This is a genomic window from Aquilutibacter rugosus, assembly GCF_036541335.1.
GTDB classification, from domain to species: Bacteria; Pseudomonadota; Gammaproteobacteria; order Xanthomonadales; family Xanthomonadaceae; genus Aquilutibacter; species Aquilutibacter rugosus.
This window is the reverse complement of the sequence record NZ_JAZHBO010000001.1, coordinates 210,001-438,952: the sequence shown is the minus strand read 5'-3', so window position 1 is coordinate 438,952 and position 228,952 is coordinate 210,001. Positions and strand designations below refer to the sequence as shown.

The window sequence follows — 228,952 nt, the reverse complement described above, 5'->3', positions numbered from 1 at the left end:
GGATCGTTCACATCGAACGTCGCCGCCCCAGTGGAAGTTGCATTAAACGCGTCAATCATGGATTCCATATTGGATGCGACACGGTTCCGGGACGCGTTGTAGGCCCATGCGTCCCGATTAGTCTTTACGCCGCTGCTGTATGTCTCAAATAGAACACTCGTTGACGCCCCTGATTTTTCGCCCATTGGGGCGAACTTCGCAAATCCACCATCGCGTTGCTTCATCCAGTCGCCATGCTCATCCGGAGTGATCGCCTGCCATGCATCGACCGGGATACCGGCAATGCTGGCATAGCCGCTAATCTTCTCCAGCTTGTCGTCCCGGCTCAGGTAATCGCCGATATCGTGCAGGAAGATGCGGCCATGCGTGTTCGCCGACGGATTCTTTACCAGCAGTGAAATGGAAATCGGCGCACGACTGCCGCTTCCGAAAATCTTGCCACCCTCTTTGCGCGACGTTTCGCCACTGGTGCGCTGGTTGCCGCGCAGATGGAACACATAAATGTCCGAGAATTCATCGGCTAGACATTGGCGCAGGCCATGATTAGCTTGCCGCGATCTGCACCCTGTAGCCCGGCGGTCACTGCCGTGAGCGCAGATGCCTGATGCGGGCGAAGGGTCTTTTTCGGCTTGAGGCTGACCTTGGCGTTCGGCTGATATTTCGCCCAATCGACCTGGCTTTCCTCCAGGTCATGCAGCGTGATCTTGCTGACGGGTAGTTGCTGGTCGACAAGTGCGTTTTCGGCATGATCCGACCAGTGGTCCGTGCTGCTGACAATGACACGGTGGGCGAAAGGCTTGCGGCCGGAAGCGGTGAAGAAACTATCGATGTCCTTCTTTTGCAGCTTGTAGCCGGGGTCGTAAAACTTGCACTGTATGGCGTGGATCTCGCCGGACCCGGCGACTTCCGCCACCAGATCAATGCCGTCGTCCTTGGCGGTGAAGCCATTTGCCGGCGCCCATTCTGCCCAGGTCGAAACCTTGCGGTAGAGGTCCTTGTAGATCGCCTCGTTCTGCAGATAGGCAAGGATCAGTTCTTCGAAGTACGTGCCCTTTTCGCGCTCGGTCACTGCTGCGGATCGAAAGGTGTCGAGGAGCTTGGAGAGTGGGGTCACTTAGTCGAACCTGCTGCAATTGAATGGATGATCATTTCTTTAAGGCGCCGCGGGTGGAAATCAGATACGCAAGATTCCCTCACGCTTGTAGCCCCGTGACTGATTCTAGGTCGTGGTGGCGCATAGGGCGAGGAGGGACATAGGGCTAATCGGCATCAGGCGCCAAATCAGCCCGGCAATTTGGTTGGCTCCCGTTGTGGAAGACCGCTTTTGCAGCGATCAGTTTGGCTACGACCAGCTTGAGCAAAGCAGCCATATGTCAGCTCTTAATTTTGACGTTGGTCGAGTCAGGGCCTGCGGCCGCACTCGGGTCGATGCTCTGGTCTCGGCCATAATCGGACATTCGCCAACACAGCGGGGCTAGATTTCACCCGCTAGGACTCCCATGCTTTGAAGCCCTTGCCTTCAATTGCCGTGATAACTGGAGCTTTTGCCGTGGCTGGGATCCCGAGAATTAGCAGGTCTTTGGCTCGCGTGACTGCAACGTAGCCGATTCGGCCATCTTCGGTGTCTGTACCCTGCACGAGCGCATTCGCGTCTTCGTTCCGAGCGAGATACATCACGACACGGATGCTTTCACCCTTCGCCTTGTGAACGGTGTCGACACGTACGCTGCTCATGGCTGTACTCGCAAGGTCGGCCTCCCAAAGAGGCGCATCCAACAAATCGCGTGTCGTTAGGTTGTTACTCCAAGACGACAGGCGCTTTTGCGACGTGGCGCCCTCGATGCTGGACAGCAGGTTCTCGACGCGTGGCTTCAGCTTTGGGTGCCATTGAGTCTTTGCCTTCAAGGTTGCAGAAGGCAGCCCTCTGTCGCTATCTCGCAGGAATCGCCATATGAGACGACGAATCGCTTTGGCGTCAGCACCTTCCGCGTTAGTTACGATCTCACTCCGCAATCCTGCCGGCGGTGCGTCCAGCAGCCTAATCACACCACTCACCGTGTGCTCAAAGGCTGCGCCAACATTGCCACTGCGATCCCGCATCACCGCGGCCTGCGCAAAATACTCTGTCGAACCAGTTCCAGCGTCGCATGTTGCACCAGTGAGCTTTGCAACATAAGGCCGCCCCCGACACAATATGGCTGCTTCGTGGTGATCGTATCCGCTTGTGGCCAAAACCGCTTCGAAAAGACCCAAACTCGCTCCGACGTTCTTGTGGTCGTACTTAAGGTAATAAGCGCCATAACGTCTCTCACCTGGCGTCCGGACCGCTGTGGCAGTAGTTCCTGCCACCAGATTGGCAACGTCGACGATGCCGCCGATTGAACGTCTGTTCTGCGTCAACGAGTACAACTTGGCTCCACTCGTCCCCTTGAAGTTGCGTAAGAAGCTGCCGTCTGCACCGGCGAACTCATATATGGCCTGATTAGGATCACCTATAAGCGAGATTGTTGAGCCAGCCGACGCCAGCGCATCAAGAAGAATGCCATGCAGGCTACCTACGTCCTGAGCCTCATCGACAATGATGTGCGGGAACCTTCTAGCAAGTGCGTCCAATAGCTTGGGCTCCTCGATGAGGGTCATAAGTGCCCAGTAGCGTCCTAGCTCGTGAGTGTAGGCACCGACAGCTGCCAATTTCTTGATCGCAGCGCTTGCCGCCTTCTCATCTACTTTAACTACGGTTGAATCCTGCCTAATTGAGTACTCGAATGTAGAGTCATCTGTAATGCTCACGGAAAGATACCTGATCTCTCGGGGATACTTCCCGTCGAAAATCCTGAACCCCGCCAAGAATGCCTCACTTCCGTTCACCAGAAATGGCTGCCGGCGGGCCCCCATTGCCCGCGCGCCATGAGACCGCAAGATGTAAGCCGTTAAAAAAGAGTCCACCGTTTCAATAAGCACTCGCCTCGACAAACCAGGAACATCGCGTGTTAGCTCGTCATACACCCTTTGAAACGTCTCCACTGCGACGTTCGAGTAGGACAGCAAGGCGACATAGCTCCGCGCAGTTCCCAAGTCTCTCCGCACTTTAAGGAGCCGTCGAACTGCAGTCACAGTCTTGCCGCTGCCCGGACAAGCTATAACGCACTGTGACCCGAGTTCGCCCTCAATAACTTCTTCCTGCTCCGGAGTGGGAAAGAACGCCATGTTAGGCCTCACACGCGAACTTGATGGCCGCGGCAATGTAGTCCGGCACCTCCAACGGCAGCCCATCTACCAGAACCACCTGGGCGAGCGATTGGCCGAACGCACCCTTCTGCACGCTTGTCTTCCCTTCGCCACGCTCGAACATACCTTTGAAGAGAATCTTCGCTTGATCCGCTGGCACCGTACTTGCGAGCTCTTTCTCAAGCACCGCCCCGATAATTGGATGGATCTCCTTTAGTGCGGCCAACATGGTTGCGTGGTTTTTTGGCAACTGCGCGAGTGCGAACTCAAACGTCTTCGCACCGAAGAAGGCCTTGACGTAGTCGTTGGACGCCGCACTTATAACTTTTGCGGCGTCGGATAAAGTCGGCGAAATACCTAGCGCCGGGTAGCCCGACTCGTCCGAGTCGGACAAAATGGCAACTCTGATTCTGAGCGCACTCTCGCCAAACAGTGGCATAAACGCATCGAAATTTAGCCCGTCGGCGCTTATGACACTCACGGCATACTTCTTCAGGTCGTAACCGAGTTTATTTGCCATAATCTGGACGAGAAATAGCTCAGCCGCACCCTCCACCAAGATGATGCGCCGCGCGAAGAACAGCTCCGCCCTCGTTACATTCAGGTATCTCTGAAGCTTCTCCTTCTTTCGTTTTTCAAACTTCACTTCACGCGGAAAGAATGTCTCGACTGCGTCGCTACTCTGATAAACGCAACCAATAGAATCGAGATCGGCAAGCGCGGCAAAATTAGGAGAGTGGCTGGTGAGAAACACCTGCACTGCTTTCTCACCTTCGCCAGGCGTTTCGACTTCCTTCAGATAACTTAGAAGGACTGCCTGAAGCTGTGGATGCAAGTGCGCTTCTGGCTCTTCAACAAGTAGCGCTCGATACGCTGCCTCCTTACTTAAGGCGAGCTCACTTAGAACCACCGCCATGTAAATGAGATTGTTGAACCCCAATCCGTTCTGCTCCACCTCGAAATTTGCAACCAACAAGCTGAGCCGTGCGGCGACTTTCTTGAAATCGTTCGGGCTTAGATTCAGATCGAGCGACTGACTAAGTAGCGCCCCAAGCATGTCTGTATGCCGCTTTGTGATTGCCGCTTGAGTTTCTTTAATTGACTCCGTCTTCTTGAGCGCAGAATCGAGATCTTTCATGGCGTCGACCACTTCCTGCTGCGCCGCCGGGTCGGATAGGCTTTGAATCAGCCTTGCCAGCTGGCTTGCCCGTCCTGGACGAAGCCCCTGAGCGGGATCACGAAGCGGCTGCAGGTAGACAGCGCGTAAGTCGTCAAGCATCTCAACCGAAATAGAAGCCTCTTCATGTTCGCCGGCCCACCGCCTTACATGAAGTCGATTGCCCAAACTTGAACTTGAGTAGCGCACAGCGAGGTGCGCTTCGTATCCGACGATCTTGCCACCCTCTTGGACAGGCTTGAGGGCCTGAATGAAATCAGCTTCTTCGTCAGGACTCAGATCTCGAAATATGTATTTGAACGTGGCTTGTGAAGCCGGGATGCCGCTAGGGCCGAGGTGCAGGTCGAGATCGGTGACGCGGAGGGCACCCTCATCGCCTGTTGATAGAAGAACGCGTAGGGCGTCAATTACGGCCGTCTTACCTGCATTATTCGGACCAACTAGCAAATTGAGTCCCGGACGAAACCGCAGTTCGATGTTGTCTAAGCGGCGAAACCCCTCGACGGAAAGGCTGTGCAAGTACATAGATTCTCCTTGATCGCGATGATGCGGGTTGATCAACGTGCAGATAAGCCCTAGACAGGGATCTCAGCGAGAGACCGGCCATTGCCCTTCCCGAGGTAGATGTTACAGGGCGACTGGCCGCGACGCGGCCAAGGGCGCGTGCTCGTAATTGGGGTCGGCACTGGCGTGCGCGGCCCCAGTTCTCGGTAAACGGAGCGAGTGACCGCAATGAGTCGCCTTGCGACCTACGGCTAGAAGCGGTCAATGTGATCAGCCGTTCTAACCGTTAGCCGGCTTTGAATATGACCCGGTTGGTCGCTACGGGTATCAGATATGCAGAAGCCCCTCCGATGCTGCAGCCTTAAGATCCATGAAGCCTTACGCGCACCTTTGGCTCAATAACTTGAAGCACTTCGTGTGCGTCTAGGATCGCTTGGTGGATGTTCGCGAACTTCGGCGCACTAACAGTCACGATCAAGGCATATGGAATGCTTTCGGCGTGACTGGTCGGCGCGCCTGCATCGCGGGCATTGTAGTGAATATCGAAGATCGGCCTTAGCAAGCTAGTACCACGGAAGGTGTGCTCACCATGCAGCACTGTCTCCCATTTCCCCAGATCGGCGCGAAGTTCAGCTTCATCGCGCCATTCGGAACTCGGAAAAAGACTAAAGGTCTGGGCATGCTGTGCCCCTTCCTTCTTCTTTTCCTCGTGAGGTCGGAAGGTCACGGTGAGCCCGGCCTTTGTGTACGCGCTCGCGTCCTGGGGATCTGTTGGGCTTGCGAAGCAGAAGGTCGCCCTGACGTTTACCGAACCAGTAAGAATCTGATCAGGCAGGGGCAATGGCGCGCGGAGGAACTTCCCAGGCGCAAGCTTGCCTTGGTAGATAATTCGGGCCGAGTGGTTATCGCATGCGATCAACGCCTGCAGGTCGGTGGGAACCCGGCCCCACCCAACGTGGTCTTTGTCGTGGTGCTCGCCGAATTCGCAGGTATGCAGCAGGATTGCGCGAGCGGTAAGCGGATAGATGTCACTTCCGAGCGCGGCGCGAATACCTACCGCGCTGCGCAACGCCAAGGGCGCAGCAAAACTCGTTCCGAGATTCGCCGTAAGTGCCGGCACAGTGCCAGGCGCCGCGTGGTGAAAATACTCGTTGCCGCTGCCACCGAATGCTACCAAGTCGGGCTTGCGCCGCCCCGGAACCCGGCCAGGCCCCATCGCACTGTAGGACGCGCGATTCCATTGTTGCGATGCCGAGTCCGCGGCGCCCACTGCGAGCGTATTAACTCCATCGGCGGGCACCTGGATGCGGTTCAAACCGGTGAGCTCGTCACGTTCGCCGTTATTGCCAGCGGCTACGGCCAGCAGCGTCTCCCCATCTGATAGCAGGTTGTCAATCACCGCTGTCCATGCGTGGATGTCGGTGTCCTCGAAAGGCAAATCGGGACCGAGACTGAGATTGATAAATTGGTACTGTCTCGACAGGAGTACTGTCTCGACATGTCCCAGCGTCCTGTAGAGTTCGTACGGATCTTCTTGGTTGGACTCCGCGTCCAACACGCGGTGGTGATCGACGAGCGCGTATGGCTGTTCCGCCGTAGAGCCCGGTGCGATCGGTCCAAACAGCAACGCGGAGGTGACCCCAAGTCCATGTTCGATGTAGCCCGGCACACTTTGCGCGGTAACGTCGGACTCGAAGTATTTCCTAACAAACGGCTGCAGCACGTGATTCGCGGGCAAGCCGCCGTCCAGAACGGCCACCTTCGGTTCCAGCGAGAGGGGTTCGGCCGGTGGTAGCGAGAACGGAACGGCGATTGTCGCCCCGCGTTGGGTTGGTCGCACGCCCCGCAGCTTAGGCATTTCCCGCACCACGCGTGCTAATGAATAGCGAGCGAGTGCCGCCAAATTGGACGCCGAGCCTTCGACGGCCACGAACACTAGGGCGCCGGCCTCGAACAGATACTGTTCATTGACGGCGAATTCGCATGCATGCGCGTGCACCAAGAAATCGCCGAGCGCGTGGCGGCTGGACTGTCCCGGCAGAAGGTGCAATCCCACTTCGAATACCTCACTTTCGCCTATGGGAGGCTTGAGTCGATCGGCCTCGGTCATCGGTGAGATCTCCTCGATCTCTGCGAAATCGAGTGCTTCCTGCGTCCCTTCCATCAGTTGCTCGGTGAAGGCAGGCAAGGCGCGCAGGTGGGCGCGGCGCCCCGCGATGAGCAACTGCGTGGTGTCGACGGATTCGGGCATGCGGGTGCTCGAGCGCTTTCTAGGGGTGATGCGCACGGTCTTGCTGCCAACAGCCACCAACCCGGTTTGGCCCAACAGAGCGCGCGGAAAATACGACTTGGCGATGTAAGCCGGGTGAAGGGTGAGCTTGATCACAGCGACATCGTTCGGCGCCTCACGGGCTGTCAGCGCGGAAAAGTATTCATTTGACTTGTGAAGTTCTGGAATAAGCCAGCCCTTCACTTCATTCAAGGAGTATGGATGCGCCTTTCCGGGACTGTCACGGGTCGGCGCCTTGATCGGATAGGTCAGCAACTCTGCCTTGCCTATGAGGTAATTGCTCATTTACGGCGCCTCCTGCCAACGCGGTTCGCGGGACCTGCATGTTTGCGTATAGTGTCGCGGGACACGCCCGTGATCTCGTTTATTTCCGAATGTGAAAACACGCCCGATTGCGCCCACGCGATGGCGAGATGAAGTCGCTCGCTCTTCTTGAGCGGCGGGATCCGCTCGTCCAGCATTGCCTGAAGGGCTTCGCGAGGCGTTATCGCACTTAACGCCAATCGACGACGCAGTTGGCCGATCGCACGTTCGACATCCGAGAGCGTTTGCCCGGAAAAGATCCAAGCCATTGGATCGACAAGCCTATCAAAGGCATCGGCATCCGCTCCCATGAATCGGCGAATCGCCGAGGCGATGCTTTGCTGTGTGGGATTCTGGAAGTGGACGACGGCGTCGAAACGCCGCCACAGTGCCGGATCGACCATCTCTTGGTGATTGGTGGCGGCGATTAGCATGCTCTTGGCTGGCCAATCCTCGATTTCCTGCAGCATCACCGTCACCACGCGCTTGATCTCACCGACGTCGGAATCGTCCCCGCGTCGCTTGGCGATCGCATCGAATTCGTCGAGCAGAAGGATGGCTTCTTGTTCGCGCGCATAGTCGAACACACTGCGCAAATTGTGCCCGGTCCGACCCAAGAGGCTGCTCATCACTGCTGTCAAATCCAGCACCCACAGCGGCTTGGCGAGCTGTACAGCAAGCCACCGCGCGGAGAGCGTTTTCCCTACGCCAGGCGGACCGACGAACGCGAGCGATTTGGTGGCCCGCAACCCGCGACGCTCTAGCAATTCGACATTGCGACGCTCAGCCACGACCGCCTCAAGCTGGGAGAGCACGTCCGCGGGTAGCAGCGGAGGCTCAATCCCACCCCGATCGTCGAACATCCGGACCAATGAGAGCCGGCTGTCACGATCAACTGGTGGGATCGCTTGGGAGCGCAGCGTGCTGCCGGTATCGGCCCGCAGCACCGCCGCGCCGCGACCCGACGCTGCAGCCGTCCTCTTCAACGCATCCTCCAACTTTGCCGCCAGCACGGGATCCGAAGAGCGGTACCGGCGTACAAGTTTTGCCAGATAGAGGCGGATGTCCTCCTGAGCACCGGTCGCAGCAAGTCGCGCCAATTCGGCTAGATCTCTTGCTTCGCTCGTTGGTTCGCCAGTATCTGACTTCATAATCAATAGAATCAATGGCTTATAGATGACTAAATATTAGTATTTGTGCTGGAAGTAGTCAATAGAGATTGACCTCGGCCAGAAGTGATTTATCAATGTGGCCGCTTCTCCCTGCCCTGGAGACAGCATGAAAACGCCGAAGAACCGCGGAACGGAATGGAAGCCGGCAGAAGTCATCAAGCTCAAAGTGCTGGCCGTCGGGAACCACTCGACGCGAGTCATCGGTCTGAAGCTCCAGCGCATGCCTACCGCGATCCAGGGTAAGGAGTCCAGCGGAGGGATCTCGCTCAGCCGACTAATCAATCGCCTTAAAACCGCGGGAAGTAAGTCCCGACGGCCGAAGGACGGACCTCCATCATCTACAGAGTTTCCAGAACGCGAGCTAGCCAATGCGAACACTGCGATGCCCTGATTGGAGCGTGCTATATAACGTGCATGGTGATGCATTCTTCCGCAATCCGATGAAGAAATGAGCCTGCGTGTGATGGAATGGATCGAGCAGCCCTTCGAGATCCTGATGGCTGTGGGATGACGAGCAGTTGGATCTCTCAGTTGCTGGCCCGACTGGCCGACAAGGGGGCCTGGGCGTCTTAGATGAAAGTCGGGGCAGGTACGAGTTTCTTTATTCGCGCTCAACGTCGGTTCTGGGTCACAAGCGCCCCTTCGCGCCCAAAAAATTTTCAAACCTATAACACCTTGTTGAAGTCGGTGGATAGCTACTTCGCGTTCAGGCGCTCCGCACTGATGCGCTTACCAAAGGTGTAATGAATTGAGCAGAGATAAGTTCGAAGCCGTCTATTGCGTTTTGGTCGTCACCGCGGCTGTCCTGACAGGTATCGTCAAATGCGCCATCTGCGGTCGTTCAAAGGCCTCCTGATCCAACCCACTCCCTGCATTTTGTCCACGGCCCGGCATCGCGCCCGGGCCATGGGCGTTTATGCGGCCAACAATGAGGAAACGAAATGCATCTGGTCGAAACAATGGCCTACACGGGTGACCGTCCGTGGCATGGCTTGGGCAACAAACTGCGCCCGCAACAGTCTATTGATGAATGGAAAAGGCACGCGGGAATGGACTGGAGGATTGAAGAATCCGAAGTTCGATTCATTTCCGGCAATGGCAACATTGGCGCAATTCATGCCTTTCCGGAAAACAAGGTTTTGTATCGCTCGGATACCAAGGCTCCGTTGGCCGTGGTGTCGAATCGCTACAAGGTCGTGCAGCCTGGCGAAGTGCTGGAGTTCTACCGAGATCTGACCGAAGTGGGCGGCTTTGAGTTGGAGACCGCCGGTGTGCTCCGCGAAGGCCGCAAGCTTTGGGCGCTTGCCCGTACTGGCCAGTCGGTCACACTCAAGGATAGGGACAAGGTAGATGGCTATTTACTACTGGCAACTGCTTGCGACGGGTCGCTCGCCACGACAGCGCAATTTACCTCTGTGCGCGTCGTATGCAACAACACCTTGCAGATCGCCTTGGGTGATTCCAGCGGTTCTATCAAGGTGTCGCACCGTTCGAAGTTCAATCCGGAGGTGGTAAAGCGTCAACTCGGCATCGCTGTGTCGTCCTGGGAGCCTTTTGTTTCACGTATGAAAGCCTTGTGTGAATGTCCGGTTGATCCGGATTCGGTCGAAGGTTTGCTGCGACGCGTTCTGACTTATCAAGCTCAAGATATCGCCGCCCCTGTTGCCAACGAACAAGCCATCGCCAACGTGCGTTCAATGTACGAGGGTGGCGGCAAAGGCGCGTTGCTCGCATCAAGCCGTGGGACGGCGTGGGGTTTGCTCAACAGTGTGACGGAGTTTGTCGATTTTCACCGGCGCGCGCGGTCTGGCGATCACCGCCGAGAGGCGGCGTGGTTTGGCCAAGGTGCGCAAATAAAGCAGCGCGCTTGGGACGAAGTGATAAAACTGGTGGCGTGACGAAGGCAGTTGATCTCCCTTTCAATAGCCAGCTTTCATGGCTAATAAAGCGTTGAAGCAGCGCCCAGCCGACTGGGCGCTGTTGCAGCGAGCGGTCCGTCACACTTTATGGTGGCCGAGTCAACGGGGCGAGGCGATGAAACCGCGCTTCTGCCCGTTCGTCAGCCGATGTCAGACGCGGCGCTCCTACCAGCAAGTTCTTCCAATCTTTTTGCCGCCTCTTCACGCTCAGCATCCGTGAGACGAGCCAATGCACAGATTGCGCGAGCCGTGCTGTCATCCAGCGCCAGTAAAGCGGCCACGGGAATGTTTAAAGTGTCCGCCAGCAAGTCGAGATCGTCTAATGCAGGGAATCGCTCCTGCCGCTCGTAGCGGTTGATCCTGACGGAGCCCACGCGATTCCCCAACCCCATTTCATCCCCCGGTCCACGTTCACTCAGACCGCGCTCCGCTCGAAAAGCAGCGAGTCGAAGAGAAAAGAGCACACGGGCGGGCATGACGGCAGGCACCGTCAAAGCATCCGTGACCCCTACAAGATGCGATGGTAATGCCCCCTAAAAACCAGTGACGCCAGAAGTGGAATTTTCTAATACCCTTACGTTAGGAGATTCCCATGAAAAAATCGCGATTCACCGACAGCCAGATCCTTGGCTTTCTCAAGCAAAACGAGTCCGGCGTGCCGGTTCCCGAGCTCTGCCGCCAACACGGCTTCAGCTCGGCCATGTTCTACAAGTGGCGTAGTAAGTTCGGAGGTATGGACGCGTCCATGATGGGGCGTCTGAAGGAGCTCGAAGATGAAAATCGCCGGCTCAAGAAGATGTATGCCGAGGCCCAGATGAGCGCCGATGTGCTGAAGGAAGCGCTCGCAAAAAAATGGTAAGGCCATCTCAACGCCGTGAGATGGCCAAATGGGCAGTCACCCAGCGCCGCATGTCCGTATCAAGTGCCTGCTCGGCATTTGGAATCAGCGAGACCTGCTACCGCTACATCGCAAAGCAAAGCGACGAGAACGTCTTGATTGCGGATTGGCTGGAGCGACTAACCACCGCGTATCGAACATGGGGCTTCAAGCTTTGTTACCTGCATCTGCGCAATGTGAAGGGGTTTCCATGGAACCACAAGCGGGTGTACCGCATCTACCGAGAGCTCGAACTCAACCTGAGAATCAAGCCCAAGTAAAGATTGGATGCCGCGAGAGGAGCACACGCAACCTCTACTTGCTTCTGCGACATTATCGCCTCGTCGTATTTTCTTGCGGCATCAATTCAGAATCGAAGGCTCGCTTCAAGTTTCTCCTCTGGCTCTTCAACTCCAATGGTGCTTACAAACCAGTTAGGTAGAGACAGGCGGTCAGCCCAAAGTTCGTCGAAAACATGCCGGATTTGTTCCGGCGGGTAGCCAAATCTAAAAAGTGCGAAGATGATCGAATTAAAAGTCCCCAATAGAGTTCTATAGGTGCACGTGTAGTCCATGGCGTCGAACCACGGAGCCATATAGAGATCCCTGACGGAGTCTGGTTCACCCGCTCCATTTTCAAACAACAGTTCTAGGCGATCAATCAGCTTTGAGAAATGACGCCCGTGGATACTTTGCGAACGAGGTGGAACGGGCTTGCAACGATCGCATACGGCACAGGTGATCGGACGGTCAATTTCAGTTACTTTGACCCGGTGCTTGAACTCCGAAAGACCGAACTCGATTAACTGGAGACGCTTTTTTCTGACCTGCTCGGCTTTCGCTGTCTTGGATGTAGAGCGCTCGTTCTTAGGTATTCCGTCTGATCGATCGTTCATACAGTCGGAGTTTTTTTGAGTTGGTCTAAATAGTCCGCCCAAGCCTGCATCATTCGCGTTCGCTCTGGCAAAAACTTTGCCAAGTTGTATACACCTTCCGTCCCGCCGATCTCGTGGGAAAGCTGAGCTTCCACCGCCTCTCTCGACCAACCCTGTTCTCGCAGGAGGGTTGACGCCATGTGTCGAAAGCCATGACCAACTATCAACCCCTTGTAGCCAAGGCGGGCCAGCGCAGCATTGATTGCGCCGTCGCTCATGTTGCGCGAGGGTTCACGCCCGCTGGGGAAAACGAAACTACCTCGGCCGGTGAACGTTTTCAACTCTCGCAGAATGTCGACCGCCTGTGAACTGAGTGGGATGACGTGGGGAGGCGTTTCTTTGGCTTCCTTCGCCGCCTTTCGAAGCTTCCGGTTCATCGGTGGGACCGTGTATCGTGGTTGATCGCCCTCCAGCTCTATCTGGGACCACTCGGCCATTCTGATTTCTCCAGGACGGCAGAACCACATGGGCGCCAGCTTAAGTGCTGCAGCCACTGCGAGACTCCCTTCGTAACTGTCAATCGCCCTGAGAAGCAGCGCGATCATGTCCGGTTCAATAATTGTTGGATGCCTCTGTTTGCGTCGCGAGGGGAGGGCTGCGCTTAAGTCAGACGCTGGATCCCTTTCGGCTCGTTCAGTCGCGATCGCAAACTTGAAGATTCGGCTTAGCTGGAATCGAAGCCGGTGGGCTTGCTCAAGAAAACCGGCTCTTGCCGGTCGCTCGATTACAACCCTCACGTCGGCAACGCCTATCTCAGCGATCGGCCGATTACCAAGGTATGGAAAGGCGTATTTCTTTAGCCGACCCTGTTCTTTGGTGAACTGTTTTTCAGTCCATTCGTGTTTCTTGACGTGCAGCCACTCTATCGCCACCTTCTCGAAGCTATTGGCTGCTTGGTCTTGGCTACAAAGCTTGTCCGCGCGTTTAGCGGCGCTGGGGTCGGTGCCTGCTTCAAGTTGCCCCTTGGCTTGGTCACGCCGTTGGCGCGCTTCCTTGAGTCCCGTGGCCGGGTAGGTGCCTAGAGCGAGTCGCCTCTCTTTACCAGCAATGCGGAATTTCCAACGCCAAAGCTTCGATCCGGAGGGTGTCACTTCGAGATAGAGGCCGCCGGAGTCATACAGGCGGACCACTTTCTCGGAAGACTTGGCTTGTCGAATGGAAGCGTCGCTTAAAGGCATAGTGGATCTCCTGGGGGCATGGAATTTCTTCATGCCGACTATGCCCCCAACTATGCCCCCTGAATCTCTGGATAGCAATGTAGGAATGCGGAGAGTATTGGAGAGCGGGCATAAAAAAACCCGCATATTTCGCGGGTTTTTGAAGCGCCTTGGACAATCTCGCAGTGCGATATGGTGGCTATAGGTGGACTCGAACCACCGACCCCAGCATTATGAGAGGTGGGTTCACAGCGCAACCATGCGCCTTTCAGGCCTGTCTGGGACATTTCTGGGACACAAAAACGTGCATCTGTCACGAAATAATGCAATAGCCCACGCTAAATAGAGTGTTGCAAACTAAAGTCTATTTAGCAAAAAAACTTACAAAAAAGAATGCCGAGGAGCGTTATTCAAGGGCGCCGTGACAAGGGCAGGCATTCCCACTGAGCAGGTGATGGTCGTCGCGGATATTCACCAGTTGATCAGTGCCGCATTGGACTGGGCGCGGACCGGCGATGTCCTGGTTCTACCCATTCATGCCATGGACGAGCGCGACGCAGTGATTGAACTGCTCGAGCGTGTGGTCAATTAACGAAAAAACCCACCAACATCCGTCGGTGGGTTCTTATTTCGAATGTTCTGCAATTCAAGATCGGCTCGAAACATTCGTGAGGCAGAAAGTGCGATGGGAGACCGGGCCAGTCCCAGGCAGTAATATCCTGCCTGGCCCTGTCAGTTTATGCATGCACTTGATTCGATTTGAATCGTGCTTTGATGCACATCAAAGCGATCCCTAAGCATCCGAGTCGCTTCTTGCCTTAGAGCTTCCGCATCAATTTCGGTTTCATCATAGACAAGATGCGTCGTCAGAACCGTTTGCGTTGACCCCAGTGCCCAGATATGCAGGTTGTGCAACTCGCGGACGCCTTTGATCTCCCTCAGTGCACCATCGACGGTCGCCAGTTCCAGTCCTTCCGGAACACCCTGCATCAGCATATGTACGGCTTGGGACATTAGTCGCCATGTTCGTGGAAGTACCCAAAGGCCAATCAGCACGGCAACAATCGGATCGATGATGGTCCATCCCGTGAAATAAATGATGACCGCACCTGCTATCACACCCAGGGAACCGAGCATGTCAGCCCACACCTCAAGATATGCGCCTTTGACATTCAGGCTCTCGCCCGAGCCTGCCGCGAGCAACCGCATTGAGATCAGGTTAATGACAAGGCCCAGCGTTGCGATGACAAGCATTCCAACTGACGCAACTTCGGTTGATTTCTGAAACCTGCCAAACGCTTCCCATAGGATGTAGCCAGCCACCAGAAAGAGCATTCCCCCGTTTATCAGCGCCCCGATTGCTTCCATGCGGGCATAGCCGTATGTCTTCTTTGCATCTGCCGGCCTACGGCTAAGACGAACCGCGAACAGCGAAATGCCGAGCGCTAGCACGTCAGTCCCCATGTGCGCCGCATCGGAAAGCAGTGCAAGGCTGTTTGTAATCAGTCCACCGACGACTTCGGCAATCAGGAAAGTACCTGTCAGTAAGAGCGCGATCCAAAGCGGCTTTTCGTGCTTGATTTCGCCGGCGCCATGATCATGTCCGCCACTCATTTATTCATCCCCCTTGGCGAGGCGCCGCAAGTTGCCGCGGAATCCGGACTCGACGATAGGCTTCTCCACGCAGAACGAAGGACGCGCCACGCCGAGCGAAGGAACATGACCAGCAATGCGATGGCAACAACCAGGTCTGGCCATCCCGATTCAAATAGCCAGACGCCTGCCGTAGCGGCGAGGACGGCTACGCCTTCAAACATGTCGTTTCGTGAACATTCCCAGGCAGACGAAATATTGATGTCGGTGTCGCGAATCGGCGTCAATAGCCACAGACAGACGCCGTTCAATGCAAGGTTCAACGCCGCCACCACGCCCATGGTTTCAAAGACCGGAACAGCCGGGTTATTCAGTCGCCAGATGATCTGCAGTCCAACGGCGATGGCTGCGCCAAATATCAGCAGCCCTTTAAACAGTGCAACACGTGCCTTAGCCCGTACGCTGGCACCGATGACAAGGATGCTCAGCAGATAGGTAGCAGCGTCACCGAGGTTATCCAGCGTCCCTGAAAGTAGCGACGACGACCCGCTGAAGTAAGCGGCGCTGAACATCATGATGCACGTCACGATATTAATCGACATGACGATCATCAATACCCGGCGCTGTCTCGCCTCCATCGACTTGAGTTCTACGGGCTTGCCGCAATCGCAATCTGACATATGAAACCTCCTTCTGGAACTATTGTGCCAGGACAACCCGCGATCTTGGGTTGGACCCGGGTTCTTATCTATTATCGACATTAATCATTCAATCTGTCGGCAATGCGACCTTCTCGCGAGCACGCAGGGTACGACTCGCGAATGCCGGAAGAACCAGCAAGGTCAATAGCGTTGCCGTGAGCAGACCGCCAATTACGACGGTTGCCAAGGGTTTCTGGACCTCCGCCCCGGCTCCGGCTGCCATTGCCATTGGCATGAAGCCGACGATGGCCACGAGTGCGGTTGTCAGCACAGCGCGCAATCGACTCTTCGCGCCGATCCGCGCCGCTTCCAGCGAAACCGTTCCGGCGTCGAATTGCTCCCGGATGGCTTGCATCAGAACGAGACCGTTCAACGTGGCAACGCCTGAAACTGCAATGAAACCAACGGCTGCCGAGACCGAGAACGGCATGCCGCGAACGGAAAGTGCAAGCACGCCGCCAACCAAGGCCAGTGGCACGCAAGCGAAGACCAGTGCCGCCTCGCGAATGCTCCCTAGTGCCATGTACAGCAGTCCACCAATGAGGATAAAGACGATCGGAATGACGAAAGCGAGTCGACGTTCGGCGCGTTGCAGATTCTCAAATTGGCCTCCCCATTCAATGCGGATACCAGGAGGCAATTTTACGGCCGATACCTGTTCCTGAGCTTGCGTCACGAAGCCCCCGAGGTCACGCCCGCGGACATTGGCCTGTACGACAATGCGGCGGCTGCCATTGTTGCGACTAATCTGGTTAGGACCTTCCGCGACGACGATTTTTGCGACAGACGACAGAGGTACCGAAACCCCGCTTGGTCCGATTACCGGCAGTGCGGCCAATTGCACCGGATCCGCACGCATGCTCTCCTCGAGACGTACAGCGACTTCAAAGCGCCGATCCGCTTCAAAAATGGTGCCTGCAGACTCACCCCCGACTGCCGTGGAAAACGCCTGCGCGACATCCTGAGCCGTAAGTCCGAATTGAGATGCGGCGGAATGATCAACTTGCACAGTCATGGCGGGCAAGCCAGCCACCTGTTCCACCTGTACGTCAACCGCACCGTCAACAGTGCGTAATTTGCCCGCCACTTCGTCCGCTACCTTACGAAGAACATCGAAATCCTCGCCATAGATCATCACCGCCATATCGGAGCGTACTCCGGAAATAAGCTCGTTGAATCGCAATTCGATCGGCTGACTGAATTCGAAATTATTGCCGATATGCGTTTTCGCAACGCTTTCAAATTTTTCTACCAGCTCTTCCTTGGAAAGACCCGGGTCTGGCCATTGCGATCTCGGCTTTAACACGATAACGCTGTCGGAAATATTGGCAGGCATTGGATCGATTGCGGCTTCCGCGGTACCGGTACGCGAAAACATCGTCTGAACCTGCGGCTGTTTTTTTATCGCAGATTCCAGTTCCCGTTGCATTTCTGCTGATTGCGCCAGGGACGTTGACGGGACTCGCAATGACTGCATGGCGATGTCGCCTTCATCCAGTGTCGGCATGAACTCACGACCGAGCGACAAAAAGGCGACGACTCCAACCAACGACAGGACCGCAGCGCCAGCAAGCATTCGCCGCGGCTTCGCAATTGCCGCATCAATCAGCGGTTCGAACTGCCGACGAAGTACCCGGAGGACTTTCGTCTCATGTTCGTCCGCATGTCCCTCCTCGGAGTGCATCGAATCGGCAGGGGCAATGGCGGTTTCAGGTGCGCGGATGAACAACGCCGCCATTGCGGGAACAAACGTAAACGAAAAAATGAAAGCGCCCACCAGCGCAAACATGAACGTCGCAGCCATCGGCTGAAATGTCTTTCCTTCAACACCTTGCAACGTCAGAATTGGCGCGAACACGAGGAGAATAATTGCCTGTCCAAATGCTGCTGGGCGCGCCATCTTTCCGGTCGCTTCAACGACAGCGCTCAATCGTTCCCTGAGTGTCAGCCGCCGCCCCAGCTCATGCTGGCGTTGCGTAAGCAACAGCAGCGTCGCTTCGACCACAATCACTGCGCCATCCACCAAGATCCCGAAATCCAAGGCACCGAGACTCATCAGGTTCCCACTGATGCCGAAGCGCTGCATTCCGATCACGGCAAACAGGAAAGAGAGAGGGATCACCAAGGCAGTAATGGTCGCGGCGCGAATGTTGCCGAGCAACAGAAACAGCACGACGATGACCAACAGGGCACCAACCGCGAGATTCTCCGCAACCGTGCCAATCGTGGCATTGACCAGCTTACTGCGGTCGAGAACGACTTTAACTTCGATTCCCGGGGGCAATGACTTTGAAACCTCGGTGAGTCGGGCAGATGCGTCCTGCGCAACTGTCCGGCTGTTACCGCCCGCAATCATCAGCGCCGAGCCAAGCACGATCTCATGACCATCGCGCGTGGCCACACCTAGTCTTGGAGACTGTCCTTCGGACACCTGCGCGACATCACTGACGCGGATTATGAGTCCGTTGCGGTTGACCACCGGTGCTTGCGCCAAGTCCTGCACACCACGCGCAAGGGCGTCAGTCCGCACGACCAAGCCTTCACCGGAGCGTTCAATGAAACCAGCGCCTGCCTGAACATTCGAACGGCGCAATGCGTCCGCCAGCTCCGTAAAACTGATGCCATACGCAGTTAACCGTGCGGGGTCAGGATGCACGGAGTACTCTTTTTCGTAACCCCCGATTGAGTCGACGTCCGCCAGACCTTTCGTTGATCGCATCTGCGGTGCAATGAGCCAATCCTGCAAAGTGCGAAGATACGTTGCACGCTCCTGTGGGCTGGAGAGTACCTTGCCTTCCGGAGTCAGGAAAGTTCCGTCGGCTTGCCAGCCAGGAGCACCAGCTGCAGATGAAGCCTTGGGATCTCGAGGGGCGAAATCGACGGTCCATGTCAATACTTCGCCTAGCCCCGTCGTGACCGGTGACATTGCAGGGACGACTCCTTCGGGCAACGACGACTGCGCCTCTCGCAAGCGTTCTGCGATCTGCTGCCTCGCGAAATAGATGTCCGTATCATCGGTAAACACGACGGTTACCTGCGAAAAGCCATTTCGGGAAAGCGAACGAGTGCTGACCAATCCGGGCAGTCCGGCAAATGCGGTCTCAAGCGGGTAGGTGACTTGACGTTCCATCTGCCCCGGTGCCAGCGCAGGAGCGAACGTATTGATCTGAACCTGGCGATTGGTGATGTCCGGCACCGCGTCCATCGGCAGACGCGCAAGTTGAAAAATGCCATAAAAGGCTAGCCCAACGCTGAGAAGAATGACGGCCCAGCGATAGCGAACCACTTGTCCTATTAAATTCAATGACATGGCGCTTCCTTAGTGTCCTTCCTCAGCCTCGCCTTTGGCGATTTCGGCCTTGAGCAAAAATGCGTTGCGCGAAACGACTTGCTCGTCGCCGCGTAATCCACTTAGGATCTCAACCCATCCGCCGGCGTCACGCCCCACGGTGACCGGCACGACACGAAACTGATTTGCTTTTTCGGCTACGAAAACGACGTTACGCCCATCCAGACTTTGCACTGCGTCGGATGGAACGGAGAGTGCGCCGGCGTCCGAGTCGATCGACAGGATCGCGGAGACGATGGTTCCGGACGGAGGTAACGTTCCGGATTCGACTCTTGCACGAATCGTCGTCATACCGGTCGCCTCGTCTGTGTCCGGAGCCACTCCGGTGACAATTGCCGAAAAAGTGCTCCCCGAAGCTGTGACAGCCAGGCGCATCCCGGCCTTGACGCCGGACGCAACTGCAGGTGCCACCGCAAATACCAGTTCGTTCCGTTCCGGATCTGCGACATTGGCGACCACATCGCCGGGCTGCACAAACCCTCCGGGTGTGATCGAAACCTGCGTGACAACTCCGGAAAACGGGCTAGTGATTGCGAGGCGACCGTTCGCGTCCGGGCGACCTGACGCAACGACGCGCGCACGTGCCGCACGCGCGTTCGCCGCCGCGGCCAGGGCGCGAGCTCTGGAGGTCTCCATTTCCTGGCGTGCCACAATTCCTTGATTCAGCAGGTTGCTGTCGCGACGGTATACCATCTGTGCAGCATCGGCTTCCGCCGCCGCCGCATCAGCCGCCGCTCGAAGCGAAGCACCCTCACCACTCACAATGGTGGCGACAGCGGAGCCCGCCCTTATCGTGGTACCCGGTGCGACAAGGACGCGTTCAACGCGACCCGAGGTTGAAGCTCCGACTGCAGCGCGTGCACCGACCATGGACTCGACACGGCCCGAAAGGCGAATTGCAGCACCCCCGCCACGTGTGACATTGGACAGCTCAAGTTTCGACGATGCGACCTGTTCGGCAGTCAACTTCAGTTCGCTTGACTCCTCGCCATGTCGATCCTCATATTCCCCCTCGGCATCCGCCGTTTCCGTGGTTTCGGTCTGAGGCGTCGTCTGGGAAGTGGATCGTGGGTCAAGCCATCGCGCAACGCCGAAACCAGCGAGCAATGCCAGGAGAATCGCGATGGAAAATGCAATGTAAGTATTCTTGCTCGTCATCGTTGGACTCCGAATGGCAGGCGGCCCTCAATTTGGGCCAATTGGATTTCAGCGTTTGCTCGGGCCAGCTTTGCGTCAACTTCACTGCGCAACGCAGAGACGAGCGCGGCGCGTGAGGCACGAAGCTCGAGCTGCGATATGCGGCCGGCGTCAACACCGATGCGGGAAAGCCGATAAGCCTCCCTTGCTGTGCTGACACTGACGCGTGCGGCGTTGACACGGGACTGGGAGGCAAACATGGCAGCATCTGCGGCAACTTTCTCGGCGCGAACTTCAAGCTCAACGGCCGCTAGACGAGCCTCCGCGGCGCGTAACTCCGCCGCCGCTGCGCGAATATTTCCCGTGTTTCGATCAAAAATGGGAATCGTGATTCCAACCCCTGCCACAAGAGCGGCATCCCGTTCATTCGCAAAATGACGCAAACCCAGAGTGACGCTGAAATCGGGCATCGCGCGCCGCTTTTCGAAAGTGACCTGCTTATCGGCGACCAGTGTCTCGGCACGGGCAATCCGAATCTGCGGCGACTCAGTGGTGCCGTCCGACAGATGGGACGGTGAAAGATTCAACAAACTTGAACCCAGTGCCTCAATTGGTTGGTCGCGCATGACTATTGCGGCGAGGCGAGCCAATGCAATCGCCCTGTTGGCACTTGCCTCATCCAACTGAGAACGGACGCTGGCAAGTTCTGACTGCGCTTGAATCTCGCGAAATTTCGCCTCGCGCCCTTCCCGGACAAGTGCAGCTACAGCACGGGTTTCCGCTTCTGCGAGGGACATTCCCTCCGTTGCCAGCGCATGACGCGCAATGGCGGCCTCTGCATCGACATAAGCCTGGGCAAGTCTGGCAGCCGCTCTCCACCGGCTGTCTTCGCCCCGATTTGCCGTTGCGTCGACTTGCGCTCCGGCGACCGCGATGCGAGCACGGCGTTTGGATGGGTTCTCGATTGGCTGGGTGGCGGAGAGTGTCGTTTCACTTCCGCCAAATCCCTTGCGCTCACCCGTGCCCAGGAAATTGTCGACTTCGAGCGTCAACACGGGGTTGGAAATGGTCTTGGATTGGTCCAGTCGTCCTAAACTTGCTTCGTACAGCGCGGCGGTTTCTCGCTGAGATGGAAATGTCTCCAGCTGTTGCAGCAAAGACTCATAAGTTGGCGCGACCACGTTCATTGGTTGGGCGGATAGAGGGCCAGTGATGCATAGAAGCATCAACGACCACGCAGCTGCGCTCGGCAGCTGACGTTGAAAGACGTTCATTGGAACTCCAAAGGTAAACCAGAAATTTGAACCGCAGAGATGCGGCTGTTCAATTTGGTTTAGGCGCGCGGTGGACGCATCAATCCTTCGGAAAGCGTGGAGGCGGCCGACGGCAAAACCTCAGGAAGCGACTGCCTCAGATTCACTTCAGGGTATGCGAGTTCGTCGACGGATCCGTCGGCGATTGACGTATGGCTATGTCCATGCGAGCAATGCGAGTAGACATGGCCCCCAAACTCCGGGCTGGGCCCAGGTGAGGAATCGCGATCCAAGTTGCCTTGCGACCCTGAGATGCCAACAGCATTGACGTCGGCACATTCCGACGCAGAATGCGTTAATTCCGCACGAATGTCGTCAAATCCGCATTGGAATGCTTCTGCCACCGGCACGACCAGCATCACCGCCATAAGCAATGCTGCTGTGAACAGTCGTAGCGGATTCCGAAGCAACTTCATGTACGGTTGATTGTACCTCTAAACCACCGTGAGGAGTTGATTAGGAATGGATATAGGACACTTGGGAGGATCGATCGGGCTGCGGACAAGGAGCTTTTGGCCGTCAAAGGTATTGGCCCCGTAGTTCTGTATAGAACAGATGCCTCCGAATTGGTCCTTACCTCCCCGAAAAACGGTCGAGAGTTTCTGAAAAATTCTGGGACATTCCTGGGACAAAAATTACACTTTCCCGAACAGGCGATCCGACTTCTGGGACAAAATTTTCCGGCCGGGGACATCCGAAACCTAATGTAGACGCCAATACATTGAATGTTGAATGCACGATTCAGGACGATAGCCCACCAAGCACAGCATTTTGCAAACTGGGGTCTATCAATCGGTTGCAAGGCCCCGAAAAGAAAAAACCCCTGACGAATCAGGGGCTTATGCGAAACATGGTGGCTATGGGTGGACTCGAACCACCGACCCCAGCATTATGAGTGCTGTGCTCTAACCGGCTGAGCTACATAGCCAAGAACTAACTTGCGGTTAGCCGATAATTATGGCACGTCGAGCGGCCTTCGTCAAGGATATTTTCCCTGACTTGAGCCGCCGGGCAAAAGGTGGCAACCTGAGGACAGTTGAAGTATTAGGAGTCCGAGTCGTGATCGATCCGGACGGCTACCGGCCAAATGTTGGCATCATTCTGATGAATGACCTGGGCCGCTTGTTCTGGGCCCGGCGTATTCATCGGGATGGCTGGCAATTCCCGCAAGGCGGGATGAACACTGATGAGACCCCGGAGGAGGCGATGTTTCGCGAACTCCGTGAGGAAACCGGGCTGCTGCCGGAGCATGTAGAAGTGCTTGGGCAGACGCCAGGTTGGCTGCGCTATAAGCTTCCGTACCGAGCCGTGCGGCAACGTGAGCGCCGGCCGTGCATTGGCCAGAAACAGGTCTGGTTTCTGCTGCGCATGACTTGCGAAGAGGCCCACGTAAGGCTGGATCTGACCGAGACGCCGGAGTTTGACGACTGGCGCTGGGTCGATTTCTGGTACCCGCTGGACCATGTGGTCACTTTTAAGCGCGAGGTGTATACCCACGCCCTCCGCTTTCTGGCTCCGGTCGCGCGCGAGGTGACCGGCGGCGTCAATATCGCGGAATCCGACCCAATTGGCGGGGCCGTCGAGATTAAACGACATTTTCGCTGACGGACGCTACCTGCGGCCCGATAAACGGCAGCGCGGGCCGCAATTGACAATCATTCGCATTTGAGATTCAATAGCATTTGGCCAATTGGGGCCCATGCTAGGAATCTCATCCCCATGTATGTGTGTGTTTGTAACGGAGTGACAGACAACGATATCCGGCGCGAAGTGGATGCTGGCTGCACCAGCGTTAGCGAGCTGACCATGCGTACGGGTGCCGGCGCCAGTTGCGGGAGCTGCATCCAGTTGGCCGACACGCTGATCGGCAACATGCTGGCCGCAAAGCACGAGCTGCCGGTGATTCGCAATCGTCACGTTGGATCGCTACCATACAATCACCAACGCACAATCGGATAGCGAACCATGAAAGGCGACAAGCAAGTCATCGACTTCCTCAACAAGGCCCTGTACAACGAACTGATTGCGATCAATCAGTACTTTCTGCACGCAAAGATGCTGAAAAACTGGGGTCTGAAAGAACTCGCCGATCACGAGTATCACGAATCCATCGATGAGATGAAGCACGCCGACAAATTGTCGGACCGCATTCTGTTTCTCGAAGGCCTGCCCAACTTTCAGAACCTGGGCAAGCTGCGAATCGGCGAAACGCCCCGCGAGATCTTTGAGTGCGACTTGGCGCTGGAGCTCGAGGCGATTCCGCTACTGCGCGAAGGCATTCGCTACTGCGAAGAGGTCAGGGACCTGGTGAGCCGCGAGCTGCTGGTTGAGATTCTCGACAGTGAAGAAGAACACGTCGACTGGCTGGAAACCCAGCTCGATCTCATGAACCGTGTGGGCGACCAGCTGTATCTGTCCACCAAGATCGCCGGCGACGACCACTAATCCCGCTTAGGCCGCGGCACGCGGAGGGCGGCGACCGAACAGGCGCCGCCAGATCCACCAGATCATCAGCGCACCCAGAAGGGTGATTACTGCCACTACGCCAAAGGTCAGCCACGGATAAGCAAACACCATGGCGATGCCGCCCGTGACGGCCAAATCTTCGCCAATCGAAGCCGTCCAGTTGGTGACCGGCTCGGGCGAGGTGTTGATCAGCGCGCGCGAACCCGACTTGAGCAAATGACTGGTCAGGGCCACACCCGCACCTGTGGCTAGGGCGCCGGCGCCGAATTCGCCATCTTGCGACATGGTGGCGGCGGCAAGAAATGCGCCGGCCGGCACGCGCAGCAGGGTTTGCAAAAGATCGGAGACGGAGTCTACGCCCGGAATCTTGTCGGTGAAGAATTCGACAGCGGCGAGAATGCCGGACACGCCGATTACCCACGGCGATTGCGCGATTTCCAGCTGATTGGGCAGATCGAGCCAGCCGAAATAACCGGCAATACCGACACCGAACACAGTCAGATAGGCGCGAATACCCGCTAACCATGCCAGCACAATGCCGATGGCGAAGACGATGGTGGAATCCAATTGCATGTACAACCCTCCGGCCAACAGGCGGCCTTTGGCTATTTTAAGCAGGTGTGGCGTCATCGTGGTGTGTACGAAGGCATCGGCGCAACACTGTAGTGCGACCGTTAACGGTTGAGTTTTGCCGCTTTGGCCGCACAATAGGCGTATGGAACTGATTACCCCCGAACTGCTGGTCCCGAGTTATCAGACGGCAGGCACCAGTGTCACCTTTACTGCAGCGGCTGCACGCAAAGTCCGTGAACTGATTGCCGAAGAGGGCAACCCAGATCTCAAACTGCGCGTCTATATCCAAGGCGGCGGCTGCTCGGGCTTTCAGTACGGCTTTGAGTTCGATGAAACGCAAGCCGAAGACGATGTCGCCGTCGTCACGGATGAGGTCACACTGGTGATCGATCCGCTATCCATGCAGTATCTGGTCGGCGCTGAGGTGGATTACACCGAATCGCTGCACGGTGCGCAATTTGTGATTCGCAATCCGAACGCCAAGACCACCTGCGGCTGCGGCAGTTCCTTCTCGACCTGATCCGATTTTTTAATTCACTTAGAATAGACGCTTCATCGAATTGAATTCGGATTAGTCGGAGAAGTGTCATGACCATCAAGAGCCGTGCTGCGGTCGCGTTTGCCGCCGGGCAACCTTTGCAAATTGTCGAGCTCGATGTCGAGCCGCCCCGCAAGGGCGAGGTGTTGGTCAAAATCACGCACACCGGCGTTTGCCACACCGATGCCTTTACTTTGAGTGGCGACGATCCCGAAGGCGTCTTTCCGGCCGTGTTAGGTCACGAGGGTGCCGGCATTGTGGTGCAAGTGGGCGAGGGTGTCACGTCCGTGCAACCCGGTGATCACGTGATTCCGTTGTATACCGCCGAGTGTCGCGAATGCGAATTCTGTAAATCCGGCAAGACCAATCTCTGCGTCGCCGTGCGTGCTACTCAGGGCAAGGGTGTGATGCCCGACGGCACGACGCGTTTCTCGTACCAGGGTCAGCCGATCTATCACTACATGGGCTGCTCGACATTCAGCGAGTACACCATTGTTGCCGAGGTGTCGCTGGCAAAGATCAATCCCGAGGCCAACCCCGAACAGGTTTGCCTGCTGGGCTGCGGTGTCACCACCGGCATCGGTGCCGTGCATAACACCGCCAAAGTGCAGGAAGGCGATAGCGTCGCCGTATTCGGTCTGGGCGGTATTGGCCTAGCCGTCATTCAAGGTGCACGCCAGGCCAAGGCAGGGCGCATCATTGCCGTTGATACCAATCCCGATAAGTTCGCCATGGCGCGCGAGTTCGGTGCGACCGACTGCATCAATCCCAAAGACTTCGATAAGCCGGTGCAGCAAGTCATTGTCGAAATGACCGGTTGGGGCGTGGACCACAGCTTTGAATGCATCGGCAACGTCAATGTCATGCGCGCGGCACTCGAGTGTGCGCATCGCGGCTGGGGCCAAAGCGTCATCATCGGTGTCGCGGGTGCGGGGCAGGAGATCAGCACGCGTCCGTTCCAGCTGGTGACCGGCCGTAAATGGATGGGCACTGCGTTTGGCGGTGTCAAAGGCCGCACGCAACTGCCCGGCATGGTCGAACAGGCAATGCAAGGTGACATTCAGTTGGCGCCTTTCGTTACGCACACCATGCCGCTGGACGACATCAACACTGCCTTCGATCTGATGCACGAAGGCAAGTCCATTCGCAGTGTCGTGCATTTCTGATGGAGCGCGTTGAAGTCCACGCATCGTTCGGTGGGCGTCAGGAAGTTTGGCGCCACGAATCGGCATCGCTCGGAACGATCCAGCAAGTGGGCGTCTATCTGCCGCCGCAAGCCGTGCAGGGCGAGAAGTGCCCGGCGCTTTTGTGGCTGTCAGGTTTGACCTGTAACGAGCAGAACTTCATTACCAAGGCGGGCGCGCAAGCGATTGCAGCTGAGTTGGGATGGATTCTGATCGTGCCCGATACCTCGCCTCGCGGTGAGCAGGTTGCTGATGCCGAGGGCTACGACCTCGGCCAGGGTGCCGGCTTTTACGTCAATGCCACGCAAGAGCCGTGGGCTGCGCACTACCGCATGGACGATTACGTCAATATCGAGTTGCGCGAACTGGCCGCCGCAAATTTCCCGGTCAACGGCCATTGGGCCATTAGCGGTCACTCGATGGGTGGTCACGGTGCGCTGACATCTGCGTTGCGAAACCCGGGTCTGTATACGAGCGCCTCGGCGTTTTCACCGATCGTTGCGCCTTCGCAGGTTCCTTGGGGGCAAAAGGCCTTTACTGCTTATCTAGGCGATGAGCCTGCAGTCTGGGCGGAATACGACAGCGTTGAACTGATCACCTCGGGTAGCAATCCCGAGCTGCCGTTGCTGTGCGACTTCGGTGATGCCGATGACTTCCTGGAGGTGCAACTGCAGCCGCAACGCCTGCAGGAAGCGCTGGACCGCAGCGGACGCCGCAATGCGCGGATCCGTTTGCAACCCGGGTACGACCATAGCTACTACTTTGTCTCGACCTTCTTTGCGGATCACCTGAAATGGCATCACGCGCAAATCGGAGCCGGCAGTTAAGCTCACTGCGAGTGCGTAGCGCGAAGGCGTCGCTGCCAAAGAATTAGCGCGAGTCCATTCACCACCGCCAGCACCAGGAACAGTTGCGGCGTTGCGAAGCCGAGTTTGGTCAGCGCAAGTGCGCTCAACGAAGCGAGCACGATATAGCCACTGTTCTGGATGTTGACGCCGGCGAACACGCGCGACCGTTGCGAAGGATCGGAAAGCGTCTGCACCATCGCGAACAGCGGCACCACAAAGATGCCGGTGAACGCGCCGATCAGTACGACATCGGTAATCAGTGCCCAGTGCGATGCATCCCGCACGAACTCCATGATTCCGATATCATGACTGCCCAACGGTGTCCACGTGCGGCGCACCAGGTCGAGCAGGAACAGGCTCATGCCGAGCGCACCCCATAGCACCAGCCGCGAGTCGATTCGATGCGACGACAAGCGCTCACACAGCAACGAGCCGATCCCGGTACCTACGGAGAACAGAGCCAGGATCAGCAGATAGAGGCGCTCGTCGCCGCCGAGAGAGACTTCGGCAAAGGTCGGCAATTGCGAGGTGATGACGGTGCCGAAGAACCAGAACCAACTGATTCCAAGCACGGCGTAACGCTGCGCCGCAGTCGTGCGGGTCAGTGCTAGCGCCTTGCGTGATTCGGGCAGGGGGTTCCAGTTGAACTGCAGGTGTGGATCACCCGGTGCAACCGGCGGGATAAAGCGACTGACTGCATTGCCAAGTACCGCCAATGCAATGACGCTGAGCCCGGCGACCAGTTCGCCATGTGCACCGGCCAAACGGAAGATCGCGCCGCCGGCCAACATGCCAAGCAGAATGGCGACGGTGGTGCCCATCTCAACCAGACCGTTGCCGCCGACCAGTTCGTCCTTGCGTAGCACCCCGGGCAACACGGAATATTTGACCGGTCCGAACAAAGTGGACTGCACACCGGTGGCAAACAGGCACAGCATCAGCAAGGGCAAGGAGTGCAGGTAGAACCCGATGGCGGCTGCTGACATGATCGCAATCTCCATCGTGGTGGTGATGCGGATCAGTCGGGATTTCTCGAGTTTGTCGGCGAGCTGTCCGGCGTAGCCGCTGAACAGAAAGTACGGCAAAATGAAGATCGCCGGTGCAAGGGTAGCGTAAGTGCCGCGCTCGGCAGTGCTCAGGCCCATCACAAACAGCAGGGCGATGATGGCCTGGCGGTAAACGTTGTCGTTAAACGCGCCAAAGAATTGGGTGACAAAGAACGGCAGGAACCGTCGTTGACCCAGTAGCGAAAATTGATTCTGCGCCATCTGCGCAGTATCGCTTATTGCCGCGCCACGGCGCGCCAGCCGATGTCGCTACGATGGAATTCGCTCGGCCAGGACACGTTGGCAACGGCTGCGTAGGCGGTGGCTTGCGCATCGGCGATGGTGTCGCCCAGTCCGACTGCGCACAGAACGCGCCCACCGGCGGTCACGACCTGATCGTTCGCCATGGCGGTGCCGGCGTGGAACACCTTGGCGTCCGCAGACTGCGATGTGTCGAGGCCGGTAATGACTTCGCCAGTGATCGGCGATTCCGGGTACGGCCGCGAGGCCATCACCACGCCAAGTGCACAGCGCGGATCCCAGTCGGCCTGCGCCAGGGAGAGTTGGCCATCGATCGCCGCCTGGATCAGCGCCACGAAGTCGGATTGCAGGCGCATCATGATCGGCTGGGTTTCGGGATCACCGAAGCGCACATTGAATTCGATCACGCGCGGTGCGCCGTCGGCATCAATCATCAGGCCGGCATACAGGAAGCCGGTAAACGGCACGCCGTCATCGCGCATGCCTTGCAGCGTCGGGTTGATGATTTCGCGCATGACGCGCTCGTGGACTTCGGGCGTGACGACCGGAGCGGGGGAGTAGGCTCCCATGCCGCCGGTGTTGGGGCCGGTGTCGCCATCGCCTACGCGCTTATGGTCCTGCGACGTGGCCATCGGCAGTGCGAAGTTGCCGTCGGACATGACGATGAAGCTGGCCTCTTCGCCTTTGAGGAACTGTTCGACGACGACGCGCGATCCCGCCGCGCCGAATGCATTGCCCGAGAGCATGTCGCGCAGGGTCTCGCGTGCTTCATCCATGGTTTGCGGAATCACCACCCCCTTGCCGGCGGCCAGGCCGTCGGCCTTGATGACAATCGGCACGCCTTGGCTCTCGACGTAGGCGACTGCCGCATCGAGATCGGTGTGGACGGCGTAATGGGCTGTAGGGATCTGATGACGCGCCAGAAACTCCTTGGCGAAGGCTTTGGAGCCCTCCAGTTGCGCTGCCGCGGCGGTGGGGCCAAACACGCGCAGGCCCTCGGCCCGGAAACGGTCAACCAGACCGGCAACCAATGGTGCCTCGGGGCCAACGACCGTCAGCTCAACGCCGTGCTCACGCACCGCAGCGAGCAAGCCTTCGATATCGGTGGCGGCGATTGGCAAATTGGTAAGACCGGGTTCGCGCGCGGTGCCGGCATTGCCGGGCGCCACAAAGACCTGCGAGGCCTGCGGTGATTGCGCGATGCGCCATGCCAGTGCGTGCTCACGCCCGCCGGAGCCGATGACCAGAATCTTCATACGCGAACCTGTGTCTCTAAATGATGGAAAGGGAGATGCCGACAGCGATCAGTGCCTGAAATGACGCACACCGGTAAAGACCATGGCCAGACCATGTTCGTTCGCCGCGTCGATGACTTCCTGATCACGCATCGAACCGCCCGGTTGGATCACGGCCTTGATACCGGCTGCAGCCGCCGCATCGATACCGTCGCGGAACGGGAAGAACGCATCGGATGCCATCACCGAACCCGGTACGACGAGACCGGCGTCTTCGGCCTTGATACCGGCAATGCGCGCCGAATACACGCGCGACATCTGACCTGCACCCACGCCGACCGTTTGCAGATCCTTGGCATAGACAATGGCATTGGACTTGACGAACTTGGCCACTTGCCAGGCAAACATCAGATCGCGCAGCTGCTCGGCAGTAGGCGCCAACTGCGTAACGACCTTAAGTTCGTCAACGGTGACGGTACGAATGTCCTGCGTCTGCATCAGCAAACCCGAGCCAACACGTTTGACATCAATGTTGTTCAAGCCATCGCCGTGCGGAATTTGCAGCACGCGCACGTTGGCTTTCTTGCGGCAATACGCCAGCGCTTCATCGCTGTACGAAGGCGCGATCAGCACCTCGACAAACTGGCGATCGAGGATGGTCTTGGCGGTGTCGAGATTCACTTCGACATTGAATGCAATGATGCCGCCGAATGCGGAGGTCGGGTCGGTCTGATACGCGCGCTCATACGCCTGCAGCGCCGTGTCGTTCTGCGCCACGCCACAGGGGTTGGCATGTTTGACGATCACACAAGCCGGCGAGCTCTTGAACTGACGCACACATTCCCACGCGGCATCGGAGTCGGCCAGGTTGTTGTACGACAGTTCTTTGCCCTGCAGCTGCGTAAACGTCGCCAAGGTACCCGGCACCGGCCACAGGTCGCGGTAGAACGCGGCGTGCTGATGCGGATTCTCGCCGTAACGCAGATCCATCACTTTGACGAAGTTGCTGTTGTTCTGCGCCGGGAACAGCTGCGGCTTGCCGTCGGCATCGAGCGAGGACAGGTAGTTACTGATGCAGGCGTCATAAAACGCGACGTTGTTGAATGCCGTCACCGCGTGCTTGAAGCGGGTCGCAGCGGACACCGCGCCTTGGTTCGCGCGCATTTCGTCGAGCAGCGCATCGTACTGCGACGGATCCACCGCCACCGTCACGCGCGCAAAGTTCTTGGCCGCGGAACGCAGCATGGCCGGCCCGCCAATGTCGATGTTCTCGATGATGTCGTCGAAGCTGCTGTTCGGATCGGCGGAGACGCGCGCAAACGGGTACAGGTTCAGCACCAACAAGTCGATCGCGCCGATGCCGTGCTCGGCCATCACCGCGTCGTCGAGACCGGCGCGGCCCAGCAGGCCACCGTGCACCATCGGGTGCAGCGTCTTGACGCGGCCGTCCATCATTTCGGGAAATTGCGTCACCTCGGACACGTCGCGCACCGGGATGCCGGCCTCGCGGATCGCCTTGGCGGTGCCGCCGGTTGAGAGCAACTCCACTCCCAGCTCGTGCAGTGCAGCCGCCAGCGGCAGCAGTCCCGTCTTGTCGGATACGGAAAGAAGGGCGCGGCGGATCTGGATCGCGTCGGACACGGGGGCTCTCGGTTGGGGACGTAGCCCACTATTTTAACCGTGCAGGCCGTAGTCCCGCAGCTTTTTGCGCAGCGTGGCGCGGTGGATGCCGAGCAGCGCGGCTGCCTTGCTCTGGTTGCCGCCGCAGAAGTTCAGCACCTCGGTGAATAGCGGAATCTCGAACTCGCGCAGGGCGATGGCATAAAGGTTGGGATCGTCCACTACCTCGGGATCAATGTCAGCCAGCAATTGGCGGACTTTGCGCGCCACATGCGGCCGCAGCGAACCGCCGTCGGTGTCCGGGCGTTGGCCCAGCATATCGTCCGTGGCCATGAACGGATCTTTGAGGTAATTCATCACAGTGCCCCCACAACTGAAGCGCTCATTGTACTCCGCGCTATTTTGCAGGCCGATGAAACGGCGCTCAGCCGCGGCGACGGCCGGTGACGCGCATCCAGTCGTCCTGCTGATCGGCGCGCAGATCATCGAAGCGGTCCGCATAGGCGGCAATGACTTCGCCTTCCTGGCCGTGCAGAATGCCGGACATGGCCAACACACCGCCCGGAGCCACCCGCGCGCCGATCACCGGCGAGAGTTCAATCAGGGCGCTGGCCAGGATATTGGCCACCACGATGGGGTAGGTGGCGGCGGGTTCATCCTGCGGCAAATACACGTCGATGGCGACACCGTTGCGCTGCGCATTGTCGGCGGTGGCGGTGATGGCTTGCGGATCGTTGTCCACACCGACGGCGCGCGAGGCGCCCAGCTTGAGCGCGGCCAACGCCAGAATGCCCGAGCCACAGCCGAAATCCAGTACTTCGCGGCCCTGCAGGACGCCATCGTCGGCCAGCGAATCCAGCCACTCCAGGCACAACGCGGTAGTAGGATGCGTGCCGGAGCCGAACGCCAAGCCCGGATCCAGACGGATGACCGCAGCCTCTTCGCCTTGCTCAGCGGCCGCCGCAGGCAGCTCGGCATTCCACGGAACGATCCAGGTGCGCTGGCCGAACTGCAACGGTTCGTACTGGTCCATCCATGCGCGTTCCCAGTCCTGATCCTCGACCACGTCGAACGTCGCACCACTGAAATCCATCGAAGGCTCGGCATTGGCCAACGCCGCACGAATCAGCTCGGCATCGCTATCGCCCGGAAATAAAGCCTGCAATTGCATTTCATTCCACAGTGGCGTTTCGCCGACACCGGGTTCAAAAATGGCCTGCTCATCGGCGGCGTCGAGATGCGCATCGCTCATGGTCACGGCCAGCGCGCCCACGGCTTCCAGCGCGGATTCGAGCGGCATGAAATCATCGAGCTTGCAGCTCATGCTCAGTTGTAGGAAGGCCAATTCGATCTCCTGGCTTTAGTGCTGGCTGTTAGGCGTTAGATGTTAGCGAACCGCGAGATGCGATTCTTTGTGTTCCCGCAGTCGCTTCTCAAGATAGTGAATGTTCTGGCCGCCTTGCTGGAAGCCGGCATCGGCCAGAATGCGCTGCTGCAGCGGCACGTTGGTCTTGATGCCATCGACTACCATCTCCGACAGTGCCACACGCATACGCGCAATTGCTGTCTCGCGATCCGGACCGTGCACGATCAGCTTGCCGATCATCGAGTCATAGTTCGGTGGGACGCGATAGCCTTCGTACACGTGCGAGTCGACGCGCACACCCGGGCCGCCCGGCGTGTGGAAGTGCGTGACCAGGCCCGGCGATGGCAGGAACGATTCGGGATCTTCGGCGTTGATGCGACATTCGATCGCGTGGCCGTTGAGCACGATGTCTTCTTGCCTGAGCGACAAGGGATGTCCCGCCGCGATGCGCAGCTGCTCACGCACCAGATCGATGCCGGTCACCATTTCCGTCACCGGATGTTCGACCTGGATCCGCGTATTCATCTCAATGAAGTAAAAACGCCCGTTTTCATAGAGGAATTCGAACGTACCGGCGCCGCGATAGCCGATGTTGATGCACGCATCCACACAGACCTTGCCGATTTCGGCACGTTGCTCGGGAGTGATGCCGGGGGCGGGGGCCTCTTCGACCACTTTCTGATGGCGGCGTTGCATGGAACAGTCGCGCTCACCCAAGTGGATGGCATGACCTTGCCCATCCGCAAGCACTTGGATCTCCACGTGACGCGGATTTTCAAGGAATTTTTCCATGTAGACCATGTCATTGCCGAAGGCCGCCTTGGCCTCGGTCTGCGTGGTCTGGATGGAATTGATCAGTGCCGCTGCCGTGTGCACCACGCGCATGCCACGACCGCCACCACCACCGGCGGCTTTGACGATGACGGGATAACCGATCTCCTCGGCGATGCGATGATTCTCGGCTTCGTCATCGCCCAAGGGGCCACCGCTACCGGGCACGCACGGTACACCGGCGGCTTGCATGGCACGAATCGCTTCGACCTTGTCGCCCATTAGGCGAATCGTCTCCGCCTTCGGACCGATAAATATGAAACCGGATTCCTCAACGCGCTCGGCAAAGTCTGCATTTTCAGAGAGAAAACCGTAGCCCGGATGGATCGCCTGCGCGTCGGTGACTTCCGCCGCGGCAATGATCGCCGGCATGTTGAGGTAGCTGTCGATCGAGGCGGCAGGTCCGATGCAGACGGACTCATCGGCCATGGCGACGTGTTTGAGGTTGCGGTCGGCGGTAGAGTGCACGGCCACGGTGCGAATGCCCATGGCATGGCAGGCGCGCAGAATCCGCAGGGCGATTTCGCCGCGGTTGGCGATCACGACTTTGTCGAGCATGTCGCGGGCCTCAGGCAATCACGAACAGCGGCTGGTCGAACTCGACCGGGCTGCCACTTTGCACCAGCACTTCAACGACCGTGCCGGCCACTTCGGACTCGATCGGGTTGAACATCTTCATGGCCTCGACGATGGCCAGCGTGTCGCCGACCTTGACCGTGTCACCCACTTGCACAAACGAAGGCTTGTCCGGCGCGGGCGAGCTGTAGAACGTGCCGACCATCGGCGAGCGCACCAGTTGGCCATTGGCGTGGGACGCGCCGGGTTCGGCGGCGGCAGCGCCGCCTTGACCGGCGGCCGTCGCCGCTGCAGCCGGGGCCGCAGCCGCCGGAGCCGCTTGCATAGCCGGGGCTTGCATCATCGGCGGGTGCGCATAAGCCATCGGCGTGCCGGCCACAGTGCGTGCCAGGCGCACGGACTCTTCGCCCTCTTTGATCTCAATCTCGGCGAGGTTGGATTCTTCGAGCAGGTCGATCAGCTTCTTGATTTTGCGCAGGTCCATAGCGGGTCTCAGTCAGTCGTTATTTTGTGATTAGGATTGGGGTGCGTTCTCGGCACCGGCATTGGCGCCAGCGCCAGCGTCGGCATCAGCGTCGGCCAGGTACCGCAGAGCGGCGTCGGTGGCGTACCGATACGAGTGAAGCCCAAACCCGGCCACCACCGCCATCGCCAGGTCACTGAAATAGGACGTGTGGCGGAATGGTTCGCGGGCATGCGGGTTGGACAGGTGAATCTCGATAAACGGAATGGCGACAGCCGCCAGTGCATCGCGCAGGGCCACACTGGTATGGGTAAACGCCGCGGGATTAATCAGCACGAAGGCCGTCCCATCGCTCGCAGCCCCTTGCACACGGTCGATCAGTTCGGCCTCGGAATTGGACTGAAACGCGCTCAGCGTATGGCCACGTTGGCGCACCTGCATCTCGACCTCGGCCTCGATCTGGGCCAGGGTGGTGGTGCCGTACACCGCCGGCTCGCGGGTGCCGAGCAGGTTCAGGTTGGGTCCGTTGAGTAGCAGGACAGCGGCCATGGAAATTCCGTACTTCAGTTGCCTGAAGTTTGGCGGTTTAGTCGCTATTTGTCTAGTAAATTGCCGTTAAATCGCCGAACTTCGCCGATTTTAATCAATCGTTTGAATTACCGCGAAGGCCCCGCCAATACCCAATTCCCCGCCCGCTGGCGGTCTCTCGGCCCGTCTCGCTAGCCAGCTTTCAGGGCGCGGCCACGACCCATTTGTCGATCTCGCCCTCGGCAAAGGGTCCGATCTTTTGTTTGAGCAGCGTGCCGTCGGCGCCGATCAGAACCGAATACGGCAGCACCCCGGCCGGATTGCCCAACGTCACCGACGCATCCTTGGGTCCAATTTCGTCCCACAACTGCGGGTAGTTCATCTTGAACCGATCCACGAAGCTTTGCGCCGCCGCCGGCTCATCGAGCGCAATACCGACCACGGTCACCTCCTTGCCCTTGTCGGAGTTCGCATAACGGACCAGCTCAGGAATCTCCCGAATACACGGCCCACACCAGCTCGCCCAGAAGTTGATCAGCATCGGCTTGCCGTCTGCAATCTCTTTAAGCTCGCGGCGCTGCTGGTTGTCGCCCCCAATCGTCCGCAAACTCATTGCCGGGATCTTGTCGCCAACCTTGGCCACGGTCACGCCGGGTGGCGGCTCGGGCGCTGCAGTTTCCAGGCCCTTTTGAAGCACTTTCTGCCCGGTATCGGATTGCCACACCGGATGGCGGTCGCCCACCACCGTCAAGGCCACCAAACCCAGCGCCGTACCGGCCGCCGCTACCCACAATAATTTTGCCGTTGATCGCATGTCTCGATTGTCGCACGCCGCACCGTCAATCAACATCTTCGGCCGTTCGCTCGGTGTCGCTCTCCCTTTTTTCGGGTTTTTGCGTCGAAATTGCCGACGGTCATCACACGCTTTCTTTTGCGTGAAAAATGCCGGCGGTCATCACATATCCACTTTTTTCGCGTGAAAACTGATCGTGTTCGAATGCGCACTCCTTGTGCCCCCATCGATTCTGTGCTTGCACCCGGTGCAGCTGCGATCTAGCCGCAACGTTGGGCGCAAAAGCCATTTGCACTAAAACTGCACTTTCTGTGCCCGCAATGGACAAATTTTGTCTTTGGGGCGTATTCGGTGCGCGTTAGAACATAGGCAGTTTTCACGCGAAAAAACTGATGTTGACGAAGGCGCCAGCTTAAAAAGGGCGATGTGTTTAATGGGAGGAGGCGCGGATCGAGGCGCGGGGGCGGGTGCCGGCGCCGACGGAGGCGCCGACGGAGGCGCGGATCGAGGCACGGACGGAGTCGTGGGCGGCGAGCATGCGCGGGGTGGGCGGCGGGCCGATCAGGCTGCCGAGAACGATTGCCACGCAGGCGGCGATGACGCCGGGGACCATCTCGTAGAGTTCGGAGCCCGAGTAGGACTTCCACAGGATTACGGTGAGAGCGCCGACCAACATGCCGGCCAGGGCGCCGATCCAGTTCATGCGTCGCCAGTAGAGAGAGAACAGAATCACGGGTCCGAATGCGGCGCCGAAACCGGCCCAGGCGTAGCTGACCAGGCCGAGGACCTTGCTGTCCGGGTCGCGGGCCATGAAGATCGCGATCAGGGCGACCACCAGGACGGCGGCGCGTCCGAACCAGACCAGCTCGTTCTGTCCGGCGGATGGACGAATGAAGCCGCGGTAGAAGTCTTCGGTCAGGGCGCTGGAGCAGACTAGCAGCTGGCACGAAAGGGTGCTCATGATCGCGGCTAGGATGGCCGACAGCAAGATGCCCGCGATCCATGGGTTGAACAGCAGGCGGCTCAGCTCGATAAAGATGCGCTCGGGGTTGTCGGTGACCGGGCCGGCCAACGACGGGTTGGCCAGAAAGTACGGGACGCCAAACAGGCCGACCAGCACGGCGCCGACGAGGCACACGATCATCCACGTCATGCCGATGCGTCGTGCGGGCGCGATGGTGGCGACACTGTCGGCCGCCATGAACCGCGCCAGGATGTGCGGCTGCCCGAAATATCCCAGCCCCCACGCCAGCGCGGAGATCACGGCCACGGCGCCACCGCTCTGCACCCACTCCAATGTCGAAGGCGATTGCGCCCGCGTCACTGCCATCGCTTCGGTGGGGCCGCCGACTGCCAACAGCACAAACACCGGCGTCAGGATGAGCGCAAAAATCATCAGCGTCGCCTGCACGGTGTCGGTCCAGCTCACGGCCAAAAACCCGCCAATAAACGTATAGACGATGGTCGCCGCTGCCCCCAGCCACATCGCCTGCGCATACGGAATGCCAAACGTGCTCTCGAACAGTCGTGCGCCCGCCACAATCCCGCTGGCCGCATAGATCGCAAAGAACACCAGAATCACCATCGCCGAGATGACGCGCAGCATCTTGCCGCCTTGCTCAAACCGCGACGTAAAGAAATCGGGAAGGGTGAGCGCGTCGTCGGTGCGTTCGGTGTACAGGCGCAGGGGCGCGGCCACAAACTTCCAGTTGCACCAGGCGCCAATCACGAGCCCCACCGCAATCCATGCCTCGCTGAGTCCGGTCAGGTAGATCGCTCCCGGCAATCCCATCAGCAGCCAGCCGCTCATATCGCTCGCGCCTGCCGACATCGCGGTCACAAACCCGCCCAGGCTCCGTCCGCCCAGAATGTAATCGTCGAAGTTATTCGTCTTGCGCCACGCATAAAACCCGATGCCAATCATCAGCGCCAAATACAAACCAAACGTAATCAGCAGGGGGCTACCGGCGGTCGTCGTCATTCTTTTCTCTCGGCGTTCTGGTCTCAAATCGCGATGCGTCCTCACTCGCGGCGCGCATCACTCCCGATTCCGAGTGTAGCCGCCTGCGGTTCCGAGCGTCTCGCCGCCGTCACTCGCTGCCGTTCTCCGCCGGCTCGCGTTCGTCACATGTCCGCCGGCTCGCGTCGGTGACATGTCCGCTGAAATTACGTGGAAATTGCCCGTGCCCAAACGTGCACTTTTTACGCCCCAAGATCAGAAATTGATCACTCGGGGCACAGGCTGTGCATATCGGGTGCGAGCGGAAAATGCTGCAAAACCCGCGCGCACTGTTCGTGCATTTTCTGTGCCCGCGGTGGAGATATTTTGTCTACGGGGCGTTCTAGGTGCGCATCGAAACACGGGCAGTTTTCACGTGTTCCGGACCGAGATGTGTGCAGCGCCGCGGACGGCGCGCCGGGTTTGCGTCGGGTTGCGCGGAAAGTGAGCGGGAGCGGGGTTTACGGGCGCGGGAGGGCGTCGCGGACGGTGGCGCGGGTCAGGATCGTTGGCAGGACGCGCGGGGTGGCGGCCGACCTGGTGGTTGGCGGATAGACCACGTAGAGAGGGACGCCGACGGCGCGGAATTCGCCGAGGTAGGCGGTGAGGTCGTCGGAGACGTTGGTGTAGTCTCCGACCATGTAGACGGCGTTGGCGTCGCGGAGCATGGTGGCGAATGCCGCGGTGTGCAGGACGGCCCGTTCGTTGACCTTGCAGCTGATGCACCAGTCCGCGGTGATGTTGACGAAGACCGTTTTGCCCTGGGCGCGCAGGTCGGCGATGCGGCCGCGATCGAAGGGGATGGGGGCTTCGGGGGTGCCTTCGGAGGGGGAAACCGCGGACGACGGGGACGACGGGGACGACGGGGACGACAGAGACGACGGGGACGACGGGGACGAAAGCGCGGGGAGGCGGTGCACGTGGACGAGGGTCAGGAGCGCCAGGGCCAGGGCGGCCAGGGCCAGGAGGCGGTGGGTGGGGCGGCTGAGTTGGGCGGCGCGGGTCCAGGCCCAGCAGGCGATGGCGATCAGGAGAGCGGCGACTAATAGCCATGCCATCCCGAGGGGGCCGCGCTGTTGGCCGACAACCCAGGCGAGCCAGATTGCCGAGAGGTACATCGGGAAGGCCATCCAGTGCTTGAAAGTGTCCATCCAGGCGCCGGGGCGGGGGAGGAAGCGGGCGAGTGCCGGGATGAAGCCGATGAGCAGGAATGGCAGGGCCATCCCGAGGCCGATGGCGACGAAGACCAGCACCGCGAGGGCGGCGGGGGCGAACAGGGCCCAGGCGAGTGCGGCGCCCATAAACGGGGCGATGCAGGGCGTTGCAACGACGACGGCGAGGAGGCCGGTGAAGAAGTCGCCCTTCCAGTTGGGGGCCTGGGTGAGCGATTGGCCCATGCCGAGCCATCGTCCGCCGGCGTGCCAGACGCCGTTCAAGCTCAGGCCGAGGGCGAACATCAGCAGGGCGAGAAAGCCGACCACGAGCGGTTGCTGCATCTGGAAGGCCCAGCCGACCGCGTCACCGAGCCCGCGGAGGGCCAGCATCAGGCCGCCCAGCGCGGCAAAGCTGGCCAGCACGCCGGCGGCGTAGGCCAGAGCGTGACGTCGGGCTGAGGCCGGGTGCGCGGCCTGGTTGGCCAGGCCGATCGCCTTGAGCGAGAGCACCGGCAGGACGCAGGGCATCAGGTTAAGGACCAGACCGCCGAGCAGCGCCAGCAGCAGCGCGAGCGCGGCCGAAATTGGTGGGGCGCCGGCAGGGGGGGCGGTTGGCAACGCCGCGCCGGTGTCGGCGATGGCTGGATCGACCGGGGTGGCGGTATCCGTTGCAGTGGCGTCCGGCGGCGCGATCACAGTCTCCGCGGCGGTGGTGCTGGCGGCGCCCGTGCCCGAGGATGCAGGGTCGACCGCAGCAGCGGCGGCAGCGGCAGCGGCGCCTGTGGCGGCACCAACAACGGCGCCGGTGACCGGAGCAGCGGCGAGCGCGGACGGCGTCACCGAGACCTCGAAGCGGCGCGACATCGGCGGGTAGCAGACGCCCTGGTCCTTGCAGCCCTGGAAATCGACCGTCACCGGCAGCGAGACCGACCCGCCACGAGCGGTGCCGGCAGCCGAAGAAGCCGCGGACGCCGTCAGCGGGACCCGCAAGTCCACTGCCGAGAAATAGACCGGCACCTTGCCGAACTCGGGGTCGTCGTGGAGGCGCGCGGCGGGCCAGACCGGAGCGCCCAGGCGCACAGCCGAGCCGGCGGCGGTGCGCACCCGGATCTGGTTGCGGTAGAGGTAATAGCCGGGTGCGGGGGCGAGCGTGACGCGGAGGGACGAGCCTTCGACGCGGGCACTGACCTGGAAAGCCTGAGCGGCCGGCAAGGCCTGGTCGGCTGCGGAAACGGACCCGCCCCGGGCGCCGAGCAGACCGCCACCGCTAACACCGCTGCCGGAGACGCCGTTGGTCAGACCGGTATCGCCGCCGCGGGACAGGGCGCCGAACGGAGAGCCGGCGCTGGCGGACGCATCGGAGGCGGATGAAGAAGGCGCCGGCAGCGAGACCCGCAGCGTCTTGGTGGTGGGCGGATAGCACAGACCGGCATCGGCGCAGCCCTGGTAGCGCACCGTCAGCACCGTGGATGCACCGCGCGGGACGCCGGTTACCGGGACAGTCAGCGACTCGCGGTAGGTCTCGACATCGCCGAAGAACTCATCGCGATGCTTGGCACCGGCCGGGATGTGCAGAACCGGCGAACCGAAATTGCCATCGGCTTGGACCTTGAGCTGATGCCGATATAAATAGAAGCCCTTGGCGATCGTCCACCGCAGTTCGATCCGATCGGGCGCAGTCGCACGCGCGGACACGCCAAAGACCTGATCGACCGGCGGCAGATCTGCCGGCGGAATAGCCCGTGCGAAGGGCGTTACGGCACACAAGATCAGCAGCAAGCCCAAACGGGCCACGGCTGCGCGCAAGGAAGTATCAGACATTGCTCAATTCTACCGAATGCGGACGGCATCGTCGATTGGGCGCCTACCGAATGCGGACGGCATCCCCGATTGGGCGTCTTTTTTATCGCCGAGGCCTTGAAATGCCATGGCCGCCCCCCAACTTCAGAAACAGGTCCGCTGGCACTCATTTACCAAAGAGTGCTAACGGAACGGAAATTTTCCTGAAATATCAACTATTTAGAGAGTTTGAAATGGCTAACATCCAACCTTTGTTCGACCGCGTTGTCATTAAGCGCAAAGAGGAAGAAAAGCTGTCCGCCGGCGGCATTGTGATCCCTGATTCGGCCACCGAAAAGCCAATCCGTGGTGAAGTCGTCGCTGTGGGCGCCGGTAAGACCCTGGACAACGGCACCGTCCGCGCCCCGCAAGTCAAGGTTGGCGACGAAGTGCTGTTCGGCAAGTACGCCGGCACCGAAATCAAGCTCGATGGCCAGGATCTGCTGGTCGTTAAAGAAGACGACATCTTCGCAGTCATCGCCTAAGCGAGCCGCGAAGTAAAACAAAAAACAAAAAACAAAAATACAAAAATCGGATGCCCTCGGCGAAGTGAAGCCGGACCTTTTTTGATTTTTGATTTTTGATTTAGACATTCATTCAATTTAAGTAATAGGAAGTCAAAGAAATGGCTGCAAAAGATATCCGCTTCGGTGAAGACGCGCGCGCCAAGATGCTGCGCGGCGTGAACGTGCTGGCTAACGCCGTCAAGGCAACCCTGGGTCCTAAGGGCCGCAACGTGGTTCTGGACAAGAGCTTCGGCGCCCCGACCATCACCAAGGACGGCGTGTCCGTCGCCAAGGAAATCGAACTGGCTGACAAGTTCGAGAACATGGGCGCGCAAATGGTCAAGGAAGTCGCTTCCAAGACCTCCGACAACGCCGGTGACGGCACCACCACTGCCACCGTGCTGGCCCAAGCCTTCATCCGTGAAGGTCTGCGCGCTGTTGCCGCCGGCATGAACCCGATGGATCTGAAGCGCGGTATCGACCAGGCCGTGACTGCAGCCGTCGCTGAACTCAAGAACCTGAGCAAGCCTTCGAGCACCTCCAAGGAAATCGCTCAAGTCGGTACCATCTCGGCCAACAGCGACTCCAACATCGGTGACCTGATTGCCCAAGCGATGGACAAGGTCGGTAAGGAAGGCGTGATCACCGTTGAAGACGGTTCGGGCCTGGAAAATGAGCTGGACGTCGTCGAAGGCATGCAGTTCGACCGCGGTTACCTGTCGCCGTACTTCGTCAACAACCAACAGTCGATGGCTGCTGAACTGGACGACCCGTTCATCCTGCTGCACGACAAGAAGATCTCCAACGTCCGTGACCTGCTGCCCGTCCTCGAAGGCGTGGCCAAGGCCGGCAAGCCGCTGCTGATCATCGCTGAAGACGTCGAAGGCGAAGCGCTGGCTACGCTGGTGGTCAACACGATTCGCGGCATCGTCAAGGTCTGCGCCGTCAAGGCTCCGGGCTTTGGTGACCGTCGCAAGGCAATGCTCGAAGACATGGCCGTCCTGACCGGCGGTACCGTGATCTCCGAAGAAGTCGGTCTGCAACTGGACAAGGCCACGATCAACGATCTGGGCCGCGCCAAGAAGATCCAAGTCTCCAAGGAAAACACCACCATCATCGACGGTGCCGGCAACGGCGGCGACATCGAAGCGCGCATCAAGCAAATCAAGGCACAAATCGAAGAAACCTCGTCGGACTACGATCGTGAAAAGCTGCAGGAACGCGTGGCCAAGCTGGCCGGCGGTGTTGCAGTGATCAAGGTCGGTGCCGCGACCGAAGTCGAAATGAAGGAAAAGAAGGCTCGCGTCGAAGACGCACTGCACGCAACCCGTGCGGCCGTCGAGGAAGGCATTGTCCCGGGCGGCGGCGTTGCACTGCTGCGCGCCAAGGCTGCCATCGCCGGTCTGAAGGGTGCCAACGAAGATCAGAACCACGGTATCCAGATCGCTCTGCGCGCCATGGAAGCTCCGCTGCGTGAAATCGTCACCAACGCCGGCGAAGAGCCTTCGGTCATCCTGAATCGGGTGGTCGACGGTTCGGGTTCGTTCGGTTACAACGCTGCAACCGGCGAATTCGGCGACATGCTGGAATTCGGCATCCTGGATCCGACCAAGGTCACGCGTACGGCGCTGCAAAACGCTTCGTCGATCGCCGGCCTGATGATCACCACCGAAGCCATGATCACCGAAGCACCGAAGGCTGATGAGCCTGCGATGCCGGGTGCCGGCGGTATGGGTGGTATGGGCGGCATGGACTTCTAAGAGTCCTTGCTTCCGGACAGGTGGGCGGGTGAGGCCATTGGCTCCGCCTCCTGTCCTCACCCCACGCGAGCTAGCGCCGCGCGGGGCTGCGGATGTCGGCTGCGCCAATGGCCTCACCCGCCGCCCGGCCGGAACCTTCGGTTCCGCGCCCCTCGTCTGAGAGCGTCCGGTTGTGTTCGTTCCGGGGTGACTGAAAAAATCCAAAGCTGCAAATCAAAAACCCCGCCGGGGAAATTCGGCGGGGTTTTTTTATCCGTGCAAATGGGCTCATCTTCCGATAAGCGCGTTAGCTTTAGTCCTCAATCTGAAAGATCATTGTGCGGATAGATATGTATCGTTTATTATACAATAGTAGATAAATGTATATACTAAGATACATAGTTTAAGGATCTATTGATATGGCTAGACAACCCGCCCACTGGGCGCCAAGCACAAACGCAATGACTCAAGAGTTGGGTCGTCTATTGCGTGAGCGTCGAAACGCTTTGAATATCACCATGACAACGGCCGCGGAGTCTGCCGGGATGTCGCGCCTCACATGGCATCGTCTAGAGAAAGGCGAGCCGGGCGTGGCACTGGCGCACTTGGCCGCGGCGGCGGAGGTCTTGGGATTGAAGCTGACTATGCGTGTGGAAGACGCGGGCGCCCCCAGCGATGCTGAAGGCCATCTGCCACTTCAAATTGAACTGGCGAAGTACCCGGGTCTTCGAACACTTGCATGGCAAGTAGGCGAGCACGTCGATGCACTGACACCTCGTGAGGCGTTTGGTATCTATAGGCGCAACATCCGTCATTTGGATGTTGGGGCGTTGACGGATGAAGAGCTGCAATTGCTGACGGCTTTGCAGCAGGTCTTCGACGAGGTGCTTCCCGGTGTTTGAGCGGTCCCATCATCAGTTCATTGAAGTTGTGCTGACTTCATTGGATAGCTCCCTACTGAGAGAGCATGCCTGTTGGTTTGGAGGCGGGACGGCTATTGCACTTCGGAAAGAGGAATATCGGGAATCTGTCGATATTGATTTTCTTGTAGCAGATCTTGAACAATATCGCGCCCTTAGACATCGCTTGAACGGACGCAATGACATGTCGCCGATTCTTCGGGAGGCTGCGCCTGCGCTGCGACTTACGCGCGAATGGCGGGCCGATCAATATGGCATCCGTAGTGCAGTAGATATTGGCCCTAGACCCATTAAATTTGAAATCGTAAACGAGGCGCGAATTGATTTTTCGGTGCCGGGTCGGGCAGATAAAGTCTGCGGTGTATCCACGCTGAGTCTTCAGGACTTGGCGGCCTGCAAGTTGCTGGCCAATGCGGATCGAGGTCGAGACGATAGCGTGTTCTCACGTGATGTCATCGACATGGCGTTTCTGGATCTGCCGCCAAATCGTCTGGTCGGTCCGGTTATGAAGGCTTCACAGGCCTACGGAATGAGCGTCGTTTCTGAGATGCAAGTTGCATGCGAGCGACTCATTGCGAGAGAGGGCTAGCTCGCACGATGTATCAGAGCCCTTTCGATCGAGGAGCCGTACGCCATGGTGTACAAACGTCTAAAACGGTTAGAGCGACGTCTGCAAATCGTCTCAAGCCAACTCAGCTAGTCTGAACAAATACTGTCGTGTGCTCCGGGAGGGGTTGAATCCAGTGGGCTCATGATCGGCCAGCAAAAAGGGGTCCCCAAGTCGCACGCGCTGGCCACCCTAAGCAAGATCGGGCTTGCTCCGCTTGTCGAGGTTGCGTACGACAGCCCGACTGTGAGCACCGATGAAGCCAAGGCCGAGCAACGCGCCCAATTCGTAGCTGCCTCCACCGCTTATTGCCGGGACCACAAGGAAGACCTCTTCGCGTCGATGGAGAAAGCCGAGGCAGAGCAGGAAGCCGAGGCCCCCCAAAAGTCCGGCGACTAGTCTCCCCTCCGCACTCGAGCTCAATGCCGTCGCAATAGCGGGAGTTGAAGGATACTAGCGAGCTAAGAACATCCGCAATTTGATCCATCAGGTGCACTGAGCCGCATCTGATCGTGCCTTATTGCCTTAGGCATTTCGCCCCGGTTCAATCCGTCCACCAGCGATATCGGCGAGATGCTGAGTTTTGCCAACGCCGGTGAAACAGAACTCGCGCACGCCGCTGCTAAACGCTTCGCTATCCAGCCAACACTCCATACTTCCGGGGTGAAATTCAAGGCTCCGCCCCCGAAAGAGTGGCGGTATTCTTGATGCTGCTGTGTCATCTGTCGAGATTTTCACCTGCTAATGTTTGAATTTCAATGCTGAAATTGGAGTTCTCAATGAGGTGGTATCTTCACCCGGGCACGCTCGACAATAACCCTAAGTTTGATATTACCGAGGCGGAATACGAGAAAATTCGCAGCGCAAGTGCGTTACTGACTTGTGCGCTTAGGACGGAGGAGCGCTTTGAGATCTGTAAGCGCTATTTCTATGACCTAGAGCTGGAAATCCTAGCGATTACGCTTGAAAACAAGCTCGATCGAGATTTTAGCTACGAGCGATTTTTTGAGAATCGATTAAAACTGGAGAAGGCGACATTTGGATTTGTAACGGCGGCCAAGCACGTAATTGAAAAGCTCGCATCCGACTTCAGCTCCAACCATGCTGAAGCCAAGGAAATTAAGCAGCAGATTAAGGGGTTCTTGTCGGCAGAATATGACACGTCCTTTGAGTATCGATTCGTTGAGGCACTTAGGAATCACATCCTTCACCATGGTGGTAGCGTACATGGCTATTCAACGTCTGCATCGAAACCAGATCCATTTAACTCACCAGTCGTGAATCTTCGGCTTTCGTTTACGGCAAACAAGAGCAAGATATCTGAGAATAGTGGATTCAAGAAGACCGTGCTTAATGAAATGCCAGAATCGGTTGAGCTCAAGAGTGCACTGAGAGTGTACATGGCGGCGATTAGCAGGGTATTTGCGAGATCAAGAGACTTGAGAAAGTTAGATATCACTGCAGCTCGCGACACGGTTACGGATGCAATTTCCCGTTATTCAACGTTCTGTGGCACGCCACAGAGGTACGTAACGCTGTATTCTGAGAATGGCGGTGATCTAACAAAAACACAGCTTCTCACGGACTGGGATGATCAAAGGATCAGGCTATGGGAGCGAAATCCCGAAATGAGTAATTTATCCAATGTGTTCTTGCTAGACACCTAATGTTCGCCAGGTTTGAAATGGCAGGACGGCGAAGGTTAATTTGGGTTGTGGAACCGTGTTTGAGAGAGTTTTTAAGAATATAGATGACATTTTGCACAAGGATGCAGGGTGTACCAGTGAGCTTGATTACACGGAGCAATCTTCGTGGCTGCTGTTCCTGAAGTACCTCGATGAGCTTGAGTCGACAAAGGCCGGGATTGCCGGGCTTGAAAGACGACAGCACGCATGGTTGCTTGAGGAATGGGCAAAATGGGATACGTGGGCGGCTCCAAAGAATGCCAGTGGCCACTTGGACCACAACAAGGCTTTGACAGGGCCCGATCTGATCGATTTTGTAAATAGCAGATTGTTTCCGTACCTAAAAGGCTTCAAAGAGCGAGCCAATAGCCCGCAGACTCTCGAGTACAAGATCGGTGAAATTTTTGGGGAAATTCACAATAAGATTCAATCGGGATACAACCTGCGGGAAGTAGTTGAACGCGTTGATGAGCTACGTTTTGGGACGAGTGCTGAGAAGCATGAGCTGAGCCATCTGTACGAAGTAAAAATCCGCAACATGGGCAATGCTGGGCGCAATGGTGGTGAGTATTACACGCCGCGACCTTTGATTCGCGCGATGATTCGGGTTGTGGATCCCCAGATTGGAGAGTCAATTTATGACGGGGCTTGTGGTAGCGCCGGGTTTCTTTGCGAAGCGTTCGACTACCTAAAGCAAGGCAGGCTTAGTACATCAGACGTCAGAGTGCTGCAGGATCGGACGTTTTATGGGCAAGAAAAGAAGTCCCTAGCCTACGTTATCGGCATCATGAACATGATCCTGCACGGGATCGAGGCGCCCAACATCGTCCACGCCAATACCCTGGGCCAGAACCTCAACGACATCCAGCCGAAGGACCAGAAGGACATCGTGCTGGCCAACCCGCCGTTCGGTGGCAAGGAGCGCAAGGAGGTCCAGCAGAATTTCCCGATCAAGACCGGGGAAACCGCGTTCCTGTTCCTGCAGCACTTCATCCGCATGCTCAAGCCCGGCGGGCGCGCGGCCATCGTCATCAAGAACACCTTCCTGTCCAATACCGACAACGCCAGCACCAGCCTGCGCCGCAAGCTGCTGGCCGAATGCAATCTGCACACGGTGCTGGATTGCCCCAGCGGCACGTTCCAGGGTGCGGGGGTGAAGACGGTGGTGCTGTTCTTCGAGAAGGGCGCGCCGACGCGTCGCACGTGGTTCTATCAGTTGGATCCCGGACGCAACATGGGCAAGACCAATCCGCTTGCCTATGCGGACTTGGTGGAGTTCGTTGAACTGCAGAAGACGTTTGCCGATTCGGCGAAAAGCTGGACGGTGGACGCAGCGACCGTCGATCAGGTCACGTTCGACCTGTCGGTGAAGAATCCGAACGCCGCGGAGGTGGCGGCGCAGCGCAGCCCGCGCGAGATCCTCGATGAAATTGCGGTGCTGGATGCGGAGAGTGCGCAGGTGCTTGCGAAGATCAGGACGTTGGTATGAGTTGGGAGACCAAGCCGATTGGGGATGTCTTTCGTGTGGTCAATGGCGGCACGCCCAAGACCGGCGTTGCTTCCTATTGGGATGGCCCGCATCAATGGATCACGCCAGCGGAAATGGGTGGGCTGGACAGACCGTATCTGTCGGAAAGCCGACGTTCGCTCACCGATGAAGGCCTGCGCGTTGGCGCAGAACTGGTACCTGCGAACTCGATCATCCTGTCCTCGCGTGCGCCGATCGGTCATCTGGTCATCAATAAAGTGCCGATGGCGTTCAATCAGGGTTGCAAGGGATTGGTGCCCAAGAGAGGAATCCACACCAAGTTCGCGTATTACTTCCTGCTGGCGAATGTGCCGCTGCTTGAAAGCCTCGGTACGGGAGCAACGTTCAAAGAACTGTCCGGTGGGAAGCTGAAGGAAATTGAGTTTCGGCACCCATCACTGCCGGAGCAACACCGCATTGTCGCCATCCTCGACGAAGCGTTTGCGGGCATCGCCACCGCCAAGGCCAATGCCGAGAAGAATCTGCAGAACGCGGTTGACCTTTTCGACAAGAAGTTGTCGCAGGTTTTTTCCGGACATCATGAAGGGTGGAAAGCCAAGCGGCTTGATGAGGTCTGCACAATTACGTCCATGCTGGTTGATCCGCGCCAGCCCCAATACGTCGATACGATCCATGTCGGTGCGGGCAACATCGAATCGAAGACGGGCAGGTTGATTGATCTGAGGACCTCAGGCGAGGAAGGCTTGATCTCAGGCAAGTTCCCGTTCGATACAACGATGGTGCTTTACAGCAAGATTCGCCCGTACCTTGAAAAGGTAGCGCGCCCAGAGTTCAGCGGAATTTGCAGCGCAGATATGTATCCACTTGCGCCAATCGATGGCCAGGCTACGCGTGACTTCCTTTACTGGCTGCTATTGAGTAAGCCATTCACTGATTACGCCATCAAGGGTTCCGCACGCGCGGGAATGCCAAAAGTAAACCGCGACCATCTGTTCCGTTACGCATTAGAGCTTCCGAGCGTTGTGGGGCAGGAGCGAATCTCCTCTGAACTCGACACATTGCGATACGAAGTCGCACGCCTCGAATCCCTCTACACCCGCAAACTCGCCGCCCTGGACGAACTCAAGCAATCTCTGCTGCAGCGCGCTTTCTCTGGACAGCTGTGATCAGTGCATTCGAAACGACAAGCATGACTAATCGCGATATCGACTTGATAGATGAGCTACGACGACTCCCGGCCGAGACTGCCTGGATGGAGTTCAAACGAGATAATGCAGAACCAAATGGCATCGGCAAGCGGTGTTCTGCATTGTCCAATGCAGCGCGATTCGAATCTCAAGATTGTGCATATATGTTATGGGGTATTGATGATGCAACGCACGAGGTGGTTGGCACATCATTCGAGCCCGATGCTGAAAAGATCAGTGGTCAGCCACTGTCGTTGTGGCTCGCCAATTGCCTGCAGCCTAGCCTTGCTTTCGAGTTTCGGAGTGTGGCGCACCCCAATGGGCGGGTAGTTCTTCTGGAAGTTCCAGCTGCCACGGGGTCGCCAGTCTCATTCAACAACATCGCGTATATCCGTATAGGCAGTGCAACCCCCAAGTTGGCAGATTACCCGGAGCGACATCAAAAACTTATCGAGCGCATGCGCCCCTATCGTTGGGAGCAGGATACTGCGATGCGCTACGTCACTGGTGACGACGTGCTTAGGCGGCTGGACTACAGTCAATACTTCCGTTTGACCGATCAGCCTTTGCCGGACAATCGCGCCGGTATTTTCGACAAGCTGGCCGCCGAGCGCGCAATTGTCTCCGACGTTGGGGGACGCTGGAGCATCACGAATCTTGGCGCGATCCTGCTCGCCAACAACTTGGATGAATTCCCGATACACATCGCTCGCAAGGCCGTACGTTTTGTGGCGTATGCAGGAAGTACGCGCGCACAGCCAGTAACGCACCGACTCGATATGAAGAAGGGGTATGCCGTTGGATTCGAGACCTTGATCGAATCCATTAACGGACTCTTGCCACGAAACGAACACATCGGTTCGGCGTTGCGCGAGTCGCATCCGCTTTTCCCTGAGCTGGCGATTCGCGAGCTGGTAGCCAATGCACTGATACATCAGGACATGACAATAGCGGGTGCTGGTCCACAAATCGAGTTGTTCGATCAGCGGCTCGAGATCGGCAATCCGGGGCAGCCGTTGATCAAGCCAGAGCGAATGGTTGATCTTCCGCCGCGGTCGCGCAACGAGGCGTTGGCTTCGTTGATGCGTCGCATGAACATCTGCGAGGAGCAAGGTAGCGGATTGGACAAGGTCATCCAGCTAGTGGAGGTATTCCAGTTGCCTGCGCCCTGGTTGCGAGCTGAGGAGTCCTCGATGCAGGTTATCTTGTATGGGCCTCGTAAATTTGCAGAAATGAGCCCGGATGAGCGCGTCCGTGCTTGCTACTTCCATGCCGTCCTGAAGGCGCTACGTGGCGATAGGATGAAAAACGCGTCGTTGTGTGCCCGTTTCGGTATCGATCCCAAGAACGCGGCAATGGCCACAGCTGTTATTAACAAAACACTGGACGCCGGCCTGATCCGCCACGCTGATCCTGAACACCTACGAGCCGGCTACGTGCCAATCTGGGCATAAAAGTTCTTGATTGGGTTTTGACTATGGCGCCTAGAAATCGTTCAGGTTATAGAAAAAAGTAGTAAAATCAATAAGTTGCTGAATTCTTTGGGGTGGGTAATTTCTTGATTCGTTCTTGATGCTAGGAGGAACCTATCCGGCTGCTTCAGAGAAATGTGAACACGCTAAGATAAGGAGCTGTAAGGGGAATAATGAACGAATCAGAGACTCGCGCCGAACTGATCGATCCTGCATTGAAGCGGGCCGGTTGGGGCGTCGTTGACGGTAGTGTGATTCGCCGGGAGTTTCAGATTAGTCCTGGGCGCATCCATGGCGCTGGCCGGCGGGCGAGGGCAGAAATTGCAGATTACGTTCTCGTGTATCGCAACATCAAGCTGGCGGTCATCGAGGCAAAGGCGCGCGACCTGCCGGTAAACGACGGTGTCATGCAGGCGAAGTCCTATGCAGGCATGTTGGATATTCGATTTACGTACTCTGCTAATGGCAATGCAATCTACGGCATCGATATGGAGACGGGGCAGGAGGGTGATGTTTCCGATTTTCCATCGCCGGACGAGTTGTGGGGCCGCACGTTTGCTAAGGCCAATCGTTGGCGCGATCGCTTTGCGGCAATTCCGTTCGAGGATAAGGGTGGTACATGGCAGGGAAGATACTACCAAGATGTAGCAGTCAAGCGTGTGCTCGATGCCATAGCATCGGGAAGATCACGCCTCCTTCTGACGCTCGCGACGGGTACTGGCAAGACGTTTATTGCGTTTCAGCTGGCCTGGAAACTGTTTCACGCGAAGTGGAATTTAACCGACTGGCAGAGTGATGGCGAGCCGACGCGTCGGCCACGGATTCTATTTTTGGCCGATCGAAACATTCTCGCAGACCAAGCCTATAACTCATTCTCCGCGTTTGATGATGATGCCTTGGTGCGAATCGCACCGGATCAAATCCGTCAGAACGGTCGTGTCCCGACGAACGGGAGCGTGTTCTTCACGATCTTCCAGACGTTCATGAGCGGTCCTGGTGAAACGCCGTATTTCGGTGACTATCCGCCGGACTTCTTCGATTTCATCATCGTAGATGAGTGTCATCGAGGTGGTGCGAAAGATGAAAGCTCGTGGCACGAGATCCTAACGTACTTTGAGCCAGCCGTTCAACTCGGCCTTACTGCGACGCCGTTGCGCCGGCAGAATGCCAATACATTCACATACTTCGGCGAACCAGTTTATTCGTATTCCTTACGCGAAGGAATTAATGATGGCTTTCTGACGCCGTTTCGCGTTAAGCAAATTGCAACTACCTTGGACGACTATGTCTATACTCCCGACGATGCACTGGTCGAGGGCGAAATCATCGCAGGTAAGTTATATACAGAGGCAGATTTCAATCGATCCATCGAGATTCGTGAGCGTGAAGAATATCGAGTTCGTACATGGATGGAGTTAGTTGGTCCGTACGAAAAAACGTTGGTCTTTTGTGCCACGCAAGAACACGCCGGACTAGTTCGTGATCTGATCAACCAGAATAAAAAGGTCTCCGACCCGCTCTACTGTGTTCGTGTGACTGCCGATGATGGGGCGCGTGGCGAAGAGTATCTACATGACTTTCAGGACAACGAAAAAACGATACCGGCGATTTTGACGACGTCCCAGAAACTATCGACCGGTGTCGATGCGAGAAATGTACGCAATATCGTCCTGATGCGTCCTGTGAACTCGATGATTGAGTTCAAGCAAATTGTCGGTCGTGGTACGCGCCTTTACGAAGGTAAGGATTACTTCACCATATATGACTTTGTGCGTGCTCATGAGCATTTTAGCGATCCGGAATGGGACGGTGACCCGCTGTCGTCCGAACCTATAGAGCCGCGCGGTGCAAGAGATACAGTGGATCAGGCAGACGGTGATTCACAACCACGCCCTGATCCCGCGCTACGTCCAACCCGCGCCAGCGTGCGTTTGGCCGATGGCAAGGAACGCAAGATCCAGAGCATGATGGTCACGACTTTTTGGAGCGCCGATGGCCGCCCGATGTCCGCTGGACAGTTCCTCGAGTCGATGTTCGGTGTTCTACCTGACTTCTTCAAAGACGAAGACGAGCTACGCCGCATCTGGGCCGACCCCGAAACTCGTGGGTCGCTTCTAAGTGGGTTATCCGACAAGGGCTTCTCCCGCGATGCATTGACCGCGATGCAACAAGCCATTGAAGCCGAAGACTCCGATGTCTTTGATGTTCTCGCTTACGTTGCATATGCCCGCGCACCGATCACGCGCGCAAAGCGCGCCGAGTTCGCCAAGTCTTCAATCAGCCAGGAATATGTCAGCGACCGCCGCGCTGCATTCCTCGACTTCGTATTGGACCACTATGTGTCCGAAGGTGTTGATGAATTGTCGCTGGACAAGTTGGCGCCCTTGTTGCAACTCAAATACTACGCGATCAACGACGCATTCGCCGAGCTCGGCACGCCGGATCAGATCCGGGATGCATTTGTAGGGTTTCAACAATACCTATATCCGTCGTCTACCACCGAATAGCGTAACATTTCAGCAGTGTAGGCATGCTGAAGAATTCTCTAAGTGGGGCGATCGATATAGAACTGTCATCGCAGGGGTACACCGCATGAAATCAAACCAGGTGGATCAACTCAAGAGTGGAGCAGAAATAGTCGTTTCGGATCGCTATTCTGCATATGCACTACATGCGTCCGTTCTTAGGAGTTGGCTAGTCGCATATGGAATAGGCGCACTCGTATTGTTTCTAAGTCAGAGCGTCATTTGGCAGGCATTAGCAAGGGCAGGGAGCCTTAAGCTCGTTGCTGCGCTATTCTTATTAGGTGTGTTTCTGCAGGTGGCGCTCTCGGCAGTGAATAAGTCTGTCATGTGGGCAGCGTATTATGGGGACATAACGCCATCGTTTCGATCGACTCGCATCTATCGGTGTGCCGATAGCTTGTCGAATAAATACTGGATTGACTTTTTGGTTGACTGCGTGTCAATCGTGCTATTCATCGTTGCTACCTACCGATGCTTCTCAGTACTTTCCAATATGGTTCCGGTCGCGTCATAGCTCTCTCTTAAAGCACCTGCTACCTTGCGGGAATTAAGTTCGTTTAGTAGCCATTATCATAGAGAGTCATCGTTGGTTGCGGTACAAGTTTAAATAGTTCGCCTAGGGCCAGCCTCATGACCGCGCAAGTTCACGAACGCCTGATACTCAATGGCGAATTGACGTCCCTGATGACGTGTCCGCCGCTTCCGCTGCAGCATCCGCGTCTTTACCGCCGCGACCCCGCAGACGTTAGCTGGATCTCGGGTACCACTGCCTGTTGGCGCGGCTACATTGGTACCTGGGAGATCCGTGACGGTCAGCTGTATTTGGTCAGTATTGAGGGCACGCTCGGTATCCGCGACGGCGAGGCGATTCACGCCGATTGGTACAGCGGCACGCTAGTCGTTCCACGTGGCGAAATGCTTAACTACGTTCACATGGGTTTCGAGAGCACGTACGAGCAGGAGCTCCGCCTCGATATCGAATCCGGGCGTGTCAAAAACACGACCCTCATCGACAACCGCTGAGTCGAGGCGAATTTACCGTTCTGCGAGCTGAGTTATCCCATCGCTCGCGATCGCTAAGCGCTGGTGTTGAACCAGCCACTTACGCCCAACCCAAGGCGTGCACGATCTTGTAAAGCAGGTAGGCGACGGTTGCGGCGGCGGGGATCGTGAGGATCCAGGCCCAGATGATGCGCTCGATCACCGTGATCTTGAGCGCACGCGGGTTTTTGCCAAAGCCCACGCCCATGATGGCGGTGGAGATGCTGTGCGTGGTCGAGACCGGCATGCCGAAATGGGCAGCGGTGACCAGGATGGTGGCGGATGCGGTCTCGGCAGCAAAGCCGTCGATGGGTTGCAGCTTGACCATCTTGTGGCCCAGCGTCTTGATGATGCGCCAGCCGCCAGTGGCCGTGCCTGCAGCCATCACCAGGGCACAGGTGCCGATGATCCATGAGTCAATGTGTTCGCCGCTGGTGCTGCTGGGGTGCAGGAACGCGAGCCATGCGGGCAGGTCGTTCAAGGTGCCGGCCGACTGGGCGCCGAACAGGGCCAGCGCAATGATGCCCATGGTCTTTTGCGTGTCGTTGCTGCCGTGTGCAAGGCCCATGTAGGCGGCCGATGCCAATTGCGCCTTGCCAAAAAAGCCATTGACCCAGCGCGGGCGGGCCAGACGGCCGAGGGGGCCGCCGAGTTTGGCGAGGCCGGCAATGAGTGCGTACAGCACCGCCAGGATCAGTACGCCGAGCAGAAAGCCGGCTATGGGCGAGGAGACCATCGGCATCACAACCTTCCACAGGATGCCTTTGTTGTGGGTCCAGCCTTCGGCACTTTTTTGGGCCCAGATCAGCGAATGCCAATTGAAGTTAGAGGCCGACAGTGCGGCGCCGCACAGGCCGCCGATCAGTGCATGCGAGGACGAGGACGGCAGGCCCAACCACCAGGTGATCAGGTTCCAGGTGATGCCGCCCATCAGTGCGCACAGGATGATTTGCGAGGTGACTTGCACCACTTCGGTGTCAATCAGGCCCGACAAGATGGTCTTGGCCACTGCGGTGCCGAAGAACGCGCCGACCAGGTTCATCGAGGCGGCCAGCATCACGGCCTTGCCCGGGCTCAGGACCTTGGTGGCGACGACCGTTGCAATCGAGTTGGCGGTATCGTGAAACCCGTTGATGAACTCGAACACCAGTGCGGCGAAGATCACCAGCAGCAAGATGGTCAACATGGATGTGACCTCAGGAGTTCTTCAGGACAATCTGATACGCGACAACACCGGCCTCGCGGCAGCGGTCGATGGCTTTCTCGAGAATCTCAAAGAACTCTTTGAGCAGGAACATGTCGGCGGCGTCGAGCTTGCCGGTATAGAGTTCGCGATGCATCTCCAGCAGCAGGCGGTCGGCCTCGGCCTCGAGCACGCGCAGGCGCTCGTTCAACTTGCTCATCTCCTCGATGCGCATCGAACGCAGCTCTTTCACCATTTCCACCACGACACCGGCGGCCTGTTCGAGCATGACACCGCGCGGCGCAAAGTCGATATCGGCCAGGTGATGGCGGGCCAGGTCGTAGCGATCGGCAAAGCGTTCCACTTGTTGCGGGATCTTGTACAGCGCCGAGCCGAGGGATTCAATGTCTTCACGCTCGATCGGAGTAATGAAGCTGTCGACCAGAGCGTGATTGATTTTGTCGGACGCGGTGCGCTCGCGTTGGCGTGCCAGCTAGAAGGCATCCAGCGAGGGCACGGCAGTCGGCTCTTTCAGCAGGGCAACTAGGGCCTTGGTGCTTTCGTGCGCTGCATCGGCCGCTTCATCTAACAAGTCAAAGAACTGTTTGCCGGAACCGAAAATCGTCTGCAACGAAAACACGGGCGCGCCCGCTGTGCTGGAATGTGACGATTATATGACAGCTGTCTCCGGGTTCAGGTGGTCCCTTGCTCGTACTCGGCCTGCGGCGACAGGGTCGCCAGTTGCTCCTTGAGCGCCACCATGTTCTTTTCGATCATCTGCTCCCACTTGGCGGGGTTCTTGCGGGTCTTGGTGCGGGAGCGCTGGATCAGCTCGATGGCGCCGCTGTCGAGCAGGTCGGCACGATCGCTGGCAAATTGCGCCACGATGGTGGAGCGCAGGCTACGGTTCGCAGGCCATGCGGAATTTGTGTCGGCATCCAATGTCACTTAAGCCTCCCGCAGCCCTTATTTAAGGGTGTATTTTACACACGCACGCGGGTGCAAACTTGGCGTGTGACTTAGGGGCACTTGATGCGGGGTTCGCCAGTGGATGCGCCGTCCACCGTCATGCTCAATTTGTTGCCGGCGACCAGTTGGAATTCGGGTTTGCCTTCCCATTGTTCGCCTTCGCCTTCGAACTTGCCAAAGGTTTGGATATGGGTTGGCGAGATCACCTTGACGCTAGTGATGTCGGCATGCGACTCGAGAAACTGCAGTTCATTGGCAGTGATGGCCAGGCGCGACTCCATGCCCGGCGCGCAGTCCTTGGGCGTTGATGCCCAGGTGCCCTGAAATGCCGCAGGGATCGATTTCGAGTCCGTGGACGTGGCGTTGTCTTGTTTGTCAGCCGATTTGTCCGCCGCCGTCTCATCCACCGGCGCAGCCGCAGGTGTGGTCTGCGCGGATTCATTCGCCTTTGCAGGCGCCGAGGATTCCGACGAGCAGCCGATCAGGCCCAGTGTCAAAACCAGCGGCGCAATGAAATTAATCTTCATCCGGTTCCTTGCATTGGATAACGGGGTTCTTCTTTTGCGCCTTGAGGCAATCCTCGTACTCATCGTTCGGGATCACAGCGCGCACGGCCGCGGCGGTGCCCTTGACGGCCAGCTTGCCGGTGCCATAGGCGACCTTGACCGGCAAGGTAACGACCGAAGTGAGACAGCCAGTCAAGTTCACCGCGATGGCGATGGCGAAGCTAATTTGCAGAAATATGCGCATGGTCTGATTCTATGTCATGGGCATTGGGGTTTAACGATCACTGCTCATAACGGTCGCCATTGTGTGATCAGTGACCCCACGGCGCCGGCGGCAGTTCAGCCAGCGGTTGGGTCAGGTCAAACGCCACGCGAAATAGGCGACCATTTGGACGGGCCAGTTCGTAGACGAACGTGTTGTCATGGATCTCCATGGCCCAGGTGTTGTTGACCGATCCGGTCAGACCGTTCTGCTTAAAACTGGCGATGGACTCGGAATCGACCGGGAATTCCTGCCGCTGCGCTGTGCCTTCAGTGCTCGTGTCACCGCCGTACATCGTCACGACATCGGCACTTCCGTCCTGATGCCGATGATCGTGCTTGAGCCGCAGTCCGCTGGAGGTACGCGTGACAACCCAGGTGCGGGAGTGGTCATCGCCCACGTGGAACGGAATGTCCAGGCGTTGTGTGGGGTTGGCGCAACCGCGCACATGCATGATGAGCGCCTTGCCCTCAAACGGATCCGGCGTGGTTGCTTTGGGCGTGTCCGCCACAATGCGACCGGCGTACGCCTTGCCGCAATGTTGTGCAATCGCGGTCATGAACTGATCTTGCGTGGAGCGGCCCTGCATGTGCGCGCAACCCGTCAATGCCATCGTCACGATGGCACTGACTACGAGGGGTCTTTGCAATGGGGTCATTACGGGATGACACCGCACGCCATGCGACCACCACCACCGCCCAGCGGCGCGGGATGATCCGAATGATTGTCACCACCGACGTGCACCATTAGCGCCTTACCACGCACATCGGCGAGTTTCAGACGCGGCGCCACGACCGCTTCGGCGACATTGCCGACGCTATCGGCAGTAATTGGCGGCAAATCACCCATATGACCGGGGCCCTGCGGCGGTCCGTGCATACCGGTATTTTGCGGGTCGAAGTGTCCGCCGGCCGCACCGGCTGCAATAGTCTTGCCTTGTGCATCGGGTCCGGGTGCGCAACTGCCGTTGGCATGGACGTGGAAGCCATGGCTGCCTTCCGGAATATGGACCAGGGCCGGCAGCAGGACCAGGCCTGCAATGCTGTCGTTGAGTGTGACCATGCCGGCTGAATGCGAGGTGCCATCGGCCGCGACCATATTCATTGGGACGACCACACGCTCAGACGAGATCATGTCGGTTGTGGCGCAACCGCTGACTGCGGTGAGCGCAATGGCGGCGGCAAAAAGTGCTCTCATGTCCGGAACTCCTGTTGAGATAGGGGTTCCTTTACCTTAAACGCGAGTCGGTAAATTCGCGTGAAACCGGCGCGGTGCGCCGGTCCGGTTACGCGTTAGAACATGCCGTGGCTGCGAGCCCAGAGCAGGGCGGCACCTGCAAAGGTAAGCAGAGCTGCCCAGCCTCCGAAAATATAGCGGAAGAACCGATTGCGCGGAATAAAACCCAGGCCGCGAATAAAACCCGCCGACATGGACCAGAACACCAAGGTGGCGATGCCGTGATCGGCCTCGCCCTTGGCGTCTGCAAAGACCGTCGGTACGAACGAGCCCAGCACCATGCAGGTCAAGCCGAGCAGCAGGCAGGGCCAATGAAGCCCTGCCGGCTGATAAGGAGCTCGATCCGCCGGAGCGGGTGCGTCTTGCTTAAGCTCCGACATTGGACTTACTCAACATCGGGGTTGTCGCGGAACTGACGGCTTTCCATCCAGATGGCGTTGAGAATGCCCAGCAACACGGCGAAACCCAAACCTAAAACCCATGCGAAATACCACATATTTAAATCCTCAATAACAATGGCTGATCCGTAATTGCGGATCGGATCCTTAGTACAGGTACTTGTCCTTGGCCTCGATTTGCGCCTCGGTGATCTTGCCGCGCATCATGCGATACGCCCACGAGGTGTAGACCAGCACGATTGGCACGAACAGAACCACGCCGGCCAGCATGATGCCCAGTGTCAGATGCGAGCTGCTGGCATCCCATACCGTCAGGCTCGATGCGGGGTGATTGTACGAAGGCATCATGAAGGGGAACATGGCAGCGGACGGGGTCACGATGGTGCCCACGATCGACAGCGATGAAGCCACAAACGAGGACAGCGTCTTGCCCTTTCCGACCAGCCAGGCAGCCGCCAATGCACCGCCAACGGCGAGCACCGGGAAGATCCACAGCCACGGCATGTTGCGGTAGTTAAGCCACCAGGCATCAGCCGAGCGGGCTACCGTTTTCAGCAGCGGGTTGGCCACGCCGTTCGGATCGGAACCGGCGGTAATGACAAATCCTTGGACACCACCGAACTTTAGCCAGAAGCCGGCGGCCACGAACAGCACTACAAAGACCAGTGCGGCGAGGCGGGCATAGCGGGTGGCGCGGGCTTGCACATCGCCCACGGAGCGATGCGACAGGTAGGTGCCGCCTTGCATCGTGATCATGGCACTGGCCACCAGTCCGCATAGCAGTCCGAACGGATTGAGCAGGTGGAAGAAGCTGTCCTGGAAGTGCAGGATCATGTCGCGGTCGAACTCGAACGCCACGCCTTGCAGCAGGTTGCCGAAGGCCACGCCGAAGATCACCGGCGGCACGAAACCACCCACAAACAGAGCCCAGTCCCAGAAGCTGCGCCAGCGCGGATCCTTGACCTTGCTGCGGTATTCAAACCCGACGGGTCGGAAGAACAGCGCAAACAGCACCAGCAGCATGGCCCAGTAGAAACCGGAGAATGCAGCTGCGTAGATCAGTGGCCACGCGGCAAACAGCGCACCACCACCGGTGATAAACCAGACTTGGTTGCCGTCCCAGTGCGGGGCGACGGAGTTGATGGCAATGCGGCGTTCGTTGTCGTTCTTGCCGACAAACGGCAGCAGGGTGCCAACGCCCATGTCATGACCGTCCATGATGGCGAAACCGATCAGCAGCACGCCGACCAGCACCCACCAGAGAAACTTGAGAGTTGCGTAATCCATTGCGTGCTCCTTAGTAAGCGGCCTTGCCGGCAGCATCGTCTTGCGCGTAGCGGCCGGTGCCCAGGGCGCCGGGGCCTTGCTTGATGTACTTGAGCATCAGGTACATTTCAACGATCAGCAGGAAGGTGTAAAAGATCACGAAGCCCGCCAGTGAACCCCAGACATTGCTGACCGCAATGTTCGAAGCCGAGAGGTGGGTCGGCAGGATGCCGTAGATGGTCCACGGTTGGCGACCGTATTCGGCCAGGAACCAGCCGACGTGGATGGCAATCCACGGGAATGGCAGGCTGTACAGGGCCCAGCGCAGCAGCCACGGACGATTTTCAAACGTGCCGCGCAGCGTGTGGTAGAACGCAGTCACAAACAGCGCCAGCATCAGAATGCCCAGGCCGACCATGATGCGGAACGACCAGAACAGCGGCGTCACCTTGGGGATCGAGTCGTCTACGGCCTTTTCGATCATTTCCGGCGTGGCGTTGGCCACATCGTTGGTGTGACGCTTGAGCAGCAGACCAAAGCCCAGATCGTCAATCTTGGACTCGAGCGTGGCGCGGGCCGCGGCATCGTTGGGGTTGCCGTTACGCAGTGTTTCCAGAGCGACGACCGCAGGGATCCCGTTCTTGATGCGTTCGCGGTTCTTGGCTTCGATCTCGTGCAGGCCCGGAATGGTTTCATCGAGCGAGCGCGTACCGATCAGGCCAAGAACGTAGGGCACTTCGATTTCCCAGTTGTTCTTCTTTTCTTTTTCGTTGATGTCGGCAATTAGCGTCAGGCCGGCCGGAGCGGGTTTGGTTTCCCACATGCCTTCCATTGCGGCGAGCTTGGTTTGCTGTGCCTCGCCGGTGGTGTAGCCGGACTCATCGCCCAGGACCAGCACACACAGAATCGAGGCCAGACCGAATGCAGCCGCGACCTGGAACGAACGGCGTGCGAACTCGACGTTCTTCTTGCGCAGCAAGTACAGTGCCGAGATAGACAGCACGAACATGGCACCAGTCACGTAGCCGGCCGAGACCATGTGTACAAACTTGGCCTGCGCAATCGGGTTGAAAATGATCTCGGCAAAGCTGGTCATTTCCATGCGCATGGTTTGCCAGTTGAACTCGGAGCCGACGGGGTTCTGCATCCAGCCGTTGGCGATCAGAATCCATAGCGCCGACAGATTGGTGCCTAAGGCCAGCAGGGTGGTGGCCATGAGATGCTGCACTTTGCTCAGCCGATCCCAGCCAAAGAAGAACAGACCGACAAAGGTCGATTCAAGGAAGAAGGCCATCAGACCCTCGAGCGCCAGTGGCGCGCCGAAGATATCGCCGACGTAGTGCGAGTAATAGGCCCAGTTGGTTCCGAACTGGAACTCCATGGTGATACCGGTGGTAACGCCAAGTGCAAAGTTAATGCCGAACAGCTTGCCCCAGAAACGCGTCATGTCTTTCCAGATGACGCGACCGGTCATGACGTACACCGATTCCATGATGACCATTAGCCAGCACAGGCCCAGCGTCAGCGGAACGAAAATAAAGTGATACATGATGGTGACAGCGAACTGCACCCTCGATAGCATCACCAGCTCTTCAGAGATCATGGTTGCTTGTCCTCAAGGTTGGTATTGGATGTAGGTTGGAGAATTTGCTGAGCTGCGCTTTGCGGATCAACGTGAACCTTATGGCCACGGAAAAAAGCGAACCAGATAAAAAACAGCAGGATGATCTTGATGATGCCAATCCAAACCAAATGGCGTAGCAGCCGGTTCTCAATTGGCAGGTTCGGAACGTTGAATCTCATATCCATCGGACTCCGGCGCAGGCATGATTTGGCGTCTGCGTCTCTAATGAAATGATAACACCGGCATCATCGGTTCTTCGCATTTGGTCCAAACGTTTTACAATTTACGAATGGAAACCAATCGCATTTTGCTCTATTACCTTTTCACTCCCATTGCCGATCCCGAGGCCGTCCGCCTGTGGCAAAAGGCCTTGTGTGAATCGCTGGGGCTACGCGGCCGCATTCTGATTTCGGCGCAGGGTATCAACGGCACCGTCGGCGGCTCCATGCAGGCGGCAAAAAAGTATGTCCGTGCAATGCGCGAGTATGCGCCGTTCAAGCCAATGGAGTTCAAATGGTCGCAAGGTGGCGCCGAGGACTTTCCGCGACTCTCCATCAAAGTGCGCAACGAGATCGTCTCGTTCGGCGCGCCCGATGAACTCGAGGTGGATGAGTCCGGCGTGATTGGCGGCGGCGTGCATCTGGCACCGCGCGAGTTGCACGAACTGATTGAATCCAAGAAAGAGGCCGGCGAGGATGTGGTGTTCTTCGATGGCCGCAATGCCATGGAGGCCGCGATCGGCCGCATGAAAGGCGCTATCGTGCCCGATGTCGAGACCACGCATGATTTCCGTCGCGAACTCGATTCTGGCAAGTACGATCACCTCAAGGACAAACCCATCGTCACGTATTGCACGGGTGGGATTCGCTGCGAAGTGCTGTCGGGCATGATGCGCCGTCGCGGCTTCAACGAGGTGTATCAGTTGGATGGCGGCATTGTTCGCTACGGCGAGACCTTTGGCGACAAAGGTCTGTGGGAGGGCTCGCTGTACGTCTTTGATAAGCGTATGCATCTGGAATTTTCCGATGAGGCGGTGACGATCGGCGAATGTTCCGAGTGCGGCGAGCCCACCAATGATTACGTGGATTGCGGCAACGTGTCGTGTCGGTCGCTGCGCCTGGTCTGTCCCTCGTGCGTGGAGGAGAACAGGCATCAAAGCTGCCCAAAGTGCGCCTGAGCGCTTAGCATGGGCTCATGAGTTCTGCTGCCGACCCTGTCACTGATTTCGAAACGAACGTACAACGCGTACGGGCTGCGAGCGATCTGTTCGACTCGGTAATGGATCGCGATCCGGAGTTCATCGAACGTCTGCGCGCGGACGACGGCAGTGACTGGCCGGTGCCACCTTTACCGGCGGACGACAGCAAGGCATGGCCCCGCTTGCTGCGGCAACATCGCAAGCAGCAATCGGCACGGATCATCTGGCGCGATGTCTTGGGCATGGATACCTTGCCCGAAACGATGCAGCGCATCTCCAACTTGGCCGATGTCTGCATGCAAGCCGGATTGGCTGCGATACAGGCTGATTTTGAGCTGCGTCACGGTGTGGTGCGCGATGCGCAAGGCCATCGCATCGAGCCGGTCATCTTTGGCTTGGGCAAACTCGGTGGCGGTGAACTGAATTTCTCGTCCGATGTGGACTTGGTCATTGGCTTCGAGGAGCATGGCGAGTCCGATGGCCCGCGCCCCTTGGCTGCCGAGACCTACTTCACGCGTTTGTGTCAGCAGTGGATCAAGTTGCTCGATGAGGTCACGGTCGATGGCTTCTGTCATCGCGTGGATATGCGTTTGCGGCCGTACGGCAATAGCGGTCGTCTGGTGTGGTCGTTTGCAGCAATGGAACTGTATTTTCAGAGCGAAGGCCGCGACTGGGAGCGCTATGCGTGGCAAAAGGCGCGCGTGGTAGCCGGTGATGTCGCCGCGGGCGCGCGCTTTTTAAATACCCTGCGGCCGTTTGTCTATCGCCGGTATCTGGATTTCACCGCGCTCGATGGCGTTCGCGAAATGAAGGCCAGCATCCAGGCCGAGGTCGCCCGCAACGATCGGCAGAGTGATATCAAACGCGGCCCCGGTGGAATTCGTGAGATCGAGTTTCTGGTGCAGGCCTTGCAGCTGATTCGTGGCGGACGCGACGCGAGTCTGCGCACGCCTTCGCTGCTAAAGGCTTTAGACGCCCTAGTCGCAGCAGGTGAGCTGACGGCAGAGAACGCCGATCAGCTGCGCGAGTTGTATCGGTTCCTGCGCGTGCTCGAGAACCGCATCCAGATGCTGCGCGACGAGCAGACGCACGATGTGCCCGCTGCCGCCTCGGACCGTGAGCGCGTGGCAATCGGATTGGGCTACGCCAATTGGGCTGCCTTGCAGGCGGACCTGGATGTCGTGCGCACGGCGGTCCAGCAGGAATTCAATGCATTACTGGCGCCGCGCAAGGCGCAAGCCGTTGCCGGTAGCTTGCAGGATTACTGGCGCGCCTTGCCCGATCATGGCGATGGCGCGGTGCTGCAATCTTTGGGCTATGCCGATGCGCTCGCTGCCGACACGGCATTACGGGATCTGCTGCGTGGCCCCGGCGTACGCCAACTTTCACCGACGGCGCGTGCGCGCTTTGATCGTGTCATGCAAGTCATGGTCGAGGATGCCGGTCGCGCCGACGCGCCCTTAGTGACGCTCAAGCGTCTGATCAGTCTGCTGCAGGCGATTTTGCGCCGCAGTGCCTATATCGCCTTGCTCGACGAGCAGCCCGCTGCGCTGAAACGCCTGGTCCAGGTGGTGGGTGAGTCCGCACTGATGGCCGAGCGTGTGAGTCTGCATCCGTTGTTGCTCGATGAGCTGCTCGACACGCGTGCTGCCGGCTCGGGCATGCAATTGCAGGCGGTGGAATTGGCGATTGATGAGATTGTCTTTGATGGCGATCCCGATCTGCCGTTGCGACAGCTCAATGAGATTCGGCAGACCGCCAGTTTCCGCGCTGCATTGGCGTTTCGCGATGGCCGCATTGATGCGCATACCGCCGCCCGCCAACTCGCCGATCTGGCGCAGCTGTGTCTGGTGGCCGTGTTTCGTTGGGTGCGCACTGAAATGCAGGATGCACACGGTGCCTTGCCCGGCGCCGAGTTTGCGGCCATCGGTTACGGCAGTTTGGGTGCGCGCGAGTTGAACTTCGGTTCCGATCTCGATCTGGTGTTTCTGTACGATGCGCCCGCCGACGCGGTCTCTACCGGCCCGCGACCCTTGGATGCCGCGCGCTACTTCGCACGGTTGGCACAGAAGCTGGTGGCCTATCTGGCAGTGCAGACGGCGGCCGGTCATCTCTTCGAAGTGGATATGCGGCTGCGACCCGATGGTGCCAAAGGCTTGCTGGTCTCGAGTTTCAGTGCGTATGCGCAATATCAGCGCGAACGCGCATGGACCTGGGAGCATCAGGCGCTGGTGCGGTCGCGACCGATTGCCGGTGATGCGCAGTTGTGTGAGCGTTTTACGCAGCTAAGGGCCGAGATTCTAAGTCGTCCGCGCGACGTGCAGGGTTTGCACGACGAGATCGCACAGATGCGGGCGCGCATGCGCAAGGAGCTGGATCGCAGCAGTGCGAGCTTGCTCGATCTCAAGCAGGGACGTGGCGCGCTGGTGGATCTCGAGTTCCATCTGCAGCAGCAGGTGTTGGAACACGCAGCGAAGTCGCCGCAATGGCTGGAGGACACCGGCAACCTGGAATTGCTGCAGCGTCTCGATGGCGATACGGACGCGTTGCGCTCGGCCTATCTGGCCTTGCTCGATCAGGGCTTGCGGTGCGGTCTGGATCGGCGGCCGCGCCTGGTGCCACGGACGCCGGCGATTGAAGCGAGCGCCGCGGTGATTAGCGCGCGAACGCCGGCGTTTGCCGCAGATCCTTCAGTAGCGTCTGCAGGCCGTTAAACGGCGCCACCGGCGTCATGGCAATGGCCGGTGATTCGGCGGACCACCACTGCGCCCGACCGCGGGCCACGAGCTCCTCGGCGAACCGCGAAGGCGCATCATCGCCCGGCGTGCCGAGCAAATAGAGCGGTGCGGTGGTCGCTGCGGCCTCGCTGAGCATGGAGACCGAGTCGGCGCTGCAGACAATCGCATCGGCCCAGGCTAAATAGCCTGCATAGGGATTGGTGAAGTGCGCCACAGCGTGCTGGGCATCGGACTCGCCGGTCCACAGTAGGTGATCGCGCAGGACGGGCAGGGTCCGCAGTTGGGCGGCGACGGCTGCAGGCGTGCGACGCGAGGTCGAGACCATTAGCGAGCCGAACGGGGCCAGCGCTTGCACGGCCTGCAACGCCTGCTCGGCATCGAACGGGCGCTTGTGCGTGTCGCCACCGAGCAGAACGGCGATGCGCGGCGCGCTGAGGCTGCCCAGCGTCGTGGAGAACGTCGAGCGGGCCGCGTCCAGTGCCGCCGGGCTCATGCTGTGCAGGGCGCCGTGGATGCGCACGACGTTGGGGCCCTCGCGGCGATCGTGGTGCGGCAGGATCACGGCGTCCCAGGCCGACAGGTTCACGCGCGGATCCAGGATCTGGATCACGTGCGAACCGCGTCGCCGCAGCAGGCGGGTGGCCAGCGCCGCTTGGCGGCCGCAGCCGATCACCAGTTGCGGGGCCGGCTCCCGGCCCTCGAGCACGTGACGCACCGGGCCGGCAAAGGCCTTCGTGCTAAACGGCAACACACGGGGCGCGGCCCAGCGCCAAGGCACGGTAGGATGGATCAGGCGATCGGTATAAGCGCGCGCCAGGGTGGTCGCCAGGGCTTGGGCCTGGCGGTGGTTCCCGGCCCGGCCATCGCTGAGAACCCACGTTGCGCGGGCGTCGGTGCTGGGGGCTAGGGGATCTGATTGTTGCATTTTTGGGATGACTGTGTTCCAGCGGTCGTGTTTGCTAGCTATTTTGAGAATCATACAATGGCCGCATCCAATCTCATTTCACTAAGGAAAATCCGTCATGGCTGACGCGCTTCAAGCTTCTGCAATCGAACAGCTGTTCACCCACGCCCGCACCCACAATGTGCTCGGTGGCGAAATCAGCGATGAAACCCTGCACAAACTCTATGATCTGACCAAGTTCGGTCCGACCGCGGTCAACGCCACGCCGGCCCGCTTTGTCTTCATCCGTTCGGCCGAGGCGAAAAAGCGCCTGGAACCGTTCATGGATGCTGGCAACCTCGAAAAGACCATGGCCGCTCCGGTGACCGTCATCGTCGCCCACGACGAAGCCTTCTACGAAAAACTGCCGTACCTGTTCCCGCACGTCGATGCGCGTCCGTGGTTCGAAGGCAACCAGTCCCTGATCGAAACCAGCGCATTCCGTAACGGTTCGCTGCAAGGCGCCTACCTGATCATGGCCGCCCGCGCTCTGGGTCTGGATACCGGCCCGATGTCCGGTTTCGATAACGCCGGTGTTGATGGCGAATTCTTCGCCGGCACTGCCATCAAGTCGAATTTCCTGATCAACTTGGGCGAAGGCGACCCGGCCGCTCTGTTCCCGCGCTCGCCGCGCCTGCCGTTCGACGAAGCTGCACAAATTCTGTAAGTCCTTCCCTTTTTTGGAGACTGTTCCATGCGTACGATTAAAACGATGCTCGCCGGCCTGCTGTTGGCCGCCGCTGTTCCCGCCGTGGCCGCTCCGGTCACTTACAACCTGGACCCGACCCACACGCAAGTGCTGGTGACCTGGAACCATATGGGTTTCTCGCGTCCTTCCGCCAATTTCGGTATTGATAAAGGCGTGCTGGTGTATGACGCCAAGGCCCCGCAACGCTCGAGCGTCGAAGTGACGCTGCCGCTGAGCCTGATGGATACCTTCGTGCCGGATCTCGACAAGCACCTGAGCGGCAAGGATTTCTTTGATGCAGAGTCCTACCCCAATGCGACGTTCAAGAGCACCAAGGTCACTTCGCTCGGTAAGAACAAGCTGAAAGTGACGGGCAACCTGACCATCAAGAACATCACCAAGCCGGTGGTTCTCGATGTGACGCTCAACGGTACGGGCGTGCATCCGATGGTGAAGAAGTCGGCCATCGGTTTCAATGCCGTGACCACGATCAAGCGCAGTGATTTCGGCGTCGGCGCATTTGCTCCGGCCGTGTCGGATAAGGTCGATCTGCGGATCACCGCCGAAGGCACCACTCCGTGATTATTGAACGCCGTGCGGCAGAGCGTGGCCAGGCCGATCATGGCTGGCTGCGTTCGGCGCATACGTTTTCCTTTGCCGGCTACTACGATCCGCAGTGGATGGGTTTCGGCCCGCTGCGCGTGATCAACGAGGACCGAGTCGCCGGCGGTGGCGGATTTGCACCGCACAGTCACGCCAACATGGAAATCGTGTCGGTCGTTCTCAGTGGTGAACTGGCGCATCGTGATAGCCAAGGCAATGCGGGTGTAATTCGCGCCGGTGATGTGCAGTGGATGAGTGCCGGGCATGGCGTCGAACATTCGGAAATGAATGGCGGCGCTACCGATCCGGTGCATTTTCTGCAGATCTGGGTGCAGCCTAATCAGGTCAACGCCACGCCGCAGTACGGGCAGGAGCATTTCGCGTTCGCCTCGCGACTCCATCAGTGGGTCACGCTGGCCGCGCCCGAGGGTCGTGATGGCGGTCTGCCCTGGCGTCAGGATGCGGTGCTGTTTGGCCGCGGCTTGCGCAAGTCCGATGCGACGACGCGTCAGTTGGATCCGACACGCCGTTACTGGTTGCAGATTCTGGGCGGTGAACTCGAGGTCGAACTCGGTGGCACTGTGCGTCAGTTGAACGCCGGCGATGCCATCGGCCTGGTCGATGAAGACGGTGAGTTGGCCCTGCGTCAGCTCGCTGAGGACGAAGTCCAGCTGCTGTGGTTTGATTTGCCACGGTAATTGGCGTCTTAAGCGGGTAAAATGGCCGGAAGTCCACAGTGATTTCCGGCCTTTTTTATGACCACCAGCAGCTCGACCACTTCGCATCAAGCCAATACCGAACGCCACTACGAGGTGCGCCGGGCGGATTTGCCGTTGAGCTGTCCCACTGCGGAAATGGCGCTGTGGAATTCGCATCCGCGCGTGTATCTGCCGATTGAGGCCGAGGGCAGTGCCGATTGCCCGTACTGCGGCGCTCATTACGTCCTGGTCGACTAGGTCGTCGGGCCTGCCGCCATGGTCGCTCCCAAGCGCCTGACGGTCATGCAACTGCTGCCGGCGCTGCAAGCCGGTGGGGTTGAGCAAACCACTCTAGAGGTCACGCAAGCGCTGGTCCAAGCGGGCCATCGGGCTTTGGTCGTGTCCGCGGGTGGGCGCATGGTGCCGCGGATTGAGGCGGCGGGCGGCGAGCACTTCGAGCTGGATATTGGCCGCAAATCGTTGCGGACTTTATTGCAGGTGAGGGCACTGCGGGCGCTAATCCGTTCGCAGCAACCGGACATCGTGCATGCGCGTTCGCGGTTGCCGGCGTGGGTGGCGCGGTTTGCGTTGCAGGGTCTGCCCGCGACGTCGCGACCGCATTGGCTCACCACGGTGCACGGGCTGAATTCGCCGTCGGCGTATTCGCGCGTGCTGACCACGGGTGAACGCGTCATCTGCGTGTCAACGACCGTGCGTGATTACGTGCGCGCCCATTATCCCCAAGTGCCCGCCGACCGCCTGTACCTGATCGAACCCGGCATGGACCCGCTGCAGTTCCCGCGCACGGATCACGACGCACGGGCCAGGCAACGGGCGCAATGGGCCCAACAGCTGCCGGCGCTAGGAGCGGCCGGCCACGGTGGCCCCTTGCTGTTGCTGCCCGGCCGCGGCACGCGCCTCAAGGGCCACGCCGACGGCATTCGCCTGCTCGCCGCACTCCGTGCCGAGCACCCGCACGCCGTGCTGTGGCTCCTAGGCGCGGACGACCCCGACCGCCACGACTACCTCACCGAACTGCGCGCCCTCGCGGCCGCCCTCGGCGTGCACGATCGCGTGGTCATCAGCCCACCCGATCGCGCCATCGCCTCGGCCATGGCCGCTGCCGATCTGGTGCTCCAACTCTCCCGCAAACCCGAAGCCTTTGGCCGCACCGTGATCGAGGCGCTGCAGACCGGCACCCCGGTGCTCGGCTGGGATCACGGCGGCGTCGGCGCCTTGCTCCGCGAGCTGTACCCGCAGGGCGCGGCACCGGCCTTCGACGAAACGGCGTTGGCGGCGCAAGCATTGCAGCTGCTGAAAAATCCGCCTGCAACTCCCGAGTCCGTACCGTACACTTTGGAACGTATGCAACAGCGTTCGCTGTCGCTCTATCAGGATTTGATGCACAACACCCCATGACTTCGACACCGATCACGGACTCGACTGCAAACCTAGGCACCGGCTGGCGCTGGGCGCCCGCGTTTGTGCTGGCCTTTGTGGCGCTGTTTCCTGCACCGGGCTACGCCGAGGGCGTGCTGGTCCTGGGCTCACTGGCGGCGCTGATTCATCTGTTGCTGACCCGTTTCCGCGGCGGTGCCCGCTTGCTCAGCGGCCCCGCGTGGGCCCTGACCACGGTTCTGTTCCTGGCCTACTGGCTGCCCGCGCTGTTCTCCTCCTTCGATTCCGTCACGGGCGCGAAGGCCGTGCAGAAATCGCTGCTGTCGCTACGCTACCTGCCGTTCCTGTGGCTGGTGGCATCGGCCGTGGCCACCGCGCGCAATCGCCGAGTCACCGTCAACGGCCTGGCCCTCATCGTCGGCATCTGGGCGCTCGATGCGCTGATCCAGGCCGTCAGCGGCACCAGTCCGATTTTTGCCGGCATTGACGGGCTCAAAGTCCTGATCGATGGCCATCCCATGTGCACCGCCGATGAAATCGCCGCGCTCGATCGTCTCAGTGGCTTTATGGGCCCGTGTAACCTTAAGCTCGGCCCCGTGCTGGCCACCTTCGCACCGTTCCTGTTGTGGGTCGCTGCGCAGCGTATGGGCGTCAAAGGCTGGCTGGTTGCTGCCGTCGCCGTCGGCCTGGTGGTATTGCTGTCGGGCTCGCGCGGTGCGTGGGTGACCTATGCGCTGGTGCTGGCGCTGTCGGGCTGGAAAGTCGTCGGCTACCGCGGCCTGTTGGCGATGGCCCTGGTCGGCGTTGTGTCGCTCGCAGCGGGTTACGTCGCCGTGCCGCAAGTCCAGCAACGGGTGGATCGCACGCTATCCGCCGCCAGCATGAACGACGATGGCGTCGACAATGCATTGTCGGGTCGCGGCCGCATCTGGAGCGCCGCCGGTTGCATGATTCAACAGCATCCGATCAATGGCGTAGGAACGCGGGGCTTCCGCCATGCCTTCGCTGCCTGTGATCCCGAGCCGGGTTCCACGGTGGAGTGGGGCGATGGTCCGGCCCTGCATGCGCATCAGCTAGTGCTCGAAGTGTTGGCCGAGACCGGCGTGATTGGCCTGCTGTTCTGGATCGTGGGTGCCGTCACCGCATGGCGCGCCTGGAAGTACGCACCGGCTTCTGCACGTCAACGGGCGCAACCCGCCACCTGGGCGCTGATGGCCACCGTGTTTCCGCTCAACACCAGTCTGGCGTTTTACTCGGCGTTTTGGGGCTCGGTGACCTTGCTGCTGAGCGCGCTGTTTGTCGGCCTGCTACTGGCCCACGACGATCACGAATCGGCGTAAAGATTGCGACCGTCGGGTTGACGTTTAAAGCGTCGGTGAATCCACAGATATTGCGCAGGGGCCCGGCGGGCCATCGTTTCAATGGCCTGCATCACGATGGCGGTATCGGCCGCGGCATCCTTGCTTGGAATCGGCTGTTCGGGCGACCACAGTTTCATGCGGTATTCGCCCTGTTCGGTGCGATAGTGCCCAAAGAAGATCACCTCAGCGCCCGACAGTCGCGCCAGCTGATGCGTTGACGCCAGCGAGTTGGCCGGCACACCAAAAAAATCCACAAACACGCTGTCCCCGCGCGAGGGATCCTGATCGGGCGCGTACCACAGCACACCGCCCTGTTTGAGATGTTTCACGGCAGGACGCATCTCGGTCTTGGTGAACATGGCCGTGGCGTAATGCAGACGGCCTTTTTTGACGGCATATTCCATCGCGGCGTTGCCGTAAGGCCGATACATGCCGGCGACTGCAGTCACATCGCACAGGAGACGACCGCAGACCTCGAGCGTGGTGAAGTGGCCGCTGACCAGGATCACGCCCTTGCCGCGCGCCAGCGCTAAACGCAGCACATCCGCGCCTTCGATCTGCAGGTTCTTGCGTAACGGCGCAATCGAGCCCCACCACGCGCGCGAGAACTCAAACAGCGAAATGCCCAGCGCACGAAAGTGATCGGCCACCAGCGCCTCACGTTGCTCTGCACTGAGCGAAGGCATGGTCAGCTCGATGTTGCGACGGGCGACCTTGGCCCGCGAGCCCATTAAGACGCGCAGGAGATTGCCGATGCCGCGACCTAAGCTGCGCTGGAATGACCACGGCAATCGGGCCAGCAGCGAAAGGATGCCGATACCCAGCCAGACCGGCCAGTATTTGGGCTGCCATGGGAGCGAGCCCGGGTCGGTAGGAGTGGGTGTTAGATTGGACATTGTCTGATTTTATCGCCGCAAGGTTATGATTTGCGGATGCGAGCGGATTGGATCGGACGGATTTTGCGCGCGATCTATACGGTCGTGCTGTATGTGCTATTGCCGATCACGGTCTATCACCTAGTTTGGCGGGGTTTTCGGCACAACGCGTATTTCCATCGCTGGGCCGAGCGTTACGGCATCTATCCGCATGCCACCCGCACTACCGGCGTCCTCTGGATCCATGCGGTTTCCCTGGGCGAGGTGAATGCCGCCGCCCCCCTGATCGATGCGTTGCGCAAATGCCGCCCCGATCTGCGCTTACTGGTCACTACCATCACACCGACGGGTTCCGCGCGCGTTCGTGATCTGTGGGGCCATCAGGTGGAGCACGTCTATCTGCCCTATGACTTGCCCGGTGCGACGCGGCGCTTCTTTGCGCATTTTCGACCCGTACTCGGCCTGATCATGGAAACCGAGATCTGGCCGAACCTGCTGTTCACCGCGCAGGAAGAGGGCGTGCCGCTGCATATCCTCAACGCGCGCTTGAGTGCGCGCTCGCTGCGCGGCTATCGCATGCTGGCGCCGCTGATCTCGCGAGCCCTGCGCACGGTGCGTCTGGTGGCCGCACAGAGTGACGAGGATGCCGAACGTTTTGTCCGCCTTGGCGCCCTACCCACACAGGTTCGCGCACTGGGCAATCTCAAATTCGATGTGCAAGCCACCGACGGCGGTCTGTTCCGCGATGCGTTTCGCGCGCGTGCGGGTCGTCGTCCAATTTGGATCGTAGCCAGCACTCACGAAGAAGAAGAGTGCCCGGTGCTCTCCATGTTCCGTGCGGTGCGCGAGCAGGTGCCCAATCTGCTGATGGTGTGGGCGCCACGGCATCCCGAGCGGTTCCGCCCTGTGTCGATCAGTGCCGGCAATTTGGGCTTGCGCTGGTCTGCGCGCTCGATCGCGACGTGGCCGGGCCCCGAAGATGATCTGTTCCTGCTCGACACCTTGGGCGAGCTGGCGAAATTCTTTGCCGTCGCCGATGTGGCGTTTATCGGTGGCAGTCTGCAACCGATCGGCGGGCACAATCTGCTCGAACCCGCGGCGGCCGGCGTGCCCATTGTCACGGGTCCGCATCTGCACAACTTTGCCGACATCGCCAAGCGACTGCGCGAGGCGGGGGCGCTGATCATTGCCGCCACTGCGGACGAAGTGGCCGCTGCGACTGTGGAGCTGTTGCGCGATCCCGAACAGGCGGCGCGCATGCGCCAAGGTGGTCTGGAGCTGATTGCGCGCGGTCGCGGGGCGTTGCAGCGCTATTTGGAGCTAGTCGCAGCGGATTTGCCGCCGGCGCTTAAGAGGCAGTCGGGTTCGTCGGCGAAGCGGCCGCCCGCAGCGTAATCACCAGTACATCGCGCCACGCCGGTTGCGAGGCATCGTCCGGCTCCACCGGCGTCACGCCATGGGCAAGGCGGCGATCATCAATCAGCACGGTGTCGAGCGGGCGCGTCAGCGTAAAGTGCGCCAGCTCATGGCCATCGTCCAGGGCGTGCACGCTGGTTGTGCCGCTACGGATGTTGTTCCGTTCCATCAGCGACACCAGCACATAGTCCACGCCATCGCGGTGCGTGCCTTCGGGCGTCGGTTGACCGCTTTGCAAGGCAGTCGCCTCAATGCGGAACTGATGCACTTCGATAAGCCATTGCGACACCTCGGGCTTCAACCACGTAAAGTGCGTGGCCGCAAACCGGATCAGGGCCTGCAGACAGGCGTTGGACTTGATGTCCGCCTCGATGGGCTCGAACCAGCGCTCGATGCCCCCTTGCAGGGCGTTGTACACGCGGCTCTGATAATGCGGCTGATGCGGGCCGAACCGCAGTACGCCGTCGGCCATAGTCAGTTCCCCGACCGCGTGCCGACGACGACGGTTCAGTCCCACTTGCGCCAGATACGGATCCGGGGCCAGCCGATTCCAGGATGCGCAGAACGCATCCCATTGGGAATCGAACTCGCCCTCGAGGCGACCGAGTTGGTCGCGCATGGCTTGTGCGCCGAGGATGGCATAGCCATCGAGCTGCAGCGCCTGATCCAGCAAATTCATGATTTACGCGATAGTCTTGGCCGCCAGCACGACGAGAGAGAACGCCGAGGCCATGCCGATAAACCAAGCCAGGCTGCGGAAGAGATGCATACCCGAGATGTACAGCAGACCGTGGGCGACACGGGCAACGGCATAGATCACAGCCATCAGGCCGATGGTCGCACCGGGCACTTCGGCAAATTGCGCCATCAGCACCGAGGCGTAGAACAGCGGGTTGGTTTCGAAGCTGTTGAGCTGGGCACCGTTGGCCCAACGCGACCGCGGATTGTCCTGCTTGGCTAACCACTCGCGCGGATCGCGGTTGTTGAAGCGGCCTTGTGTGCCGCTGGCCTTGGCTACCACCGTCCAAATGTACGGCAGCACAGCCACCAGCAGGATGCACCAGTAAGCGGTTGCAATGGTCATTTCAGATTTCCTTTGAGTTAAGGGCTGGCGCGCAAGGCGTCCTGCTGTTTGCGGAAGGCATTGCCCGGATACCAGCGCGGCCACGACGTACTGTTGGCCACTTCACGACCAACGGCATACAGGGCCTGCAGATCCTGTTGAACGCCTTCGAGGTTCCAGTTCGGATCCACGTCATCGGTCGGCTTGTGGTAGCGGTTGCGACGGTAATCTTCCTGGATGGCGCGGCCGCGTTCGAGACCGCCTTCGATCAGGTCATCGCCGCCCTTGATGTACAGCGCCGGCACGCCGGCCTTGGCAAAGTTGAAGTGATCGGAGCGGAAGTAGAAGCCGTCCTGCGGTGTGTTTTCCGGTGCCAGCTCGCGGCCTTGGGCAGCAGCGTAGGGCTTGAGGATGTCTTCGAGTTCGGACGCGCCGTTGCCAATCAGTACCAGGTTGCGGGCTTTGCCGGTGGGAATGAGTGCGTCGATGTTGATCACCGCCGCGATCTTGTTCAGCGGCACGCTCGGGTGTGCGACATAGTAGGCCGAGCCGAGCAGACCCGATTCTTCGAGCGTGGGCGCAAAGAAGTACACCGAACGCTTAGGAGCCTGTCCTGCGCGGGCAAAGCCCTGAGCGATGGTCATGATGCCGGCCACTCCGGTGCCGTTATCCACGGCGCCGTTCCAGATCTGATCGTCCTTGGGTGCGGCGGCATTGTGGTCGTGCGCGTCGTCGCCTTGGTGAGTACCGAGGTGATCCCAGTGCGCCTGATAAATCACGGCCTCATCGGGGCGTTCGCTGCCGGGCAGTTTGGCAATGAAGTTTTTGGACGAGGCATGCGTCACAGCGGTCTTGAGCGTGGTGGTCGCGGTCGCATTCAAGGCGACCGGTTTGAAGCCCTTGGTGCTGGCGGCCTTGTACTGCGCGGTCAGATCCAGGCCGGCGGCGGCGAACAGGGCGCGTGCCGATTCCTGCGTCAGCCAGCCGCGAATCGGCAGGCGCGGTGCGGGGTCATCGGCGGCGGGCAGATCGAACTGCTTGCCCGTCCAGCCGTTACGGACCACTTCCCAGCCGTAGGCCGCGCCTTCGTTGTCGTGCACGATCAGCGCTGCGGCAGCGCCTTGGCGGGCGGCCTCTTCGAACTTGTAAGTCCAGCGTCCGTAGTAGGTCATGCGACGGCCTTCGAACAGTTCGGTATCGCCGATCTGAAAGCCAGGATCATTGACCAGCATCACGACAGTTTTGCCGCGCACGTCCAGGCCTTCGTAATCGTTCCAGCCCAGCTCGGGGGCATTGACGCCGTAACCGACAAAGACCATGTCGCTATTGCGCAAATCCACCAAGGGTTTGCCGGTGGTGGTGCCCAGCACCATGTCCTGCGGGAATTTGAGTGTGGTGCTGCCCTTGCGGGTCTTGAGCTGCAAGGTGGTGTTGGCGTCGGTCAGGCTGGTGACCATAGGCACAGTCTGCGTGTACGAGTCGCCATTGCCCGGTTGCAGGCCCAGCTCTTTGGCCTGCGCGATCAGGTAATCGAGCGTGAGCGTTTCGCCGGCACTGCCGGGCGCGCGGCCGCCAAAGGCATCGGAGGCGAGAACTTGCAGGCGCTTGGAGAAGTCCTGTGCCGTAAACGGAGTCGGTGGCAGGATGGCATCGCTGGCGGGCTGATTCGAGGCCACTTGTTGGGCAATGCCGGAAGCGGCGGGAGTTTGGCAGCCGGACGCGCCGGCGGCGACCAGAGCAAGCGCAACGAGTGTGCGACGAGTGAGCATTGGTTCTGTTTCCTGTTTTGTTACTGCTTGGATGTGACAGCAAAAGGCCACCCATGGGGTGGCCTTTCATTTAACCACGATCGCTCGGGTTGTCGTGCAGGAATCCGCGAAGCCTTTGCGCCTCGGCGTGTCCGTTACGGCGTCGGAGCGCGGTCGGTGCTGTAGGCCACGGCGGTGGCGCCGGTGATCTTGCCGACTTTGGCCGTGCTGTGCACGTAGAGTTTGACCTCGCGTTCAAAGCGCAAGTTGCCCTTGACCTGAGCACGCGGCCCAATGATGACGGTCGGCACGCGGCGCTTGTTGTTGAACGAGAATGAGATGCCCTTAGGTGCCTGATAGATGATGTCGCCATTGACGACGCTGTTGACACCCACGGTCATGTTGCCGTTGACGCTTTCGACATTGCCGCTGACTCGCGTACCAATCAGGCCGATGGCGCCGTTGACGGTGCTGACATCGCCGCCGACGCTGCTGCCCGACTGGAGCAGGATTTCGCCGTTGACCGAGGACACATCTTTGCTGATGCGCGCACCGGTACCGAGATGGATCGCGCCATTGACGGTGCTGACATCGCTGGCGGTCAGACGGGCGCCGGCGCTGACGCCGCCATTGACGGCGCTGACATCGCCCACGCGGGCTCCGTCTGCAATCTGGATGGCGCCGTTGACGACGGTGACATCGCCTTTGACGATGGCATTAGCGGCCACGCTGACCGCACCGTTGACTGTGCTGATGTCGTCAATGGTCTGGCCGGCTGCCACTTCGACCGCGCCGTTCACCTTGCTGATGGACTGCGCAGTGGCAGAAAGGGGCAAGCTGACCGTTAAAGCGGCAGCAAGCAGAAGGGCGGTGCGGTTCATGTAGGAATCTCCAGTAAAACGGCGGTGTTGGTTACAATCCCATAGGAACCGGCCGTTGGCTACTGACCAAAGTCACACTGACTTCCGGCCATTCATATAGATTTCGGATTGAACCGCATAGTGAGCAAGAAACCGGTCGTACTGCTGATCCTTGATGGCTGGGGTCACCGCGAGGAAACCGCCGACAACGCCGTCGCGCTGGCAAATGTCCCCAACTGGCGTCAGTTGCTGGCCACACGGCCGCACACCCTGATCCATACCGAGGGCAAATGGGTCGGTCTGCCCGACGGACAAATGGGCAATTCCGAAGTCGGACACATGAATCTGGGCGCCGGTCGCATCGTTTATCAGGATCTGACCCGCGTCGATGCCGCCATCGAAGACGGCACCTTTAATGCCAATGCGGCCTTGCTGCAGGCCATGAGTGCGGTCAAAACCTCGGGCGGTTGTCTGCACCTAATGGGTCTGCTGTCACCGGGCGGGGTGCATTCGCACGAGCGTCACTTGTTTGCGCTGTTGCGTCTGGCGCGGGCGCAGGGCGTGTCGCAAGTGGCAGTGCATGCATTCCTGGACGGTCGCGATACGCCGCCGCGTTCGGCCTTGGCGAGCCTTAAGCGCCTTGACGAAGTGCTGGCCGAGGTCGGTAACGCACGGCTGGCTTCGGTCAGTGGGCGCTACTTCGCCATGGATCGTGACCAACGTTGGGATCGCGTCGAGCGCGCATACCGTGCCATGGTCGAGGCCGAAGCCGAGTTCACTGCCGCGACCGGTGTCGAGGCGCTGGCCGCCGCGTACCAGCGCGATGAGAACGACGAGTTCGTTGCCCCTACCGTCATTGCAGGTGCCGAGCCCATGCGCGATGGCGATGCGGTGATCTTTTTCAATTTCCGTGCGGACCGTGCGCGTCAGTTGGCCGCCTCGTTTACGGTCCCTACCTTCGATGGCTTTGCCGTGCGTCGCCCGCAACTGGTGAACTTCACCGGTCTGGCCGAGTACAGCGCCGATCTGCCGGCTGCTGTGGCCTTTGGTGCCGATAACCTACCCAACACGCTGGGCCAAGTCCTGGCCGATCGCGGTATGACGCAGTTGCGTATCGCCGAGACCGAGAAATACGCACACGTGACGTTCTTTTTCAGCGGTGGTCGTGAGACGCCGTATGCGGGCGAAGAGCGCGTGCTGATTCCCAGCCCCAAGGTGGCTACCTACGATCTGCAGCCCGAGATGTCCTGTCCCGAGGTGACCTCCAAGCTGACCGCTGCCATTCGCAGTGGCGAGTTTGATGTCTGCATCTGCAATATCGCCAATCCCGATATGGTCGGCCACACCGGCATGTTGAACGCCGCGATCCAGGCCGCCGAGGCCGTGGACGTCGCGATTGGCGCTGTCGTTGCAGCCGTCGAGTCGGTGGGCGGTTCGTTGCTGATCACTGCCGATCACGGCAACCTGGAACTCATGCGCGATCAGGTCACGGGCCAGCCGCATACGGCGCATACCGTTGGGCCTGTGCCCTTGGTCTATGTCGGTCCGCGCGCGGCCACGTTGCGCTCCGAGGGCGCACTGCGCGATGTCGCTCCCACCGTGCTCGATCTGCTCGGCGTTCCCAAGCCCGCTGAAATGAGCGGCGCGAGCTTGCTGGCATGAAACGCATCGCGGCCGTTGGTCTGATTGTTGCCCTGCTGGTCGGCGGCGGCGATGCCTTCGCACAAGCGGCTAAAAAAACGCCGGCCGATGCCAAGGCATTGGAGAAACAGCTGGCAGCCAAACGCAAGGAACTCAAGGCAGTAGCGGCCGATCGTCGCAAGCTCGATTCCAAGCGCGGCAGTGCAGCCAAGGATCTGCGTACAGTCGAAGAGCGGGTCGGCGCTTCGGCACGTGCATTGGCCACGACACAACAGCGCATCACGGTCGAGCAGAGTAATCTGCAACGCCTGAACTCACAGAAACAAGTGCTTTCCGGTGATCTGGGCGCGCAAGTTACGGAACGCGAGCGCTTGTTGAGGGCAGCGTATCGGCAGAACCGGCAGGGGCCGCTCAAGGCCTTGCTGTCGCAAGATAGCGTGGCCGAATCGCAACGCACGTTGACCTATCACCGCTATCTGCAAAAAGATCGGCAGCAGCGCATCCGGGGTCTGAATCAGCAGTTGGTCGGCCTTGATACCGTGCAGCGGGAGATCAACGGGCGCCAGCGCGAACTGACGCGCAGTCAGTTGGCGCAGCGTTCGCAGGTGCAGCAGCTCGAGAAAGATCGGGCCGATCGCGCCAAGCTCCTGCAAGGACTGAATGCCAAGTACGCATCCACTGCCTCGCGCGAGAAGGCGCTGGGCAAGGATGTGGCCGGGCTCAACAAGCTGCTGGGCCAGTTGCGGGCCGCGGCAGCGCGAGCCGAAAAGGAACGACGTGCCATCGCCAAGAAGCGGGCGGCTGACGCCGCGCGCGAACAGCAGCGACTGCGGGCCGAGCAACAGCGCGTAGCGCGTGCCAATAGTACGGCGGACAAGGGTGCCGGCACCACCAAGGTTGCCGCCAATACCAATACCAAGGCAAGCACGCCAACACGCACCGAAAGCACCGAGCCGGTGCGCGCGCCGCAACGCATTGATACGCCCAAGCCCACAATTGCCAGTACCGGTCCTGCGGTGGGCGGCGTCGGTTGGCCTGCCACGGGCGCCTTATTGGCCGGCTTTGGTGGCACCATGCCCGACGGTCGCCGCAGCCAGGGTCTGCTGATTGGCGCCTCACGCGGAGCACCCGTGCGCGCCGTCGCCGCCGGCGAAGTCGTGTACGCGCAGTGGATGACGGGTTACGGTCAGTTGCTGATCATTGATCATGGCGGTGGCCGTATGAGCTTGTATGCGTACAACGAGGCGCTGCTCAAGAACGTCGGCGATCGCGTGGGTCGCGGCGATACCATCGCCACGGTTGGGGCCTCGGGCGGGCAGGGCCGGCCGGCGCTGTATTTTGAATTGCGCAGTAACGGCTCGCCGATCAATCCGCGTTCGATGCTGCAGTGATGGCCTAAACTGGGTGGCATGACATTGCCTATGCCCTGCCGACTTGCCACCCTCGCCGTTGCTCTGAGCATGGCGCTGACCGTTACCACTGCGCAGGCGCAAACTGCCGCCACGCCTTCGAAAGCGAAAGAGGCAAAAGTTGCAGCGGACGAATCGCCGGTTCCGCTCGAGGAAATCCGTCGTTTTGTACAGGTCTATCAGGCGGTCAAGCAAGCTTATGTGGAGCCCGTAGATGATCACGAGCTGATGCAGTCGGCCGTGCGCGGTCTGGTGCGCAGTCTCGATCCGCATAGCGTCTATTTCGAAGGCGATGACGCCGACAACTTCGATGAGCGTTCGCGCGGCAACTATCAGGGCATCGGTGTCGAGGTCCAGACGCAGGATGATGGCACGCTGCGCATCATCGCTCCGATCGACGGTTCGCCCGCCCAGGCCGCCGGCATCAAAGCCGGTGACTTGGTGGTGGCCATTGACGGTCAGATGCTGACCGATCACAAAGACGATGCCGAACTCGATATGCGCGGTCCCGAAGGCACCGAGGTCGAGCTGACCATCATCCGCAAAGGTCAGGAAAAGCCCTTAAAAATAAAGGTCAAGCGCCAAACCATTAAGGTGGCGAGCGTGCGTTCGCGCCTGCTTGAACCGGGCTACGGGTACATCCGTATTGCCTCGTTCCAGGCCGATACCGCCAATGATTTCGAGTCGGCGGTGCAGTCGCTGCAGAAAAGTGGCGCATTGCGCGGTGTCCTGATTGATCTGCGCAGCAATCCGGGCGGCCTGCTCAACGGCGCCGTGCAGATTGCCGATGACTTGCTGCCTTCGGGTCGCATTGTCAGTACGCGCGGCCGACTGCAACGCAACGACATTACCTTTGACGCGACGCCCGGTGATTTGCTCAACGGTGCCAAAGTCGTCGTGCTGGTGGATGTCGGTTCCGCCAGCGCCAGCGAAGTGCTGGCCGGTGCGCTACGCGATCACAAGCGAGCCACCATTGTCGGCAGTCGCACGTTCGGTAAGGGTAGTGTGCAGACGCTGTTACCGCTCGATAACGGCGACAGTGTCAAACTCACGACGGCGCGTTATTTCACGCCCTCCGGTCAGTCAATTCAGGCCATTGGGATTGCACCGCAAGTGACGTTCTCGGCCAAGCCGGGCGCATCAGTGTCGGGTGAACCCGGCTACAGCGAGGTCAGTCTGCCCGGTCATATCGGTGCGGCCGGTCGTGCTTCCGAAGATGCAGGCAATATTCGCCCGGGTGATCTGCTCGAAGGCGAAAGCTATATCGAACAGGCACTCAAGGTTCTGAAGTCAAAGTAAGGTTCCGTCGCGCGCGTGCGCACACCTTTGCATCCGCGCATTCACGGCTGTTGTGATCAGTAGCCTTGCTGCTTGCGCAGTGCCTTCGTGATCGTATGGCGTGATGCCATCGCAAACAGGATGCCGAAAACAAAGCCGACAATGTGACCGATCCATGTGACCGATCCGTTGAGTGCGCCGACCACGACAAAGATCACCTGCATTGCAAACCACAGACTGACGAGTGCCAGCGCGGGCACCTTGATCACCTGCACAAAGAATCCCAGCGGCAGAAAAATACCGAGCTGTGCGCGCGGAAGCAGGCTGATATACGCGCCCATGACTGCGGAAATTGCACCACTGGCGCCGATGACGTAGTGCGCGTCGCCGGGATATGCAGCAACAGTTGCAAGATTTGAAATGGCGCCGGCGATTACAAACAGCAGCAGAAATCGCAAGCTGCCGAGTACGCGTTCTGCTGCAGGACCGAAGATCAGCAGGAACACTAAGTTACCGATCGCGTGCGACCAGTTGATGTGCAAAAAGGTCGCTGTATACAAGCGCAAAAGACGACCGCCCTGCAGCGCTTGCTGCCAATCGTGCAGTGTTTGCAAGTGTCCGCTGAGCATTCCCCATTGCAGTTGCCATTGTCTTTGCGCATGGGGACCTAACCACCATTGCACTGCGTGCAAACCGATGATGATCAGCAGTAATAACGGCGTTGCCCACGTCCAGTGACGTGTTGGTTTTTGCGGCAGTGCAATAAATAAACCCATCAGTTTCGGTTGCAAGCCTGCGATTTAAACGTTAAAAAGACGTAGCGGTGAGATTCGGTGGCGTAGGTTTTGAAGTTCGCCTTACCCATTGTGCCGACACAAGCCGCCGTTTTCCATTCGTTCCCCCCAATTTTGAGAGCGTCATCGTTATGAAGAACAAGAACACTCTGCGACTGAGCGCGCTGGCTATCGGCGTGCTGAGCGTGGTCTCGGTTGCTCAGGCATCGGGCTTCCAGATCCGCGAAAACAGCACCAAGGCTCTGGGCCGTGCTTTCACCGGTACCACCGTTGCTAAAGATGACGCCACTGTCGCCATCACCAATCCGGCTGCAATGGTCAATTTGGATCGCACCACCGTTGCCAACAATGTCAGCGTGATTGACCTGAGCGGCGAATTCACCGGTACCGCCCTTGCCGCGCCGACCCTGGCTTCGCAACCGGCTCCGGTCAACAGCCTGGCCAAGTCGGTCAGCGGCGGTAACGGCGGTGATCCGGGTGACCCGACCGCAGTGCCTTCGTTTGCCGCCGTCATGCCGCTGCACGGCAACCTGGAAAATCTCTGGGTTGGTTTTGGTGTGAACGCACCGTATGGCCTCAAGACCGAATGGGACAAGGATTGGGTTGGTCGTTACAACGCCGTCACTTCCGACGTGAAAGTCATTGATGCCACGCTGTCGGCCGCCTGGAAGACCTCCGATCAGTTCTCCGTCGGCGTCGGCCTGGTGCTGCAGCACGCTGATGTGACACTGACCAACGCTCTGGATCTGGGCACTGCCGTTTGCGGTGGTATCGTCCAGCAAATCGGTGCGCTGCCGGTAGCACTGCGTCCGGCCGCCATTGCCTCGCAACTGGCCCCGATGTGTCTGACCCCGACCGCGCCCTACGGCCCGGGCAAGAACGATGGCTTCTTCTCGGTCAGCGGCAAAGACAGTGCCATCGGCTGGACGGCCGGTTTCCAATGGCGTCCGACTGACAAGCTGGCCATTGGCTACAACTACAAGTCCGAAATCGCCCACGAGCTAAAGGGTGACATCGAGTTCACCGTGCCGGCCAATGTTCTGGCTTTGCCGGGTATGTCGACTCGCTTTGCTTCGGGCAAGGGTGGCGCCGAGCTGACTACCCCGAGCACGCACACCTTCTCCGCATCGTACGATGTGACCCCGTCGGCCCGCGTGATGGGTGAATACCAGCGTACCGACTGGACCACGCTGGAGAACGTGACCATCAAGCGTGACGACGGTACGGTGATCGGTACCGAAGACTACGGTTGGTCCGCTTCGAACATGTACTCGCTGGGCGGTGAACTGGATCTGAGCCCGGCTCTGACCCTGCGCGCCGGTATCGGCCGTGACGAAACGCCGACCCACGATGCCAACCGCACCCCGCGTCTGCCCGACAACGATCGCACCTTGCTGTCGATCGGCGGTACCTACCGCATGTCGGACAAGCTGAGCTTCGATGCGGCCTTCATGCGCGTCAACGTCAAGGATTCGCCGATCCGCAGTGTTTCCTCCACCGGTACGCTCATCACGGGCGAAGCCACCGGCGGCGCCAACGTCATTGCAGTCGGCGGTCAGTACAAGTTCTAATCGCTACATTGCAACAACAAAAAACGGCGGCCAATTGGCCGCCGTTTTTATTTGCCCGTGTTGCGGGCTTTGCGTACGCCGATCAGTCGGCCAGCGTCAGCAACGAAGCATTGCCACCGGCTGCCGTGGTGTTGACCGTGATGGTCTTTTCGGTGGTGAAGCGCGGCAGGTAGTGCGGGCCGCCGGCCTTGGGACCGGTACCCGACAGGTTCTGGCCACCGAACGGCTGCACGCCGACCACGGCGCCAATCTGATTGCGGTTGACGTAGCAGTTGCCGACGCGCACGCGCGATGTAATGCGGTTAACCGTTTCATCAATGCGCGAATGCACGCCCAGTGTCAGGCCGTAACCCGTGCGGTTAATGTCGTCAATGACGGCATCGAGTTCATCGGACTTCCAGCGCAGAACGTGCAGGATTGGGCCGAAGTTCTCACGCGTCAGTTGCGACAGCGACTGCAGTTCGTAGGCGCGCGGCACAAAGAAAGAGCCCTGATCCACTGCATCGGTGACCGGTGCCGTGGCGACCAGGGTGGCTTCGCGATCCATGCGCGCCGCATGTTCCTGCAATTGGCCAAGTGCATCGGCATCAATGACCGGGCCGACATCGGTGGAGAGTAGGGCCGGGTCACCGACTACGAGTTCCTTCATGGCGCCGGCGAGCATGCCGACGACCTTGTCGGCAATGTCATCTTGCACGTACAGCACACGAGCCGCGGAGCAGCGTTGACCGGCCGAGGTAAACGCCGAGCCGATGGCATCCTTGACGACCTGTTCCGGTAGCGAGGACGAGTCGGCGATCAGCGCATTCTGGCCGCCGGTTTCGGCAATCAGTACGCCGATGGCCGCATCGCGCGCAGCCAATGCGCGGTTAATCGCACGTGCCGTTTCAGTCGAGCCGGTGAATACGACGCCGGCGACGCGCGGGTCCTTGGTCAATGCGGCGCCGACCGTGGCGCCATCGCCCGGCAGGTACTGCAGTGCGGCGGCAGGCACACCGGCCTCGTGCAGCAGGCGAATCGCGGCGTAACCGATGAGGTTGGTCTGTTCGGCAGGCTTGGCGATCACGGTATTACCGGCGACCAGTGCTGCAACAATTTGTCCCGTAAAAATAGCCAGCGGAAAATTCCACGGCGAGATCGCCACGAACACGCCGCGACCGGACAGTTGCAGGGTGTTGGATTCGCCGGTGGGGCCGGGCAGTTGTTCGGTTACAAACAGCTCGCGCGCCTGTGCGGCGTAATAGCGCAGGAAATCCACGGCTTCGCGCACTTCGGCGATGCCGTCGGCAATGGTCTTGCCGGCTTCCAGAGTGCACAGATGAATGTACTCGGCCATGCGCGATTCCATCAGATCGGCGGCATGCTCGAGGATCGCAGCGCGACCGGCGGCCGGCGTGGCATTCCATGATTCAAATGCATCGGTAGCGTTGCGCAGTGCCAGTTCAACGGTGGCGCTATCGGCAGCTTGCCATTGGCCGACCACTTGCGAGCGCTTGGCCGGATTGGTCGCGTTGGTGGTTTCGCCCGTGAGTTGTGCACCCGGTACCAGCGGTGCGGCAGACCATTGCTTGCTCGCGGCGGCAGCCAGGCCTTCGGCCAGTTCACGCAGTTGATTGTCGTTGGCGAGATTGACGCCCATGGAGTTGCTCCTGTTAATGCCGAAGCTGCGGTACAGATCGACCGGCAGCGGAATTTTGGTGTGTGCAATGGATTCGCGCGCTTGCACGTGACGGATCGGGTCTTCGATCAGGGCTTCGACCGGGACGCTGTCATCGGTGATGCGATTGACAAAGCTCGAGTTCGCGCCGTTTTCGAGCAGGCGTCGCACCAGATAGGGCAGCAGATCCTCGTGCGAGCCGACCGGCGCATATACGCGACACGGCACATTGAGACGGTCGGCCGGAATCACCTGCGAATACAGGTCATCGCCCATGCCGTGCAGTTTCTGGAACTCAAACTGATTCAGACGGCCCAGCAGTTTGGCGCGCTCATACACAGCGGCCACGGTTTGTGCGTTGTGGGTGGCGAACATGGGGTAGATGGCGTCGCCGGCTTGCAGCATGCGATGGGCGTTGGCCAGATAGGACACGTCGGTGTTGGCCTTGCGTGTAAACACCGGATAGCCGTCCAGACCCTCGACCTGCGCCTTCTTGATCTCCGAGTCCCAGTAGGCACCCTTAACCAGGCGCACCGGGATGCGGCGACCGACCTGAACTGCCAGTTCCGCAATGAAGGCAATCGCATCGCCCGCACGCTTCTGGTAGGCCTGGATGGCCAGGCCGTAGCCCTCCCATCCTTGCAGGGACGAATCGCGGTACGCGGCGGCAATCGCATCGAGCGAGAGTTCGAGACGTTCGCTTTCCTCGGCGTCAATGGTCAGACCGATGCCGTAGGATTTGGCCAGTTGCGCCAGCTCAATAATGTTGGGCACCAGCTCGGTCATCACGCGTGCGCGTTTGGCCTGTTCGTAGCGCGGGTGCAGCGCCGAGAGCTTGACCGAGATCGAGGGCGCAGCAAACACATCGGTGCCCACGAAACTGCCGTTAGGGCCGGTCTTGCCAATCGCATGGATGGCATCGCGATAAGCCCGCAGATAACGCGCCGCATCTTTCGAAGTCAGCGCCGACTCACCGAGCATGTCAAAGCTGTAGCGATAATTGGCGGCGTCGTCTTTACGGCTACGGGCCAGGCCTTCGTCAATGCTGCGGCCCATAACGAACTGATGGCCCATGATTTTCATGGCCTGATAGGTCGCCAGACGAATTACCGGCTCGCCCATCTTGCCGACCAGGCGCTTGAACGCACCGTGCGCGTCGCGCTTGGTGTCGCCTGCCAGATTGACCAGCTTGCCGGTCAGCATCAGGCCCCAGGTCGAAGCGTTGACCAGCAGCGAATCGCTCTCGCCCATGTGACGGCGCCAGTCGGCATCGCCCAGTTTGTCGCGAATCAGCTTGTCGGCCGTCTCGGCATCGGGGATGCGGAGCAGGGCCTCGGCGACGCACATCAGCAGGATGCCTTCCTCGGAGCCGAGGTCGTACTGGCGCATAAAGGCCTCGATGGCACCCTGGTCCTTGGCCATGCGCCGGACGCGGGAAACCAGGTCGTGGGCGGTGGCCTGAGCGGCCGCAGCCGAGTCGGCGGGCAATTCGGCCAGGGGCAGCAGCTCACGGATGAGGGTGGCCTCATCACGGCTCCAGTGATCGGTTAGGGCCTGGCGAGCGCCGGCCGCACGCGCGGGCAATTCCGGCGCGAGTAGGGGTTGGACGTGCATCGAAACCTTACTGAGAAACGGGTAAAAACGCGGTGCGAATAGTTTACTACCGTCCTTGGCTTGATTAGGTATCCGTTAAGGCGGTAAAATCTGGCGGTTAATGTCTCCGCTTGCGGGGTACATTGCTGTCTTTACTTATTTTCTCCCAACTTCAGTTTTCTCGGGACTTCATCTGATGATTCCACGACGTATCAAGCATTTGACGGGCGCTCTGCTGGCCCTGTCCGCACCGGCGGTGGCATTTGCACAAGCCGCCGACCCTAAGCGTTGGCAGCTCAATATGGGGCGCGGCGTTACGCCTTCGTCCGTCAACGCCTACGAGGCGCACATGCTGGCCCTGTGGATCTGCGTGGTCATTGGTGTCGCGGTGTTCGGCGCCATGTTCTACGCCATGTTCAAGTTCCGCAAGTCCAAGGGCGCGGTACCGGATACCTCGCTGACGCACAGCACCAAGCTCGAAACCATCTGGACTGTCGTGCCGATCCTGCTGCTGCTGGTCATGGCCTTCCCGGCCACCGACAAGCTGATCAAGATGTACGACTACCGCAAGTCGGAAATGACGGTCAAGATCACCGGCTACCAATGGTTGTGGAAGTACGACTATCTGGACAACGGTATCTCCTTCACCAGCCGTCTGACGGCCGCTGACGACGCGCTGCGCCAGTCCGGTAAGGATCCGCGCACCGTTGCCGGCACTGAGCATTACCTGCTCAACGTGGATAACGAACTGGTGCTGCCGGCCAAGACCAAGATCCGCTTTGTGCTGACCGCCGATGACGTCATCCACGCTTGGTGGGTGCCGGCACTGGGCTGGAAGCAGGATGCGGTCCCGGGCATCATCAACGAGGCCTGGACCTATGTTGACGAACCGGGCGTGTACCGCGGTCAATGCGCTGAACTGTGCGGCAAGGACCACGGCTTCATGCCGATCGTCGTGCGCGTGCTGAGCAAAGAGGACTACGCCAAGTGGGTAGCCTCCAAGACTGCCAAGCCGGCTGAGCCTGCCGCTGCTCCTGCAGCCGGCGCTGCCACTGCCACCGTCGCTCCGGCGGCTAAGTAAGATTTAGAGTAGAGAGAACGACCCATGGCTGTTACACACCACGGCGATCACCTGACCGATCACCACGACGATCACCATCACCAGCAGAGCTTCTTTGAACGCTGGTTCTACTCCACTAACCATAAAGACATCGGTACGCTGTACCTGATCTTTAGCTTCATCATGTTCATCATCGGCGCCGGCATGTCCGTCATGCTGCGTTGGGAACTGATGACGCCGGGCCTGCAGCATCTGTCGCCGTCGTTCTTTAACCAGATGATGGCCATGCACGCGCTGGTCATGATCTTCGGTGGCGTGATGCCGGCCTTCGTCGGTCTCGCCAACTGGATGATCCCGCTGCAAATCGGTGCTCCCGATATGGCGCTGCCGCGGATGAACAACTGGTCCTTCTGGATCATGCCGTTCGCCTTCTCGCTGCTGCTGTTGACCCTGTTCCTGCCGGGCGGTGGCCCTGCAGCCGGCTGGACCATGTACGCACCGCTGTCGCTCGAAGGCGGTCACAACGTGTCGTTCTCGATCTTCGCTATCCACATGATGGGTATCTCGTCGATCATGGGCGCCATCAACGTGATTGCTACCGTGCTCAACATGCGCGCTCCGGGCGTTGATCTGCTGAAAATGCCGATCTTCTGCTGGGCTTGGCTGATCACCGCATTCCTGCTGATCGCTGTGATGCCGGTGTTGGCCGGTGCAGTCACCATGCTGCTGACCGACAAGTACTTCGGCACCTCGTTCTTCAATGCCGCCGGTGGCGGTGACCCGGTCATGTACCAGCACATCTTCTGGTTCTTCGGTCACCCCGAGGTGTACATCATGATCCTGCCGGCCTTCGGCGTGGTCTCTGAGATCATCCCGACCTTCTCGCGCAAGCCGCTGTTCGGCTACCAGGCCATGGTGTACGCAATTGCTGCCATCGCCTTCCTGTCGTTCATCGTGTGGGCTCACCACATGTTTACGGTCGGCATGCCGCTGGGTGGTGAAATCTATTTCATGTTCGCCACGATGCTGATTTCGATCCCGACCGGCGTCAAGGTGTTCAACTGGGTCACCACCATGTGGCGCGGTTCGCTGACGTTCGAAGCCCCCATGCTGTGGTCGATCGCGTTCGTGATCCTGTTCACCATCGGTGGTTTCTCGGGTCTGATGCTGGCCATCGTTCCGGCTGACTTCCAGTACCACGACACCTACTTCGTGGTTGCTCACTTCCACTACGTGCTGGTGACCGGTGCACTGTTCGGCATCATCGCCGCTGTGTACTTCTGGTGGCCCAAGTGGACCGGCCGCATGTACTCCGAAAAGGGCGCCAAGTTCCATTTCTGGTGGTCCATCGTGTTCGTGAACCTGCTGTTCTTCCCGCAACACTTCCTGGGTCTGGCCGGTATGCCGCGTCGTATCCCTGACTACTCGGTCGTGTTCGCGGACTGGAATCTGGTCTCGTCCATTGGTGCCTTCGGCATGTTCGCCACGCCGTTCATCATGTTCGCGGTGCTGCTGCACTCCAAGAAGTATGGTGCTCCCGCCCCGGCCAAGCCGTGGGAAGGCGCTCATGGTCTCGAATGGACCGTGCCGTCACCGGCTCCGCACCACACCTTCGAAGTGCCGCCGGTGATCAAGCCGGGTGACCTCGCTCACGGCGATATCACGCACTAAGCGTTACTACAAAGAGAATTGGTAATGAACCGTCCCAACAACCAGCCCGAAGATCTTGACCACCGCCGCAAGGCTGCGCGCAAGACTGCTATCACCGTCGCGGTGCTAGCCGTGCTGGTGTACATCGGCTTCATGCTGCTGGTGCTCAACCGCCATGGCTGATCAAGGCGACCAAGGCAAGGTCACGTCACCACCGCAGCGCACTGCCGGTCTCGGCAAGATGCTCGGTGTGCTGGCCATTGCCTTCGCGTTTACGTTTAGCCTGGTGCCCCTGTATCGCATCGCCTGTGAGAAATTGCTTGGCGTGCGCATGGAGCGTGAGGCCAACATCGTCAAAGCGACCGAAATCGAGTCGAAGGCAGGCGGTGCGGCCGGTACCGGTCAGGCAGCCGAGCGTCGTGTGGTGACGGTCGAGTTCGACGGCACCGTGAATTCGCATCTGCCGTGGGCGTTCCGTCCCAATGTCGCCCGCATGGAAGTCGAAGTCGGCAAGCCCTACGAAACCACATACTTTGCGCAAAACCAATGGCGCACTGCAGTGGTCGGTAGTGCAACGCCGTCGGTGGCGCCGGCTCGCGCTTCGTCTTATTTCAACAAGACGGAGTGCTTCTGTTTTACGGCGCAAACGCTGCAGGCCGGTGAGAAAAAGGACATGCCAGTCCGTTTCATCATTGACCCGGCATTGCCGAAAGACATTAAGACCATTACTTTGTCGTACACGTTCTTTAAAAATGATCTGCTGACTGACGAGCTCAAGGCCAAAAGCCCGCACGCCGCCGGTCCTCAGGTCAAATCCGCACCCTAACCGGTGTGTAAAAGCTCCTTTTAACCGTATCAACAATTAACCGGACTTGCTCGCCATGGCCCAAGCACATTCGCCCGACGCAAACCCCAATCGCTATTTCGTTCCGTCCAAGAGCCGCTGGCCCTTCCTAGGTTCGATTGCGCTGTTCATTACCATGGTCGGCTTCGGCTCCATGCTCGATGAAGTGACCTGGGGCAAGTCAGTCTTCCTGGTTGGCCTGGCTCTGATGGCCGGCGTTCTGTTCGGCTGGTTCGGCGACGTCATCCGTGAGTCGGTCTCGGGCAAGTACAACAAGCAGGTGGACGTGTCCTTCCGCATGGGCATGATGTGGTTCATCTTCTCGGAAATCATGTTCTTTGCCGCCTTCTTCGGCGCCTTGTTCTACACCCGTCAGTTCGCGCTGCCGTGGCTCGGTGGCGAAGGCAAGGGCGTTCTGACCAACGACCTGCTGTGGCAGGGCTTCTCCGGCGGCTGGCCGAGCGGTGGTCCGGGCGGCGTCGGCGGCGAATACCAAACCATCGCGGCCTGGGGCCTGCCGTTGCTCAATACGCTGATCCTGCTGACCTCGGGTGTCACCGTCACGATTGCTCACCACGCCATCAAGGCCGACAACCGTAAGCAACTGATCATCTTCCTGGGTCTGACCGTGCTGCTGGGCTGCATCTTCCTGTACTTCCAGGCCGAAGAATACATCCACGCCTACAAGGAACTGAACCTGACGCTGGGTTCGGGCATCTACGGCTCCACGTTCTTCATGCTGACCGGTTTCCACGGCATGCACGTGTTCCTGGGTACGCTGATGCTGTTCATCATCTGGCTGCGCGTTCTGAAGGGTCACTTCACCCCCAAGAACCACTTCGCCTTCGAAGCGGTCGCATGGTACTGGCACTTTGTGGACGTGGTCTGGTTGGGCCTGTTCCTGTTCGTGTACGTACTGTAAGCGCTGCGCGCGATATAAAAAACAGAAATCAAAAATCAAAAATCAAAAAAGCCGCGGCATTGAGTCCGCGGCCTTTTTTTTGCGCCCCTGCCCTTGCTCTTGCTTTTGCTTCTAACTTTTTGATTTTTGATTTTTGATTTTTGATTTTTGATTTGAAAAACGGCGCCAACGGCACCGTTTTTTGGATTTTTGATTTTTGATTTAAAAAAAACGGCGCCAACGGCACCGTTTTTTAATTTAGCGCATGGCCCGCAGCGCCCGCGCTACGGCGCGCGCCCAACCCCATGGAACGAAATCCAACCCATCTGATTGGCGACAACCACCAGAATAATCAGGCCGAATGACAGCGCGATCCGGCGAGTGAGTGCCTTGGCCGTGCGATTGGTTTCACCCTTGTCTACCATCAGGTAGTACAGGCCGGCGCCCAATTGCCAAAGAATGAGCAGAAAAATTGCGACAATAACTAAAGTCTTCATGGATTCTCCGACGGCCGCGTCGGTGCGTCCGTATATTCCAATTATCGCAGATTCGATTATGTCCGATTCCGGTTCGCACTATGAGTAGCAAGAGATCCCTGATTTTCTGGTGGATTGCCGCCCTGTTATTGGCTGCTGCGTTCGCACGTCTCGGGTTCTGGCAATGGAGTCGCGCCGAGGAAAAGCGGATCCAGCTCGCAGAAGTTGCAGCGGTGATGGCGGATCCGCGGCCGGCCGAACTGACCGGACCGCCAAGCGGCGCCTACTCCTGGGCGCAGGGACGCGGGCAGTTTCAGCCTTCGCCTGTGATTCTGCTCGACAATCAGCAGCGCGAAGGCCGAGTCGGCGTGCAGGTCTACGGCGTGTTCGTGCCCGAAGCAGCGCCCGCCCAGCGTTTGTTGGTGGATCTGGGTTGGCTGCCAATGGACGGTCAGCGCGACTGGCCGACAGTACAGCTGCCGCAAGGCACGGTGCAGGTGAGTGGCCTGCGCAGCGCGCCGCCGGCGATTGGAATTCGTTTGGGGGCCGGGGCAGGGGCCCTGCAGAAGCGCGACGCGCGCTGGCTGGTGACCTATCTGGATCTGGCCGAGATGGATACCCAGCTCGGCGCCCAAGGCCGTCTGGCGCGACAGGTGCTGCGTCTGGATCCCAAACTGCCGATGGGCTACAAGCGCGATCTGGTGCTGCACGCCAACAGCCTGCCGCCGGAACGCCATGTCGGCTATGCCGTGCAATGGTGGGGTTTGGCACTAACCGTTGTATTGACGGCCCTGATCCTGACCTGGCGCGCCCGCAAACGGCAGGTGGCGGGTTAAAATATCAGGTTCCCCTGATCGGCTCCGTCATCTCCCGGAATGAATGCACCTCTGACTCCTGACGCTCCCGTTGCCAAGCGCAATCGGGGCATGCTGATCCTGCTGTTTGCGATCTTCTTTGGCTCTCTGGCATTGGCCGGCGTTTTACGTTTTTCCGGCTGGAAGCCTGCGGGCCTGAAATCCAAGGGCCATCTGCTGACGCCCGCAGTTGACGCCCGTGCACTGGCCCCGGTCAGTACCGATGGCAAGCAATATGTGTGGAACCCGGTCGAGCGCCGTTGGCGTTTGCTGGTGTTGGCACCTGCGGATACCTGTAACGAACGCTGTGAGCAGGTTGCTGCTGATGTAGACAAGGTCTGGCAGATCATGGGCAAAGACGCGATACGCGTTGATGTCCTGTGGTCCGGCGCCGTGCCGAGCAAGACTCCGGTGCACCAGATTCATGCCATCGCCGCCGACGATCGTCTGCGTTCCGTCTTGCCGGCGAGCAATCGTGTCGCGACCACCGCCGGCTTGCCCATCTACATCATTGATCCCAACGGTTTCGTGATGATGGAATACAAACCCGGCGTCGATATCGGTGATGTCCGCACCGATCTGTCCAAAGTTCTGAAGTTGCAATAATCCATGAATACGCCGCAAATCCTGAAGAAAACCCTGGCCCACCGCAATGTCACGCGATTGGCCTGGCTCGCTACGCTGCTGGCGTTTGCTGTCATCGTGTTCGGTTCGTTCGTGCGTCTGTCCGACGCCGGTCTGAGCTGCCCCGATTGGCCGACCTGCTACGGCAAGGCCGCGTGGCCGACTGCAAAGACGGCCGGCGAACTGGCTGATCATGCGGCCAATGCCATCCGCACCGTGGACCCGACCAAGGCCTGGCGTGAGCAGTTGCATCGTCATCTGGCGTCCGTGCTCGGCCTGCTGGTGTTTGCGATTGCGCTGTTGACTGCATGGCGCCGTCCGCTGGGTTGGCAACGCATCGCGGGGGCCGCGGTCATCACCGCAGCGGCGATTCCGCTGCAGATGCATGGCTACTACACCGCATCCACTGCCCTGGTTGTGCTGGCGGAACTGCTGCTGCTGTACTCCGCATGGCGCTGGGACAATTCGGATTTGGCGCGCGCTTCGGCCCTTGCCTTTGCCGTGATCATTTTCCAGGCCATTCTCGGCATGTGGACGGTGACCTGGTTGCTCAAGCCGATCGTGGTCATGGGCCACTTGCTCGGCGGCCTGACTACGCTCGGTTTGCTGGCTTGGATTGCCTGGCGAGCCACCGATCGCCCGTTGCATGTTGCTCATCTGATGCGCGTTCGCACTTACATTCTGATTGGCCTCGTGCTGCTCGGGATTCAAATCGCTCTGGGCGGTTGGACCTCGTCGAACTATGCGGCGCTGGCTTGCGGCACTGATTTCCCCAAGTGCGCGGGTCAATGGATGCCGAACACCAACTTCAGTGATGCCTTTGTGTTGTGGCGTGGCGTCGGTGTCGATTACGAAGGCGGTGTCCTCGATCAGGCTTCGCGTGCTGCCATTCAAATCAGTCACCGCGTCATGGCCGTGATTGCCGGTCTGTATCTGCTGTTTCTGGGTATGCGTATGTGGCGCACACCGGGCCTGCGCGGCCGTGGTGCCTTCCTGATGCTGATGGTGCTGGTGCAGATCAGTCTCGGTATCGGCAACGTCCAAATGGGTCTGCCCCTGTGGATGGCTGTGCTGCATAACGCCGGCGCTGCAATCTTGCTGTTCATGCTGGTGACCTTGCTGGCGCGTGTGCGCGAGCCGAAGCTCTAATCGGACTGCCTGCTCGCATGAATCTCAAAGCCTACTGGTCGCTGACCAAACCACGCGTGGTGGCACTGATCGTGTTCACCGCATTGGTCGGTTCGTTGCTGGCCATTGATGGCTTGCCGACTGCCGCCGAAGCGCGTCAGGGGCTGCTCGGATTTATCGGCATTTGGCTAGCGGCTTCCTCCGCTGCGGCGATCAATCAGATTCTCGATCAACGCCTCGATGCCAAAATGGCGCGTACCTCGTGGCGACCACTGGTGGTGGGCGGCGTGACTACCCGGCAAGCGCTGATCTTTGCGCTGTTGCTGGCAGCGGCATCCATGCTGCTGCTGGTCCTGTGCGTCAACGTCATGACGGCTGTGCTGACATTCCTGTCGCTGATCGGTTACGCCGTGGTCTACACGGTCTATCTCAAACGCGCCACGCCGCAGAACATCGTGATCGGTGGTTTGGCCGGTGCGGCGCCCCCGCTGCTGGGCTGGTCCGCCATTACTGGCATGGCCAACGAGTGGGACTGGGAGCATGCACTGCTACTGGTGCTGATTATCTTTGTCTGGACGCCGCCGCATTTCTGGGCGCTGGCGATCTTCCGCCGTGCGGATTACGCCAAGGCCATGGTGCCGATGCTGCCGGTGACGCATGGTGTGACCTACACGCGTTGGCAGATTCTGTTCTATACCGTGCTGCTGTTCGTGGTATCGCTGCTGCCATGGGTTGCGGGCATGAGCGGCACCCTGTATCTGATCGGCGCGGCGCTGCTCGGTGCGGGTTTCCTGTATTACGCCTGGCGTCTGCTCAACCCGCCCGATGAGCTGTATTCGATGCGGGTGTTCGGCTACTCCATCACCTATCTGATCCTGCTGTTCGCATTCCTGCTGATCGATCACTGGATCACCTTGCCGGGACTGCCCTAGTCATCGTCTCGCGTTTGCCAAAGTGGGTGCTGATCGCGGCATTTGTCATGGCCTTCAGCGCAGGCATCATCAACATCGTCGGTCTGATCGGATTCGGTCGGGAGACGGTCAGCCATCTCACCGGCAACACCTCGTTACTGGCTGAAGAAATCGCCAAGGGCTCCGTATCCGGCGCGCTGCATTATCTGGTGGTGATCCTGTCGTTTTTCGTCGGCGCCGTGGTGAGCGGCATGATCATTCGCGACAGTGAACTGCTACTTGGGCGCCGCTACAGTGTCGTGTTGGTGCTGATCGCCACCTTGCTGGTTAGTGCCGTGCCGCTGCTCAATGCGCAAGCGCAGGCGGGTATGTATGCCGCCGCGGCTGCCTGCGGCCTGCAGAACGCGATGGTCACCACTTACAGCGGCGCCACCATCCGTACCGCGCACTTGACCGGCATGTTCACGGATCTCGGCATTTTTATCGGCCACCGTCTACGCGGACTTCCGGTTGATGTGCGACGTATCCGCATCAGCCTGACCGTGATCACCGGCTTTCTCTGCGGCGGTATCGCCGGCACACTGCTGTATTCGGCCGTGCAGAACCGTGCGATGTATGTGCCGGCCGGTATCAGTCTGGCGGCAGCCGCAGCGTACTGGCGGATTCGCGTCCGGGCGCCTAAGTCCGGCGCGTAAGTGCGGGTATTAGGTTTCAGGCAAAATCAGTTGCCAGTAGCCCACATCAATCCACTGATCGAACTTGTGGCCTACCTGTTCAAACTGTGCCACCTTCTTAAAGCCCAAGCGCTCGTGCAGGCCAACACTCGCCTCGTTGGGTAGCGCGATACCGCCAATCAGCGCGTGCATGCCGGCGGCGCGCAAGCGCTCAATCAGCGCCTCCATTAAAAGCGTGCCGATGCCTTGGCCGCACTGGTTGCGATCCAGGTAAACCGAGGTCTCCACGGAGTGGCGATACGCGCAGCGGCCTTTCCATTTCGAAGCGTAGGCGTAACCCGCAACTTGGCTGGTCGTGTCATCGATTGCGACCAGATAGGGCAGCTTGGATTCCTGCGCTTCACTGACGCGCGCGGCCATTTCTTCGGCACGCACGGGTTCGGTCTCAAAGGTGATGACAGTATCCGCGACGTACGGATTGTAGATGGCGGCCAAAGCGGCGCCATCGTGTGGTGTGGCATCGCGCAGGCTGATCATCGCGGATTGAACAAGTAGTAATCGAAGAAGGTCATCATCGCTTCGGTGTTGAAATCCACGTTGGCCTTTTTGCGGTTGCCGTGTCCCTCGTCCTTGTACAGCGCATACGAAACAGGAATGCCATTGGCGCGGACGGCTTTGACGATCTGTTCGGCTTCGGTGTAGGGAACGCGCGGATCGTTGGAGCCCTGCGATACAAACAGCGGTGTCTGAATACGATCGGCGTGATTGAGCGGCGAGATACGTTCAAACACCTTGGCCATTTCCGGGTCGCGTTCATCGCCGTATTCGGCGCGACGCTGATCGCGGCGGTAGCTCTCAGTGTTCTCCAGGAAGGTCTTGAAGTTGGAGATGCCGACGGCGTCGTAAGCGGCGCGGATGCGGTCGCCGTAATGCACGAGCGAAGCCAGCACCATGTAGCCGCCGTAACTGCCGCCCATGACGCCAACACGCTTGGAGTCGAGCTCGGGCTGCTTAGCAATCCAGTCGAGCAGGGCGCCAATGTCCTTGACGGAATCCTCGCGCAACGGACCGTTGTCCAGGCCCAAGTAGTTGCGGCCGTAACCGCTGGAGCCACGCACGTTCGGCAGAATCATCGCGACGCAGCGCTCGGCCGCCAGGAATTGCGCAATCGACGAAAAGCCGGGGCGCGATTGCGATTCGGGGCCGCCGTGAATATTGATCAGCACCGGCACCTTCGCGTTTGCGCCGGCGCAGGTCGGACGGTAATACCACGCCGGAATCAAGCGCGGCTTGCCATTGACGGTATCGAACGTCGGGTATTCGATCAGCGTCGGCGTAATAAACCTCGACGTATCCAGACCGCCGACTTCGCTGTGAGTCCAGCGCGTCAGTATGCCACTGCGGATATCGGCCACATACACGTCGGAGGGCGTGGCCGCCCCGCCAATTGCAATCGCCAACTTGCGGCCATCGGGTGAGAAGGCCGTGTCGCCGATCAGCCCGGTTGGCAGTTGCGGTGCCTTGATGGCACGACCGGTGATCGTGTCCAGCAGGTGCAGGCGGTCCACGCCCCCTTCGTTGGTTTGATAGGCCAGCAGCTTGCCGTCATCGGACAGCCTCAGACCCTGCGCATCCCACGGAATGGACTGGCTGAGGGCAGTGATTTTGCCGGTGATCTCGTTGTGATGGCGCAGCGTGCGGAACTCGCTCGGTTTGCCGTTGAGGGGCTCGTCGGTGATGTAGTACGCGCCGCGGTTGCTACGGTCGAAAACGAAGCCACCCATGCTGGCCTTGCCTTCCATCGGTAACATTTGCAGCTTGCCTGTCTTCAGGTCCACGATCGCAGGTTCAGTGTGCTCGATCGAGTGATAGCGCGAGACGGCCAACATCTTGCCGTCAAATGAAATGTCCTGCGCGGACCAGCTGCCACCCTCGCCAACCAGCAAGCGCGGCGGGGCTTGTTCCCGGGTCAGATCCAGTAGGTAGATATCCGTGTCTTTACCGTTGCGGCGATTGCTCGAGAACGCCAGGTGGCGGCCATCTTTGCTCAGCGTAGGCGAACCGTTGCGTGATTTGCCGTCGGTCAGCATGCGGATGCCGCGCGTCTGCAGGTTCATCTCATGTAGCTGCGCGTTCTCATTGCCGCCGATGTCCTTGCTGAAGATCACATAGCGCTTGCCGTCGCGTACAAACGGAACCGCCGCGCCGATGGGCTCATCGTAAAAAGTGAGTTGTTCGCGGGCGCCGTTGGGTGCGCAGACGCGATGCAACTGTGCCGTCTCGGCAAAGCGCGTGCTGATCAGCAGACAACCCTTGTCCAGCCATCCGGCCAGACCGGCGCCGCGTGTGCTCTGATAGCGTCGCAGTTGCTCGCGCAGCTCGGTCGAAGCGGGATCCACATCTTCGAGGACTTTGTTGCCCTGTTCGATCCGTAACGGTGGCCGCGGCGTTTGCGGAGGCGTGGTGGGATCTAAGGCTAGAGCGAGTGCAAGAGTCAGAGCCAGCATGCGCAGTATCCATTTCGTAACGGGGATTGGATTACTGTAATACAAGTCTTCCGAACGGACTTTACTGTGAACGACCTGATCGCCTTGTCGGCCCCGTGGTGGGTGTTTGTGCTGCGCGCTGCGCTGGTCTTTGTGGGGGTCATGGTGCTGATCCGCATGTCCGGCAAGCGTGCCGTAGGTCAGTTCACGCCGTTTGATCTGGTCATGCTGATCCTGATTGGTAATGCCGTACAGAATGGCATGAATGGCGGCGACAATTCGCTGACTGCAGCGCTGATTCTGAGCGTAACTCTGGTGTCATTGAACTGGCTGACAGCCTTCATTACCTCACGCAGCAAGACCGCAGAGCGTGTGATCGAGGGCAAGACGGTCGTTCTGGCGCGCGACGGTCGCTTATTGCCCGATGTATTGCGCAAGGAACTGGTCAGCAAGGCCGATTTTCGCGAGGCCATGCGCGAGAACAATATTGAAGAAGTGGACCGTATTCGCGTGGCTCTACTTGAGACCAACGGCAAGATCAGCTTTGAGACGCTGGATTCCTAGCGTCTTGCGTTCGCTTGCGAGCTCAGCGCGCGGCCCGCTGCTGCAGCAGCTCCAGCAGCTCGCGTACATCGTCGGTGGACATCGCATCGCGACGTTGCAGTTCCTGCAGTTCGCCTAAACGCTGTTCGAGCACGCGCTGCTCCAGTTGCTCCACCGCATCGTTAAATTCCTGCGCCAGCATCTCGGTCTCGGCGGGTACGGAGACGGCTGCCAGCTTGCGCAGAGCGGACTCGTGCTCGGTGCCTTCGTACGTATCCAGCAGCGATGCGGTATTGATTTCCGGGCGTGCTTCGATACGTTCGAGCAGATCGACCAGCAGGGCGATACCCGGCAGGCGAAGTTGCGCAAACGAATAGGGCGGTTGCAGTTCGAGACCGAGCGCGGGTTGCTGCAGTAACAGGGAGATCACGCTGCGAACCAAAGACCTTTTGGCGACAGGAACCGTTGCGCGGCTACGTCGTGCGATGGCGACACCGGCACCTTGCCCCGACGGGTTGTCATTGCTGTCGTCAAAGCGTGCTAACTGACGCACGCGCTGTTTCATCAGATCGGCGAAGGTACCGTCGGGCAGCTGCGCCAGCAATGGCTTAGCCAGCGCGGCAAAACGGCTACGGCCTTCGAGCGTGGTCAGGTTCAGGCCTTCGGACAGATGATCAACAAAGAAATCCGACAGGGGGGTGGCCTGTTCGCGGAGCATGTCGAAACCGGCTTTGCCTTCTTTGCGGACGAGGCTATCGGGATCCTCGCCATCGGGTAGAAACATGAAGAATGCCTGCAGGCCTTCCTTCATGCGTGGCAGCACGGATTCGGCGGCTTTCCATGCGGCTTTGCGGCCGGCATTGTCGCCGTCAAACGAAAACACCACCGTATCCGTATTGCGAAACAGCAAGTCGGCGTGGTCGGGTGTAGTGGCGGTGCCCAGTGTAGCGACGGCGGTGTTGATACCGAACTGGTATAGCGCAACGACGTCCATATAGCCTTCGACGACTAGCAAGTAGGGAATCTTGCTGTGGGCCTGGCGTACTTGCCACAGGCCATACAGTTCGCGGCCTTTATGAAACAGCTCGGTCTCGGGCGAGTTCAGATACTTGGGAGCGTCGTCTTTATCAATGACGCGTCCGCCGAACGCAATGGTGCGTCCGCGCCGATCGGCAATCGGAAACATGATGCGCTTACGGAACTTGTCGTAGACATGGCCGCGATCATTGTTCGACAGCATGCCCGTGCGTTGCAGTAACTGCTGCTTTTGCGGCGTGGTGCCGATGGCACTGCGGACACCGTCAAAGCCTTCGGGCGCAAAACCGATCTGGAAGTGAGCAATGGTGGCCTCATCGAGACCGCGTTGCTGCAGATAGGCCTGCGCCTGTGCATTGGATTCGAGTTGATGCCGATAGAACGTCGCGCAGGCTTGCATGACGCCATGCAGATCGTCGGTATCGGGATTGCGCTTGAACTGACTGTCATCGCGCGGAATCTCCATGCCGGCGCGTTGGGCGAGTTCTTCGATGGCATCGAGAAACTCGAGCCGATCGTATTGCATCAGAAAGCTGATCGCCGAACCGTGCGCACCGCAACCGAAGCAGTGATAGAACTGCTTGGTAGGCGAGACCGTAAAGGAAGCCGAGCGCTCATCGTGAAAAGGACAACGGGCCGCATAATCGCGGCCCTGTTTTTTCAGCGGAATCCGGTTGCCGACAATTTCGACAATGTCGGTCCGGCTCAGCAGGTCATCGATGAAAGCGTCGGAAAGGCGTCCCATCGTTACAGTGTAGGTCAGGCGCTCAGCGACTTCTTGATCAGCTGCGACACCAGACCCATGTCGGCCTTACCGGCCAACTGCGGCTTCAGTGCGCCCATGACCTTGCCCATGTCGGCAGGTGCAGTGGCACCGGTCGCGGCGATGGCAGCATCCACTGCGACCTGGATCTCGGCTTCGGACATTTTGGCGGGCAGATAGGCCTCGATCACGGCCATTTCGGCCTTTTCGATGTCGGCCAGGTCGGTACGACCGGCTGCTTCGAACTGGCTGATCGAATCTTTACGCTGTTTGACCATTTTCTCGAGCACGGCCAGGACCTGGGCGTCATCGAGTTCGATGCGCTCATCCACCTCGCGGCGCTTGATGTCGGCATTGATCAGGCGGATTACGGCCAGACGTGCTTTTTCACCCGCCTTCATGGCGGTCTTCATATCGTCGGTGAGTTGGGTCTTAAGGCTCATGGGAGTCTCCGGTCAGTACAGGACAGAAACACAAAAAGCCGGCTGCGAAACCCGCGACCGGCTCTTTGCGGATCCGAAGGCGGCAACGCAAAGCGTCGCGCCACTCAGGATCGAAAGGCGATTAGTACATGCGTTGACGCTTGGTCACATCGCGCGAGGTGCGACGCGACTGACGCTTAACGGCTGCAGCCGCCTTGCGCTTGCGTTCTTGCGTGGGCTTTTCGTAGAATTCGCGCTTGCGGGTTTCGGCGAGGACGCCGGCCTTTTCGCAAGTGCGCTTGAAACGGCGGAGTGCGAACTCAAACGGCTCGTTTTCGCGGACTTTTACGCTTGGCATAACTGATTGATCTCGGAAATAGGGTTAGGCACTAGTGCCAGTGAGCCGACTATTATACGGGGTTTAAATCCCGGTGTGCAAGCCCTACACTTAACTCATGCGAGTGCTAGGCATTGAAACCAGTTGTGATGAGACCGGAGTGGCTGTTTTCGACACCGAAAACGGGCTGCTGGCCCATCATTTGTTCAGCCAGATCGACTTGCACGCCCTGTATGGCGGGGTGGTCCCCGAGCTGGCCTCGCGCGACCATGTGCGCAAACTGGTCCCCCTGATCCGCGACACCCTGGCCGAATCCGGCCTGGAGCTGACCGATCTCGATGGAGTGGCCTACACGGCAGGCCCCGGGCTGGTCGGCGCCCTGCTGGTGGGCGCGGGTGTGGCCCGCAGCGTGGCCTGGAGCCTGGGCGTGCCGGCTGTGGGCGTCCACCATATGGAAGGCCACCTGCTGGCTCCCTTGCTCGAGCCCGAGGCGCAAGAACGGCTCAAACCGCCCTTCGTGGCGCTACTGGTCTCCGGTGGCCATACGCAGCTAATCCACGTGCGCGGCATCGGCGACTACGAACTGCTCGGCGACACCTTGGATGATGCGGCCGGCGAGGCCTTCGACAAGACCGCCAAACTGATGGGTTTACCGTATCCGGGTGGCCCCTTGCTGGCGCAATTAGCGCTCGAAGGCACGGCGGGCCGTTTTAAGTTCACCAGACCGATGACTGATCGTCCCGGCCTGCAATTCAGTTTCAGCGGCCTCAAGACGCAGGTGCTGATGGCATGGCAGCAATCCGATCAGACTGCGCAGACGCAACGCGATATCGCCCGCGGTTTTGAAGAAGCCGTGGTGGATACGCTGGCCATGAAATGCGAGCGCGCTTTGGATGCGGCCGACTGCGATACTTTGGTCGTTGCCGGCGGCGTCGGTGCGAACCGCAACTTGCGCGCACGTCTGCAGCAGCTGATGAGCGAGCGCGACGGTCAAGTGCATTTTCCGCGTCCGGCGTTCTGCACGGATAACGGTGCGATGATTGCCTATGCAGGCGCCCTGCGATTGCTGGCAGGGCAACGACAGGGGCCGGAGATTACCGTGCAACCGCGCTGGGACATGGCGAGCTTGCCGCCGCTTTCGAAACTGACTTCCGAGAACGCAGGATCCCTGACATGACCGGCATCGCCTCCACCGAACCGAGCGCCAAGGGTTGTGTGATCGTGACCGGTGGCGGTCGCCGCATCGGTCGTGCCGTGGTTGAACATTTAGCGGCCAACGGTTGGGATGTCATCGTGCATTTCCATCGCTCTGCCGCCGAGGCCGAGCAAGTGGCGCAAGCTGCACGCGGGTTGGGTGTGCGCGCGCAGGCTCTAGGTTGTGATTTATCCGATCTGCAGGCCACCGCCGCTTTTTTTGCGCAGTGCGTGCAGGCCATGGGTTCGATCCAGGCGGTCGTGAACAGCGCGGCGCTGTTCGAATTCGATCGCGGCGATCAGCCCGACTGGGCACTCTGGCAGCAACACCAGGACATCAATCTGCGCGCACCCGTGCAGCTGGCCTCGCTTCTGCATGCGCAGACGCCGGCCGCACGTCGTCGCTGCGTGGTCAATGTGATCGATCAGAAGGTGTACAACCTCAACCCCGATTATTTCTCGTACACCATTAGCAAAATTGCGCTCGAAGGCGTGACCCGCATGCTCGCACTGGAAATGGGTCCGCATACGCGCGTGTGCGCGGTGGCGCCCGGCATTACCTTGCACAGCGGTGATCAGACCGATGCCAATTTCGATCAGGCCCATCGCGTGACGCCATTGGGCCGCTCAAGCACCCCGTTGGACATTGCTCAGGCCGTGGCCTACCTGTTACAAGCCGAAGCCGTTACCGGCACCACGCTGGTTGTCGATGGCGGCCAGCATCTGTTCCCGCTCAAGCGGGACATTATGTTTGAGATAGAACCCAAACCATGAGCAACTCTACTGCTTGGCAACTCACCGGCGCGGCCATCGTGCTGGATCAGTACATCGTGATGGCCAATATCGGCATCTATCCGCGCGAGCTCGAAGCTCCGCAACGTCTGGCTCTTGATGTGCGTCTGGAGTTGGGCAACCACTGGTCGGCGCAGAACGATGACATCAGTACCGTGGTGGATTACGACTTTATTCGGCAGGAAATAGACGGACTGGTCGCATCGCGGCATTTCAATCTGCAGGAAACCCTAGTCGAAGCGATTGTCGGCGTCTGCATGGACCAGCCCGCGGTCACCGCCTGCACGGTTCGCAGCAGCAAACTGGATATCTATGAAAACTGTCGTGCCGTTGGCATCGAAGTCAGTGCCTGTCGCTCGGAGTCCAAGGCATGAGTGAGTCCTTGCCACAGCCTTCGCCCGAGGCACTCGAACACAGCGAACGTCTGCGCAGCGCCATTACAGACGAGGCGCGTGCCCAGCAAGGCATTCCGTTCTCGCGTTTTATGGAACTGGCGATGTATGCGCCCGGCCTTGGCTATTACTCTGCAGGTGCCAGCAAGTTCGGTGACGAAGGCGATTTCGTCACTGCGCCCGAACTGGGACCCGTGTTTGCCGCGTGCGTCGCCGAAGCCGTTGCGCCGGTGCTGCAGCAACTCGGCACCGATGCCAAGTTCCTCGAAGTCGGTGGCGGTACGGGTGCCTTCGCCAAGGTCGCATTGATGCGACTGCTGGAACTCGATGCGCTGCCTGACCGCTATTTCATCCTGGAGCCGTCGGCGCAACTGAAAGCGCGCCAGCGTGCGCTGCTGTTCGAGGCCCTGCCTTCGTATCTGTTCGATCTGGTCGAATGGCTCGACGGTCCGGTTCCCTACGATTGGCGCGGCGTCCTGTTTGCCAACGAGGTGATTGATGCCTTGCCGGTATCGCGCTTTGAGATCGGTGACGAACGCGAAGTGCTCGAAGGCTACGTCGTCGCCGACTCCGACGCTGCTGCCACGATGCAGCACGAATTCCGCGGTGCCGATGAATTTCTGGCACGTGCCGTCAATCACGTGCAGTCCACCTTGCACGAACCGATGCCGCAAGGTTTCCGCTCGGAGCTGCTGCCGCAACTGCCGTACTGGATTCAGGCCATTAGCGGCGGCATGAAGCAAGGTGCGATGCTGTTCGTGGATTACGGCTATTCGCGTGCCGAGTATTACCAGCATGATCGCGATCAGGGCACGGTGCGCGCCTTCTATCGCCATCGCACGCACAATGACTTGCTGAAATGGCCCGGACTGCAGGATCTGACGGCATCAGTTGATTTCACTGCATTGGCAGAAGCCGGCGTCGAAGCAGGTTTTGATATGGCGGGGTACTGCTCGCAAGCGAGCTTCCTGCTGGGCAACGGACTGCAAGGTGCCTTGGAGCGCATCGAACGCATTGATGACCCGGCGCTGCAGATGCGTCGCCGCAACGAGGTCAAGCGCCTGACGCTGCCTTCGGAAATGGGCGAGCGTTTTCAGGTCATGGGCTTTGAAAAGGATGTCAGTTTCGGCGCTGCATTCCTAGTCGGCGATTTGAGCTACCGTCTGTGAGTTTCCGTTCCGATCTGCGCTATCCGCGCTTGTGGTTCGCGGGCTGGATTCTGATCCTCGTCGCGATTGTCGTGGGCTCGATGATGCCCGCCGCCGATGTTCCGGTGCCGATGGCCTTCGGCATGGACAAAGTCGTGCATCTGCTCGGCTATGCCGTTGTGGCGCTGTATGCCGCCAATCTGTTTCGTGGCCGCACGATCCTCATCGTGGCGCTGATCCTGATTGGCGTCGGTGGCATCGTCGAAATCGCCCAAGGACTGCTGACCGCGACACGTAGCGCCGAACTGGCCGACTTTGCGGTGGATTCGGTTGGCGTGGTGGCGGGTGCGCTGATTGCTCAGCGTACGGCGCTGGGTTCGCTGCTCTCGCGCATCGAAGCCATGCGGTCGCGAATCGCCTGAATCCGCGCCTGTTCAATGGCCGTGCCAATTGCAGGGCCGCGCAGTTGCGGATCCACATCGGCCGCACGGATCGCTGCCGCGGCGGCAAACACTTCGCGCAGCCAATGGCCTTGCGGATAATCGCAGTCTTCCAGGCCTAGGCGTCCGCGCGCATCGGCCTCGCACGATTGTGCAAACAGCGAAACGCGTTCGGGCTTGCGGAATGCATCCATGCGCTGCAGCAGTTTGAGAATGGTGCTTGCCTTCATCTCGCCCAGGCGATGCATGTTGAGATGGTCCGCGCACACAATCGCCGCCATCTGCGCAAATTCCGCCGGCACCTTTAGACGCGCACACAGAACCTGCAAAGGTTCCAGACCCGCCTGCTCATGGCCGCGATGGCCCGGCAGGATGTGAGACGGTGTGAGCGCTTTGCCCAGATCATGGGTGAGACCGCAGAATCCGACCAGCTCATCGCCGGGAGCGATGCGCGCGCTTTGCGTCAGCACCATCTCGGTGTGGATGCCGGTATCCACTTCGGGATGATAGTCCGCACGTTGCGGCACGCCATATAAGGCATCGACCTCAGGCAGTAGTACCTGCAGCGCGTTGCAGGCGCGCAAGGCCCGTAAAAAATCAGCCGGCGAGCGCGAGCCCAATGCACGACGCAACTCGTTGAAGACGCGCTCGGGCACCAGATGTTCCAGTTCGCCGTCGGCCACCATGTCGCGCATCAACGCCAAGGTCTCCGGCGCGACGCTAAAACCCAGCGGTGCAAAACGTGCCATAAACCGCGCCGCCCTTAGGACGCGCAAGGGATCCTCGGCAAAGGCCGGGCTCACATGACGCAACACGCGCTGTTCGATATCGCGCGCGCCGCCGAACGGATCGGTCAGCTCGTCGGTTTCCACATCCTGCGCGATCGCATTGATGGTGAAGTCACGACGTTCGAGATCCTCGGGCAGGGTGATCTCAGGTGCGGCATAGGCAATAAAGCCGGTATAGCCGCGGCCTTGCTTGCGCTCGGTCCGTGCCAGGGCATATTCCTCGCCGCTGCGCGGATGCAAGAACACCGGGAAATCCGCACCCACTGCGCGAAAGCCGTGGGCCAGCATGGCCTCGGGCGTCGTGCCGGTTACAACGTAATCGCGATCGTGTACCGGCAAGCCGAGCAACGCATCGCGCACCGCACCGCCGACCAGATAGGCCTTGGCATCGGGTGGCAGCACGCGATCAGAACTCATTACTTTGCGGGGATGGAGGAGGTCGGGCAGGTAAACGCTTTACGGGTTGCGTTGAGATCGCCGTTCATGCGAGCAGTCACCGGAATCGCCGTGCCGTTAAAACGCCAATCGTACAGCGTCGCAAAGGACAGGATGCGCGCGACATATTCGCGGGTCTCCTTGAACGAGATGGTTTCGATCCACAAATCGGGATCCCAGCCGGGGCGTTGTGCCTTCCAGCGATTGAGATTACCGGGACCGGCGTTGTAGCCCGCGATGGCGTAATACGGTCGCTCGCCGTAGCGGTCCTTGAGCTGGCGCAGGTACGCGGTGCCGATGCGAATGTTGGCATCCGGATCAAGCAACGTCGCCTCGCCATTCCACGGTTCGCCAATGCTGCGTGCCACCGTCGCACCGGTTGCCGGGATGACCTGCATCAGGCCGATGGCATTGGCGCCCGAGCGGGCCTGCGGATTGAACACGCTCTCGGCGCGAATTTCCGCGGCTACCCACTCGGGATCAATGTTGCGGGCGCGGGCTGCATTGACGATGGTCGCTTCGTGATGCAGCGGGAAGCGCAGCCAGTACTGCGATTGTTCTTTCGGAGTGCGGTTGAGATCAAATACGGCGCGATCGAACCAGCCGTTGGTCTGTGCCATCTCGATCGCATGGATGCGGTCGGTATCCGCCAGGTTGCGCGTCGCGTCGGACCATTCGACCTGCGCCCAGCTCTGGCGACGAATGCCGTACAGCATCATGGCCCGCTGCAGTCCCGGCAGGCTGCCGATGCGCGTGCGGGCCGTCGCATCCGCCACGGTGGTGGTCGGGCACAGGTTGTAGGGCTGATTGAGCTTGTCGGCGGCCAGGTAGCCGTGGAACTCGGCCTTGGTGGCCGCACGGGCGTAGGCGGCACGGGCGCCGGCGCTGTCGCCGAGCAGCTCCTTCATGCGGCCTTCGAAATAGGTCCAGCGCGAATCGGAGCGCTGCGCGGCACCCATCTGCTCGATGGCGTGCAGCACTCCGCGCCAGTCGCGGCGTTGCATCGCCTCGCGCTGGCGTGCTTCGTGCAGGCGCTCATCGTAGGCCTGCGCGGGCACGGCCGCAAAGCGACGGGCTGCATCGGGCTGGTTCTCGGCAGCGGCCCACAGCGCCGCCTGATACAGCACGCGGCCACGCTGCAGATCGTCCATACCCAAGGCCGAAGCGACGGCCGGCAACTGCGAGTCCGCCACTGTCGGGTTGTTCTTGGCTAGGCGCGCCAAGCCGACCGAGGCCACCGTGGCACTCAGCGGCGTACGTGGCCAGCCGTTGGTCTTGGCGGCCGCCGGAGCGCTCAGGAAGTCGGCATATTGCAGTGCCAGCGACGCATCGCCGGCGGGCAGTCCGCGGGCGGTGTCGCGGATCACGCCGGCATTGCCCTCGAGCGCGGCCAGACGGATGCGCTCCCAGCGCATCGAATCGGTCAGGACGCCGGTGGTCGCCAGCGTCTGTAAGGGGGCCGTGCAGACTTGCGGTGGCGTGGTGCCCTTGAGCCAGCTCGACAGGGCCTGTTGCGACCAGGCTGCAGGCACCGAGCCCGAGCCCGGCAACGTTGCGGTCAAGCGATAGCAGCGCAGAGTCTCGGTGGTAATGCGTTCGTCCCACGCTGCGTTGAAGGCCGCCCAGTCAGCCCGTTTACCGGTCTCGGCCAACCAGCCCTCGCGGAACCGATCAGCGACGGGTTGGCCTTTATAGCGCTGCAGGAAGGCCGTAGCTTGTGCCGAAGTCACCGCCGACCACGAACGGGTCAGCGCGGCATATTCCATCCAGCCGGCTAGGGCATGGTGGCTCAGCTCTGCAGGGACGGCGCTGAGCGAGCCGCTTTCCAGACCATTCAAGGCTGCGGCGACCTGGGCCAGCTGCGCATCGCGCACGGCACCGACATTGGGTTGCGGCAGTTGCGGAGCCTGTGGCCCGAAGACGGTATTTGAAGCGTTTGATTGAGCACAGGCCGAGGCGCTGGCCAGACTTAGGCCAATGGCCAGATAGAGTGGGGCGGTTCGCATGTTCATGCCAACACTATAGCGGCCGACGACTGAATCGGCCGTCACCCGCGCTGCGAAGTTAAGGCTTACGCAGGGCCTTGCCCGGCACTTCGAGATCCAGCGCAATCGCCAGATGATCCGAATACGCGGCCGGCATCGCGCGCAGGTTATTGGCTCGCAGCGTGTCACTGATCAGGATGTGATCAATACCGCGTTGCGGCTTCCAGCTGGGGAAGGTGAGAACCGACTCACTCGGCGGTGCCAGATTGGTGCGATTGAACAGCTGGCTCATTTCCGGCCGATCAATGACGCAATTAAAGTCTCCCATCAGCACAGCGTGCTCGGCATCGCCCAGATGCTCGGCAATAAACGCCAGTTGCGAGGCCCGCGATTGCGCCCCAAGCGACAGATGGCACACGGCCACGGTCAGCGCTTCGGCACCGGTGCCGAACTTGGCGATTAGCAAGCCACGACCGGCAATTCGGCCGGGCAGAGGATGGATACGGATTTCCTGCGGGGCATGGCGGCTGAGCAGGCCGTTGGCACTGGAGGCCACACCGCCCACACTGCGGTTGGGCTGATGCGACCAATGCTCAAAGCCGCCGCGCTCGGCCAGGTAGTGCGTCTGATTGCGAAAGCCGGACCGCAGCGAGCCCGGATCGGACTCGTTGAGTCCGACGATGTCGTAATCCTGCAGCAGGCCCGCGATTTCATCGAGACGGGTTTGCTTGGAACCTAAGGGCAACACATGCGACCAGCTGCGCGCGACATAGTCGTGATAGCCGCGCGTGCTGGAGCCCGCCTGGATATTGGCGCTAAGGACCTTAAGGTGCTGGCTGTCCGTCATTGGAATCCGGGCTGCTGCGGGACGCCAAGGATCACTTGGCGGCGCGTTCCATGGCGATCAGGTGATCGGCAATGCGCAGGTTGTCCTCGAAGGTCTTGCCTTCGACGCGGTACTTGCCGTTGACGACAATCGTCGGCGTGCCATTGACGCCCGAAGCAATGAAGAACTGCTTGGCCTTGTTGATCTTGCCCGAGGTTGCAAAGCTGTTCATGGCAGCCAGGAAGTCAGCCGACTTGACACCGTATTGCTCGTAGAACGCGGCCACCTTCTGCTCGTTCGGGCCTTGGCCCTCAGACGGCAGCGTGCCGGTGACGTGGATGCCCTCGATCACGTCGTCATGCGAGCGCTTTTCCACACCCAGAGCCTGAGCGGCAAAGTAAGCCTTGGCATAGGGTTCCCACTCCGGGCCGAACACAGCCGGCACGTAGGTAAAGTTGACGTCGGCAGGCAGCTTGGCCTTCCAGCTATTGACCAGCGGTTGGAAGCGCGCACAGGCCGGGCAAATGTAACCGAAGGCTTCGGCGACTTCGATCTTGCCGTCGACCGGTTCGAACGGCGCTCCGTTGCTGATGACCTGATAGTCGGTGCCTGCAATCGGGGCCGGGCCGACCGGTGCGACGATCGGGTTGTTGTTCGGAACTTCGGCCTCTTCGGCGACAGGTGCCGCAGGTGCCGTAGTAGTGGCTGCAGTGTCAGCGGTGGTCGTGGGCGCGACGGGCGCCTCGGTCTTGTCGTTATTGCAGGCGGACAGCAGGCCGACCAGGCCGGCAAGAACTACAGCGCGAATGTTCATTCAAACTCCGAAAATCTGATTAATAAAGAAGGCAATCGCCCGATTCTAGCAATTATTACTTAAGCGTCCCGTTACGAACGGCGCGGATGAGTGCTGCCGTGTTGCGCAGCATCTCACCGGTGGTGCGGCCCAGCGGCATGTAACGGCCGTTGACGTAGAGCATCGGCGTGCCGTCCGTCTCTTGGCGAGTCAGCCATTGTTCGTCGGCCTCCAGCGCGCGCTCGACCTGCGGGCTGTTCCAGGCGGCCAGAAACTTAGCCGGCGCCACACCGTAACGGGCGTAAAAGGCGGCGAGTTCCTCGGGCTGTGCATTGTCATTGGGCAGAATCCGATCCTGGTGGACCGCCTTAAAGACGGCCGTGTGAGTGCGCTTATCAACACCCAGCGAACGGGCGACCTCGTACGCACGCGCATACGGCTGCCACTCGGTCCGGAACGGCGCCGGTATGTAACGAACCACCACGTCCGAAGGTAGATTGGCAGCGAAGGCCGTCATGGCCGGCTCAAACGCAGCGCAGTGCGAACACAGGTACGAGAAGGCCTCGGTCACCTCGATCTTGCCCTTGACGGCCTGGAACGGTGCGCCGCCCTCAATCACGATGTAGTTTTTGCCGACTTCCAGGCCATCGGCGGGAGTGCCGAGCCGCGACTGTGATTGGGTTTGCGCAGCCGCCGGTAGCGCCACGCTCAAGGTCAGTAGGGTCAGGGCGAGTGCCGTGATCACGCGTTGGATTGGGAACTGCTTCAAAACCAAAACTCCTGGGATTGCTGTCTAGCGATCAGTTAAAGGTCGCGCAATAAAAAGCGCCGATCGCCACATTGTGCAATCGGCGCGATGAACGGTGCAAGAAGCCCGATCAGGGGCTTACTTGGTAGCCGCCTCTGCTGCCGGAGCGGCGGCCGCAGTCGCTGCGGGCGCAGCAGCCGGGGCTTGCTTATCGAGCGCGGCTTGCTGAGCCTTGGCGGCTTCGATCTGTGCGGGCGTCAGCGCGACATCGGTATCGAGCGAGCGATCATGCAGACCCGACACATAAGCGGCGAGGCCGGCGATTTCTTCGTCGGTCAGGCTCTTGGTGATGTCGTTCATCATGGCGTACAGGTGCTTGTTCGGATCTTGCGTGACACCGGCGCGGTAGTACGCCAGACGTTGCTTGACGTAGTTGGCGTTCTGACCGCCGATATGCGGGAACGAAGGACCGGCATTGCCGCGACCGTCGGAACCGTGGCAGCCGAAGCAGCCGGCGATTTCGCGCTTGGCATCACCACGCCAGTACAGGTCCTGACCGACTTCGTACAGACGCTTGCCGGCGTTCGGGCCGGTCGAGATCAGCGTGGCATCGGCCACCAGGGCGCCGGCTTTTTGCTTGGCGAAGTGCGCGCCGATATCACGAGCATCTTGAGCAGTGAGAGCGTTGGCATATTGCAGCATTTCCGCTGCACGGCCATCGGTACGGAGACCCTTTTTAAAGAGTTCAATCTGATGCGCGACATAACGCTCCGGCATACCGGCCAGGCGCGGGTATTGCGGATCGGTCGGGTTGCCATCGAGACCGTGACAGGCGGCGCAAGCAGCGGCCTTGGTGGCACCGGCAGCCGGATCGCCCCAGGTGGCCGTTTCGGCGGCAGCGGTGGTCGTGGCGGCTGCTGCCGGCTTGGCGGCGGCGGTGCCCTCCGGGTTGTTCTGCGCAAAGCTAACAGCCGCGGCAATGGCTAGAGCGCCGATACCACTCAGGCCGAGAATACGAATGGGACTCATCAGTTTGAATTCCAATAACTAAAAACGGAAAAGGAAGGCCGCGCCGATGCTGAGCGGACCCTAACTGATGAATTATCGGCGGAACGCGGCGACCGGTCAACGAGTGATGATCAAAATTCAGCCGCAAAGCCGAATTCGGGCGGCGGCAGTAGGCGGAATTTCGCCAAATCGCGGGGATATGCGATGCTATGGACCATGTCCAATCCCCTCGAACGCGCCCAGTATCTGCTGGCGGCCCACAATCAGCGCCAGCTCCCTGCGGATGTCGGCTACGAGGTGGCCTTCGCCGGTCGCTCCAATGCGGGCAAATCCACCGCCCTGAATGCCATCTGCCGCCAGAATGCGTTGGCACGGGTCTCCAAGACGCCCGGCCGCACGCAGCAGCTGGTGTTTTTCGGCTTGCCGCCGCACACCGACCGTTTTCTGGTCGACTTGCCCGGCTACGGCTACGCCAAGGTCCCTAAAGATCTGCAGGCCCATTGGCAGGCCTTCATCCAGGACTATTTCAATACGCGGGAGGCGCTTAAGGGGCTGGTCGTGGTCATGGACATTCGGCACCCGCTCAAGGAATACGATCTGCAGATGCTCGGATACGCCGTCGAGAACGGGTTGCCGGCGCATGCGCTGCTGACCAAGGCCGACAAGCTGGGGCGCAATGCCGCCAACCAGACGCTGTTTGCCGTGCGCAAGGAGCTCAACGCGCTGTACGCCGACAGTGTGTCGGTGCAGGTGTTTTCCGGTGAATCCAAAGTCGGTGTCGATGAGGCCGTCGGCGTGATTCGCAGCTGGCTCGAGATTTAATCCGGCGACGCGCGGTACTTTAGCGCCGCTAACTGACGCTTCTCCGAACTACAGACAAAAAAAGACCCCGACCAGATGGCCGGGGTCTTTTGGTATTGCCTGGCTACGATTAGAACTTGTAGCTGAAGCCGGCGAGCGTGGTGCGGCCGTATTCGAAGTACTTCTCGGGACGGTTAGCCGAGTCGGTATCGTTGTAGGCGGCAAACGGTTCGTCACCGATGTTGCTGACTTGCAGGTACAAGGACAGGCCCTTCAGCGAACCGCTGTTGAAGCTGTAGTTGATCTGCGCATCCTGGACGACTTCGGGTGCGATGCTGATGGTTTGGTAATCCGCACCGAAGCCGCGGGTTTCGCCGCGGAAAGCCGAACGGGTACGACGGCTCCAACGGATGGAGAAACCGCCACGTTCATAGTAGGCCGTCAGATTCGAGACGTACTTGGACAGGCCTGACAGCGGTTCGCTGGTGCCCGGGCCGTTCGGTTGAATCGAGCTGCTGGTATCCGAGTAGGTACCGACCAGGCCGAAACCGTTCAGCGGCGACCACAGCAGATCCAGCGGCAGCGAAGCGGTCAGTTCGACACCGCGGATGGTGCCGCCTTCGCCATTGACCGGCTGATTGATCTTGCCGATGGTACCGGTCGGGGTCGGCGTGCCTTGCGGCAGAGTCGGCAGCGGCAGTCCGGCAAAGTCAAATGCGACGTCGCGGTTATAGATGTAGCTCAGCAGATCCTTGTAGAACCATGCGGCGCCAATGTAACCGCGGTTGCCGTTCTTGGTGCTGAAGTACTTTTCAACCGACAGATCGTAGGCGTTGGCCATCCACGGCTTGAGGGCGGTGTTGCCGCCACCGGCTTGCCAGTACGGACCGCTGATGGTCTGACCGGTGTTTGTATCGGTGAAGGTCGGGCAGGCGGTGACGCAAGCGTTGACATCCATACCGGCCTTCAGTTGGTCCATACGCGGACGGGCCATTTGACGGGCAGCGCCGAAGCGAGCATAGGTTTCCGGCATGAATTCCAGCGACAGATTCAACGCCGGCAGGGTTTCGCTGTATTTCACTTCTTCGCGGATCGGCGAACCGGCGGGGTTGCCGTCGTAGGTGCTGTACGCATCGGAACCTTGCGTGATGCGGACGTGCTGGACGCCGACGTTGCCGCGCAGCGGCATGCTGCCCAGATCGGTGTCAATGTCGGCCTTGACGTAGAAGGTGGTCAGCTTCTCGTCAACCGACCAGTTCTTGGCGGCGATGTCCTTGTCGTACTTGCGGACAAGGTTGTAGACGCCCGAATCCAGAATTTCATTGGCATCGTAAACGCCGAGTTGGCCGATACCGCCGAAGTTGAAGTCCTGGATCGTGCCCGGGAACGGAGCCGTCACGCCAAACATGCCGCCCGTGCAGTCAGTGATGCAGAGCTTGCTTTCGAGCGAGGTCTTTTCCTTGGTGCGGTCGGTCAGGTTGACACCGAAATCGATGCCCGTGAACGGACCCCAGTTCAGGGTGCGAATGGCATTGATGCGGATCGACTTGAGGTCATCGTTCACGCCGAAGTCTTTCAGGTAACCGTCCTGGCCCCAGCCGCCGGCATCCGTCAGCACCAGGTCCGTCGGGTTATTGAACTGCGCACCCAGCACATAGTTGTAGAACTTGCCGCTCGGATCCAGCTCCATGTTCATGGTGGTGGCGCCGCCATTGCTGCCCACGCCCACGTAGGTTTCCAGCACGCGGAACTTGCGCTTGACCTTGGACATGGACAGGTCGGTGTTCAAGGTCCATTCCGGCGTCAGCTTGAACTTGTTGTTGAAGCCGATCGAGTTCAGCTCATCTTCGATGGGGTTGCTGTCCATACGGATGACCGGGTGGACATTGGTCCAGCTGGCCTTGGTGATGGTGCCAGCGCTGTTGACGGTATAACCCGGTTGCAGAACGCCCGTACCCCAGATCGTGCCGAATTCCATACCGGTCTTGATTTCGGTCTTGTCGAACTTGGAGTAGAACCAGTCCAGCGTGCTTTCCCACACGTCGTTGGGCTTGAACTGCAGCGTGGCAGCAACGCCGTCGCGCTTGTGGTTGTTGTCGAACTTGTACAGCTTGCCGCCGCCCAGCACGGTGGTGTTGTTCGGACCGCCGGTGAAGCCCCAGACTTCGTTCTGGTAACCCGGTTGCGGGCTGTCCATGTGCGACAGGGCCACCATCACACCGAAGGTGTTGTTGGCGAACTGATCAATGTAGGTGGCGCTGATGCGGTTGCCGGATTCTTTCTGGCTGCGGATCTTGTTCTGATCGTAACGGGCGTTGAGGCTGACGACGCGTTCCTTGAACGACAGCGGACGCACGGTTTGCAGATCAACGGTACCCGACAGACCTTGGCCGACGAGGCTGGCATTCGGGGTCTTGTAGACCACGACCGAGCTCAGCAGTTCGGAGGGATATTGGTCAAACTCGACGCCGCGGTTGTCACCGGTACTGGCCTGTTCACGGCCATTGAGGGTGGTAGCGCCGAAGTCGCCGTTAAAGCCGCGGATGTTGACTTGGGCAGCACGGCCGCGCTCACGCTGAGCCGTCAGGCCCGGCAGACGGGCAATGGAGTCCGCAATGGAGGCGTCGGGCAGCTTGCCGATATCTTCGGCCGAGATCGCTTCGACGATGGACGTGTTGGTTTGCTTGGCGTCAATCGAGGCTTCGATGGCGCGGCGGATGCCGGTGACCTTGACCTTACCCACGTTGGTGGTATCGGCGGTCTTGGCCGTTTCCTTGTCCTTGGCGGTGTCGGTGCTGCTGTCCTGTGCGAACGCGGGGACAGCGACCATCATGGCGGCCGATGCCAGCGCCACGCTCAGGAGGTTACGCTTGAACTTCATGTGGAACTCCAAAAAAGATGAGCAGTGCAAAACGGGTTTCACTTCAGCAGAATTGCCGGTCGCCGCTAAACTGAACGCCGCCCTTCTGACTTGGCGAGAATGTTAGAACCTTGTAAAGGTGCACATATGAACCTGCAAACGTATTCATGTTTTATGCAATAGGGATGACCACAAAAACCGATATGGATCACGGACTTAAGCGAATTTTTCTACTGCGCAGTGTACTTTTAGGTGCAGTTGCGTTGTCATTCGGATGTGGGATTGCGGGCAGAGTTTCCGCCGCGGAGTCAGCGGTTCGAACCGACTGGCGCTCGCAGATCATTTATTTCGTCATGACCGATCGGTTTGCCGATGGCAATCCGCGCAACAACAACCAGCATGCCGACGAATACGATCCCGCCGATGGACGTAAATGGAGCGGCGGCGACTTGGCCGGTGTGCAGCAGCGGCTGGACTACATCCAGGGCCTTGGCGCTACCGCGGTGTGGATCACGCCGCCGGTGCGCAATCTGTGGTGGAACGTGGCGGGACATTTTGGCGGCTATCACGGCTATTGGGCCAACCACTTTCAGCAGGTCGATCCGCATTACGGCACGCTGGCCGACTACAAGCGCCTCGCCGATGCACTCCATGCGCGCGACATGCGACTGGTGCAGGACATCGTGGTCAATCACACCGGCAACTACACGCAGCGCAATGCGCAGGGCCAATGGGTGCGCACGCCGGACAGCGCGGGTCTAAACCGACCGCTGCAGGCGGCGTTTGCGGACAACCTGTCGCCCTCCAGCTATCACCTGGAGCCGAGCATCACCGACTTCACCGATACCACCAAGCTGTGGAACGGACAGTTGGCCGACCTTGATGATCTCAACACGGAGAGTCCGCACATTCGCAAGGCACTTCGGCAGGCTTACGGCTACTGGATGCGCGAGGTCGGCGTGGATGCCTTCCGCGTGGACACCGCGTTCTATGTGCCGCCGTCGTACTTTGATGATTTCATGCATGCCGCCGATCCCGAGGCGCCCGGGATTGCACGCGTTGCCAAGGCTCTGAACAAGCCGGACTTTCTGCTCTTTGGCGAAGGGTTTGCGATCGACAAACCGTACCGGAACACGCAGGATCATCGCATCGCGCAGTACTTAGGTCCGAAGGCGCTGCCGAGCATGATCAACTTCACGTACTACGGCACCTCGCTCGATGTGTTTGCCCGTGGTGCGCCGACAGCAGCCCTGCTGCATCGTCTGCAGTCGCAGCCGGCCATCTATGGCGATACCGCCCTGATGCCGACCTTCGTGGACAATCACGATGTCGATCGGTTTCTGGCGCAGTCCAACACGGCGAGCCTGCGGCAAGCGCTGCTGGGGATGTTTACAGTGCCCGGCATTCCGGTGATTTACTACGGCACCGAGCAGAGCATGTCGGGTCAGCGCGATTCGATGTTTGCCGGAGGCTTCGGATCGGCGGGACGAGATCACTTCGACACGGATGCGCCTTTGTACCGTTACATCGCGCAGTTGGCGTCGACTCGCAAATCGCATCGTGCATTGACGCACGGACAAATAATGCCGTGGGTTAGTGATCAGAGTGGACCGGGCCTGCTGGGCTGGCGCATGCAGCTGGCAGGGGAGCCCTCTGTGCTCGTCCTGATGAATACAGCGGATACGCCGCGTCTGTTAACGGACGATGGCGCGCAAGGAATGCAATGGCTGCCCTTGGGTGAGACGCCTAAAGTGATGCCTGTGCGCGGAACCGTCATTCCCGGTAAGGCGGCGTGGGTGTTTGTGGCCAACGGCACGGCGTCGGTTTCTGCAGAGTCTCCGTTGAATCCGGCAATCACGACGGCACCGCCGACCGCGCCTGTAAGCGGAGTTTGGCGCTTGCAGGGCACCGGCCCCGCAACGCATTTGATTGCCGATGGGCGCGTGCAGGATGCCATTCCCGTTACACGTACGGCAGAGGGTTGGACCGCAACGCTCGATACGCGCAGTTGGACCGAGAGCGACATTGCGCATCAGGTCGTTGCACGCGATGAACGCAGCGGTGCGCTGTCCGCACCCTTGGGTCTGCGTGCAAGCAATCCGTGGCAGCCGGTGTTGAACGTGACCGATCCGCGCGATGACGATCACGGTCCGTTGAATCGCTATACCTATCCCGCCGGTGCCGATTGGCAGAGTGTGCGAAGTGCCGACTTGCTCGGCGCTCAAGTACAGATCGCAGGCACGCGTTTGCGACTGACTCTGACGATGCGCATGCTGTCGTCCACATGGAATCCGGCCAACGGCTTCGATCACGTCAGCTTGCAGGTCTACCTGCAGGTGCCGGGCGTGGCCGGTAAATCCATCGGCACGACGTACGAGCAGCGCGGTCAGTTGCCCGGTGACTTTACGTGGAACCGCTTGCTGCGCATCCACGGCTGGAGCAATGCGTTATTCGCGGCGAATGATCGCGGTGAGGCCGTTGCGCTGTCCGAAACAGCAACCGTAAAGGTCGATCGCAGCGCCAACACCATCACGCTCGAGTGGCCTGCATCCGCGTTGGGATCGCCTTCGAGCCTGAGAGGTACGCAACTGTGGATCAACACCTGGGATTACGATGGCGGCCTGCGTCCTTTAACTGCGCAAGCCACGCCCGGCAGCTTTGGTGGCGGTCAAGGAGCTGACGATCCCATGTGGATGGATGCCATCGGCCCTTTGACCTTGCCCTAGCATTTAGTCGCGAACCAGTACGACCGGCATGTAGGCCGGCACCGTGACCGCACCATTGCGAATGCGCACCTGACGAAGGCGCGGGTCGGCCGCCGTCCTGGCTGCAAGCACCGGGTGCAGCTTCCAGCCCGTGCCCGTTAGCGCAATCGTCTGCGCTTGCGTGGCGGCGTTGATGATGACCATCGCATTGGCAAAGCGCGCACCTTGCAGGCCCCGGCCATCGTATTGCGCCACGATGATGCGCGGATCACGTTGAATCCAATCGGTAGGGAAGCTCAGGCGCCGGCGAATGTCTTCGGTCGATTGCATGCGAAACAGCGTGGAACTGTGGCGGATCGCCAACCAGTCGCGGAAGAAGCGCTGCGTCTGCGCGATCTGCGCTGCCGTCACGCGGTTGTTCGGATTGTTGAGCGCCGCGCGCATTTGCGGCCAACTGGCCTGATTGTCCCACTCGGGCGGCAGGCCGGTGCCAAAGTAGTTGGTGCGACCGGACCAGTCGATGCGATTGAACCAGTCGCCCGAATTGTAACTGTTGCGATCCAGACTCTTGGAACGCAGGACATCGATGCCGGCGTGGTAATACGCGATACCCTGGCTCACTGCATTGATGGCGATGGCCAGCCACTGCGCCTGCACGCGCTGCTGTGCGGTAGCCTCTGCAGGCATGCGAATGGCGTTGAGATCAAACAGCGTCTGATTGTCGTGGTTTTCTACGTAGTTCACGACTTCCTGCGGCTGGCTTACGTAAGCTGCCGGCGCGCCCTTGTAGCTGAAGTCCTGCGCCGGTTTGACCGCGCCCTTGCGATCGGCCAAGTCAAAACCTCGCAAACTGCCGGCCATGCCGATGCGAACCCAGTCCGCGTAATCCCATGCAATGGCATCCTTGGCCGTTAAACGCCGATGGATAAAGCCGGGATTGCTGACCAGGTCGGCGCCGCTATCGCCGGCGCTGCCACCACGCACCGCGTCACGTGCACGGTCACTGAAGGTGCCGATGCCGCTGCCGTTGAGACTCAGTTGAGAGGCCTGCACGAACCGCTGGCCATTAGCGATCTCACCAAAGTTCCAGCCTTCGCCAAGGAATTGCACCGGCACTCCGCGATTGGCAACTTGTGCTGCGGTTAAGGCCTGTTCCATAACATCACGCGGTTGGTGTGCCATCAGATCAAAACGGAAACTGTCGATACGATAGACGCGCGTCCAGTACGCCACGGAATCAATCAGCAGCTTGCCCATCATGCGATGTTCGGTTGCCGTGTTCTCGCAGCAGGTCGAACGTTCGATCTGGCCCTTGGTATTCAGGCGGTGATAGTAGCCGGGCACCAGACGGTCGAGCACGGAACGCGGATCCAGACCGGCGGCGTTGGTGTGGTTATAGACCACGTCCATACCGACGCGCAGCCCCAGTCCATGCAGGGCCATTACCGCTTGGCGCAGTTCGCGGATCCGCACGGCACCATCGTTTGGGTTGGTGGAGTAGCTGCCCTCGACCGCGTTGAAATGGAAGGGCTCGTAGCCCCAGTTGTAGCAGTCGCGATCACGGATATCGCGGATTGCCGCTTGCTGCGCCTCGCTGTCCGCAGCGCTTGCAGGGATGCGGGGTTGTACGCAATCGCGTTCGGGCAAGGTCGCAAAGTCAAAAATCGGCAACAGGTGCACATCGGTCAGGCCGGCTTTGGCGAGCGCGCGCAGGTGACGCATGCCGGCGCTATCTGCCCTCGTGAAGGCAGTGAGCTTGCCGCGATCGCGTTGCGGTACGGTCGCATCGTCACGCGAGAAATCACGGACGTGCAATTCGTAAATGGTCATGTCGGTGTTTTGCGCGACCGTGCGCGGTGCCGGATGCGTGTCCCAGTTCTTTGGTTTCAGGCGGGCATCGCTGGGATCACCGATCCAGCTGTGCTGCGAATCGGTATCCAGGCTGATCGAGTAGGGGTCCGTGACCACCGACCGCACCAGACCATGTCCGGGAGTGAATACATCCACCAGATAGCGGTAATGTTGGCCCCACAAATCGCCCTTGACCTGCGCACTCCACGCGCCGGTCTGCGCATCGCGCGTCATCGGATGCAGACTTGCTGCGGTTCCGTTGTAGACGCACACGCCCAATTGCTGCGCAGTGGGTGCCCACACCTGAAACTGTGAGGCCTGAGCGGTCCAGCGGACGCCGAGCGTGTCGAGGGTGACGGCATCGGCATACAGGGCATCGAGCGCACCCGGGTGTTGCAGGCGCGTGCGATCGGTCGCGCGACCCTGAGCATCCACTGCCTCGACTAGGACATCGCCGCGTAACCAGTCGCGCACGGGTCCGCTTGCCTTGAACTCCGGGCCATTGCCGGTGAACTGAAACGCCGCAGGCGAGACGGGATCGCGCGGGCTCAGTTCGATGGCCTTGCCGTCGACGATCAGACGGACGGTGCTACCCGAAGCCAGTCCCGGCCAACGGACGGTGTCGCCATTCAGCCAATACGCGCGGGCGTCGAGTTTGGCGTTCGGATCCGGGCGCAGTACACGCGCATTGTCGGTGACGCTGCAGTCGGCAACGTTGAACGGCGAGATCGTCTCGGCGTGAGCTGGCGCTGCCTGACCTAGCAGCAGGAACGTGGCAACAAATGCGGAAGCGGCTACTGGGTGGCGCATGGCGAGTCGAAACCGTAGACTAGGGGATTCGGCCCAGAGTACCTGCGCTGTGAGTTGAATACGAATGTAGCGATGTTGCAGCGCGCAAGCCACACTAAGATGACTCACAGCCGGATTTTAGGACGATCGCTTGCGCTTATTGCTGACAGTTGCCGTATTCATCGCAACGCTAATGCCCTCGGGTGTGCGTGCGGCAGAACGCATTGACAGTGCGGATCCACGCCTCGATGCCATGTATCAGATGGCACTGCGCGAGCGCGACGCCAATCGGGTTACCGCGATTCGGGACTGGGCGTACAACGGCAACAAGCCGATCCCCTGCGAATGTTTTGAGACGGGCGAGAAGTGGAATTTCGTGTGGACCCGCGATCTGTCCTTTGCCGCCGACTTGGCATTGGCTGCCACCGATCCGCAGCGAGTCCGCAATAGCCTGGCCTTCAAATTGTCGGAGATCCGCAGCGGTCCGCATCGCGGCGGTCTGATCGTTGCGCAGGACACCGGCTCCGGTGGCAGTTGGCCCATCAGCACCGATCGGGTGGTCTGGTTCCTGGCCGCGCGCCATGTGCTGGGGCAGGATCCGGGATTCGATGCGCGTTATCGCACGGCGCTGGAGCAGACGCTGCAGCTGGATCGTGAGACGGCCTTCGATGAGCGCATGGGCTTGTACCGCGGCGAAACGTCCTTTCTCGATTGGCGTGAGCAAACCTATCCGCAATGGACGCGCGATGATGTGACCTTCCTTGGCGAGTCCTTTGCGCTGTCTACCAATGTGCTGCACTACCAGGCGCTGCGGCAGTTGGCGGCACTAAAGACCGGTGCCGAACGGCAGGACTGGCAACGGCGTGCGGCGCGCCTCAAGCAACGCATCGTGCAGGTGTTCTGGGAACCGGGCAGCAGGGTGCTGCACAGCGTGGTCGGTCCGGCCTATAACCCGATGCGCCTGGCCTCGATGGATCTGCTCGGCATCTCTTTGGCGATTGATGCCGGCATCCTGACCGAAAAGCAGGCCCTGTGGGCCCTGAATCGGTATCCCGTGGCCGCGCTGGGTTCGCCGGTGGTGTGGCCGCAGCAACCGAACGTGCCGATTTATCACAACCGCGCGATGTGGCCGTTCGTGAGTGCGTATGCCCTGCGTGCCGCACGACAAACGCAGGATGTCGAGCGCATCCGCTTTGAGATCAACAGCATTCTCGATGGTGCCGCTCAGAACGGTTCCAACATGGAGAACTATGAGCTGGTCACGCGTGCCAAGCATGTGGACGATGGCGCACTCAGTGGTCCGGTGGTGAATTCACCGCGGCAGCTGTGGTCCGTGGGCGCCATGCTCATGACCCTGCGCGAAGGCATTTTCGGCCTCCGTCTCGATGGTCGCATCGAGCCCAAACTGCCAATTGATTTGGCGCAACGCGTATTCGGCCAACGCCGCTCGATCACGTTGACGGGCGGCGAGCGGGTGCTGGAGCTGCGCCGCCCCAAAAATACCGCTTCCGGCAATTTGTGGGTGAAGGCATCGCAACGTCGCCAAGGCAACCGCACCATCGTGCAGCTGCGCAGTATTGCCGCGCCGTCCATGCGTCTGCATCGCAATGGGGCCGCCATGGCACCCGCGACTCCGCAGGGCGCTGCGCAGCAATGGCTCGACAATGCGCAATACCGCGTCTATCTCAATGGCCGTCGTGTCACAGCTCCGATGCGATCGAGCACGCAACTGCAATGCTGGAGCGCGACGCGAGTGGAGCGCGGTATTGAGTCCCTGCCGTCGCAGCCGCAATGCGGACCCACGCACGTCTTTACGCAAGGGGCCAAGTTGCCGGCCGGTTCGTATCGCTTAGTGCAGCGTTACGAGAACAGTAACGGCCCGATCAACACCGGTATCACCGCCAATGTCCGCACCTTACTGTGGCAATGTGCGGCGCAACCCACGCAAGCTGTTTCCATGACCTTGCCGCATAGCGTACGCGAGCAGGATTCGACGGCTGCCATCGTCACCGTCAAAGAAGCCGCTACCTGCCATATTGAATGGGCGGCGGGCACAAATATGAGTGATCTGGAACTCAATCGCGCCTACACCGGCGGCAAAGGCGGCGAGTACCCGCTCAATGACGCCACACTGGGCCCGCTGTTGATTTCGCCCGTTCCCTCCGCCACCATCGTCCACACACCGTAATCTTCAGAGCTCAACGCATGAACGCAAGCGCCACCGCAGCAAACGACAAGCCGCGTCTGTCCTTCTGGCAGATATGGAACATGAGTTTCGGATTCCTCGGCATTCAATTCGGGTTTGCGCTGCAAAACTCCAACGTGAGCCGCATCTTTGAGACCCTTGGTGCCAAGACCGATGACATTCCGGCGCTGTGGATGGCCGCGCCGCTGACCGGCTTGCTGGTGCAACCGATCATCGGCTATCTGTCAGATCGGACGTGGGGTCGCTTCGGACGTCGTCGTCCTTACTTTACGATTGGCGCCATTCTGGCGTCTCTGGCCTTGGTGTTCTTCCCGCACGTACCGGCACTATGGATTGCTGCCGGCATGCTGTGGGTGCTGGATGCCTCGATCAACATCGCCATGGAACCGTTTCGCGCGTTTGTCGGTGACCAGTTGCCGACCAACCAGCGCTCCAGCGGCTTTGCCATGCAGAGCTTCTTTATCGGTGCGGGCTCGGTCATCGCCAGCGCGTTGCCGTATGTGTTTGAACGCTTTGGTGTGGCCAATACCGCAGCGCAAGGCGTGATCCCCGATACCGTCAAATACTCGTTCTACTGCGGCGGTGTGGTGTTGCTGGGTGCGGTGTTGTGGACGGTATTGCGCAGCAAGGAATACCCGCCCGAAGTGCTGGCCGCTCACGATGCGCATCGCCAAGTCGTGCACTCGAGCCTGGATCAGTCCAAAGCACGTCGCCACGGTAGCATCGCGCTGATCGTTGGTATCCTGGCGATGGCCATCGTGGCCGGCCTCGGACTCGAACGCGAACTGCTGATTCTGGGCGGCGGCATTGCCGGCTACGGCTTGCTCTCTCTGCTCGCCACCTCGGTTCGCTCCGGCTCCATGCTCAACGTCATCATTGCCGATATCCAAGGCATGCCGGCCGTGATGAAGCGTCTGGCCTGGGTCCAGTTTTTCTCGTGGTTTGCCTTGTTTGCCATGTGGATCTACACCACGCAAACCGTAACCGCCGTGCATTACGGCAGCAGCGATACGACCAGCGTAGCCTATAACGAAGGCGCCAACTGGGTCGGCGTGCTGTTCGCTGCATACAATCTGTTCGCGGCGCTGTGGGCGATCGGCATTCCGAAGCTGGTCAATGCACTGGGTGTGCGCCGAGCTCACATGCTCAATCTGTTACTGGGCGGACTGGGCCTGATCTCGATCCCGCTGATCGGCGATCCCAAACTGCTGCTGATCTCGATGGTGGGCGTGGGTGTGGCCTGGGCTTCGATTGTGTCCTTGCCGTACACCTTGCTGTCGGACAGCGTGCCGGCGGGCAAGATGGGCACCTACATGGGCATCTTCAATTTCTTTATCGTGATCCCGCAGTTGGTGGCCGCCAGCATTCTTGGTTTTGTGCTCAAGCACTACCTGGGTAATTTTGCAGCCAATGCGCTGTATATCGGTGGTGCGTGCATGATCATTGCCGGTCTGTTGGCCTTGCGGGTTCGCGCCGCACAATCGGAGAGCTACGCATGAAGCCTGTTCGTACCGTGCTGAGTCTGGCGCTACTGGCCGCTGCGGGGCCGCTCACCGCTGCCGAGTGGATTGGCACCCGTGAGCCCATCGCAGGCAATGCGGTTTATTTCGTCATGACGGATCGCTTCGTCAACGGCGACAAGTCCAATGATCAACGCGATCAGGGCGGCAAGGAACTGCATACCTTTGACCGTCCGATTGCCGGTGCGCCGAAAGGGCAGAGCGCCAACATCGGCTACATGGGCGGCGACTTTAAGGGCTTGCTGGATCAGGCGGATTACATTCGCGGCATGGGCTTTGGTGCCGTGTGGCTCACTCCCATTGTCGACAATCCGAACGAGGCCTTTACCGGCAGCAGCCCGGTGCAATGGAAAGGATTCATGCAAGATGGCGGCAAGACCGGCTTCCATGGGTACTGGGGCGTCAACTTCTACAGGCTCGATGAGCATTGGCCGAGCAAAGGCCTGGATTTTAAGGGGCTGACGCAAGGCCTGAAAAACAAGGGCCTGTTGACCGTGCTCGATATTGTCGGCAATCACGGATCGCCTTCGTTCTCTGCACCGAGTGATCGGGATCAGTTCGGCAAGCTGTACGACAAAGACGGTCGTCTTGTGGCCAATACGCAGAATCTGGAGCCCGCCAAGCTCGATCCCAAGGGCAATCCGCTGCACGCGTTTTATCACAACACACCCGATCTGGTGCAGCTGAGCAATTTGGATGAGACCAACCCGGCCGTCGTTGATTATCTGGTCGGTGCCTATCTGCAATGGATTGATCAGGGTGCGGCGGCCTTCCGCGTGGATACGATTCGGCACATGCCATCGTCGTTCTGGAAGACCTTTGCAGATCGCATTCGTGCCGAGCATCCGGGCTTCTTTATGTTCGGCGAGGCGTTTGATTACGATGCAGCCAACATTGCTCCCTACACATGGGATGCCAACGGCAACTACAGCCTGCTCGATTTCCCGCTGAAAAAAGCCATGGATGAGACCTTTGCCGGCAAGGGCGCGGGCTTTGAACATCTGCTGCCGGCCTTGTATCTGCAGGATGGCCCGTACGCCAACCCGTATGACCTGATGACGTTCTACGACAATCACGACATGCCGCGCATGAACGCGACAGATACCGGATTCATCAATGCCAACAACTGGCTGTTCACGGCGCGCGGTACGCCGGTGATCTATTACGGCTCGGAGATGGGATTTGAACGCGGTAAAGCCGAGCACGAGGGCAACCGCAATTACTATGGCACGGCCAATATCGCCAAAGCCAGGCAATCGCCGATCTACAGCAATCTGCGCCGCATCGCACTGGTCCGCAAGGCCACTCCGGCCCTGCAACGCGGTCTGCAGCTCAACGTCACGTTCAAGGGCGATACCGCCGGTTTCTATCGTGTCCTAGAGGCCAAGGGTTATCCGCGTCAGGTGGCCCTGGTAGCGCTCAATAAGGGCAAGCAGTCCGGCAACGTGCGCATACCGGGTTCCCGTGTCGAAGGCGGGCGCTATCGCTCACTGATCTCGGGCAAGACGATTACCTTGCGCGCGGGCCGAACGGCGAGCCTACCGGTCGCTGCGAACGGGGTGGATGTGTGGCTCAAGGACGGTCGCGTCAACAATCCGGTGCTGCGTGCCGAGCTACTGCGCTCCACGCGCAACAAGGGTCACCAGGGCACTACACCCGCGACCACGGCCAACAATCAGTAAGGCGGATGGCAGTTACCCGCGTCGCAGGCGCGGGTCCATCTGCGCCCGCAGGGCATCCACCACGACGTTGATCAGCACGATCAGAGCGCCAACCGTCAGCACCACGCCCAACACCAGCGTGTAATCGCGGTTCAATGCGCCCTGCACGAAATACCGTCCCATTCCGGGGATGCCGAATACCTGTTCGACTACGGCCGAACCGGTCACCACGTTGATCAGCGCGGGCGACAGCCAGGCCACCACCGGCAACAGGGCCGGCCGCAATGCGTGCTGCGTGAGCAAGCGCCACTCCGAGTAGCCGCGCGAACGTGCGGCCTGCAGATACTCGGCCGACATCGTCTCGGCCATCGAGGCGCGCATGATGCGTGCGCAGTACGCAATGTTGGGCAAGGCCAACGCAATCACGGGCAGCACGATATGACGCCATTCGCCCCAACCGCCGGCCGGCAACCACTTGAGGATCACGGCAAACAGCAGCACCAGCAGTGGTGCCACCACGAACTTGGGAATGGAGATGCCCAGGCCGGCCACAAACATCAGCAGACGGTCGGTCCATCCACCGGCGCGACGGCCGGCAAAGATGCCCAGCGGAATGCCAATGCCCAGCGCCAGTAGCAGGGCCAGGCCACCGTTCAACATGGAAACCGGCAGCGCCTGCGCCACCAGCTGATTGACGCTGTAGTCGGGATACTGGAACGAGGGGCCTAGATCACCGTGTGCCACATCGCGTAGCCAGGCCAGGTACTGCTCCGGCAAGGACAAGTCGAGACGGTATTGCCTCTCGAGCATGGCCTGCACTTCGGGTGGTGCCGCCTTCTCCGTGTCGAAGGGACCACCGGGCGCCGCACGCAGCAGGAAGAAACACAAGGTCGCCAACAACCACAGGGTGATCAGCGCTTCGAGAAGAGTGCTGAGCAAACGCTTCATGGCTGCAGGTCCAACCAGCGACTGGCATGGTGATCTAAGGCATTGGCCTCGAAGCCGCGCACCGCCGATGCCACCAGATGCTTGGATGTGTAGTAGTACAGCGGGATCACGGCATCCTGATTCAGCAGACGGGTCTCGGCTGCGCGCAACCACAGCAACCGTGCCTTTTCATTGCGGGCGCGATCACTGCGGGCCAGGCGCTCGGTGAATGCCGGATCGTTCAGGCCCGACCAGTTCAGCGCATTGTCGAACTGACCGTAGCCCACCAGAAAATTACGCGGGTCCGGGACATCTGCAATCCAGCCGCCGCGAAACACCTGCGTTATCACCCGCTGTTTGCGGTTATTGACGAAGACTTTCCATTCTTCGTTGCGAAGATGCGCCCGCACGCCCAGGGTGTCGCGCCACATGGCCGCTACCGCCAAGGCCAATCGCCGATGCGGTGTCGAAGTGTTGTAACGCAGTTCGATTTCCAACGGTCGTTCGGCGGAATAACCGGCTTCGCGATACAGCTTGCGCGCCCGGGCCGCACGTTGTGCCTGTGTCGTTCCTACCGACCACCACGCAACAGCCGGTGTGTATCCGCTAATGCCCGGTGGCACGATACCGAAGGCCGGCTGCTCGCCGAGGCCGGCCACGTAACGGGTGAGCAGATCGCGATCGACGGCCATCGACAAGGCCTGCCGCAGGCGCGGATTGCCCTTGAACGGTGCCTGCGTCAGATTCAGGCCCAGATAAAACGAACCGATGTACGGCGAGATACGCAGCTGCGAACCGAAGCGCTTTCGCAAAGCCGGCAAGGGCTGCGGTGGCACCACTTCGGTCAGATGCAAATCACCGGCGGCAAAGCGTTGCAGCTCGGCCGCCGCATCTTCGGTCACGTGAAAGCGCACCCGTTCCATGCGTACCTTCGCGGCGTCATGGAACTGCGCGTTACGCACCAGCGTCAGGTTGGCCTGCGGCGTCCATGCCTCGAGCGCATAGGCGCCGTTGCTCACCAGGTTGCCCGGTTGCGTAAACCGCGCACCATGCGCCTGCACGGCCGGCAAATACACGGGCATCGCAATGGGAAGGATGAGCAGGGCCGGCAAGTTGGCGCTGCGGTCCAGCTGAAATTGCACAGTGCGCGCATCGGGGGAGGTAATGCCCAACGCGGTGACCGGCAAACGACCCGCGGTGACTAGGGCTGCGTTGTGAACTGCATCGAACAGTTCGGCAAACGGCGCAGCGGTCTCGGGCGTAAACGCACGGCGGAAACCGGCGACGATCTGCGGCGCATCGAGCGGCTTGCCGTTGGACCAGCGCAAGTTCGGCCGCAGATGAAAAGTCCAGCGCAGGCCATCGGCGGAGACGGTCCACGACTGCGCGGTGCCCGGAATCAACTGACCGCTGGCCGACTCGGTGACCAAACCCTCATAGAGATCACGCAGGATGTTGCCGCAAGCGACTTCCTGGCATTTGTGCGCATCGAGAGTGGCAGGCTCGGGCCCGTTGCCGCGCTGTAAAGTGGCGGCGTGCAGACCCGAACTCCATAGGCTCAAGGCCAGGCCGACGCCGGACAGGAGCAGCGGCAGGCGGCGGGATACAATGGCGAGTGCGGGAACGGTTGGTCTCAACGGAACGGTCGGTCTTGCAGTTATTTTTATTGTAGGCGCAATGTCGCCAATTGATAGCGAGTATCCCGTGTCCGGTCCGAATTCCGAATCTGCGCAACCCATCGAAACGCGTCAGCAGCTGATTGATTATCTGGCCAGTGGCGTGCGCGAACCTGCGCAGTGGGCCATCGGCACTGAGCACGAAAAGTTCGGATTCCACCTGGATACACTGCGCCCGCCGGCGTACCGCGAGGCCGACGGCACCGGCATCGAGGCCATTCTGCAAGGACTTACGCAGTTCGGCTGGGAGCCGGTCACCGAAAACGGTCATCTGATTGCACTCAGCCGCGATGGCGCGTCGGTCTCCCTTGAACCCGCGGGTCAGCTCGAACTGTCGGGCGCCCCGCTTAAGGACCTGCATGACACGCATTGCGAAGTGGCGCAGCATCTGCAGGAAGTGCGTACCGTGGCCGAGCCCATGGGTATCGGTTTCCTCGGTATGGGTTTCCAGCCCAAGTGGAAGCGCGAAGACATGCCGTGGATGCCTAAGGGGCGCTACAAGATCATGCGCGAGTACATGCCAAAGGTCGGCTCGCTCGGCCTGGACATGATGACCCGCACCTGCACAGTGCAAGTCAATCTCGACGTCGGCTCCGAGGCCGATATGATCCGCAAGTTCCGCGTGAGCCTGGCCCTGCAATCCGTCGCCACCGCCATGTTTGCCGACTCGCCCTTTACCGAGGGCCAGCCCAACGGCTTCCGCAGCTACCGCTCGCACATCTGGACCGATACCGATCCGGACCGCACCGGCCTGCTGGATTTTGTCTTCGACGAAGGCTTCGGCTACGAGCGTTACGTCGATTATCTGCTCGACGTGCCGATGTACTTTGTCTACCGCGACGGACGGTACATTGATGCCAGCGGTCAGTCCTTTCGTGATTTTCTCGATGGCCGTCTGCCCGCCTACATGGGCCAGCGCCCAAGCATCAAGGATTGGGCCGATCACAGCACCACGGCCTTCCCCGAGGTACGCCTAAAGAGGTATCTGGAAATGCGTGGCGCCGACAGTGGCCCGTGGAATCGCATTACCGCCTTGCCGGCCCTGTTCGTCGGCTTGCTCTACGACACCACCGCGCTCGACGCCGCCTGGGATCTGGTCAAAGACTGGTCGATTGAGGAGCTGCACGCCTTGCGCGATGGCGTGCCCAAGCATGGCTTGAGCTTGCCGTTCCGCAACGGCACGGTGCTCGACATCGCCCGTCAGGTGCTGGCAATTGCCAACAACGGCTTACGAGCCCGCGCACGCACGGACGCGAACGGGCTCGATGAATCCATTTATCTGGAACCGCTGATCGAATTTGCCGAAGCCGGCATCACGCCTGCCGATCGCAAACTGCAGCGATTCCACGGCGAGTGGGGCGGCAATATCGACCGCGTGTTCGAAGAGTACCGCTACCGCTGATTAGGCGGCGGTCACATCCCGCAGTTCCCAATGCGAACCCGCCAGCAGACGCAGGCGGTGCTTGAGAACGGTGCCCGGAATCGACGAGGTCACAACCAGATCAATATGCAGCGAATCCTGTTCGCCGCTGACAGTCACCGACGGGTCAACCGCACCGAGTGAGGCATCGACATTGTCGGGATCGGCTTGCTTGGCGCGCCAGCGTTCAAACAAGGCCGGCGAGCTCAACGCATTTTGCAGTTCGGCAGCGAGGCCATCGGCACCGGTGGAACGGAACGAGAGTTCCGCATCGTCACCGCGCGCGAGCGCCCCGTCCGGAATGGAAATGAAATAGCGTGTGGGCATGTGGCCTCCTGCAAATCGTGATGGCCATCGGTGGCCTTTGCGACATGCTAACGCCACAAGAGTTAACGGTTTGTGGCGTCAGCATGGCAAGAGCGTGAAGTGCGATTAGTCGTAGGCGCGCGGCAACTGGCCGGCGGCGGGGTCGGGCAGCGGTGCGGTGTAACGGTCGCGCAGTTCCGACTGACGTGAGCGTAGGGGCAGGTCCTTGCCGCTCATAATCACGCGTTCGGCGACCGAGGCCACATCGAGCGGATCACCGGTCCAGACGACCAGATCGGCATCGCGACCGACAGCCACATTGCCAACCCGAGACGCGACCCCCATGGCATCTGCAGGCACGGTAGTGAGGCCGGCGAAGGCGTCTTCCCAGCGCATTCCATTGGCGACGGCATTGCCGGCCAACTGACGCAGTTTGTAGGCCATGTGCGATTGCATGTCGTCAAAGTAGAAGCTCACCGGCACGCCGGCCTTGGCCAGCAGCGCCGCATTGTCCAGGCGCGTACCCAGCGAATCAAAGTTCGACGGTAGGGCGTTGAGCGCATTGACGAACACCGGCACCTTGGCGGCGGCGAGTTGCGGTGCGACCTTCCAGGCTTCGTCACCGCCGACAATGGCGACCTTGACCTTGTTGGCTGCAGACCAGCGCAACAGCTGGCGAATGTCCGAGGCGCGCTGCACCGAAGCAAACACGCGGCCCTGTCCGTTCAAATACTTGCGAAGGGTATCGCGGCCCGCCGGCGTCAGCAGCGCGAACTGCGAGGTGGGAGCGATGCGGCCGCGCACTTCGTCGAGCAGCTGGTCCAGCACCATCCATTGCGCCGCGCGCGAGTTGCCGGACTCGCCGGCACCGGCACTGCCGAGCTCGACGAACAGAGCCCGCGGGCCGATCGCGCCTTCGTCGCCGTGCAGGCGCACGACGCCGCCTTGGCCCAGCACGATCGAGGACACGCCACCGCCGCCGGCAGAGAGCAGCGACCAGCCCATGCCTTCGGCACGGTTGACCGGGATCAGCACCGAGTCGGGGTTGTAGGCCAGCGTGACATCGAACTCGGGGCGGATGATCGGGTTGACGTTGCGTTGCCCCATGGACAGGCTGGCGTCTACCGTGCTGCGTTCGCCGGAGACTTCCTCGACGCCGATGTCCGTGATGCCGGCGAACAGCGCAGGCGTGACGAACTTGCCCTGCGCATCGATCACGTTGGCACCGCTGAAGCCATTACCGATGGCCGCGATCTTGCCGTTGCGGACCAGGATGTCGGCAGTGCGTGCGGTGGCGGTACCACCCAGGACCAGCTTGGCATTGCGGATCAGCAAGTCCTGCGCCGCAGCGGGGACACCCAACACGCCGGCCAGCAGCAGGGCCGTGAGCAACAGACGGCGGCTCATCGTGCACCTCCTTGCAGATTCGGGTCCGTGGGCGCGGTGCCCAGCTGGAAGTCGGATAGCGGACGCCGGCGTGGATCGGCCCGGTCGAACATGCGGGCACCATCCACATAGACCTGATCGGCCTTGGCATACGAGGAGAACGGGTTGCCGTTCCACAGCACCACGTCGGCCATCTTGCCGGGCTCGAGCGAACCGGTTTGCTGGCCTATGCCCATCGAGGTGGCCGGGTTCATGGTCAGCCAGCGGATAGCGCGTTCGGGCGGGATCTCCAGGCCGATGCGGCGCGCGTGGGCCATGACCTTGGCGGCTTCCTGATTCAGACGTTGGATGCCTTCGGCGGAGTCCGAGTGCACGATGGCGCACGAACCGGCCGGGCGATCGACCAGCGCGATGTTTTCCTGGATGCCGTCGAACGATTCCATTTTGAAGCCCCACCAGTCGGCCCACAAGGCGCCGCAGATCTTTTCCTGCGCCAGACGGTCGGCGAGCTTGTACGCCTCGACCCCATGGTGGAAGGCACTGATCTTGAACCCGAATTCCTTGGCCAGATCCATCATGATCGCCATTTCATCGGCACGGTAGCAGTGGATATGGACGCGGATGTCGCCGTTCATCGCGGCTGCCAGCGTGTCGTTCTTGAGATTGCGCACACCCGGCGAATCACCGGTTTGCTTGCGGAGGTACTCCTTGGCTTCGGCAAAGGCAGCGCGGTAGCCGGCCACATTGCCCATCCGTGTCGAAGGCCCGCCCTTTTGCCCGTAGACCCGCTTGGGGTTTTCACCGCAGGCCATCTTCAGGCCCCAGGGGGCCCCCGGGAACTTCATGGCCTGATAGGTAGTGGCGGCGACGTTCTTGAGCGTAACGCCGCGACCGCCAATCAGATTGGCCGAACCCGGCAGGATCTGCAGCGCGGTGATACCGCCCGCCAGTGCAGCGCCAAACCCCGGGTCCTGCGGCCACACGCTGTGTTCCGCCCAGACCTGCGCCGTGGCCGGCGAGGTCGCCTCGTTGCCGTCGCTATGCGCTTCCATGCCCGGCGAGGCGTACACACCCAAATGCGAGTGCACGTCGATTAGGCCGGGCGTGACCCAGCGACCGGAGGCGTCCACGGTCTGCGCATCAGCCGGCACCTCGAGCTGCGGACCGACGGCTACGATCTTGCCGTCGCGCATCAGCACGTCCGCACCGTCCAGACGCGTGCCGGTACCGGTCAGTACCGTGGCATTGCGCAGCAGCACCGGCGCCGAAGCAACGCGCTGATAAGTGGACGCATATGGATCGGCAGCCACGTCAAAGGGCGTTTTCGGCGCGGAGTCGGCGTCTTTCGCCGGCGTCGTGGCGCAGCCGGCCAGAGCCGCCGTAGTGGCTAAGGCCAGTAGCAGACGCGATGGGAAACGGGCAGTCATCGGGACTCGGATTCCTAAAAGGGGATCCGTCTACGCTAGCAGAACCTGAATGCTAGTTGACTATGCCAAAGGTCCTGCATGCGGCCCTGCAAACCGCCCGTGACTCAGTAGCGCGGGATGTCCGAGTCCACCTGTTGCGACCAGGCTTCGATGCCACCTTCGATATTGGCCACTTGCGTAAAGCCCTGATCGCGGAACTGCTCGGCGGCCTGCAGCGAACGGCGTCCGGTATGGCACAGGAAGGCCAGACGGGTGTCCTTGGGCAGAGCCAGCAGTGGCTCGAGGCCGTCATCCAGGGTCAGGAACGGCTGGTTCAGGCGGGCCAGCTGACGTTCGTCGGCGGGGCGCACATCAATCACGGTGATTTCGCCGGCTTCGAGTTGAGCGGCGGCATCAGTGACCGACAGCGACTGCACCGCCTGCGGTGCGTTCGGATTCTCGATGACCAGACCGCGGCCCCGTTCGTCATCTACCCAGTCAATCACCAGGCCCTTGGCGCGTTGGGCAGCGGCCAGGCTGAACTGGGCGCGGATGCCTTCGGAGGTGCTGGCGATGGCGGCCGGGTCTGCGGGTGCCAACTGCAGGCGCGACTGGAAGTTGCTGTCCACATCAATCTGCAGCGCATAGCTGGCGCCAGCGCTTTGCAGCGATTCGCCGATGATCTTGGCCGCTGCAGGCGTGATGGTGATGGCCGGCGGGGTGCGATCCGGCACCGGCAAGCCGAGCACGCCGTGCAGTTCACCCGAGTTCGTCATCTGTTCGATGATGTCGCTGCCGCCGACCAGCTCGCCGTGAATGTAGAGCTGCGGAATCGTCGGCCAGTCGCCAAAGGCTTTGATGCCCTCGCGGATTTCGGGGTCGGACAGCACATCCACATGGCCAAACGGGGTGCCGACCTCGCGCAGGGCCGCTACGGCCTTGGCAGAAAAGCCGCACTGCGGGGCGTTCGGTTCGCCCTTCATGAACAGAAGAACGGGGTGTTCCTGCAGCAGCGATTCAATGCGGGCGCGGGTATTGGGATCTAGCGACATGGTTTGTCTCTTTGTGCAGTCAGCGGTATACAGTGCAAGTTCGGGGCAAACAGGCGGCGTTTCAAGGCGCAGCGGGATTGGCACCCACGATTTTCAGTGCGGCGGGCAGGGCGCGGTCGGCCCAGGCGGTATAGACGGGGGCGCCGGGGTGCAGGGCATCGGCAGACAGGTTGGCCGGATCGGCGCACATTGCGCGGCTCAGATCCGAGCAGTCCACAAAGTGCGCGCCGTGCTCCGCGGCCAGGCCGGCAGCGGTGGCGTTGTACTGATCGAGCTCGGCGGCAATCTGCGCCGGGTCGCGTGGCGGCTCTAGCGCCGCGGCAAAGGGCGTGACGCCCCAGTCCGGAATGCTCAGGACCAGCACGCGTTCGGCATGGCCATCGGCCAGGGCAATCGCCCGTTCCAGCAGGCGTGCGAAACGGCCCGGATACGCGGCGGGATCGTACTGGCGATACTGATCGTTGACGCCAATCAGCAAGCTGACCATGTCATAGCCAGGTTCCAGCGGCGGACGCGCCGAGTCCATGGCCTGTTCCAGTTCCTCGCAGGTCCAGCCGGTGGTCGCCACCGTGCGGGGGAAGGCCACGCTGACGTCCAACGCCCGCAGGCGCATCACCAGCTGCGAGGTCCAGCGTTCGCCGCCCTCGACGCCTTCGCCGATGGTGTAGCTGTCGCCCAGTGCCAGATAGCTGCGGGCGTCTTCGCGGCTCATGCCACGGCGCTCGTATGGCGATTGCCGCCGTTGCGCTCGGCGTACTCGTGCAGCAAGGCGTCAATCCGCTCAAAGACCACGCGCAACTGCTCGGGTGGCGGCAGCAAGGTCACGCGGAAGTGGTTGCGGTAAGGCACGTTAAAGCTACTGCCGGGTGCGAGCAGCACGGAGTGGCGCTCCAGCAGCTCCAGCGCAAAGCGGTGATCGTCAAAGCCGATACCTGCAGCACCGACAACGGACGGGAAGGCGTACATGGCCGCCATCGGCGTCACCAGCGACATATGCGGCGATTGGCGGACGGCATCGCGAACGATGGCACGGGCCTCGAACAGGCGACCGCCGGGGCGGCACAGGGCCGTGATGGTGTCCTCGCCTTGCAGCGCCGCCTGGACGGCAAATTGGCCCGGCACGTTGGCGCACAGGCGCAGCGCACTCAGCAGGTTGAGGGCGCGCACGTATTGCGACAGACGCACCGAATCGCCCGACAGTGCCGCCCAGCCGACGCGCCAGCCACAGGCGCGGTGGACCTTGGACAGGCCGCCGAACGACAGACACGGCACCTCGTCGCCACACAGAGTCGCGACCGGGATGAACTCGGCACCGTCATAGGTGATGTGGTCGTAGATCTCGTCGGCCAGGATCATCAGTCCGTGCCGGCGCGCGATGCCGACAATCGCCTGCAGGGTTTCGCGCGAGTACACCGCACCCGTAGGATTGTTCGGATTGATCAGCACGATGGCGCGTGTACGGCTGGAGACCAGTGATTCCATTTGTTCCGGATCAGGCTGGAACCCGTTCTCGGGGCGGCACGAGTAATAGACCGGTCGGCCATCGTTTAAGATGGTGGCGGCGGACCACAACGGATAGTCGGGCGAGGGCAGCAGCACCTCGTCGCCGGGATTGAGCAGGGCGCGCAGGCTGATGTCGATGAGCTCGCTGACACCGTTGCCGATATAGACGCGCTCGGCTGTGATGTCCTGTTGCCCGCGCTGTTCGCGGTAGTACGCAGCCACGGCCTCGCGCGCGGCAGGAAGGCCCTGCTGATGCGTGTACGGGTCGGTGCCGTCCATGTGATCGGCAATGGCATGCTGCAAATGTTCGGGCGCGCGAAAGCCGAACGCACCGGGGTTACCGATGTTGAGTTTGATCAGCGATTGCCCTTGCGATTCGAGCTCATGGGCGCGGGCAGCGAGCTCGCCGCGAATTTCATAACGGACCTCACCCAGGCGGGTGCGGATGCCGATTGGTAGGAAGGCCATTGCAGTGACATCGGAAACAATCCGAAAACGATAGCGTAAAGGGCAGTTTTTCGCCACTTTAGCGACTAGAATGAGGACAATGGCCGACCCGCTTGTCACCGTTTGAGCACCGATTACGCCGCCCTGCGAACCATGGGCTGGCCTGCCGCCCGTCCGGATCAGTTGCCGGCGGACTGGACTGCCGTGCTGCAGGACCATCCCGACACCGCCATTGGCCGCGTTGTCGAACAGCACCGCAGCGGTTATGTCGTGGCCACCGGGCCCGATGAAACCGCCGCCGTCGACTCACTCCCCGATTGGCAGAAACCCCGCTGTCCGCCCGAGCAGCGCGCCTGTGTCGGCGACTGGGTCCTGCTCAAAGTGCTGGACCTGCATCGCCCGCAAATCGTGGCGATGCTGCCTCGTCGCAACGTCATTAAGCGCGCCGCAGCCGGCGAGCACTTCAAGCAACAGCTGATCGCCGCCAACATTGACGTGGTGTTTGTGGTGGTCGGCCTGGATCTGGATTTCAACGCCCGCCGACTCGAGCGCTACCTGATGCTGGTCGGTGCGGCCGATCGGATCGTCGTGCTGTTCACCAAGGCCGACAAACAGCAAGTCGCTGCCGATGTGTTTGCCACCGTGCAGCAGCAGCTGGAGTCCCAGGGCATCAGCTGGCACGCACTCAATGCCAAAGATTCCACAGCGGTGTCCGTCATGTCGCAATACCTGCACGAAGGCATCACCGCCGTGCTGGTCGGATCCAGCGGTGTCGGCAAATCGACCTTGACCAATGCCCTGATCGGCGAGCAGCGCATGCGCACCAACGAGGTGCGTAGCCACGATTCGCGCGGCAAACACACCACGACCTATCGCCATCTGATTCCGCTCGGTAACGGCGCGTGCCTGATTGATACGCCCGGCATGCGCGAACTCAAACCCACCGGTGACGAAGAACTCGGCACCACCTTTGATGATGTCGAGTCGCTGGCGGCGCAATGCAAGTTCCGCGACTGCCGCCATGTTGCCGAGCCGGGTTGCGCGATACGGGCAGCGCTGGAGCGCGGTGAGCTGGATCCGGCGCGCATGGAAAATTACCGCAAATTGCAGGGCGAAATTCGCCGCGCCCAGGATCAGCAGGCGGTACGGCTTGAACAGCAGGCGCAGGCCAAGGTGTTGACCAAGCCGGTGAACAAGCGGCAGAAGTCAAAATATGAACGCTGAGCGCAACCGCAACATGGGCCTGCCGCACACGGGGGCCGATACGCGTCTCGATATTGCCCACCACCTGGCGCTCGATGATCGCATGACCAAGGTGGCCCGCAGTCTTCGCATCCTTGAGCTCGCCAGCTGGCCCGTCGAAGTGCAGGACGCGACCTTTGCCGAGTTCAACGCCGGTCGTTTCACCAACCCGCAGGTCGAATATCCGCGCCACGATTTCAGCGCCATTCGTCGCGAGCTGGAACAGATTGACAAGGAATCGGACGAAGACCATCCCATCGGCCGTTATTTGTCGGAATCCTCACGCTCCTGGATGGTGGCCGCGCAGTTCCTCGAGGCCTTGGGCACCCCGCAGGCCACGCCCCTCTCGCTGCAACTCTATGGTGGTCCCTTAGAGGCCTTGCCCGGGCACGGCCCGACCACCCGCGAGGCCGCCCAGCACTTCATCAGCATTGCCGATGAGCTCGACCACGAGCTGATGTCTCCGCAGGAAACCGTCGAAATCTCGGCGATTGCGCTGCAGCTGCAGCTGCAGCGTGAGCTCGATGACTATTTCGACGGCCGCGTGATCACCGTCGAGACCGATCCTTCGATGTTGGCCAAGGCCGCCGCCGGCGCCACTCGCATCCGCCTGCGCAGCACCGCCAAGTTCACCGACTACGACAAGCACCAACTGCTCCAGCACGAGGCGTTTGTCCATTCACTGACGGCCCTGAACGGTCGTCTGCAGACCAACCTGCCATCTCTCGGTCTGAGCTCGCCGCGCGTCACCGCCACGCAGGAGGGGCTGGCTACTTTTGCCGAGCAGATCACCGGCAGTATTGATATTGGCCGCATGAAGCGCCTCAGCCTGCGCATCGAAGCCGTCAGCCGCGCTCTCGATGGGGCTGATTTCGTCGAAGTATTCCGTTATTTCCGCGCCATGGGTCAGACCGACGACGAAAGTTTCGCCAGTGCCCAGCGCGTATTCCGCGGCGTCCCGACGAGCGGTGGTCATGCCTTCACCAAAGACACCGTGTACCTGCGCGGACTGGTCGATGTGCACACGTTCTTCCGGGTCGCGTTGCGGCAACAGGAATTGCATCTGTGTCGCTGGCTGTTTGCCGGCAAAATGACGCTCGATGATGTGCGGCGTTTCGAGCCGCTGTTCCGCGATGGCGTGCTGCAACCGGCGCGCTGGATGCCGGAGTGGATTCGGCGGGCCAACGGTTTGGCCGGCATGCTGGCGTTTTCGCTGTTCGCCAATCGCATTCGTCTCGATGCGATTTCCAATGCCAACGCGTCCGAACAAACGGCAGCGTCGGGTCCTTCCGGAGCGGATCAGTTATCATGAAAGGCCAGCCCGCACCCGGATTTGTGTCGAGAAATGACCGACGAGCACGTCAAAGACGATGACCTGAAGCAGGCCGCACTGGCCTATCACAGCGCCCATCCCAAGGGCAAAATCAAGGTCACGGCCACCAAGCCCATGGTCACGCAACGCGACCTGTCGTTGGCCTACTCGCCGGGCGTCGCCTACGCGTGCGAGGAAATTGCCCGCGATCCCAAACTCGCTTCCGAATATACGGCGCGCGGCAATCTCGTCGCGGTGATCTCCAATGGCACGGCAGTGCTCGGTCTGGGCGACATCGGTGCGCTGGCCGGCAAGCCGGTGATGGAGGGCAAGGGTGTCCTGTTCCAGAAGTTCGCCGGTATTGATGTGTTCGACATCGAAGTGGACGAACGCGATCCCGACAAACTGGTCGAGATTATTGCTTCGCTGGAGCCGACCTTTGGCGGCATCAACCTCGAAGATATCAAGGCGCCGGAATGTTTCATCGTCGAGCGCAAGCTGCGCGAGCGCATGAATATCCCCGTGTTCCACGATGACCAGCACGGCACCTCGATTATCGTCGGCGCGGCAGTGCTCAATGCCCTGCACGTGGTCGGCAAGGACATCACTCAGATCAAGGTGGCCACGACAGGCGCCGGTGCGGCCGGTATTGCCTGTCTGGATATGCTGGTGGCGCTGGGCGTCAAGCGCGAAAACATCACCGCGTTTGACCGCGATGGCGTGATCTACACCGGTCGTCCGAACCTCGATCCCGACAAGGCCCGCTACGCCCGGGATACTGCAGCGCGCAGCCTGGCCGAAATCGTCAAAGATGCCGATGTGTTTCTGGGCCTTTCGGCCGGCGGCATCCTCAAGCCCGAGATGGTTGTCACCATGGCCGACCAGCCCATCATTCTGGCGCTGGCGAACCCCTATCCGGAGGTCCTGCCCGAGGATGCCAGGGCCGTGCGCCCCGACGCCATCATCGCCACGGGTCGCAGCGATTACCCGAACCAGGTCAATAACGCCCTGTGTTTCCCGTATATCTTCCGTGGCGCACTCGATGTCGGCGCGACCGTGATCAACGAGGAAATGAAGCTCGCCTGCGTGCACGCCATTGCGGACCTGGCGCGTCGTGAAGCTGTTGATGGCGGCGGCGCCTACGCCGGCGAAGTTCCCAAATTCGGCGCTGAGTATCTGATTCCGCGCCCGTTCGATCCGCGCCTGCTGATGTCGCTGGCGCCTGCAGTGGCCCGTGCGGCCATGGAGTCCGGTGTCGCTTCCCGTCCGATGGAGTCGCTGGCAGCGTACGAGGAGCACCTGTCGCAACTGGTCCATCGCACCGGCTTCCTGATGAAGCCCGTGTTCGAGCGCGCCAAGTCGAACCTGCAGCGCGTCGTCTTTGCCGAGGGCGAAGAAACCGTAGTGCTGCAAGCCGTGCAATCGGTGGTAGATGACGGTCTGGCGCGCCCGATCCTGGTCGGTCGCCCGGACGTGATCGAAGCGCGGATCCGCAAGCTCGGCCTGCGTCTCGAAGCCGGCAAAGACTTCGAACTGACCAACATTGATAACGATCCGCGGTACGACGAGTACTGGCAGCACTATCTGCGTCTGACGGGCCGCAAGGGCGTGACTCCGCCGTCCGCCAAAAAGCTCTTGCGTTCGACGCCGACCCTGGTCGCCAGTCTGATGGTCGAGCGGGGCGAGGCCGACGCGCTGATCACCGGTATCGTCGGGCGCTTCCATAAAAAGATCGGCTACCTGCGCACCGTGTTCGATTACGATCCGGGCGTCAAAGCCACGTCTGCCATGAGCGCCGTGCTGAACGATAAGGGCGTGTGGTTCTTCCTGGATACGCACTCGCAGCTGGATCCGAGCGCCGAGCTGATTGCCGATTCCACCCTGCAGGCCACCTACCGCATGAAGCTGTTCGGTGTCGAGCCGCGCGTGGCGCTGCTGTCGCACAGCAACTTCGGTTCGCATAACGATGCCTCGGCGCAGAAAATGGCCGAAGTGCGCCGCATTCTCAAGGCGCGCATGCCCGAGCTCAACGTCGATGGCGAAATGATGGCCGACTCGGCCTGGGATGACGAACTGCGTCACCGCATCTTCCCGGACACCACGCTCAAAGGCCGTGCCAACCTGTTTGTCATGCCGAATCTGGACTCGGCCAACATCGTGTACAACATGATGCGAGTCATGACCGATGGCGTGGCCATTGGTCCGATTCTGATGGGCCTTGACCAGTCGGCGCACATCCTGACACCCGCGGCTACCGTGCGTCGCATCATCAACATGACGGCCATCGCGGCGGTCGAAGCGCAGCTCCGTAAACAGCGCCGAGAGGCCGGAAAAGCGGGTTGATTCAACCTTCGCAAACGTAGTCAGGACGGCACCGTAGGGTGCCGTCCTGCTGTTCAGGCGCTAGAATGATTGGTTCTAAAGATCAAGACCAGAGAAGCGGACGGCGCCATGATGCAGGACCACGATTTAGATCCCACCGAAACCCAGGAATGGGTCGAATCCGTACAGGCGGTGATCGACCGCGATGGTGCCAACCGCGCTCATGCACTGCTTGAAAATGTCGTCGAGGTGACGCGTCGTGCCGGCGCCCATCTGCCGTTCTCGCCGACTACCGAATACATCAACACCATCCCGTCGCACCTAGAGGCCCGCAATCCGGGCGATGCCGCGATGGAACACCGCATCCGCGCCATCATTCGCTGGAATGCCATGGCGATGGTGGTCCGCGCCAACCGCAAGCCCGGTGAACTCGGCGGCCACATCGCCTCGTTCTCGTCGGCCGCCACGTTGTACGACGTCGGCTTCAATCACTTCTTCCGCGGTGCCGAGGGCGACCATCCGGGCGACTTCATCGGCGTGCAGGGCCATAGCTCGCCGGGCATCTACTCGCGCGCCTTCCTCGAAGGGCGTCTGACCGAGGAACAGATCGACAACTTCCGCATGGAAGTCGACGGCAAAGGTGTGCCATCGTATCCGCACCCGTGGCTGATGCCGGATTTCTGGCAGTTCCCGACCGTGTCCATGGGTCTGGGCCCGATTGGTGCCATCTACCAGGCACGCTTCTGGAAATATCTCGAAGGCCGTGGCCTGATGCCCAAGTCCGACCGCAAGGTCTGGTGTTTCCTGGGCGATGGCGAGACCGACGAACCCGAATCCCTGGGCGCGATTTCGGTCGCCGGCCGTGAGGGCCTGGACAACCTGATCTTTGTGATCAACTGCAACCTGCAACGTCTCGACGGTCCCGTGCGCGGCAACGGCAAGATCATCCAGCAGCTCGAGGGGCAGTTCCGCGGCGCCGACTGGAATGTCATCAAGACGGTTTGGGGTTCGTACTGGGATCCGCTGTTGGCGCGCGACAAGACCGGCAAACTGCGTCAGCTGATGATGGAAACGGTCGATGGCGAATACCAGAACTGTAAGGCCTTCGGCGGTGCGTACACGCGCGAGCATTTCTTCGGCAAGTATCCGGAAACGGCGGCCCTGGTCGCCAACATGTCCGACGAGGACATCTGGCGTCTGAACCGCGGCGGCCACGACCCGCAAAAGGTCTACGCCGCCTATCACGAGGCAGTGAACACGCAAGGTCGGCCTTCGGTCATCCTGGCCAAGACGGTCAAGGGCTACGGCATGGGCGCAGCAGGGGAGGCGCTCAACCCGACACACAACACCAAGAAGATGGGCGCCGATGACATTCGCGCCTTTCGCGACCGCTTCAACATTCCGGTCAAGGATGAGCTGATCACCGACAAGGAACTGCCGTTCTTCCATCCGGGCAAGGACTCGCCCGAAGTGCAGTACCTGCTCGATCGCCGCAAGAACCTGAGCGGTTTCCTGCCGGCGCGTCGTCGAAAGTCCGATGAGTCCCTGCAGGCTCCGGCCCTCGAGGCCTTTGAGCGGTTGACCCAAGGCACCGGTGATCGTGAAATTTCCACGACCATGGCCTTCGTGCAGGCACTCAACGTGATTCTGCGCGACAAGCAGGTCGGCCCGCGCTCGGTGCCAATCGTCGCTGACGAGGCACGTACGTTCGGTATGGAAGGCCTGTTCCGCCAGATCGGTATCTATGCGCCGCAAGGTCAAAAGTACAAGCCGGTCGACCGCGATCAGCTGATGTACTACCGCGAAGACAACGGCGGCCAAGTGCTCGAAGAGGGCATCACCGAAGCCGGTGCCTTTGCATCGTGGCTGGCGGGTGCGACTTCGTACTCGACCAACAACCTGCAGATGTTGCCGTTCTACATCTACTACTCCATGTTCGGCTTCCAACGCATTGGCGACAGCGCCTGGCAAGCGGCCGACATGCGTGCACGCGGATTCCTGCTGGGCGGTACCGCCGGTCGCACCACGCTCAACGGCGAGGGCCTGCAGCACGAAGACGGCCACAGCCTGGTCCAGGCCGGTCTGATTCCGAACTGCCGCTCGTACGATCCGACCTTTGCCTACGAAGTGGTGACTATCCTGCAGCACGGCATGCAACGCATGCTGACCGAGCAGGTCGATGAGTTCTACTACATCACCCTGATGAACGAGAACTACCCGCACCCGGCCATGCCCGAGGGCGCGCGCGAGGGCATCGTCCGCGGTCTGTACAAGTTCCGTGCTGCGGAGAACGTCGCCGCCGATTCGCTGCGCGTCAAGCTGCTCGGTTCGGGTACGATCTTCCGCGAAGTGATCGCCGCTGCCGAACTGCTCGACAAGGAATTCGGCATCAAGGCCGATCTGTTTGCGGCGCCGAGCTTCAACGAGCTCGCTCGCGACGGTCACGATTGCTCGCGCTGGAACCGTCTGCATCCGCTCGAAACCCAACGCGTGCCGTATGTGACGCAGCAACTGTCGGATTCCGACGGCCCGACGATTGTCGCAACCGACTACATCCGTACGTACTCCGACCAGATTCGCGAGTTCGTCCCCGGTCGTTATGTCGTGCTGGGCACCGATGGTTTCGGGCGTAGCGACACGCGCTGGAACTTGCGTCGCCATTTCGAAGTCGACCGCAACTACATTGCGCATGCGGCCGTGGCGGCTCTGGCGGCCGACGGCAAGCTGCAGGCCAAAGATGTGGCCCGCGCCATCGAGGTGTTCGGCATTCGCGCCGACAAGCCCAACCCCTTGCTCGCCTAAGCGAGCAGGGTGGTCGTATGTTCGGGTGGCTTAGGCCGCCCGGCTACGGGCCTTAAAACTCCAGGTAAATTCCAAGCGGGCGACAATGTCGCCCGCTTGGTTTTTGCCGACCGTCTGCATCGTGATGGTGCGCGGTTCGGGCTGTTGCAGCGTCTGCGTAATCACGGCCGCGACTAAGGCTCCCTGATCGCATTCAAATGCGGTCAGATCCGTCGCCTTCTTATCGAAGTCGGCGCGGCAGTTGACCATCAACATGGCGACCTGTTCGCGGTGATCGTACAGATGCGCCATTGCCAGGATGCCCGTGCTCAATTCGGCTGCCGCCGTGAGGGCTCCGAAGTAGGTCGAGCGAAACGGATTGGTGGTGCGACGGGAATACGGGACCGTGACTCGGCATCGGTCAGCATCAATCGATTCGAGGCGAATGCGGGCAAACGCCGCCATCGGCACCTTGCGGCGGAGGTAGGCGCCGAATGCCCAGCGCGAGCGCATCAGCCGCAAAAAGGCGGCCGAAGGAGCAGCGGTCGCGGTCATTCCTGCGGCTTAAGGAACGGTTCGACGGTACCCTTAACTTTGATAGTCATGGGCTGGCCGCGGCGATCGAGCGACCGACCGACGGCGGTGCGGATCCAGCCCTCGGACACGCAGTATTCCTCGACATTGTTGCGTTCCTGGCCGTTGAACCGAATGCCGATGCCCCGATGGAGGACGGCCTCGTCGTAGTAGGGGCTGGTTGGATCGTTGGACAGGCGGTCGGGCAAAGTGTCAGTCATGGACATGCAGCATTATTTAAGGGGTGTGGTCTGTATTCTGCCGCATATTGACTCGACTTGAAACTGAACGCGGTCACGGCGCCATCACGAGCCCTGACGCAAACTTTGCTATGTTGAAATGAGCTTAGGACCAAGGATGACGGAGTCACAAATGTCTGCCAAGAATTCATTGACGGCATGGGGCGTGAGTGCGCTGCTGCTGGCCGTTCCTGCCATCGGCATCACCCAGAATGCCGCGCCGACTGCACAGGCCACGACAGCGGCATCGGCTACTGTCGATAGCAAGACCATGGACAAGGTCAACAGCAATGCGACCAAGACCGGCTTCCAGGGCATGTTACGTGCCCAAGTGCTGCTGGACCGTGCGTATTTCTCGCCCGGCGAAATCGACGGTGCAGATGGCTCCAACATGCAGCGTGCCGTGCGTGGATTTCAGCAGGCCAACGGCCTCGAGGTCACCGGCAAGCTCAACGATCAGGTCTGGGAGCTGCTCAATCGCGACACCGCGCCGGCCTTGACCACCTACAAGCTGTCGGATCTCGACATCGAAGGTCCTTACTACGACATTCCCGGCGATATGATGGCCAAGTCCAAGCTGGACCGTCTGGGCTACCGCAACATCATGGAGATGCTGGGCGAACGGTTCCACGCCAGCCCGAATCTGATCAAGCGCCTGAACCCCTCGGCCAGCTTCAGCACTGTGGGCGAGGAAATCATCGTACCGCTGCCCGTGCAGACCGCATTGTCAGGCGTGGCCAAGCTTGTCGTGGACAAGAGCGATAAGATTCTGTGGCTCGAGGACAGTGCAGGCAAAATGATTGCCCAATTCCCGGTGACCATGGGCACCGATCAGTACGATCCATTGCCCTTGGGTGACTGGGGCATTACCGGTGTGCATCGCAACCCCACCTACCACTACAACAGCAAGTTGTTCTGGGAACACAAGAACAAGAAAAAGCAAACCGCCATCCTGCAGCCGGGCCCGAACTCGCCGGTTGGCATCATGTGGATTGATCTGACCAAAGAACACTACGGCATCCATGGCACGCCCGAGCCCTCCATCATTGCCAAGGGCGCCTCGCACGGTTGCGTGCGGCTGACCAACTGGTCGGTGCTGGCCGTCGGTGCAGCGGTCGGTGAATCCACACCGGTTCACTTCCAGGAATAAGACGGGGATACGGCGCGCATGGCCCGCTCCCGCGACACGCTGATCGTCACGCATCTGCTGGCGATCCTGGTGGGGGTCGTGGTCGGCATGGTCTTGCCGCCGCTCTCGCTCGGCTCACGGCCCACGCCGGTGCCGAAAGCACGCATCGCAGCCGCGCCCGCCGTCACTTCGAACCCGAATGCGGGTGCCGATCGTTCGGTCACGCCTGCGGGTGGCAGTAGCGCCTCCGTGGCGGATGCCTCCGGTTTGCAGTTGCAGATTCCGGTGCAGGGCGTGCGCGCCGATCAGCTGCTCGATACCTACACGCAGGCTCGCTCGGATTCACGCGTGCACAATGCCATCGACATCATGGCCGCCGAGGGGACGTCCGTGCTGGCCGCTGCCGATGGCCGTCTAGTCAAACTCTATACCAGTGCCGCCGGCGGATTGACTGCCTACCAGTTCTTGCCCGGTGATCGCTTCAGCCTGTATTACGCGCATTTGAGCGCCTACGCACCCGGCCTGGCCGAGGGGCAGTTCCTGCGACGCGGGCAAGTACTCGGGTATGTCGGTCATACCGGCAACGCCAGTCCCGATGCACCGCATCTGCACTTTGCAGTGAATGCCCTGGCGGCCGATGACGGCTGGAGCAACGGCACGCCGCTGAATCCGTATCCGCTACTGCAGCGGGCATTGACGCCGGCCCCGATACAATAAGATCCGACCCATTACCCTGCGAGCAGTATGAGCATTCGCATGGTCGGCTTTGATGCCGACGACACCCTTTGGCGCAGCCAGGATTACTTTGACGAAGCGCAAGCCGCGTACGAAGCGATCATGGGCGAGTATCTGGACCTGCAACGGCAGGAAGTCCAGGCCCATTTGCTGCAGATTGAACGGCAAAACGTGGGTCTGTACGGCTACGGTGCCAAGGGCATGACCCTGTCCATGTTGCAGGCGGCGGTTGAGATCACGCAGGATCGCATCAGTGCCCGTGATATTCATCGCATTCTGGAACTGGGACGAGGCTTGCTCACGCATCCGGTCGAACTGCTCGATGGTATCGAGGACGCGGTGCGTGCGCTGGGCACCCGCCATGATCTGGTGCTGATTACCAAAGGCGATCTGTTTCACCAGGAGGCCAAAGTCCGTCAGGCGACATTGACGCCGCAGTTTCAGCGGATCGAAATTGTGTCGGAAAAGGACACATCCACGTACTCCCGCCTGTTGCGTGAATTCGAAGTTGAACCTTCCGAGTTCCTGATGATCGGGAACTCACTCAAGAGCGACATTCTGCCGGTCGTGGAGTTGGGTGGCTGGGGCGTGCACGTGCCTTATCACTCCACCTGGGCGCTGGAACATGCCGAAGCACCGCGTGGCGAAGCGGCGAGCCGCCTGCGAGTCGTCAGCGATGCATCGGGTTTAGTTGCGGCTGTTGATGCCCTGGTTGAACTTGCGCAAGCCGCGACTTCCTAAATACTCGTTTCAGTAGCTGAATGCACCATGCGCTATGTAGCGCATGGATCGGGACAATTGGAATTCGATTCAGGATCACAATGCGAGTCTGGTCCCAACGCCACATTACTTCCACAACGGCCCGGGAGAGCAACATGAAGAATTTCAAGATGTACCTGGCAGCCGCTGCCGTTTCCGCCGGTCTGACGATGGCCATTGCGCCGCAGCCTGCTCAAGCCCAAAGCATCGTGGACATTGCGCGCGTGATCGTGAACGTCAATGACATCGTGTACCGCGGTGGTGTCCCGTATTACCGTTACGGCCAATACCGTCCGGAAGACCGCATTATCGTAGTCCGTGAAAACGGTCGCCGCACGTACTACCGCAATGCGCCGCGCGGCGTTGCACATGGCTACTACGGCACCCAGCCGGGCCATAACAAGTCCCGCGACGACGATCGCCGCTACGAGGTCCGTAAGACGAAAGTCGTAAAGACCAAGTACACCAAGCAAGACAAGCACAACGGCAAGCATCACTAAGTTTGCCGATCCCTCCGAAGGGGAGACGGGGCCGCGAAGGATTCGCGGCCCTTTTTATTTGCAGTTATTCGCAAAGTTGTTGCCGCGCACTCAGCTTCCGGAACGGAAAGCAAACGATGTTTGCAAGGGGTGTGAAATTCGCCGTCCGTTCATTGACGAGGCTGCAAAGTGGACTCAACGCCACATCCCGTGGCGGTTTCGCGGAGTACTGACCATGAAATCCTTTAAAGCCCTTGTTGGCGCCGCTGTAGTCGCAGCCGGTTTGACTTTCGGCATGACGCCAGCCCCGGCCCAGGCACAGAGCTTGGTGGATATTGCTCGCGTGATCGTCAGCGTCAACGACATTGCCTACCGCGGTGGCGTTCCGTACTACCGTTACGGCCAATACCGTCCGGAGGACCGCATCATTGTCGTCCGTGAGCGCGGCCGCAACGTCTATTACCGCAACGCCTATCGCAATGCCTCGGTGCGTCATGTGCCGCAGGGTAATGCTTACGGCTACTGGGCCAAGCGGGGTCGTTACCAGGACAACCGGTATGACTACCGCAACAACGATCGTCGCTGGGATCGCGATGACGACCGTCGCAGCCACGACCGTTACGATGACCGCGATGACGACAACCGCCGTAGGCGCGGTCGTCGCGGTGACTGATCGTCGCCCTTAATGGCCAATACAGCGGCGTCCCACTTCGGTGGGGCGCCGTTTTCTTATGCCCATGCGCGCAGTTCAGCACCAGTCACATGGAATGCGGCATGCTGTCATCATGAGCACAAAAAAATTTTCCGTTTTCGCCGCGGTCCTGTTGTGGGGTGCGACACATGCGACGGCGCAGGCGGCGCCTTCGATTAGCCTCACCCCCGAGGGACAGCGCAATGCCATCCGGGAATTCGCGGGTCTGTATCGGCAGCTGCCCAATGATCAGCGCGCGTTTGTGTTGCCACTGATTGCGGGTGCGGTGAATGGCCAGCTGCCTCTTCGTCAGAACGATTACGGTCTGGAATTACGGCGTCTGCAAGCCTTGCCAAATGACACCATGGCGATGCGTTTGCGGTGGCTCAAGGCCGCAGAAACGGGTCCGGAATTGTCGCGGCAGGAGCTGGGCGGCAATCTCGAGATGCTCGCGCGCGCGGTGGGTTGCAAGGACGAGTCGGTCCGGGAGCTAATCGGCGCGGGCATTCGAATTCAGTTGGACATCGAGGATGGGGCAGGCGTACAGTTGGCTTCGGCCGCGCTGGACAGCGCAAGCTGCAAGACCCCTGACGACATCGAGTCGCATTTGCGCGCACTGGGTGTCGAGTAAGGAGCGGGCTGCACGGCCTTCGTCAGTTAATTACGGGAGTTACACCATGGAATTTCGTCGTCTCGGCCGCTCCGGCCTGAACGTTAGCGCTATCAGCTACGGCAACTGGCTGACCCATGGCTCGCAGATCGAGCAGGAGATGGCGGAGCGCTGCGTCGCGGCTGCTCTGGATGCCGGCATCACCACGTTCGATACCGCCGACGTGTACGCCAACGGGGCCGCTGAAATTGCCCTGGGCAAGGCACTCAAGGGTCAACCGCGTCATCAGATCGAAGTGTTCACCAAGGTGTTCTTCCCCGTCGGCCCCGGTCAGAATGATCGCGGTCTGGGCCGCAAGCACATCATGGAATCGATCGATCTGTCGCTGCGCCGACTGCAGATGGATTATGTCGATCTGTATCAGGCCCACCGCTACGACGACAGCGTGCCGCTCGAAGAGACCATGCAAGCCTTCGCGGACATCGTGCGTGCCGGTAAGGCGCATTACATCGGGGTGTCCGAGTGGACGCCCGCACAACTGCGCGCAGGCCATGCCATGGCCCGTGATCTCGGCATCTCTCTGATCGGCTCACAACCGCAGTACTCGATGCTGTGGCGTGTTATCGAGCCCGAAGTGGTCCCGACCTGCGAAGAACTGGGCATCAGCCAGATTGTCTGGTCGCCGATTGCTCAGGGCGTACTCACCGGTAAGTATTTGCCGGGTGGTGAACTGCCGTCGGGTTCGCGCGCTACGACTGAAAATGGCAGCGGCTTCATCGCCAAGTTCATGCGTGACGACGTGCTCGAACGCGTGCAGCAACTCAAGCCGCTCGCAGCCGAAGTCGATCTGAGCCTGGCTCAGTTGGCGGTGGCCTGGGTGCTGCAGAACAGGAATGTGGCCAGTGCCATCATCGGCGCTTCGCGTCCGGAGCAGGTCATCGAAAACGTCAAGGCCGCCGGCGTCGTCCTGCCCGAAGACCTGATGCGCCGCATCGACGCAATTATTGCGCCGGTGGCAGAGGGCTCACCGGCGCTGGTTGCCAAGTAACTGCGTTGCCGCTTACAGGGCGGTGGCTAGCCAGTCATCGTCCGAGGCTTCGTTGACGCCTTCGAACAGGGCGGTGCTCAGGTAACGCTCGCCGGTATCGGGCAACATGGCCAGAATGGCGCTGCCTTGCGGCGCCGTCTGCGCCACCTGCAGTGCGGCCGCCATCGTGGCACCTGCAGAAATTCCGACAAACAGACCTTCCTCGGCGGCGAGACGCTTGGCCGTGGCGATGGCCGTTGCATCTTCGATCGGCACAATCGCGTTGGCGATGTCACGGTTGAGCACCTCGGGCACAAAGTCCGGGGTCCAGCCCTGAATCTTGTGCGGTGACCATTCCTTGCCCGACAGCATGGCCGCTACGGCGGGTTCGGCCGCAATGATCTGTGTCTCGGGACGGGCAACGCGCAGCACTTCGCCCACACCGGTCAGCGTACCGCCGGTGCCCCAGCCGGACACAAAGTAGTCCAGGCGCTGGCCGGCGAAGTCACGCAGGATTTCAGCGGCGGTGGTGCTGCGGTGATAAGCCGGGTTGGCCGGATTGCGGAACTGATCGGCCAGGAACCAGCCGTGTTCCTCGGCCAGTTCACGTGCCTTGCGCACCATGCCGGTGCCGCGCTCGGCTGCCGGCGTCAGAATGACCTTGGCACCGTAAGCGCGCATCAGCTTGCGACGTTCGACCGAAAACGTTTCGGTCATGACGGCGACAAACGGATAGCCGCGCGCGGCAGCAACCATCGCCAGTGCCACACCGGTGTTGCCCGAAGTCGCTTCGACAATGGTCTGACCGGGTTGCAGCACGCCGCGTTGTTCGGCGTCGAGAATGATGGCGAGTGCGAGACGGTCTTTGACCGAGCCGCCGGGGTTGAACGATTCGACCTTGGCGAACAGCAAGATGCCCTCGGGCGCTAGGCGGTGCAGGCGCACGATCGGAGTGCGGCCAATGGTGTCGAGAATGGAGTCGTAGATGGCCATGTCTGTTCAGTCTTACAATTGGCCTTCTAGTATAGGAACTGTGTCAGTCACGGATCACCGTGCTCATTGTTTCATTCAGACAACGGAGTGTTGCAGCAGAAAATGTCCAAGCACTTTTTAACCGCTGCGGCTCTAGGTCTCATTGCCTTTCTGCCGTTGGATACTGCCGCTGCCCTGCAGCAGTCTGCGGCCCTGACGCAGGTTCATGAGGTCGAAATTCCTTCTCTGGACCATCAGCGTGTCCATGTCGAAGTGCACCTGCCGCCCGGATACTCCCCGCAACAACGGTATCCGGTGCTGTATTTGAACGATGGCCAGGATGCGGCCGCGATCCATCTGGCCACGCATCTGCAGCGCCATTTTGCGCAAAACGGTGCGGTGCCGCGCATCGTGGTGGCGGTCTCGATGTTGCCCGACCGCATGGGTACTTACGGACTTGCCGATGTGCCGCACCAGCGCAGCGAGATCGCACCCACCCGTTACGGTGACGTCGGCCGTAGTGCCTTCGATTACACACAATGGTTTACGCAGACCTTGGTGGCGTTCATTGATGCCCACTACGCCACGCAGGCCATGCCGCAAGGTCGGGCTGTGCTCGGCTGGTCGTTGGGGGCGGTGGCCGCGTTTAGCAGCGGCTGGCAGCGGCCGGATCAGTTCGGCCGGATTGGTATGTTTTCGCCCTCGCTGTGGTTGAGTGCGGCGCGCGATGATCTGGATCAGCAACTGCGGACACGTCTGGTCCAGCAACGCGTCGCCAACGATCCGTTACCCATGCCGACGCCGGCAATCTATCTCGCCGTCGGCTCCAACGAAGATTCTGACGATCGTGATGGCGATGGTATTAACGATCCCTATGACGACGTGCTGGATCTGGCCGGCGGCTGGCAGCACATGCCGGGGCTCGCTCAGCGCGGAGTGCCATACCGGGTGAATTTGCTGGTCGGCGGTCAGCATCAACAGGCGGCCTGGAGTCAGATGTTGCCCCGCTTTCTGCGCTGGCTGGATGCGCAGGACCACGGAACCCATTGAATTTCGCTAAAATGGAACCATACCTATGGCGTTGGTTCGGATGCCGATGCCCCGATTGAGCGGCAAGTTCGCCGCCGTGGCACGGCCTTCGCCACACTCCATTTAAATGAGATGTACACCATGAAACTGTATTCTCGGGTCGCCCTGATGTTGGCGGTCGTTTTGCCGTTGAGCGCCCAAGCGGCCGACTGGCAATTGCTGAGCAAGTCGGTGCCCGACCGCGCCGAATATTTTTTGGATCTGGATTCGGTCAAAGTGCGCCAAGGCCACCAAAGTGGCATGGTGCTGACCAACTATGCGCGCAAACGTTTCGAAGTGGCCAGCGCCGCTGACCTCTATGCGGTCGACTGCAAGGCCGGCATGATCGCGCATTTGAACGGCAGCACGTACAGCGAGCCGTATGCCCAGGGCAAACTGCTCGAGCAATATCTGGGTCGCACACCCACTCCGGCACCGGTTCAGGCCGGCACACTGGGCGATCGCATCCTGACTGAACTGTGCAAGGCCAAGCCGGTACCGTAAGCACCAACGGCATTCGTGCGCCGCTGTCCGTGGCGCCGATGTTGGACTGGACCGACAACGCCTGCCGGCATTTTCATCGGCTGGTGGCGCCGGGCGCTGTGCTCTACACCGAAATGGTGCATGCCAATGCCATTCTGCATGGGCCGCGCGAGCGCCTGCTCGCCAAAGATGCCACGCAACATCCGGTCGCGCTGCAACTGGGCGGTTCCGATCCCGACACCCTAGCGGCAGCTGCGCGGATCGGTGCCGAGTCCGGTTTCGACGAGATCAATCTCAACTGCGGGTGCCCCAGTGATCGCGTGCAGAGCGGTCAGTTCGGCGCTTGCCTTATGTTGCAACCGCAGCGAGTGGCCGATTGCGTTGCCGCCATGCGCGACGCCGTCGCTGTGCCCGTCACCGTCAAATGCCGTCTCGGCGTGGATACGCAAGATGAGTATGCCGTTTTTGCCCGGTTTATTGACACGGTGGCCGCTGCCGGCTGCGATCATTTTGTGGTGCATGCGCGCAATGCGTGGTTGCAGGGACTGAGCCCTAAGGAGAACCGCGAGGTGCCGCCGCTACGCTATGACTGGGCGTATCGGCTCAAGCAAGAGCGGCCCGATCTTTTTATCAGTCTCAACGGTGGCATTCGCGAAGCCGCCGACATCGCCACCCATTTGCAACAGGTGGATGCGGTGATGCTGGGCCGTCTGGCCTACCACGAGCCCTATGCCTTGCATCAGATTGATGCAAACCTGTTTGGTCGCCCTGTCCAGAGCCGGCACCAGCTGCTGGCCGCCTATCGGCCCTATGTCGGCGCGCAAGTGGAGCAGGGGGTGCGCCTGAGTGTTCTGATCAAGCCAATCCTTGGTCTCTTTGCGGCCCGTCGCGGTGGTCGCGCATTTCGTCAGATCCTGAGTGAAAACGCCCATCGCCCGGGCGCGGGCCTTGATGTTCTCGATGCCGCTGCCGCTGTGACCGACACCACGGATTAATCTGCGGTTCAGCTATCTGAACTTCCGCTCGAGTGTAAACATTTCGTTCAGATTGGATTCAATGGGGGTGCCCAAGAATGGTCCAGTATTGAAATGCAATGAGTCACCGACCACCGAAATGCGTGTCTTCCGCAACACCGCTCGCCAACTGCCTCGCCTCGGCCTGATCCTTCTGATCGGGTTGACGGGCGTGCTGTCGGCGCCGATCGTTGCGCAGGCACAATCGCACAGCTACGAGCAGCTGGCACTCTCTTCGGCTACTCGCGCCGGATTGGGCCGTGCCGGCGGCGGTAAAGTGCTGAGCGTAGAGCGCATTCAAAGCGGTCAAAATGGGCTGAGCCGTGTCAAAATTCTGGACACGGGTGGACGCATTCAGGTTTACGTAATCGAGGACTCGCCACGCTTGAGCCGCAATACGCCGTTCGAGCGTGAGGAATCAGGTCGCGTATCGCAGGGACGTTTTTTCCGCGGGGACCCGCCGCCGCCCGGTCGTGAACTTGGTCGTGGCAAGCCCCGCTCAGGTGATGTCAGGGGCCATGATTAAAATGAATGGTACCGAACCTCTTGCTGCATCGCCGCGTTTTCGCTGCACCCCCCGGGCCGGAGTGCCCGTAATCTTAAGGATGACTGAGGAGTAGACATGCGTATTTTGCTGGTAGAAGACGAAACCCCGTTGCGTGAAACCCTGACCGCGCGTCTCAAGCGCGAGGGATTTGCCGTTGACGCCGCTCAAGACGGCGAAGAGGGCCTGTACATGGCCCGTGAAGTGCCGTTCGATCTGGGCATTGTGGATTTGGGCCTGCCCGGTATGTCCGGCATGGACCTGATTCAGGCCATGCGGACAGAAAACATCAAATTTCCGGTACTGATTCTGACGGCTCGCTCGTCGTGGCAGGACAAGGTCGAGGGCCTCAAGCACGGCGCCGACGATTATCTGGTCAAGCCGTTCTACGTCGAGGAACTGCTGGCTCGTATCAATGCCCTGGTGCGGCGCGCCGCAGGTTGGAGCAAGTCCTCGCTCGAATGCGGTCCGGTCACTTTGGATCTCGCAGCCCAGACGGTTGCCGTCAACGGCAGCAATGTGGACCTGACCAGCTACGAATACAAAGTGCTTGAATACCTGATGATGCATGCCGGTGAACTGGTCTCCAAGGCCGACCTCACCGAACACATCTATCAGCAGGACTTTGACCGCGATTCCAACGTGCTCGAAGTGTTTATCGGCCGTCTGCGCAAAAAGCTCGACCCCGAGGGTGCGCTCAAGCCGATCGAAACGGTTCGCGGTCGCGGCTACCGCTTCGCCATTCCGCGCAACGCCGAATCCTGATGCAATAGCTGACAGTGCAAGCCCTCGCATACAGACCGTTTGCGGGGGCTTGTGTTGTTAGCGGATGCCTAGACTGCCATGGACTTGCCCGGCCCGCTACCACAACTGCCTCAGCGCATTAAGCCCCGCTCGATCTGGGCGCGGCAACTGGTGGCTGCCAGTCTGAGTCTGTTCGCGTTTCTGATGTTGGCCGGCATCACCCTCGATCACACCTTTAGAGTCACCGCCGAAAGCGACATGCAGCGCAAGCTGGCGAGCTTTGCCGATGCGCTGACCAGTCAGTCCGAAATTTCCCGTAGCGGCTCCATTCTGCCGCCGCTCGAGGAGCGCATGCCAAGTCCGGATCTCAATCAGCCGGGCTCAGGTCAGTACGCGCGCATTGCAACCGAGGATTCGTTGTGGGTGTCGCCATCCAGTAGCGGACCGATTCTGCCGGCGCCCGAGTTGGTCGATCCCGGCACCAATGCCTTCCGTGGACCGGTCGACTACGAGCAGATCGATGGCACGCAGCAGCGACTGTACATTTACAGTGTGGGCGTCATGCGGCCGGGCAACGCCTTCGAACAGACGCCGGACGTGCGCTATACCGTACAGGTGATGGAGGACTCGAAATTCCTGACCGAGCGGGTCCAACTGTTCCGACGGACGCTGATTCGGGCGCTGGGTTTGGCCGGACTTGTGCTGCTGATTCTGCAGGCGATGATTCTGCGCTGGAGCATCATGCCGCTGGGCAAACTGGTCACCGATCTCAAACGCGTGGAGTCGGGCGAGAGTTCCAAGCTGTCCGACTCGCACCCGACCGAGCTGCAGCCGCTGGCCAATGCCATCAACAGCTTTATTGATACCGAGCGGCAGAACATTGAGCGGCAACGTACCGCCATGGACAACCTGTCGCACTCGCTCAAGACCCCGATTGCCGTGTTGCGCACCATGCTCGATAGCGAAGTGCCTGCCGACGATCTGCGATCTGAACTCGCCACCCAACTCACGCGCATGAACGATCAGATTTCGTATCGTCTGACACGCGCTTCGGCGGGGCATAAGTTGTTTGCAGCCGGCATCGAGATCGAGCCGTCGGCCAATGACATCGTCAATTCACTCGAAAAACTGCATCCCAAAGTGGTGGCCGGTTTTGAGATCGATCCGTCGGCGCGGTTCTTTGGTGAGATCGGTGATCTGCAGGAACTGCTCGGCAATCTGCTGGAGAACGCGTTCAAGTGGTCGCGTTCCAGTGTGCTGCTGACCGTTGCCCGCGAGTCGCGCGGTAAAGGCAATACGGGTCTGCTAATCCAGGTCGAAGACAATGGCCCCGGCATCGAGCCCTCGCAAGTGGAGAGTGTGCTGCAACGGGGTGTGCGCGGTGACCAGCGCGTCAAGGGCCACGGCATCGGTCTGGCCATTGTGCAGGAACTGGTTGATAGCTACGGCGGCACGCTAACAGTCACGCGCTCTGAGGATCCCGAATTGGGCGGTGCGTGTTTCTCGGTGCGGTTCCCCAAGGGGTAGGACAAGTAACGAGTGAAGAGGAAGTAGGAAGTAGTACAGCGCGCTTCGCTCGGAGCAGAAATTAGTATTTAGGAGTGAGGAGTCAGTACAGCCCGCTTCGGTACAGATTGGGGGGTGCCAACTACTTCCTACTTCCTTTTGACTAGTTACTGCTTTACCGCAGCATTCCCGGTAGCGTGCTATGCCAGCGCGGACGGATGATGTCATCGCGCGTGCCGCCGCGGCGGCTGCCCTGCTTTGGTACACCGGTAGGTTTACTGGTGGTGCAGTCACGGCCACTGCAATCCTCATCGGAACGCGTGTCGTCTGTGGCGACGGTGGTGGCGCGGTATGCCGAGGCGCGAGCATAGCTAGTTTGCAGCGTGGTGCTGTTGGTTGCAGCCATGGCGTGTCCCGCGATCAGCAAGCTGATAACGGCAATGGCGTACGGCACAATCTGGCGCTGGCGCATGGGTCTCGCCCCTCAGTGGCGGGTTAGAATTCGATCATACTCCATTCAGGACCCTGTAGGGCATTTTATTGATGGCGAGCACCATGGTTGCGGAGCCGATCCGAGCAGAGGCCGTCTTGGCCGCCTTGGGGCCGACTGCGGCGAGCCGTTTTAGCGACTTGCAGGTCGTTGCCGAGACCGGGTCCACCAATGCGGACCTGCTGAGCGCTCCTGGCGCGTTGTCAGGGCTGACGGTGAGAGTGGCGGAGCGACAAACGGCGGGCCGGGGCCGACGGGCGCGGTCGTGGGTCAGTGCGCCCGGCGCGGCCTTGGCGTTTTCCGTGGGTGCCCATTTTCCAGGTTTAGCGACCTCGCTGGCGCTGTTGCCCTTGGCAGTGGGGGTGGCATGCTGCACCGCGCTGCGCCGTCTGGGGGCGCCGGTCACCCTGAAATGGCCCAATGATCTGGTGCACCTGCATGGCGATGGCACCTTGCGCAAGCTTGGCGGGATTCTGGTCGAGCTCAAGGCACTCGGGCCGGATCAGTGGTGGGCGGTCTGCGGCATCGGCATCAATGTCTTACCCGCTGCGTATCAAGGACTGCCTGACGCCGAGAGTGCGCAGTTGCCAGTCAGTGTCGCAGAACTGGGCCTCGACGCTCCGAGGGAAACGCTGCTGGCCGAGCTGCTACTGGAGTTGCAGACGGTGCTGGATGCGGGGCCGGATGCATGGCCGCTGCTGGTGGCGGCCGGGCGCGCCTTTGACAGTCTGATGGGGCAGCCAGTGCGGGTGATTGAGCCGCAGCATCAGTGGTCGGGCATCGCCCAAGGTTGGAACGACGACGGCCGACTGCAGGTGCGCGATTCGCAAGGAGCGAACCATTCACTGGTCTCCGCCGAGGTCAGCGTGCGGCGGCAATCGGGAGTTTCGGAATGAATGCATTGCTACTCGACGCCGGTAACACGCGTCTAAAGTGGCGCCTGGCCGACGAAACGCAGTTGCATAGCCTTGCCTATGACGAGGGGTTCGAGTCGGTCTTGCGTTCTGCCTTGCCATCAAGTGTCGATGTCGCCTACCTTGCCTGCGTGGCGCCGCCTAGGATTCGCGACATCGTGCAGCGGGTCTTACTGGAGCGCGCTGTGCGCCTCAGCGAGGCGCGCACGATGGCGCAGCTGGATCGCTTGCAGATTGCATACATGCAACCCGCGCATTTGGGTGTGGATCGGTTTCTGGTGCTGCTCGAATGTGCGGCCCTGCAACGCGATGTGCTAATCGTCAGTGTCGGCACTGCTCTGACGGTCGATTTTCTACGTGCCGACGGGCATCACCGAGGCGGACGCATCGCGCCATCGCCGACGCAAATGCGTGCCCATCTCGCATCGCTGTCAGCGGCGTTACCCGCTAGCGGTGGCGCGTGGTCGCCCGATCAGCCCTTCGCCACGGATACCGATCATGCACTAGCCAGCGGTTGCGAAGGCATGGCCATTGCCCTAATTACCGCCAGTCTGGAAGCTGCACGGCGCGAGGCTCCGGAGACCGAGTTGTGGATCCACGGCGGGGGCGCACAGACGCTGCTGCCGATGCTGCCGCAAGCATGCATGCTGCCTTCGGATGTGGTCTTGCGCGGCCTAGCACGCTGGGCGGGGTTACCATGCTCCGATGTGACCGGTTATACACCCGGCAGATAGGCGCTAGCGCCGCAATTTGCTAAACTATGCGGGCCGCCGGTATAGCTCAGTTGGTAGAGCAGCTGCCTTGTAATCAGCAGGTCCCGCGTTCGATTCGTGGTGCCGGCACCAGACACATCAATGACTTGCGTCCTGCGCAAGTCATTTTTTGTGTCCAGCAGTGAATGCCGCGTTTAACGTTGAGTCTGGGTCTGGACGTTAATATCCACAATATCAAAACCATTACCTTGGCATTTGGCGACGTTCGGCGGCATCAGACTGGATCCAACCCCTGTCGTTGACAGGATCATTTGAGACGGCACGCCAAGTGACAACAGTCGCTCCCTGACCCGATTTGCCCGATCAACTGACAACTGAACGTTTCGATCTTCACTGTCGCAGTTTGACGCCTGACCAACGAGCCTTACCTGTATGCGGTATTTCCGAATCATAGTTGCGGCTCGGACCAATAGTGCGTCAGTCGCCGGCGTGATTTCAGAACTACTGCGTGCAAAGGTCGGCTTGTCGTATACGTTGCCGTGTAACCCACCGGGGGAAGTCATTAGTTCTTCAAACGGGACTTTTCGCCCCATAGCGGGCTCGGAAACCGTAGTGCTACAAGAGGTAAATGCCACCATTACGGCAAGAGCCAAAACTATTCTTTGCATCTCGCACTCCATTTTTGTCGAGTCGCTGGGTTCAAGTGCTATTGGCCCGAAGGCGGGGTATTGTAATTTGCAGGCGCATTATTGGCGTACCAAGTTGTTAGCTGCGAGATTGCTTCTTCATCATTCGCTGCGTTCTGCATGATGTTGATAGCATTGCCGGCTATCAAATTCATGCCAGCTGTTGTTAACGTCATTCCGATGCGCTCAATCATTCGAAATGCAGCTAATGAGGCAACTGCTTCGTTGTATCCCCACTGTTGCGCCGTAGTTAATCCGCCAGGAAGCATTTGAAACTCATTGTGGTAAATTTCGTGGGCAAGCGCAAATACGCTTCGCGCTTCCGTTCCGTATGCGGGTGTCGCAAACGACTGAGGCATCTCGATGTAGGGAGGATCCCCGTTTAGGCCCTTAACCCAATGGGCATATTGCTGATTGTAGTTAGGAGAATCAGGTGGAGTGAAGACAATTGTGCCACCTTCATTTATGAACTTTGCGAATGCTTGTGTCAGATTTTGATCTTTTAATATAGCTTCCTTCACTGACCTGCCCAGCTTGTCCCGAAACTCTGGGCTTGAAAGAAGGGTTTGAAGCGATGGGTCTACCTCGTATGGAGGATCGAGTGTGGGCCCACCCTGGTCATACTCTATTTGGTTCGGATGTTGAGAATCGAGAAAGTCGATTAGTTGCTGATAGCTTGCGAATCCAGCCCATCGACTTGGGTCGCTATAGCCATATACATAAACAGTGGTCATCACTCTGCCTCTTCAAAACTTAAAAGATTTAGTACAGATGACTGATAAGCTGGTATTTTGATGCATTTGCATTAACTGTCGAATCTGCCTGCCCAAGAGTATGCAATTCAGTAATCATAATAAAACTATTCAGCCCATTAAATTCATCTGAAAGTTCGGCAAATTAATGTGGTAATAGTTATGAGTGGATTCTACTTTGCTAAAGTTAAAAGGAATTGGATTTAGAAGAAGGACTTGGCTGCCCGGAAACTGTAAAATTCAGGGAACGGAGGCATTGATTCTGATCAATAGCGCTATTTTCTTGTAATCAGCAGGTCCCGCATTTCATCCGTGATGCCGGCACTAATTTGCAAAGGACCGTATGTCCCGGATCTATCCTCCTGTCAGTCTGATCGGTGCGCCCACCGATATTGGCGCCGGTAAACGCGGCGCTGGCCTCGGTCCTGATGCATTGCGCATCGCCGGTTTGCCCGAGGCGCTTCGCGCCCGTGGCATCGATCTCGAGGACATCGGCAATCTGGCCGGCCCTGCCAATCCCTGGCAAAAGCCCGTCGACGGCTTCCGCCATCTCGCCGAAGTCGTTGCCTGGAATCGCGAAGTGTACGAGGCCAGTACCGACGTACTGGAACGTGGCCGCATGCCGATTCTGCTCGGCGGCGACCACTGTCTGGCGATCGGATCGATCGGAGCCGTGGCGCGTCACTGCCAACGTATCGGTAAGAAGCTGCGCATCCTGTGGCTTGATGCGCATGCCGATTTCAACACACACGAAGAAACACCCAGCGGCAATATCCACGGCATGCCGGTGGCATGCCTGTGCGGTATCGGTCCGCGTGAACTCACCGAGCTGAGCGGGCCTTCGCCTGCAATCCGCGTTGATGCCGTGCGCCAGATCGGCATCCGCAGCGTCGACGCCGGTGAAAAGCGATTGGTCAAGCAGCACGGTCTCGAGGTGTACGACATGCGCTACATCGACGAGCTTGGCATGAAAAATGTCATGCTGCAGGCGTTCGAGGGTCTCGATGCGGACACGCACTTGCATGTCAGTTTCGATGTCGATTTCCTGGATCCGAGCATCGCACCCGGTGTCGGCACCACCGTTCCGGGCGGCCCTAACTACCGCGAAGCGCAGTTGGTCATGGAAATGATCGCTGACACCGGTCTGATGGGTTCACTCGACATCATGGAACTCAATCCGTTGCTTGATAAACGCAACCGCACCGGCAAAGTCGCCGTCGATTTGGTCGAATCGCTGTTCGGTAAATCCACCTTGATGCGGGACTAACAATTCGCTCTTTTTGGATCTATTCAGGGAATTTAGGTATAAATAAAGGGGAGTCCGCGGTGTCCGCACCGTGCTCGCCACACCTAAAAATTCGATTGCACAACTAGAGGATTCACCATGAAGCGTATCGCTGCACTGATGATGGTCGCCGTTCTGGCCGCCATGAGCTTGACCGCCTGTAACACTGTCCGCGGCGTTGGCCAAGACGTCTCGGCCGCCGGCGACAAGGTCGCTGACAAGGCTCAAGACTGCAAGGACATGAAGTGCTAATCAGCGCTTTTTGACGGACCGCGTCCTGACGCTGCCGTTACCGACAAGGCCGGGCACTGTCCCGGCCTTGTTTTTTTCAGGAAGTGGCGTCGGGTCGGATAAAATGGACGCTTGTTGTTCAGGCCCCTGTTTTCATGACTCGTACTCGCATCCTCACCGGCATTACCACCTCCGGCACCCCGCATTTGGGCAACTATGCCGGCGCTATTCGGCCCGCGATTGAGAGCGGCAAGGCCGCCGATGTCGAGTCGTTTTATTTTCTTGCCGACTATCACGCGCTGATCAAGGCGCAGGATCCGGCATTGGTGCAGCGCTCCACGCTGGAGATTGCGGCGGCGTGGCTGGCTTGCGGTCTCGATCCTAGGCGTACGTGGTTCTACCGTCAAAGCGACATTCCGGAAATCCCGGAGCTAACCTGGTTTCTGACTTGCGTCGCCGGTAAAGGCCTGCTCAATCGCGCGCACGCCTACAAAGCCGCCAATGATCGCAACGCCGAGGAAGGCCTGGATGCCGATGCCGGCGTCACCGCAGGCCTGTTTATGTATCCCGTGCTGATGGCCGCGGACATTCTGATATTTGATGCGCAGCGCGTGCCGGTCGGCCGCGATCAGATCCAGCACATCGAAATGGCGCGCGATTTCGGTCAGCGCTTTAATCACACTTACGGCGGCGAGTACTTCGTTCTGCCCGAAGCACAGATTGATGACAGCGTCGCCACCTTGCCGGGTCTCGATGGCCGCAAGATGAGCAAGTCGTACCGCAATACGATTCCGCTGTTTGCGCCGAGTGCCGAGTTGCGCAAGCTGATTGCCGGCATCGTCACCGATACACGCATGCCCGGTGAACCCAAAGATCCCGAAGGCAATGCACTGTTCGAACTGTACAGCGCGTTTGCAACGGCGGAGCAGTCCGCTGCATTTGCCCATGCGCTGCGCGGCGGCCTGGGTTGGGGCGATGCCAAGACGCAACTGTTCGAGCTGCTGGATCAGCAGATCGCACCGATGCGCGAGCGTTACGATGCACTGATCGCGGATCCGGCCCAGATTGAGGCCATCCTGCTCGACAACGCGCAACGCCTGCGTGAGACCTATGCGATTCCCAAGCTGCGCGAATTGCGTTCGGCGATCGGGATTCGTCCCTTGACTGCGGTTGCCGCTCCGGCGACATCCACAAAGGCGGAGCGCGAGCCTGCCGAGGTTGCGCCGATAGTCAAGCAATATCGCGAATCCGATGGCAGCTTCCGTTTCAAGCTCACGCAGGGCGATACGGTGCTGCTGCAGAGCGTTGGCTTTGCCAACCCCAAGGAAGCCGGTGCCTGGGTGGCGCAGATTCGTACGGGCGCGGTGGACGTGGCTGAATTGCAGGCTGTCGTCGAGCCGATTGCCGACGAGTCGGCGCTTCAGGCCGGGCTGAGTGCGCTGGCGGCGGCATGGGCACTGGCCCAAGCCCACTGAAAGTTATAGCCGCCTAGCCATCCCGTCACATCCAGGACCTCGCCGATAAAGTACAGTCCTTCGATGTGGTTGGACATCATCGTTTGCGACGACACCGAATCGGTATCCACGCCACCTAGGGTGACTTCGGCGGTGCGATAGCCTTCGGTACCGCTGGCGATGAGCGGGTAGGCATGCAGATGGTTTGCAATCCTGGTGTAGTCCGCATGCTGCAACTGGCGCATCGGTTTTTGCCCGAAGTGCAGTTCGCACAGGCGCACCGCGAGACGTGCCGGCAGCCATTGCGACAGTACCGTGCGCAGTTCGGCATTGAGCTGCTGTTCTCGTGCCGTTTGCAGCAGGGCTTGCGCATCCTGGCCCGGCAGTAAATCCAAGGTCAATGCATCGCCGGGTTGCCAGTAGTTGCTGATCTGCAATATCGAGGGGCCACTCACGCCGCGATGTGTAATTAGCATGGCGTTGGTGAACGACACATTGTTAGCCCTGGCCTCGACGGGGAGGGCAACGCCGGCCAGGCCTTCGAACTGTTGCAGCGGCAGACCGGACAGCGTCAGTGGCACCAGACCCGCGCGACGTGGCTGTAGCGCATGACCGAACTGCGTTGCCAGCTGATAACCGAAACCGCTAGCCCCCATGCTCGGAATCGACAGACCACCGGTTGCGCAGACCAGTTGCGGCGCGCGGAAATCACCCTGCGATGTGCGCACCGTGAAACCGTTGCTGTCGTGCGTCACGTCGTTCACGGCACAGTGCGTGCGAATCGGCACGCCGCCTTTTTCGCATTCGCTCAACAGCATCGCGACGATGAGTTTGCTGGACTCGTCGCAGAACAGTTGGCCCAGCTCTTTCTCGTGATACGCGATGCCGTGCTGACTCACCAGCTCAATAAAATGCCACGGCGTATAACGGGCCAGCGCCGATTTGTGGAAGTGTTTATTGGCGCCGATGTAATTCGCGGGCGATGCGCCGGTGTTGGTGAAGTTGCAGCGACCTCCACCGGACATCAGGATCTTTTTACCGACCTTGTTCGAGTGCTCGAGTACGATGGCGCGCAAACCGCGTTGCCCGGCTTGCGCAGCGCAGAACAGGCCCGCGGCGCCACCGCCGATCACGATGACGTCGTACTGGAACTCCGGCGAACTCATGGATCTTATTGCGGCGCCTGCAGATCCCGGATCATGGCATGCAGGAAGCGCGCCGCCTCACCGCCGGTGCAGGCGCGATGATCAAAACTCAGGGACAAGGGAATGCGACGATGGACTTCGATGCCACCGATCACGGCGACCACATCGTGCGAGACCTTGCCGGCACCGACGATGGCCACCATTGGCGGCACCACAATCGGCGTGGCGTAACGACCGGCGAACTTGCCGAAGTTGGACAGACTGATCGTGGCACCTTTGAGCAGGTCGCCGCTGATGCTGCGATCCATCACGTCTTCGCGCAGGCGCTTGATGCCATGTTTGATCGCATCGGGGGACTGCAGCTGTGCATCGCGCAGCACCGGCACGAACAGGCCGTCGGGTGAATCGACGGCAATGCCCAGATCCACTTGCGGATGCAGGGTGCGAGTGAGGTTGTCGCCATCGAACCAGGCATTGAGTGCGGGCTCTTCGCGGCAGGCGGTCACCAGAGCACGAACCAGACGCGCGGTGATGTCCTGCTTGCCCAGCCAGTTGTGGATGTCCGCATCGTCGACGATGGTGGTCAGCACGACTTGCTGATGCGCATCGGCCATGACGCGGGCCATGTTGCGGCGAACGCCGGTCAGCGGTGTGGGTTGGCCAAGCTGCGGCGTTGCACTCGGTGGCTGCGTACGCATGGCCTTGCCGGCAGCGCTCAATGCGGTGCGCTCGGCGCTTGCTGTGGCTGTTGCCGCCGAAATCGCTGCGGATGCAATTGCGGCAGCGGGTGCGGGCGAGTCGACACGCGCTGCCGGTGGCGGCAGGACTTGCGCACGCGTGGCCATTGGCATGGCGGAGAAGCTCTGCACGTCCTTAAGCGTGATGAGCCCGTCGGCGCCGGTTCCGCTCACTTGCGTCAGATCCACGCGTAGCTTACGTGCCAGAGCGCGCACGGCCGGCATCGCCTTGACGCCACCGACGGTCACGGCCTGCTCGCTGCGCACGGCATCGGAGGACTGCATGGCGCCAACCACCGTGCCTGCATCTGCAGGCTCGGCCGCTTCGGATGCATCGGTAGCGGCAGGTTCCGGGATGGAGGCGGGCACAGGTTCCGCCGCGGGCGGCGCGGCCGGCGTCGGAGCCGGCGCATGGCCATGATGCGTAGGCACGTTGGATTCGGCGCGTTGCGGCATGCTCGCGTCAATCTCAAACGAAGCCAGCACCGAGCCAGTAATCACGATGGCGCCCGAATCGCCGGCAACCGAAACCAGCTTGCCGGAGAACGGCGAGGGCACATCGACGATGGCCTTGGCCGTTTCCATGGAGACGAGGTTGTCATCGAGCATGACGCTCTCGCCGACCTTTACATGCCATTCGACCACGGTGGCATCGGGCAAGCCTTCGCCAAGGTCTGGCAAACGGAATTCACGGATATCGGACATGCAAAGGTTCCTTAAATGCTTTCGGCCATGCAGCGGCGTGCAGCGGTGACGATGCTGGCAACGCTGGGAATGTAGGCGTTTTCGAGTTTGAATAGCGGGATGTGGGTGTCATATCCCGTGACGCGGATGACCGGTGCCTTGAGATCAAGCAGGCAGGATTCAGCCAGACGCGCGGCAATTTCTGCACCGAAGCCTGCCGTGCGCGGCGCTTCGTGCACGATCACGCAACGACCGGTACGCGAGACCGATTCGGCAATCGTGTCGAAATCCAGCGGACGCAAAGTCGCTACGTCAATGACTTCGGCGCTGATGCCTTCCTGTGCCAATGCCTCAGCAGCTTCGAGACATTCCTTAACTTGAGCGCCCCAGGTCACCAGAGTGACATCGGTGCCGTCGCGAAGAACAAAGCACACATCGAGCGGCAAGGCCTCGCCATCGTCAGGAACCAGTTCCTTGTATTGGCGATAGATGCGCTTGGGTTCGAAGTAAATCACCGGATCGGGATCGCGGATGGCGGCGAGCAGCAAGCCGTAGGCGCGTTGCGGCGACGAAGGCAGCACGACGCGGATCCCGGGCACGTTGGTGAAAGTGGATTCGTTGGCCTCGGAGTGATGCTCCGGTGCACGAATGCCGCCACCCCACGGTACGCGCAGCACCATTGGTACATGCAGACGGCCACGCGTCCGATTGCGCAGGCGCGCACCGTGACAGACGATGTGATCGACCATGGGGTATACAAAGCCATCGAACTGCGCTTCGGCGACCGGGCGCATGCCGGCAGCAGCCAAGCCCACAGTCAGCCCGGCAATGGTGGTTTCATCGAGCGGCGTATCGAGCACGCGTTCGGAACCGAATTCCTGATGCAGACCTGCAGTGGCGCGGAACACACCGCCATTGACGCCGACGTCTTCGCCTAGAACCAGAACGCGTTCGTCGTTGCGCATTTCATAGGCCAGGGCTTGAGTGATGGCCTCGATCAGAGTGATGGGCGCGGCGCTCATGCCTGGCCCTCCCGCTGCATGGCCAACTCGCGTTGTTCGAGGACCTCGCTCGGCATGTCGCCGTACAGATAATCAAACATAGCGGAAACCGGCGGCATCGGTGTTTGCAGATACGCATCGATTTCTGCGGCGACCCATTCGTTGGTTTGCGCAATCAGTTCCTGTTCCTGCTCATCGGACCACAGTCCGTTGGCGGTCAGATACTTACGAAGGCGAATAAAGGGCTCGACCTTCCAGGCGGCTTCGACTTCCTCGGCGGCGCGATAACGACGTGCATCGTCGGCGGTCGTGTGATCGTGCAGACGATAGGTCATGAACTCGAGCAAGGTAGCGCCTTCGCCACGACGGGCCCGATCAATTGCCTCACGACATGCGTACAGCACGGCAATCAGATCATTGCCGTCCACTTGCGCAGAATACAGACCGCCGGCCAGACCCTTTTGCGCCAGCGTGCCCGCACCGGTCTGTGCAGAGCGCGGTACCGAGATGGCCCAACCGTTATTGACGATGCACAGCACCAGCGGCAGCTTGTAGGCACCGGCGGAATTCACTGCGGCATAAAAGTCAGTCTTGGACGAACCGCCATCGCCGCACGAGCTCATCGCCACTTGCGGCATACCGCGCAGCTTGTACGACAAGGCGACACCGGCGGCATGCAGCATTTGCGTGGAAATCGGCACACACATCGGGAAGTCATGACGGGCATGCGCAAAATCACTACCGCGTTCATCACCACCCCAGTACAGCAGAATCTCGCGAGCCTGCACGCCGCGCTCGAACAAGGTGCCATGCTCGCGATACGACGGCGCAAAGCAATCCTCATCCTGCAAAAAAGCGCCCATGCCGACATGTGTGGCTTCGTGTCCGAGCGAGGAGGCATAGGTGCCCAATTTGCCGGTGCGCTGCAACGCAATGGCCTTGGTGTCGAAGGCCCGACAGGCGACCATTTTGCGGAAGTAGGAGAGAAGGAACGACGGATCGGCGAGATCGGCCGGCGCATCAGCGCTCAACTGCCCATCGGGATCCAGGAACTGAAAGTAGGGGATTTCAAGCGATGCCGCCAGTTTCATGCGTACTTCCGGTGCGGGAACAGCCTTCATCATAACGAATTGCGTACGTTCACCGAAGAGTGCTGCGGTATCCTTGGGGCGATCAACCGGAGTGCTGCATGAGCGTCGAGAACAACCAGCGTGAGTTGGAAAAGGAAATCCATACGGACCTGCACGGGCGCATGACCTATGCGGGCTATCTGCAGCTCGACAAAGTTCTGAATGCCCAGCAGCGCCGATCGCAACCGCCGCAGCACGACGAGATGCTGTTTATCATCCAGCACCAGACCTCCGAATTGTGGCTCAGGCTGATTCTGCACGAGCTCGCCGCCGCCGGCGAATATCTCAAGCGCGATGAAGTCTGGCGCACCCGTAAAGTGCTGGCTCGCGTCAAGGTGACGCTGCGGCTACTGACCGAACAATGGTCGGTGCTCGAGACGCTGACGCCTTCGGAATACATGGAATTCCGCGAATTTCTGGGCCCCGCCTCAGGGTTTCAGTCGTATCAGTATCGCGGCATCGAGTTCCTGCTCGGCAACAAGAATGACGCGATGCTCAAGGTCTTTGCGCACGACCCTGACATTCAGACCACGCTGAAGGCCCTGCTCGATGCCCCGAGTCTGTACGAACTGTTTTTGCAGTATCTGGCACGCTTCGGCCATCCGGTGCCCGCGCATGCCATCGCACGCGATTTCTCCAAGCCGCACGTCAATGATCCCGAACTGGTGCCCATTTTTGAGCGCATTTACGAGGACACCGACACCTATTGGCGCGAGTATTCACTGTGCGAAGACCTGGTCGACATCGAGACGCAGTTCCAGCTGTGGCGATTCCGTCACATGCGCACCGTGATGCGGATCATCGGCTTTAAGCGCGGTACCGGTGGGTCCAGCGGCGTCGGATTTCTGAAACAGGCACTGGAGCTGACCTTCTTCCCTGAGCTGTTCGAAGTGCGGACCCAGATCGGCCCCAATACGGGCTCGTACTGAGTAACCAACACGGTGCTTGATGCACTGCAGCATTTACGAAAAGTTGACGCGATAGCTGTTTTTCGGCGATTCTCAAGCATTGCCCGCGCACGGTGCGTGGGCTCATCCCATCTTAAATAAGAGGAAACCGCATGAGCGGAGCCGCAGAACTTCCGGGCGCAGCCCGTCAGCCACTACCCGAGTTTGCCCAGATAGGCGGACATCCCAAGCCGTTGTGGATGCTGTTCATGACGGAATTCTGGGAACGCTTTGCGTTCTACGGGATGCGTTGGGCCCTGGTGCTCTATATCGTTGCCCAGTTTGCCAACCAGGGAATGGGTGAGGCCGAAGCCTCGAAGATCTACGGTGCCTATCTGGCCCTGGTCTATGCCGTTGCCGTATTCGGCGGTTATGTCGCTGACCGTGTCATCGGCTATCAGCGATCCATCATGCTCGGCGCGGTCGTCATGGCCGCGGGCCTATTCATGGTCGCGTTGCCGCAACTCGATATGTTCAAGCTCGGCTTGGCCACCATCGTCGCGGGTAACGGTCTGTTCAAGCCCAACATCTCGACCATGGTCGGCAAGCTGTATGCGCAGGGCGATGAGCGCCGCGACTCTGCCTTCACCATTTTCTATATGGGCATCAATGCCGGTGCCTTTGTGGCGCCGATCCTGACCGGTTTCCTGGCACGCACTGTCTTCGGTCAGCAAACTCTGCCTGATTATCAGGCCGTGTTTATTGCTTCGGGCGTCGGCATGCTGATCAGTCTGGTGTGGTTCTGGTTCGGTAAGGCTCAACTCAAGACCGTCGGTCTGCCGCCGGCAGAGGGCAATCAGACGATGCGCCTGTTGCTGGTCATCCTGGGTCTCGCCGTTGCGATTCCGGTGATCTACTTCCTGCTGACCATTGACGCTACGGATCTGCAGCGCTTCGTTCTGTTCCCGCTGTTTGCCCTGCTGTGTATCGCACTGCTGGTCGAAGGCTTCCGTGTCGGTAAAGTGGCGCGCGACATGGTGATCGCGATGCTGATCATCTTCGCCTTCAACATCATGTTCTGGATGTTCTTTGAGCAGGCCGGTGCCTCGTTCACCTTCCTCGCCGAAAAGATCGTCAATAAGCAAATCGGCAGCTTCACGTTCCCGATCGAATGGTTCCAGTCAATCAACGCCATCGCCATCATCCTGCTGGCACCACTATTTGCCTGGCTGTGGATTCGCCTTGGTCGCGCCAATCCGTCGATTCCGCGCAAGTTCGGTCTGGGCCTGATCTTTAACGGTGTGGCCTTCGCTGTGCTGATGTTCGCGCTGACCAACCTGCTTGACGACAAGAACATGATCCCGCTGTGGACGCTGGTTGCGGTCTACGTGATCCAGACGATGGGTGAGCTGTGTCTGTCGCCGATCGGCCTGTCCATGGTGACCAAGCTCGCTCCGGCCCGCCTGGTCGGTCTGGGCATGGGCGGCTGGTTCCTGTCCACAGGTATCGGTAACAATCTGGCCGGTCTGTTCGCTTCGGGCGTCTCGGGTGAAACCGGTATGACCGCGGCTTCGGCACTGTCGGGTTACACCCAAGGCTTCTACATTCTTGTGGGCTGCGGCCTCTTGCTGGTGCTGATCGCTCCGCTGATTCAAAAGCTGATGCACGGCGTTAAGTAAGACCTCTGACAGAGGGCCCCCGCATTTGCGGGGGCTTTTTTATGCTTGTCACTTAATCGATCCGTTCCGCACGGATCCCGTTGATCGGGGTGACGAAGGTATCGCTGGGCACTGTAAATTCACCGGCCATCGCAGAGGCCGCCGCGTGTGCACGATCGGCATCGGTAAACCAGGCAAAGACGCTGGGACCGGCGCCGGAAATCGAGCAACCGAGTGCGCCATGTTCCAATGCGGCGGCTTGCACCGCGTGGAAATTAGGAATCAATGCAGCGCGACGCGGCTCTACCAGCACGTCGCGCAAACCGGCCGCAATGAGCGTCGCATCGCACCGCTCCAGGCCCAGTACAAAACGCGTCAGATTTGCGCAATGCGATGTGATGAGATCCAGGCCAAACGGTTCGCGCAAAACTTGTCGCGAATCCAACGTACGCAAGCTGATATGAGGGCGCGCCACGGCAGCGTGCCAGGTAGCGGGGAGCTCAAAGCGCTGGACTTGGCCTTCGAAGGCAAAGACCACTCCGCCCAGCAGCATCGGCGCTACGTTGTCGGTTTGTCGGGATTGGCTCGATGCGAACTCGCCCTCGACGGCAAGCGGGATAAGCGCGTCTCGTGAGAGCGGGGTGTCGAGCAGGGCATTGGCTGCGACCAGAGCCGCTACCGCCGATGACGCGGATCCGCCAAGACCGGCGTTGAGTGGGATGCCTTTGATCAACTCGATCTCAAAGCCGAACGGCAAGGACAGCGAATCGCACAGGGCCTGTACCGCACGCGCCGCGGTGTTGGTTTCAGTGGACCGCGGAATGGTGGCAATGCCTTCGATACTGCCGCGAATGTCGAGCAATCGGACGCCGGGTTGTTCAGTTCGCGTGACGATGGCCTCGTCGCGTACAGCGGCGATGGTGTGGCCGAACAGATCGAATCCGACGCCGATATTACCGACGCTGCCCGGTGAAAACGCCTGGGCGCGAGGAGTGGATGGCATCGGCTGGAACCTGCTGAGAATGTGATGGACCTGTAAATTATGGCAATTCGCGGCAGGGAATGGGAAAATGGCTGCAAACCTGCGCACGGCGTCATGGTGTGCATCGCTTCCAACATTGGAGATCAGCAACATGTCGGCACAACCGAATTTGGGCATGAACGTCACGACGTTCGAAAACCCCCTGGGTATTAATGGCTTTGAGTTTGTCGAGTTTGCGGCACCAAAGGATCAGCAGGAGGCAATGCACACGTACTTGCTCAACATGGGCTTTACCGCCGTGCTGCGTCACAAGACCCGTCCGATCACGGTGTATCGCCAGAACGGTGTCAATTTCCTGGTCAATGACGATCCCGAATCCTTTGCAGCCCAATTTGCCGCGGCCCATGGTCCGAGTGCCTGCGGATTCGCGATTCGCTTTACTGTGCCGACAGATCAGGTCTGCGACACGGTGCTGGGCAATGGCGGCGAGACCTTTAGCGCTGCCGACCTGATTGATTCCAAGGCGGTCAACGTGCCGGTCGTAAAGGGCATCGGCGACTGCATGCTGTATCTGGTGGACAGCGGTTCCGATGTGTATGGCGACTATCTGCCGGTGCAGGGCGCCGATCAGAATCCCAAGGGCTTCGGTCTGACTTTTATCGATCACCTTACGCACAACCTGTATTTCGGCAACATGCAAAAGTGGTCGGATTACTACGAACGCCTGTTCAACTTCCGTGAGATCCGCTACTTCGATATCAAGGGTGCCAAGACCGGCCTGATCTCCAAGGCCATGACCGCACCCGATGGCATTGTGCGCATTCCGCTCAACGAATCCAGTGATCCCAAGTCGCAGATCAATGAATACCTCGATGCATACAAGGGCGAGGGCATTCAGCACATTGCCTGCTTTACCGACGACATCTATTCTACCGTCGAGGCCATGCGCGAACAGGGCATCGAGTTCCTGGACACGCCCGAAACGTATTTCGACGTGATCGATCAGCGCATTCCTGACCACGGCGAGGATGTGCCGCGCCTGGCCAGGAACAAGATCCTGATTGATGCCGACGCGGAAACCAAGCAACGCAAGCTGCTCCAGATCTTTACCCAGAACGCCTTCGGTCCGATCTTCTTTGAGATCATTCAACGCAAGGGCAATGAGGGTTTTGGCGAAGGCAATTTCCAGGCCCTGTTCGAATCGATCGAGCGTGACCAGATGAAGCGCGGAGTGCTGTAAATGGCATTGGCTGGCAATGGCTATCAGCCCGGATTCGGGAACCATGTTTCCACTCAGGCCATTGCCGGCGCGTTGCCCCTTGGCCGGAATTCGCCGCAAGTAGCACCGCTCGGGCTGTATGCCGAGCAGCTGAGCGGTACGGCGTTCACCGCGCCGCGTGCGCACAATCGCCGTAGCTGGCTCTATCGCATTCGGCCGGCCGCCATGCACGGTCACTTTGCCGAGTACGAGCAGACCCGTTTTCACAACGTCTTCGGCGCCGGCAAAGTCTCGCCCGAGCAAATGCGCTGGTCGCCCTTGCCCTTGCCGGAGAGCGCCACCGATTTTATCGATGGCCTGGTAACGTACGCCGGTAACGGCGGTCCCGAGTCGCAGACCGGAATCGGTATCCATCTGTATGCCTGCAACCGCGACATGCAGGATCGTTTCTTCAGCAATGCCGATGCCGAGATGCTGATCGTCCCGCAACTCGGCCGTCTGCATATTGAAACCGAGCTGGGTGTCGTTGATGTCGAGCCGCATTGGATCGCGGTGATTCCGCGTGGCGTGCGCTTCCGCGTCTCGCTATCCGACGGTCAGGCGCGCGGCTACGTCTGCGAGAACTTTGGTGCCCTGCTGCAGTTGCCTGACCTGGGGCCTATCGGCAGCAACGGTCTGGCCAATCCGCGTGATTTCGAAACACCCAACGCTGCCTTCGAGGATATCGACGGGCAGTTTGAGTTGATCAACAAGTTCCAGGGCCATCTGTGGCGTGCGGAGATGACGCATTCGCCGCTCAATGTGGTGGCGTGGCACGGCAACTACGCACCGTATCGCTACGATCTGCGCAACTTCAATACCATCGGATCCATTTCGTTTGATCACCCGGATCCGTCGATCTTTCTGGTGTTGCATGCGCCCGGTCCGGTGGCCGGTGTCAGCAATCTCGATTTCGTGATCTTCGGGCCGCGAATTCTGGCGATGCGCGATACCTTCCGGCCGCCGTGGTTCCATCGCAATATTGCCTCGGAGTTCATGGGCCTGATCGATGGCGTATACGATGCCAAGGCCGAGGGCTTTGCCCCCGGTGGTGCATCACTGCACAACTGCATGACGGGTCACGGCCCCGATGCGGAGACCTTCGACAAGGCATCGGCTGCCGATACGAGCAAACCCGATTTCATTCGGGGCACGATGGCGTTTATGTTCGAGTGCCCGCTGGTGATCCGTCCAAGTGAACAGGCCTTGATGGCATCACATCGGCAAACCGAGTACATTGATTGCTGGCAAGGGCTGCGGAACAATTTCCGCGGCTAATCCCACCTAGATAGATCGGAGCGCAAACTCATGGACAACGTGTGGCTGACCTTATTGCTTAGCGTCGTATTTCTGACCAGTGCTGCCGAATTCTTAGTACGCGGATCCGCCGGTCTGGCGCAGCGTCTGGGCATCAGCCGTTTCGTCATGGGCATGCTGCTGCTCTCCTTAGCAACGGCATTGCCGGAGTTGAGCATTGCGCTACAGGCCATGCGTTCCGGTCAGGAGCCGCTGGCGCTTGGCACCGTCGTCGGCAACAACATCGTCAATTTTGGCTTGACCATGGGCGTGGCCGCGATGGTTGCGACGCTTGTGACCCATTGGCGTGCCCTCAACGGTCTGCTGCTGGGACTGGTGGTCGGCTCCATTGCGGTGATCGCCATGGGCTGGGACGGCAACATCTCCCGCGTCGAGGGCATCATCCTGCTCGCGATCTTTATCGCCTTCATGGGCTGGGCCGTGCTGGCCAGTCGCAGTGAATCGGCCGATGTACATCGCGAAATGGAGGTGCTAGCCGGTCGCCACAATGCCCTCTGGCTCGATGTCGTGTTTGTCGCCCTGGGTGCGGTGATGCTGTATTTCGGTTCGCTGTGGATCGTACTGAAGGCCCCGGCACTCGGCGTTGAACTCGGTTTGGGTCCGCACGTGGTCGGCCTGCTGCCTATCGCCATTGCAGTCACCCTGCCCGAGGCCATCATGGCTATCGCCGCGGCTCGTCGCGGTCATGGCGATCTGGTCGTGGGTCACGTCATCGGTTCGTCCTTGCTCAATACCACCGTCGTCATTGGCCTGTTGGCCATGAGCAGCGGTGGCCTGATGATCCCGCGCGGATTCCTGACGTTTGAACTGCCGATGGCCGCCATCGGCGCCTGTCTGATGTTCCCGATGCTGCGCGGTGACATGCGCATCACCCGTGCCGAAGGCACCATCTTGGTCATCACCTTTATCGTGTGGCTGGCCATTGAGTTGCTGATGGTGACGCAATAAATGGCAGTGCGTCGTTGGTTACAGGAGTTCTTTCGGCTTGAGGCGGCATCCGGGTTAATCCTGATTGGGGCATCGGTACTGGCTCTGCTGCTTGCTAACAGTGCCTGGGGCGATGCCTACCGCCACTTGCTGCATTTCGAGTTGCCGCGCATTGCCCTGGGGCAATGGAGCATTGAACTCTCGCTGCAGCACTTTATCAACGATGGCCTGATGGCCCTGTTTTTTCTGCTGGTGGCGGCAGAAATAAAACGCGAAATGCTCGGCGGCCAGCTGTCCGATCGCCGCGCGCTAATGCTGCCGCTGCTCTGTGCCGCAAGTGGTGTCCTTGTTCCCGCCCTGATTTTTACGGCGTTTAATCATGCCGACGCCGCAGCGATGCGCGGCTGGGCCGTGCCGACGGCGACCGACATTGCCTTCGCGCTGGCGATGTTAGCGGTGTTGGGTTCGCGGGTTCCGCTGGGCCTCAAGCTGCTGCTCTCGACTATTGCCGTGGTGGATGATCTGATTGCCATCGTCATTATTGCGATGTTCTATACCAGCGAGCTGCACGGCGCCAGCCTTATCGCTGCCATTGCAATCGCAGTGGCGATGGCACTACTGAACCGTAGCGGTGTCCGTAGTCTGTGGCCGTATCTGCTATTAGGTGTGGCCTTATGGATCGTGGTGCTGCGATCCGGCGTGCATGCGACGTTGGCTGGCGTAGTCACCGGGTTTCTGATTCCGCATGTCACCGGCGATGACGACACGGCCGATCCCGATCGTTCGCCCTCGCCGTTGCTGCGCCTTGAGGACGACCTGCACCCGTTCGTTGCCTATGCTGTGCTGCCGCTCTTTGCGCTGGCCAATGCCGGTCTGGATCTGAGCACGACGCCACTCGGTGCACTGACTACCGCGTTGCCGATGGGTGTACTGCTGGCGCTGCTGATTGGCAAGCCGGTTGGTATTTTTAGTGTCGCCTGGCTCGGCCGCAAAGCGGGCCTGGTCGATTATCCGGCCGGAGTCGGCAACAGCGTGCTGTTCGGCATGGCGATCCTGTGCGGCATCGGCTTTACCATGAGCCTGTTCATTGCCTCGTTGGCTTATCGAGAGCCACTGCTGCAGGCCGAAGCGACTCTCGGCGTCTTCGCCGCATCGGTGCTTTCGGCATTGCTCGGCGTGTGGTGGCTCCGGCGCGTCTTGCCGACCCGCAGCATTGACACTCAAGAGTAAAAGTCGGAGCGCTTAAACCAGATCGACGACGTCCGGCACGGTCGTGCGCGACTTGTGTAATTGACGAATCGCAATCATCAGCACGCCGGCCAACACCAGTGCGGCACCGATATACAGTCGGATACCCGGACGATCGCCCCAGAACGCGATCCCTATGGCGATGCCCATAATCGGCGTCAGCAACAGCCAGGGCGTGATCTGCGCAATGGGATTGCGCTGCAGCAGCTGAAAATAAAGGCCATGGCCGAGTAGCGAGGCCACCAAAGCCGCGTAGACGACACCCTGCCAAACCCGCCAAGTTGCATTGGGTAGCTGCGAGATGGCGCCGGGTTCAAACACCACGCTAATCAGCAGCAACGGGAACAGGGCGACCCATGCAAACCAGCCCTGCTGATTGAACACGGTAAAGCCCTTGAGTCCCTTCATGAAGACGGTTGCCAGCGCCAGCGCCAACGCCGACAGCAACATTAGGATCAGTGCCTTAGGGTGATCTACAACCATTGGATCAAAGGCCAGCACCACGATGCCGATGAAGCTGGTCAAAATGGCCACGCCGGTCTTAAGCCCAAAGCGCTCACCGATCAGCACCCAGGCCAGCACGGCGGTCATGGGGATATAGCTTTGCATCACGACCGCAGGCGATGACAGATCACCGGCCTCTCGCAGGGACCAGAAACTCAAACCGAAGTGAGCGACGCCAACCAGGAGACCACAGACAATCAGACGTCCCCATTGTTCGCGCGGTGGCACACGCATCATCGGCAGCAGGCACAGGCCCAGCAGAGCAAAGCGTAGCGCGGTGAACAGGAACGGCGTGGTCTCGCGCAGCGCCGTCGCCGACGTCAGAAAATTAAAAGCCCAGGCAATACAGATCAGGATGGCCAGACCGATGTCGCGCGGTGCCACTCCTTAGTACCGAATGCCGAAGCGATCGTAGGCCTTGCTGACCAGCCACGCCGGCCCGATCAGCAGGTACTTGAGATCCGTCAGAAAGCTCGGACGACGGCCTTCGATCTGATGACCTAAAAACTGACCGATCCAGGCGACTACAAACACGCCAATGGCCAGCGCCCGCAAGGGAGCTGTGCCCAATGCGCCATGCAAAAGATACGTCACCGCGCTCATGACCGCGAACACGGCCAGAACACCAAGGCCAATCGCACGCGAGTGGCGGTAGTAGAACATCAGCGCGCACAACATGGCGATGGCCGCGTAGATGCCGGGACGGAACAGCGTCGTGGGAACCGGCAGGGTCCACAGGAGTGCAACTACCGACCACACGATCAGTGGCACACACACCCAATGGATGGTCCGGTTGGTGTGGTTCTGATGGTCTTGCGAATATCGCGCAAACCAGTCGTGCAAGGCGCTCATGGATCGGATCCTGTGATCAGTAACAAAGGGGGCTAGTCGACGGACAGATCGGCCAGTTTCATCAAGGCCTCGGCGTACTTGGCGCGCGTGCGTTCAATGACTTCCGTCGGGAGGCGCGGACCGGGCGGAGTTTTATCCCAGGCCACGGCTTCGAGATAGTCACGCACAAATTGCTTGTCGTAACTCGGCGGAGAGATACCAGGTTCGTACGAATCGGCCGGCCAGTAGCGCGACGAATCCGGTGTCAGCATTTCATCCATGACGTACAGACGGCCATCGCTGTCGGTGCCGAATTCGAATTTGGTGTCGGCCAGCAAGATGCCACGGCCGGCTGCGTAGTCGCGCGCGTACTCGTACAGGCGCAAGGTGGCATCGCGCACCTTTTCGGCCAGATCGGAGCCGACCGTACGAACGGCGGTGTCGAAATCAATGTTCTCGTCGTGATCGCCAACAGCGGCCTTGGTCGACGGCGTGAAGATCGGCGACTCCAGCTTGGAGGCCTGCTGCAGACCTGCGGGCAACTCGATGCCGCTGACGCGCCCGGTGCGCGAGTAGTCCTTCCAGCCGCTGCCAATCAGATAACCGCGGGCGATGGCCTCGACGGGGACCGGCTTGAGCTTGCGCGTGACGACAGCACGACGTGCATACAGCGAGGTGTCCACACCCTCAGGCAGGACTGCAGCGACATCGATACCGGTCAGATGGTTATCAATGATGTGCTTGGTGCGTTCGAACCAGAAGTTGCTGATTTGCGTCAGCATCTCGCCTTTGCCGGGAATCGGATCGGGTAGCACCACATCGAAGGCGCTGAGGCGATCGGTGGCGACCATCAGCAGATACTCGCCGGGAGGCGTGCCGGCAGGCAGCGACGTTGCGGGGATGGCATACACATCGCGGACTTTGCCGCGGTGAAGCAGGGTGAAGCCGGGAAGATCGGACTGAAGCAGTGTACTAGCCAATGTCAGTAGCCCTTGGGCTTAACGAGTCGGGTCTGCCAGTTTAGCGCTTTTGCGGGCCCATTCGCAGCGAGGGAGCCGCTAAAATAGGCGTTCTGATCGCCACTTCGGGCCACTTTGCCATGCAATCTACCGTCATCGCCCCCTCGATCCTTTCCGCCAATTTCGCCAAGCTCGGCGAAGAGGTCGATGCGGTGCTCGCCGCGGGCGCCGATTGGGTGCACTTTGATGTCATGGACAATCACTATGTCCCGAATCTGACCATTGGCCCCATGGTCTGTGAGGCCCTGCGCAAGCACGGTGTCACGGCGCCGATTGACGTGCATCTGATGGTGCAGCCGGTCGATCGCATCGTCCCGGACTTTATCGCCGCCGGCGCCAGCATGATCTCGTTCCACCCCGAAGCCTCGCCGCACGTCCATCGCACCATTCAGCTGATCAGGAGTGGCGGCTGCCAGGCCGGTCTGGTACTCAATCCGGCCACGCCGCTGTCCGTGCTCGACTGGGTGCTCGACGATCTCGACATGGTGCTGCTGATGTCGGTGAACCCGGGCTTTGGTGGTCAATCGTTTATTGACTCGACCATGGACAAGATCCGTGCGGTGCGCGAGCGCATTGATGCTACCGGCAAGTCAATTCGCCTCGAGGTCGATGGCGGCGTCAAGACCGATAACATTGCAGCGATTGCAGCGGCAGGTGCCGATACGTTTGTCGCCGGTTCCGCCATTTTCAATGCATCCGATTACGCGCAAGTGGTGCAAGCCATGAAGTCTGCAGTGGCCGGTGTCCGTGGCTGAGAACGAACACGTCGCAACGCGCATCCCGGTGGTGCGTGAGGTCCGTGCGGATCTCGACACACCCCTTTCGGTTTATCTGAAACTGGCCGATAAGCCCAACACCTATCTGTTCGAGTCGGTGCAGGGCGGCGAGCGTTTTGGCCGCTACTCGATCATCGGTCTGCAGGCGCGTCGCGTGTTCACGGTGGCCGGTCATCGTCTGTATGTGATTGAAGACGGCGAGCTTGTGCAGGTGGAAACCATCGAGGATCCCTTCGCCACGGCCGAGGCCATTCGTAGCGCGTACAAGGTAGAACCCATTGCCGAATTGCCCGGTTTTACCGGCGGATTGGTAGGTTGGTTCGGATTCGAATGCGTGCGGCATCTCGAGCCGCGTCTGCACGACACCCCGGCTGAGGATCAGCTCGGTACCCCCGAGATGCTGATGATGCTGTCCGAAGACCTGGCCGTGTTCGACAATCTCAAAGGCAAGCTGTATCTGATCACGCACGCCGATGCCCACGATCCGCAGGCCCGGTACGCGGCCCAGTCGCGACTGGATGCGTGGGTCGAGACCTTACGCACAGCGCCGACGCAGTATCCGCCGGCGCTCAATAGCGGCACTGTCATTGACGAGAACGATTTTGTCTCCGGTTTTACGCATCAGGGCTTTCTGGATGCCGTCGCGCAGATCAAAGACTACATTCGTGCCGGCGATGCGTTTCAGGTCGTATTGAGCCAACGCCTCACCGTGCCTTTTGCCGCGCGTCCGGTCGATCTGTACCGCGCCTTGCGTAGCCTGAATCCATCGCCGTACATGTACTTCCTCAATATCGGCGACATGCAGGTGGTGGGTTCATCACCCGAGATTCTGGTGCGTCAGCAAGGGCGCGAGGTCACTGTGCGCCCGATTGCGGGCACCCGTCCGCGTGGCACCACGCCGGAACACGATCTGCAGCTGGAACAGGAGTTGCTGGCCGATCCCAAGGAGCGTGCCGAACACCTAATGCTGATTGATCTGGGTCGCAACGACTTGGGTCGCATCTGCGAGCCCGGCAGCGTGCAGCTCAAGGAGCAGTTCGCGATCGAGCGCTATTCGCATGTCATGCATATCGTTTCCGAGGTGAGCGGTACTCTACGCGAAGGCTTGAACTACGCCGACGTCCTACGGGCTACGTTCCCCGCCGGCACTGTCAGCGGAGCGCCGAAATTACGGGCACTGGAAATCATTCGCGAACTCGAACCGATCCTGCGCAACGTGTACGCGGGTTGTATCGGCTATATCGGCTGGAATGGCGACGCCGACATGGCCATCGCGATACGTACAGCCGTAGTGCAGGAGGGCAAACTCCATGTGCAGGCCGGTGCGGGCATTGTGTATGACTCCGATCCCGAGTCCGAATGGCAGGAGACGATGAGCAAGAGTCGCGCCCTGTTTCGTGCGGTGCGGGAGGCCGCAGCCGGATTATGAGCGATGCACCCTTAGAGACTTTGCTGCGTCCGTTTGATCAGGGTTTGCTGCCGCTACCGACGGCTACGCAACGCGTGCTGGTGCTGCGGGCGCGGCGTCACCGTCTGTGGCGCCATCTGCCCGCCGAAGCCCTGACCCTGACTCAACCGTTCAAGCCTGCCGCCGATGAGTTGCAAGCCGATGGCTGGCAGGTGGCAGATGAGCAGCAAGCTTTGCAGGACGGCCCTTGGGATCTCATCTTGCTGTTACCACCGCGCGGTCGTGAGGAAGCGCGTGCTTTGATGGCTCGCGCCGTCAGTGCACTGGCGCCACAGGGACGACTGATCGTTTCGGTCGCCAATAACGAGGGCGCCAAGTCGGTGCAGACCGATCTGGAGCGACTGCTCGGCTCGGTGGCTAGTGATACCAAGAACAAGTGCCGTGTGCTCTGGACGCCGCCACGCGAACGCCTCAACTTGGACGCTGAAACCGCGGCTGCCTGGAGCGCGCAATCGGAGCTGCGCACACAGACGCAGACCGGCTTATGGACGCGTCCCGGCGTGTTTTCCTGGCAGCATGCCGATCCTGCCTCGAATCTGCTGGTTGCACACCTGCCCACCGATTTGCGCGGCCATGCCGCCGATCTCGGTGCCGGCACCGGTCATCTCTCGATCGCATTACTGCAGGCCAATCCCGGCATTGTCTCGCTCGATGCCTACGAGGCCCAACAGCAGGCACTGGAACCGCTGCAACGCAATCTGCAACGGCTGCAGCGTGATACGCATATTCACTGGCACGATGTGGAGTCCGGCTTGCCTTCGCGCTATGACGTGATTGTGATGAACCCCCCGTTCCATGCCATCTCGCGTGATGGCCGCACCGACATCGGACTGCGTTTTATCGAAGTGGCAGCCGGCGCCTTGAAACCGCGAGGCCGGTTGCTGATGGTGGCGAACCGTCATCTGCCTTACGAGGAATCGATTCGGCGCCTGTTCCCCCGTGTCGCCGTGCTGGCCGAAGACCAAGGATTTAAGGTGTTACACGCATGGCGGGAGTAAAGCTGCTCAAGCTGCTGGCGAATCTTGGCTACGGTTCGCGCAAGTCGGTGATGACGCTGTTTCGCGACGGCGCCGTGACCGATGCGCAAGGGGAGGTCATGTATGCCGATGACACTTGGGAACCGGAGATGCAGTTGCTGGTGGATGGCGAACCCATGGATCCGCCACCCGGTCTGAGCCTGATGCTCTACAAGCCGACGGGCTATACGTGCTCCAGCAAGGACATCGGTCGCCTGATTTATGACTTGCTGCCACCGCGCTACAAATTGCGGTCACCGGCGCTCAGTTCCGTCGGGCGCCTGGATAAGGACACCAGCGGCCTGTTGCTGATGACCGATGACGGCCAACTGCTGCATCGAATCGTCGCGCCGAAAAAACATCTGCCGAAAGTCTACCAAGTGACCCTGGCCGAAGATCTGCGTGGCGATGAGGCCGAGCTGTTTGCCGCGGGCACTTTAGTGCTCGAAGGCGAGACCACGCCCCTGAAACCTGCCGAGCTGATTGTGCACGGTCCGCGCAGTGCAGAGTTGACCCTGACCGAGGGTCGTTACCATCAGGTGCGCCGCATGTTTGCCGCGACGGGCAATCACGTCACGGCGTTGCATCGCAGCCGCATCGGTGGTTTGGACCTGCAAGGTCTGGAGCCGGGGCAGTGGCGAACACTGGGCTCGGCCGACATCGAGCAACTCTTCGGCGACTAAATATCTCTTCATCCGCATGAAGAGATTGACAAGTAAAAAAAGACCTGTCAGACTGCGCTCATACCATCGAGACCGACCGAGGGACTGGCCCTTTGACGTCGGGGCAACCGAGCCGCAGCCCAGCTGCGATGCCAGGTGCCAATTCCAGCGGTACGGTCTTCGTATCGGCAGATGGCTACGTGTCGCGCCCTAATTGGGGGCAGCTCGTCGCAATCCACTCGATGGTCGTTTTGACCCTTATTCGAGACCGGAGCGACCATGACCTTTGCAGCCAAAACTTCCCTGACGACCACCGCCGTTCGTGCCGGTATTGATCGCGACATCGCGCATGGTGCCGTGGTGCCGCCGATTGTGCTGTCGAGCAATTTCAGCTTTGTGGGTTTTGATCAGAAGCGTCAGTACGACTACACGCGCAGCGGCAATCCGACGCGGGATCTGCTGGGTCAGGCACTTGCCGATCTCGAAGGCGGCGCCGGCGGCGTCATTACCGCCACGGGCATGGGCGCCATCAATCTGGTGGTGAACGCCTTGCTGCGTCCGGGTGATGTGCTGGTGGTTCCGCACGACGGCTACGGCGGCAGCTGGCGCCTGTTCAATGCGTTGGCGGCCAAGGGTGCCTTCGAACTGGTGACGGCGGATCTGACTTGTAACGAGTCCTGGCAGCAGGCCTTGGCACGTCAGCCCAAAGTGGTGTGGATTGAAACGCCGTCGAACCCGCTCCTGCGTATTACCGATCTCGAAGCGGTGATCGGTGCGGCGCATGCCGTCGGTGCCTTGGCGGTAGTGGACAACACATTCCTGTCGCCGGCGCTGCAGCAGCCGATTGCATTCGGGGCCGACGTGGTGGTGCATTCGACCACCAAATACATCAATGGCCATAGCGATGTGGTCGGCGGCGCCGTGGTGGCTGCCGACGCCGCCCTGCATACCGAACTGACCTGGTGGGCCAATTGCCTGGGCCTGACGGGTTCGCCCTTCGACAGCTTCCTGACCCTGCGCGGTTTGCGCACTCTGGATGCGCGCCTGCGTGTGCATCAGGACAACACGCAGGCGATCGTGGAGCTGCTGAACTCGCATCCGGCGGTGGCGGCACTGCATTATCCGGGTCTGCCCGCGCATCCGGGCCATGCCATCGCAGCACGCCAGCAGCAGGGTTTTGGTGCCATGCTGAGTTTTGAACTGATCGGCGGGCGTGACGCCGCAAAGGCCCTGGTCGAGTCGCTGCAACTGTTCACGCTGGCGGAATCCCTAGGCGGTGTCGAGAGTCTGATTGCGCACCCGGCCACCATGACCCATGCCGCCATGTCGCCCGAGGCGCGCCTGGAGGCTGGCATCAGCGAAGGCCTGCTGCGTCTGTCGGTGGGCATCGAACATGCCGATGATCTGGTCGCCGATCTTCGCGCAGCTCTCGATGCGGTTGCAGATGCGTTCGTCTGTTGCCCGGAAGCAGCGGCATGAGCGCGGTGGTCCGCTCGGCCTTCGCGACCCACGCACCGGCGCAGGAAGTGAAGGTGGCACTGCTGGGCCTGGGTACTGTGGGTAGTGCAGTCCTGGATCGCCTGCAGCAGTGGCAGGCGCAGGAATTCAAGCATCCGTTACGCATCGTGCATGTGGCCAACTCGCGCCACGCTGCCCGGGTTGATGTTGATGTTTGCCCGCTGACGGTTGCACAACAGGTGCGCGCTGGCCAAAGCAATGGCATTCGCACGCTACAAGGATCGCCAAGCATTAGCGCTGCTGACTTGGATGCGGTCGAATCCAGTCTGGGCGCCACCGGTCTGCGTCTCATTATTGACGCGACTGCCAGCGACATTGTTGCAGCCCGTCAAGCACAGTGGCTCGAACGCGGCATCCACGTGGTGACAGCGTGCAAGTTGGGGCAGGGCGCCGGTTTGCAGCGGTTCGAGGCTCTGCAGCGTGCGCGCGAACTGGGCTCCACGCAGTACGGGGACAGTGCCACGGTAGGTGCCGGTTTGCCGGTGATCCGCAGCATTCGTGAACTGCGCGAAGGCGGTGACCGCATCACGCGCATTGCCGGAGTGCTGTCGGGCTCGTTGGCCTGGCTGTTCAATCAGTACGACGGCATGCGTCCGTTTAGCGGTTGGGTTCGAGAAGCGGGCGCTAAGGGGTACACCGAACCCGATCCGCGCGACGACCTCTCAGGCGAAGACGTCCGCCGCAAGATTCTGATTCTTGCCCGTAGTGCCGGGGTGGCGCTCGCATCCGAGGCCGTGCAGGTGCAGTCGCTGGTGCCCGAGTCATTGCGTGAATTGCCCGCAAACATAGCCATCGAACAGCTTGACGCGCTGGATGCTCCGCTGAAGCAGGCATTTGCGCAGGCTTATCGCCAGGGCGAGGTGCTGCGTCATCTGGCAGTGCTCGAACGCGACTCCAACGGCCAATGGCAGGCGCAGGTCGGTCTGCAGTCACTACCACCGTCGCATCCCCTGGCAGGCGGTGCCGGGACTGACAACCGCATCGCGATCTGGAGTGACCGCTATTGCGAACAACCGCTGGTGATTCAAGGGCCGGGTGCCGGCGCGCAAGTCACCGCGGCCGGTTTGCTCGATGACGCCTTGCGAGTTGCTAAGCTGTATGCATGAGCGAAGCCAAGACCAAACCCACAGCGGTTGATCCTCTACAGTTCATCGCAGAGATTCCTGACGAGGCACGTCGCAGCGACTTGCTGCAACTGCACGAACTGATGCAGCGCGTGACCGGCAAACCCGCTGTGATGTGGGGCCCGAGCATTATCGGATTTGATCACTATCAGTACCGATATGCCAGTGGCCATTCTGGCGAGTGGGCGGTCACGGGCTTTGCCAACCGCGCTAAGGACATCACGGTGTATTTAATGGCCGGTGCCGAGGACAGTCAGGAACTGTTCGAGCGTCTTGGCAAGCATCGCATGGGAAAATCCTGCCTATACATTCGCAAGTTGGCCGATGTCGATCTGCAGGTGCTTGAGCAACTGGTCCGTCATTCGGTCAGCGAGATCAAACGCCAGTGGGGCTAGTGCGACTCGCTATTCATTAGGCGGTCCCACCCGTCCGCGCCGAGCTCCTCGACAATTTCGATATTGCGCTCAAACAGTAGCGAAGGATCCGGATACGCTGCCACGGCACGGTCAATCGAGGCCTCGCGCAGCAGATGCAAAGTCGGGTAGGGCGAGCGGTTGGTGTTATTGCCGACATCATCGGGGTCGGTGTCGGCGAACTGATAATCCGGATGGAACGACGCCACTTGGATATCGCCCTCCAGTCCCATCTCCGAGACCAGGCCATCGGCCAAGTCGAGAAAATCGTTGTAATCCAAAAAGGACTGCAGCACTTGCGGATGCACGATCAGCGTGGTGTCAATCTGATCGGGTGGGGTGTCGCGGAGCAGGGACAACTCTTCGCCCAGTTGAGCGAGCAAGGCCGTTTCGGTGGTGGCGTCGCTCACGATCAGCCGGACTTGCTGCTTGACGTAGACGGCTTTGGCGAACGGGCACAGATTCAGGCCGATCACTGCGCGCTCGATCCACTGGCGGGTGCGGGCGAGGACCTCGTCTTCGTCGGGGTGGGTCATGTCAGTGCCTCAGTCGCGGAAATTGTCGAACTGCAAGGGCAGCTCGAACTCGGAACCGCGCAGCAGCGCCATCGCGGTCTGCAGGTCATCGCGCTTTTTGCCGGTGACACGCAACTTGTCGCCGTTGATTTGCGAATCCACCTTGAGCTTGGCATCTTTGATCTTGCTTTGGATTTTTTTCGCCAGATCCCGCTCAATACCCTGGCGCACGGTAATTTTCTGGCGCGAACCGGCGACATTGGTTTCGACATCGCCAAAATCCAGGCAACGCACGTCAATACCGCGGGCGATCAGGCGCGCACGCAGGATATCCAGCATCTGCTGAAGTTGGAACTCGCTGGGTGCCGACTGCACAATGACCTGATCCTCGCGCTCGAATTTGGCATCGACGCCCTTGAAATCAAAGCGTGTGCTCAGCTCGCGATTGGCCTGGTCGATGGCATTGGTCAGTTCGTGGGTGTCCACTTCGGACACAACATCAAAAGAGGGCATGGTCACCGTCCGGAATCAGTCAATTAACCATGGTACCCAATGCGGGGCCAATGCGGCACAATAAAAGGCCATTGCCCCTCGATTCTGACTCGCATCATGGCCGACACCATTCAAGCTCTCGTTCCCGACATTGGCGGGTATGACAACGTCCCTGTCATTGAAATTCTCGTCAATGTAGGTGACACCGTCTCTCTCGATCAGGGTCTGGTGACGCTCGAGTCGGACAAGGCCACCATGGAGGTGCCCAGCAGCGCCGCCGGTGTGGTCAAGGCGATTCTGGTCAAAGTCGGTGACTCCGTGTCCGAAGGCAGCGCCATCGCCGAGATCGAGCTGGCCGCGGGTGAGACTGCCGCCGCACCGGCACCGGCCGCCGCCCCGGCGCCGGCCGCGAGCGCTCCTGCTGCCGAAACCGGTGAGCGGGTTGAACCGGCAACCGGCACGCCGGCTCAAGCCGCCGCACCGCAAACGCCGCACGACAACGCAGCGCCTAGCGCCGGCGCGCCGTCCACACCACCGGTCGCGTTCGATGCCGATGCGGTCGATCCTTCCAAGGTCCCGTATGCATCGCCGGCCATCCGCCTGTTTGCACGCGAGCTCGGCGTGGATCTGTCGCAAGTAAAGGGATCCGAACGCAACGGCCGCATCAGCAAGCAAGACGTGCAGCAGTTCGTGAAGGGCATTCTGAGCAACGCAGCCGGTAGCGGCGCTACCGCCGGTGGAGTCACCGGTGGCGGCGAACTCAACTTGCTGCCCTGGCCCAAGGTTGATTTTGCCAAGTTCGGCGAGATCGAATCCAAGCCGCTGTCGCGCATCCAAAAGATCTCGGGTGCGAACCTGGCCCGCAACTGGGTCATGATTCCGCACGTCACGCAGCACGAAGACGCGGACATCACCGAACTCGAAGCCCTGCGCCAGTCGCTCAACAAAGAGTACGAAAAGCAAGGCGTCAAGTTCACCATGTTGGCCTTCCTGATCAAGGCCTGCGCTAACTTGCTGCGCAAATATCCCACGTTCAACAGCTCGCTCGATGGCGAGAACCTGATCCTCAAGAAATACGTGCACATTGGCTTTGCCGCCGATACGCCGAATGGCCTGGTTGTGCCGGTGATTCGCGACGTTGATAAAAAGTCCGTCTCGCAGATCGCGGTCGAGATGTCGGAGCTGGCCAAGAAAGCGCGCGATGGCAAGTTGGGCCCTGCAGACATGACCGGCGGCTGCTTCTCGATCAGCTCACTGGGCGGCATCGGTGGCACCAAGTTCACGCCAATCGTCAACGCACCCGAAGTCGCCATCCTCGGTGTCTCGCGCTCGGATATGAAGCCGGTCTGGAACGGCAAGGAATTTGTGCCGCGTCTGATTTTGCCGCTGTCGTTGAGCTACGACCATCGCGTGATTGATGGCGCCGCCGCCGCCCGCTTCGCTGCGGACCTGTCCAAACTGCTGGGCGACATGCGTCGCGCACTGGTCTGAGGGCACACACATGGCGACCATTGAACTGAAAGTTCCTGATATCGGCGGTTACGACAACGTTCCCGTCATCGAGTTGCTCGTCAAGGTCGGTGATCGCGTCGAAGTCGATCAGGGGCTGGTAACGCTCGAGTCCGACAAAGCCACCATGGAAGTGCCGGCCTCGCAGGCCGGTGTGATCCGCAGTCTGTCCGTCAAAGTGGGCGACACCGTTTCCGAAGGCAGTGTCGTCGCCGTCATCGAAGCCGAAGGCGATGCCGCCGTGGCCGCTTCGTCGGCTGCTGCCGCACCGGCGCCCGCTGCGGTGTCGGCGCCCACCGCGCCTTCGCCAACTGCACCGGCACCTGTTGCCCAGTCACCTGCTGCACCGGCACCAACAGCCGCCGGAGCCAGTGGCCGTACCGCCGATGTCACCTGCCGCATGCTGGTTCTGGGCGCGGGTCCGGGTGGCTATACTGCGGCCTTCCGCAGTGCCGATCTGGGCATGGATACCGTGCTGGTTGAGCGTTACGCCAGCCTGGGTGGCGTGTGCCTCAATGTCGGCTGCATCCCGTCCAAGGCCTTGCTGCACGCATCCGAAGTCATCGAATCCGCAGCGCATGCCGGTGATTTCGGTGTCACGTTCGGTGCGCCGCAAATCGAGATCGACAAACTCCGTGCCTACAAGGAGAAAGTGGTCGGTCAGCTCACCAAGGGCCTGGCCGGTATGGCCAAGCAACGCAAGGTGCGCACGGTGCAGGGTACCGGTCAGTTCATCAGTCCGAACGAACTCGAAGTGACCGCCGACGACGGCAAGACCACGTTGATTGCGTTCGAACAATGCATCATCGCTGCCGGCTCGCAAGCCGTGAAGTTGCCTGGCTTCCCATGGGACGATCCGCGCATCATGGATTCGACCGATGCCTTGAACCTGGCCGACATTCCGGGCTCCTTGCTCGTGGTCGGTGGCGGCATCATCGGTCTCGAAATGGCCACGGTGTACAGCGCGCTTGGCAGCAAAGTGACGGTGGTTGAGTTTGCCGATCAGCTGATGCCGGGCGCCGATGCCGATCTGGTCAAACCACTGACGGCACGCCTGAAAACTGCAGGTATCGCCTTCTACACGGGCGTGAAAGCCAGCAATCCGCAAGCCGGTGCCGATGGCATTCGCGTGCAGTTCGAGCCCGCTGCCGAGGGTGGGAAAGCCCCCGAAAGCGCCGTGTTTGATCGCGTCCTCGTCGCTGTCGGCCGCTCGCCGAATGGCGGCAAGATCGGTGCGGACAAGGCCGGCGTCACCGTGACCGATCGCGGCTTTATTCCGGTCGATCGCCAAATGCGCACCAACGCCCCGCATATTTTTGCAATCGGTGATCTGGTCGGTCAGCCCATGCTCGCGCACAAGGCCACGCACGAAGGCAAGCTCGCCGCCGAAGTTGCCTTTGGCGAAAAGCGCGAATGGGTCGCGCGAGTCATTCCTTCGGTTGCGTATACCAACCCCGAAATCGCATGGGTCGGTGTCACCGAAACCGAGGCGAAGGCCAAGGGTCTAAAGATTGGCGTCGGCAAGTTTCCATGGGCAGCCAGTGGTCGCGCAATCGGTATTGGTCGCACCGAGGGCTTTACCAAGCTGATCTTTGACGAAGCCACGCATCGCGTCATCGGTGGCGGTATTGTCGGCGTGCACGCCGGTGAACTGATTTCCGAGATCGGTCTCGCAATCGAAATGGGTGCCGAAGTGCATGACATCGGCGCGACGATCCATCCGCATCCGACCTTGGGTGAGTCGGTGGGCATGGCAGCCGAAGTGTATGACGGCACCATCACCGACTTGTACATACCTAAGAAAAAATAAGAAATCAAGAATCAAAAATCAAAAAAGTAAGAACAAAAGCGCCGGCTATGGGGGCAACCCGGCCGGCGCTTTTTTTTGTTTTTTGATTTTTGATTCCTAAGTTGCTTCTCACCGCATGCCTGCGATCCACTTACTCCAGTACAGCGTCACCAGTTGAATGCCCTTCGACATATCGGGCGTATCGCGAGTGGTCGGTAGGATGGCTTGCCAGTCAATGTTGGATTGCTCCTGCGCGCTCGAGTTGGTGCAGTCGGTAAAGCCCATGTACCAACAGTTGAAGTGACGCGTGGTCTCGGTGGTCTGCATCAGGATCTCGGGTGGCTGATGCAATTTGCCGGAACTCACCCTTTCGAGGTCGGCGCGTATGCCGGCGCGAGTGCCTTCGACATAGTGGAAAAACTGATCACCGCAGTAGAGCGAGACACCGGTGAGCCCGTGTTCTTGGGCAAACGCACGGCCTTCGATCAGGAACCAGTCGATGTCCTGAGGCTGGAGTCCCGGCTTAGCAGGGCTAATGAAGGCAATGGCCGAAACCGGCTCGGTTTCGAAAAGTGGGAGCGATGTCATGTCGCCATGTTATTGCACCGTGAAGATTTCCATGTGAAGCCTTCACAAATCCATAAAAAATGACGTGTAGAGACGAGGAATGTGGCGCTGCAACGCCGTTCCGACAAAAAAAAGCCCTGACCAGGGACCGGGGTCAGGGCTTATAACGGAGCGAGGTGCCTTGGAGAGCTTAGGGACGAGGAGTTAAACCAAGTCGCTCCGTAAGATAGGACCGCACCCGGAGCCGAGCGGTTCCGTCTAAATAGGTGACGGCCGTCACATCCTGTAGAAGTGGCCCAAATAACGGCCTCGGCGGGCCGAAAAAGGAAAATCCTAGAGAAATGAATTACTTGCCTGCTTGCTCAATTTTTAGCTGCGGTTTATACTCTTGCGGCTTCACTGAGCGTTTCGACGCCAACCCCTGACAACCAACGAGTCCCGCGTGTACAACCCTTTGTCCGCAGGCCGCCGCCACGCCCGACACGCTGCCGGGTTCGGTCTGGTAGCCACGGTCCTGACGGCGCTAGTGTTTTTTGCACTACAACATCGGTGGGAACCCGCGCTCGCGGCGTTGACAGGTGGGTTAGGGGTCGTAGCTGGCAGCTGGTTGGGTGCTCGCGTTGCGCTCGGTGGTAGGGCTCAGGCCGCAGGTCTCGCATTTATGCGCTTGCTGGTCGGGCTCGGTGTTAAGTGGTTGCTGGTGGTCGCTGCAATGGTGTTTAGCGTTGCGCGCGGCTGGCCGCCACTACCCCTTTTGATTGCCGTTATCGTTGCCATCCTGGCACCGCTGGCGGCCGAACTTATTAACTTGCGCAATAAGGTGTGATTAGTGGCCGGCGGTCTTAACGAATACATCAAGCACCACTTGACCCACAACGTAACTGAGGTCAGTGGCCAACCGTTCCACTTCGACACCTGGGCGGTGTCGCTGGTTCTGGGTCTGATCTTTATCCTGTGGTTTGGCTTCTATGCGCGTAAAGCCACGGCAGGCGTGCCTTCCAAGGGGCAAGCCTTTGTCGAAATGGTCGTCGAATTTATCGATGGCCAGGTCAAAGACACCTTCCACGGCAACCGCAATTCCGTCACGCCGCTGGCACTGACCATCTTCATGTGGGTCGTGTTCATGAACACCATGGACTTGATCCCGTTGGATCTGCCGGGCACGCTGGTGACCGCGACGCAAGGCGCCGAAGTGGCAGAGCATTCGTACTTCCGTCTGGTTCCTACGGCTGACCTCAACACCACCTTTGCTCTGTCGGTCGGCGTGTTCTTCATCCTGATCGGTCACGCCATCAGCGCCAAGGGTGTGGGCGGTTTCGGTAAGGAGCTGGCCACGGCACCGTTCCACGCACACGGCTTCATGCAAATCGTGCTGATTCCTGTCAACCTGCTGATGAACGTCATCGAATGGCTGGTCAAGCCGATTTCGCTGGCCATGCGGTTGTTCGGCAACATGTACGGCGGCGAGCTGGTGTTTATGCTGATCGCCGGTCTGATGACCAGCTGGGCTACCTTTGTGCCGGGCGTCATTGCCAACGCAGCCTGGGGTATCTTCCACATCCTGATCATCCTGCTGCAGGCCTTTATCTTCATGATCCTCACCGTCGTCTACATCGCCGGCGCACGTGAGCATCACTAAGTAGTTTTCGTTTCACCTTTCCCTTTGTTTTAAATCACCTCGGAGTTATCACCATGGAATTCATCGCCAACGTTCAAAGCATGACCGCCATTGCCATCGGCATCATCATCGGCCTGGGCGCCTTGGGCGCCTGTCTGGGTATCGCACTGATGGGCTCTAAGTTCCTTGAGTCGGCTGCTCGTCAACCGGAACTGGTTCCGATGCTGCAAGGCCGTATGTTCCTGCTGGCCGGTCTGATCGACGCCGCCTTCATCATCGGTCTGGCTGTTGCCCTGTTCTTCGCATTCGCCAACCCGCTGACCTCGAAGCTGGAAGGTGCCGCTGCTGAAGCTGCTCCGGCCGCTGCCGCTGCTGCTCACTAATCTGCACTCCCATCAAGCTTCTTAGAGAGGGCACGTCGTGAACCCCAGTCTCATGACTTTCTTAGGCCAATTGATTTCGTTCGTGATCCTGATTGTGTTCACGATGAAATTCATCTGGCCGCCGCTGATCGCCGCCATTGAGGCCCGTCAGCAAAAAATCGCTGAGGGTTTGGCCGCCGCAGACAACAGCCAGAAGACACTGGCCGCCGCTCAGGAAGCGGCGGACGGTGAACTCAAGGCCGCTCGTGTCAAGGCCAACGAGATCATCGACCAAGCACACCAACGTGCAACGCAAATCCTGGAACAAGCCAAGACCGAAGCGGTAGCCGAAGCCGGCCGCCAAAAGGAACTGGCCCAGACCGAGATTGACGCTGCTACAACCCGCGCCCGTGAGGAACTGCGTAAGCATGTTTCCGCGCTGGCCGTGTCCGGTGCCGAAAAGCTGCTGAAGAAGGAAATCGATGCTTCGACTCACAAGTCGCTGCTCGATGAACTGGCTGCTCAGTTGTAATTGAAGGACGCTTAAAGAAATGAGCGAAGCTCTCACCCTTGCACGACCCTACGCACGCGCCGCCTTTGCGGCCGCTAGTGAACGCAATGCCACGGCCCAATGGTCGAAGGCACTTTCGTTCGCAGCGCAGGTGGCGGCACAGCCCGAAGCCAAAGCGGTTCTCGGTCATCCCTTGCTCAGCACCGGCGATGCCGTCGGCCTGCTGGTCATGGACGGTGCCGATGAAGCGCTGACGCGCTTCCTGTCCACCCTGGCGGAAAATCGCCGTCTGCCGTTGCTGCCGGAAATTGCCGGCCTGTTTGAACAACTGCGCAACGAGGCGGATCAGGTCGTGAAAGCTAAGGTCACCACCGCGACGCCGGCCAGTGACTCCGAACTGGCTGCGATCCGTGAGGCGCTCAAGCGCCGATTCGGTCGTGAAGTCGAGATTGAACCGCTAGTCGACGAATCGTTGATCGGCGGCGCCATCATCGACGCCGGCCATGTCGTGATCGACGGCTCCATCAAGGGCAAGCTCGCCTCGCTTCAGAACGCGATCGGCCATTAAGCCAACATTTTTCAGGGAACTCCCATGCAAACCACGTTGAACCCGTCTGAAATCAGCGAGCTGATCAAGACCCGCATCGAGAACGTCAAGCTCGGCGCGGAAGCACGCAACGAAGGCACGATCACTTCCGTCTCCGACGGTATCGTCCGCATCCACGGCCTGGCCGATGTGATGCAAGGCGAAATGATCGAACTGCCGAATAACACCTTCGCCCTGGCGCTGAACCTGGAGCGTGACTCCGTCGGTGCCGTGGTTCTGGGTGACTATGAACACCTGCGCGAAGGCAATGTCGCCAAAACCACCGGCCGCATTCTCGAAGTGCCGGTCGGTCGCGAACTGCTGGGCCGCGTCGTCAACGCTCTCGGTGAGCCGATCGACGGCAAGGGCCCGCTGGGCACTTCGCAAAGTGCTCCGGTTGAACGCGTCGCTCCGGGCGTGATCTGGCGTAAGTCGGTCGACCAACCGGTCCAAACCGGTTACAAGTCGGTTGACTCCATGATCCCAATCGGTCGCGGTCAACGCGAACTGATCATTGGTGACCGCCAGACCGGTAAGACGGCAATGGCCATCGACGCCGTGATCAATCAAAAGGGCACCGGTATCAAGTGCGTGTACGTTGCCATCGGCCAGAAGGCTTCGACGGTCGCTAACATCGTCCGCAAGCTCGAAGAAAACGGCGCGATGGATCACACCATCGTCGTCGCCGCTACGGCTTCCGAATCGGCTGCCATGCAGTACATCTCGGCTTACTCCGGCTGCACCATGGGTGAATACTTCATGGACCGCGGCGAAGATGCCCTGATCGTGTACGACGACCTGTCCAAGCAAGCTGTGGCCTACCGTCAGATCTCGCTGCTGCTCAAGCGTCCGCCGGGCCGTGAAGCCTATCCGGGTGACGTGTTCTATCTGCACAGCCGCTTGCTGGAACGCGCAGCCCGCGTGTCCGAAGACTACGTCGAAAAGTTCACCAACGGCGAAGTCACCGGCAAGACCGGTTCGCTGACGGCGCTGCCGATCATCGAAACGCAAGCCGGCGACGTCTCGGCCTTCGTTCCGACCAACGTGATTTCGATCACCGACGGCCAGATCTTCCTGGAAACCGACCTGTTCAACGCCGGTATCCGTCCGGCCGTTAACGCCGGTATCTCGGTCTCCCGCGTCGGTGGTGCAGCTCAAACCAAGATCATCAAGAAGCTGTCCGGCGGTATCCGTATCGCTCTGGCTCAGTACCGTGAACTGGCGGCCTTCGCCCAGTTTGCTTCTGACCTTGACGAAGCCACTCGCAAGCAGCTCGAACGCGGTCAGCGCGTCACCGAACTGATGAAGCAAAAGCAATACGCACCGATGCCGATTGCCAAGCAGGCGCTGTCGATCTACGCCGTGAACGAGGGTTACCTCGACGACGTGCCGGTCAGCAAACTGTTGGCCTTCGAAGAAGGTCTGCATGCTCACTTCGACAACACCAAGGGCCAACTGATGGATGACGTCAACGGCACCGGTAACTGGAACGACGACATCGAAAACGCCTTCAAGGCCGGTATCGCCGAGTTCAAGTCGACGGGCACTTGGTAATTTCGGAGACGGACTGAGACTATGGCAGGCGGCCGCGAAATCAAGTCGAAGATCAAGAGCGTGCAAAACACCCGCAAGGTGACGCGTGCGCTCGAAATGGTCTCGGCTTCCAAGATCCGCAAGGCGCAGGACCGGATGAAAGTATCCCGTCCTTATGCCCGCGTGATGAAGCAGGTGATCGGTCACCTGGCCCAGGCCAGTACCGATTACCGTCACCCGTACATGGTGGAACGTAGCGACGTGAAACGCGTTGCCTACGTCATCGTGTCGTCGGACCGCGGCCTGGCCGGCGGTCTGAACAACAATATGTTCCGCAAGCTCGTCACCGAGTTCCGCCAATGGCAGAGCAAGGGCGTCGAGGTGGACTTGGTGACTATCGGTACCAAGGCGTCGGTGTTCTTCCGCCGTCTTGATGTCAATATCATCGCTTCGGTTACGCACCTTGGCGACGCGCCGCATCTGGAACAGCTGATCGGTGTCATCGGTGTGGCCCTCGATGGCTATCGTGCCGGCACCATTGATCGCGTGTTCGTCTGCTACAACAATTTCGTCAACACGATGACGCAGAAGCCGGTGACGGAGCAGCTGCTCCCGCTGCCGGCCTCGGACGCGCCCATCGCCAAGCACGACTGGGATTACATCTACGAACCGAGCGCCCCTGAAGTGCTCGATCACGTACTGACCCGCTACATCGAGTCGCTGGTCTACCAGGCCGTGCTGGAAAACGTCGCCTCCGAGCATGCCGCGCGCATGGTCGCCATGAAGGCCGCATCGGACAACGCTACCAAGCTGATCGATACCCTGAACCTGGTGTACAACAAGGCCCGTCAGGCCGCCATTACCCAGGAAATCTCGGAAATCGTCGGCGGCGCGTCCGCGGTCTAAGCATTTAATTTAGGAACTTAAGACATGAACAACGCCAACGCACAAGGCAAGATTGTCCAAATCATCGGCGCCGTGGTCGACGTCGAATTCGCTCGTGACAGCGTGCCCAAGGTGTACGACGCCCTCAAGGTCGAAGGCACCGCCATCACGCTCGAAGTTCAGCAACAGCTGGGTGACGGCGTGGTCCGCGCGATCGCACTTGGCTCGACCGACGGTCTGAAGCGTAACCTGGTTGCCGTCAACACCGATCGCGCCATCTCGGTGCCGGTTGGCGCCGGTACGCTGGGTCGCATCATGGACGTGCTGGGCAACCCGATCGACGAAGCCGGTCCGGTCGTTCACAACGACACCTGGGAAATTCACCGTTCGGCTCCTTCGTACGAAGACCAAGCCTCGACCACCGAACTGCTGGAAACCGGCATCAAGGTGATCGACCTGATGTGCCCGTTCGCCAAGGGCGGCAAGGTCGGCCTGTTCGGCGGCGCCGGCGTGGGCAAGACGGTCAACATGATGGAACTCATCAACAACATCGCCAAGGCGCACAGCGGTCTGTCCGTGTTCGCCGGTGTGGGTGAGCGTACTCGTGAAGGTAACGACTTCTACCACGAAATGAAGGACTCCAACGTCCTTGATAAGGTGGCAATGGTCTACGGCCAAATGAACGAGCCGCCGGGTAACCGTCTGCGCGTTGCGCTGACCGGTCTGACCATGGCCGAATACTTCCGTGACGAAAAGGACGCCGCTACCGGTCGCGGTAAGGACGTGCTGCTGTTCGTCGACAACATCTACCGCTACACGCTGGCCGGTACCGAAGTGTCGGCTCTGCTGGGCCGTATGCCGTCCGCCGTGGGTTATCAGCCGACTCTGGCCGAAGAAATGGGTGTTCTGCAGGAACGCATCACCTCGACCAAGTCCGGCTCGATCACCTCGATCCAGGCCGTCTACGTTCCCGCCGACGACTTGACCGACCCGTCGCCTGCTACGACCTTCGCCCACTTGGACTCGACCGTAACGCTGTCGCGTAACATCGCTTCGCTGGGTATCTATCCGGCCGTCGATCCGCTCGACTCGACCTCGCGTCAGATGGATCCGAACGTGATCGGTGCTGAACACTACGACACCGCGCAACGCGTGCAGCAAACGCTGCAAAAGTACAAGGAACTCAAGGACATCATCGCCATCCTGGGTATGGACGAACTGTCTGAAGACGACAAGCTGGCCGTTTCGCGCGCCCGTAAGATCGAACGCTTCTTCTCGCAGCCGTTCCACGTGGCCGAAGTGTTCACCGGTTCGCCGGGCAAGTACGTTTCGCTCAAGGAAACCATCCGTGGCTTCAAGGGCATCGTCGATGGCGAATACGACCATCTGCCGGAACAGGCGTTCTACATGGTCGGCGGCATCGAAGAAGCCGTTGAGAAGGCCAACAAGATGAACGCGGCGGCCTGATCCCATGAGCACGATCCGCTGCGACATCGTTAGCGCCGAAGAAGAAATCTTCCACGGCGACGCCACGCTGGTTGTGGCAACGGGCGTCTTGGGTGAGCTGGGTATTGCACCCAAGCACGCGCCGCTGATTACGCGTCTCAAGCCCGGCAAGGTCGTTGTGACCTTGCCGAGCGGCGAACATCTGGACTTTGCCATTTCGGGCGGCATCCTAGAGGTGCAACCCGAGGTGGTGACCGTTCTGGCCGACACCGCCATCCGCGCGCAGGATATCGACGAAGCGTCGGTACGTGCCGCCAAGGAAGAAGCCGAGCGCATCCTGGCATCCAACGATCCCAAGATGTCGCTGGAACAGGCCCAGACTCAGCTTGCCATGTCGTTGGCGCAGCTCTCCGCTCTCGAGCGCCTGCGCAAAACGCTGAAGCACTGAGATTAAAAATGGGGACGGAGGCAATTAATTTGCCTTAACAATTGGCAGGGTTGCCGCGGCGCGTTGCGCCGGCTTTCACCCTTTGCCAGCAATTGTTAAGTCAAATTAATTGCCTCCGTCCCCATTTTTACTTCGCGAACTGTTCGTCTACGGCTTGCTTGAGCAACTCAGGCGGCAACATGCCCTGGTCGAGGATGAAGTTGTTGAACCCCAGACGGTCGAACTTGCGGCCCATCTTGACCTCGGTATCCATGCGCAGCTGCATCAGACGCTGATACCCGTAGAAGTACGAACCGGCTTGGCCCGGTGAATTGAACATGTAACGGTCAAGTTCCTGCTTGGCCATCGCCGGCGACAGGCCGACATCCTGCTCCAGAATCTCACCCGCACGCGCACGATCGGTCAGACCGAGATTGAGCATGGGATCTAGGATGGCACGCGCCGCACGCATCAGGCGGAACTGCAGCGCAAACAGCTGGCCATCGAGCGGCTCATAGGGAACCATTTCGGCTTCGGCGTAGAGAGCCCAGCCTTCGACATTGACGCTATTGAACGCAAACATGGAACGGGCCATCGAGACGCCTTTTTCCAGCATGCGTGTGAACTGCAGCTCATGACCCGGACGGCCTTCGTGAGCGGACAGTGTCCAACGCACGGATTCATTGTTGAAGTCATCGTAGGCCAGTGATTTACCGTCGGCGCCCTTGACGGTCATCGGCAATACGAACTGTCCCTGCTGACCGGTGTTACCGATCATCGGTGCCGGCAGGAAGTGCGGTGCCGGCTGTGCAGCGGACTCGGCTTCGGAGCCCAGACGCATCACCATCGGACGTTGCGGCACATCGACGATGCGCTCACGACGGATGATCGGATCAATCTGATCGATGACCGTGCGGTACGACGATTCGAGTTTGTCGTTCGGAATCGTCTTGGATTTCAGGGCTTTTAGCACCGCCACGTAATCGGACGGATCCTTGATGTTCTTCAGACCCTGCTGCTTGGCCACCAGCGGCGCCAGCTGACGCATCGCGGCGCGCGTTTCCATGAACTGCGTTTCGGCGCGGGCAATCAGTTCCTGCGGGCTGATGTCGATGCCCTTCTGACGGAGTGAGTAGGCATAGACCTCGGCGGGTAAACGAGCGTCCGGGCGTGCCTTCAGCAGCACCTCCGTGCGCGTCCATTGCGCGTAATCGGTCATCTGCGTCTTCAGCGCAGCCAGCGCAGGGCCTGCATCGGTGAACTTGTACTTTTCGAACAGCTTGCCGATGCCCGCGATATAGATATCGGTCTTGGCCAATGCATCTTCGACTTCCAGTTTCGAAGGCATGACCACATTCGGACGCTGCAGGCTTTCGGCGTAACGGTCCTTGGCGAGCTGCGTCAGCGGCGTTGAACCCGGCGCCAGCCCCAGATAGCGTTGCAGACGCGTCAAGGCAAACGGGCGTCGCTCGGCCTGCACCTGATCCGACAACAGACCCTGCACACCGCCGAACACGGCACCCGGCACATCGATCCAGGTCACCAAGTTGCGCTGACTGATGGCGATGCCATCAATGCTTTCCTTGGCCTGATTGATCATGATCTGCAGATCCTGGCGCACGTTCGGATCGCGTTCGACCTGCAGCTTTTTATTGAGCTGTGCCATAGCCTGCTCCAGCGCCTGCGTTTGCCGCTGCTCGAGATTGGGGCCGAGATCAAAGACCTTGTCGTCGTAGCCCGGAATGCCGAAGAAGCTCGCCGACTCGGGGGAGAACTGCACCTGTGCCTTGAGCAGGATCTGCGCAAATTCGTTGCTACGCTTTACCCATTCCGGCGAGGCGGGTGCAGTGGCGGGTGCTGTAGCGGCCGATGAGCTCGCAGTCGCCGTAGACGATGTTGCAGCCTGAGCAACGGACAACGGAGCGACCGTAGTAGCGCCAAGCGTCAGGGCAATGGCCAAAGCCAGTGCAGCGGGACGAGCGGTCAACGTTTGACGGGACATGGCAACATCTCAAGGAGGAGGATGCCTTCGAGTATCCGCCCCTAATACGCGGCCCACCATGTGCCGAAAGTCAGCGCCCTAAGCAATTCACACGAAGGCGCTGCTATCGCCGGCAATTAACGGTGATAGATCCAATGCCGCGAGAGCAGAAAGCCGAAAATGCCGGTTCCGAACTCGACGGCAGGTTTTGACCATTGCGCTGCGGACAGACCGTAATGTTGCTCGACATAGTGAATGGCCATGGTGGAAACGGCCGTGCACACCGCCCACACCGACACGAATTTGGCGAACTGCCGCCGCCCGACCTTGGTGTGATCCGCTTTAAAGGTCAACTTGCCGTTGAGAAAAAATCCCAAGGTGGCGCCGGCAATGCGGCCCGCGATATTGGCGAACTCGACGTGAATCCCCAGTCGCGGGTCGGATAACAGCACCATGACGCCCCAATCGACCAGAAATTGAATCGCGCCAACGAAAATATAAAGGACGGTCTGACGGCGCAGGCTCATGGGTGGAATTGGGCAAGGAACCGCTAGAATGGTAGGGATTAGTGTAATGGATACGGAACCTCCCGATGCCGCAACCCCTGCATGTTGTGATTCTCGCCGCCGGTGCCGGCACCCGCATGAAATCGACCTTGCCCAAGGTCCTGCAAAAAGTCGCCGGCAAGCCCATGCTCGGTCATGTGATCGATACCGCCCGCTCTTTGCATGCCGAGGCCATTCACGTGGTTTACGGCCATGAGGGCCAACAGGTCCTTGATGCCATCGCGCAGCAGCAGGATTTGCGCTGGGCCGAACAGAAAGAACGTCTGGGTACCGGCCATGCCGTGCAGCAAGTGATCGGCAATGTCCCTGATAATGCACGCGTGCTGGTGCTCTACGGCGACGTGCCGCTGATTACCGTCAACGCCCTCGAGGAACTGCTGCGTAACGAACGTCCGTTCGCAGTGCTGGTTGCCGACTTGGCCGATCCGAATGGTTACGGCCGCGTGGTTCGCAACGAGCAAGGCCATGTCAGCGCCATCGTCGAGCAAAAGGATGCGGACAAAGACACGCTCGAGATCAGAACGATCAACACCGGCATTCTGGTTGCCAACGCCGCTGACCTCAAGCGCTGGCTGAGCGATCTCAAGAACAACAACGCCCAAGGCGAGTACTACCTTACCGATATCTTTGCAAAGGCCGATGCTGAGTTCAACGCGGCCGGTGTCACGCATGTTGACGACCCCATCGAAGTCGAGGGCGCCAACGATCCCTGGCAACTGGCGCAGCTGGAGCGTGCGTATCAGCGTCGTGCGGTGCGCGAGCTCTGCCGTCAGGGTGTGCGCTTTGCTGATCCCGCGCGCGTGGATATTCGCGGCACGGTCACCGCCGGTACCGACATCGATGTCGATGTCGATGTCATTTTCGAAGGCAATGTCACCCTCGGCAGCAATGTCCGCATCGGACCGTTCACCCGCATCCGCAACGCGAACATCGGCGACGGCAGCGTGCTGCAGGCCCATTGCGATATCGACGGCGCTACGGTCGAAGGCCGCGCCACCATCGGACCGTATGCCCGCCTGCGTCCGGGCGCACAGCTCAAGCTCGACTCGCACGTCGGCAACTTTGTTGAGATCAAGAACGCCGTACTGGGCGAGGGCAGCAAGGCCAATCACCTGACCTATATCGGCGATGCCGAAATCGGTCGCAAGGTGAACATCGGCGCCGGCACCATCACCTGCAATTACGACGGCGTCAACAAGAGCAAGACCGTGATCGGCGACAATGCCTTTATCGGTTCCAACTCGTCGCTGGTGGCACCGGTCACAATTGGCGCCGGAGCCACCATTGGTGCCGGCTCCACCATTACCAAAGATGCACCCAACGACCAGCTGACCCTAGCGCGGGGCCGTCAAGCCTCGGTGCCGGGCTGGCAGCGACCGGTCAAGAAGTCCTGACCCGTTTGCTAGAATGATCCTTTAACGCAACACCTATCAGGAAGCGCAATTCATGTGCGGAATCGTCGGCGCCATCGCCAATCGCAATATCGTTCCCGTTCTGGTCGAAGGCCTTAGCCGCCTCGAATACCGTGGCTATGACTCGGCCGGTATCGCCGTGATTGATCATGACGACGTCAAACGCGTGCGCCGCACCGGTCGCGTTGCCGAGATGGCCAATGCTGCTGCTGAACAGCACCTCGAATCGCCACTGGGAATCGGCCACACCCGCTGGGCCACCCACGGCGGCGTGACCGAATCCAACGCGCACCCGCACGTTTCGTTCGGCGAGCTGGCGCTGGTGCACAACGGCATCATCGAAAATCACGAACAAATGCGCGCTCGTCTGCAGGCCGAAGGCTACGTGTTCGAGTCGCAGACCGACACCGAGGTCATCGCCCATCTGGTGCATTCGTACCAGAAAAAAGGCCTGGATCTGCTGCATGCCGTGCAAACGGCCGTCAAGGAACTGCATGGTGCCTTCGCGATTGCCGTGATCAGCAAGAACGAACCCAACCGCCTGATTGCCGCACGCCAAGGATGCCCCTTGCTGATCGGTCTGGGCGAGGGCGAGAACTTTATCGCCTCCGATGTCTCCGCAATTCTGCAGGCCACGCGTCGCGTCCAATTCCTTGAGGAAGGCGACACCGCCGAAGTGACCCGCGACAAGGTCACCGTGTTCGACGGCAACGACCAGGTCGTTGAGCGTCCCGAACATGTCTCCGATGTGTCGTTGTCTTCGCTCGAACTCGGCCCGTACCGTCACTTCATGCAAAAGGAAATCCACGAGCAACCGCGCGCTGTGAGTGACACCATTGAGGCGGTGATCGATAACAACGGCTTCGGACCGGAACTGTTCGGCGATAAAGCTGCCGAAGTGTTTGACGCCATTGATGCCGTCAAGATTCTGGCTTGCGGTACTTCGTACTACGCGGGTATGACGGCCAAGTACTGGATCGAATCAATCGCCGGCATCCGTTGCGATGTCGAGATCGCTTCGGAATACCGTTACCGCGATATCGTTGCCAACCCGAAAGAACTGATCGTCACCATCTCGCAGTCGGGCGAAACGCTCGACACCATGGAAGCGCTCAAGTACGCCAAGTCGCAAGGCATGGAGCAGACGCTCTCGATCTGCAACGTGCCCGAGTCGGCCATTCCGCGTGCATCCAAGATTGTGTACTACACGCGTGCCGGCGCCGAAATCGGTGTGGCCTCGACCAAGGCCTTCACCACGCAACTGGTGGCGCTGTTTACGCTGGCCTGCACCTTGGCCAAGGTCAAGGGCCGTCTGACTGCGGAGCAGGAACACGGTTACCTTGAAGAACTGCGGGCATTGCCGGGTTCGGTGCAGCATGCGCTGAACATCGAGCCGCAAATCATTGCCTGGGCCGAAAAGTTTGCACCCAAGCACAACGCTCTGTTCCTGGGTCGCGGCGTGCATTATCCGATCGCACTGGAGGGTGCGCTCAAGCTCAAGGAAATCTCGTACATCCACGCCGAAGCGTATCCCGCCGGTGAACTCAAGCATGGCCCCTTGGCCCTGGTCGATGAGTCCATGCCGGTGGTCGTGATCGCTCCGAACGATCAGCTGCTGGAAAAGGTCAAATCCAATATCCAGGAAGTGCGCGCTCGCGGCGGTGAAATGTTCGTATTCGCCGATCTCGACAGCAACTTCAGCGAGGCCGAGCAGGTGCATGTGATTCGCACTCCGCGTCACACCGGGGTGCTGTCGCCCATCGTGCACACGATTCCGGTGCAGTTGCTGTCGTACCACACGGCACTGGCCGTCGGCACCGACGTGGACAAGCCGCGTAATCTCGCTAAATCGGTAACCGTCGAATAAGAATCTCGCGGCATTGCCGCGCTAGCTTAGCGCGGCAGTGTCGCTGCGATGGCGCGAACGCGTTCCGTCAGACTATCCAAACCATATTGCTTGCCGTAGGCGATGGCTTCTTCGACGTCGCCACCGGCACCGATGCGATCCAGTGCAAGCATGGCACCGGCCCGATTGCCGCTAGCGCAGTGGACAAACACCGTGCCTTTGTTGCCGGCATCTGCCAGTAGGCGCGAGAATGCCTGCACGGTAGCGGCGTCAATTGCATCACCGCCGGCGACCGGCAGATTCTGATACGACAGGCCCAGGTCGGCGCAGGCTTGGGCTTCGTCAAAATCGACGGGCTCCTCGGCTGCGCGCAAATTGATGATGCTGCGGACACCCTGTTGCATCAGGTCGGCAAGGTGTTGCGGGCTCGGCTGACCGCCGGTGCCGATCAGGGGTTCATAAGTATTTGAGGTCATTGCGATTTCTGCCTTTAAAGGTTGCGGATCAGATCCAGCCCAGTGCGGATGCACTGCGGTACAACATGTAAATGGCAACCAGCACGATCAGTGCTGCCAGTGTGACATTGAGTGCGCCGCGACGCTGCGCAAGCTTGCCGGCCGAATGCGTACCGATCCAGCTGCCGGCAAAGCCGCCCACTGCAAACGCAATGGCCAGCGGCCACGACAGCAAGCCCGAGCTGGCGTAGCTCACCGCAGTCGTCAGTCCGAACGCGGAAACGGCCACGAGCGAAGTGCCGACGGCAAAAAGGATCGGCATGCCGGTGGCTGAAATCAGGCCCGGCACCACCAGAAAACCGCCACCGATACCGAAGAAGCCCGATAGCAACCCGGTCGCGGTGCCGGCGCCGATGAGTGGCGGTGCATTGGCGCGGGCCAGGATCACATCGGGATCGCCCTGCTGACTCCTGGAGCGCAGCATCAGCGTAGCGACAACCAGCATCAATGCAGCAAACAGCACCAGCAGCAGCTGGCCATCGATGGATTTGCCAAAGAAGGAACCTATCGCTGCACCGACCACGCCGGCTGCAGCGAACACCGCGCCGCAGCGCCATTTGACGTTGCCTTTGCGGGCGTGATTGCTCATGCCGGTGAGTGCATTAGCCGCCACCGCCATCGAGGCCGTGCCGATCGCAAGATGCGGATCTTTGACGCCGACGACATACAGCAGCAAGGGAACGGCCAGGATCGAGCCGCCGCCACCGGCGAGTCCGAGGATGAACCCGACAATGATGCCGCTGAATCCGCCTAACAGGAGTTGCATTAAAGACATGGAATTCACTCGGCGCAGTAGGTGCGATAAAGGATTTGCAGAATCTCGGCCGATGGCCCGGGGGTGATTTGATAAAAGATGGTTTGCGCATCGCGGCGGGTCGAGACCAGGTCCATCTCGCGCAGCTTGGCCAAGTGCTGCGACAGCGCCGATTGGCTCAGACCGGTCAGCGGCTGCAGCTCACCCACGGAGTGCTCGCCATCCACCAGTTGGCACAGGACCAGCAGACGAGCAGGGTGGGCCAGTGCCTTTAACAGAGCGGCTGCCGTGCCGGCATGTTCGGCCAGTAATTCCGAGGATCCGGCGGGAATCGATTTGGAGAGCTTCTTAGTCATTGAGGTTGCGAGGTGGCGTTGGGTGACGCTTGACAATTAATTTAGTAACATCTACATTAGCAAAAGCAAATATAAATAGCAAGGGCAGTAAACTCATGAACCCGATTGTTCAGTCATTCCTGCATACCGACACTTCCACATTCTCCTATGTCGTTTACGATCACGATGGCGGTGCAGCCGCGATCATTGATCCCGTACTCGACTACGATGCGGCCACGGCCCGTTTTTCCACCTGCTCTGCAGATGCCATTCTGGCATTCGTTAAAGAACACCAATTGACCGTGCAATGGATTCTCGAAACGCACGCGCATGCCGATCACTTGACCGCAGCACATGTCCTGCGCGAACAGACCGGCGCGAAAGTGGCCATCGGGCAGGGCATTACCGGGGTGCAGGAGCGCTTCGGCAAGCTGTTCAATCTGGAACCGGAATTTCTGCCCGACGGTAGCCAGTTCGATCACCTGTTTACCGATGGCGAGACCTTCTCCATCGGCGAGTTGAGCGGCTATGCGATTGGCACGCCGGGTCACACCGATGACAGCCTGACCTATGTGATCGGCAATGCAGCCTTTGTCGGCGATACCGTGTTCTCTCCGGCCAGCGGAACGGCCCGCGCGGACTTCCCGGGTGGTGATGCTCGCAAGCTGTATCAGTCCATCCACAAGCTGTTTGATCTGCCGGCGGAGACCCGTCTGTATCACTGCCATGATTACCCGCCAACCGGTCAGGAACTGCAGATCAGCAGCTCGGTGGCCGAGCAACGCAAAGGCAACATCCATGTTGGGGGCTACACCTCGGAAGAGGACTACGTGGCAATGCGCACGGCCCGCGACAAGGTTCTGCCGGCGCCACGCTATATGCTGCCCTCGCTGCAGGTCAATATCCGTGCGGGCGAAATGCCGCCGGCCGACGCCAACGGAATCCGCTATCTCCGTTTCCCGCTCAACGTACTAGGAACCGCTAAATGAACTCAGTTTGGATCACGGCCGCCATCGGCGGCGTGCTGATTGGCCTGTCCGCCAGTCTGTTGCTTTGGCTCAACGGCCGCATCGCCGGCATTAGCGGCATCACCAATGGTGTGCTGTTTCCCGCAAAAAATGAAACCGCATGGCGATGGCTGTTCCTGCTCGGTCTGATCGCTGCGGGCGGTGCGTATATGGCGTGGGTTCCGGGCGCAGCGCAGCCGCGCACTGACGCACCGCGTATCACACTGATCGTTGCCGGCTTGCTGGTCGGTTTCGGTACCCGCATGGGCAATGGCTGCACCAGCGGTCACGGCGTGTGCGGATTAGGAAGGCTCTCCATGCGCTCGCTGGTCGCCGTGCTGACCTTTATGGCCACCGCCATCCTCACGGTGTTTCTGGTCCGCTACTTTGGAGTCACCGCATGAAGAATAGCGACTTTCGAACCGCACGCTTATTGGCAGCGCTGATATCGGGCGCCGTCTTCGGTATTGGCCTGGCGATGGCCGGCATGATCGATGCTCGTCGCATCATCGGCTTTTTGGATTTGACTGGCAACTGGGATCCGACCCTGGCATTTGTATTGGGCGGTGCCGTGCTCACTTCGGCCTTGCTGTTTCCGCTGATCAAAAAGCAGGGTCACCCGCTGTTTGATACCAAGTTCCGCATTCCCAACCGCACTGACATCGATGCCAAGCTACTCGGCGGCGCTGCACTGTTTGGGATCGGTTGGGGTCTGGCAGGCTATTGCCCTGGCCCGGCAATTGCCGGACTCGGCACCCTATCGACTGAGGCACTGTGGTTTGTGCCCGCGATGCTCGGCGGATCGCTGATCCACTCGCTGTTTGACAAGCGAGCTCCCAACAGAAACGGCTAAACCACTGTTAGACGCTTAGACCGTGGCGCAGAACGCGGCGGCGATCGCTTCCAGTCCGGTCTGATCGTCGGCATCAAAGCGTGCGTGCTTGGGACTGTCAATATCCAGCACACCAATGAGCGTGCCGTTAGTGGCCACCAGCGGAATCACAATCTCGCTATTGGATGCACTATCGCAGGCAATGTGCCCAGGGAAGGCATGCACATCCTCGACTCGCTGAGTAGTGCGAGTTGAGGCGGCAGCGCCGCAGACGCCCTTATTGAGCGGAATGCGCACGCAAGCCGGCAGTCCTTGGAACGGACCGACCACCAGCTCAGTGCCGTCAAAGAAGTAAAAGCCGGCCCAATTCAAATCGGGGAGGCTGTTGAACAGCAGTGCTGACAGGTTCGCCGCATTGGCGATACGATCCTGCTCGCCGTGCATCAGCGCGCGGGCCTGCTGCAGCAGTTGATCGTATTGTTCGGATTTGGTGCCCGACAGGGCGGATGACTCAAACATGCTTGCTCCAATCTAGATGCACAGTGTAACTTGAGGTATGCGAACTGACTTGTATGTGACCGGCACCGATACCGATGTCGGCAAGACCTATGTCACAGTCCAACTGCTGCGCGAGCTCGCTGCCGCGCAACGCGTCGTCGGCATGAAGCCGGTCGCCAGTGGTTCCGAGCGCATTGATGGCGTCCTGCGCAATGCCGATGCGCTGCAGCTCATGCAGGCGTCTAATGTGGATGCCGACTACGCCACCGTGAATCCGTATGCATTCGCACCGGCCATTGCACCCGAATACGCAGCCCGCGATGCCGGGGTCGAGATTGAGGTGTCCGTGATCCGCCAGACCTTCGACACGTTGACGCAACGTTCGGACCTTGTATTGGTCGAAGGCGCCGGCGGTTGGCTCTCACCCGTCACAGAGACGATTGATCAGGCCGATGTGGCCAGGGCGCTAGGGATCCGTGATGTGCTGCTGGTGGTCGGCATGGGGCTAGGGTGCGTGCATCGCGCGCGGGCGACGGCAAGGGCGATCGAAGCGGACGGCTTTCGGCTCAAGGGCTGGATCGCCAATGAGACCGGTGGCGACGATCCGGATCTCAACAACAACCTGCAGGCGATTGAGCGCAATCTGGGTGCGGCGGCGTATCGGTATTTCCGCTACGAGCCGATCTAAAGGGCGCGCAAAAAAAAGACCACCGCCGAAGCAGTGGTCTTTCTGATTCCTTTAAGGACGTCGCAATATTACTTGCGGACAGCCTTAGTCACCTTTTGCACGGCTTGCTCAGCCTTGGCAGTGGCGTCTTCGAATTGACCCTTAGCGATCAGGCCCAGTTGTTCGGCAGCCTTGGTGGTCTTTTCGGCAACTTCCTGCGTGGTCGAAACAGCGCGTTCGACGTTTTCACGAGCAACTTGCACGCCCTTGGGCCACAGAGTCTTGGCAGTTTCCAGGTCACGGACTTGGGCTGCTTCGGTCAGGAAGGCAAAGGTGGCAGAGGCGCGTTCCTGCACAGCGTTGAGCTGAGCAGTGAAAACGGCTTGAGCCGATTCGATGGCGATGGTGTTGATCTTGGCGGCGGTGTCAGCGAATTGACGGGTCGCAGCCGAGAACTGTTCGTTATTGAATTGCAGGTTCATGGTTGACACTCCAGTTAGAGGCGAAAGGCGCCTTGTTGCAGTGCACAATAGCAAGGATTATTGTGCAATGCAATAAACGAGTGTTCAGATCTGCCAACCGGTTCACAAAACAGTTAGAAATCAACTACTTAGTCTACTAGCCAGTATATTTTGAACCGGCCGTGCAGGTCTCGTGGACCACAACTGCGCTCAGCAAAGGCAGCAGCGGACGCATTTCCTGAAAGATCCAACGGGCCAAGTTTTCGCTGGTCGGGTTCTCGAGACCGGGGATCTCATTGAGGTAATGATGATCGAGCCGATCATAGGTCGGCTTGAACAGGCGCTTGACCTCGGCAAAGTCCATAACCCATCCGCTGTGCGGATCGACATCGCCGCTCAAATGCAGCTCGACGCGAAACGAATGCCCGTGCAGGCGCGCGCACTTATGGCCCTCGGGCACGTTGGGCAGCCGATGCGCCGCTTCGAGCGTAAAAATCTTGAAAATGTCCATGCCGTATTGTCGCATGGGCAAGCCAGCGGCGATTCACTCATTCTGCGTACAATGTGGCCGATGAGATCCCATAACCACTTGTTGCCGCCACTGCTGATCGTCACCGCCCTGTGCAGTGTCGGCTTCAGTCCGGCCTTCGCGCAGGAGCGGATTGCGCAGCAGCGCACCGTGTACCGCTGCATCAAGGACAATACTGTCAGTCTCGCTACCTTTCGCGAGAAGGGCGCCAAGTGCGAGCCCAAGACCATCACCGATACCGCCGGCAAGCCGACCAATATCTTCGGCAACCTGGGCGTCATCAACGGCAATCTCTACGAAGGCATGGTCGACGGCAAACCTGCACTGACCACCCGAAAAACCAAGGGCTTTACGCTACTGACTCGGTTTACGGTCGAGACGCCAAAGGATTCCACGGCGCACGTCGGCATGGGGCAGGTCGGTAAGGCGCGCACCGATGCCTTCAATACGCAATTTAAAGCTGCGGCTAAAAAACACAAAGTGGACGAGGCGCTGCTGCGCGCTGTTGCGCATGCCGAGAGCGGGTTTGTAGCGGGCATCGTGTCACCCAAAGGTGCATTGGGCGTGATGCAGCTGATGCCGGGCACGGCACGCGAGCTGGGCGTCACCAATGCCTTGGATCCGTCGCAGTCAATTGATGGCGGTGCGCGCTATTTGAGCCAGCTGTCAAAGCGCTATCGTGGCGATGTGACTCGCGTGATCGCGGCGTACAACGCAGGCCCCGGTGCAGTGGCTAAGTTCAATGGCGTGCCGCCGTATCGCGAAACCCTAGCCTATCTGGATAAGGTCAATGCGCTGCTGCTCAATTACAGGGCCGCGCTCGGCCTGTTGCCTAAGCCCAAGCCTCCGCTCAAAGCTGCGCAGTAACAGCGCGATGTAAAATGCGCGCCGCTCTTACTTGCGGACGGTTTCCGTCGTGGTCAAAAAGCGGTTCACGGCCTCGATGTCTTCAATACCCAAGCTGCCTGCTGCTTGCGACAGCAGCAACCGGCTTTGCAGGAAGTTGTACTTGGTCTGTGCGTATGCGCGCTGCGCATTGAACAGATTCTGCTGATTCATCAGCACATCGAGCACGGTGCGAGTACCGACTTCGAGTCCGACCTGCGAGGCCTCGTACGCTTCATTAGCGGAAACCAGTGCCAGGCGACGTGCTTCGATTTCAGACAGGCCGGCATACAGACGGTTGTACGCGCCGATCGTGTTGCGGGTCAGGCCGCGGCGTTGCGCTTCGAGCTGGTCCAGTGCCACTTCACGACGAGCCAGGGCTTCGCGAACGCGTGATTCGTTAAGGCCCGAGGTCCACAACGGCACCGACACCGAGACGCCCACCGTCGGGCCCCAGCCGGAATTGTCGATGGGATTGCGGAACGAAGCGCCACCGCCTTCGAAATCGGTATGGCCGTTGCTGCGCTGATAACCGAAACCACCGCTCAACGACACCTTGGGTGACTTGGCAGCACGTGCGGCTTCAACACCGGCACCGGCTGCATCAATTTGCGATTTGGTGGCCAGCAGCGACGGATTGTTCTGCAAGGCTGAGGCCACCCATGCGTCGGCATTGCCACCGTCCGGCATCGACGGCTTCCAGCTGTTGGGCAGACCGCGCAAAGTCGTAATCGGCTTGCCGGTCAGTTCAATCAACGACTGATAGGCATCATCAACAGCGGTGCGAGCCAGGATCGTATTGGCGCGGGCGTTCTCGTATTGAGCACGCGCTTCGTGCACGTCGGTGATGGGAGCCAAGCCGACTTCGAGACGCTTGCTCGCAAAGTCGAATTGCTTTTTCAGTGCGGATTCGGCGGCCAATGCTGCAGAAAGTGTCTCGAGCTGCGTCAGCGTATTAAAGTACGCCGCCGAGGTCCGAGTGATCAGATCATCGCCGGCCGCTTCGACCTGAAAATCCTCGGCGCGGGTGAGTGCTTGCGCCTGACGGATTTGCGCGTCCAGGGTCTTGTCGTACAGGGCCATGCTGCCGTTGACACCGGCATTCAACGTACGCGAGGTCGAGGTGGTGTCGCCTTTAATGCGAGTTGTCTGGCCGTTGGTGCCGGTGCTGCTCTGCGACGAGGTGCCGCGATTGTATTGCCAATCCAGGCCGGCGCTGGCGCCGACTTGCGGCAACTTGGCAGCGCGAGCCTGTACCACGCCCTCTTGCGTCACCGCACGTTGCGACTCGGCGGCGGCAAACTGCGGATCGCTGTCGCGGGCCAGACGGTAGGTTTGGACCAGATCTTCGGCAGCGGCAACTTGCGGTGCAAGTGCAGTGGCAATGGCAACGGCGAGGGTAATACGGACAAATGGCATGAACTGCGTTCCTTGAATCCGCGAACGGATGTCAGATGCTAAAGGTTGCCTTGGGCTCAGCGCCCTCGAGATAGGCGATATCGGTTTCAAACTTGACTTGCGTTTTGTAGCCGGCGCCTTGGCGTTGCACGACTACCGCTTCCATCGCGGGGGCTTCACCGCGTACGTAGAACAGGCGACCGCCGTCTTTCAAGGCAGACATCAGGTCCGAAGGCAGCTCCGCCATCGCACCGTTAACGATCACGACATCAAACTGGCGGCCGTTGAGTGCAGTCAGGTTGAAGACATTGCCATCGAGAATTTCGACATTGCTCAGACCTTGAGCCGCGATCTGTTCGCGCGCATTAGCGGCCAGGGTGGCGCTGGTTTCGAGCGAAGTGACCTGCTGCCCCAGACGCGCCAGGCACGCGGTGACATAGCCGCTGCCGGTGCCAATTTCGAGCACGGATTCGTCCGGTTGGACCAGAACGCTCTGCAGCGTGCGGCCTTCGAACACGGGCTTGTGGGCGACGCGGCCATCTGCCAGAGGCAGGGCGGTATCCGCATAGGCCAGGTTACGTTGCGCAGCGGGGATAAACGCCTCGCGCGGCAAGGTCCCCATGACATGGAGGATGCGGGCATCGAGCACATCCCAGGGACGTACTTGTTGCTCAACCATCAGTTCGCGGGCCTTGGCAAAATCCATTGTTTCGTCTCGTATTTAACAGGTTGGCGGTAGCCGCACATTATAAAGGCTTGGCGCCAAGTCACTAGCACAGTGTGCGCTTGTGTCGGCAGCAGTCCGAGTGCCGGAAGTCATCGTGACCAATCGCCCTCAGACCTCTTGGCGTGCAAAGGCTCGGGCGAATAGGCGCACCACCCGCCGCAGGCGCTGCTCCACCCGTTGCGGATCCTGTTCCGGTATTTGGCCGAACAGTGCGGCCTGGTGCTCCTGACCGCGGATCATGGCCATCAGTAAATCGGCGGCTTCGGCCGGATCTTCGGGATCCAGGTCGGGACGCTGCGCCAGCCACTGGGCCATGGAATGGGCCACGCGGACCGGGCCTTCGCGCCAAATGAGCGAGGGCAGGGGGGTCAGCTGTACGCGATGCGAGATCGCCATGCGCATACCCAGAATGGCCTGGGAGGTCATGAGCGCCTGATAATAGTTGCTGGCGATGCGGTACAGTGCCTCTTCCAGTGGCAGACCCTCGGCAATGTCGGTCATGGACGGCGACAGAAAGGTGTCCGCAAACTGGCGCACTGCCTCGGCAAACAGCACGTCTTTTTCACCAAAATGGCTGTATACAGTGAGTTTGGAAACGCCTGCCCGATTTGCAATTTCATCCATGGTGACGCGGTCAAAATCGCCCTGCAAAAAGAGCTCGCTGGCAGCTTCCAGGATGGCCCGCCGTTTGGAAGGATCTTTGGGCCGGCCGGCGCGTTTTACCGATTCTGTGGACATGACGAAATAATAATATATTTTAGAGTATTGTATTGGCGTGAAGTCGAAGGACCGTTCCAGTATGAACTGCAAGCAACTCCTTATGGGCCAAATGCTGGTTGTGATTTTGGCCTTAATTTCTCTGTCTGCCTGCAACGACGAGGTCGCACCCCCGCCCTCATTGCGCACTGTCTATGCCCTGAAAGTCGGCGAAGGCCAATCGGGGCCCGTACAGGGCGCAAAGGGTGCGAGCTTCTCTGGCGCCGTCCAGGCCCGTGAACAGGCGCCGTTGTCGTTCCGAGTGCCGGGTTCGCTGCTACGCCGCACGGTCGACGTTGGCGATTCGGTCCGCGCCGGTCAGGTGCTGGCTGTGCTCGACGCCGGCGACCAAAGTGCCCAGGCCAATGCCATCACGGCCCAACTGGCAGCTGCCCAGGCCCAACTGCAGCGCGCCCGCGCCGATCAGGCCCGTTACGCCAAGCTCGCCAAAGACCAGCTGATCTCGCGCTCGACCATGGATGCGCAAAATGCCGGCGTCGCTGCCGCGCAGGGTGAGGTCAACGCCTTGCAGGCCAATCTCAAGCTGGCCACCAACCAGGCCCGCTACACGCAACTGACGGCGCCGCGATCCGGTGTGATTGCCGAGCGCCTAGCCGAAGCCGGACAAGTCGTAGGTGCGGGTCAGCCGATTTTCTCGCTGGCTGCCGATGGCGCACGTGAAGTCGTGTTCGCCGTGCCGGAAACCGACATTGCGCAGATTCGCAGCGGCATGCCCGTGAAAATTGAGCTGTGGGCAACGCCGGGCACCTTATTGAATGGCACCATTCGCGAAGTGTCGCCGATCGCCGACGCGCAAACACGCACCTTTACCGCCCGTGCCACCGTCACTGACACCGGCAACGCAACGCAACTGGGTCAAAGTGCCAAGGTCATCGTACCCGGTCTGGTTCCGCGCGGTGAGGTCACTGCCTTGAGTGTGCCGTTGGCGGCAGTGGTGCAATCGGGCAACACGGGTCCCGCTGTGTTTGTGATCGATCCGGCCACGCTTGTCCTGCAACGTACGCCGGTGCAGCTGGGTGCGTTTGGCGCGGAAATGGTGCCGGTCACGTCGGGCTTGCCTGCGGGTAGCTGGATTGTGGCGGCCGGTGCGCATCTGCTGCGCGATGGCCAAAAGGTCACGCCGGTAGACCGCGACAATCGTCCGGTTCTGAGCGCAGCGGCCAAGGCCACGCCATGAAGTTCAATCTCTCCGAGTGGACGCTGCGCCATCGCAGCTTAGTGCTGTACATGATGATCGTGGTGGCCGTTGCCGGCGCCATGTCGTACTTCAACTTGGGCCGCTCCGAGGATCCTGCGTTTACGTTTAAGGCCATGGTGATCCGCACCATCTGGCCCGGCGCGACCGCCGAAGAGGTTTCACAGCAAGTCACCGAACGCATCGAAAAAAAGGTGATGGAGACCGGCCAGTACGAGTTCGTGCGCTCATACTCGCGCGATGGCGAGTCCCAGGTCATCATCATGGCCAGGGACTCCCTGCCCAGCGCCAAGGTCGATGCACTCTGGTATCAGATCCGCAAAAAGATCGGCGATATACGCCCCATGCTGCCTGCCGAGGTGGTGGGACCGTTCTTTAACGACGAGTTCGGCGACACCTTTGGCAATATATACTCGCTCACCGGCAAGGGCTTCGACTACGCCCAGAAAAAAGACTATGCCGAGCGGATCCAACTGCAACTGCAACGCGTCAAGGATGTCGGCAAAGTCGAGCTGATCGGCACTCAGGATGAAAAGATCTGGGTTGAGATCTCCAACACCAAGCTCGCCACCATGGGCGTACCGCTCACCGCCGTGCGCGATGCCATGCAGCAGCAGAACATTCTGCCCGGCAGTGGGTTCGTTGATACGGCTTCAACTCGATTGCTGGTTCGCGTCAGTGGTGAGTTCAAAAACGTCGATGACATTCGCAACTTTCCGATCAGTGCCGGCGGCAAAACGTTTCGTCTAGGCGACGTAGCCGAAGTGAGTCGCGGCTTTGCCGATCCTTCGGCGCCGCGGATGCGGTTCAACGGTCAGGATGCGATCGGTATTGGTGTGGCCATGAAAGATGGCGGCGACATTCTCGAGTTGGGCAAGAATCTCGATGCCACTTTCGCTGACATTCAAAAGAGCTTGCCCGTTGGCGTGAGTCTGGATCGCGTGACCGATCAGCCGGCCGCCGTTGATGAGTCCGTCAGCGAGTTCATGCGCGTCCTCACCGAGGCCGTGGTGATTGTGCTGCTAGTGAGTTTCTTCTCGCTGGGCCTGCGCACGGGTCTGGTAGTGGCGCTGTCGATTCCGCTGGTGCTGGCGATGACGTTCCTGGTCATGGACATCGTCGGCGTAGGGCTGCATAAGATTTCGCTCGGCGCGCTAGTCCTGGCGTTAGGCTTGCTGGTGGACGATGCGATCATCGCTGTCGAAATGATGGCGATCAAACTCGAAGAGGGCTATAGCCGACTCAAGGCCGCGGCCTTTGCCTGGGAGAGTACAGCCTTCCCGATGCTGACGGGCACCCTCATCACGGCCGCGGGATTCCTGCCCATTGGTCTGGCCAAGTCGTCGGTCGGTGAATACACGCGCTCGCTGTTCGAGGTCGTGACCATCGCGTTGCTGGTGTCATGGGTTGGCGCGGTTGCCTTCATTCCGTATCTGGGCGACAAGCTTCTGAAAGAGGGCAAGCACGACGGTCCTGCCCACGATCCGCATCAGACGCCGTTCTACAAGCGTTTTCGCGGCTGGGTTGCGTGGTGCGTCGATCATCGCCGCACGGTAATTGCCGGTACGGTCGCTGCATTTGTCGCTTCGGTCCTGCTGTTCCGCTTTGTGCCGCAGCAGTTCTTCCCTGATTCGGTGCGACCGGAACTGATGGTCGATCTGGAACTGGCCGAAGGCTCATCGCTCAAAGCCACCGCGGCAGAAACTGAAAAACTCGAAAAGATTCTGGCCAGTCGCAAGGACATTGCCTCGTTCTCGTCGTATGTCGGCACCGGTGCGCCGCGCTTCTATCTGCCCTTGGATCAGCAATTGCCGGCGGCTAATTTCGCGCAGTTCCTGATTACGCCTAAGAATGTTGAATCGCGCGAGTCGATTCGCGAGTGGATGATCCGCGACGTGGTGCCGAAATTCCCGGAACTGCAGATGCGCGTCACGCGTCTGGAGAATGGCCCGCCGGTCGGATATCCCGTGCAGATTCGGGTTGGCGGTGAGCACATCGATCAGGTTCGAGGCATTGCAGCGCAGGTCCGCGCCAAGGTCGAGCAGTATCCCGGTGTCACTAATGTCAACTACGACTGGGATGAGCCGACCAAGGCCATCCGTCTGGAGATCGATCAGAACCGTGCGCGTGCCTTGGGCGTGAGCTCGCAGATGCTTTCGCAGTTCCTGTATTCGACCATCAGCGGCGCCGAACTGACGACCTTCCGCGAAGGCAATCAGCTGATCCAGGTCAACCTGCGCGCGCCTGCAGATCAGCGACTGGACGTGGCCGCCATCGGCTCGCTGATGGTCCCGACCACCTCCGGCAAGTCCGTACCGGTCTCGCAAATCGCTGATGTGCGCGAAGAGTTTGTCGACGGCATCATTTGGCATCGCAACCGCGAGCCCACCGTCACGGTGCGCGCCGATCTGAAAGATGGCGAAGCCGCTGTCACCGCTGTCAATAACATTCTCAAGACGGTGAATCCGCTGCGCGAATCCCTGCCTTACGGGTATCACATTGATATCGGCGGCACGGTCGAGGATTCGGGTCGCGGTCAGGACTCGATCAAGGTCGGTGTGCCGCTGTTCCTGTTTGCAGTGTTCACCCTGCTGATGATTCAGCTACGCTCATTCTCCCGCTCCTTTATGGTGCTGCTGACGGCTCCGCTGGGCCTGATCGGCGTGACCTTGTTTCTGCTGGTGTTCCGTGTGCCGTTTGGTTTCGTGGCCATGCTCGGCACCATTGCGCTGGCCGGCATGATCATGCGTAACTCCGTGATCCTGATTGATCAGATCGAACAGGATCGCGCCGCCGGACTCAAGCCGTTTGATGCCATTGTCGAGTCCACAGTACGTCGCCTGCGGCCGATTGCGCTGACGGCACTGGCCGCCATTCTGGCGATGATTCCGCTGTCGCGTTCGGTGTTCTTTGGCCCGATGGCCACCGCCATCATGGGTGGCCTGCTGGTTGCCACCTTGCTCACGCTGTTCTTCCTGCCGGCGCTGTACGCCGCCTGGTTCAAGGTCAAGCGACAGAACTAGTCGGCAGCGGATCGTCAATCGCCCTGTCTTCGTTCGGCTGGGCGTATCATCAACTCATATCGCACGAACTACGAGCCCTGGAGAAATACCTGCCGGATCCGCAATACAGGTTCAGCTCCCCGTACCGTTTTCTCGACTCTCTGCATGTATCCGGAGATCCATGCACCACTACATCCTTAATGCGACAATAGGCGGGCAGCGGGGGTACCTGCGCGCGTCCATCCCGGCCGCGAGGTTGAGAAAAACCCTTTGAACCTGACGTGGTTGAGACCGCCGGAGGGAGCTGCGCAACCAAGGTGCAATGCCCATGAATGCTGTTTCCAAGGACCTGCTGCAGCAGGCCGAACAACTGTCGTCCGATGTAACCCGTCCGATTCCGGGTTCCCGTAAGGTCTATGTGCAAGGTTCGCGTGAGGATCTGCGCGTGCCGATGCGTGAAATCGGCCTGAGTACCACTCCCACACTGTTCGGCGGCGAGAACAATGCGCCGCTGACGGTCTATGACACCTCCGGTATTTATACCGACGGTAATGCGCAAATCGATTTGGTCAAAGGTCTCGCGCCGATTCGCCATCGCTGGATCGAAGAGCGCGGTGACACCGAGCCGCTGACCGGTCTCACGTCGGAGTTTGGTCGCGCCCGTGAGAACGATCCCAAGCTGGATGCGATCCGCTTTCCTAATCGCGTGTTGCCGCGTAAGGCCAAGGCCGGCTCCAACGTCACTCAGATGCACTACGCCCGCCGCGGCATCATCACGCCCGAGATGGAATACATTGCCATCCGCGAGAACCAGCGCATCGACGAAATCCGTGAAGCTCACTTGCTGAATCAGCATGCCGGTGAACACTTCGGCGCCAATCTGCCTTCGCGCATCACCGCCGAGTTTGTCCGTGACGAAGTGGCCCGCGGCCGCGCCATTATTCCTGCCAATATCAATCACCCGGAACTCGAGCCGATGATCATCGGTCGCAACTTTCTGACCAAGGTGAATGCCAATATCGGCAACAGCGCCATCTCCTCCGGCATTGCCGAAGAAGTCGAAAAGATGGTGTACAGCATTCGTTGGGGTGGTGACACCGTGATGGATCTGTCCACCGGCAAGCACATCCACGAAACGCGCGAATGGATCCTGCGCAATTCGCCGGTGCCAATCGGTACCGTGCCAATCTATCAGGCACTGGAAAAGGTGGATGGCCGAGCCGAGGACCTGACCTGGGAACTGTTCCGCGACACGCTGATTGAACAGGCCGAGCAGGGCGTCGATTACTTTACGATCCATGCCGGCGTGTTGTTGCGATATGTGCCGCTGACGGCCAAGCGCGTCACCGGTATCGTCTCGCGTGGCGGCTCGATCATGGCCAAGTGGTGTCTGTCGCATCACAAGGAGAACTTCCTGTATACGCATTTCGAAGAGATCTGCGAAATCATGAAGGCCTACGATGTCTCGTTCTCGCTGGGTGACGGCCTGCGCCCGGGCTCCATTGCCGATGCCAACGATGCCGCGCAGTTCGGCGAACTCGAAACGCTGGGCGAGCTGACGCAAATCGCCTGGAAACACGATGTCCAGACCATGATCGAAGGCCCCGGCCACGTGCCGATGCAGCTGATCAAGGAAAACATGGACAAACAACTGCGCGAATGCGGCGAGGCGCCGTTTTATACGCTCGGCCCGCTGACCACCGACATCGCACCGGGCTACGACCACATCACCTCGGCGATCGGTGCAGCCATGATTGGCTGGTTCGGTACCGCCATGCTCTGCTATGTCACACCCAAGGAACATCTGGGCTTGCCCAACAAGGAAGACGTGCGGGAAGGTCTCATCGCCTACAAGATTGCCGCGCACGCAGCCGATCTGGCCAAGGGTCATCCCGGCGCTCAAGCGCGTGACAACGCCATGAGCAAGGCACGCTTTGAATTCCGCTGGGAAGATCAGTTCAATCTGGGGCTGGATCCAGAACGCGCTCGCGAGTACCACGACGAAACCCTGCCCAAGGATGCGCACAAGTCGGCCCATTTCTGTTCGATGTGCGGCCCGCACTTCTGTTCCATGAAGATCACGCAAGATGTGCGCGATTTCGCCGCGGAACATGGCATGTCTGAGCAGGACGCGCTGGAAAAGGGCATGCAGGAGCAATCCAAAGTGTTCAACGAGCAGGGCGCCGAAATCTATCGCACGGTCTGAACCCTAGCTTTGCTAGACTGGGCCCATCGAGTTCGATGGGCCTTGTCGTTTGTGAACCCCGGTATTCCGACCCAGATTTCTTTTTTCCGCCGGCATCCTGCGGCCTTGCTGTTGGCCGTACAGATTCTGGGGCTGATTATGCTGCCGTCCCTGCACGATGTGTTTGCTAGCCGCATTGCGCTGGCCGTCTTCAGTGTGATTTCCATGCTGGTTGCAGTGGTTGTAGTGATCCGCAGTCAGGCGGTCAATGCGGTTGCCATCCTTTTGGGTGTCCTGGCGTTGGCCACGACTTTGGCCTCTCTGTTCCCGCCGTATCGGTTCCTGTTGGCCTATGGCATGCTCTTTGAGGGCTTGCTGTATCTCTACACGGCCGGCGTGCTGGTCTATTACATGCTGTCCGATCACCATGTAACGCTCGATGAGATGTTCGCTGCCGGCGCCACGTTTACGCTTCTAGGCTGGGCCTTTACGTATGCCTACATCGCACTTCAGCATTTTGATCCGCAGGCGTTCACCGGATTACGCGAGCCTGGCACGCCGCGCACATGGATTGAGCTGGCGTTTCTAAGCTTTACCAATCTGTCGGCCACGGGCATCGGTGATATTCTGCCAATCAGTCCGTATGCTCGACTGCTCGCAATTTTCGAGCAGATTTTCGGCGTCGGCTATTTGGGCGTCATCGTGTCCCGTTTCCTGAGCCTCACCATGCACGGCATTACGTCTGACGCCCGTGAGCACGGCTCCAATTCGCAGAACGCAACGACAAATACAACACCGGAGCAGCGCAGATGAAAATGCGGTACCTATTGGCCAGTGTCGCGGTGAGTTTTGGTCTGTTCGCCCTTCCTGCGCGTGCAGCGCCGAACCCCGTAGCTGAATTCCGTAACGTGCAGAGGGTGGCTGAGGCTTTGCAGTCCGGGCGCACGCAGGATTTGCACACGGCATTCGCGCCGGCCATGGCAACGCAAGTCAGCGCCGAGCAGTTGGCAACCGCTTGGACTCAGGTCAGTCAGCACGGCGGACGTTTGCTGAAAGTCGAACCGTTGGTGTCAGATAACAACAAGACCGAACAAAACGCATTGCTAAGCTTTGAGCGCGCTAAATTTGTGCTGCAGGTCATTTGGGACGCAAACGGTCAGATCTCCGGCCTTTGGCTCAAACCCTACCAGGAGCCTGCTGCAGTTACAGTGGATCCCGCGGTCTCGCAGCAGGAGATCAGCTTTGCGGCGCCGGAGGGGCCTTCGATACAAGGCACGATATTTCTGCCCAAGGGTGTCAGCAATCCGCCTGCCATCGTACTGGTCCATGGCTCCGGCCCGCAGGACCGTTACGAAACGATGGGCCTGAACCGTCCGTTTCTGGATATCGCCAACGGACTGGCCAAGCAGGGCATTGCCGTCCTGGCATACGACAAGCGCACCCGGACCTATGGCAAGACGATTGACGTCACCACGCTGACGATTGATCAGGAATCAACTGACGATGCCATCGCCGCAGCAACGTGGCTGCGCGATTCAAAGCAGATCGATCCCAAGCGCGTGTTCGTGCTGGGGCATAGTCAGGGTGGGCTGGTGTTGCCGCGAATCCTGGCCCGCACGCCGTGGTTGCGTGGCGGTATCGGTCTGGCAGCACCGGGGGTCAAGCTGATTGACGTGCTCCCGCATCAGAACGAGTACTTGCTGGCCGATCAGGTGGGCACGCCGCAGGGGCAGCAGCACATGGCGATGATTCGCGATGGCATTGCGCGGATTCGGGACAGCGACAGCAAGGACATGAGCCCGGTGTTCGGCTTGCCGTTGAGCTACTGGCGCAGCGTAGACGCGGTCGATCCGTTAAAGGAACTGCAGGGCGTCAGGCAACCGGTACTGTTCCTGCAGGGAACTGCTGATTTTCAGGTCACGCGCGCAGATTGGATGGGATTGCAGCAGCTGGCTGCCAAGTCACCCGCACGAATCCGTTTTGTCGAACTGCCGGGGATCAATCATCTCGGCCTGAAAACCGAGGACAAGCGCGGCATGGATGATTACAAGGCCAAGCGGGCCGTCGCACCGGAAGTGATCGATGCGATGGCCGCCTGGATTAAGCGGAACTAGCGAAAGTCGCCGGTATTACTTGATCTTGCCTTCGTAACGGGCGACGGCATCAACCAGCACGGCGCGGGCTTCTTCAGCGTTGCCCCAACCGTCGATCTTGACCCACTTGCCCTTTTCCAGATCTTTGTAGTGTTCAAAAAAGTGGGCGATTTGGTCCAGCATCCACTTGGGAGCCTGATCCAGATCGGTGATGTCGGCGTAAGCCGGGAAAATCTTGGCGTTCGGCACGGCGATCAGCTTTTCGTCGCTGCCGGCTTCGTCGGACATTTTCAGGTAACCGATCGGTCGCGCCTTGATTACCGACCCCGGCACCACCGGATGCGGCATCAGCACCAGCACGTCGGCCGGGTCGCCATCGCCACACAACGTATTGGGCACGTAACCGTAGTTAGCGGGGTAGTGCATGGCTGTGGACAGCACGCGGTCCACCCACAGTACGCTGGAATCCTTGTCCACTTCGTACTTGACGGGTTCGGAATCCTTGGCGATTTCAATAATGACGTTGACTTCTTCCGGCGCGTTTTTGCCGGCCGAGACGGCTTCGAGACCCATGGTGACTCCCATTGATTGATTAGCGAAAAGTGCATGCCACGGCAGCGCCGCGGCCCGGATGTTATGGTACCACTCGGGCCCCAAGCCGCCATGTTAGCGGGTAATTGGCTGCGGTTCAGCCCATTTCAGGCAGGCTGAGATCTGGTTTAGACAAGTCAAGGAGCGGCGCTCAATGGCCCTTCGAATTCCCTTATTTCTGGCGATAGTATTACCGGTGTCGGTGGCGCTGGCCGCCACACCCGAAATCACGCGTGACACGGGCACGCCGCAGGCCGTCGGTAAGGCCCACACCTTGCGGACGATTCCGGAGGCCTGTGCGCGCATCTCCGGACAATTCACGGGCATTCCCGACAAGCCCTACACGATGCAAGTCAGCAAGACCTCGCCTCGCTGTGTGGCGCGTGCAGAGCTTGTGAGTGCCGATAAGGTCAAACCCGAGTCTGACCCCCGCTGGGTCCTGAATGATCTCGTCAAGGTTCCGAACGCTGCGTGCCCTTCTCAGCTGGCGACGTTGTCGGTCTGGCGTCTAAAGGTCAATAACGCTCCGTATAAACTCGATGCGCAGGGTCGTGCTCGCGTGTATTTGCAGGAAAAAGCGCAGAAGGCCTGGACTGCCAATGATCCCAAGCGCACCCGCCCGGCCTATGCCGTCGCAGTCGATGTCATCGGGAGCTGCGGGTAAAGTCTCAATATGTTGATAAAATGGCGTCTTCGGGCGCCATTTTTGTGCCCAGCCATTTCTAGTTGTTGGAGACGTCAATGCGTTTGGTTCTGTTGGGTGCACCGGGTTCGGGCAAAGGCACGCAAGCTGCAAAGCTCAAGGATTATCTGCAGATTCCGCATATTTCCACAGGCGATCTGTTGCGTGGTGAGGTTGCCGCCGGCACCAAGCTGGGTCTTGAGGCCAAAGAGGTCATGGCCCGCGGTGAACTGGTGAGCGATGCCATTCTGCTCGGTATGCTCGAAGATCGCCTGCAACGCGATGACTGCAAGGACGGCTTCATTCTCGATGGTTATCCGCGCAACCTGGCGCAAGCCGATGCGTTGAACACCTTGCTGGCTCGCATCAAGCAGCCGATGGATTACGCCGTCCAGCTCGAAGTGCCGACCGATTTGCTGATCGACCGCATTGCCGGTCGTGCCGCAGCCGAGGGCCGTGCCGATGACAATCCGGAATCGGTCCGTAAGCGTCTTGAGATTTACGATTCGCAGACCGCACCGGTCATTGACTACTACCGCACCAACGGTCAACTCAACATCGTCGATGGCGTTGGCGAGCTTGATGAGGTGTTCAATCGCATCCTGACCGCTATTGATAGCGAGTCTAAAGTCGGCTGAATCGCACCATGAATCTGCATATTCTCGGCATCGCCGGTACATTTATGGGCGGCGTGGCGGCCTTGGCTCGCGAGTTGGGCCACACCGTCGAGGGCAGTGACCAGGCCATCTATCCGCCGATGTCCACGCAGCTTGAGTCGCTGCAGATTCGCTTGCATCAGGGTTACGATCCGGCGCATATTGCTGCCGATGCCGATGAAATCGTGATCGGCAATGCGCTCTCGCGCGGCAACCTCGCAGTCGAAGATGTGCTCAACAAAGGCCGCAAGTACATTTCGGGTGCGCAGTGGCTGTCCGAAAACGTACTGCCCGGTCGCGATACGCTGGCCGTGGCCGGTACGCACGGCAAGACCACCACCACTTCGATCCTGACCTATCTGCTGCAGGCTGCCGGCCTGGAGCCGGGCTTCCTGGTCGGTGGCGTCGCCGAGGATTTCGGTACGTCGGCTCGCGTCGGCAAAGGCCGCGCGTTTGTCGTCGAGGCCGATGAATACGACACGGCGTTTTTCGATAAGCGTTCCAAGTTTGTGCACTACCGTCCGCTGGTTGCAATCCTCAACAATCTCGAATTCGACCACGCGGACATCTTTGACAATGTCGGCCAGATCCAGCGGCAGTTCCATCATCTGGTACGTACCGTGCCGCAACGTGGCCGCCTGATCGTCAATGGCGAGGACCGTCACCTGCGCGAAGTGCTCGACATGGGCGCCTGGACTCCCGTCGAAACCTTTGGTCTCGATGAATCGACCAGCGCCGATGGCAAGCCGTTTACCTGGTCCGCCCGTCTGCTTGCTGCCGACGGATCGGCCTTCGCGGTGTTGCATGAGGGTGCTGAAGTCTGCACCGTCGAGTGGCCGCTGCTTGGCCGTCACAATGTCATGAATGCACTCGCAGCGATTGCGGCGGCTAATGCCGTCAATGCCGAACTGGCCTTGGCGTTGCCGGCCTTAGCGGGGTTTTCCAGCGTCAAGCGCCGTCTGGAGATTGTGGGTCAGCACAACGACGTCACGGTTTACGATGATTTCGCACATCACCCGACGGCTATTGCTACGACGCTCGCGGGTTTGCGGGCCAAGGTCGGTAATGCTCGCATTGTGGTGGCAATGGAACCGCGCAGCAACTCCATGCGTCTTGGCGCGCATGCCGATGCGCTCGCTCCTTCACTCGATGATGCTGACGAAGTCGTGTTCCTGCATCGACCCGAGCTGGCCTGGGATGCGGGCAAGGTCGTTTCCTCGCTCAAACATCACGGACGTACTGTTGCTGATGTCGATGAGCTGCTGTCGGTCCTGACCGAAACCGTGCGCCCCGGGGACCATGTGGTCTTTATGTCCAATGGCGGTTTCGATGCCGCGCCGCGCCGTTTCCACGCCGCCTGGGTGTCGCTGGGCTAAGCCCAAAAACCTTATTGGTTCTGACTTAAATCCAGACGCAGTACCGTGCGCCCCGTTTGCGGGTGCACGCTTTGCTGCGCCTGTTTGGACTGCAGCGCCTCGAGCACGTAGGTATATGCCGCCTCGCTATCGGCAACCGGTCGCCATAGACCCAAAGCACCGTAAGGCTCGTCGTAACGCATGGTCTGAACATTGCCGATCCAAAGCGGCGTGCGGCCGTCCAGGATCACACCCGATGGCCACAGACGCACCACTTCGCGCGTCCCGTCGGGCACATCACGCACCATCAGCAACGTTTCCGGATGGCTTTCAAAGCTAGCCGGCAGCACCTTATGGCCGAAGGGACTTTCGCCCGTGTTGAGCGAAGTCACCACGTCAATCCATGTAGCCGCCGGCTGCGAGACAAAGCCGTGACCCTCTAGCGTGCGACGCAACGTCAGATCCGAGCCGGCCACCTGCAAGTTCAAATCCCAGCGGCTGCGTGCATCGGCTTCGTTACGGCGACCAGGCAATTCGCTCCAGCCCTGATCCAACCAATATGCCGATGCCATGTTCCGAGTCGGCTGATTGGCAGCCAGGCGCTGCAGCAACGGTTCGGACGCGCGCGGCAAATGCCAGATCGCGGCGCCGAGCATCGTCACGTAGAACACCAGTGCAATCGGGCGCATCCAGAAGCCGCGTGTATGGTGCGAGCGATACGCAATCCCTACCACCATGACCCAGGTCAGACCGAGCAGCATGCTGCCAACGAGATCGCTAAACCAATGCATGCCAAGATACAGACGACCGGCAGCGGTCAATGTCACAATCAGTCCCGCTAACAGGTACGGCCACACCCGCGATTTGCGCGGAAATTCGCGCGAAATCAGCACTGCAAAGAAACTCAGCACAATGGTGGACATCGTAATTGACACGGCCGGAAAGCTGAACTCCTGCGTTGCCGCCGGTGGTGCCGGAAAATCAATGGCCGCCGCAAGCAAGTAGGTCAGCACCACACCGAAGCCAATGGCAATGAGCCAATGCGTGACGGCCTTCCAACGCTTGCGCCAGGCCAGATACAGCAGTCCAACCAGCAGCGCGGGGCCCATGACCTGTGCATCACCCAGTGTGGCCAGCGGAGCCATCAGCCGGTCGGCCAGCGGATTGCGCAAGCCCCACAGGAAGTCATAGATCGCGTGATCAATGCCCAATGCGCCGCCATTGGCCAGCAGCACGGCAAGCAATGCAAACCATGCCCAGCCCAGCAGCAGCAGACACACCCCGAGTATCAGTAGCGAAGGCGATTCCGGTCGGTTCGGATCCACTACACCCTGAGCAAAGCGGCCCAGTAAAGGATGCCGTTTGCTCCATGCCAGCAGGCGCGCCAGTTGGAAGTCGGCATTGTGCGCCGACCATTTCCAGGCGTAATACACCGTAGCCACTGCCATGCCGGTGGTCAGTAGCAGGCCTCCGACGACAATGGCGAGCCGATCGGCTACCGCCGCCACGATGTTGTATGACGCGCCCAGCAACATGCCCGGCAGCAGAAACAGGGCAGCCCAGGTCAGTGCAGCAAACAGATTGATCGGCAGATAGCGCCGCACTGGCATCCGCGACATCCCTGCAATGGCCGGCACGAACGGCCGAATGGCGCCGACGAATCGCGCAATGATGATGCTGGACACGCCGCGCCGTTTGAACAGGGTTTCGGCCTTGATGATTAGACCCGGGTATTTATTGAACGGCCAGATCTGCAGCAGACTGTGGCCCCAGCGTCGCCCCACCCAGTAGCTCAGGCCATCGCCTGCGACAGCGCCCAGCGCGGCGCTAACAATGGCGTACAGCGGATCGATGTGCCCCATGCCGACAATGGTGCCGATGGCGATCAGCAACGGCAGCGCCGGCACGACAATGCCCGCAAGGATCATCGAGTCAAGGAACGCAACCAGAAAGATTGCGAAACCGGCAGCATTGGGATGTGCGGTGATCCACGCAATGGTGGATTCCAGCCAACTGGAATTCATGCACCGATTATAAAGGGCGCGGCGCAGTCCGTTAGACTGTTGCGTGGGTACCGCTGGGGTACCGTGTTCGGATTCCGGAGTTTTGTCATGTCCGATAGTCGCTCGATTCGCGAGTTGGCCGACCGTTACTATTTGCCTGTTTACGCACCACGCCAAGCCGTGCTGGAGCGTGGCGAGGGCTCGCGCGTCTGGGATCGGGAGGGTCGCGAATACGTCGATCTGGCTGCCGGCATTGCCGTGACAGCCTTAGGGCATGCCAATCCGCAATTGCGTCAGGCTCTGATGCAACAGGCCGACAAACTCTGGCACACCAGCAATGTGTTTGTCAGCGAGCCGCCGTTGCGTCTAGCGCAGGCCCTGGTTGAGCATTCAGGCTTTGCCTCGCGCGCATTCCTGTGCAGCTCCGGCGCCGAGGCCAACGAGGCCGCCATCAAGTTGGCGCGTCGTTATGCGTCGTCGCAAGGTCGTGACGAATCTCATCGCACCATTCTGACATTCGACAACAGCTTTCACGGCCGCACAATGGCTACTGTGACAGCCGGCGGCCAGCCCAAATATCGGGCGACGTTCGAGCCGCTGCCCGGTGGCTTTGACTATCTGCCGTTCAATGATCTCGCAGCGGTCCGCGCACGCATGGCGCGTGGCGATGTGTGCGCCATCCTGGTGGAACCGGTCCAGGGCGAGGGCGGTGTCACGCCCGCAACGCCCGAGTTCCTGCGTGGCCTTCGCGATTTGTGTGATAACACGCGTGCGCTGCTGATGTTTGACGAAGTCCAATGCGGCATGGGTCGCACCGGTACTTTATTTGCGTGGGAGCAAAGCGGAGTAAAGCCCGACGTCGTGACCTTGGCTAAGGCCCTGGGCGCCGGCATTCCGATCGGTGCCATGTTGTGTACCGAACAGGCAGCCAACTGCATGGCGGTCGGCGCGCATGGCAGCACGTTTGGCGGCAATCCCTTGGCTAGCGCGGTGGCCCTGAAAGCCCTGGAAATGCTGGCTGATCCTTCGTTGCTGGCCAACGTGACGCGACAGTCCAATGCTCTGGTCGACGGTCTGCAGGCGATCAATGCACGCATTGGCTGCTTCACCGAGATTCGCGGCCAAGGTCTGATGTTGGGCGCGCAATTGTCGCAGGCGTGGTCGGGTCGCGCTTCGGAAATCTTAGATGCCTGCATGGAAAAAGGCCTGCTCGCATTGCAAGCAGGCCCCGATGTGTTGCGTTTTGTCCCGGCTTTGAACATTGGCGATGCCGACATCGCCGAGGGTCTGACCCGACTGGAATCCGCGTTACGCGCTTTGCAGTGACGCAAAGGCCGCCCTGGCGGCTGCAATCGTCTGATCCAGCAAGTCCTTGCTGTGTTCAATGGACATAAACGCGGCCTCAAAGGCAGACGGTGCAAGGAACACGCCCTGATCGAGCATCACGTGGAAAAAGCGTCCGTAACGCGCTGCATCCGACTGCAGGGCATCGGCGAAGGATTCGACCGGGCCTTCGCGGAAATACAGCCCGAACATGGCCGGCACGCGCGTCGTGTGGAAGGCGATGTTAGCGTCCTTAGCGGCCTGCTCCAGTCCGTCGCACAGGTAGTTGGTCTTATCCAGCAGTTCACTATGGAAGCCCGGGCGTTGGATCAGTTTCAGAGTCGCCAGACCGGCTGCCATTGCAACCGGGTTACCGCTTAGCGTGCCGGCCTGATAGATCGGGCCTGCCGGCGCAATCTGTTTCATCAGGTCGCGACGACCGCCGTAAGCGCCCACAGGCATGCCGCCACCAATGATCTTGCCG

At 59.9% G+C, this 228,952-nt stretch carries 216 protein-coding genes, 2 tRNA genes, 3 pseudogenes and 2 riboswitches (2 of these 223 running past the window's edge); of the genes and pseudogenes, 119 read left to right on the top strand and 102 right to left on the bottom strand.

All coding sequences use genetic code 11. The features are described 5' to 3' along the window. The 6 genes from V3390_RS02120 to V3390_RS02095 form a co-directional block, all read right to left on the bottom strand. Window positions 1-497 carry the 5' end (the start) of a type ISP restriction/modification enzyme gene (locus V3390_RS02120; protein ID WP_331703179.1) on the bottom strand. The gene continues 1,027 nt to the left of window position 1, outside the view, so the window shows 497 of its 1,524 coding nt (coding positions 1-497); its start codon is at window positions 495-497; its stop codon lies off the left edge, out of view. A 23-nt stretch (window positions 498-520) separates the two neighbouring features. Next, a complete protein-coding gene (locus V3390_RS02115) occupies window positions 521-1,114 on the bottom strand; it encodes a restriction endonuclease (RefSeq protein ID WP_331703178.1) in 594 nt (197 codons plus the stop codon). 374 nt (window positions 1,115-1,488) lie between these two features. Further along, window positions 1,489-3,207 (bottom strand): ATP-dependent helicase, encoded by a 1,719-nt coding sequence (locus V3390_RS02110; RefSeq protein WP_331703177.1) that lies wholly within the window; start codon window positions 3,205-3,207, stop codon window positions 1,489-1,491. 1 nt (window position 3,208) lies between these two features. After that, window positions 3,209-4,930, bottom strand: coding sequence for an ATP-dependent nuclease (locus V3390_RS02105; protein WP_331703176.1), 1,722 nt, complete (start codon window positions 4,928-4,930; stop codon window positions 3,209-3,211). Between the two features lie 340 nt (window positions 4,931-5,270). Next, window positions 5,271-7,484, bottom strand: a complete 2,214-nt coding sequence (locus V3390_RS02100) for a S8 family peptidase (RefSeq protein WP_331703175.1) — start codon at window positions 7,482-7,484, stop codon at window positions 5,271-5,273. Next, window positions 7,481-8,602 carry an AAA family ATPase gene (locus V3390_RS02095; RefSeq protein WP_331703174.1) on the bottom strand — a complete coding sequence of 374 codons (1,122 nt, stop codon included), beginning with the start codon at window positions 8,600-8,602 and terminating at the stop codon, window positions 7,481-7,483. Before V3390_RS02095 ends, V3390_RS02100 begins: the two co-directional genes overlap by 4 nt. Window positions 8,603-8,780: 178 nt before the next feature. Here V3390_RS02095 and V3390_RS02090 point away from each other — a divergent pair, with 178 nt between their 5' ends. Together V3390_RS02090 and V3390_RS02085 are read left to right on the top strand one after the other, a co-directional pair. After that, a complete protein-coding gene (locus V3390_RS02090; protein ID WP_331703173.1) occupies window positions 8,781-9,065 on the top strand; it encodes a hypothetical protein in 285 nt (94 codons plus the stop codon). Window positions 9,066-9,615: 550 nt separating this feature from the next. Further along, window positions 9,616-10,572: a DUF932 domain-containing protein gene (locus V3390_RS02085; RefSeq protein ID WP_331703172.1), complete on the top strand. Its 957-nt coding sequence runs from the start codon at window positions 9,616-9,618 to the stop codon at window positions 10,570-10,572. 161 nt (window positions 10,573-10,733) lie between these two features. On the opposite strand, the gene V3390_RS02080 is transcribed toward V3390_RS02085, so the two are convergent. Beyond that, window positions 10,734-11,069: a DNA-binding protein gene (locus V3390_RS02080; protein ID WP_331703171.1), complete on the bottom strand. Its 336-nt coding sequence runs from the start codon at window positions 11,067-11,069 to the stop codon at window positions 10,734-10,736. A 116-nt stretch (window positions 11,070-11,185) separates the two neighbouring features. Between V3390_RS02080 and V3390_RS02075 the strand changes: the two are divergent. Then, window positions 11,186-11,748, top strand: a pseudogene (locus tag V3390_RS02075) (transposase); the annotation flags it as partial. A gap of 89 nt (window positions 11,749-11,837) precedes the next feature. Here V3390_RS02075 and V3390_RS02070 read toward each other — a convergent pair. Beyond that, complete coding sequence (locus tag V3390_RS02070; RefSeq protein WP_331703170.1) at window positions 11,838-12,365, bottom strand: hypothetical protein; 528 nt, start codon at window positions 12,363-12,365, stop codon at window positions 11,838-11,840. Continuing rightward, window positions 12,362-13,582, bottom strand: a complete 1,221-nt coding sequence (locus V3390_RS02065; protein ID WP_331703169.1) for a tyrosine-type recombinase/integrase — start codon at window positions 13,580-13,582, stop codon at window positions 12,362-12,364. The genes V3390_RS02070 and V3390_RS02065 overlap by 4 nt, the downstream gene beginning before the upstream one ends. A gap of 433 nt (window positions 13,583-14,015) precedes the next feature. On the opposite strand from V3390_RS02065, the gene V3390_RS02060 reads away from it, so the two are divergent. Beyond that, on the top strand, window positions 14,016-14,153 hold the full coding sequence (locus tag V3390_RS02060; RefSeq protein WP_331690256.1) for a hypothetical protein: 138 nt from the start codon (window positions 14,016-14,018) through the stop codon (window positions 14,151-14,153). 140 nt (window positions 14,154-14,293) lie between these two features. On the opposite strand, the gene V3390_RS02055 is transcribed toward V3390_RS02060, so the two are convergent. The 7 genes from V3390_RS02055 to V3390_RS02025 all read right to left on the bottom strand — a co-directional run bounded on the left by V3390_RS02055 (window position 14,294) and on the right by V3390_RS02025 (window position 22,582). Beyond that, entirely contained in the window at window positions 14,294-15,175 is an 882-nt protein-coding gene (locus V3390_RS02055) for a cation diffusion facilitator family transporter (protein ID WP_143925886.1), read from the bottom strand. Further along, window positions 15,172-15,834, bottom strand: coding sequence for a cation efflux transmembrane domain-containing protein (locus tag V3390_RS02050; protein ID WP_143925887.1), 663 nt, complete (start codon window positions 15,832-15,834; stop codon window positions 15,172-15,174). Before V3390_RS02050 ends, V3390_RS02055 begins: the two co-directional genes overlap by 4 nt. Window positions 15,835-15,922: 88 nt before the next feature. Next, window positions 15,923-19,165, bottom strand: a complete 3,243-nt coding sequence (locus V3390_RS02045; protein WP_331703168.1) for an efflux RND transporter permease subunit — start codon at window positions 19,163-19,165, stop codon at window positions 15,923-15,925. Between the two features lie 9 nt (window positions 19,166-19,174). Beyond that, window positions 19,175-20,362, bottom strand: a complete 1,188-nt coding sequence (locus tag V3390_RS02040) for an efflux RND transporter periplasmic adaptor subunit (RefSeq protein ID WP_143925889.1) — start codon at window positions 20,360-20,362, stop codon at window positions 19,175-19,177. After that, on the bottom strand, window positions 20,359-21,615 hold the full coding sequence (locus V3390_RS02035; protein ID WP_331703166.1) for a TolC family protein: 1,257 nt from the start codon (window positions 21,613-21,615) through the stop codon (window positions 20,359-20,361). Before V3390_RS02035 ends, V3390_RS02040 begins: the two co-directional genes overlap by 4 nt. A gap of 59 nt (window positions 21,616-21,674) precedes the next feature. Further along, complete coding sequence (locus tag V3390_RS02030; protein ID WP_331703164.1) at window positions 21,675-22,070, bottom strand: hypothetical protein; 396 nt, start codon at window positions 22,068-22,070, stop codon at window positions 21,675-21,677. A 435-nt stretch (window positions 22,071-22,505) separates the two neighbouring features. Next, window positions 22,506-22,582: transfer RNA gene (locus V3390_RS02025), tRNA-Met, on the bottom strand. Window positions 22,583-22,713: 131 nt separating this feature from the next. Between V3390_RS02025 and V3390_RS02020 the strand changes: the two genes are divergently transcribed. From V3390_RS02020 to bfr, 3 genes are all read left to right on the top strand, one after another. Then, the gene (locus tag V3390_RS02020; RefSeq protein ID WP_331690252.1) at window positions 22,714-23,259 is read left to right on the top strand and encodes an RNA pyrophosphohydrolase; all 546 of its coding nucleotides are present in this window, start codon (window positions 22,714-22,716) and stop codon (window positions 23,257-23,259) included. Between the two features lie 114 nt (window positions 23,260-23,373). Further along, on the top strand, window positions 23,374-23,613 hold the full coding sequence (locus V3390_RS02015) for a (2Fe-2S)-binding protein (RefSeq protein WP_331703162.1): 240 nt from the start codon (window positions 23,374-23,376) through the stop codon (window positions 23,611-23,613). Between the two features lie 6 nt (window positions 23,614-23,619). Next, window positions 23,620-24,099: a bacterioferritin gene (bfr, locus tag V3390_RS02010; RefSeq protein ID WP_331690250.1), complete on the top strand. Its 480-nt coding sequence runs from the start codon at window positions 23,620-23,622 to the stop codon at window positions 24,097-24,099. 6 nt (window positions 24,100-24,105) lie between these two features. Here the strand turns inward: bfr and V3390_RS02005 are convergent, their stop codons facing one another. Beyond that, window positions 24,106-24,687 carry a DUF4126 domain-containing protein gene (locus V3390_RS02005; RefSeq protein WP_406805175.1) on the bottom strand — a complete coding sequence of 194 codons (582 nt, stop codon included), beginning with the start codon at window positions 24,685-24,687 and terminating at the stop codon, window positions 24,106-24,108. 148 nt (window positions 24,688-24,835) lie between these two features. On the opposite strand from V3390_RS02005, the gene erpA reads away from it, so the two are divergent. From erpA to fghA, 3 genes are all read left to right on the top strand, one after another. Next, window positions 24,836-25,213 carry an iron-sulfur cluster insertion protein ErpA gene (erpA, locus tag V3390_RS02000; protein WP_331703160.1) on the top strand — a complete coding sequence of 126 codons (378 nt, stop codon included), beginning with the start codon at window positions 24,836-24,838 and terminating at the stop codon, window positions 25,211-25,213. 74 nt (window positions 25,214-25,287) lie between these two features. Further along, complete coding sequence (locus V3390_RS01995) at window positions 25,288-26,397, top strand: S-(hydroxymethyl)glutathione dehydrogenase/class III alcohol dehydrogenase (RefSeq protein ID WP_331703625.1); 1,110 nt, start codon at window positions 25,288-25,290, stop codon at window positions 26,395-26,397. Next, complete coding sequence (fghA, locus tag V3390_RS01990) at window positions 26,397-27,242, top strand: S-formylglutathione hydrolase (RefSeq protein ID WP_331703159.1); 846 nt, start codon at window positions 26,397-26,399, stop codon at window positions 27,240-27,242. Before V3390_RS01995 ends, fghA begins: the two co-directional genes overlap by 1 nt. A gap of 2 nt (window positions 27,243-27,244) precedes the next feature. Here fghA and V3390_RS01985 read toward each other — a convergent pair whose 3' ends face one another. The 11 genes from V3390_RS01985 to V3390_RS01935 all read right to left on the bottom strand — a co-directional run bounded on the left by V3390_RS01985 (window position 27,245) and on the right by V3390_RS01935 (window position 40,956). After that, window positions 27,245-28,531 (bottom strand): MFS transporter, encoded by a 1,287-nt coding sequence (locus V3390_RS01985; protein ID WP_331703158.1) that lies wholly within the window; start codon window positions 28,529-28,531, stop codon window positions 27,245-27,247. A gap of 14 nt (window positions 28,532-28,545) precedes the next feature. Continuing rightward, window positions 28,546-29,826: a phosphoribosylamine--glycine ligase gene (purD, locus tag V3390_RS01980; RefSeq protein WP_331703156.1), complete on the bottom strand. Its 1,281-nt coding sequence runs from the start codon at window positions 29,824-29,826 to the stop codon at window positions 28,546-28,548. Between the two features lie 48 nt (window positions 29,827-29,874). Continuing rightward, window positions 29,875-31,446 (bottom strand): bifunctional phosphoribosylaminoimidazolecarboxamide formyltransferase/IMP cyclohydrolase, encoded by a 1,572-nt coding sequence (gene purH, locus V3390_RS01975; protein WP_331703154.1) that lies wholly within the window; start codon window positions 31,444-31,446, stop codon window positions 29,875-29,877. 33 nt (window positions 31,447-31,479) lie between these two features. Beyond that, window positions 31,480-31,758, bottom strand: coding sequence for a helix-turn-helix domain-containing protein (locus V3390_RS01970; protein ID WP_331703152.1), 279 nt, complete (start codon window positions 31,756-31,758; stop codon window positions 31,480-31,482). Window positions 31,759-31,849: 91 nt separating this feature from the next. Beyond that, on the bottom strand, window positions 31,850-32,770 hold the full coding sequence (prmA, locus tag V3390_RS01965; RefSeq protein WP_331703150.1) for a 50S ribosomal protein L11 methyltransferase: 921 nt from the start codon (window positions 32,768-32,770) through the stop codon (window positions 31,850-31,852). 42 nt (window positions 32,771-32,812) lie between these two features. Then, a complete protein-coding gene (gene accC, locus V3390_RS01960; RefSeq protein WP_331703149.1) occupies window positions 32,813-34,180 on the bottom strand; it encodes an acetyl-CoA carboxylase biotin carboxylase subunit in 1,368 nt (455 codons plus the stop codon). A gap of 10 nt (window positions 34,181-34,190) precedes the next feature. Continuing rightward, the gene (accB, locus tag V3390_RS01955) at window positions 34,191-34,682 is read right to left on the bottom strand and encodes an acetyl-CoA carboxylase biotin carboxyl carrier protein (protein WP_331703147.1); all 492 of its coding nucleotides are present in this window, start codon (window positions 34,680-34,682) and stop codon (window positions 34,191-34,193) included. 30 nt (window positions 34,683-34,712) lie between these two features. After that, window positions 34,713-35,210, bottom strand: coding sequence for a type II 3-dehydroquinate dehydratase (aroQ, locus tag V3390_RS01950; protein ID WP_331703146.1), 498 nt, complete (start codon window positions 35,208-35,210; stop codon window positions 34,713-34,715). Between the two features lie 181 nt (window positions 35,211-35,391). After that, window positions 35,392-36,039 (bottom strand): TlpA family protein disulfide reductase, encoded by a 648-nt coding sequence (locus V3390_RS01945; protein WP_331703145.1) that lies wholly within the window; start codon window positions 36,037-36,039, stop codon window positions 35,392-35,394. 373 nt (window positions 36,040-36,412) lie between these two features. Next, window positions 36,413-37,963 (bottom strand): sodium/proline symporter PutP, encoded by a 1,551-nt coding sequence (putP, locus tag V3390_RS01940; RefSeq protein WP_331703144.1) that lies wholly within the window; start codon window positions 37,961-37,963, stop codon window positions 36,413-36,415. A gap of 479 nt (window positions 37,964-38,442) precedes the next feature. After that, the gene (locus V3390_RS01935) at window positions 38,443-40,956 is read right to left on the bottom strand and encodes a protein-disulfide reductase DsbD domain-containing protein (protein ID WP_331703143.1); all 2,514 of its coding nucleotides are present in this window, start codon (window positions 40,954-40,956) and stop codon (window positions 38,443-38,445) included. 212 nt (window positions 40,957-41,168) lie between these two features. Between V3390_RS01935 and groES the strand changes: the two genes are divergently transcribed. The 11 genes from groES (at window position 41,169) to V3390_RS01880 (ending at window position 54,127) form a co-directional block, all read left to right on the top strand. Next, complete coding sequence (gene groES / locus V3390_RS01930; protein ID WP_331703142.1) at window positions 41,169-41,459, top strand: co-chaperone GroES; 291 nt, start codon at window positions 41,169-41,171, stop codon at window positions 41,457-41,459. 140 nt (window positions 41,460-41,599) lie between these two features. Next, on the top strand, window positions 41,600-43,240 hold the full coding sequence (gene groL, locus V3390_RS01925; RefSeq protein WP_331703141.1) for a chaperonin GroEL: 1,641 nt from the start codon (window positions 41,600-41,602) through the stop codon (window positions 43,238-43,240). 440 nt (window positions 43,241-43,680) lie between these two features. Further along, window positions 43,681-44,121 (top strand): helix-turn-helix transcriptional regulator, encoded by a 441-nt coding sequence (locus V3390_RS01920; protein WP_331703140.1) that lies wholly within the window; start codon window positions 43,681-43,683, stop codon window positions 44,119-44,121. Beyond that, window positions 44,114-44,728, top strand: a complete 615-nt coding sequence (locus tag V3390_RS01915) for a nucleotidyl transferase AbiEii/AbiGii toxin family protein (RefSeq protein ID WP_331703139.1) — start codon at window positions 44,114-44,116, stop codon at window positions 44,726-44,728. The genes V3390_RS01920 and V3390_RS01915 overlap by 8 nt, the downstream gene beginning before the upstream one ends. Before the next feature lie 162 nt (window positions 44,729-44,890). Then, window positions 44,891-45,145, top strand: a complete 255-nt coding sequence (locus V3390_RS01910) for a hypothetical protein (RefSeq protein ID WP_331703138.1) — start codon at window positions 44,891-44,893, stop codon at window positions 45,143-45,145. Between the two features lie 380 nt (window positions 45,146-45,525). Beyond that, window positions 45,526-46,413 carry a hypothetical protein gene (locus V3390_RS01905; RefSeq protein WP_331703137.1) on the top strand — a complete coding sequence of 296 codons (888 nt, stop codon included), beginning with the start codon at window positions 45,526-45,528 and terminating at the stop codon, window positions 46,411-46,413. Window positions 46,414-46,504: 91 nt separating this feature from the next. Continuing rightward, complete coding sequence (locus V3390_RS01900) at window positions 46,505-47,920, top strand: class I SAM-dependent DNA methyltransferase (RefSeq protein WP_331703136.1); 1,416 nt, start codon at window positions 46,505-46,507, stop codon at window positions 47,918-47,920. Next, entirely contained in the window at window positions 47,917-49,086 is a 1,170-nt protein-coding gene (locus V3390_RS01895) for a restriction endonuclease subunit S (RefSeq protein ID WP_331703135.1), read from the top strand. The genes V3390_RS01900 and V3390_RS01895 overlap by 4 nt, the downstream gene beginning before the upstream one ends. 23 nt (window positions 49,087-49,109) lie before the next feature. After that, on the top strand, window positions 49,110-50,561 hold the full coding sequence (locus tag V3390_RS01890; protein ID WP_331703134.1) for an ATP-binding protein: 1,452 nt from the start codon (window positions 49,110-49,112) through the stop codon (window positions 50,559-50,561). Window positions 50,562-50,752: 191 nt separating this feature from the next. Further along, complete coding sequence (hsdR, locus tag V3390_RS01885) at window positions 50,753-53,086, top strand: EcoAI/FtnUII family type I restriction enzme subunit R (protein ID WP_331703132.1); 2,334 nt, start codon at window positions 50,753-50,755, stop codon at window positions 53,084-53,086. A 648-nt stretch (window positions 53,087-53,734) separates the two neighbouring features. After that, entirely contained in the window at window positions 53,735-54,127 is a 393-nt protein-coding gene (locus V3390_RS01880; RefSeq protein ID WP_331703130.1) for a hypothetical protein, read from the top strand. Window positions 54,128-54,206: 79 nt separating this feature from the next. On the opposite strand, the gene V3390_RS01875 is transcribed toward V3390_RS01880, so the two are convergent. The 12 genes and pseudogenes from V3390_RS01875 to cydP all read right to left on the bottom strand — a co-directional run bounded on the left by V3390_RS01875 (window position 54,207) and on the right by cydP (window position 61,768). Next, complete coding sequence (locus tag V3390_RS01875) at window positions 54,207-55,331, bottom strand: inorganic phosphate transporter (RefSeq protein ID WP_331703128.1); 1,125 nt, start codon at window positions 55,329-55,331, stop codon at window positions 54,207-54,209. Window positions 55,332-55,341: 10 nt separating this feature from the next. Continuing rightward, a pseudogene (locus V3390_RS01870) lies at window positions 55,342-55,968 on the bottom strand (DUF47 domain-containing protein). Between the two features lie 53 nt (window positions 55,969-56,021). Continuing rightward, a complete protein-coding gene (locus V3390_RS01865) occupies window positions 56,022-56,276 on the bottom strand; it encodes a hypothetical protein (RefSeq protein WP_331703127.1) in 255 nt (84 codons plus the stop codon). Between the two features lie 71 nt (window positions 56,277-56,347). Beyond that, on the bottom strand, window positions 56,348-56,824 hold the full coding sequence (locus V3390_RS01860) for a hypothetical protein (RefSeq protein ID WP_331703126.1): 477 nt from the start codon (window positions 56,822-56,824) through the stop codon (window positions 56,348-56,350). Next, window positions 56,814-57,047, bottom strand: coding sequence for an NF038104 family lipoprotein (locus V3390_RS01855; RefSeq protein ID WP_331703125.1), 234 nt, complete (start codon window positions 57,045-57,047; stop codon window positions 56,814-56,816). Before V3390_RS01855 ends, V3390_RS01860 begins: the two co-directional genes overlap by 11 nt. 67 nt (window positions 57,048-57,114) lie before the next feature. Beyond that, a complete protein-coding gene (locus tag V3390_RS01850; protein ID WP_331703624.1) occupies window positions 57,115-57,678 on the bottom strand; it encodes a hypothetical protein in 564 nt (187 codons plus the stop codon). Window positions 57,679-57,722: 44 nt separating this feature from the next. Next, on the bottom strand, window positions 57,723-58,262 hold the full coding sequence (gene sodC, locus V3390_RS01845) for a superoxide dismutase [Cu-Zn] SodC (protein ID WP_331703123.1): 540 nt from the start codon (window positions 58,260-58,262) through the stop codon (window positions 57,723-57,725). A 95-nt stretch (window positions 58,263-58,357) separates the two neighbouring features. Further along, window positions 58,358-58,681 (bottom strand): cyd operon YbgE family protein, encoded by a 324-nt coding sequence (locus tag V3390_RS01840; protein ID WP_331703121.1) that lies wholly within the window; start codon window positions 58,679-58,681, stop codon window positions 58,358-58,360. A gap of 5 nt (window positions 58,682-58,686) precedes the next feature. After that, window positions 58,687-58,797, bottom strand: coding sequence for a cytochrome bd-I oxidase subunit CydX (cydX, locus tag V3390_RS01835; RefSeq protein WP_331689670.1), 111 nt, complete (start codon window positions 58,795-58,797; stop codon window positions 58,687-58,689). Between the two features lie 49 nt (window positions 58,798-58,846). Beyond that, entirely contained in the window at window positions 58,847-59,986 is a 1,140-nt protein-coding gene (cydB, locus tag V3390_RS01830) for a cytochrome d ubiquinol oxidase subunit II (RefSeq protein ID WP_331689671.1), read from the bottom strand. A 10-nt stretch (window positions 59,987-59,996) separates the two neighbouring features. Further along, the gene (locus V3390_RS01825) at window positions 59,997-61,568 is read right to left on the bottom strand and encodes a cytochrome ubiquinol oxidase subunit I (RefSeq protein WP_331703120.1); all 1,572 of its coding nucleotides are present in this window, start codon (window positions 61,566-61,568) and stop codon (window positions 59,997-59,999) included. Then, a complete protein-coding gene (gene cydP, locus V3390_RS01820) occupies window positions 61,565-61,768 on the bottom strand; it encodes a cytochrome oxidase putative small subunit CydP (protein WP_331689673.1) in 204 nt (67 codons plus the stop codon). The genes V3390_RS01825 and cydP overlap by 4 nt, the downstream gene beginning before the upstream one ends. A 110-nt stretch (window positions 61,769-61,878) precedes the next feature. On the opposite strand from cydP, the gene trhO reads away from it, so the two are divergent. After that, entirely contained in the window at window positions 61,879-62,766 is an 888-nt protein-coding gene (gene trhO, locus V3390_RS01815; protein ID WP_331703119.1) for an oxygen-dependent tRNA uridine(34) hydroxylase TrhO, read from the top strand. 17 nt (window positions 62,767-62,783) lie between these two features. Beyond that, window positions 62,784-65,501 carry a bifunctional [glutamate--ammonia ligase]-adenylyl-L-tyrosine phosphorylase/[glutamate--ammonia-ligase] adenylyltransferase gene (gene glnE / locus V3390_RS01810; protein ID WP_331703118.1) on the top strand — a complete coding sequence of 906 codons (2,718 nt, stop codon included), beginning with the start codon at window positions 62,784-62,786 and terminating at the stop codon, window positions 65,499-65,501. On the opposite strand, the gene V3390_RS01805 is transcribed toward glnE, so the two are convergent. Further along, window positions 65,443-66,450, bottom strand: coding sequence for a mitochondrial fission ELM1 family protein (locus V3390_RS01805; protein ID WP_331703117.1), 1,008 nt, complete (start codon window positions 66,448-66,450; stop codon window positions 65,443-65,445). The two genes, glnE and V3390_RS01805, sit on opposite strands and share 59 nt — an antisense overlap. 97 nt (window positions 66,451-66,547) lie before the next feature. Here V3390_RS01805 and V3390_RS01800 point away from each other — a divergent pair, with 97 nt between their 5' ends. From V3390_RS01800 to V3390_RS01775, 6 genes are read left to right on the top strand one after another with little or no spacing between them, the layout of a single operon-like run. After that, window positions 66,548-67,135, top strand: a complete 588-nt coding sequence (locus V3390_RS01800; protein WP_331689677.1) for a malonic semialdehyde reductase — start codon at window positions 66,548-66,550, stop codon at window positions 67,133-67,135. Window positions 67,136-67,162: 27 nt separating this feature from the next. Beyond that, on the top strand, window positions 67,163-67,738 hold the full coding sequence (locus V3390_RS01795) for a YceI family protein (protein ID WP_331703116.1): 576 nt from the start codon (window positions 67,163-67,165) through the stop codon (window positions 67,736-67,738). Continuing rightward, on the top strand, window positions 67,735-68,457 hold the full coding sequence (locus V3390_RS01790; RefSeq protein ID WP_331689679.1) for a pirin family protein: 723 nt from the start codon (window positions 67,735-67,737) through the stop codon (window positions 68,455-68,457). Before V3390_RS01795 ends, V3390_RS01790 begins: the two co-directional genes overlap by 4 nt. Before the next feature lie 57 nt (window positions 68,458-68,514). Then, window positions 68,515-68,715 carry a zinc-finger domain-containing protein gene (locus tag V3390_RS01785; RefSeq protein ID WP_331689680.1) on the top strand — a complete coding sequence of 67 codons (201 nt, stop codon included), beginning with the start codon at window positions 68,515-68,517 and terminating at the stop codon, window positions 68,713-68,715. 18 nt (window positions 68,716-68,733) lie between these two features. Beyond that, window positions 68,734-69,876: a glycosyltransferase gene (locus V3390_RS01780; protein WP_331689681.1), complete on the top strand. Its 1,143-nt coding sequence runs from the start codon at window positions 68,734-68,736 to the stop codon at window positions 69,874-69,876. Then, entirely contained in the window at window positions 69,873-71,195 is a 1,323-nt protein-coding gene (locus V3390_RS01775) for an O-antigen ligase family protein (RefSeq protein WP_331703115.1), read from the top strand. The genes V3390_RS01780 and V3390_RS01775 overlap by 4 nt, the downstream gene beginning before the upstream one ends. On the opposite strand, the gene lpxL is transcribed toward V3390_RS01775, so the two are convergent. Then, complete coding sequence (gene lpxL, locus V3390_RS01770) at window positions 71,180-72,112, bottom strand: LpxL/LpxP family Kdo(2)-lipid IV(A) lauroyl/palmitoleoyl acyltransferase (protein ID WP_331703114.1); 933 nt, start codon at window positions 72,110-72,112, stop codon at window positions 71,180-71,182. The two genes, V3390_RS01775 and lpxL, sit on opposite strands and share 16 nt — an antisense overlap. A gap of 36 nt (window positions 72,113-72,148) precedes the next feature. Here lpxL and waaA point away from each other — a divergent pair, with 36 nt between their 5' ends. After that, entirely contained in the window at window positions 72,149-73,486 is a 1,338-nt protein-coding gene (gene waaA, locus V3390_RS01765; RefSeq protein WP_331703113.1) for a lipid IV(A) 3-deoxy-D-manno-octulosonic acid transferase, read from the top strand. Here the strand turns inward: waaA and V3390_RS01760 are convergent. The 4 genes from V3390_RS01760 to V3390_RS01745 all read right to left on the bottom strand — a co-directional run bounded on the left by V3390_RS01760 (window position 73,440) and on the right by V3390_RS01745 (window position 77,199). Then, window positions 73,440-74,186 carry a 2OG-Fe dioxygenase family protein gene (locus tag V3390_RS01760; RefSeq protein ID WP_331703112.1) on the bottom strand — a complete coding sequence of 249 codons (747 nt, stop codon included), beginning with the start codon at window positions 74,184-74,186 and terminating at the stop codon, window positions 73,440-73,442. The two genes, waaA and V3390_RS01760, sit on opposite strands and share 47 nt — an antisense overlap. A gap of 3 nt (window positions 74,187-74,189) precedes the next feature. After that, entirely contained in the window at window positions 74,190-74,591 is a 402-nt protein-coding gene (locus V3390_RS01755) for an MAPEG family protein (protein WP_331703110.1), read from the bottom strand. Between the two features lie 17 nt (window positions 74,592-74,608). After that, window positions 74,609-76,339, bottom strand: a complete 1,731-nt coding sequence (locus V3390_RS01750) for a M28 family metallopeptidase (protein WP_331703108.1) — start codon at window positions 76,337-76,339, stop codon at window positions 74,609-74,611. A 134-nt stretch (window positions 76,340-76,473) separates the two neighbouring features. Continuing rightward, the gene (locus V3390_RS01745; protein WP_331703107.1) at window positions 76,474-77,199 is read right to left on the bottom strand and encodes a hypothetical protein; all 726 of its coding nucleotides are present in this window, start codon (window positions 77,197-77,199) and stop codon (window positions 76,474-76,476) included. Window positions 77,200-77,319: 120 nt separating this feature from the next. On the opposite strand from V3390_RS01745, the gene gpmI reads away from it, so the two are divergent. The 3 genes and pseudogenes from gpmI to V3390_RS01730 all read left to right on the top strand — a co-directional run. Next, window positions 77,320-78,840 (top strand): 2,3-bisphosphoglycerate-independent phosphoglycerate mutase, encoded by a 1,521-nt coding sequence (gene gpmI, locus V3390_RS01740; RefSeq protein ID WP_331703106.1) that lies wholly within the window; start codon window positions 77,320-77,322, stop codon window positions 78,838-78,840. Further along, window positions 78,837-80,210: a murein hydrolase activator EnvC family protein gene (locus V3390_RS01735; protein WP_331703105.1), complete on the top strand. Its 1,374-nt coding sequence runs from the start codon at window positions 78,837-78,839 to the stop codon at window positions 80,208-80,210. Before gpmI ends, V3390_RS01735 begins: the two co-directional genes overlap by 4 nt. 30 nt (window positions 80,211-80,240) lie before the next feature. Continuing rightward, window positions 80,241-81,518, top strand: a pseudogene (locus V3390_RS01730) (S41 family peptidase); the annotation flags it as partial. Window positions 81,519-81,583: 65 nt separating this feature from the next. Here V3390_RS01730 and V3390_RS01725 read toward each other — a convergent pair. Beyond that, complete coding sequence (locus V3390_RS01725; protein WP_331703104.1) at window positions 81,584-82,282, bottom strand: rhomboid family intramembrane serine protease; 699 nt, start codon at window positions 82,280-82,282, stop codon at window positions 81,584-81,586. 149 nt (window positions 82,283-82,431) lie between these two features. Between V3390_RS01725 and V3390_RS01720 the strand changes: the two genes are divergently transcribed. Next, a complete protein-coding gene (locus V3390_RS01720; protein ID WP_331703102.1) occupies window positions 82,432-83,871 on the top strand; it encodes an OmpP1/FadL family transporter in 1,440 nt (479 codons plus the stop codon). Window positions 83,872-83,953: 82 nt separating this feature from the next. On the opposite strand, the gene putA is transcribed toward V3390_RS01720, so the two are convergent. After that, a complete protein-coding gene (gene putA / locus V3390_RS01715; RefSeq protein ID WP_331703101.1) occupies window positions 83,954-87,142 on the bottom strand; it encodes a bifunctional proline dehydrogenase/L-glutamate gamma-semialdehyde dehydrogenase PutA in 3,189 nt (1,062 codons plus the stop codon). 175 nt (window positions 87,143-87,317) lie between these two features. On the opposite strand from putA, the gene coxB reads away from it, so the two are divergent. From coxB to V3390_RS01690, 5 genes are read left to right on the top strand one after another with little or no spacing between them, the layout of a single operon-like run. Continuing rightward, window positions 87,318-88,202, top strand: a complete 885-nt coding sequence (gene coxB / locus V3390_RS01710) for a cytochrome c oxidase subunit II (RefSeq protein WP_331703099.1) — start codon at window positions 87,318-87,320, stop codon at window positions 88,200-88,202. A 24-nt stretch (window positions 88,203-88,226) separates the two neighbouring features. Then, on the top strand, window positions 88,227-89,852 hold the full coding sequence (ctaD, locus tag V3390_RS01705; RefSeq protein ID WP_331703097.1) for a cytochrome c oxidase subunit I: 1,626 nt from the start codon (window positions 88,227-88,229) through the stop codon (window positions 89,850-89,852). 24 nt (window positions 89,853-89,876) lie between these two features. After that, the gene (locus V3390_RS01700) at window positions 89,877-90,014 is read left to right on the top strand and encodes a hypothetical protein (RefSeq protein WP_331703095.1); all 138 of its coding nucleotides are present in this window, start codon (window positions 89,877-89,879) and stop codon (window positions 90,012-90,014) included. Continuing rightward, the gene (locus tag V3390_RS01695) at window positions 90,007-90,657 is read left to right on the top strand and encodes a cytochrome c oxidase assembly protein (protein ID WP_331689698.1); all 651 of its coding nucleotides are present in this window, start codon (window positions 90,007-90,009) and stop codon (window positions 90,655-90,657) included. The genes V3390_RS01700 and V3390_RS01695 overlap by 8 nt, the downstream gene beginning before the upstream one ends. A gap of 55 nt (window positions 90,658-90,712) precedes the next feature. Further along, the gene (locus V3390_RS01690) at window positions 90,713-91,597 is read left to right on the top strand and encodes a cytochrome c oxidase subunit 3 (protein ID WP_331689699.1); all 885 of its coding nucleotides are present in this window, start codon (window positions 90,713-90,715) and stop codon (window positions 91,595-91,597) included. A gap of 28 nt (window positions 91,598-91,625) precedes the next feature. On the opposite strand, the gene V3390_RS01685 is transcribed toward V3390_RS01690, so the two are convergent. Both V3390_RS01685 and V3390_RS01680 read right to left on the bottom strand, forming a co-directional pair. Continuing rightward, on the bottom strand, window positions 91,626-91,823 hold the full coding sequence (locus V3390_RS01685) for a hypothetical protein (protein ID WP_331703094.1): 198 nt from the start codon (window positions 91,821-91,823) through the stop codon (window positions 91,626-91,628). 37 nt (window positions 91,824-91,860) lie between these two features. After that, window positions 91,861-92,073 carry a twin transmembrane helix small protein gene (locus tag V3390_RS01680; protein WP_331689701.1) on the bottom strand — a complete coding sequence of 71 codons (213 nt, stop codon included), beginning with the start codon at window positions 92,071-92,073 and terminating at the stop codon, window positions 91,861-91,863. Between the two features lie 80 nt (window positions 92,074-92,153). On the opposite strand from V3390_RS01680, the gene V3390_RS01675 reads away from it, so the two are divergent. The 5 genes from V3390_RS01675 to V3390_RS01655 are packed head-to-tail and all read left to right on the top strand — an operon-like array spanning window position 92,154 to window position 96,264. Further along, a complete protein-coding gene (locus tag V3390_RS01675; RefSeq protein WP_331689702.1) occupies window positions 92,154-92,888 on the top strand; it encodes an SURF1 family protein in 735 nt (244 codons plus the stop codon). Between the two features lie 39 nt (window positions 92,889-92,927). After that, complete coding sequence (locus V3390_RS01670) at window positions 92,928-93,512, top strand: hypothetical protein (protein WP_331689703.1); 585 nt, start codon at window positions 92,928-92,930, stop codon at window positions 93,510-93,512. Window positions 93,513-93,515: 3 nt separating this feature from the next. After that, the gene (locus tag V3390_RS01665; protein ID WP_331703093.1) at window positions 93,516-94,679 is read left to right on the top strand and encodes a COX15/CtaA family protein; all 1,164 of its coding nucleotides are present in this window, start codon (window positions 93,516-93,518) and stop codon (window positions 94,677-94,679) included. Between the two features lie 17 nt (window positions 94,680-94,696). Further along, a complete protein-coding gene (gene cyoE, locus V3390_RS01660; RefSeq protein WP_331689705.1) occupies window positions 94,697-95,590 on the top strand; it encodes a heme o synthase in 894 nt (297 codons plus the stop codon). Between the two features lie 47 nt (window positions 95,591-95,637). After that, window positions 95,638-96,264 carry a YoaK family protein gene (locus V3390_RS01655; protein ID WP_331703092.1) on the top strand — a complete coding sequence of 209 codons (627 nt, stop codon included), beginning with the start codon at window positions 95,638-95,640 and terminating at the stop codon, window positions 96,262-96,264. Between the two features lie 9 nt (window positions 96,265-96,273). On the opposite strand, the gene V3390_RS01650 is transcribed toward V3390_RS01655, so the two are convergent. Both V3390_RS01650 and V3390_RS01645 read right to left on the bottom strand, forming a co-directional pair. Beyond that, window positions 96,274-96,780, bottom strand: a complete 507-nt coding sequence (locus V3390_RS01650) for an arsinothricin resistance N-acetyltransferase ArsN1 family B (protein ID WP_331703090.1) — start codon at window positions 96,778-96,780, stop codon at window positions 96,274-96,276. After that, window positions 96,777-98,750, bottom strand: a complete 1,974-nt coding sequence (locus V3390_RS01645) for a S9 family peptidase (protein WP_331703088.1) — start codon at window positions 98,748-98,750, stop codon at window positions 96,777-96,779. Before V3390_RS01645 ends, V3390_RS01650 begins: the two co-directional genes overlap by 4 nt. A 66-nt stretch (window positions 98,751-98,816) precedes the next feature. Between V3390_RS01645 and V3390_RS01640 the strand changes: the two genes are divergently transcribed. Then, a complete protein-coding gene (locus tag V3390_RS01640; RefSeq protein WP_331703087.1) occupies window positions 98,817-99,293 on the top strand; it encodes a DUF421 domain-containing protein in 477 nt (158 codons plus the stop codon). 22 nt (window positions 99,294-99,315) lie between these two features. On the opposite strand, the gene dnaG is transcribed toward V3390_RS01640, so the two are convergent. From dnaG to rpsU, 3 genes are all read right to left on the bottom strand, one after another. Continuing rightward, the gene (gene dnaG / locus V3390_RS01635; protein ID WP_331703086.1) at window positions 99,316-101,052 is read right to left on the bottom strand and encodes a DNA primase; all 1,737 of its coding nucleotides are present in this window, start codon (window positions 101,050-101,052) and stop codon (window positions 99,316-99,318) included. Window positions 101,053-101,066: 14 nt separating this feature from the next. Beyond that, entirely contained in the window at window positions 101,067-101,513 is a 447-nt protein-coding gene (locus tag V3390_RS01630; protein WP_331703084.1) for a GatB/YqeY domain-containing protein, read from the bottom strand. Between the two features lie 121 nt (window positions 101,514-101,634). Continuing rightward, window positions 101,635-101,850: a 30S ribosomal protein S21 gene (gene rpsU / locus V3390_RS01625; RefSeq protein ID WP_143925990.1), complete on the bottom strand. Its 216-nt coding sequence runs from the start codon at window positions 101,848-101,850 to the stop codon at window positions 101,635-101,637. Window positions 101,851-101,947: 97 nt separating this feature from the next. On the opposite strand from rpsU, the gene tsaD reads away from it, so the two are divergent. Genes tsaD through V3390_RS01600 form a run of 5 tightly spaced genes read left to right on the top strand, consistent with a single transcriptional unit; the run spans window position 101,948 to window position 105,777 of the window. Further along, on the top strand, window positions 101,948-103,006 hold the full coding sequence (gene tsaD / locus V3390_RS01620; protein WP_331703083.1) for a tRNA (adenosine(37)-N6)-threonylcarbamoyltransferase complex transferase subunit TsaD: 1,059 nt from the start codon (window positions 101,948-101,950) through the stop codon (window positions 103,004-103,006). Next, entirely contained in the window at window positions 103,003-103,797 is a 795-nt protein-coding gene (locus V3390_RS01615) for an SDR family oxidoreductase (protein WP_331703082.1), read from the top strand. Before tsaD ends, V3390_RS01615 begins: the two co-directional genes overlap by 4 nt. Then, window positions 103,794-104,189 (top strand): dihydroneopterin aldolase, encoded by a 396-nt coding sequence (locus V3390_RS01610; RefSeq protein ID WP_331703081.1) that lies wholly within the window; start codon window positions 103,794-103,796, stop codon window positions 104,187-104,189. Before V3390_RS01615 ends, V3390_RS01610 begins: the two co-directional genes overlap by 4 nt. Beyond that, on the top strand, window positions 104,186-105,376 hold the full coding sequence (locus tag V3390_RS01605) for a class I SAM-dependent methyltransferase (RefSeq protein ID WP_331689715.1): 1,191 nt from the start codon (window positions 104,186-104,188) through the stop codon (window positions 105,374-105,376). Before V3390_RS01610 ends, V3390_RS01605 begins: the two co-directional genes overlap by 4 nt. Further along, a complete protein-coding gene (locus tag V3390_RS01600; RefSeq protein ID WP_331703080.1) occupies window positions 105,373-105,777 on the top strand; it encodes a VanZ family protein in 405 nt (134 codons plus the stop codon). The genes V3390_RS01605 and V3390_RS01600 overlap by 4 nt, the downstream gene beginning before the upstream one ends. Here V3390_RS01600 and V3390_RS01595 read toward each other — a convergent pair. The 6 genes from V3390_RS01595 to V3390_RS01570 form a co-directional block, all read right to left on the bottom strand. Next, window positions 105,714-107,000 carry a multifunctional CCA addition/repair protein gene (locus tag V3390_RS01595; RefSeq protein ID WP_331703079.1) on the bottom strand — a complete coding sequence of 429 codons (1,287 nt, stop codon included), beginning with the start codon at window positions 106,998-107,000 and terminating at the stop codon, window positions 105,714-105,716. The genes V3390_RS01600 and V3390_RS01595 overlap by 64 nt on opposite strands. After that, entirely contained in the window at window positions 107,000-109,030 is a 2,031-nt protein-coding gene (locus V3390_RS01590; RefSeq protein ID WP_331703078.1) for a lytic transglycosylase domain-containing protein, read from the bottom strand. Before V3390_RS01590 ends, V3390_RS01595 begins: the two co-directional genes overlap by 1 nt. A gap of 52 nt (window positions 109,031-109,082) precedes the next feature. Continuing rightward, entirely contained in the window at window positions 109,083-109,850 is a 768-nt protein-coding gene (locus V3390_RS01585) for an endonuclease/exonuclease/phosphatase family protein (protein WP_331703077.1), read from the bottom strand. 31 nt (window positions 109,851-109,881) lie between these two features. Beyond that, window positions 109,882-110,643, bottom strand: a complete 762-nt coding sequence (locus V3390_RS01580) for a thiol:disulfide interchange protein DsbA/DsbL (protein WP_331703076.1) — start codon at window positions 110,641-110,643, stop codon at window positions 109,882-109,884. Between the two features lie 55 nt (window positions 110,644-110,698). Then, window positions 110,699-111,391, bottom strand: coding sequence for a thiol:disulfide interchange protein DsbA/DsbL (locus tag V3390_RS01575; RefSeq protein ID WP_331703075.1), 693 nt, complete (start codon window positions 111,389-111,391; stop codon window positions 110,699-110,701). 117 nt (window positions 111,392-111,508) lie between these two features. Next, on the bottom strand, window positions 111,509-112,399 hold the full coding sequence (locus V3390_RS01570) for a c-type cytochrome (RefSeq protein WP_331703074.1): 891 nt from the start codon (window positions 112,397-112,399) through the stop codon (window positions 111,509-111,511). Between the two features lie 195 nt (window positions 112,400-112,594). On the opposite strand from V3390_RS01570, the gene yihA reads away from it, so the two are divergent. After that, entirely contained in the window at window positions 112,595-113,200 is a 606-nt protein-coding gene (gene yihA / locus V3390_RS01565; RefSeq protein ID WP_331703072.1) for a ribosome biogenesis GTP-binding protein YihA/YsxC, read from the top strand. A 109-nt stretch (window positions 113,201-113,309) separates the two neighbouring features. Here the strand turns inward: yihA and V3390_RS01560 are convergent, their stop codons facing one another. Then, window positions 113,310-116,060 carry a TonB-dependent receptor gene (locus V3390_RS01560; RefSeq protein WP_331703071.1) on the bottom strand — a complete coding sequence of 917 codons (2,751 nt, stop codon included), beginning with the start codon at window positions 116,058-116,060 and terminating at the stop codon, window positions 113,310-113,312. A gap of 332 nt (window positions 116,061-116,392) precedes the next feature. On the opposite strand from V3390_RS01560, the gene V3390_RS01555 reads away from it, so the two are divergent. Beyond that, window positions 116,393-118,765, top strand: a complete 2,373-nt coding sequence (locus V3390_RS01555) for an alpha-amylase family glycosyl hydrolase (protein WP_331703070.1) — start codon at window positions 116,393-116,395, stop codon at window positions 118,763-118,765. A 3-nt stretch (window positions 118,766-118,768) separates the two neighbouring features. On the opposite strand, the gene pulA is transcribed toward V3390_RS01555, so the two are convergent. After that, the gene (gene pulA, locus V3390_RS01550; protein ID WP_331703069.1) at window positions 118,769-121,405 is read right to left on the bottom strand and encodes a pullulanase-type alpha-1,6-glucosidase; all 2,637 of its coding nucleotides are present in this window, start codon (window positions 121,403-121,405) and stop codon (window positions 118,769-118,771) included. Window positions 121,406-121,535: 130 nt separating this feature from the next. On the opposite strand from pulA, the gene V3390_RS01545 reads away from it, so the two are divergent. Genes V3390_RS01545 through V3390_RS01535 form a run of 3 tightly spaced genes read left to right on the top strand, consistent with a single transcriptional unit; the run spans window position 121,536 to window position 126,792 of the window. Continuing rightward, complete coding sequence (locus tag V3390_RS01545) at window positions 121,536-123,572, top strand: glucosidase family protein (RefSeq protein WP_331703068.1); 2,037 nt, start codon at window positions 121,536-121,538, stop codon at window positions 123,570-123,572. Window positions 123,573-123,589: 17 nt separating this feature from the next. Continuing rightward, window positions 123,590-125,089 (top strand): MFS transporter, encoded by a 1,500-nt coding sequence (locus tag V3390_RS01540; protein ID WP_331703066.1) that lies wholly within the window; start codon window positions 123,590-123,592, stop codon window positions 125,087-125,089. Continuing rightward, on the top strand, window positions 125,086-126,792 hold the full coding sequence (locus tag V3390_RS01535; protein WP_331703065.1) for an alpha-amylase family glycosyl hydrolase: 1,707 nt from the start codon (window positions 125,086-125,088) through the stop codon (window positions 126,790-126,792). Before V3390_RS01540 ends, V3390_RS01535 begins: the two co-directional genes overlap by 4 nt. A gap of 12 nt (window positions 126,793-126,804) precedes the next feature. On the opposite strand, the gene V3390_RS01530 is transcribed toward V3390_RS01535, so the two are convergent. Together V3390_RS01530 and V3390_RS01525 are read right to left on the bottom strand one after the other, a co-directional pair. Further along, window positions 126,805-127,719: an ABC transporter permease subunit gene (locus V3390_RS01530; RefSeq protein ID WP_331703064.1), complete on the bottom strand. Its 915-nt coding sequence runs from the start codon at window positions 127,717-127,719 to the stop codon at window positions 126,805-126,807. Further along, window positions 127,716-129,335 carry a peptide ABC transporter substrate-binding protein gene (locus V3390_RS01525; RefSeq protein WP_331703063.1) on the bottom strand — a complete coding sequence of 540 codons (1,620 nt, stop codon included), beginning with the start codon at window positions 129,333-129,335 and terminating at the stop codon, window positions 127,716-127,718. The genes V3390_RS01530 and V3390_RS01525 overlap by 4 nt, the downstream gene beginning before the upstream one ends. Before the next feature lie 67 nt (window positions 129,336-129,402). Here V3390_RS01525 and V3390_RS01520 point away from each other — a divergent pair, with 67 nt between their 5' ends. Further along, window positions 129,403-130,776, top strand: a complete 1,374-nt coding sequence (locus tag V3390_RS01520; protein WP_331703623.1) for a glutamate--cysteine ligase — start codon at window positions 129,403-129,405, stop codon at window positions 130,774-130,776. Here the strand turns inward: V3390_RS01520 and V3390_RS01515 are convergent, their stop codons facing one another. The 6 genes from V3390_RS01515 to V3390_RS01490 all read right to left on the bottom strand — a co-directional run bounded on the left by V3390_RS01515 (window position 130,777) and on the right by V3390_RS01490 (window position 136,915). After that, entirely contained in the window at window positions 130,777-131,121 is a 345-nt protein-coding gene (locus V3390_RS01515; protein ID WP_331689732.1) for a hypothetical protein, read from the bottom strand. Window positions 131,122-131,226: 105 nt separating this feature from the next. Continuing rightward, window positions 131,227-132,507, bottom strand: coding sequence for an amidohydrolase family protein (locus V3390_RS01510; protein WP_331703062.1), 1,281 nt, complete (start codon window positions 132,505-132,507; stop codon window positions 131,227-131,229). Then, window positions 132,504-133,913 (bottom strand): amidohydrolase, encoded by a 1,410-nt coding sequence (locus V3390_RS01505; RefSeq protein ID WP_425492973.1) that lies wholly within the window; start codon window positions 133,911-133,913, stop codon window positions 132,504-132,506. The genes V3390_RS01510 and V3390_RS01505 overlap by 4 nt, the downstream gene beginning before the upstream one ends. Before the next feature lie 104 nt (window positions 133,914-134,017). Further along, window positions 134,018-134,944 carry a Grx4 family monothiol glutaredoxin gene (grxD, locus tag V3390_RS01500; protein WP_331703061.1) on the bottom strand — a complete coding sequence of 309 codons (927 nt, stop codon included), beginning with the start codon at window positions 134,942-134,944 and terminating at the stop codon, window positions 134,018-134,020. 61 nt (window positions 134,945-135,005) lie between these two features. Further along, window positions 135,006-135,656, bottom strand: coding sequence for an SGNH/GDSL hydrolase family protein (locus V3390_RS01495; protein ID WP_331703059.1), 651 nt, complete (start codon window positions 135,654-135,656; stop codon window positions 135,006-135,008). Next, window positions 135,653-136,915: an aminotransferase class I/II-fold pyridoxal phosphate-dependent enzyme gene (locus V3390_RS01490; protein ID WP_331689736.1), complete on the bottom strand. Its 1,263-nt coding sequence runs from the start codon at window positions 136,913-136,915 to the stop codon at window positions 135,653-135,655. The genes V3390_RS01495 and V3390_RS01490 overlap by 4 nt, the downstream gene beginning before the upstream one ends. Window positions 136,916-137,047: 132 nt before the next feature. On the opposite strand from V3390_RS01490, the gene rsgA reads away from it, so the two are divergent. The 4 genes from rsgA to aceE all read left to right on the top strand — a co-directional run bounded on the left by rsgA (window position 137,048) and on the right by aceE (window position 144,572). Continuing rightward, the gene (gene rsgA, locus V3390_RS01485) at window positions 137,048-138,118 is read left to right on the top strand and encodes a ribosome small subunit-dependent GTPase A (protein ID WP_425493006.1); all 1,071 of its coding nucleotides are present in this window, start codon (window positions 137,048-137,050) and stop codon (window positions 138,116-138,118) included. Between the two features lie 13 nt (window positions 138,119-138,131). Continuing rightward, on the top strand, window positions 138,132-139,448 hold the full coding sequence (locus tag V3390_RS01480) for a peptidase MATCAP family protein (protein WP_425493005.1): 1,317 nt from the start codon (window positions 138,132-138,134) through the stop codon (window positions 139,446-139,448). 33 nt (window positions 139,449-139,481) lie between these two features. Beyond that, window positions 139,482-141,791, top strand: a complete 2,310-nt coding sequence (locus V3390_RS01475; RefSeq protein WP_331689739.1) for an NADP-dependent malic enzyme — start codon at window positions 139,482-139,484, stop codon at window positions 141,789-141,791. Between the two features lie 108 nt (window positions 141,792-141,899). Next, complete coding sequence (gene aceE, locus V3390_RS01470; protein ID WP_425492972.1) at window positions 141,900-144,572, top strand: pyruvate dehydrogenase (acetyl-transferring), homodimeric type; 2,673 nt, start codon at window positions 141,900-141,902, stop codon at window positions 144,570-144,572. Between the two features lie 30 nt (window positions 144,573-144,602). Here the strand turns inward: aceE and V3390_RS01465 are convergent, their stop codons facing one another. Both V3390_RS01465 and V3390_RS01460 read right to left on the bottom strand, forming a co-directional pair. Further along, window positions 144,603-145,106 (bottom strand): DUF4442 domain-containing protein, encoded by a 504-nt coding sequence (locus tag V3390_RS01465; RefSeq protein ID WP_331703056.1) that lies wholly within the window; start codon window positions 145,104-145,106, stop codon window positions 144,603-144,605. Beyond that, complete coding sequence (locus tag V3390_RS01460) at window positions 145,103-145,345, bottom strand: DUF3297 family protein (protein WP_331689741.1); 243 nt, start codon at window positions 145,343-145,345, stop codon at window positions 145,103-145,105. The genes V3390_RS01465 and V3390_RS01460 overlap by 4 nt, the downstream gene beginning before the upstream one ends. Before the next feature lie 151 nt (window positions 145,346-145,496). Here V3390_RS01460 and V3390_RS01455 point away from each other — a divergent pair, with 151 nt between their 5' ends. The 7 genes from V3390_RS01455 (at window position 145,497) to V3390_RS01425 (ending at window position 150,814) form a co-directional block, all read left to right on the top strand. Beyond that, entirely contained in the window at window positions 145,497-146,513 is a 1,017-nt protein-coding gene (locus V3390_RS01455) for a L,D-transpeptidase family protein (protein ID WP_331689742.1), read from the top strand. Between the two features lie 18 nt (window positions 146,514-146,531). After that, window positions 146,532-147,209, top strand: coding sequence for a M23 family metallopeptidase (locus V3390_RS01450; protein WP_331689743.1), 678 nt, complete (start codon window positions 146,532-146,534; stop codon window positions 147,207-147,209). Between the two features lie 27 nt (window positions 147,210-147,236). Next, window positions 147,237-147,968 carry an HAD family hydrolase gene (locus V3390_RS01445; protein ID WP_331689744.1) on the top strand — a complete coding sequence of 244 codons (732 nt, stop codon included), beginning with the start codon at window positions 147,237-147,239 and terminating at the stop codon, window positions 147,966-147,968. Between the two features lie 134 nt (window positions 147,969-148,102). After that, a complete protein-coding gene (locus V3390_RS01440) occupies window positions 148,103-148,486 on the top strand; it encodes a hypothetical protein (protein WP_331703054.1) in 384 nt (127 codons plus the stop codon). A 214-nt stretch (window positions 148,487-148,700) separates the two neighbouring features. Then, complete coding sequence (locus V3390_RS01435; protein ID WP_331703052.1) at window positions 148,701-149,138, top strand: hypothetical protein; 438 nt, start codon at window positions 148,701-148,703, stop codon at window positions 149,136-149,138. 112 nt (window positions 149,139-149,250) lie between these two features. Further along, window positions 149,251-149,787 (top strand): hypothetical protein, encoded by a 537-nt coding sequence (locus V3390_RS01430; RefSeq protein WP_331703051.1) that lies wholly within the window; start codon window positions 149,251-149,253, stop codon window positions 149,785-149,787. Between the two features lie 46 nt (window positions 149,788-149,833). After that, entirely contained in the window at window positions 149,834-150,814 is a 981-nt protein-coding gene (locus tag V3390_RS01425; protein ID WP_331689748.1) for an aldo/keto reductase family protein, read from the top strand. Between the two features lie 12 nt (window positions 150,815-150,826). On the opposite strand, the gene cysK is transcribed toward V3390_RS01425, so the two are convergent. Beyond that, window positions 150,827-151,786 carry a cysteine synthase A gene (gene cysK / locus V3390_RS01420; RefSeq protein WP_331689749.1) on the bottom strand — a complete coding sequence of 320 codons (960 nt, stop codon included), beginning with the start codon at window positions 151,784-151,786 and terminating at the stop codon, window positions 150,827-150,829. A gap of 102 nt (window positions 151,787-151,888) precedes the next feature. On the opposite strand from cysK, the gene V3390_RS01415 reads away from it, so the two are divergent. The 6 genes from V3390_RS01415 to V3390_RS01390 all read left to right on the top strand — a co-directional run bounded on the left by V3390_RS01415 (window position 151,889) and on the right by V3390_RS01390 (window position 157,144). Beyond that, entirely contained in the window at window positions 151,889-152,815 is a 927-nt protein-coding gene (locus tag V3390_RS01415; RefSeq protein WP_331703050.1) for an alpha/beta hydrolase, read from the top strand. Between the two features lie 120 nt (window positions 152,816-152,935). Then, complete coding sequence (locus V3390_RS01410) at window positions 152,936-153,337, top strand: surface-adhesin E family protein (protein ID WP_331703049.1); 402 nt, start codon at window positions 152,936-152,938, stop codon at window positions 153,335-153,337. Continuing rightward, window positions 153,313-154,311, top strand: coding sequence for a tRNA dihydrouridine(20/20a) synthase DusA (gene dusA, locus V3390_RS01405; protein WP_331703048.1), 999 nt, complete (start codon window positions 153,313-153,315; stop codon window positions 154,309-154,311). The genes V3390_RS01410 and dusA overlap by 25 nt, the downstream gene beginning before the upstream one ends. Before the next feature lie 118 nt (window positions 154,312-154,429). Further along, complete coding sequence (locus tag V3390_RS01400) at window positions 154,430-154,855, top strand: hypothetical protein (RefSeq protein WP_331703047.1); 426 nt, start codon at window positions 154,430-154,432, stop codon at window positions 154,853-154,855. 96 nt (window positions 154,856-154,951) lie between these two features. Next, the gene (locus V3390_RS01395; protein WP_331703045.1) at window positions 154,952-155,638 is read left to right on the top strand and encodes a response regulator transcription factor; all 687 of its coding nucleotides are present in this window, start codon (window positions 154,952-154,954) and stop codon (window positions 155,636-155,638) included. 78 nt (window positions 155,639-155,716) lie between these two features. Then, window positions 155,717-157,144, top strand: a complete 1,428-nt coding sequence (locus V3390_RS01390) for a sensor histidine kinase (RefSeq protein ID WP_331703044.1) — start codon at window positions 155,717-155,719, stop codon at window positions 157,142-157,144. A gap of 154 nt (window positions 157,145-157,298) precedes the next feature. Here V3390_RS01390 and V3390_RS01385 read toward each other — a convergent pair whose 3' ends face one another. Continuing rightward, window positions 157,299-157,595 carry a hypothetical protein gene (locus tag V3390_RS01385; RefSeq protein WP_331689756.1) on the bottom strand — a complete coding sequence of 99 codons (297 nt, stop codon included), beginning with the start codon at window positions 157,593-157,595 and terminating at the stop codon, window positions 157,299-157,301. 71 nt (window positions 157,596-157,666) lie between these two features. On the opposite strand from V3390_RS01385, the gene V3390_RS01380 reads away from it, so the two are divergent. The 3 genes from V3390_RS01380 to V3390_RS01370 all read left to right on the top strand — a co-directional run bounded on the left by V3390_RS01380 (window position 157,667) and on the right by V3390_RS01370 (window position 159,372). Then, window positions 157,667-158,509 (top strand): biotin--[acetyl-CoA-carboxylase] ligase, encoded by an 843-nt coding sequence (locus V3390_RS01380; protein WP_331689757.1) that lies wholly within the window; start codon window positions 157,667-157,669, stop codon window positions 158,507-158,509. Then, window positions 158,506-159,261, top strand: coding sequence for a type III pantothenate kinase (locus V3390_RS01375; RefSeq protein WP_331703042.1), 756 nt, complete (start codon window positions 158,506-158,508; stop codon window positions 159,259-159,261). The genes V3390_RS01380 and V3390_RS01375 overlap by 4 nt, the downstream gene beginning before the upstream one ends. A 35-nt stretch (window positions 159,262-159,296) precedes the next feature. After that, a tRNA-Thr gene (locus tag V3390_RS01370) sits at window positions 159,297-159,372 on the top strand. A 62-nt stretch (window positions 159,373-159,434) separates the two neighbouring features. Here the strand turns inward: V3390_RS01370 and V3390_RS10210 are convergent. Together V3390_RS10210 and V3390_RS01365 are read right to left on the bottom strand one after the other, a co-directional pair. Further along, window positions 159,435-159,803, bottom strand: a complete 369-nt coding sequence (locus tag V3390_RS10210) for an OmpA family protein (RefSeq protein WP_425493004.1) — start codon at window positions 159,801-159,803, stop codon at window positions 159,435-159,437. Window positions 159,804-159,946: 143 nt separating this feature from the next. Continuing rightward, window positions 159,947-160,660: a hypothetical protein gene (locus V3390_RS01365; protein ID WP_331689759.1), complete on the bottom strand. Its 714-nt coding sequence runs from the start codon at window positions 160,658-160,660 to the stop codon at window positions 159,947-159,949. 361 nt (window positions 160,661-161,021) lie between these two features. Between V3390_RS01365 and rocF the strand changes: the two genes are divergently transcribed. The 3 genes from rocF (at window position 161,022) to V3390_RS01350 (ending at window position 163,669) form a co-directional block, all read left to right on the top strand. Further along, window positions 161,022-161,945 (top strand): arginase, encoded by a 924-nt coding sequence (gene rocF / locus V3390_RS01360; protein WP_331703041.1) that lies wholly within the window; start codon window positions 161,022-161,024, stop codon window positions 161,943-161,945. Between the two features lie 117 nt (window positions 161,946-162,062). Next, complete coding sequence (locus V3390_RS01355) at window positions 162,063-162,215, top strand: entericidin A/B family lipoprotein (RefSeq protein WP_331703040.1); 153 nt, start codon at window positions 162,063-162,065, stop codon at window positions 162,213-162,215. Window positions 162,216-162,349: 134 nt separating this feature from the next. Beyond that, entirely contained in the window at window positions 162,350-163,669 is a 1,320-nt protein-coding gene (locus V3390_RS01350) for a tryptophan--tRNA ligase (RefSeq protein WP_331703039.1), read from the top strand. On the opposite strand, the gene V3390_RS01345 is transcribed toward V3390_RS01350, so the two are convergent. The 4 genes from V3390_RS01345 to pdhA are packed head-to-tail and all read right to left on the bottom strand — an operon-like array spanning window position 163,615 to window position 168,306. After that, window positions 163,615-164,814, bottom strand: coding sequence for a BaiN/RdsA family NAD(P)/FAD-dependent oxidoreductase (locus V3390_RS01345; RefSeq protein ID WP_331703037.1), 1,200 nt, complete (start codon window positions 164,812-164,814; stop codon window positions 163,615-163,617). The genes V3390_RS01350 and V3390_RS01345 overlap by 55 nt on opposite strands. 5 nt (window positions 164,815-164,819) lie before the next feature. Beyond that, window positions 164,820-166,235, bottom strand: a complete 1,416-nt coding sequence (locus V3390_RS01340; protein WP_331703036.1) for a dihydrolipoamide acetyltransferase family protein — start codon at window positions 166,233-166,235, stop codon at window positions 164,820-164,822. An 11-nt stretch (window positions 166,236-166,246) separates the two neighbouring features. Beyond that, the gene (locus V3390_RS01335) at window positions 166,247-167,236 is read right to left on the bottom strand and encodes an alpha-ketoacid dehydrogenase subunit beta (RefSeq protein ID WP_331703034.1); all 990 of its coding nucleotides are present in this window, start codon (window positions 167,234-167,236) and stop codon (window positions 166,247-166,249) included. Further along, a complete protein-coding gene (gene pdhA, locus V3390_RS01330) occupies window positions 167,233-168,306 on the bottom strand; it encodes a pyruvate dehydrogenase (acetyl-transferring) E1 component subunit alpha (protein ID WP_331703033.1) in 1,074 nt (357 codons plus the stop codon). The genes V3390_RS01335 and pdhA overlap by 4 nt, the downstream gene beginning before the upstream one ends. 98 nt (window positions 168,307-168,404) lie before the next feature. On the opposite strand from pdhA, the gene V3390_RS01325 reads away from it, so the two are divergent. Together V3390_RS01325 and V3390_RS01320 are read left to right on the top strand one after the other, a co-directional pair. Next, window positions 168,405-169,274, top strand: coding sequence for a tryptophan 2,3-dioxygenase (locus tag V3390_RS01325; protein WP_331703031.1), 870 nt, complete (start codon window positions 168,405-168,407; stop codon window positions 169,272-169,274). 131 nt (window positions 169,275-169,405) lie between these two features. Further along, the gene (locus tag V3390_RS01320) at window positions 169,406-170,911 is read left to right on the top strand and encodes a peptide MFS transporter (RefSeq protein ID WP_331703030.1); all 1,506 of its coding nucleotides are present in this window, start codon (window positions 169,406-169,408) and stop codon (window positions 170,909-170,911) included. 52 nt (window positions 170,912-170,963) lie between these two features. Here V3390_RS01320 and V3390_RS01315 read toward each other — a convergent pair whose 3' ends face one another. Beyond that, on the bottom strand, window positions 170,964-171,893 hold the full coding sequence (locus tag V3390_RS01315; RefSeq protein ID WP_331703029.1) for a homoserine kinase: 930 nt from the start codon (window positions 171,891-171,893) through the stop codon (window positions 170,964-170,966). Window positions 171,894-172,023: 130 nt separating this feature from the next. Between V3390_RS01315 and hppD the strand changes: the two genes are divergently transcribed. From hppD to nhaA, 4 genes are read left to right on the top strand one after another with little or no spacing between them, the layout of a single operon-like run. Next, a complete protein-coding gene (gene hppD / locus V3390_RS01310) occupies window positions 172,024-173,112 on the top strand; it encodes a 4-hydroxyphenylpyruvate dioxygenase (protein WP_331689770.1) in 1,089 nt (362 codons plus the stop codon). Beyond that, on the top strand, window positions 173,113-174,408 hold the full coding sequence (hmgA, locus tag V3390_RS01305) for a homogentisate 1,2-dioxygenase (RefSeq protein ID WP_331703028.1): 1,296 nt from the start codon (window positions 173,113-173,115) through the stop codon (window positions 174,406-174,408). Between the two features lie 30 nt (window positions 174,409-174,438). Continuing rightward, entirely contained in the window at window positions 174,439-175,395 is a 957-nt protein-coding gene (locus tag V3390_RS01300) for a sodium:calcium antiporter (protein WP_331703027.1), read from the top strand. Continuing rightward, the gene (gene nhaA / locus V3390_RS01295; RefSeq protein WP_331703026.1) at window positions 175,396-176,604 is read left to right on the top strand and encodes a Na+/H+ antiporter NhaA; all 1,209 of its coding nucleotides are present in this window, start codon (window positions 175,396-175,398) and stop codon (window positions 176,602-176,604) included. 12 nt (window positions 176,605-176,616) lie between these two features. On the opposite strand, the gene V3390_RS01290 is transcribed toward nhaA, so the two are convergent. Genes V3390_RS01290 through V3390_RS01280 form a run of 3 tightly spaced genes read right to left on the bottom strand, consistent with a single transcriptional unit; the run spans window position 176,617 to window position 178,937 of the window. Further along, a complete protein-coding gene (locus tag V3390_RS01290; protein ID WP_331703025.1) occupies window positions 176,617-177,510 on the bottom strand; it encodes a DMT family transporter in 894 nt (297 codons plus the stop codon). A 3-nt stretch (window positions 177,511-177,513) separates the two neighbouring features. Beyond that, window positions 177,514-177,978 carry an Mpo1 family 2-hydroxy fatty acid dioxygenase gene (locus V3390_RS01285; protein WP_331689775.1) on the bottom strand — a complete coding sequence of 155 codons (465 nt, stop codon included), beginning with the start codon at window positions 177,976-177,978 and terminating at the stop codon, window positions 177,514-177,516. Window positions 177,979-178,010: 32 nt separating this feature from the next. Next, entirely contained in the window at window positions 178,011-178,937 is a 927-nt protein-coding gene (locus V3390_RS01280) for a phosphoribosylaminoimidazolesuccinocarboxamide synthase (protein ID WP_331689776.1), read from the bottom strand. A gap of 119 nt (window positions 178,938-179,056) precedes the next feature. On the opposite strand from V3390_RS01280, the gene rpe reads away from it, so the two are divergent. The 7 genes from rpe to V3390_RS01245 all read left to right on the top strand — a co-directional run bounded on the left by rpe (window position 179,057) and on the right by V3390_RS01245 (window position 185,935). Beyond that, window positions 179,057-179,731: a ribulose-phosphate 3-epimerase gene (gene rpe, locus V3390_RS01275; RefSeq protein ID WP_331703024.1), complete on the top strand. Its 675-nt coding sequence runs from the start codon at window positions 179,057-179,059 to the stop codon at window positions 179,729-179,731. After that, window positions 179,718-181,181: an anthranilate synthase component I gene (gene trpE / locus V3390_RS01270; RefSeq protein ID WP_425492970.1), complete on the top strand. Its 1,464-nt coding sequence runs from the start codon at window positions 179,718-179,720 to the stop codon at window positions 181,179-181,181. The genes rpe and trpE overlap by 14 nt, the downstream gene beginning before the upstream one ends. Further along, the gene (locus V3390_RS01265; RefSeq protein WP_331703020.1) at window positions 181,178-182,218 is read left to right on the top strand and encodes a class I SAM-dependent methyltransferase; all 1,041 of its coding nucleotides are present in this window, start codon (window positions 181,178-181,180) and stop codon (window positions 182,216-182,218) included. Before trpE ends, V3390_RS01265 begins: the two co-directional genes overlap by 4 nt. Further along, a complete protein-coding gene (locus V3390_RS01260; RefSeq protein WP_331703019.1) occupies window positions 182,206-182,919 on the top strand; it encodes a pseudouridine synthase in 714 nt (237 codons plus the stop codon). Before V3390_RS01265 ends, V3390_RS01260 begins: the two co-directional genes overlap by 13 nt. Before the next feature lie 60 nt (window positions 182,920-182,979). Then, window positions 182,980-183,097, top strand: a riboswitch (SAM riboswitch). A gap of 80 nt (window positions 183,098-183,177) precedes the next feature. Further along, the gene (gene metB, locus V3390_RS01255; RefSeq protein WP_331703017.1) at window positions 183,178-184,377 is read left to right on the top strand and encodes a cystathionine gamma-synthase; all 1,200 of its coding nucleotides are present in this window, start codon (window positions 183,178-183,180) and stop codon (window positions 184,375-184,377) included. Then, window positions 184,374-185,522: a homoserine dehydrogenase family protein gene (locus V3390_RS01250; RefSeq protein ID WP_331703016.1), complete on the top strand. Its 1,149-nt coding sequence runs from the start codon at window positions 184,374-184,376 to the stop codon at window positions 185,520-185,522. Before metB ends, V3390_RS01250 begins: the two co-directional genes overlap by 4 nt. Beyond that, window positions 185,519-185,935, top strand: a complete 417-nt coding sequence (locus V3390_RS01245; protein ID WP_331703015.1) for a DUF1801 domain-containing protein — start codon at window positions 185,519-185,521, stop codon at window positions 185,933-185,935. The genes V3390_RS01250 and V3390_RS01245 overlap by 4 nt, the downstream gene beginning before the upstream one ends. Here V3390_RS01245 and V3390_RS01240 read toward each other — a convergent pair. Beyond that, window positions 185,932-186,489 (bottom strand): DUF1415 domain-containing protein, encoded by a 558-nt coding sequence (locus tag V3390_RS01240; RefSeq protein ID WP_331689784.1) that lies wholly within the window; start codon window positions 186,487-186,489, stop codon window positions 185,932-185,934. The two genes, V3390_RS01245 and V3390_RS01240, sit on opposite strands and share 4 nt — an antisense overlap. A gap of 9 nt (window positions 186,490-186,498) precedes the next feature. After that, complete coding sequence (locus V3390_RS01235; protein ID WP_331689785.1) at window positions 186,499-186,981, bottom strand: YajQ family cyclic di-GMP-binding protein; 483 nt, start codon at window positions 186,979-186,981, stop codon at window positions 186,499-186,501. Between the two features lie 96 nt (window positions 186,982-187,077). On the opposite strand from V3390_RS01235, the gene V3390_RS01230 reads away from it, so the two are divergent. Both V3390_RS01230 and lpdA read left to right on the top strand, forming a co-directional pair. Next, the gene (locus tag V3390_RS01230; protein WP_331703014.1) at window positions 187,078-188,451 is read left to right on the top strand and encodes a dihydrolipoyllysine-residue acetyltransferase; all 1,374 of its coding nucleotides are present in this window, start codon (window positions 187,078-187,080) and stop codon (window positions 188,449-188,451) included. A gap of 10 nt (window positions 188,452-188,461) precedes the next feature. After that, the gene (gene lpdA, locus V3390_RS01225; protein ID WP_331703012.1) at window positions 188,462-190,279 is read left to right on the top strand and encodes a dihydrolipoyl dehydrogenase; all 1,818 of its coding nucleotides are present in this window, start codon (window positions 188,462-188,464) and stop codon (window positions 190,277-190,279) included. Between the two features lie 108 nt (window positions 190,280-190,387). Here lpdA and V3390_RS01220 read toward each other — a convergent pair whose 3' ends face one another. Next, window positions 190,388-190,846, bottom strand: a complete 459-nt coding sequence (locus V3390_RS01220; RefSeq protein ID WP_331703010.1) for a BLUF domain-containing protein — start codon at window positions 190,844-190,846, stop codon at window positions 190,388-190,390. Between the two features lie 421 nt (window positions 190,847-191,267). On the opposite strand from V3390_RS01220, the gene V3390_RS01215 reads away from it, so the two are divergent. The 9 genes from V3390_RS01215 to V3390_RS01175 are packed head-to-tail and all read left to right on the top strand — an operon-like array spanning window position 191,268 to window position 198,214. Beyond that, a complete protein-coding gene (locus tag V3390_RS01215; protein ID WP_331689789.1) occupies window positions 191,268-191,651 on the top strand; it encodes a hypothetical protein in 384 nt (127 codons plus the stop codon). Between the two features lie 3 nt (window positions 191,652-191,654). Continuing rightward, entirely contained in the window at window positions 191,655-192,464 is an 810-nt protein-coding gene (gene atpB / locus V3390_RS01210) for a F0F1 ATP synthase subunit A (protein ID WP_331689790.1), read from the top strand. 53 nt (window positions 192,465-192,517) lie between these two features. Further along, window positions 192,518-192,826, top strand: coding sequence for a F0F1 ATP synthase subunit C (gene atpE, locus V3390_RS01205; protein ID WP_331689791.1), 309 nt, complete (start codon window positions 192,518-192,520; stop codon window positions 192,824-192,826). A 52-nt stretch (window positions 192,827-192,878) separates the two neighbouring features. After that, on the top strand, window positions 192,879-193,337 hold the full coding sequence (locus V3390_RS01200; RefSeq protein ID WP_331689792.1) for a F0F1 ATP synthase subunit B: 459 nt from the start codon (window positions 192,879-192,881) through the stop codon (window positions 193,335-193,337). Window positions 193,338-193,356: 19 nt separating this feature from the next. Then, window positions 193,357-193,884 (top strand): F0F1 ATP synthase subunit delta, encoded by a 528-nt coding sequence (locus V3390_RS01195; protein ID WP_331689793.1) that lies wholly within the window; start codon window positions 193,357-193,359, stop codon window positions 193,882-193,884. A gap of 24 nt (window positions 193,885-193,908) precedes the next feature. After that, window positions 193,909-195,456 (top strand): F0F1 ATP synthase subunit alpha, encoded by a 1,548-nt coding sequence (gene atpA / locus V3390_RS01190; RefSeq protein WP_331689794.1) that lies wholly within the window; start codon window positions 193,909-193,911, stop codon window positions 195,454-195,456. 21 nt (window positions 195,457-195,477) lie between these two features. Continuing rightward, window positions 195,478-196,341, top strand: a complete 864-nt coding sequence (atpG, locus tag V3390_RS01185) for a F0F1 ATP synthase subunit gamma (RefSeq protein ID WP_331689795.1) — start codon at window positions 195,478-195,480, stop codon at window positions 196,339-196,341. Between the two features lie 24 nt (window positions 196,342-196,365). After that, window positions 196,366-197,787 (top strand): F0F1 ATP synthase subunit beta, encoded by a 1,422-nt coding sequence (atpD, locus tag V3390_RS01180; protein ID WP_331689796.1) that lies wholly within the window; start codon window positions 196,366-196,368, stop codon window positions 197,785-197,787. Between the two features lie 4 nt (window positions 197,788-197,791). Next, window positions 197,792-198,214: a F0F1 ATP synthase subunit epsilon gene (locus V3390_RS01175; protein ID WP_331703008.1), complete on the top strand. Its 423-nt coding sequence runs from the start codon at window positions 197,792-197,794 to the stop codon at window positions 198,212-198,214. A 127-nt stretch (window positions 198,215-198,341) separates the two neighbouring features. Here V3390_RS01175 and V3390_RS01170 read toward each other — a convergent pair whose 3' ends face one another. Continuing rightward, window positions 198,342-200,195 carry a DUF885 domain-containing protein gene (locus V3390_RS01170; RefSeq protein WP_331703007.1) on the bottom strand — a complete coding sequence of 618 codons (1,854 nt, stop codon included), beginning with the start codon at window positions 200,193-200,195 and terminating at the stop codon, window positions 198,342-198,344. A gap of 116 nt (window positions 200,196-200,311) precedes the next feature. Then, window positions 200,312-200,701, bottom strand: a complete 390-nt coding sequence (locus V3390_RS01165; protein ID WP_331689799.1) for a GtrA family protein — start codon at window positions 200,699-200,701, stop codon at window positions 200,312-200,314. Between the two features lie 65 nt (window positions 200,702-200,766). On the opposite strand from V3390_RS01165, the gene glmU reads away from it, so the two are divergent. Both glmU and glmS read left to right on the top strand, forming a co-directional pair. Then, window positions 200,767-202,134 (top strand): bifunctional UDP-N-acetylglucosamine diphosphorylase/glucosamine-1-phosphate N-acetyltransferase GlmU, encoded by a 1,368-nt coding sequence (gene glmU, locus V3390_RS01160; RefSeq protein ID WP_331703006.1) that lies wholly within the window; start codon window positions 200,767-200,769, stop codon window positions 202,132-202,134. Between the two features lie 52 nt (window positions 202,135-202,186). After that, window positions 202,187-204,019: a glutamine--fructose-6-phosphate transaminase (isomerizing) gene (glmS, locus tag V3390_RS01155; protein WP_331703005.1), complete on the top strand. Its 1,833-nt coding sequence runs from the start codon at window positions 202,187-202,189 to the stop codon at window positions 204,017-204,019. A gap of 26 nt (window positions 204,020-204,045) precedes the next feature. On the opposite strand, the gene V3390_RS01150 is transcribed toward glmS, so the two are convergent. From V3390_RS01150 to V3390_RS01140, 3 genes are read right to left on the bottom strand one after another with little or no spacing between them, the layout of a single operon-like run. After that, complete coding sequence (locus tag V3390_RS01150) at window positions 204,046-204,474, bottom strand: protein tyrosine phosphatase family protein (RefSeq protein ID WP_331703004.1); 429 nt, start codon at window positions 204,472-204,474, stop codon at window positions 204,046-204,048. Between the two features lie 28 nt (window positions 204,475-204,502). Further along, window positions 204,503-205,288: a sulfite exporter TauE/SafE family protein gene (locus tag V3390_RS01145; protein WP_331703003.1), complete on the bottom strand. Its 786-nt coding sequence runs from the start codon at window positions 205,286-205,288 to the stop codon at window positions 204,503-204,505. Between the two features lie 5 nt (window positions 205,289-205,293). Beyond that, a complete protein-coding gene (locus V3390_RS01140; protein ID WP_331689804.1) occupies window positions 205,294-205,623 on the bottom strand; it encodes an ArsR/SmtB family transcription factor in 330 nt (109 codons plus the stop codon). 95 nt (window positions 205,624-205,718) lie between these two features. Here V3390_RS01140 and V3390_RS01135 point away from each other — a divergent pair, with 95 nt between their 5' ends. The 3 genes from V3390_RS01135 to V3390_RS01125 are packed head-to-tail and all read left to right on the top strand — an operon-like array spanning window position 205,719 to window position 207,462. Further along, a complete protein-coding gene (locus tag V3390_RS01135) occupies window positions 205,719-206,591 on the top strand; it encodes an MBL fold metallo-hydrolase (protein ID WP_331703002.1) in 873 nt (290 codons plus the stop codon). After that, on the top strand, window positions 206,588-207,013 hold the full coding sequence (locus V3390_RS01130; RefSeq protein ID WP_331703000.1) for a YeeE/YedE family protein: 426 nt from the start codon (window positions 206,588-206,590) through the stop codon (window positions 207,011-207,013). The genes V3390_RS01135 and V3390_RS01130 overlap by 4 nt, the downstream gene beginning before the upstream one ends. Next, window positions 207,010-207,462, top strand: coding sequence for a DUF6691 family protein (locus tag V3390_RS01125; RefSeq protein ID WP_331702999.1), 453 nt, complete (start codon window positions 207,010-207,012; stop codon window positions 207,460-207,462). Before V3390_RS01130 ends, V3390_RS01125 begins: the two co-directional genes overlap by 4 nt. A 15-nt stretch (window positions 207,463-207,477) precedes the next feature. Here V3390_RS01125 and V3390_RS01120 read toward each other — a convergent pair whose 3' ends face one another. After that, entirely contained in the window at window positions 207,478-207,960 is a 483-nt protein-coding gene (locus V3390_RS01120) for a GAF domain-containing protein (protein WP_331702997.1), read from the bottom strand. A gap of 37 nt (window positions 207,961-207,997) precedes the next feature. Between V3390_RS01120 and bioD the strand changes: the two genes are divergently transcribed. After that, window positions 207,998-208,627, top strand: a complete 630-nt coding sequence (bioD, locus tag V3390_RS01115) for a dethiobiotin synthase (RefSeq protein WP_331702995.1) — start codon at window positions 207,998-208,000, stop codon at window positions 208,625-208,627. Between the two features lie 68 nt (window positions 208,628-208,695). Here bioD and V3390_RS01110 read toward each other — a convergent pair whose 3' ends face one another. Continuing rightward, window positions 208,696-209,088: a phasin family protein gene (locus tag V3390_RS01110; protein ID WP_331702994.1), complete on the bottom strand. Its 393-nt coding sequence runs from the start codon at window positions 209,086-209,088 to the stop codon at window positions 208,696-208,698. Between the two features lie 136 nt (window positions 209,089-209,224). Further along, window positions 209,225-209,578, bottom strand: a complete 354-nt coding sequence (queD, locus tag V3390_RS01105; protein WP_331702993.1) for a 6-carboxytetrahydropterin synthase QueD — start codon at window positions 209,576-209,578, stop codon at window positions 209,225-209,227. Window positions 209,579-209,638: 60 nt separating this feature from the next. Here queD and V3390_RS01100 point away from each other — a divergent pair, with 60 nt between their 5' ends. Beyond that, window positions 209,639-210,463, top strand: a complete 825-nt coding sequence (locus tag V3390_RS01100; protein WP_331702992.1) for a lytic transglycosylase domain-containing protein — start codon at window positions 209,639-209,641, stop codon at window positions 210,461-210,463. A 27-nt stretch (window positions 210,464-210,490) separates the two neighbouring features. Here the strand turns inward: V3390_RS01100 and V3390_RS01095 are convergent, their stop codons facing one another. From V3390_RS01095 to V3390_RS01085, 3 genes are all read right to left on the bottom strand, one after another. Then, window positions 210,491-211,900 (bottom strand): TolC family outer membrane protein, encoded by a 1,410-nt coding sequence (locus tag V3390_RS01095; RefSeq protein WP_331702991.1) that lies wholly within the window; start codon window positions 211,898-211,900, stop codon window positions 210,491-210,493. Between the two features lie 31 nt (window positions 211,901-211,931). Beyond that, a complete protein-coding gene (locus V3390_RS01090; RefSeq protein WP_331702990.1) occupies window positions 211,932-212,585 on the bottom strand; it encodes a protein-L-isoaspartate O-methyltransferase family protein in 654 nt (217 codons plus the stop codon). 129 nt (window positions 212,586-212,714) lie between these two features. Continuing rightward, a complete protein-coding gene (locus V3390_RS01085; protein ID WP_331702989.1) occupies window positions 212,715-213,344 on the bottom strand; it encodes a TetR/AcrR family transcriptional regulator in 630 nt (209 codons plus the stop codon). A 61-nt stretch (window positions 213,345-213,405) separates the two neighbouring features. Between V3390_RS01085 and V3390_RS01080 the strand changes: the two genes are divergently transcribed. The 5 genes from V3390_RS01080 (at window position 213,406) to V3390_RS01060 (ending at window position 221,879) form a co-directional block, all read left to right on the top strand. Continuing rightward, window positions 213,406-214,560, top strand: coding sequence for an efflux RND transporter periplasmic adaptor subunit (locus V3390_RS01080; RefSeq protein ID WP_331702988.1), 1,155 nt, complete (start codon window positions 213,406-213,408; stop codon window positions 214,558-214,560). Continuing rightward, window positions 214,557-217,601 carry an efflux RND transporter permease subunit gene (locus V3390_RS01075; protein WP_331702987.1) on the top strand — a complete coding sequence of 1,015 codons (3,045 nt, stop codon included), beginning with the start codon at window positions 214,557-214,559 and terminating at the stop codon, window positions 217,599-217,601. The genes V3390_RS01080 and V3390_RS01075 overlap by 4 nt, the downstream gene beginning before the upstream one ends. Window positions 217,602-217,791: 190 nt before the next feature. Further along, a riboswitch (TPP riboswitch) is annotated at window positions 217,792-217,900 on the top strand. Window positions 217,901-217,908: 8 nt separating this feature from the next. Next, window positions 217,909-219,786: a phosphomethylpyrimidine synthase ThiC gene (thiC, locus tag V3390_RS01070; protein WP_331702986.1), complete on the top strand. Its 1,878-nt coding sequence runs from the start codon at window positions 217,909-217,911 to the stop codon at window positions 219,784-219,786. Window positions 219,787-219,837: 51 nt separating this feature from the next. After that, window positions 219,838-220,578: an ion channel gene (locus V3390_RS01065; RefSeq protein WP_331703621.1), complete on the top strand. Its 741-nt coding sequence runs from the start codon at window positions 219,838-219,840 to the stop codon at window positions 220,576-220,578. Then, window positions 220,575-221,879 carry an alpha/beta hydrolase gene (locus tag V3390_RS01060; RefSeq protein WP_331702984.1) on the top strand — a complete coding sequence of 435 codons (1,305 nt, stop codon included), beginning with the start codon at window positions 220,575-220,577 and terminating at the stop codon, window positions 221,877-221,879. The genes V3390_RS01065 and V3390_RS01060 overlap by 4 nt, the downstream gene beginning before the upstream one ends. Window positions 221,880-221,894: 15 nt before the next feature. Here V3390_RS01060 and ppa read toward each other — a convergent pair whose 3' ends face one another. Beyond that, window positions 221,895-222,431 (bottom strand): inorganic diphosphatase, encoded by a 537-nt coding sequence (gene ppa, locus V3390_RS01055; RefSeq protein ID WP_331689819.1) that lies wholly within the window; start codon window positions 222,429-222,431, stop codon window positions 221,895-221,897. Window positions 222,432-222,603: 172 nt separating this feature from the next. On the opposite strand from ppa, the gene V3390_RS01050 reads away from it, so the two are divergent. The 3 genes from V3390_RS01050 to mpl all read left to right on the top strand — a co-directional run bounded on the left by V3390_RS01050 (window position 222,604) and on the right by mpl (window position 225,163). Next, complete coding sequence (locus tag V3390_RS01050) at window positions 222,604-223,113, top strand: hypothetical protein (RefSeq protein WP_331702983.1); 510 nt, start codon at window positions 222,604-222,606, stop codon at window positions 223,111-223,113. 77 nt (window positions 223,114-223,190) lie between these two features. Continuing rightward, on the top strand, window positions 223,191-223,769 hold the full coding sequence (locus tag V3390_RS01045) for an adenylate kinase (RefSeq protein WP_331689821.1): 579 nt from the start codon (window positions 223,191-223,193) through the stop codon (window positions 223,767-223,769). An 8-nt stretch (window positions 223,770-223,777) separates the two neighbouring features. Beyond that, window positions 223,778-225,163 (top strand): UDP-N-acetylmuramate:L-alanyl-gamma-D-glutamyl-meso-diaminopimelate ligase, encoded by a 1,386-nt coding sequence (gene mpl / locus V3390_RS01040; protein ID WP_331702981.1) that lies wholly within the window; start codon window positions 223,778-223,780, stop codon window positions 225,161-225,163. Window positions 225,164-225,174: 11 nt separating this feature from the next. Here mpl and V3390_RS01035 read toward each other — a convergent pair whose 3' ends face one another. Next, window positions 225,175-227,166: a bifunctional DedA family/phosphatase PAP2 family protein gene (locus tag V3390_RS01035; protein WP_331702980.1), complete on the bottom strand. Its 1,992-nt coding sequence runs from the start codon at window positions 227,164-227,166 to the stop codon at window positions 225,175-225,177. An 87-nt stretch (window positions 227,167-227,253) separates the two neighbouring features. Here V3390_RS01035 and V3390_RS01030 point away from each other — a divergent pair, with 87 nt between their 5' ends. Beyond that, window positions 227,254-228,471: an aspartate aminotransferase family protein gene (locus V3390_RS01030; protein WP_331702979.1), complete on the top strand. Its 1,218-nt coding sequence runs from the start codon at window positions 227,254-227,256 to the stop codon at window positions 228,469-228,471. Here the strand turns inward: V3390_RS01030 and hemL are convergent. Next, a protein-coding gene (gene hemL, locus V3390_RS01025) for a glutamate-1-semialdehyde 2,1-aminomutase (RefSeq protein WP_331702978.1) crosses the window boundary here: on the bottom strand, window positions 228,454-228,952 show its end. Its footprint extends 797 nt past the window's final position; the window shows 499 of its 1,296 coding nt (coding positions 798-1,296); the start codon falls outside the window, past its right edge — the gene reads right to left on this strand; it ends in the stop codon at window positions 228,454-228,456. The two genes, V3390_RS01030 and hemL, sit on opposite strands and share 18 nt — an antisense overlap.

Coding starts and splice junctions, on each gene's coding strand:
- V3390_RS01260 (WP_331703019.1), top strand. CDS start 182,206: ATGGCGGGAGTAAAGCTGCTCAAGCTGCTGGCGAATCTTGGCTACGGT.
- hsdR (WP_331703132.1), top strand. CDS start 50,753: ATGAACGAATCAGAGACTCGCGCCGAACTGATCGATCCTGCATTGAAG.
- V3390_RS01505 (WP_425492973.1), bottom strand. CDS start 133,913: ATGACTGCCCGTTTCCCATCGCGTCTGCTACTGGCCTTAGCCACTACG.
- V3390_RS01350 (WP_331703039.1), top strand. CDS start 162,350: ATGACTCGTACTCGCATCCTCACCGGCATTACCACCTCCGGCACCCCG.
- V3390_RS02070 (WP_331703170.1), bottom strand. CDS start 12,365: ATGAACGATCGATCAGACGGAATACCTAAGAACGAGCGCTCTACATCC.
- trhO (WP_331703119.1), top strand. CDS start 61,879: ATGGAAACCAATCGCATTTTGCTCTATTACCTTTTCACTCCCATTGCC.
- V3390_RS01495 (WP_331703059.1), bottom strand. CDS start 135,656: ATGAGCCGCGAAGACGCCCGCAGCTATCTGGCACTGGGCGACAGCTAC.
- V3390_RS01595 (WP_331703079.1), bottom strand. CDS start 107,000: ATGAGTTCTGATCGCGTGCTGCCACCCGATGCCAAGGCCTATCTGGTC.
- aroQ (WP_331703146.1), bottom strand. CDS start 35,210: ATGGCCGCTGTCCTGCTACTCAACGGACCCAACCTGAACCTGCTCGGC.
- V3390_RS01050 (WP_331702983.1), top strand. CDS start 222,604: ATGGCCCTTCGAATTCCCTTATTTCTGGCGATAGTATTACCGGTGTCG.
- V3390_RS01100 (WP_331702992.1), top strand. CDS start 209,639: ATGAGATCCCATAACCACTTGTTGCCGCCACTGCTGATCGTCACCGCC.
- V3390_RS01355 (WP_331703040.1), top strand. CDS start 162,063: ATGAAGCGTATCGCTGCACTGATGATGGTCGCCGTTCTGGCCGCCATG.
- V3390_RS01320 (WP_331703030.1), top strand. CDS start 169,406: ATGAGCGGAGCCGCAGAACTTCCGGGCGCAGCCCGTCAGCCACTACCC.
- V3390_RS01325 (WP_331703031.1), top strand. CDS start 168,405: ATGAGCGTCGAGAACAACCAGCGTGAGTTGGAAAAGGAAATCCATACG.
- groES (WP_331703142.1), top strand. CDS start 41,169: ATGGCTAACATCCAACCTTTGTTCGACCGCGTTGTCATTAAGCGCAAA.
- V3390_RS01665 (WP_331703093.1), top strand. CDS start 93,516: ATGAATACGCCGCAAATCCTGAAGAAAACCCTGGCCCACCGCAATGTC.
- V3390_RS01235 (WP_331689785.1), bottom strand. CDS start 186,981: ATGCCCTCTTTTGATGTTGTGTCCGAAGTGGACACCCACGAACTGACC.
- V3390_RS01475 (WP_331689739.1), top strand. CDS start 139,482: ATGACCGACGAGCACGTCAAAGACGATGACCTGAAGCAGGCCGCACTG.
- ppa (WP_331689819.1), bottom strand. CDS start 222,431: ATGGGTCTCGAAGCCGTCTCGGCCGGCAAAAACGCGCCGGAAGAAGTC.
- V3390_RS02045 (WP_331703168.1), bottom strand. CDS start 19,165: ATGTCATTGAATTTAATAGGACAAGTGGTTCGCTATCGCTGGGCCGTC.
- V3390_RS01125 (WP_331702999.1), top strand. CDS start 207,010: ATGAAGAATAGCGACTTTCGAACCGCACGCTTATTGGCAGCGCTGATA.
- V3390_RS01345 (WP_331703037.1), bottom strand. CDS start 164,814: ATGAGTTCGCCGGAGTTCCAGTACGACGTCATCGTGATCGGCGGTGGC.
- V3390_RS01200 (WP_331689792.1), top strand. CDS start 192,879: ATGACTTTCTTAGGCCAATTGATTTCGTTCGTGATCCTGATTGTGTTC.
- V3390_RS01400 (WP_331703047.1), top strand. CDS start 154,430: ATGCGTGTCTTCCGCAACACCGCTCGCCAACTGCCTCGCCTCGGCCTG.
- V3390_RS01735 (WP_331703105.1), top strand. CDS start 78,837: ATGAAACGCATCGCGGCCGTTGGTCTGATTGTTGCCCTGCTGGTCGGC.
- grxD (WP_331703061.1), bottom strand. CDS start 134,944: ATGTCGCTAGATCCCAATACCCGCGCCCGCATTGAATCGCTGCTGCAG.
- V3390_RS02030 (WP_331703164.1), bottom strand. CDS start 22,070: ATGAAGTTGCTTCGGAATCCGCTACGACTGTTCACAGCAGCATTGCTT.
- V3390_RS01535 (WP_331703065.1), top strand. CDS start 125,086: ATGAAGCCTGTTCGTACCGTGCTGAGTCTGGCGCTACTGGCCGCTGCG.
- V3390_RS01130 (WP_331703000.1), top strand. CDS start 206,588: ATGAACTCAGTTTGGATCACGGCCGCCATCGGCGGCGTGCTGATTGGC.
- V3390_RS01030 (WP_331702979.1), top strand. CDS start 227,254: ATGTCCGATAGTCGCTCGATTCGCGAGTTGGCCGACCGTTACTATTTG.
- V3390_RS01075 (WP_331702987.1), top strand. CDS start 214,557: ATGAAGTTCAATCTCTCCGAGTGGACGCTGCGCCATCGCAGCTTAGTG.
- atpD (WP_331689796.1), top strand. CDS start 196,366: ATGAACAACGCCAACGCACAAGGCAAGATTGTCCAAATCATCGGCGCC.
- V3390_RS01230 (WP_331703014.1), top strand. CDS start 187,078: ATGGCCGACACCATTCAAGCTCTCGTTCCCGACATTGGCGGGTATGAC.
- V3390_RS01480 (WP_425493005.1), top strand. CDS start 138,132: ATGGGCCTGCCGCACACGGGGGCCGATACGCGTCTCGATATTGCCCAC.
- pdhA (WP_331703033.1), bottom strand. CDS start 168,306: ATGAAACTGGCGGCATCGCTTGAAATCCCCTACTTTCAGTTCCTGGAT.
- rpsU (WP_143925990.1), bottom strand. CDS start 101,850: ATGCCAAGCGTAAAAGTCCGCGAAAACGAGCCGTTTGAGTTCGCACTC.
- nhaA (WP_331703026.1), top strand. CDS start 175,396: ATGGCAGTGCGTCGTTGGTTACAGGAGTTCTTTCGGCTTGAGGCGGCA.
- V3390_RS01935 (WP_331703143.1), bottom strand. CDS start 40,956: ATGTCTGATACTTCCTTGCGCGCAGCCGTGGCCCGTTTGGGCTTGCTG.
- V3390_RS01675 (WP_331689702.1), top strand. CDS start 92,154: ATGAGTAGCAAGAGATCCCTGATTTTCTGGTGGATTGCCGCCCTGTTA.
- V3390_RS01175 (WP_331703008.1), top strand. CDS start 197,792: ATGAGCACGATCCGCTGCGACATCGTTAGCGCCGAAGAAGAAATCTTC.
- V3390_RS01380 (WP_331689757.1), top strand. CDS start 157,667: ATGGCGAGCACCATGGTTGCGGAGCCGATCCGAGCAGAGGCCGTCTTG.
- V3390_RS01385 (WP_331689756.1), bottom strand. CDS start 157,595: ATGCGCCAGCGCCAGATTGTGCCGTACGCCATTGCCGTTATCAGCTTG.
- V3390_RS01855 (WP_331703125.1), bottom strand. CDS start 57,047: ATGCGCATATTTCTGCAAATTAGCTTCGCCATCGCCATCGCGGTGAAC.
- V3390_RS01890 (WP_331703134.1), top strand. CDS start 49,110: ATGACTAATCGCGATATCGACTTGATAGATGAGCTACGACGACTCCCG.
- V3390_RS02085 (WP_331703172.1), top strand. CDS start 9,616: ATGCATCTGGTCGAAACAATGGCCTACACGGGTGACCGTCCGTGGCAT.
- V3390_RS01645 (WP_331703088.1), bottom strand. CDS start 98,750: ATGCTGGCTCTGACTCTTGCACTCGCTCTAGCCTTAGATCCCACCACG.
- V3390_RS01630 (WP_331703084.1), bottom strand. CDS start 101,513: ATGAGCCTTAAGACCCAACTCACCGACGATATGAAGACCGCCATGAAG.
- V3390_RS01725 (WP_331703104.1), bottom strand. CDS start 82,282: ATGGGTTTATTTATTGCACTGCCGCAAAAACCAACACGTCACTGGACG.
- V3390_RS01335 (WP_331703034.1), bottom strand. CDS start 167,236: ATGAGCGCCGCGCCCATCACTCTGATCGAGGCCATCACTCAAGCCCTG.
- glmU (WP_331703006.1), top strand. CDS start 200,767: ATGCCGCAACCCCTGCATGTTGTGATTCTCGCCGCCGGTGCCGGCACC.
- V3390_RS01690 (WP_331689699.1), top strand. CDS start 90,713: ATGGCCCAAGCACATTCGCCCGACGCAAACCCCAATCGCTATTTCGTT.
- V3390_RS01095 (WP_331702991.1), bottom strand. CDS start 211,900: ATGCCATTTGTCCGTATTACCCTCGCCGTTGCCATTGCCACTGCACTT.
- V3390_RS10210 (WP_425493004.1), bottom strand. CDS start 159,803: ATGACTTCCCCCGGTGGGTTACACGGCAACGTATACGACAAGCCGACC.
- glnE (WP_331703118.1), top strand. CDS start 62,784: ATGAGTTCTGCTGCCGACCCTGTCACTGATTTCGAAACGAACGTACAA.
- V3390_RS01490 (WP_331689736.1), bottom strand. CDS start 136,915: ATGGCCTTCCTACCAATCGGCATCCGCACCCGCCTGGGTGAGGTCCGT.
- putP (WP_331703144.1), bottom strand. CDS start 37,963: ATGACGACGACCGCCGGTAGCCCCCTGCTGATTACGTTTGGTTTGTAT.
- V3390_RS01605 (WP_331689715.1), top strand. CDS start 104,186: ATGAGTGAGTCCTTGCCACAGCCTTCGCCCGAGGCACTCGAACACAGC.
- V3390_RS02040 (WP_143925889.1), bottom strand. CDS start 20,362: ATGACGAGCAAGAATACTTACATTGCATTTTCCATCGCGATTCTCCTG.
- V3390_RS01775 (WP_331703115.1), top strand. CDS start 69,873: ATGACTTCGACACCGATCACGGACTCGACTGCAAACCTAGGCACCGGC.
- dnaG (WP_331703086.1), bottom strand. CDS start 101,052: ATGGGACGCCTTTCCGACGCTTTCATCGATGACCTGCTGAGCCGGACC.
- V3390_RS01080 (WP_331702988.1), top strand. CDS start 213,406: ATGAACTGCAAGCAACTCCTTATGGGCCAAATGCTGGTTGTGATTTTG.
- V3390_RS01800 (WP_331689677.1), top strand. CDS start 66,548: ATGGCTGACGCGCTTCAAGCTTCTGCAATCGAACAGCTGTTCACCCAC.
- queD (WP_331702993.1), bottom strand. CDS start 209,578: ATGGACATTTTCAAGATTTTTACGCTCGAAGCGGCGCATCGGCTGCCC.
- cydB (WP_331689671.1), bottom strand. CDS start 59,986: ATGGATTACGCAACTCTCAAGTTTCTCTGGTGGGTGCTGGTCGGCGTG.
- V3390_RS01165 (WP_331689799.1), bottom strand. CDS start 200,701: ATGAGCCTGCGCCGTCAGACCGTCCTTTATATTTTCGTTGGCGCGATT.
- V3390_RS01415 (WP_331703050.1), top strand. CDS start 151,889: ATGTCCAAGCACTTTTTAACCGCTGCGGCTCTAGGTCTCATTGCCTTT.
- V3390_RS02110 (WP_331703177.1), bottom strand. CDS start 3,207: ATGGCGTTCTTTCCCACTCCGGAGCAGGAAGAAGTTATTGAGGGCGAA.
- V3390_RS01585 (WP_331703077.1), bottom strand. CDS start 109,850: ATGACGGACAGCCAGCACCTTAAGGTCCTTAGCGCCAATATCCAGGCG.
- V3390_RS01285 (WP_331689775.1), bottom strand. CDS start 177,978: ATGAGCGCCTTGCACGACTGGTTTGCGCGATATTCGCAAGACCATCAG.
- V3390_RS02060 (WP_331690256.1), top strand. CDS start 14,016: ATGGTCGTCGCGGATATTCACCAGTTGATCAGTGCCGCATTGGACTGG.
- lpxL (WP_331703114.1), bottom strand. CDS start 72,112: ATGTCCAATCTAACACCCACTCCTACCGACCCGGGCTCGCTCCCATGG.
- V3390_RS01060 (WP_331702984.1), top strand. CDS start 220,575: ATGAAAATGCGGTACCTATTGGCCAGTGTCGCGGTGAGTTTTGGTCTG.
- metB (WP_331703017.1), top strand. CDS start 183,178: ATGACCTTTGCAGCCAAAACTTCCCTGACGACCACCGCCGTTCGTGCC.
- V3390_RS01825 (WP_331703120.1), bottom strand. CDS start 61,568: ATGATCTCTGAAGAGCTGGTGATGCTATCGAGGGTGCAGTTCGCTGTC.
- V3390_RS01615 (WP_331703082.1), top strand. CDS start 103,003: ATGACCGGCATCGCCTCCACCGAACCGAGCGCCAAGGGTTGTGTGATC.
- V3390_RS01555 (WP_331703070.1), top strand. CDS start 116,393: ATGACCGATCGGTTTGCCGATGGCAATCCGCGCAACAACAACCAGCAT.
- fghA (WP_331703159.1), top strand. CDS start 26,397: ATGGAGCGCGTTGAAGTCCACGCATCGTTCGGTGGGCGTCAGGAAGTT.
- V3390_RS01150 (WP_331703004.1), bottom strand. CDS start 204,474: ATGACCTCAAATACTTATGAACCCCTGATCGGCACCGGCGGTCAGCCG.
- bfr (WP_331690250.1), top strand. CDS start 23,620: ATGAAAGGCGACAAGCAAGTCATCGACTTCCTCAACAAGGCCCTGTAC.
- V3390_RS02105 (WP_331703176.1), bottom strand. CDS start 4,930: ATGTACTTGCACAGCCTTTCCGTCGAGGGGTTTCGCCGCTTAGACAAC.
- V3390_RS01755 (WP_331703110.1), bottom strand. CDS start 74,591: ATGACCATTGCAACCGCTTACTGGTGCATCCTGCTGGTGGCTGTGCTG.
- V3390_RS01785 (WP_331689680.1), top strand. CDS start 68,515: ATGACCACCAGCAGCTCGACCACTTCGCATCAAGCCAATACCGAACGC.
- V3390_RS01220 (WP_331703010.1), bottom strand. CDS start 190,846: ATGACATCGCTCCCACTTTTCGAAACCGAGCCGGTTTCGGCCATTGCC.
- V3390_RS01035 (WP_331702980.1), bottom strand. CDS start 227,166: ATGAATTCCAGTTGGCTGGAATCCACCATTGCGTGGATCACCGCACAT.
- V3390_RS01905 (WP_331703137.1), top strand. CDS start 45,526: ATGAGGTGGTATCTTCACCCGGGCACGCTCGACAATAACCCTAAGTTT.
- V3390_RS01680 (WP_331689701.1), bottom strand. CDS start 92,073: ATGAAGACTTTAGTTATTGTCGCAATTTTTCTGCTCATTCTTTGGCAA.
- V3390_RS01860 (WP_331703126.1), bottom strand. CDS start 56,824: ATGAAGATTAATTTCATTGCGCCGCTGGTTTTGACACTGGGCCTGATC.
- V3390_RS01970 (WP_331703152.1), bottom strand. CDS start 31,758: ATGGCCACGGACGATATGCTGGGCCAACGCCCGGACACCGACGGCGGT.
- V3390_RS01985 (WP_331703158.1), bottom strand. CDS start 28,531: ATGGCGCAGAATCAATTTTCGCTACTGGGTCAACGACGGTTCCTGCCG.
- V3390_RS01375 (WP_331703042.1), top strand. CDS start 158,506: ATGAATGCATTGCTACTCGACGCCGGTAACACGCGTCTAAAGTGGCGC.
- V3390_RS01945 (WP_331703145.1), bottom strand. CDS start 36,039: ATGTTGATTGACGGTGCGGCGTGCGACAATCGAGACATGCGATCAACG.
- V3390_RS01465 (WP_331703056.1), bottom strand. CDS start 145,106: ATGACCGCGACCGCTGCTCCTTCGGCCGCCTTTTTGCGGCTGATGCGC.
- rsgA (WP_425493006.1), top strand. CDS start 137,048: ATGGGCTGGCCTGCCGCCCGTCCGGATCAGTTGCCGGCGGACTGGACT.
- rpe (WP_331703024.1), top strand. CDS start 179,057: ATGCAATCTACCGTCATCGCCCCCTCGATCCTTTCCGCCAATTTCGCC.
- V3390_RS01695 (WP_331689698.1), top strand. CDS start 90,007: ATGGCTGATCAAGGCGACCAAGGCAAGGTCACGTCACCACCGCAGCGC.
- V3390_RS01085 (WP_331702989.1), bottom strand. CDS start 213,344: ATGTCCACAGAATCGGTAAAACGCGCCGGCCGGCCCAAAGATCCTTCC.
- V3390_RS01340 (WP_331703036.1), bottom strand. CDS start 166,235: ATGTCCGATATCCGTGAATTCCGTTTGCCAGACCTTGGCGAAGGCTTG.
- V3390_RS01590 (WP_331703078.1), bottom strand. CDS start 109,030: ATGAACATGCGAACCGCCCCACTCTATCTGGCCATTGGCCTAAGTCTG.
- V3390_RS01140 (WP_331689804.1), bottom strand. CDS start 205,623: ATGACTAAGAAGCTCTCCAAATCGATTCCCGCCGGATCCTCGGAATTA.
- V3390_RS01745 (WP_331703107.1), bottom strand. CDS start 77,199: ATGAACCGCACCGCCCTTCTGCTTGCTGCCGCTTTAACGGTCAGCTTG.
- V3390_RS01195 (WP_331689793.1), top strand. CDS start 193,357: ATGAGCGAAGCTCTCACCCTTGCACGACCCTACGCACGCGCCGCCTTT.
- V3390_RS01700 (WP_331703095.1), top strand. CDS start 89,877: ATGAACCGTCCCAACAACCAGCCCGAAGATCTTGACCACCGCCGCAAG.
- V3390_RS01895 (WP_331703135.1), top strand. CDS start 47,917: ATGAGTTGGGAGACCAAGCCGATTGGGGATGTCTTTCGTGTGGTCAAT.
- V3390_RS01315 (WP_331703029.1), bottom strand. CDS start 171,893: ATGCCATCCACTCCTCGCGCCCAGGCGTTTTCACCGGGCAGCGTCGGT.
- V3390_RS01240 (WP_331689784.1), bottom strand. CDS start 186,489: ATGACCCACCCCGACGAAGACGAGGTCCTCGCCCGCACCCGCCAGTGG.
- V3390_RS01650 (WP_331703090.1), bottom strand. CDS start 96,780: ATGATCAGCCTGCGCGATGCCACACCACACGATGGCGCCGCTTTGGCC.
- groL (WP_331703141.1), top strand. CDS start 41,600: ATGGCTGCAAAAGATATCCGCTTCGGTGAAGACGCGCGCGCCAAGATG.
- V3390_RS01250 (WP_331703016.1), top strand. CDS start 184,374: ATGAGCGCGGTGGTCCGCTCGGCCTTCGCGACCCACGCACCGGCGCAG.
- V3390_RS01395 (WP_331703045.1), top strand. CDS start 154,952: ATGCGTATTTTGCTGGTAGAAGACGAAACCCCGTTGCGTGAAACCCTG.
- erpA (WP_331703160.1), top strand. CDS start 24,836: ATGGAACTGATTACCCCCGAACTGCTGGTCCCGAGTTATCAGACGGCA.
- putA (WP_331703101.1), bottom strand. CDS start 87,142: ATGCACGTCCAACCCCTACTCGCGCCGGAATTGCCCGCGCGTGCGGCC.
- V3390_RS02090 (WP_331703173.1), top strand. CDS start 8,781: ATGAAAACGCCGAAGAACCGCGGAACGGAATGGAAGCCGGCAGAAGTC.
- V3390_RS02050 (WP_143925887.1), bottom strand. CDS start 15,834: ATGTCAGATTGCGATTGCGGCAAGCCCGTAGAACTCAAGTCGATGGAG.
- V3390_RS01655 (WP_331703092.1), top strand. CDS start 95,638: ATGGCCTTCAGCGCAGGCATCATCAACATCGTCGGTCTGATCGGATTC.
- accB (WP_331703147.1), bottom strand. CDS start 34,682: ATGGACCTGCGCAAAATCAAGAAGCTGATCGACCTGCTCGAAGAATCC.
- V3390_RS01450 (WP_331689743.1), top strand. CDS start 146,532: ATGGCCCGCTCCCGCGACACGCTGATCGTCACGCATCTGCTGGCGATC.
- V3390_RS01045 (WP_331689821.1), top strand. CDS start 223,191: ATGCGTTTGGTTCTGTTGGGTGCACCGGGTTCGGGCAAAGGCACGCAA.
- atpA (WP_331689794.1), top strand. CDS start 193,909: ATGCAAACCACGTTGAACCCGTCTGAAATCAGCGAGCTGATCAAGACC.
- cyoE (WP_331689705.1), top strand. CDS start 94,697: ATGAATCTCAAAGCCTACTGGTCGCTGACCAAACCACGCGTGGTGGCA.
- V3390_RS01795 (WP_331703116.1), top strand. CDS start 67,163: ATGCGTACGATTAAAACGATGCTCGCCGGCCTGCTGTTGGCCGCCGCT.
- hppD (WP_331689770.1), top strand. CDS start 172,024: ATGTCGGCACAACCGAATTTGGGCATGAACGTCACGACGTTCGAAAAC.
- V3390_RS01265 (WP_331703020.1), top strand. CDS start 181,178: ATGAGCGATGCACCCTTAGAGACTTTGCTGCGTCCGTTTGATCAGGGT.
- V3390_RS01780 (WP_331689681.1), top strand. CDS start 68,734: ATGGTCGCTCCCAAGCGCCTGACGGTCATGCAACTGCTGCCGGCGCTG.
- V3390_RS01300 (WP_331703027.1), top strand. CDS start 174,439: ATGGACAACGTGTGGCTGACCTTATTGCTTAGCGTCGTATTTCTGACC.
- pulA (WP_331703069.1), bottom strand. CDS start 121,405: ATGCGCCACCCAGTAGCCGCTTCCGCATTTGTTGCCACGTTCCTGCTG.
- V3390_RS01850 (WP_331703624.1), bottom strand. CDS start 57,678: ATGGCATTGACGGGTTGCGCGCACATGCAGGGCCGCTCCACGCAAGAT.
- mpl (WP_331702981.1), top strand. CDS start 223,778: ATGAATCTGCATATTCTCGGCATCGCCGGTACATTTATGGGCGGCGTG.
- V3390_RS01245 (WP_331703015.1), top strand. CDS start 185,519: ATGAGCGAAGCCAAGACCAAACCCACAGCGGTTGATCCTCTACAGTTC.
- V3390_RS01920 (WP_331703140.1), top strand. CDS start 43,681: ATGACTCAAGAGTTGGGTCGTCTATTGCGTGAGCGTCGAAACGCTTTG.
- V3390_RS01145 (WP_331703003.1), bottom strand. CDS start 205,288: ATGTCTTTAATGCAACTCCTGTTAGGCGGATTCAGCGGCATCATTGTC.
- hmgA (WP_331703028.1), top strand. CDS start 173,113: ATGGCATTGGCTGGCAATGGCTATCAGCCCGGATTCGGGAACCATGTT.
- V3390_RS01875 (WP_331703128.1), bottom strand. CDS start 55,331: ATGTTGACCATCTTGCTGCTGGTGATCTTCGCCGCACTGGTGTTCGAG.
- V3390_RS01410 (WP_331703049.1), top strand. CDS start 152,936: ATGAAACTGTATTCTCGGGTCGCCCTGATGTTGGCGGTCGTTTTGCCG.
- V3390_RS01440 (WP_331703054.1), top strand. CDS start 148,103: ATGAAGAATTTCAAGATGTACCTGGCAGCCGCTGCCGTTTCCGCCGGT.
- V3390_RS01880 (WP_331703130.1), top strand. CDS start 53,735: ATGACCGCGCAAGTTCACGAACGCCTGATACTCAATGGCGAATTGACG.
- V3390_RS01365 (WP_331689759.1), bottom strand. CDS start 160,660: ATGACCACTGTTTATGTATATGGCTATAGCGACCCAAGTCGATGGGCT.
- V3390_RS01435 (WP_331703052.1), top strand. CDS start 148,701: ATGAAATCCTTTAAAGCCCTTGTTGGCGCCGCTGTAGTCGCAGCCGGT.
- V3390_RS01540 (WP_331703066.1), top strand. CDS start 123,590: ATGAACGCAAGCGCCACCGCAGCAAACGACAAGCCGCGTCTGTCCTTC.
- purD (WP_331703156.1), bottom strand. CDS start 29,826: ATGAAGATTCTGGTCATCGGCTCCGGCGGGCGTGAGCACGCACTGGCA.
- coxB (WP_331703099.1), top strand. CDS start 87,318: ATGATTCCACGACGTATCAAGCATTTGACGGGCGCTCTGCTGGCCCTG.
- sodC (WP_331703123.1), bottom strand. CDS start 58,262: ATGAGAGCACTTTTTGCCGCCGCCATTGCGCTCACCGCAGTCAGCGGT.
- V3390_RS02080 (WP_331703171.1), bottom strand. CDS start 11,069: ATGCCCGCCCGTGTGCTCTTTTCTCTTCGACTCGCTGCTTTTCGAGCG.
- V3390_RS01580 (WP_331703076.1), bottom strand. CDS start 110,643: ATGAACATTCGCGCTGTAGTTCTTGCCGGCCTGGTCGGCCTGCTGTCC.
- V3390_RS01720 (WP_331703102.1), top strand. CDS start 82,432: ATGAAGAACAAGAACACTCTGCGACTGAGCGCGCTGGCTATCGGCGTG.
- thiC (WP_331702986.1), top strand. CDS start 217,909: ATGAATGCTGTTTCCAAGGACCTGCTGCAGCAGGCCGAACAACTGTCG.
- V3390_RS01610 (WP_331703081.1), top strand. CDS start 103,794: ATGAGCAACTCTACTGCTTGGCAACTCACCGGCGCGGCCATCGTGCTG.
- bioD (WP_331702995.1), top strand. CDS start 207,998: ATGCGAACTGACTTGTATGTGACCGGCACCGATACCGATGTCGGCAAG.
- V3390_RS01170 (WP_331703007.1), bottom strand. CDS start 200,195: ATGTCCCGTCAAACGTTGACCGCTCGTCCCGCTGCACTGGCTTTGGCC.
- V3390_RS01430 (WP_331703051.1), top strand. CDS start 149,251: ATGAGCACAAAAAAATTTTCCGTTTTCGCCGCGGTCCTGTTGTGGGGT.
- cydP (WP_331689673.1), bottom strand. CDS start 61,768: ATGAGATTCAACGTTCCGAACCTGCCAATTGAGAACCGGCTGCTACGC.
- V3390_RS01750 (WP_331703108.1), bottom strand. CDS start 76,339: ATGCTCACTCGTCGCACACTCGTTGCGCTTGCTCTGGTCGCCGCCGGC.
- V3390_RS01510 (WP_331703062.1), bottom strand. CDS start 132,507: ATGAGCCGCCGTCTGTTGCTCACGGCCCTGCTGCTGGCCGGCGTGTTG.
- V3390_RS01390 (WP_331703044.1), top strand. CDS start 155,717: ATGGACTTGCCCGGCCCGCTACCACAACTGCCTCAGCGCATTAAGCCC.
- V3390_RS01445 (WP_331689744.1), top strand. CDS start 147,237: ATGAGCATTCGCATGGTCGGCTTTGATGCCGACGACACCCTTTGGCGC.
- V3390_RS01670 (WP_331689703.1), top strand. CDS start 92,928: ATGAATGCACCTCTGACTCCTGACGCTCCCGTTGCCAAGCGCAATCGG.
- V3390_RS01570 (WP_331703074.1), bottom strand. CDS start 112,399: ATGAGTCCCATTCGTATTCTCGGCCTGAGTGGTATCGGCGCTCTAGCC.
- V3390_RS01120 (WP_331702997.1), bottom strand. CDS start 207,960: ATGTTTGAGTCATCCGCCCTGTCGGGCACCAAATCCGAACAATACGAT.
- cysK (WP_331689749.1), bottom strand. CDS start 151,786: ATGGCCATCTACGACTCCATTCTCGACACCATTGGCCGCACTCCGATC.
- V3390_RS01135 (WP_331703002.1), top strand. CDS start 205,719: ATGAACCCGATTGTTCAGTCATTCCTGCATACCGACACTTCCACATTC.
- accC (WP_331703149.1), bottom strand. CDS start 34,180: ATGCTCGACAAAGTCGTGATCGCCAACCGCGGCGAAATCGCCCTGCGG.
- cydX (WP_331689670.1), bottom strand. CDS start 58,797: ATGTGGTATTTCGCATGGGTTTTAGGTTTGGGTTTCGCCGTGTTGCTG.
- V3390_RS01090 (WP_331702990.1), bottom strand. CDS start 212,585: ATGGATTTTGCCAAGGCCCGCGAACTGATGGTTGAGCAACAAGTACGT.
- atpE (WP_331689791.1), top strand. CDS start 192,518: ATGGAATTCATCGCCAACGTTCAAAGCATGACCGCCATTGCCATCGGC.
- V3390_RS02065 (WP_331703169.1), bottom strand. CDS start 13,582: ATGCCTTTAAGCGACGCTTCCATTCGACAAGCCAAGTCTTCCGAGAAA.
- glmS (WP_331703005.1), top strand. CDS start 202,187: ATGTGCGGAATCGTCGGCGCCATCGCCAATCGCAATATCGTTCCCGTT.
- lpdA (WP_331703012.1), top strand. CDS start 188,462: ATGGCGACCATTGAACTGAAAGTTCCTGATATCGGCGGTTACGACAAC.
- ctaD (WP_331703097.1), top strand. CDS start 88,227: ATGGCTGTTACACACCACGGCGATCACCTGACCGATCACCACGACGAT.
- V3390_RS01515 (WP_331689732.1), bottom strand. CDS start 131,121: ATGCCCACACGCTATTTCATTTCCATTCCGGACGGGGCGCTCGCGCGC.
- yihA (WP_331703072.1), top strand. CDS start 112,595: ATGTCCAATCCCCTCGAACGCGCCCAGTATCTGCTGGCGGCCCACAAT.
- atpG (WP_331689795.1), top strand. CDS start 195,478: ATGGCAGGCGGCCGCGAAATCAAGTCGAAGATCAAGAGCGTGCAAAAC.
- waaA (WP_331703113.1), top strand. CDS start 72,149: ATGCGAGCGGATTGGATCGGACGGATTTTGCGCGCGATCTATACGGTC.
- V3390_RS02015 (WP_331703162.1), top strand. CDS start 23,374: ATGTATGTGTGTGTTTGTAACGGAGTGACAGACAACGATATCCGGCGC.
- rocF (WP_331703041.1), top strand. CDS start 161,022: ATGTCCCGGATCTATCCTCCTGTCAGTCTGATCGGTGCGCCCACCGAT.
- V3390_RS01805 (WP_331703117.1), bottom strand. CDS start 66,450: ATGCAACAATCAGATCCCCTAGCCCCCAGCACCGACGCCCGCGCAACG.
- V3390_RS01840 (WP_331703121.1), bottom strand. CDS start 58,681: ATGTCGGAGCTTAAGCAAGACGCACCCGCTCCGGCGGATCGAGCTCCT.
- V3390_RS01530 (WP_331703064.1), bottom strand. CDS start 127,719: ATGAAGCGTTTGCTCAGCACTCTTCTCGAAGCGCTGATCACCCTGTGG.
- V3390_RS01110 (WP_331702994.1), bottom strand. CDS start 209,088: ATGAACCTGCAATTCAATAACGAACAGTTCTCGGCTGCGACCCGTCAA.
- V3390_RS01455 (WP_331689742.1), top strand. CDS start 145,497: ATGTCTGCCAAGAATTCATTGACGGCATGGGGCGTGAGTGCGCTGCTG.
- V3390_RS01560 (WP_331703071.1), bottom strand. CDS start 116,060: ATGAAGTTCAAGCGTAACCTCCTGAGCGTGGCGCTGGCATCGGCCGCC.
- V3390_RS01910 (WP_331703138.1), top strand. CDS start 44,891: ATGATCGGCCAGCAAAAAGGGGTCCCCAAGTCGCACGCGCTGGCCACC.
- V3390_RS01460 (WP_331689741.1), bottom strand. CDS start 145,345: ATGACTGACACTTTGCCCGACCGCCTGTCCAACGATCCAACCAGCCCC.
- V3390_RS02100 (WP_331703175.1), bottom strand. CDS start 7,484: ATGAGCAATTACCTCATAGGCAAGGCAGAGTTGCTGACCTATCCGATC.
- V3390_RS01425 (WP_331689748.1), top strand. CDS start 149,834: ATGGAATTTCGTCGTCTCGGCCGCTCCGGCCTGAACGTTAGCGCTATC.
- V3390_RS02035 (WP_331703166.1), bottom strand. CDS start 21,615: ATGAACGTCTTTCAACGTCAGCTGCCGAGCGCAGCTGCGTGGTCGTTG.
- tsaD (WP_331703083.1), top strand. CDS start 101,948: ATGCGAGTGCTAGGCATTGAAACCAGTTGTGATGAGACCGGAGTGGCT.
- V3390_RS02055 (WP_143925886.1), bottom strand. CDS start 15,175: ATGAGTGGCGGACATGATCATGGCGCCGGCGAAATCAAGCACGAAAAG.
- V3390_RS01760 (WP_331703112.1), bottom strand. CDS start 74,186: ATGAATTTGCTGGATCAGGCGCTGCAGCTCGATGGCTATGCCATCCTC.
- aceE (WP_425492972.1), top strand. CDS start 141,900: ATGATGCAGGACCACGATTTAGATCCCACCGAAACCCAGGAATGGGTC.